The sequence below is a fragment of the Mycolicibacter hiberniae genome (assembly GCF_010729485.1).
Taxonomy (GTDB): Bacteria; Actinomycetota; Actinomycetes; order Mycobacteriales; family Mycobacteriaceae; genus Mycobacterium; species Mycobacterium hiberniae.
Window position 1 is genome coordinate 399,659 of sequence record NZ_AP022609.1, and the last position, 228,125, is coordinate 627,783.

Consider the following 228,125-nt stretch of genomic DNA (forward strand, 5'->3'; position numbering starts at 1 on the left):
ATCCTGCACGCCGCGCGGCTGTCACCGTTCGCCACCGCCGGCAAACTGTCGACCGATCAGCTGGCCGCACTGCACGAGGCCATGCACGCCGTGCTGGCCGATGCCGTGGCGCGGTCAGTGGGGCAGCAGGCCGCCACGTTGAAGGGTGAAAAGCGCTCTGGTCTGCGGGTGCACGCCCGAACGGGTCTGCCGTGCCCGGTCTGCGCCGATACGGTTCGGGAAATATCTTTTGCCGATAAGTCATTTCAGTACTGTCCGACCTGCCAAACCGGCGGAAAGGTGCTGGCCGACCGGCGGATGTCGCGGCTGCTCAAATAGCGGCCCGACCAATTCCGCACCGCCGGCGAGCGCCGTTAAGCTGCCCTGGTGACCCGTCAGAGAATCCTGATCACCGGTGCCAGTTCTGGCCTCGGTGCGGGCATGGCCCGCGCCTTCGCGACGCGTGGTCGTGACCTTGCCCTGTGTGCCCGCCGGACCGACCGGCTCGAAGAACTCAAAGCCGAACTGACAGCGCAGTACCCGGGAATCACCGTTGCGGTGGCCGCACTCGATGTGAACGACCACGACGAAATCCCGAAGGTGTTCGGGCAGTTCGCTGCCGAACTGGGCGGAATCGACCGGGTCATCGTCAATGCCGGTATCGGCAAGGGGGCCCGGCTCGGCTCGGGCAAGCTGTGGGCCAACAAGGCGACCATCGAGACGAACCTGGTCGCCGCGCTGGTGCAGATCGAGACCGCGCTCGAACTGTTCACAGCGGCCGGCGGTGGTCACCTGGTACTGATCTCATCGGTGTTGGGCAACAAGGGTGTCCCGGGCGTGAAGGCGGCTTACTCCGCCAGCAAGGCCGGAGTGTCGTCGCTGGGCGAGTCGCTACGCGCGGAGTATGCGAAGGGCCCGATCAAGGTCACGGTGCTGGAACCGGGCTACATCGAATCGGAGATGACGGCCAAGACGGCGTCCACCCCGCTGCTGGTGGACAACGAATCCGGGGTCAAGGCGATGGTGCGTGCCATCGAGCGAGAAGCCGGCCGGGCTGTTGTTCCGACCTGGCCGTGGGTCCTGCTGGTGTGGCTGCTGCGCAGGTTGCCGCCGCGGTACACCAACCGCTTCGCCTGATCTGCCGCGGGCGCCTCGACTCCGCTTCAGTGGGTGGCCCGCTCCAGGGCCTTGGTTCTGTTGCGGTAGAGCAGCAAGGCCGCTTTGGCGGCCAGGAATGCCACGGCGACGCCCATCAGCAACGTGGACACCGCGTAGGCGCCGTACTCGGCCCCACGGTGGTAGCGGTCGTTGGCCAGCAACGTCAGAGTCTGAGACTGTCCCGGCAAGTTCGATGAGACCATGATGACCGCGCCGAACTCGCCCAGGGTGCGGGCGGTGGTCAACACAATGCCGTAGGTCAAACCCCAGCGAATCGATGGCAGCGTGACCCGCCAAAGCGTCTGCCAGGCGGTGGATCCCAGCGTTGCGGCGGCCTGTTCCTGTTCGACTCCGACCTCCACCAGCACCGGCTGGACCTCGCGCACCACGAACGGCAGCGTGACGAAGATGCTCGCCAGGACCATGCCGGGCAGCCCGAAGATGATCTTGAATCCGAGGCTGTTCTCGACGAAACCCAGGGCCCCCGATGATCCCCACAATGCGATCAGCGCGACACCGACGATGATGGGGGAGACCGCGAAGGGCAAATCGAGGATCGCCTGAAGTATGGAGCGCCCGCGAAATCGGTTGCGCACCAGCAGGATCGCTGTCGATACCCCGAAAAGGGCGTTCAGCGGCACCACGATGAGCACCAGAAGCAGCGACAGTTTCAGCGCCGAAACGGCCGCCGGAGTGCTCACCCAGGCCCAAAAATGCGCCAGCCCGGGCTGGAATGTGCGGTAGAGAATCACCGACACCGGAGCGATCAGCATCACGCCGACATAGGTCAAAACGGTGGCGCGCAGCAGGTGACGCGGCTCCAGCCGGGACGTCACTGCGCCTCCTCCTCGCGCTTGGCCGCCCGGCCGCCGACCGTCCGCAGAAGTACCAGCACGGCGAACGAGATTGCCAACAACACGATCGATATGGCCGCAGCGCTGGTGTGGTCGTCGTTTTCGACCAGCGCGCGGATCCACTGCGAGGACACTTCGGTCTTGCCCGGAACCGCGCCGCCGATCGTCACCACCGAACCGAATTCGGCCACACACCGCGAGAACGCGAGTCCGGCACCGGTCAGCAGCGCCGGCAGCAGCGAAGGCAGCACAACCGTCGTGAACGCGGTGAGGCGCGAGGCGCCCAGTGCCGCGGCGGCTTCCTCGACATCGCGATCGATCTCCAGCAGCACCGGTTGAACGGCGCGGACGACCAGCGGCAATGTGACGAAGGCCAGCGCCATCGCCACTCCGGGGGGCGTGTGCTGCAGATGAATGCCGATCGGGCTGGAGTTGCCGTACAGGGCGAGCATCACCAGGCTGGTGACGATGGTCGGCAGCGCGAAAGGTAGGTCGATCAGCGCGTCGATCACGCCTTTTCCGGCGAAGTCGTCGCGCACCAACACCCAGGCGGTCGCCAGGCCGAACACCACGTCCAGCACCGTCACCAGCACTGAGATCGTCAATGTGACGCGGAACGATTCGAGGGCCGCGTGGGAGGTAACGGCCAGCTGGAAGCCCTGCCATCCCTTACCGCCCGCCTTCCAGGCGATGGCGAGCAACGGCAGGAGCACGATCACCGACAGCCACAGCGTCGTCACGCCGATGCGAAGCGGTGTCACCGCGCCTCGGCCACCCGAGGTGCCCGCAACGGGCGCCGCTACGTTCGGGCCCGGCGAGGCGGCCGCGATGTGCTGGGCCGGCTGCAGCGCGGTGGCGACTGTCATCGGGCGAACCCGAACGAAGAATGCATGGCAGGCCTCCCCATACCAATACCTGTGATTCGGCGCCGGTCACCGGAAAGTGGTGACTCCCGACAATGAGCTGATGGCGGAAGGGTCAGCGACAACAGTGCAGGCCGCGCGCGGCGCCGCGGCGGACGGCATCGCGGTGGCGAACCAACGCCATCGATACGCGACGCCGAGCCGGGGTTGGCAGCTGCATGCGGCGTAGCTTAAAGAAACGTCGACGCCGAAATCTCTATCGTGTGGCGATGTGTGCCATCGGGCGAAGGTCAAGCGGTTCCGTTCGGTTCGCCGCTGCGGAGGCCTCAGCCGGTCATCCGGTGAGCAAGGCACCTTGCTGCGGGGGTGCTGCGGCCGGCCGGGAGGCGGGCTCGGCGCCGTCGCTGATCGCGCCGGCCCCTGCGGGAAATCCCCGGCACCAGGTGCGTATTCGGCGCGGGTGGACTCGCGCGGGCGGGGGAGCGCCCGGGCTCGTGCCACGGTGACGCGCACCGATCGCGGTGCGCTGAGACCCTCCGGGCGCGGAGATCGCCGCGGACTTCGGCGCACCGGCACCGGTGGTCCGCCGAAAAAAGTCACGGTGAGAGAAAGCCGCGAGACCGCCCTAGGTGGCGCGACCGCGCGCAGCGCGGTAGCGGCGCACCAGCGCGTCCGTGGAGCTGTCGGTTTGCCGCTGCGGGGCGGCGTCGCCGGTGATCACCGGAAGCAGCGCCTTGGCCTGCGCCTTGCCCAGCTCCACACCCCACTGGTCGAACGAATCGATGCCCCACACCACGCCCTCGGTGAACACCTGATGCTCGTAAAGCGCGATCAGCTGGCCAAGCACCGCCGGGGTCAGCCGGGTCGCCAGGATCGAGGTGGTGGGACGATTGCCCGGCATGACCTTGTGCGGCACGACATCTGCGGGGGTTCCCTCGGCTGCGATCTGCTGCGCGCTCTTGCCGAACGCCAGCACCTGGGTTTGGGCGAAGAAGTTGCTCATCAGCAGGTCGTGCATGCTGCCCGACCCGTCTGCGGTGGCCAAGTCGTCGACGGGTTGAGAGAAGCCGATGAAGTCGGCCGGCACCAGACGGGTCCCTTGGTGCAGCAATTGGTAGAACGCGTGCTGTCCGTTGGTTCCCGGCTCGCCCCAGTAGATTTCACCGGTATCGGTGCTGACCGGCGTGCCGTCGGCCCGGGTCGACTTGCCATTGGACTCCATGGTGAGCTGCTGCAGGTAGGCGGCGAAGCGGTCCAGGTCGTTGGAGTAGGGCAGCACGGCGCGAGACTGTGCGCCGAAGAAGTTGGAGTACCACAACGCGATCAGTCCCAGCAGCACCGGCGCATTGGATTCCAGTGGCGCGGTGCGGAAATGTTCGTCCACGATATGAAAGCCCGACAGGAACTCCCCGAAGCGCTCCCGGCCGATCACCGCCATCACCGACAGCCCGATCGCCGAATCCACTGAGTACCGTCCACCGACCCAGTCCCAGAAGCCGAACATGTTGGCGGTGTCGATGCCGAACTCTGCGACCCGCGCCTCGTGGGTCGAGACCGCCACGAAGTGCCGGGCGACGGCGTCGTCGCCGAGCGCGTCGGTGAGCCAGCGTCGGGCAGCGGTGGCGTTGGTCAGGGTCTCCAGTGTCGAGAATGTCTTGGAGGCGACGATGAACAGCGTGCTGGCGGGGTCCAGGCCGGCCAGCTTCGCGGTCAGGTCGGCCGGGTCGACATTGGAGACGAAGCGGGCCGAGATACCGGCGTCGGCGTAGTGCCGCAGCGCCCGGTCGACCATGACCGGACCAAGGTCGGAGCCACCGATGCCGATGTTGACGACGGTGCGGATGCGTTCGCCGGTGGCGCCGGTCCATTCGCCGCTGCGCAGCCGATCGGTGAAATCGCCCATGGCGTCCAACACGGCGTGGACATCGGCCACCACATCCTGGCCGTCGACGCTCAGCGCGGCGTCACGCGGCAGCCGCAAGGCGGTGTGCAGCACGGCCCGGTCCTCGGAGGTGTTGATGTGTTCTCCGGCGAACATCGCGTCGCGCCGGTCCTCCAGGCCGGCCGTGCGGGCCAGCTCGAGCAGCAGCCGGATGGTCTCGCCGGTGACCCGGTTCTTGCTGTAGTCGATGTAGAGGTCGCCCACGGTCACGGTGAATGTGGTGCCACGGTCGGGATCGTCGGCGAAGAACTGCCGCAGGTGCGTCTCGCCGATCTGCCGATGGTGCTTGCGCAACGCGTCCCAGGCCGGGGTGGCAGAGATGTCGGCGATCTGCTGGACGGAGCTCATTCTCCGACATTAGCGGCGACCGCTGGCGCGGCGGAGCCGGGCGCGGCGGGTCGGCGGAGGTTCCCGTGGCGACCGCTGGCGCGGCGGAGCCGGGCGCGGGGTATCAGTGACCGAGCCGGCCGCGACCCAACCGCAGCAGCAGCATGGCCAGGTCCTTGCCGTCCTCACCGAGTTCGCTGTAGCGCTCCAGCACCTTCATCTCCCGGCTGTGCACCAGCCGGGTACCGCCGGAGGCCATCCGGAGTTTGCCGATCTCCTGGGCCACTGCGGTGCGGCGCTTGACTGCGGCCAGGATCTCGGCGTCGAGCCGGTCGATCTCGTGGCGCAGTTCCTCGATGTCGGGCAGCTGTTGGGATTGGGCAGACATGATCTGGACTCCAGGTTCTCGCTGTTGGGTGGTTTCTGGTCCCATTCGGCGATCCGGCCTCACACAACAGACGAGCCCCGGGCCGGCGAAGCGGACCGCGGGGCGCAGGCGTTGCGCTTAAACCACGGGCACCGCTGTTCGGTACCCGTAGAAAAATCGACGCCGCGTGTCGAGCACGAACCGAGTGTGCCACTAACGGCAGTGCCAGCGCAAAGACTGTCGCCCGGCGGCGGTACGTTGGGGGACGCTATGACCTTGCACGCCAGTCCGCACACCGACCATCTCCTCGAGGGCCTCAACCCGCAGCAGCGCCGGGCCGTGTTGCACGAGGGCTCTCCGCTGCTGATCGTGGCAGGAGCAGGTTCGGGCAAGACGGCGGTGCTGACCCGGCGTATCGCCTACCTGCTGGCCGCCCGGGGCGTCGGGGTGGGACAGATCCTGGCCATCACCTTCACCAATAAGGCCGCCGCCGAGATGCGCGAGCGGGTGTCGAGCCTGGTGGGCCCCCGGGCCCGGGTGATGTGGGTGTCGACGTTCCACTCCACCTGCGTGCGGATCCTGCGCAACCAGGCCTCGGTGGTCCCCGGCCTGAACTCCAACTTCTCGATCTATGACGCCGACGACTCGCGGCGACTGCTGCTGATGATCGGCCGCGACATGGGCCTCGACGTCAAACGGCACTCGCCGCGGCTGCTGGCCAATGCCATCTCCAACCTGAAGAACGAACTGATCGACCCGGACCGGGCGCTGGCCGACCTCACCGAGGATTCCGACGAACTGAGCCGGGTGGTGGCCGCCGTCTACGCCGAGTACCAGCGTCGGCTGCGTTCGGCCAACGCCCTGGACTTCGATGACCTCATCGGAGAGACGGTCGCAATATTGCAGGCCTTCCCGGAGATCGCCCAGCACTATCGCCGCCGGTTCCGGCACATCCTGGTCGACGAATATCAGGACACCAACCATGCCCAGTACATGTTGGTGCGCGAACTCGCGGGCCACGGCGGTTCGGCGAGGCTCGACGGAGGAGAGGCGAAGCCGGGACCGCCGCAGGAAAACGGACCGGCCGGCGAGGGCAACTCCGAATTGCCGCCCGCCGAACTGTGCGTGGTCGGTGACGCCGATCAGTCGATCTACGCCTTCCGCGGCGCCACCATCCGTAACATCGAGGATTTCGAACGCGACTATCCCGACGCGACCACCATTCTGCTGGAGCAGAACTACCGCTCCACGCAGAACATTCTCTCGGCGGCCAACGCACTGATCGCCTGCAACTCCGGGCGTCGGGAGAAGCGACTGTGGACCGACGCCGGCGACGGTGAACTGATCATCGGTTACGTCGCCGATAACGAGCATGACGAGGCGCGGTTCGTCGCGCAGGAGATCGACGCCCTGACCGAGGCCGGCACGGTCAACTACAGCGACGTGGCGGTGTTCTACCGCACCAACAACTCGTCGCGGTCGCTGGAAGAGGTGTTCATCCGCAGCGGCATCCCGTACAAAGTCGTCGGCGGTGTGCGCTTCTACGAGCGCAAAGAGATCCGCGACATCATCGCCTACCTGCGGGTGCTGGACAACCCCGGCGACGCGGTGAGTCTGCGACGCATTCTCAACACCCCCCGCCGGGGTATCGGGGACCGCGCGGAGGCGTGTGTGGCGGTGCATGCGGAGAACACCGGCGTGGGATTCGCGGCCGCACTGGCAGCCGCCGCCGAGGGCTCCGTACCGATGCTCAACAGCCGTTCGCAGAACGCGATCGCCGCTTTCGTCGCGATGCTCGAGGAGTTGCGGGCGCATCTGAACACCTGCGACGACGACCTGGGCTCGCTGGTGGAGCTGGTGCTCGACCGGACCGGTTACCGCAAGGAACTGGAGGTCTCGACCGACCCACAGGATCTGGCTCGGCTGGACAACATCAACGAATTGGTCAGTGTTGCCCACGAATTCAGCATCGACCGGGCCAACGCGCTCGCCGAACAGGACGGCACCGTCGAGGAGGACGTGCCCGATGTCGGTGTGCTGGCGGCGTTCTTGGAACGGGTTTCGCTGATCGCCGACACCGACGAGATTCCCGAACACGGGTCCGGGATGGTCACCTTGATGACCTTGCACACCGCCAAGGGGCTGGAGTTCCCGGTGGTGTTCGTGGTCGGCTGGGAGGACGGCATGTTCCCGCACATGCGTTCGCTGGGGGATGCCCGCGAGTTGTCCGAGGAACGCCGGCTGGCCTACGTCGGTCTGACCAGGGCGCGCCAACGGCTGTACCTGAGCCGGGCCAAAGTGCGCTCGTCGTGGGGCCAGCCGATGTTGAACCCGGAATCGCGATTCCTGCGAGAGATCCCGCAGCACCTCATCGACTGGCGGCGCACCGAGGCCAGCGTCGCGCCGAGCGCACCGGTCAGCGGCGCCGGCCGGTTCGGCACGCCGCGGCCGGCGCCGAGCCGATCGGGCAACCGGCCGCTGCTGGTCCTGGCGCCAGGGGACCGGGTGTCGCACGACAAGTACGGCTTGGGCCGGGTGGAGGAAGTCTCGGGGGTGGGCGAGTCGGCCATGTCACTGATCGACTTCGGCAGCTCCGGGCGGGTCAAGCTGATGCACAACCACGCCCCGGTGTCCAAGCTTTAGCGGCGATCGCAAGCGCGGCGGAGCCGGGCGCAGCGGGTCGCCGCCACGATTTAGCGGCGATCGCAAGCGCGGCGGAGCCGGGCGCAGCGGGTCGCCGCCAAGCTTTAGCGGCGATCGCAAGCGCGGCGGAGCCGGGCGCAGCGGGTCGCCGCCAAGCTCAAGCGGGTCAACCCTCAGATCCCGAACAACCAGCGTCGGGTGGCCGGCTGCAGTGCCGCGGCGATGGTGGCCAGCTGGAATACCGGGATGACCTGCACGATGGCCGGCACCCGCGCTCCCGCCAGGAACAGACTCCCGAACGTCAACAGGGCGACCACCATCCCGACCGCGATCAGCAAGCGGCCCAGCGGACGCCGGAGCAGCAGCATGATCACTCCGGAGACCGTGGTGCCGCCGAACACCGCGGTCAGGAAGCCGACCGCGACGCAGAACAGCCGGTCGGTGTGCCACCAGCTGGCGATGAGGTCGGTGGACACCACCGAGGTGGCCCAGCAGCTGAGTAACGCCAGTACGCAGGCGCCGATCGCGGCGGCTGCGCTGGGGTAGCGCGGGGACAACGGCGCCGGTCCGGGCGGGACCACCGGCGGTATCGGCTGCGCACCGGTCACGATCGGAATGGCACCGGTGGGCGCCCGGCGGATGATGCGGCTGGGCGAACCAGTCGGAGGTTGAGGAGCAGGGGTCGCGCCGGCAGCGGGCTGGTGGCGGTCGCTCACTCTTCCAGGTTAGGCGAAATTGATCCCGCGTTTGGCGAGCCAGGAGGTCGGGTCGATGCGGGTGGTGCCGTTCTGCAGCACCTCGAAGTGCAGGTGCGGGCCGGTCGAGTAACCGCGGTTGCCCATCTCGGCGATCTGGTCGCCCGCCATCACGCGCTCACCGACGCTGACCAGTGACCGGTTGATGTGGCCGTAGAGGGTCACGGTGCCGTCGGAGTGGCGCAGCTTGACGAGCATGCCGTAGCCGCCGCTGGGGCCCGACTCGATGACCACGCCGTCCGAAGCCGCCAGGATCGGGGTCCCGATCGCGTTGGCGATGTCGATACCGGCGTGCAGCACACCCCAGCGGTAGCCGAAGTTCGACGTGAACGCGCCCTGGGTGGGTGCCACGAACAGCGGGCGCTGCAGCCGGGCCTCGCGCTCGGCGCGCTCCTGCGCGAACGCCATCCCCTTGGCCAGCTCCTCGTTGTGCACGACGACGTTCGCGGCGGCTTTGACCGTGATCATCTGCAAGCCGTGGCTGGAGGTGGTGGTGGTCCCGTCGTTGAGGGCCGTCTTGCTGGCCGCCAGCACAGCGGGCCGCGCGACGGGGTCGCCCGAGGGGTGGGTGGCGGCGTGTGCGGCAGCGGCGGCAGCGCCGGCCGCCATGGCCGCGATCATGACGCGGCTCTTGACGGCGCTGGTGGGCTGACTGCGGTGCCTGCCGCCGCGCGCGGGCCGCGGGGCCGCCTGCTCCGGGTGGTAATAGCCCTGGTCGGGGTAGCCCTCGGGGGGCATCACCAGCCGCAGGACGGGCATGTTGTCGGTGTCGGCGAGGTCGTCCAGCTCGGGGGCCAGCAGCACCTCGGACATCTCATCGAACGGGTCGTCGTCAAGCGCTCCGGGGGGCCAGCCGAACTCGCTGAACGCAATGATGTCGGTGACCTCGGCAGGGCCTGGCATCGAAGACCGCGCGCCGTTTCGACGACGGGGAGCAGGTCCCCCGGAAACCGGACGCATCGGTACACCGTGCTGCATCAGCCTGGAAATTCCTCTGGTCGTGATCAGAACGTTATAAACAGCTAGACCTGGTGACCGTAACCACTCCCGTCGGAGCCTGGCAAGCTATCAGTCAAATACGCGGGGGAATGTGAACCTAATCACGTTTTTTCCGCGGTGAGATGTGCCACAGCAGCGGTACGCGAGGAGGGAACCTCGCCGCAGGCTCGATACAGTGCCTCGGGAGCTAGATCTCTGACAATCCGACAGCGCCGGCTTGCCGGCGACCCGCAATAAGACAGTGAGCCCATGGATCTTTTCGAGTATCAGGCGAAGGAGCTGTTCGCCAAGCACAGCGTGCCCACCACCCCCGGCCGGGTAACCACCTCGGCTGAGGACGCCAAGGCCATCGCCACCGAGATCGGTCGGCCGGTCATGGTGAAGGCGCAGGTCAAGGTCGGCGGCCGCGGCAAGGCCGGTGGCGTCAAGTACGCCGCCACCCCGGACGACGCGTTCACGCATGCGCAGAACATCCTCGGCCTCGACATCAAGGGCCACGTTGTCAAGAAGCTGCTGGTGGCCGAGGCGAGCGACATCGCCGAGGAGTACTACATCTCCTTCCTGCTCGACCGCTCCAACCGCACCTACCTGGCCATGTGCTCGGTCGAGGGCGGCATGGAGATCGAAGAGGTCGCCGCGACCAAGCCGGAGCGGCTGGCCAAGGTGCCCGTCGACGCGGTCAAGGGCGTCGACCTGGCGTTCGCCCGCTCGATCGCCGAGCAGGGCCACCTGCCCGCTGAGGTGCTCGACGCCGCCGCGGTGACGATTCAGAAGCTGTGGGAGGTCTTCGTCGCCGAAGATGCCACCCTGGTCGAGGTCAACCCGCTGGTGCGCACCCCGGACGACCAGATCCTGGCCCTGGACGGCAAGGTCACCCTGGACGGCAACGCCGAGTTCCGCCAGCCCGGCCACGCCGAGTTCGCCGACCTCGACGCCACCGACCCGCTGGAGATCAAGGCCAAGCAGCACGACCTGAACTACGTCAAGCTCGACGGCGAGGTCGGCATCATCGGCAACGGTGCGGGCCTGGTCATGTCCACGCTGGACGTCACCGCCTACGCCGGCGAGAAGCACGGCGGCGTGAAGCCGGCCAACTTCCTCGACATCGGCGGCGGCGCCTCCGCGGAGGTGATGGCCGCCGGTCTGGACGTCATCCTGGGTGACTCGCAGGTCAAGAGCGTCTTCGTCAACGTCTTCGGTGGGATCACCGCGTGCGACGCGGTGGCCAACGGCATCGTGTCGGCGCTGGAGATTCTCGGCGACGCCGCGACCAAGCCGCTCGTGGTGCGTCTCGACGGCAACAACGTCGAGGAGGGCCGGGCGATCCTGGCCAAGGCCAACCACCCGCTGGTGACCGTCGTCCCCACCATGGACGAGGCTGCTGACAAGGCCGCGGAGCTGGCCAACGCTGGAAAGGACGCGTAAGTATGTCGATCTTTGTCAACAAGGACAGCAAGGTCATCGTCCAGGGCATCACCGGTGCCGAGGCCACCAAGCACACCGCGCGGATGCTTGCCGCCGGCACCCAGATCGTCGGCGGGGTCAACGCCCGCAAGGCCGGCACCACGGTCGGGCACTTGAACAAAGAGGGCCAAGAGGTCAATTTGCCGGTGTTCGGCAGCGTGGCTGAGGCGATGGAGAAGACCGGCGCCGACGTGTCGATCGCGTTCGTGCCGCCGAAGTTCGCCAAAGACGCGATGATCGAGGCCATCGACGCCGAGATTCCGCTGCTGGTCGTCATCACCGAGGGCATCCCGGTGCAGGACAGTGCCTACGCGTGGGCCTACAACGTCGACAAGGGCACCAAGACCCGCATCATCGGGCCGAACTGTCCGGGCATCATCACCCCCGGCGAGTGCCTGGTCGGCATCACCCCGGCCAACATCAGTGGCAGCGGCCCCATCGGGCTGGTGTCCAAGTCGGGCACCTTGACCTACCAGATGATGTTCGAGCTGCGGGACTTCGGGTTCTCCACCGCCATCGGCATCGGCGGCGACCCGGTCATCGGCACCACCCACATCGACGCCATCGAGGCGTTCGAGGCAGACCCCGACACCAAGGTCATCGTGATGATCGGTGAGATCGGCGGCGACGCCGAGGAGCGGGCCGCCGACTACATCAAGGCCAACGTCACCAAGCCGGTCGTCGGCTACGTGGCGGGCTTCACCGCGCCGGAGGGCAAGACCATGGGCCACGCCGGTGCCATCGTGTCGGGCTCGTCGGGCACCGCGGCCGCCAAGCAGGAAGCGCTGGAGGCCGCCGGGGTGAAGGTGGGCAAGACGCCGTCGGCCACCGCCGCGCTGGCACGGCAGATCCTCGAGAGCCTGTAGCTGGTTTTGGCAGCGAGCAGACGCAGAATCGCACGCAAGCAGGGCTTGCAGCGCGATTCTGCGTCTGCTCGCCGTAATGAGGTGAGTACATGAGCATCGATCCGCGCACTCCCGTCGTGGTGGGTGTTGGCCAGGCCGCTGAGCGCCTTGACGACCCCGACTACCGCGCGATGTCGCCGGTGCAGCTGGCGGCTGCCGCCGCCCAGGCCGCACTGCAGGACTGCCGTGCGAGTGCGGCGGAGGTCGCTTCGGCCATCGACACTGTGGTGGCCACCCGGCAGTTCGAGATCTCGATCCCGAACATCCCTGCCCCGCTGGGGAAGTCGAACAACTTTCCGCGGTCGGTCGCGCGCCTGATCGATGCCGAACCGGCCCGAGCGGTTCTGGACAAGGTGGGCGGTCAAGGGCCCCAGGCGCTGCTCACCGAATTCGGCGGCGAGATCGCGGCGGGCGCTTGCGACGTGGTGCTGCTGTGCGGATCCGACGCGACGTCGACGCTGCGTCACTTCGCCAAGGCAGACGACAAGCCGGATTTCAGCGAGACCGTCGAGGGTCAGCTCGAGGACCGCGGCTACGGCCTGGAGGAGTTCGTCGAGCACTACACGGTGATGCACGGCCTGACCAGTCCGGCGGTGCAGTACGGCCTGTTGGAGAACGCCCGGCGGGCCCGGCTGGGTCTCGGCACCGCCGACTATCTGCAGGCCATGGGGGAGCTGTTCGCCCCGATGACCAAGATCGCCGCCAAGAACCCGTTCTCGGCTTCGCCGGTCGAGCGTTCGGTCGATCAACTGGTCACCATCAGCGCCGAGAACCGGATGATTTGCGACCCCTACCCGCGGCTGCTGGTGGCGCGCGACCAGGTCAACCAGGGCGCAGCGGTGCTGCTGATGTCGGTGGAGGTCGCCCAGCGCCTGGGTGTGCCCGAAGACCGCTGGGTGTACTTGCACGGGCATGCCGCGCTGCGTTCGCAGCGTCTGCTGGATCGCCCTGATCTGGGCGCCTATCCGGCGGCGGTGACGGCCACCACCGAGACGCTTGAGATGGCGGGCATCGGCTTCGACGAGGTGGCGGCCATGGACCTCTACAGCTGCTTCCCGGTGCCGGTCTTCGCCATGTGCGACGCCTTCGGTCTTTCCGCCGACGACCCGCGCGGCCTGACCCTGACCGGCGGCCTACCCTTCTTCGGCGGCGCCGGCAACAACTATTCGATGCATGCGATCGCCGAGGCCGTCGCCTTCGTCCGCAGTGCCCCAGGGCAATTCGCCTATGTGGGCGCCAACGGCGGCATGATGAGCAAGTACGCGGCCGGGGTGTACTCGACTACCGCGGTGCCGTGGACGCCAGATCGCAGCGCCGAATTGCAAGCCCAGATCGATGCCGCGCCGGCGGTCCCCGTCGTCGAGCGAGCCGAAGGCCCGGCCACCATCGAGACCTACAGCGTTCGCTACGACTGGGAGACCCGCACCGGGATCATCATCGGCCGCCTGGACAGCGACGGCAGCCGGTTCCTGGCGACGACCGAGGACGAAGGCCTGGTGGCCTTGTTGTCCGACGGCGAGCCGCTGGGTGCCGCGGTGACCGTGCACGCCTTCGACTACGGCAACCGCTGCTCCCTGCGCTGAGGTCAGCTGCTGAGCCCCAGCTTTGCGGCCAGCCGTTCGACGTAAGCGGCCACCTCCGACTCGGACTTGTCCGGCAGGCCGAACAGTGTTTCGGTGACACCCAACTCGGCCCAGTGCGCCAACTTCTCGGGCACCGGCTTGAAGTCCAGCGCCACGATCTGCGGCGCTCCGTCACGGCCGGCCGCAGCCCAGGTGTCCTGCAGAAGCTTCACGGGCGCGTCGATGTCGAAGTCACGCGGCGTGGTGATCCAGCCGTCGGCGCTGCGGGCGATCCACTTGAAATTCTTCTCCGTTCCGGCGGCACCCACGAGCACCGGAACGTGCGATTGCACCGGTTTGGGCCAGGCCCAGCTCGCGCCGAAGTTCACAAATTCGCCCTCGTAAGACGCCTCCTCCTGCGTCCACAAGGCCCGCATGGCCTCCAGATACTCCCGCAGCATGGTGCGCCGCCGCCCGGGCGGCACGCCATGATCGGCCAATTCATCGGTGTTCCAGCCGAATCCGACACCGAGACTGACACGGCCTCCGGACAGGTGATCCAGCGTGGCGATGGATTTCGCCAGCGTGATCGGATCATGCTCGACCGGCAGCGCCACCGCGGTAGACAACCGGACTCGCGACGTCACCGCACTCGCGGCGCCCAAGCTGACCCACGGGTCCAAGGTGCGCATGTAGCGGTCATCGGGCAGCGACTCGTCCCCGGTGGTCGGGTGAGCGGCTTGCCGCTTCACCGGAATGTGCGTGTGCTCCGGCACATAGAAGGTGGTGAAGCCGTGATCGTCGGCGAGTTTGGCGGCCGCTGCCGGGTCGATTCCGCGGTCACTGGTGAACAGTACGAGCCCGTAATCCATATCCGTGATTAGAACGTGTTCCTGTTTCCCGGGCAATGGGGGGGTCCGGTATCGCACGGCGTTGAGGCACCGGGAAAACCCCCAAGTGCGCTAGCGTGGATGGTCGAAGCGCGCCGCACCGCCCAGAAACGTCCTGCCCACAAGCACAGGAGAGGTCATGACCTACTCGCCCGGGACTCCCGGATTCCAGCCTTCTCAACCGTCAGGCCCCTACGGGCCGGCGACCCCGTCGTTTGCCAAGACGGGCGGGGAGGAGAGCAGATTGCCGCAGTATCTCCAGATCGCGGTGGTGGTGTTGGGGCTGGGTGTTTACCTGGCGAACTTCGGACCGATCGTGACCATCACCGACGTCGACTATCCGCTGGTCCTCAGCGATGCCGGCAACACGGTGCCCCTGGCCGTGCTGGCTGCGCTGCTGGCCGGGGTGGCGTTGCTGCCCAAGGCGAAGAACTTCACCGCGGTGGTGGCCGTGGTCGCGGCGTTGGGCGCCCTGCTGGCCATCTCGACCATCGCCGAGGCCAGCGGTAGCTACGCCATCGGCTGGGGGCTGTGGCTGATCCTGGTCTTCAGCGTCCTGCAGTCCGTCGCCGCGACGGGGGTGCTGCTGCTGGAAGCCGGTGTGGTGACCGCGCCGACGCCGCGCCCCAAGTACGACCCCTACGCCCAGTACGGGCTGCCGCCCGGCGGTAGCTACTACGGCCAGCCGGGCCAGCAGCAGGGCTACGGCCATCAGGGTCCCCAGAGCCAGCAGGCTCCGCAGCAGTCCGGCTACCCGTCCTACGGCGGCGGCTACCCGTCGGCGCCCGGCAGCGGCGGCTTCGGCGCGCAGCAGTCGCCGTCGTCCGGTCCGTTCAACGCCGGCGGCCAGCAGTCCGCGCAGCACGGGCCGCCCACCCCGCCAACCGGATTCCCTTCCTACAACCCGCCTTCGACCGGCGGTTCGGCGAGCTCCTCCACCGGCGGCCAGAGCGCGTCCGGTTCGGGTCAGAGTTCGACGGGCGGCCAGCAGTCGCAGGGCGGCGGCTCCGCCTCGTCGGGGCCGTCGCAGCCCTAGTCACCTCCCGCGCGCCGAGTTGATCGTGCTCGTAGCGTGACTTCGGTGATCGGCGGCAAACCCGGCTCCAACCCGACGCGCGACCTTTTGCGGGTCGCCTTCGCCCCGTCGGTCGTGGCGTTGACGGTCATCGCAGCGGTGACGCTGCTGCAGTTGCTGATCGCGAACAGCGACATGACCGGCGCGTCGGGCGCCATCGCCAGCATGTGGCTGGGCGTGCATCAGGTGCCGATCTCCATCGGCGGCCGGGAACTGGGCGTCCTGCCGCTGATGCCGGTGCTGCTGATGGTGGCCGGAACCGCGCGCACCACGGCGCAGGCGACGGCCCCGGGCGCCTCGTGGTTCGTCACCCGCTGGATCGTGGCCTCGGCGCTGGGGGGCCCGCTGCTGATCGCGGCTGTCTCGCTGGCGATCATCCACGACGCGGCGTCGGTCATCACCGAACTGCAGACCCCGAATGCGCTGGGCGCCTTCGCCCACGTCCTCGGCGTGCACGCGATCGGCGCGGCGCTCGGTGTGGGGACCCGGGTGGGCCGGCGGGCGCTGGCGGAGTTGCGTCTTCCGGATTGGCTGGGGGACTCGGTGCGGGCCGCGGTGGCCGGCTTGCTGGCGCTGTTCGGCCTGGCCGGGGCGGTGACAGTGCTCTCGCTGATCTGGCACTGGGGCACCATGGACGAGCTCTACGCGATCACCGATTCCCTGTTCGGTCAGCTCAGCCTGACCCTGCTGGCCGTGCTGTATGTGCCCAACGTGTTGGTGGGCGCGACCGCGATGGCGGTCGGCTCCAGCGCGCACATCGGGCCCGCGATATTCAGCGCTTTCACCGTGCTGGGTGGCGACATTCCGGCACTGCCCATCCTGGCCGCAGCGCCCACGCCTCCCCTGGGGCCGGCGTGGGTGGCGCTGCTCATCATTGGGGCCGCCTCCGGGGTGGCCGTCGGGCAGCAGTGCGCCCGCCGGCCGCTGCCGCTGGGCCCGGCGTTGGCCAAGGTGGCCGCAGCGGCCCTGATTGCGGCGGTGGTGATGGCGCTGCTCGGCTTTGCCGGTGGGGGGCCGCTGGGCAACTTCGGTGACGTCGGGGTGGATCAGCTGACCTTCGGGCCGGCGGTGTTCGGATGGTTCGCCGCGATCGGCGCGCTGACGGTGGTGATGATCGGGGGCGTCCGGGCCGACGCGGTGGTGTCGCCGCAGCGAGTATTGCCGCCGGCCCCGGTGCGCCCCGCCGGCCCGGTCGCCGAGCCGGGCGGTCCAGTCGCCGAACCGAGCCCGGCGCCGGCTGCCGAGGATCCGCCCGGGGAACTCTTCGAGCCCGAGGAGATGTTCGACGCCGACTTCGAACCGGAGTTCGCCCCGGAGCAGGTGGCGCAGGACGTCGAGGTGAATTGGCCGCCGGCACCGGAGCCGTCGCGCAGGGTCCAGGCCCATGCGCCGACCGAGCCGCCCGGGCCGCTGGAAGACCCGGAAGACCTCATGTTCACCGACGACGACGGATACGACCGCTAAAAAGAGGACTTCGGTCCCTTATATATGGGGCCGCCGGCTGATCGGATGGAGGGTGCCGCCCGTCCCACCGCCAGCCAGGGGCCGACATGACCGACGTCGTCAGTACGCAACCCGCCGAGGTGAACCTCCCGTGCAGCACCGGGCGGCCCAGCCTGCGCATGCTGGCCGGTGCCCGGGCGGAGATGCTGGCCGGGCGCATTGTGCCGCCGAGCCATGAGCCGGTGCTCGACGTCGTCGCGCTGATCTGGGTGGATGGCGTTGAGACGGGGTTGGCGATGAGCGAGCCGCCAGCGGGGACACTCGGCCTGACCGACGACCTGGCGGAGGCCCTCTACGACGAGCTGGCCGGCGCGGGGTTCTGCAGCGAATACGCCGAGTTCCCGGAGTTGGACGACCCCGACTTCCAGGAGCTGGCATCCCGCCGGGTCGGCAAGCTCGCCAAGGCCGTCCAGCCGATCGGCCATCCGGACGTGACTTGGGACATGGCCGAGATCTGGACGGACGGTGTGGCGGCCGCGCTGCGGGTCGTCCGCCGGGGGGCGCAGCACCGGCCCTGACGTCCGGGGATCGGGGTCCGGGCGGGTCGGAACGCGCCGGCCCGGCGCCGACGGCGCTGCGGGGCCGCGTCGTCACCGCAGGGCGGTGCAACCATTAGGCTCAGTCACCGTGCAACCGATCCATGTGGCTCCCAGCGTCCCCGCCCGGCTGGTGGTGCTGGCGTCGGGCACCGGGTCGCTGCTCGAGTCGCTGCTGGCCGCAGCGGTGGCCGACTATCCCGCGCGGGTGGTCGCCGTCGGCACCGACCGGGACTGCCGCGCGGTCCAGATCGCCGAGGCGGCCGGCCTGCCGGTGTTCACCGTGCGGATGGGTGACTATCCGAACCGGGCGGCATGGGATCTGGCCCTGACGGAGGCCACCGCGGCGCACAGCCCCGACCTGGTGGTCTCGGCCGGATTCATGAAAATCCTCGGATCGCACTTCCTGTCCCGATTTCTGGGGCGCACCGTCAACACCCACCCGGCGCTGCTGCCGGCGTTTCCGGGTGCGCACGCAGTACCTGACGCGCTGGCCTACGGGGTCAAAGTCACCGGCTGCACCGTGCATCTGGTGGACGCTGGAACCGACACCGGGCCGGTGCTGGCCCAGGAGCCCGTCGCCGTGCTCGACGGCGACGACGAAGACACTCTGCATGAACGAATCAAGACAGTGGAGCGCAAGCTCCTGGTGGACGTGCTGGCCGCCTTGGCGACCGGTGGCGTGACCTGGACCGGACGAAAGGCAACCCTAGGATGACCGACGGCAAGCGACCGATTCGTCGGGCGTTGATCAGCGTCTACGACAAGACTGGACTGGTCGAGCTGGCCGCCGGCCTGCACGCCGCCGGCGTGGACATCGTCTCCACCGGATCGACAGCTAAGTCGATTGCGGCCAAGGGTATTCCGGTAACGCCGGTCGAGCAGGTGACCGGTTTCCCGGAGGTGCTCGACGGTCGAGTCAAGACGCTGCACCCGCGGGTGCACGCCGGTCTGCTCGCCGACCTGCGCAAGCCCGAGCATGCTGCGGCGCTCGAGGAGCTGGAGATCGACGCGTTCGAGCTGGTGGTGGTCAATCTGTACCCCTTCAGCGAGACCGTCGCGTCCGGGGCCGGCGAAGACGACTGCGTCGAGCAGATCGACATCGGGGGCCCCTCGATGATCCGGGCGGCGGCCAAGAACCACCCGAGCGTGGCTGTGGTCGTCGATCCGCTGGGCTACGACGGGGTACTGGCCGCGGTCAAGGCCGGCGGATTCACCCTGGAACAGCGCAAGCGATTGGCGGCATTGGCGTTTCGGCACACCGCCGAATACGACGTCGCGGTTGCCGGCTGGATGACCTCGACGCTGGCGGCCGAGGAGCCGCAGCAGGACCTGCCGGAATGGTTCGGGCGCACCTACCGCCGCTCCGCGCAGCTGCGCTACGGCGAGAACCCACACCAGCAGGCCGCTCTCTACTGTGACGGCAGCGCCTGGCCGGGCCTGGCCCAAGCGGAGCAGCTGCACGGAAAAGAGATGTCCTACAACAACTTCACCGATGCAGACGCGGCGTGGCGGGCCGCGTTCGATCACGAAGAGACATGCGTGGCCATCATCAAACACGCCAATCCGTGCGGTATCGCGATCTCGGCGATCTCGGTGGCCGACGCGCACCGCAAGGCCCACGAGTGCGACCCGTTGAGCGCGTTCGGCGGGGTGATCGCGGCCAACACCACGGTCAGCGTGGAGATGGCCGAGTACGTCAGCACCATCTTCACCGAGGTGATCGTCGCGCCCGCTTACGAGCCGGGTGCTGTCGAAATTCTGGCCCGCAAGAAGAACATTCGCGTGCTGTTGGCCTCCGAGCCGCTGCGCGGCGGCGCCGAGTGGCGTCAGATCAGCGGCGGCATGCTGATGCAGAGCCGCGACAGCCTCGACGCCTCCGGCGACAACCCGGTGAACTGGACGCTGGCCACCGGATCGCCCGCTGACCCGGCCACGCTGGCCGACCTGGTCTTCGCCTGGCGGGCCTGCCGTGCGGTCAAGTCCAACGCGATCGTCGTCGCGGGCGATGGAGCCACCATCGGCGTGGGCATGGGACAGGTCAACCGCGTCGACGCGGCCCGGCTGGCCGTGGAGCGCGGCGGTGACCGGGTGGCCGGTGCGGTCGCGGCCTCCGATGCGTTCTTCCCGTTCCCCGACGGGCTGCAGACACTGACCGCGGCCGGGGTCAAGGCGATTGTGCATCCGGGCGGTTCGGTGCGCGACGACGAGGTGGCCGCGGCGGCCGCCGAGGCAGGCATCACCCTGTATCTGACCGGCGCGCGGCACTTCGCGCACTAGGTCCAGCTGGGTCCAGCTGGGACCCGTCATTTAGGGCCCGTCGTCCTCGTCGCCGGAACCGTAGTCGCCCAGCAGTTTTTCGGGGTGGTGGTAGCGGTTGATGCGGGGTTGGCCGTGGTCGAGGTGCGGTGGGGGCAGGGTTTTGGTGGTGCCGTTGGGGTGTTTGCGGGTTTTCCAGCCGCCTGAGGTGATGAGTTGGTGGTGGGGGCCGCAGCGCAGGGTGAGGCCGTCGATGTCGGTGCGGCCGGTGCTGGCGTAGTCGGTGTCGTGGTGGACTTCGCAGAGGTAGCCGGGGATGGGGCAGCCCGGGTGGGAACAGCCGCGCTCTTTGGCGTGCAACACGATGCGCTGTCCCGGTGTGGCCAGGCGTTTGGTGTGAAACAGGGCCAGTTCTTGAGCGCCGTGGTAGATCCGCAGGTAGTGGTGGGCGTGCGATGCCATGGCGATGACGTCGGACATCGGCAGCCAGGTGCCGCCGCCGGTGTGGGCTTTGCCGGTGCCGGATTCCAGGTCGGTCAGGGTGGTGGAGACGATGAGGGTGGCCGGCAGGCCGTTGTGTTGGCCGAGGTCGCCGGAGGCCAGCAGGGCGCGGCCCATGGCGGTCAGGGCGTCGTGGTTGCGTTGTGCGGCGCTGCGGGTGTCGGTGTCGATGGCGGCTTGGCCGGGGGTGCCACTGGTGCAGGGGATGGCGTCGGTGGGGTTGCACATGCCGGGGGCGGCCCAGCGGGCCAGGACGGCGTCGAGGGTGGCGCGGGCCTGGGGGTCCAGGTGGCCGGTGATGGGGCTCATGCCGTCGCGGTCTTGGGAACCGAGGGTCAGCCCGCGGCGGCGGGCCCGCTGCTCGTCGGTGTGGTTGCCGTCGGGGTGTAGGTGGTCGGCCAGGCGCTGGGCGAGCTTGGTCAGCTCCTCGGGCCGGTAGTGCGTGGCCAGCTCGGTCAGGTGGCGTTCGGCGTGGGTGAGGGTGCCGGGGTCGATGTCGGGAGGCAGGTAGCTGAAGAAGGAGCGGATCACCGCGATGTGGGCGGGGCTGATCTGTCCGGCGCGTTGAGCGGCTGACACCGCGGGCAGCACCGGTTCCAGCGGTTCGCCGGTGAGGCTGCGCCGGGCACCGAGTTCGGCGGCCTCGGCGATGCGGCGCCCCGCCTCGCCCCGAGTCAGGTGCAGTTCGTCGGCGAGCACCCAGCGAGGTTTACCGCCGATCTCGGTGGGCTCGGTGGCGGCCACCCGGTTGACCAGAGGATGTTCCAGTGCCGGCAACCGCCGCCGCAGCTTCTCGCAGCGCTGTAACAGTGCCAGGCATTCCCGCGGGGTCAGCGCCTCGAAGTCCAGATCCAGTGCCCGATCCAGGTCAGCTGAGAGTGCGTCGAAGACTTCGACGACCTCCTCGCGACCATTCGAACGCATGTGCTAATAGTAGCGGCGACCACCGACAAGTCACTGCACTCATCCACAGCCAAAACTGCAGTGACGCAAGTGATTAGAGTGACCATCGCCCACCGGAGAGGCTCGGCGGCCGGGCGTCGACTCTTGACAGAAAGATTGTAGGCGCTCACTATCTATCTCAACTTCGAAGTGGGGAGACGTCGTGGCCTATGACGTGATCATTCGTAACGGACTGTGGTTCGACGGGCTGGGCAACGTCCCCCAGGTCCGCACCCTGGGCATCCGCGGCGGTGTGGTCGCCGACATCGCCGCGGGGGAGCTGGACGAGAGCGGCTGCCCGGAGGTGATCGACGCGGCCGGCAAGTGGGTGGTGCCGGGCTTCATCGACGTGCACACCCACTATGACGCCGAGGTGCTGCTGGACCCGGGTCTGCGGGAGTCGGTGCGTCACGGCGTCACCACGGTGCTGCTGGGTAACTGCTCGCTGTCGACGGTGTACGCCGAGTCCGAGGACGCCGCCGACCTGTTCAGCCGGGTCGAGGCGGTCCCGCGCAAGTTCGTCCTGGACGCGCTGCAGTCCAAGAAAACCTGGTCGACGCCCGCCGAGTACGTTCGCGCCCTCGAGGAATTGCCGCTCGGGCCCAATATCGGCTCCATGCTTGGACATTCGGATCTGCGGACCGCGGTGCTCGGCTTGGACCGCGCCACCACCGAGGGCGTGGTGCCCACCGATGCCGAGCTGGAGAAGATGGCCGCGCTGCTCGACGACGGGCTGCAAGCCGGGCTGCTGGGAATGTCGGGGATGGACGCGCCGATCGACAAGCTCGACGGCGACCGGTTCCGGTCCCGGGCATTGCCGTCGACGTTCGCCACCTGGCGCGAGCGCCGCCGGTTGATCAAGGTCTTGCGCAAGCGCGGCCGGATGCTGCAGAGCGCGCCGGATGTCCGCAATCCCTGGACGGCTTTGAACTTCTTCCTGGCCAGCAGCGGAATGTTCGGGCGGCGGCGTGGAGTGCGGATGAGCCTGCTGGTCTCCGCCGACGCCAAGTCCGCACCGGGGGCGGTGCGGGTCTTCGGTCCCGGTGCCCGCCTGCTCAACGCGGTGCTCGGATCCAGCGTGCGATTCCAGCACCTGCCGGTGCCCTTCGAACTGTATTCCGACGGAATCGATCTGCCGGTGTTCGAGGAGTTCGGCGCGGGGACGGCCGCACTGCACCTGCGCGACCAGCTGGAGCGCAACGAGTTGCTGGCCGACACCCAATACCGCCGCCGGTTCCGCAAAGCCTTCGATCGCAAGAAACTCGGACCGAGCTTGTGGCACCGCGATTTCCACGACGCGGTGATCGTCGAATGCCCGGATGCCGGCCTGATCGGCAAGAGTTTCGGGCAGATCGCCGACGAGCGCGGACTGCACCCCCTCGACGCGTTTCTGGATGTGTTGGTGGACAATGGTGAACGTAACGTTCGCTGGACCACCGTGGTGGCCAACCACCGGCCCAAGCAGCTGGACAAGCTGGCCAACGAGCCGGTGATCCACATGGGCTTCTCCGACGCCGGCGCGCACCTGCGCAACATGGCCTTCTACAACTTCTCGCTGCGCCTGCTCAAGCGAGTGCGCGATGCCGAGGCGGCCGGGCGGCCCTTCATGAGCATCGAGCGGGCGGTGTACCGGCTGACCTCCGAAGTCGCCGACTGGTTCGGCTTGGCCGCCGGAACACTGCGCGAAGGAGACCGCGCCGACTTCGTGGTGATCGACCCGGCGGGCCTGACCGACGCGGTGGACGCCTATCACGAGGAGAAGGTGCCGTTCTACGGGAACTTGAGCCGCATGGTCAACCGCAACGACGACGCCGTCGTGGCGACCGGGGTGGGCGGGGCCGTGGTGTTCCGCAAGGGGCAGTTCTGTGACGGCTACGGCGAGACGCTGAAGTCGGGCCGTTTCCTGGGCGCCGGATCACCTGAGCTGCAAGCGGTATAGCGCGTGGCCAGAACCCAGCAGCAGCGCCGCGAAGCCACTGTCGCCGGCTTACTCGACGCCAGTATCGCCACCATCGCCGAGATCGGCTACGCCCGGGCGTCGGCCAAGGTGATCGCTGCGCGGGCCGGGGTCTCCGACGGGGCCTTGTTTCGGCATTTCGCCACCATGGGCGACTTCATGGCGGCCACCGCGCGGGAGGTGCTGCGGCGTCAGCTTGAGCAGTTCGACAAGCAGGTGGCGCAGATCCCCGCGGAGGTGCCCGCACTGGAAGCGGTGCTGTCGGTGCTGCGTGACCTGACCGCGAACTCCACCAACGCGGTGCTCTACGAACTGCTGATCGCCGCGCGCACCGACGACAAGCTGCGTGCGGTGCTGCGCGACGTGCTGGCCGAATACGGCGACAAGATCTGCGACACCGCCAGGGCGCTGCCCGCCGCCGACGCTTTTCCGCCGGAGGTATTCCCGAATGTGGTTGCCCTGCTGACCAATACCTTCGACGGGGCGGCGATCGTCGGCGCGGTCCTGCCGCAGCCGGAGATCGAGGCCAAGCGCATTCCGCTGCTGCTCACCCTGTTGGCCGGCGAGGTCTAGAAACCGCCGTTCAGGCGCTTTCGGGGTCGGCCCACCTCGGCCCGGGTTGCTCGCAGCCGGTGAGGTAGCCGACGAAGTCGGCGATCTCTTCGACCGCCCGGCGAGCGTCGGGGTTGACGTCGAAGCTGAGCTGGAACATGTGCAAAGCGCGATCCCAGATCTGAACCCAGTTCGGCACACCGGCGGCGGTGAGTTTGTCGGCCAGCACAAAGGCGTCGTTGCGCAGCATCTCGTCGTTGCCGACCTGCAGCAGGAACGGTCCCAGTCCGCGCAGCTCCGCCTCGGGCGGCATCACCGGCAGCTCGCGCGTGCCGTTCACCGTGGCGAACACCCGGTAGATGAACATGAACGCCATGAACGGAAAGAACGGGTCGCGGTGGGTGCGCGCAGCCTGGCGCTTGATCTCCATGTCCGCGGAGGTCAGCGGTGACATCAGCACCTGACCGGCGGGCGCCGGAAGCCCGGCGTCGCGTGCGGCGAGCGCGGTGTTGACCGCCATCAGACCACCCGCCGAATCCCCGGCCACCACAATGCGATCCGCGGTGAATCCAGCCTCCAGCACATGCCGGTAGGCGCACAGCCCGTCGGCGACGGCCTCGTCGATACCGGCCAGCGGCGCCAGCCGGTAGCCGACGTTGAACACCTTCGCGCCGGTGGCTTCGGAGAGCTTGCTGGCGAAGCGGCGGTGCGAGTTGAGGCCGAGGGTCACCAGCGCCGAACCGTGGAAGTACACGATCGCCCGGTCCGAGTCGCGGGCGCCGGGGGCCACGACCCATTCCGCCGGGCAGTCGGTCAGCCGCAGCGGCGTCACCTCGGTCCCCGGCAGCGCGCGAATGTAGCGCAGCGGCTGGTCGATGAGGTCCAGCCGGGCCCGTTGCATTGCGGCCGGCCAGAATCGGTTGACGACCAGACCGATCAGCGTCAGCGCTGCGATCGAGGTGCGCAAAAAGATCGCGGCGGCCACCGCCAGTACGCGGGCCTGCCAGGAAGCCGGACCGAAATACGTCTGAGCCGGTCGTTCACGCCAATCCGGTAGGTGCACGGTACCGATGGTACCGGGTACTTGGGTCGGCGATAAGCCGGGAGGTCGTGACGGACCTTCGCGCCCGTCGTAGCGTGGAGTGGTGACCGCGCTGAATGTCCCGCACGATCTGCCCAAAACTGTCGGCGAGCTGCGTGCCGCCGGCCATCGTGAGCGGGGGGTGAAACAGGAGATCGCCGAGAACCTGCTGGCGCGCCTCGGGGCCGGGGACGACGCCGCGGCCATCTGGCCCGGAATCTTCGGTTTCGACGAGACAGTGCTGCCGCAGCTGGAGCGTGCGTTGATCGCCGGTCATGACATCGTCCTGCTCGGCGAACGCGGGCAGGGCAAGACCCGGCTGCTGCGTGCCCTGACCGGACTGCTCGACGAGTGGACGCCGGTGATCGCCGGAGCGGAACTCGGTGAGCATCCGTATTCGCCGATCACGCCGGAGTCGGTCCGGCGGGCCGCGGAACTCGGCGACGACCTGCCCGTTGCCTGGCGCCATTGCAGCGAGCGTTACACCGAGAAACTGGCCACGCCCGACACCAGCGTCGCCGATCTGGTCGGCGACATCGACCCCATCAAGGTGGCCGAGGGCCGCAGCCTGGGGGACCCCGAGACCATCGCCTACGGGCTGATCCCGCGGGCCCACCGCGGGGTGGTCGCCGTCAACGAGCTGCCCGACCTTGCCGAGCGCATCCAGGTGGCGATGCTCAACGTCATGGAGGAGCGCGACATCCAGGTGCGGGGCTACACACTGCGGCTGCCGCTGGACGTGCTGGTGGTCGCCAGCGCCAACCCGGAGGACTACACCAACCGCGGCCGCATCATCACGCCGCTCAAGGACCGCTTCGGCGCGGAGATCCGCACGCACTATCCGCTGGAACTCGACGCCGAAGTCGGCGTGATCGCCCAGGAAGCGCACTTGAGCGCCCAGGTGCCCGACTACCTGCTGGCGGTGCTGGCCCGCTTCGCGCGCTACCTGCGTGAGTCCCGCTCGGTGGACCAGCGCTCCGGCGTCTCAGCGCGTTTCGCGATCGCCGCCGCGGAGACGGTCGCCGCCTCGGCGCGGCATCGCGGCGCGGTGCTGGGCGAGACCGATCCGGTGGCGCGGGTCGTCGATCTGAGCACCATCATCGACGTGCTGCGCGGAAAGCTGGAGTTCGAATCCGGCGAAGAGGGCCGCGAACAGGCGGTGCTGGAGCACCTGCTGCGTCGGGCGACCGCCGATACCGCATCGCGGGTGCTGGGCGGGATCGACGTGGGGCCCCTGGTGGCGGCGGTCGAGAACACCGCGGTGACCACCGGGGAACGGATCTCGGCCAAGGCAGTGCTGGCGGCGCTGCCGGATCTGCCGGTGATCGATGCCGTCGCAACGCGCTTGGGGGCCGAGTCCGACGGCGAACGCGCGGCGGCACTCGAATTGGCTTTGGAAGCACTTTATTTGGCCAAGCGCATCGACAAGACGTCTGACGAGGGCGAAACCGTCTATGGCTAAAGGCCATCCGTTTCGGGCTTCACGGTATTCGGCCTACAGCGGTGGGCCGGATCCGCTTGCGCCTCCGGTAGACCTGGCCGAGGCGCTGGAGGAGATCGGCCGTGACGTCATGGAGGGGACTTCGCCCCGGCGAGCGCTGCAGGAGCTCCTGCGCCGGGGCACCAAGAACCTGACCGGGGCCGACCGGCTTGCCGCCGAGGCGCAACGGCGGCGCCGGGAACTGTTGCGCCGCAACAATTTGGACGGCACCTTGGCCGAGGTCAAGAAGTTGCTCGATGAAGCGGTGCTCGCCGAGCGCAAGGAGCTGGCCCGCGCGCTCGACGACGATGCCCGCTTCGGGGAGATGCAGCTGGAGGCGTTGTCGCCGTCACCGGCCAAAGCGGTGCAGGAGCTGGCGGACTACAACTGGCGCAGCAGTCAGGCCCGGGAGTCCTACGAGAAGATCAAGGACCTGCTGGGCCGCGAGATGCTCGACCAGCGTTTCGCCGGAATGAAACAGGCGCTCGAAGGCGCGACCGATGCCGATCGGCAACGGGTCACCGACATGCTCGACGATCTCAACGACCTGTTGGACAAGCATTCGCGCGGCGAAGACACCCCGCAGGACTTCCAGCAGTTCATGGACAAACACGGCGAGTTCTTTCCGGAGAACCCCCGCACCGTCGAGGAGTTGCTGGATTCGCTGGCCAAGCGTGCGGCGGCGGCACAGCGCTTCCGCAACAGCCTCAGCGAGCAGCAGCGCGCCGAGCTGGATGCGTTGGCCGAGCAGGCCTTCGGCTCCCCGGCGCTGCAGCAGGCGCTGGGACGTCTGGACGCGCACCTGCAGGCGGCCCGACCCGGCGAGGACTGGGCCGGCTCGGCGGAGTTCTCCGGCAACGACCCGCTCGGCATGGGGGAGGGCGCCCAGGCGCTGGCCGACATCGCCGAACTCGAACAGCTGGCCGAGCAGCTGTCCCAGGCATATCCCGGTGCGAGCATGGAGGACGTCGACCTCGACGCACTGGCCCGCCAGCTCGGCGACCAGGCCGCGGTTAACGCGCGAACCCTCGCCGAGCTGGAACGCGCCCTGCTCAATCAGGGATTCCTCGACCGCAGCTCCGACGGGCAGTGGCGACTGTCGCCCAAAGCGATGCGCCGGCTCGGCGAAACCGCGCTCCGCGATGTGGCCCGCCAGCTTGCCGGGCGCCGGGGCGAGCGCGACCACCGCCGGGCCGGTGCGGCAGGTGAGTTGACCGGGGCGACCCGGCCCTGGCAGTTCGGCGACACCGAGCCGTGGAACGTCACCCGGACCCTGACCAACTCGGTGCTTCGGCAGGTCGCCGGCAATTCAGTGCGGCTCGACGGAGGAGAGGCCGAATCCACGCGGCGCATACCGGGCGGTCGCCTGTCGATCAGCGTCGACGACGTCGAAGTCTCCGAGACCGAGACCCGCACCCAGTCGGCTGTGGCGCTGCTCGTGGACACGTCGTTCTCGATGGTGATGGACAACCGCTGGCTGCCGATGAAGCGCACGGCGCTGGCGCTGAACCACCTGATCAGCACCCGGTTCCGGTCAGATGCTTTGCAGATCATCGCATTCGGCCGCTATGCACGCACCGTGACCGCGGCCGAGCTGACCGGTCTGGAGGGCGTCTACGAGCAGGGCACCAACCTGCACCACGCGCTGGCGCTGGCCAGCCGGCATCTGCGCCGGCACCCCAACGCCCAGCCGGTGGTGCTGGTGGTCACCGACGGGGAACCGACGGCGCACCTGGAGGACTACGACGGACGCGGCACGGCCGGTCCCGCGGTGTTCTTCGACTACCCGCCGCACCCGCGAACCATCGCCCACACCGTCCGGGGCTTCGACGACGTCGCCCGGCTCGGTGCACAGGTGACGATCTTCCGGCTGGGCGATGACCCCGGCCTGGCCCGCTTCATCGATCAGGTGGCGCGGCGGGTCCAGGGCCGGGTGGTGGTGCCCGAGCTCGGGGGACTGGGCGCAGCCGTGGTCGGCGACTACCTCAGGTCGCGGCGCCGATAGCCCGCGCCTGCCGGTGGCCGGGCCTGGTCATCGGCTCAGCAGCCGGCGCTTCTGTTCGGCGAACTCCTCACCGGACAGGTAACCGGCATCGTGCAGTTCGCCCAGTTCACGGATCCCGGCCGCCAGTTCGGCCACCGAGGCCAGCGGGGTGTGCGCCGGGCTCGTCGGCTGGCCTGCCAAATCGGAGGACGGCGCGCCCGCCCGTGCGGCCGCGGGTTCCGCGGGCGGTTTGGCCGAATCCCCGCGGCGCTGGTTCATCGCGCCGGCCAACGCGCTGCCGCCCATCCCGGCCAGAGCCATCTGCCCGAATGCCGCTCCCAGACCGGCCGGCGAGGCGGCCGGTGCGGCAGTCAGCGGTGTCGAGAAGCTGGCGTGGCGGATCTCCGGCGCCGTCTCGGCCCAGCTGATGGGCACCGAGAGCGCCCCGAGGGGGAAGCCCTCGCCGATGGCCGACACCACCGGCACGTGGGGAACGCGGAGGCTGTCGATCGAGGGCAGTTCGGCGTGCGCGCCCAGCTGGTCCAGGGCTTCCAAGATATTTCGTTGACCAGCACGGAGGATGTCCTGGGTGTCGAAGATCTCGCGCGAGTCCTGCTCGGAGAAGTGCATCGCGGCACCCGACAGCCACACGCCGAGGACCGACATGGGAAGAGCGATCCCCAGGGCGGTCTCGTCGGCGATGACACTGAGCCACTGGAAGATTTCCGGGGGACTCTCCCCAAGCAGTCCGGCCAGAGCGGGCAGCGGCGTCTGGGACTCCGCCGGACCGGCCGCCGGCAGGGCGGACGCCAGCCGGGCGCCCAACGTCTGTGCCATGTTGGCCGCGGAACTTCCGTTCTGGCTCAGCGGCCCCGCGGGGTTGGCGGTCTGCGGCGGCGGGGCGAACGGCTCCAGTTCTCGGGCGGACTGCGACAGCGCGGCGTAGCTGTACATCGCGGTGGCGTCTTGGGCCCACATCTCGGCGTACTGGGCTTCGGTGGCCGCGATGGCCGCGGCATTCTGGCCCAGCACATTGGTGGCCAGCAATGTCATCAACTGCGCACGATTGGCCGCGACCGCCGACGGGGGCACCGTCAAGGCGAACGCCGCCTCGTAGGCCGCCACCGCCGCCTTGGCCTGCATCGCCACTTGCTCGGCCTGACCGCCGGTGGTGTTCAACCAGGCCGTGAAGGGTGTGGCCGAGGCCACCATGGCGGTGGCCGAGGGACCCCACCAGGCCGCGCTGGTCAACTCGGCGATCACCGATTCGTAGGCGGCGGCCGCCGCATGCAGTTCGGCGGCCAGCCCGCTCCAGGCCGTCGCGGCGGCAAGCATCGGCCCCGCGCCGGGACCGGTGTACATCAGGCCGGAGTTGACCTCCGGAGGCAATGCCGCGAAATTCATTGGCTAGGCACGCCGGTTGCGGCGTTCGTAAGCGCGGCGGAGCCGGGCGCTGCGGGACGCCGCGCTCGGGTACAGCAGTCCATGGCAGTCGAATCCCTCCGGTCGCGGGTCGTTGGCGGTGTGACGATCGATCTAACCCGCCGGGCGCTTCGCCAGTACGCTCGACACTCCGGGGTGGCAAACGTCTCGACAATGCGGCCAAGACCGGCGCACTGGGCTTTCCTCCATTGTCCGTTCGAGCCGACGCCTCGCCATGGTGTTTGACTCCCATTCGGGGGCTGCGGCAACCCGTATGGACAACGTGGGCCGGGCAGAACAGGGTGGTGATATGGGCCGTTGGACGGGGCTCGTCGACCGGTTCGGGCGACGAGCGAGTGCGCCGCCCGCGCGGGGACTGTTTCGTCGGGTCGTTGCGATCAACGGTCTGGTCTTCACGTTCGGCACCCTGGTACTGGCGATGTCGCCGGCCACGGTGTCGGGGCCCGCGCAACTGGCCGAGATCCCCGTCCTGGTGGTCGGGCTGGCCGTCGTGGTCGGGGCCAACGCGCTGCTCTTGCGATCCAGCCTGGCCCCGCTGGATCGGCTGGCCGCGTCGATGCGGCGGGTCGACCTGCTGCGGCGCACCGACCGGGTCGACGACCCTGGGGCCGGCGATCTACATGACCTGATGGCATCGTTCAACGCGATGCTGGACCGGCTGGAGACCGAACGCGCTGCCTCGAGTGCCCTGGTGCTGGCCGCGCAGGAGAACGAGCGCCAACGAATCGCCAGGGAGCTGCACGATGAGATCGGCCAAACGTTGACGGTGGCTCTGCTCACCCTCAAACGGGCCGTCGATGCCGCGCCCAGCGGGATACGCGCCGACCTCGCCGAGGCTCAGGAGACGGTGCGCGCCAGCCTCGACGAGGTGCGCGGTATTGCCCGCCGGCTGCGCCCGGACGCACTGGAAGACCTCGGCCTGCTCAGCGCTTTGCAGGCGCTGTTCAACCAATTCACCCAGGCGACCGGGATCGATGTGGTCAAAGACATCGCCCCCCAGTCGCAACGGTTGGACCCCAACGTGGAGTTGGTGTGCTACCGCATAGTGCAGGAGAGCGTGACCAACGTCGCCCGGCATGCCGGCGCCCACAAGGTCTGGCTGGACCTGAACGTCGACCCCGCCGGGCAGCTGACGCTGCGGATCCGTGACGACGGCGTCGGGGGGGTGAGCGCCGAAGGCGCCGGCATCACCGGCATGCGCGAGCGTGCCCTGCTGGTGCACGGCACCCTGACCATCACCTCCCCGCCCGGCCAGGGCACCGAGATCCAGCTGGTGGCGCCCGCGGCACCGGGGGCGGCGCCGTCATGATGCCGACCCAGCCGACAACCCAGGCGGCGCGCATCCTGCTCGCCGATGACCACGCCCTGGTCCGTAGCGGGCTGCGGATGATCCTCGACGCCGAGCCAGATCTGTCCGTCGTCGCCGAGGCCGCCGATGGTGCCGAGGCGCTGGCAGCGCTCCAGGAAACGCCCGTCGACCTGGCCATTCTGGACATCGCCATGCCGAGGATGACGGGATTGCAGGCCGCCCGGGAGATCAACCGCAACTTTCCCCACGTGCGGATGCTGATGCTGTCGATGCACGACAACGAGCAGTATTTCTTCGAGGCGCTCAAGGCCGGCGCCTCGGGCTACGTGCTGAAGTCGGTCGCCGACCGCGACCTGCTCGAGGCCTGCCGGGCGACCATACGCGGTGAGCCGTTTCTGTACGCCGGTGCGGTGACAGCGCTGATCCGGGACTATCTGCACCGGGCGCGGCACGGCACCACCTTGCCGGAGACGATTCTGACGCCGCGCGAGGAGGAAGTGCTCAAGCTCATCGCCGAGGGCCTCTCGGCGCGTGAGATCGCCAAGACCCTGGGTATCAGCGCGAAGACCGTCGACCGCCACCGCACCAACACGCTGCAGAAATTGGGCCTGCGTGACCGCCTGGCGCTGACCCGGTACGCCATCAGGACCGGGCTGATCGAACCGTAACCACCGCCCCCAGATGCCCATGAGGGTTCGGCCCCCGGCCGAATGGGGGTTGCGTTCCATGGCGCGGTATCGCTGCGGCTCACAGACTGAATTGAAAGAGTTGTGGCGAGAGACTACGGAGCCGTGCCGAAACGCGTCCGGGTTATCCTCTAGCCGTTACCTGGATGTAACTGAACGCGTAACTGAACGCATCGACTTAAACGAAACGGCACGTGGAGCGTGATGCTGGCGATATTGCTTGCCCATATTGTTGGCACGGCTGTGGCCCCGGCGATGGTACGTCGATGGGGACGAGCGGCTTTCTATCCGCTGGGCGCGATCCCGCTGGTCTCGCTGGGCTGGGTGGTGGCGAACTGGCCGAGCGGTCCGGCCGTCGACCACCGCGCCACCGTGTCCTGGGTGCCCGGGCTGTCGATGGACATCGCGCTGCGGTTCGACGCCCTGAGCGCGATCATGTGCGTGCTGGCGTTGGGGATCGGCGCGCTGATCCTGTTCTACTGTGCCGCCTACTTCCGGCCGGTCGGGTCGCACACCGACGATCCGCGGCTGCCGAGCTTCGCCGCGAAGATGGTCGGCTTCGCCGGAGCGATGTTCGGCCTGATGGTCGCCGACAACGCGCTGGTCCTCTATGTGTTCTGGGAAATGACCACGGTGCTGTCATTTCTGCTCGTCGGTCACTACGCCGAACGCGCCGTCAACCGCCGTGCCGCCACCCAGGCATTGCTGGTGACCACGGCGGGCGGTCTGGCGATGCTGGTCGGAATCATCTGCCTGGGCAACGCCGCGGGCACCTACCTGCTCTCGGAGCTGGTGGCCCACCCGCCGACCGGAACCGCGGTGACCGCGGGTGTCCTGCTGATCCTGGTCGGCGCGCTCAGCAAATCCGCGATTGTGCCGCTGCACTTCTGGCTGCCCGGGGCCATGGCGGCACCGACACCGGTCAGTGCCTATCTGCATGCCGCGGCCATGGTCAAGGCCGGGATCTACTTGGTGGCGCGGCTGGCGCCCGGGTACGCCGAATCGCCCGGCTGGCGGCCGACGCTGGTGATCCTGGGCCTGTCCACCGCCTTGCTGGCCGGTTGGCGGGCGATCCGCGAATACGACCTGAAGCTGCTGCTGGCCTACAGCACCGTCAGCCAGCTGGGCCTGATGATCGTGCTGGTCGGGGTCGGCACCGGTGACTTCATGCTCGCCGGGCTGACCGCCATGTGTGCGCATGCGGCGGCCAAGGCGACGCTGTTCATGGTGGTCGGGATCATCGACCATTCCACCGGCACCCGCGACCTGCGCGAACTGGCCGGGCTGGGCCGCCGGTGTCCGGGACTGTTCCTGATCGCCGCCGCGGCCGCCGCGAGCATGGCCGGAGTGCCGCCGTTCGTGGGCTTCGTCGCCAAGGAGACGATTTTCGGCGCCGAGGCACAGTCGCCGGTCCTGGGTTGGGCCGGTCCGTACGTGCTGGCCGCCGGGGTGGTCGCCTCGATGTTCACCGTGATCTACAGCGTGCGGTTCGTGTGGGGAGGATTCGCCCGCAAGGGCCAGCTCACGCCGAGTGCCGCGGTGGCCGACCTGCACCGGCCGGGCGTGGCCTTCCTGGCCCCGCCGGCGCTGCTGGCCGCCGCCAGCCTGGCCATGGGGCTGGGCGCCCTGACCCTCGACACGGTGCTGAGCACCTACGCCGACACCATGCCGGGCGGAACGGGCTACCACTTGGCGCTGTGGCACGGCGTGGGACTTCCGGTGGTGCTCTCGGCGCTGGTGCTGGTGGCGGGAACCAGTGTTTTCGCCGCCCGCGATCTGCTGGGGCTGTCCCGGTTGCGCCGGCTGCCGGTGGGCAAGGCCGACCGGATCTACGACGAGGCTCTGCGGCTTCTCGACGTGGCGGCCGTGCGGCTGACCCGTATCACCCAGCGCGGCTCCCTGCCGCTGAACCAGGGCGTGATCTTCACGACGCTGGTGGTGCTTCCGCTCAGCGCCTTGGCGTTGGGGGCGCGTGATCATGTCGACGTACGACTCTGGGACACGCCGCTGCAACTGATGGTGGCGGTACTGGTGGTCGCCGGCGGCATCGGTGCGACGATGACGCGCAACCGGCTGTCCACGGTCCTGATGGTCGGGGTGACCGGCTACGGTTGCGCCGCGGCCTTCGCCTTCCACGGCGCGCCGGACCTGGCGTTGACTCAACTGCTGGTCGAGACAGTCACTTTGGTGATCTTCGTGCTGGTGCTGCGCACCCTGCCCGCGGAGGCGGAACGGCCGACCATGGCGCTGAACCGGCTGCCGCGGATCTTGGTGGCCGTGGCGTCCGGATTCGCGGTCGCCGTGCTGGGGGCGTTCGCGATGGCGGCACGCACCACCGACGGCGTTGCCGAGGCATTGCCCCAGGCTGCCTACGTCCGCGGCCACGGGGCCAACACCGTCAACGTCCTGCTGGTCGACGTGCGGGCCTGGGACACCCTCGGGGAGATCTCGGTGCTGCTGGTCGCAGCGACCGGTGTCGCTTCCATGGTGTTCCGCAACCGCCGGTTCGGCCGTGCCCCACGGATCACCGACGCCGGCACCGCGCAGCGGTCCCCGGGGGTGGCCACCCCCTACAGTCCGGCGATCGGCTCGACCACGTGGCTGCGGGGCAGCGCATATCACGACCCGAACCAGCGTTCGCTGGTGCTGGAGGTGGCGACCCGGATGATCTTCCCGCTGATCATGGTGGTCTCGGTGTACTTCCTGTTCGCCGGACACAACTATCCCGGCGGCGGCTTCGCCGGCGGGCTGGCCGCCGGGCTGGGGTTGGCGCTGCGCTACCTCGCCGGGGGGCAGTACGAGCTCGGCGAGACCCTGCCGGTGGACTCCAGCAAGATCCTGGGAGTCGGGCTGGCCCTGGTCGGCGGCACCGCGCTGGGCTCGTTGTTCCTGGGGGCCCCGGCGCTGTCTTCGGCGGTGCTGAGCTTCACGCTGCCGGTGTTGGGCCACGTCGATGTGGTGACATCGCTGTTCTTCGACCTGGGCGTGTACCTGGTGGTGGTCGGCATGGTGCTCGACGTGCTGCGCAGCCTGGGCGTGCGACTGGACCAGGAACTGGAGTCCCAGCACTCGACTCGACCACTGGCGGGGGTGTCATGATCGCGCATCTGGTGCCGCTGCTGATGGCGGCCGGCTTGACCTCCTGCGGCGTCTACATGCTGCTGGAACGCAGCTTGACCCGGATGCTGTTGGGCCTGATGATGATCGGCAATGCCATCAATCTGCTGATCATCGATGTCGGCGGTCCCGACGGCAACCCGCCGATTTTTTGGGCCAGCTCCGGCAAAGAAACGGACGCCGACCCGCTGGCGCAGGCCATGGTGTTGACCTCCATCGTGATCACCATGGGAGTGGGCGCTTTCGTACTTGCGCTGACCTACCGCTCGTTCAACCTGACGACCACCGACGATGTCGGCGATGACGAAGAGGCGATGCGGGTTTTGCAGCTTTCGGACGAAGAGGTGATCGCCGCCGAGCCCGACCAGGGCGTTCCGGTCTCGGCCGGTGACCTCGATGCCGTGCCGGAAAGTGAGGAACTCCGGTGAGTCTCGCCGCCGTTTTGATGCCGATGCCGGTGCTGCTGCCCACGCTGGGCGCCGCGGTGACCCTGATCGTCGGCCGGCGTCCGCGCCTGCAGCGGCCGATCACCATCGCCGTGTTGTGTGCGGTGACCGCGGTCAGCGCGGCGCTGCTGTATCTGACCGACCGGGACGGGACCCTGGTGCTGCACGTCGGCGGCTGGGGTCCCACCGAGCAGGGCCTGGGGCCGTTGGGGATCAGCCTCGTCGTCGACCGGCTGTCGGCGCTGATGCTGGTGGTGTCCGCGATCGTGCTGCTGGCGGTCATGGTCTACGCCATCGGGCAGGGGGTGCGCGACGGCGACGACCGCCAGCCGGTGTCGATCTTCCTGCCCACCTACCTGACCCTGGCCACCGGTGTGTCGCTGGCCTTTCTGGCCGGTGACCTGTTCAACCTGTTCGTCGGGTTCGAGATGCTGCTGTCGGCGAGCTTCGTGCTCCTGACCATCGGCGCCAGCGCCGAACGGATCCGGGCCGGCATCGGTTATGTGATGGTCTCGATGGCCTCGTCGATGGTGTTCCTGTTCGGTATCGCGCTGGTGTATGCGGCCACCGGCACGCTGAACCTCGCCGAGCTGGCGACGCGCACCGGAGCACTGCCCGGCGGCACCCGAAGCGCGGTGTTCGCGGTGCTGCTGGTGGCGTTCGGGATCAAGGCGGCCGTGTTCCCGCTGTCGGCCTGGCTCCCGGACGCCTACCCCACGGCGCCGGCACCGATCACCGCGGTGTTCGCCGGGATTCTGACCAAAGTCGGTGTCTACGCGATCATCCGGGCGCACTCCCTGCTGTTTCCCGATGGCGGCCTGGACTCGGTGCTGCTGGTCGCGGGCCTGTTGACCATGCTGGTCGGCATATTCGGTGCCATCGCGCAGAGCGACATCAAGCGGGTACTGTCCTTCACGCTGGTCAGCCACATCGGTTTCATGGTGTTCGGCATCGCGTTGTCCAGCGAGCTGGGCATGGCCGGCGCCATCTTCTACGTGATGCACCACATCATCGTGATGACCACGCTGTTCCTGGCGGCCGGACTGATCGAACGTCAGGGCGGCGCGTCGTCTCTGCACCGGCTGGGCGGCTTGATCGCCAACCCGTTGCTGGCTCTCGTGTTCCTGATCCCCGCCTTCAACCTCGGTGGTATCCCGCCCTTTTCGGGCTTCATCGGCAAAACGGCGGTGTTGCAGGCCGGTGTCGGCGACGGATCGGTGCTGGCCTGGTGCCTGGTTGGCGGCGCGGTGGTGACCAGTCTGCTGACGCTGTATGTGCTGGCGCGGATCTGGACCAAGGCGTTCTGGCGCCGGCGGGTCGACGCCCCCGAGGGTGCCCTGGCGCTGGCCGCCCCGCCGGTGCTGCTCGACGATGTCGATGACGTGGCCTACGCCGACCGAGACGACGTCGGACGGATGCCGACGTGGATGGTGGTCCCGACGCTGGCGCTGATCGCACTGGGTCTGTCGCTGAGCGTGCTGGCCGGACCCGTCTTCGCCTACACGCAGCGGGCCGCAGCGGAGGTCCTCGACCGGGGCGAGTACATCTCCGCCGTGCTGTCGGTGGGTGCACCATGAGGGCCGTCGCGCTCCGGCTGTTCTCGGTGTCTGCGCTGGCCACGGTGTGGGTGCTGCTGTGGGGCCGCGTGACCATCCCCAACATCGTCATGGGTGTCGTGGTTGCGGTCGCGATCATGGTGTTGCTGCCGGTCCCGCCGGTCCCGGTGCGGGGGCGGGTGCATCCGGTGCCGCTGCTGAAGTTGCTTGGACTGTTCTGCTGGTATCTGGTGACGTCCAGCGTTCAGCTGATGTGGCTGGCGGTCAAACCCGGCCCCCCACCGAAGATGGGCGTGCTGCGGGTGCAGCTGAGCATCAAATCCGACCTGGTGCTGGTGCTCGCCTCGGCGATCACCACGCTGCTGCCCGGCTCGGTCGTGCTGGAGATCGACCAGGTGCGCCGCATCCTGTATTGCCATGTGATCGATGTCGGATCGGCGCAGGCGGTCGAACGTTTCCATCACCAGGCCGCGCAGGTGGAGCGTCTGCTGATCGCCGCCTTCGAACGCGACGACGAGTGGCTGTCCGCGGAGGAAAGCGCATGAACGTCATCTGGGGTACGGCAGGTGTGCTGTTGGGTATTGCCGCGGTCATCACCATGTGCCGACTGCTGCTCGGTCCGAGCACCCTGGACCGGCTGGTGGCGCTGGACACGTTGGCCGCGATGACCATGTGCGGTATCGGCATCTGGGCCGCGGTCAGCCGGGACACCACCGTGACCTACAGCCTGGCGGCTCTGGCTCTGGTCGGCTTCATCGGCTCGGTGAGCGTGGCCCGTTTCCGGGTGCCCGACGACGGACCTGAAGTAGGGAGGCAGCCGTGATTGCACTCGACGTGCTCGCCGGTGTGCTGGTGCTCGCCGGCTCGGTGCTGGCCCTGACGGCGGCCGTCGGAGTGGTGCGCTTCCCGGACACCCTGGCCCGCATGCACTCGGCAACCAAACCGCAGGTGCTTGGCCTGTTGCTGGTGCTGTTGGGCGCCTTGATCCGGCTGCGGGGCAGCCACGACGCCGGGATGGTGACCGTGAGCATTCTGTTCACCCTGATCACCGCACCGGTGGTTGCGCACCGGGTGGGCCGGCTGGCCTACCAGGAGCAGGACATGGACAAGATACTGATCATCGACGAGCTGGGCGAGCTCAACGAAGAAGACCAGATGCTGCTTTAGGCCGGCCGCAGCACCGCCACCAGGAAGTCGGTGTCCTCGGTGAAGGGCCGCAGGTTCCAGGTGGCCAGCAACAGATCGGTCGCGAAGCCGGCGGTCGCGGCGTCGCGCAGGAACTGGTCGAAGCCGTAGTCGCGCTCGGCGCCGAAGCCGATCACGGTCCGGCCGTCGGCGGCGCAATGCGCCCGCAGCCGGCGCAGAACCTCCACTCGCGTACTCGGCGCGACGAATGCCATGACGTTGCCCGCGGCCACGATGATGTCGAACGGTTCTTGGATGCCGCGGGTGGGCAGGTCGAGTTCGGCCAGGTCGCCCACCAGGTAGCGAGGGCCCGGGTAGTCCTGCTCGGCAGCCTCGATCAGCTGCGGGTCGACGTCGACGCCGACCACCTGGTGACCGGCTCGGGCCAGCACGCCGGCGACCCGGCCCGGCCCGCAACCGGCGTCGAGGATTCGGGCGCCGCGCGTGGCCATGGCGTCGATGAAGCGCGCTTCGCCGGCCAGATCCTTACCGGCCCGGGCCATCGCGCGGAAGCGTTCGATGTACCACTGGGAATGTCCGGGGTCGGCGGCGACTTTCTGCATCCAGAGGCTCTGCTCCACCATGGCTGCATTCTCGCAGGGTCGTCACCGGGTGGGCAGGCGGACTTCCAGCGAATCCAGCAGAGCCTGCCAGGCGGTGATGTAGGGCGGGTTGTCGGCCTCGGTGGTCTGGATGGTCACGGTGATGGCCCAGATCCGGTCCCGGGCGTTCTGCACGGCGATGATCACACTGGTCGCGGGGCGGCCCTGCAGGTTGTAGGTGATCGTTCTGCTGGGAAAACCCGAGACCGCTCCGGGCATGTCGGTGTCGAGATCGCCGACGGCGGCGGACACCGCGGCACGTTCTTTGGCCAGGGCCTGCGAGGGCAGGCCCACCTGGCCGGTGAGTTCTTCCAGTGTCACCACCGCATTGGGGGTGAAACCGTGCCGCCGCAGCTGCCGGTTGTAGAGCACGCCGCGCACCGGCGGTGTGTCGGTGCTGGGCAGGAACTCCCAGCCCGCGGGGCGAGCGAGGACGATCGTGGGTTCATCGGGCTCGCGGGGAGCCAACGTGATGGATCCGTCGCCGGCTGGGTGAGCCGAATGTCGCACCGTCCACTCCCTAGCGCCCGATGGGCCAGATCTTGCGGAGGTATGCGCCCCCAAAACCGACGTAGGAAAAAAGCGCGCCGCCGATCACGGCGCCCATCAGATCCCACGAATCGCGGCTGTGCATCGACCCGTAGAACGCGGTCGCCAGCAGTGTGGCCGACACCATCGGCCCGATGAGCCAGTAGAGCCACTTCGACGTGGCGTTTTTGCGGGGGTCCACCGGGATCGCGACCAGGAGCATGACGCCCGCGGCGATCCAGATGGCGGCGCTGGTGTCAGTGATGATCGCTCTCCCTCTTCGATGAGCCCGGGTCAGCCGACCAGACCGTGCCAAACATTGGAAATCCCTTCGCCCACATCCTTGCCGAATTCGCTGCCGACGAAGCCGCCGACGGCCGCCCCCGCGCCCGCGCCGAGCACGGCGCCGATGGCGGTGCCCGGTCCGGGACCGAAGAAGGTGCCGACCACGGCCCCAAGTTGGGCGCCCGTCTCGGCGCCCAGCCCGGCGCCCACCAGGCCGCCGGTGATGTCACCGACGGTTTTGGGGACGACATCGACTGCGGCGGTGGTCCAGGGGACCCCGTTGTCCAGGTCGTTGTTGAACTCCGTGACCCCGTTCACCGCGGTGACGAGGTTGCCGGCGACGCCCAGGCGCTTGCCGAATTTCTCGGCGCTGTCCATGGCTTGCGACACCGGGACCCCGCCGGGTACGGCGGGCGTCGGTGTTCCGCCCGGAGCGAAGGCCGGCAGGTCCGGCCGGACCCAGGGCGCCTTGGCTTGGCTGCCCGCCGCGGAAAGGCCGTCGCCGACGTTGCCCCATTTCCCCTCGATCTCGGCGGCTTTGCTCGGGGCAGGCGGAGGTCCCAGCGGTCGTGTCATCACCGGCGTGCCAGGCGCCAGCCAGGGCGGTTCGGCCCCCGGGCCACCGTCGACCCCCTGCGTTGCGCCGCCCTCCGGCGTCCGGGGAGCGCCGCCGGCGCCTCCGTCAGCGCCCGCCGGGGCAGCGTCGGCGGCCGGAGTCGGTTCGTCCCCGGCGGCGCGGCCGTTGGCCGACGTGCCGTCCCGCTGCCCCTCATCGGTGCCGGCTGCCGGTTGGCCCTCAGCGCTGTACCTGCGCACGGCCGCGCCGGCGTCGTAGCCGCCGGTGTCCTGCAGGGCGGCCAGCGCCTTCCGCAGGTGCTGCGAGTAGCCGCTGCGAATGGTGGTGGCGTTGTGCAGCGCGGTCTCAGTGTCGGCCAGTGCCAGCCGACGAGCCTGCGCGATCTCGGCATCGTGGTTCTGGCCCTGGCTCAGACAGCCGCCGATGCGAGCGTCGAGGACTATCAGGTTGGCGTTGAGAGCGGTGTTGGCCTGCGAGGCAGCCCGGGCTTGGGCCAGGGCCGCGGCGATACCCGCCAGGTCGGCGGCGATCCGGCCGAGCTGCTCATTGGTGGCGTGCAGCTCGTCTTTGACCCGGGCCACCTGCGCGGCGTTGTTGATCGGTTGCTCGCCGTTTTCCCGGTTGTACTGCGCGAAGTGCTCGCCGGCGGTGCGGAAGGCCCCCTCGGCGGCGGTCGCCGAACCGGCTGCGGTGTGAAAGGCCTGGGCCAGGAAGTTGATCTGGGCGGGACTGCCGGCCTGCAGGCTCTCGTCGATCGACCACGGGTCGCCGCCGGCCTGTGCGACGAGGTCGTCGACGGACAGATACTGCAGGTGGGGGCGGCTCACTGCGGTGGGCCGGCGACGTCTCGCAATAGGGCGGCGTTGTGGTTGTCCATCCGGGTGAAACAGTCGGCGGCGGTGCGGACCTTCTCGGCGATGCCGGTGAGGTCCTGGTGATGAGTGTGCAAGGCGTCCCGATGCCGGTCTTTCGCGCTGCCCAGGGCGGCGTGGAAACCGTGGGCGTCCTCGAAGTCGCCGAACATCGAGGCACTCACGCCGGCCACGTCGAGGCGCTGGGCGCCGGCGTGAGCGTGGCAGCCGGCGTCGTCGGACACGCTGGCTCCGGTGCGTAACACCTCGGGATTGACGTGCATGGCCGGTCCCCCTTCCGTCGGCATCTGTCGAGGTCAGAGCCTACCGACGGACCCGGAGCCGTCAATTCACCCGGCGCGCGGGGATGTCGACGGCGCTCCCGCCGAGCCGTCCGCGCAAGGGAAAAGCCCTGTTTCGGCATCGGCCCGGACCGTCCAGGAGCCCCTGAACCACCGCCGGGTCACACCAGCGGGCGCCCGGCGCGGATGCGCCGGTCAAGGTCCCACAGGATCAGGTTGAACGGGAACCCGCGCAGGAACTGCGGCAGCACACTGTTGACCACGCGCAGCCCACCCATCAACCGGTCGAACCGACGTTGCTTGTCGGCGTCCCACGGCAACTGCATCTCGTCGCGGAAGCGCTGCGGCAGGAAGCCGGTGGTGATCAGCAGGGCGATCCGTTCGTTGACCCGCTGGAGGGCGCCCGGGAGGGTCAGGCCCCGCAGTCGAGCCGCCGCGATCGGCGTCAGGTATTCCCGGATGGTGTCGTCGATGTGCATCTTGTCCAGTTGTTCTTGCCAGTACCTGTCGAAGGCGGCGCGGTCGGCGGGCCACATGTCTTCGGGCACCTGCAGCATGGTGGCCATGGCCTTGCCCTCGTTGTGGTAATGCCGGTCGGCGTGTTCGTCGTCCATCTCACCGAGGAAGATGCGGTGGACGTCGACGTTGCCCTTGTACAGGCACGCACCCACCCACAGCTGCAGATCGCGGTCGAACGCGTTGTATTTGACCGGGCTGTTTTCGGTGGAACGGACCTGGCGGTGGGCGCTGTTCACCGCCTCGCGGAACGCGGCTTTTTGGACCTCGTTGCCCTGGGTGGAGACCACCAGATAGGTGAAGGTGGTGCGGGCCCGCTTGATGGGGTGCCGGTCCACCCGGCCGCTCTCCACCGGGCTCTCCATCACGCCGTACCCCACGGCGGGGTTCGCGAGCTGCATGATGACGTTGGCCGGGCCGGCCAGCAACGCCACGCCCATCATCATGTTGTCCTTGCAGGAGATCTTCGGCAGCAGCGACCGCCGTCGCGGGCTGGCGTACGTGCTCAGCGAATCGTTGACCGAACGTTCCACCAATGGAATCGGTTCGCTGATCGTCATCCCTGCACCTCGCTAATTTGAGAACGTAAGTTTCCTGATATTGCCCAGCTGTGGGCCCGGTGTCAAGATGGTGACCGTGGTCTCCGCCGTTCCCGAGCGCCCCTACCGGGGTGTGCAAGCAGCCGACCGGCTGGCCGAGCGCCGGGAACGCCTGCTCAAGGCCGGGCTCGACCTGTTGGGGGCTCGTGAGCCGATCGAGTTGACCGTGCGCGGGATCTGTCATCGGGCCGGGGTGGCGTCGCGGTATTTCTACGAGAGCTTCGCCGACAAGGACGAGTTCGTGGCCGCGGTGTTCGACTGGGGGGTCGGTGACTTGGCCGCCAGCACCCAGGCCGCGGTGGCCGCGGTGCCCCTGGCCGAGCAGACGCGGGCGGGCATCGCCCACCTGGTCGCGGTCATCGCCGGCGACGCCCGCATCGGCCGGATGCTGTTCAGCGCCAATCTGACCAACGCGCTGTTGGTGCGCAAGCGCGCCGAGTCCAGCGCGCTGTTCGCCATGTTGTCCGGACGCCACGTCCAAAACGTCCTGCGGGTGCCGGGCAACGACCGGCTCAAGGCGGCCGCGCATTTCATGGTGGGCGGAGTGGGCCAGACGATCAGCGCGTGGCTGGCCGGTGACGTGACCCTGGCACCCGAGCAACTGGTGGACCAGCTGGTCGCGCTGCTGGGCCGGCTCGACGACCCGGCCCTGTTCCGCGGCTAGGTATACCGACCGCCGGGCGATCGGAGTCAGGCCGCGAGTTCGCACGCGATCGCGGCGAAGGCCCGCAGCGTGTCCGACAGCATGCGCGAGTCCGCCGCGAAGGACTGGCTGGACAACTTGGCGGCGACCATCTCCGCAGCGCGATCGACGTAGATCATCTGGCCGCACATACCCTGGCAGAGCACCACATTGCTGCCGGGATAGGGAAACCACACCTGATTGCGGTACATCCCGCCGGGCATTCCGGTGTCGTCCGGGCTGGCCGCGAACGCCTGACGCGAATCCGGTCCGCCGGCGAGTGTGTCGGCGATCCACGCCGCCGGCACCACCGGGTGACCGGTCAACGAAACACCCTCGCGCACAAACAGCGTCCCGAACCGGATCAGATCGGTGAGGCACGCGCTGATGCCGCCGTCGAACAGCCCGGTGCCGGCGGAGTCCACCCCGATGGTGGCGTCCTGTTGCGCACCCAGCCTGCTCCACAGCAGCTCCGACATCAGCTCGGGCATCCGCTGCCCGGCGATCGCCTCACACACCCAGCCGAGCACATCGGTTTCGCAGGACCGATACTCGAACGGGCCGCCGTGCGCCGACTTCTGCCGCAGCGTCAGCAGGAACTCCCGCAGTGTGCCCGGACCGCCCGCCCGGCTCCTGGGCGCCCACCCGAGGGCCTCGTCGAGCAGATGTATCTCCGCGGTCGGGTGAAGGTAGTTGTCGGAGAAGGCGATTCCCGAACGCATGTCCAGCAGGTGGCGCACCGTCGCGCCGGCGTACCCGCAGTCGGCCAAAGCGGGGACATAGGTGGTGACCACGGCGTCGAGGTCGATCGCCTCGTGTAACGCGCCCACGACAGCTGCCACCAGCGATTTGCTGACCGAGAACAGCAAGTGCCGGGTCTGCGTTCCGAGGGTGCCCAGGTAGGCCTCGGTGATCAGCGTGCCGCGGTGGGCCACCGCCCACCCGTCGGTCGCGGTGGCGGCCATGATCGCGCCGACCGTGGTGCGCGACCCGTCGGTGGCGGTCACCGGGGTCGCGGACAGCTCGGCGCCGGCGGCGGGCAGTACCGCGACGGGACCCGTGCCGCGTGAAATGAGCGCGGTCGCAACGAAATCCTCGACATGCTGAAACGACCACCGCGAGTAAGGCTCCGACAGCCAGTTGTCCAGGGAGATCCCGGCCGGGATGCGGCCCGGGGCGCCGGCGCTCACGCCCGCGCGACGAGCCGGGAGACGATGGGGGTGGCCGGGGTCAGGGGAGTCGAGCTGAATCGCGCCTTGATCCCGTTGACCCAGCGTCGGCAGCGTTCGGTGAGCTGGTAGTCCGCGGTCTGCAGGTGACCGCGGGTGACGAGCACGCCCAGTTGCGCGCCCTGGCAGCGAAGGTCGCCGGGAGCCGCGATACGCATGTAGAAGGCCTCGGATTCGTCGAGCAGCGTGGCCCAGTCATTGCCCTGGCGGGCGAAGCTGGCGCGGCCCTCGTCGTCGAGACGCCACACCCCGGTGCGAGGGGTCGCGGTGAACAGTTCGATGTCGGGTGCGGTCTCGGTGATGATCATCTGGCCCCAGACCTCGTCGTCGCCGAAGCCGCGCTCCCAGCGCGCGTTGAGCTCGTCGATGTCGACTTCGTAGTCCACGTCCATGTATTCGAGCAGGTGGAACAAGAAGAGCGGGATGTCGGCGTAGGCCTCGGTGGTCATGTTCGTCATCGGGCTCGCGCCGGACAGCCGCGGATTGACTTCGCCGAGGTAGAGCTCGTCGGCGTCCAGATCGTGCAGCAGGTCCACCTCGAAGGATCCGCGGTAGCCTTCGCGGCTCAAGACGCCGCCCAGTTTGTGCACCATCTCCCGGGCGGTGTGCTTCTGGGCGGCCGGCAGCGCCTCGCGCCAGATGTCATTGCCGCACCAGCTGCCCCGGTTGGGCGTCAGTTCCGGATAGCCGACCAGGCTGGTCATCGCCGGGCCGATCACGGTGCCGTGGCGGGTCACGGCGCCCTCGATGCATATTTCGACGTTGCGGATTCGCTTCATCACTTTGACTTCCTGCTCGCGCAGCCCGCCCGCGCTGCGGTCCCAGTCGGTGCGGCCGCGCACGAAGAACGTGGCGCTGCCGGCGTTGCCGTAGGCCGCCTCGACCACGAGGTCCTCGCCCAAGTCCGCGCTCTTCGCCAGCGCCGCCACGTCGTCATAGGAGCTGACCCTGCCGATCGCATGGGGCGCACTGGGCACGCCCGCCTCGTCGGCCAGCCGCGTCATGATGATCTTGGAGCCCAGGCGATGGCGCAGTTCTGCCGGCGGATGCATGACGCCGAGTCCGGCCTGGTGTGTCAGGGCCTGAGTCTCCTCGTCGAGCATCACGAAGCAGGCCCGCCCGCCGAGGCCCCTGCGGGCGATGAAGTCCAGTGTCTCGGGATCGCGCAGCAGGTGGTTGCACACATCTCCCATGGAGTCGAAATCGACGCGATCGCGGCGCCGGGGAACGAACACGCGCGAATGGGCGCCTTCGAACGAGTCGAAGTAGGTCAGGTAGAAGAAGTTCCGCACCCAGCGGTCGATGCCCAGCAGGTTGAACGGGGTCGGGGAGATGAAGTACAGCGGCGCGGTGTTGGTGTGGAAGAACGCGCGCAGGTCGGAGATGCCGGTCAGGCGCCGCGGTCCGGGCTCAGGGCGCACGGCCACGATCAGGCAATCAGCGCAGCGGTGACATCACGTGCTTGCATAGTGAAAGTGTGCGCCTGGTGCGGCGCGGATGTCGAAGTATGCCCGCGCCGGCGGCGGGGCCCTCGGCGGCAGCGCTTGGCTGTCAGCCGCGCGGCTTGCGGTTCTTGCGCCGGATACCGACGCCGCCCCACAGGGAGAATCCGCGAACCTTGACCCGCGGGGCGCCGGGGCTGCCGGTGCCCTCGACGCGCTGGTCGAAACCGCCCATCACCCCGTACCCCTGGATGTCGACGTTGACCTCGGGCGGCAGCAGGATGGTCTGCCCGCCCATGATGGAGTAGGCGTTGATCTCGACTTCCGGCGAGGTGAAATCGGCGTAGCGCAGGTCGATGACCCCGCCGCCCCACAGTGAGAAGGTGGTCAGCCGCTTGGGCACGTTCCACCGGCCCCGCCGCTCGAAGGAACTCAAGATCCCCAGCAGCAGCGTGGAGGGAGCGGGTTTGCAGTCGCCGCCGCGGTGCGGGCACACCGAGGAGCCCGGCAGGTCGGCACGCAGGCCGTCGAGCTCGTCGTAGGTCTGCGCCGCGTACGCCTTGGCGAGCCGGGCCTCGTATTCGCTCATCGGAAGTTGGCCCTGCGCGACGGCCTCGCCGAGCACCTGCGCCAGCTGGATCCGGTCGGTGTCAGCGGCGCGCGACGGGGTGCCGTCGGTGTCGTCGCCGCGCCGGGTTGAATTTTTCATCGCCTATAAAGCCTACGACGAACCGCATCGGCCGCAAGCGGGGTCGGTCAAACCGGCTAGCCGACCCAGCGGGGCGGGCGCTTCTGCAGAAACGCCAGCATCCCCTCCTGCGCCTCGTCGGAGACGAACATCCGCGCCGAGGCCACGCTCAGCGGCTCCGCATCCCGGTCGAAACCGGCCAGCACCGCCGCGGTGGTCAGCGCCTTGGACGCCGCCAGCCCCTGCGGGGACCCGAGCCGCAGGTTGGCGACCAGGTCCGCCACGGCGGCATCCACCCCGTCCGGGTCGTCCACGGCCACGGTGATCAGCCCGATCGCCGCGGCTTCGGCGGCGTCGAACTTCTCGCCGGTCAGGTAGTAGCGGGCCGCCGCCCGGGGCGCCAGCTTGGGCAGCAGGGTCAGCGAGATGATCGACGGCGCCACCCCGATCCGGGCCTCAGTCAGGGCGAACGTGCTGGCCGGACCGGCGACGGCGAGGTCGCAGGCACCGACGAGGCCCATGCCGCCGGCCCGCACGTGCCCGTTCACCGCCGCGATCACCGGCCGCGGAGACTCGACGATCGCGCGCAGCAGCGCCGCCAGTTCACGGGCCCGGTCCGCAGCCAGATCGGCGGGGTCATCACCGGCGGCCTCGCTCAGATCCGCGCCGGCACAGAAGGTGTTACCGGTGTGGCCCAGCACCACCACCCGCACGTTCGGGTCCGCCGCAGCGTCGCGCAGCCCGGCGTGCAGCTGGGCTACCAACGTCGATGACAGTGCGTTGCGGTTGTGCGGCGAGTCCAGGGTCAGGCGGGCCGACCCGTCGCCGGTGTCTTCCGGCCCCGCGTAGGTGACCAGCGTGTCCATCAGTACGACCGGGGCAGGCCCAGCGACGTCTGCGCGACGAAGTTGAGGATCATCTCCCGGCTCACGGGCGCGATGCGGGCCAGCCGGGACGCGGTGACCGCCGCGGCGATGCCGTACTCCTTGGTCAGGCCGTTGCCGCCCAGGGACTGCACGGCCTGGTCGACCGCCCGCGTCGACGCCTCGCCGGCGGCGTACTTGGCCATGTTGGCCGCCTCCGCGGCGCCGAAGTCGTCGCCGGCGTCATACAGCGTCGCCGCCTTCTGCATCATCAGCTTCGCCAGCTGGATTTCGATGTGGTTCGCCGCCAGCGGATGCGACAGGCCCTGGTGCGCCCCGATCGGGGTCTTCCAGACCTGCCGGGTGGTGACGTAGTCGACGGCCTTGCCGATCGCGAAGCGGCCCATGCCGACCGCGCTGGCCGCGCCCATGATGCGCTCCGGGTTCAGGCCGGCGAACAGCTGCGCGATGGCGGCGTCCTCCGAGCCCACCAGCGCGTCGGCCGGCAGCCGGACGTCATCGAGGAACACCTGGAACTGGCGCTCCGGGCTGACCAGCTCCATCTCGATGGGGGTGTAGGTCAGGCCGGGGGCGTCGGTGGGCACCACGAACAGCGCGGGCCGCAGGTTGCCGGTCTTGGCGTCTTCGCTGCGTCCGACCACCAGCACCGCCTGGGCCTGGTCCACGCCGGAGATGAAGGTCTTCTGGCCTTTGAGGATCCAGTCGGAGCCGTCGCGGCGCGCCGTGGTGGTGATCTTGTGCGAGTTGGATCCGGCATCCGGCTCGGTGATGGCGAACGCCATGGTCAGCGAACCGTCGGCGATGCCGGGGATCCAGCGCTGCTTCTGCTCGTCGGTGCCGAACTTGGAGATGATGGTGCCGTTGATGGCCGGGGAGACGACCATCATCAGCAGTGCGCAGCCGTTCGCCGACATCTCCTCCATGACCAGCGCCAGCTCGTACATTCCGGCGCCGCCGCCGCCGTACTCCTCGGGAAGGTTCACCCCGATGAAGCCGAGCTTGGCCGCCTCGCTCCACAGTTCGTCGGTGTGCTGGCCGGCGCGGGCCTTCTCCAGGTAGTACTCCTGGCCGTAGTTGCGGGCCATCGCGGCGACCGCCTCGCGCAGCGCGCGCCGTTCGTCGCTCTCGATGAAGCTGGTGTCGCTCATGGGGCATCTCCTTCTGCTGATGTTTCGAGACGTGTTTCCGGCGCTTCGACACGGGCCAGCACGGCGCCGACCTCCACCTGGTCGCCGGGTTGGACGTTGAGGTGCGTGAGCACACCGCCGGCGGGTGCGCTGATGGTGTGTTCCATCTTCATCGCCTCCAGCCAGATCAGCGGCTGTCCGGCGGTCACCTCGTCTCCGGCGGCGGCGCCCAGCCGGATCACACTGCCGGGCATGGGCGCCAGCAGTGATCCCTGGGCGATCGCCGACTCGGGATCGGGGAAACGGGGCAGCGCCACCAGGTGCACCGCCCCGGCCGGGGAGTCGACGTAGATGTCCGAGCCGTACCGGGCGACGGCGAAGGTGCGGGCGACCCCGGCCGGATCGGCCAGAACCACCTCGTCCGGGGTGGCCGACACCACGGTGAGGCCGTCGTCGACGATCACCCCGGTACGGGTGAAGCGGTATTCGATCCGGTGTTCGGTGCCGGAGTCGTCGGCGTAGCCCTTGGACTGGAATGCCGACGCCAGGTTGCGCCAACCGCTGGGCAGGGAGCCGAACGCCTCGGCGGTGGCTCGATTGTGGGCCGCGTCGGCCAGGGCCGCGGCGATCGCGCTGGCGCACACCGTCGCGGCGTCGGCCAGCGGCGCGGACAACTCCGTCAGCCCGTGGGTGTCGAAGAACGCGGTATCGGTGGCGCCGTCGAGGAAGGCCGGATGGCGCAACACGTTGACCAGCAGGTCCCGGTTGGTGCGCAGGCCGTGCAGGCGGGTGCGCGCCAGTGACCCGGCGAGCACCGCCGCCGCCTGACGGCGCGTCGGGGCGTAGCTGATCACCTTGGCCAGCATCGGGTCGTAGTGAATGGAGACCGTCGAGCCGTCGACGATGCCGGAGTCCAGCCGTACACCGGTCCGCCGGGACAACGACTCGAACTGTGTGCCAACCCCGGCGACCTCCAGGGCGTGCACCGTCCCGGCCTGCGGCTGCCAGCCGTGCGCGGGGTCCTCGGCATACAGGCGCGCCTCGATGGAGTGTCCCTGTGCGGGCGGCGGCGCGGGGTCGAGCCGGGCCCCGTCGGCCACCGCGATCTGCAGCTCGACGAGGTCGACGCCGGTGGTCTCCTCGGTGACCGGATGTTCCACCTGCAGCCGGGTGTTCATCTCCAGGAAGTAGAACTCGCCGTGCTCATCGGCCAGGAACTCAACGGTGCCGGCGCCGGTGTAGCCGATTGCGCTCGCGGCCAGCCGGGCGGCCTCGAACAGCCTGGTGCGCATCCCGGGGGTGCGCTCCACCAACGGCGACGGCGCCTCCTCGATGACCTTCTGGTGGCGGCGCTGAATCGAGCATTCCCGCTCGCCCACCGCCCACACCGTGCCGTACGAGTCGGCCATCACCTGGACCTCGATGTGATGCCCGGTCGGCAGATAGCGTTCGCAGAACACCGTCGGGTCGCCGAACGCCGAGGCGGCTTCCCGCTGGGCGGCGGCCACTTCGGCGGCGAGCGTCGACAAGTCGCCGACCACCCGCATGCCGCGGCCGCCGCCGCCCGCCGAGGCTTTCACCAGCACGGGCAGTTGCGCCGCGGTGACCGTGGCGGGGTCGAGCTCTTCGAGAACCGGCACGCCGGCGGCGGCCATCATCTTCTTCGCCTCGATCTTGGAGCCCATCGAGGTGACCGCGGCCACCGGCGGCCCGATCCAGGTCAGCCCGGCCGTTTCCACCGCCGCGGCGAACTCGGCGTTCTCCGAGAGGAATCCGTAGCCGGGATGGATGGCGTCGGCGCCCGAGGCCCGGGCGGCGCCGATGATCGCCTCGGCGGACAGGTAGCTGGTGGTCTCCGGCAGGCGCACCCGGGCGTCGGCTTCGGCCACGTGCGGCATGCCCGCGTCCGGTTCGGTGTAGACCGCGACCGTGCCCAGGCCCAGCCGGCGGCACGTGGCGAACACCCGGCGGGCGATCTCGCCGCGATTGGCCACCAGAACAGTGCTGATCATGGAGTCCTCACATCCGGAAGACGCCGAAGTTCGACGTCCCCTCGACCGGGCCATTGGCGATGGCGGACAAACACATTCCCAGAACGGTCCGAGTGTCGCGGGGGTCGATCACCCCGTCGTCGTAGAGCCGTCCGGACAGGAATGTCGGCAGCGACTCGGCCTCGATCTGTGCTTCGATCGCGGCGCGCAACGCGGCGTCGGCGGCCTCGTCCACCTGCTGGCCGCGGGCCTCGGCGGCGGCGCGGCTGACGATCGAGATGACGCCGGCAAGCTGCGTCCCGCCCATCACCGCGGCCTTTGCGCTCGGCCAGGCGAACAGGAAGCGCGGATCGTAGGCCCGCCCACACATGCCGTAGTGCCCGGCGCCGTAGGAAGCACCGATCAGCAGCGAGATGTGCGGCACCGTCGAGTTGGACACGGCGTTGATCATCATCGAGCCGTGCTTGATCATGCCGCCCTCTTCGTAGGCCTTGCCGACCATGTACCCGGTGGTGTTGTGCAAGAACAGCAGTGGCGTATTCGAGCGGTTGGCCAACTGGATGAACTGGGTGGCCTTCTGGGCCTCCTCGCTGAACAGCACGCCGCGGGCGTTGGCCAGAATGCCCACCGGGTAGCCGTGCAGGCGGGCCCAGCCGGTGACCAGCGACGAACCGTAGAGTTCCTTGAACTCGTCGAAGTCCGAGTCGTCGACGATCCGGGCGATCACTTCGCGCGGATCGAAGGGGATGCGCAGATCGGCGGGCACGATGCCGATCAATTCCTCGGCGGTGTAGCGGGGTTCGAGCACCGCGGCCGGCTTCGGCCCCTTTTTGGCCCAGTTCAGCCGCGCCACGATCCGCCGGCCGATCCGCAGCGCGTCGAGCTCATCGTTGGCGAGGTAGTCGCCCAGGCCCGAGGTGCGCGAATGCATCTCGGCGCCACCGAGCGACTCGTCGTCGGACTCCTCGCCGGTGGCCATCTTCACCAGCGGGGGACCGGCGAGGAACACCTTCGAGCGTTGCCGGATCATCACCACGTGGTCGGACATGCCCGGCACGTAGGCGCCGCCGGCGGTCGAGTTGCCGAATACCAGCGCGATGGTCGGGATGCCGGCCGCCGAGAGGCGGGTCAGGTCGCGGAACATCTGCCCGCCGGGGATGAACACTTCCTTCTGCGTCGGCAGATCGGCTCCGCCGGATTCCACCAGCGAGATCAGCGGGAGCCGGTTCTCCAGGGCGATCTGGTTGGCCCGCAGGATTTTTCGCAGAGTCCATGGGTTAGACGTGCCGCCTTTGACCGTCGCGTCGTTGGAGACGATCATGCACTCGACGCCGCTGACCGCGCCGATCCCGATCACCACACTGGCGCCGACCTGGAACTCGCTGCCCCAGGCTGCCAGCGGACACAGTTCCAGGAAGGGCGAGTCGGGGTCCACCAGCGCCTCGATGCGCTCGCGCGCGGTGAGCTTGCCGCGGGCGTGGTGGCGCTCGACGTATTTGGGGCCGCCCCCGGCCAGTGCTTTGGCCAGTTCGGCATCGAGCTCGGCGAGCTTGTCGGTCAGTGCCGAGGCGGCCTCGGCGTAGGCGGGTGAGGCCGGATCGAGCGTGGAGGTCAGAACCGTCATAGCCGGGCCCGACGTAGGACGCCCGGCCGCGCGCGGTGGTGCGCGGCGAGGCGGTGCGCAGCAGCGGTGATCATGCCTGATATCCAAGCGTCTTGGCTGCCAGCGAGGTCAGGATCTCGGTGGTTCCGCCACCGATTCCGATGATCCGCATGTCGCGGTACTGGCGCTCGACCTCGGATTCGGCCATGTAGCCCATCCCGCCGAACAGCTGCACCGCCTGGTGAGCAACCCACTCACCGGCCTCTACCGCGGTGTTCTTGGCGAAGCACACCTCGGCGATCAGGTTGTAGTCCCCGGCCAGCTGGCGCTCGACCACGTGGCGGGTGTAGACCCGGGCCACATCGATTCGGCGGGCCATCTCGGCCAGGGTGTTCTGCACGGCCTGCCGTGAGATCAGCGGCCGGCCGAACGTCTCCCGGTCGCGGCACCAGGCCACGGTCAGGTCCAGGCAGCGCTGTGCGCTGGCATACGCCTGTGCGGCCAGCGCCACCCGCTCGGAGACGAAGGCGCCGGCGATCTGGATGAATCCGGTGTTCTCGACACCGACCAGGTTCGCCGTCGGCACCTGGGCGTCGACGTAGGACAGCTCGGCGGTGTCCGAGGAGCGCCAGCCCATCTTGTCCAGTTTGCGCGACACCTCGAACCCGGGGGTGCCTCGCTCGACCACCAGCAGCGAGACCCCGCCCGCTCCCGGTCCGCCGGTACGCACTGCGGTGACGACGTAGTCGGCGCGCACCGCGGAGGTGATGAAGGTTTTGGCGCCGTTGACCACGTAGTGATCGCCCTCCCGCCGCGCCGTGGTGCGCAGGTGCCCGACGTCCGAACCGCCGCCGGGTTCGGTGATGGCCAGCGAACCGATCTTCTCGCCGGCCAGCGTCGGGCGGACGTACTCCTCGATCAGCCGGGCATCGCCCGAGGCGATCATGTGCGGCACCGCGATACCGCAGGTGAACAGGGAGGCGAACACGCCGCCGGGGGCTCCGGCCTGGTGCATCTCCTCGCACACGGTCAGCGCGTCGGCGCTGTCGCCGCCGCTGCCACCGACTTCTTCGGGAAAGCCCGCACCCAGCAGGCCGATGTCGGCGGCCTTGCGGTGCAGTTCGCGGGGCAGGTCGCCGGTGCGTTCCCACTCCTCGACGTTGGGCAGGATCTCCCGGTCGACGAATCCGCGCACGGTGTCGCGCAGCGCCTGGCGCTCGGGGGTGGTCCAGATACTCATAATTTCCCTTCTCAGAGCAGCTGCTCGGGTATCTCCACATGCCGGCTGCGCAACCATTCGCCCAGCCCCTTGGCCTGCGGGTCGAATCGGGCCTGGTAGGCCACTCCTTGCCCCAGGATGCCGTCGATCACGAAGTTCACCGCCCGCAGCTTGGGCAACAGGTGGCGGCTGACCGGTAGCGCCGCGGTCTCCGGCAGCAGTTCGCGCAGTTTCTCCACGGTCATGATGTGGGCCAGCCAGCGCCACTGCTCCTCGGTGCGCACCCAGAGTCCCACGTTGGCCGAGCCGCCCTTGTCGCCGCTGCGGGCGCCGGCGACCGAGCCCAGGGGAGCGCGCCGGCTCGGGCCGGCCGGCAGCGGCTCGGGCAGCTCCGGTTCGGCGACCGGGGCCAGCTCGCGCGTCTCTTCGCCGCTTTGCGAGGCGGCCGGGATGTCGACGCGGGTGCCGTCAGCGTGCACGGCGACGTGCGGCACCTGCGCGGCGTCGACATAGCCGGGCGTGAACACCCCGTACACCTGCCCGTCGCCGGGCGGGGCGGTGGCGCAGAACCCGGGGTAGCTGGCCAGGGCCAGCTCCACCCCGGCCGCCGAGAACGCACGGCCCACCTTGGCGGGGTCGGGATCGCGCACCACACAGTGCAGCAGGGCGCTGGCGGTCTCCTCGGTGTCGGCATCGGGATGGTCGGTGCGCGACAACGTCCACTCCAGCTCGGCCGGCCGGACGGTCAGGGCCGCCTCCAGCTGGGTGCGCACCAGCTCGGCTTTGGCCTCGATGTCCAGGCCGGTCAGCACGAAGGTGGTGGAGTTGCGGAACCCGCCGATCGAGTTCAGCGACACCTTGTAGGTCGGTGGCGGCGCTTCGCCGGTCACGCCGGAGATGCGCACCCGGTCCGGACCGTCGGCGGCCAGCTGGACGGAGTCCATGCGCACCGTGACGTCGGGATTGGCGTAGCGGGCACCGGTCACTTCGTAGAGCAGTTGCGCGGTCACGGTGTCGACGCTGACCAGCCCGCCGGTGCCGGGATGCTTGGTGATCACCGACGACCCGTCGGGGTGGATCTCGGCGAGCGGGAACCCCGGGTGCAGCATCTGGGCGGTGGGGATCTCGGTGAAGAAGGCGTAGTTTCCGCCGGCGGCCTGCACGCCGCACTCGATGACGTGGCCGGCCACCACGGCCCCGGCCAGCCGGTCGTAGTCCGTGCGGCTCCACCCGAAGTGGGCGGCGGCGGGTCCGACGATCACCGACGCGTCGGTGACGCGGCCGGTGATCACCACATCGGCGCCGCCGGCCAGGCACTCGGCGATACCCCAGGCCCCCAGGTAGGCGTTCGCCGTCAGCGGAGCGCCCAACCCCAGTTCCGCGGCGCGGTCCAGCAGGTCGTCGCCTTCGACATGGGCCACCCGGGCGGGGACGCCCAGCCGCTGGGCCAGTTCGCGCACGGCGTCGGCCAGGCCGGCCGGGTTGAGCCCGCCGGCGTTGGTCACGATGCGGACGCCCCGATCGTGGGCGAGTCCCAGGCATTGTTCGAGCTGGGTCAAGAACGTCTTGGCGTAGCCGCGCTGCGGGTTCTTCATCCGGTCGCGGCCCAGGATCAGCATGGTGAGTTCGGCCAGGTAGTCGCCGGTGAGGTAGTCCAGTTCGCCGCCGGTGAGCATCTCGTGCATGGCGGCATGGCGGTCGCCGTAGAACCCCGAGCAGTTACCGATGCGAACGGCTGCTGTCATCCCCAAATCCCATCCCTCAACCAACCGGTAGGTTAGCCGGTACCGGCGGTGTCGCGTCAAGGTGCGCCGCTCGCGCTACGCAGCTGCGGCTCTCCTTATGTCGCGCGTCGCTGAACCGCGGGGCCGATGCCGCGGGGCTTCGCTATTTTGGAGCCGACGCTGGTCACCGGCTATCCTTTGCGATAGTCCCGCCGCTGGAATCGAGCGGCACTATGCCAACAACAGGAGAGGCTCGACCATGGCCGTGCCGAAACGCAGGATGTCGCGTGCGAACACTCGCAGTCGCCGCGCGCAGTGGAAGGCTGAGGCAACCGGCCTGGTCACCGTGTCCGTCGCCGGACGCGCCCACAAGGTGCCGCGCCGTCTGCTCAAAGCCGCACGTCTGGGTCTCATCGATCTCGATCGCCGCTAATTAGGATCCGACACGACCGGCGTCTGGCCCCCCAGATCGCCACTCGGATGATTGGATAGCACCCATGGCTACCCGGGTATTGGTTGTTGATGACGACCGCGCTGTGCGCGAGTCGTTACGCAGGTCGTTGTCGTTCAATGGTTACTCCGTCTCGTTGGCCACTGATGGGGTCGAGGCGCTCGAGGCCATCACCAACGACCGTCCGGACGCGATGATCCTGGACGTCATGATGCCGCGGCTGGACGGCCTGGAGGTCTGCCGTCAGCTGCGGAGCACCGGTGACGACCTGCCGATCCTGGTCCTGACGGCCCGCGACTCGGTCTCCGAGCGTGTCGCCGGCCTGGATGCCGGCGCCGACGACTACCTGCCCAAGCCGTTCGCGCTGGAGGAACTGCTGGCGCGGATGCGGGCGCTGCTGCGCCGCACCACCGCCGAGGAGCTCAGCGAATCCGTGGCGATGTCCTTCGAGGACCTCACGTTGGACCCGGTGACCCGCGAAGTCACCCGGGGGGACCGCCAGATCAGCCTCACCCGCACCGAGTTCGCCCTGCTGGAGATGCTCATCGCCAATCCGCGCCGGGTTCTCACCCGCAGCCGGATTCTCGAGGAGGTCTGGGGCTTCGACTTCCCCACCTCGGGCAACGCGCTGGAGGTCTACATCGGGTACCTGCGTCGTAAGACCGAAGCCGAAGGGGAGCCGCGGCTGATCTACACCGTGCGCGGGGTGGGTTACGTGCTTCGCGAGACGCCCCCCTGATGCAGTCGTTCCGCCGTCGGCAGGGTGAAGAGGCGAAGCAGACCTCCCTCTCGCTGCGCTGGCGGGTAATGCTGCTGGCGATGTCGATGGTGGCATTGGTGGTGGTCCTGATGGCCGTCGCCGTCTACGCCGTGATTTCGGCTGCGCTCTACAACGACATCGACAATCAGCTGCAGAGCCGGGCCGAGATGCTGATCGCCAGTGGCTCGCTGGCCGCCGATCCCCGCAAGGCGATCGAGGGCACCGCCTATTCCGACGTCAACGCCATGCTGGTCAATCCGGGCCGCTCGATCTACACCGCGAATCAGCCCGGCCAGCGGCTGCCGGTGGGCCAGCAGGAGAAGGCCGTCATCCGCGGCGAGCTGTTCCTCTCGCGCCGCACCGCGTCCGGCCAGCGGGTGCTGGCCGTGCACCTGCCCAACGGCAGCACGTTGTTGATCTCCAAGAGCCTGGCGCCCACCCAGGCGGTGACGATGAAGCTGCGATGGGTGCTGCTGGTGGTCGGCGGCGTGGGCGTCGTGGTGGCCGCGGTGGCCGGCGGCATGGTCACCCGCGCCGGGCTGCGGCCGGTGGGCCGGCTGACCGAGGCGGCCGAACGCGTGGCGCGCACCGACGACCTGCGACCGATACCGGTGTATGGCAGTGACGAGCTGGCCCGCCTCACCGAGGCGTTCAACGCGATGCTGCGGGCGCTGGCGGAGTCGCGGGAGCGGCAGGCCCGCCTGGTCGCCGATGCCGGCCATGAGCTCAAGACCCCGCTGACGTCGCTGCGCACCAACGTCGAGCTGTTGATGGCCTCGGCGGCGCCGGGCGCCCCGCAGCTGCCCGAAGAGGAGATGGCCGAACTGCGTGCCGACGCAATCGGGCAGATCGAGGAATTGTCCACGCTGGTAGGCGATCTGGTGGATCTCACCCGCGACGATCAGCGCGAGGTCGCCTACGAACAGGTCGACATCACCGAGGTCGTCGACCGCAGCATGGAGCGGGTCCGTCGGCGCCGCAACGACATCGAGTTCGATATCCAGGTGGTGCCCTGGTACGTCTACGGCGACGCCGCGGGTCTGTCCCGCGCGGTGCTCAACCTGCTCGACAACGCGGCCAAGTGGAGTCCGTCGGGCGGGGTCGTCGGATTGCGGATGCGTCAGCTCGACCCCACGCACGTGGAGATGGTCGTCTCGGACCAGGGGCCGGGTATTCCGGAGAGCCAGCGGGAGTTGGTGTTCGAGCGCTTCTACCGGTCGGACTCCGCGCGGGCCATGCCCGGATCCGGGCTGGGGTTGGCGATCGTCAAGCAGGTGGTGCTCAAACACGGCGGGGCGATCACCGTCGGTGAGACCGTCCCCGGGGGCAAACCGCCCGGCACGTCGTTTCGGATGGTGCTGCCCGGCGGTCCCACCTCCGCGCGACCTGCTTCGGCCGCAGCCGTCACAGGCGCTTCTCAGTCCACGTAGGCATGGTGGTGAGGCAACGTCGCTGCCGCCTCGCGTCACTAGGAGTAGACAACAAACATGACGAATTACCCCGGGTACCTCCCGCCGCCTGCGCAACCGGAACGGCCCCACCCGGCCGGTTCCACCGGTGCGGACCAACGCGGGCAGACCGGTTATCCGGGCGGGCCCGTTCCGGGCTCGTACCCGCCGCCCTACGACTGGCGGTACGTCCAGCATCAGGGCAGGCCTTCGGGCTATCGCACCGCTTATGACGCCCCCTACGGCGGGGGTCCGCGCCCGGGCGGTGCGGCGCCGAAGCGGTCCCGCACGGGCGGGCTGGTGCTGGGAGCGGTCGGTATCGCGGTGATGTCCGGCGTCATGGGCGGTGTGGTCGGTTCGGCGCTGAACTCCGATCAGCGGCCGCTCGCCGCTGGAGGTCACATTCCCGGCATTCAGAACCCGGGCGTGCCGGCTGCGGTGAATCTGCCGGACGGTTCGGTGGAGAAAGTCGCGGCGAAGGTGGTGCCCAGCGTCGTCATGCTGGAGACCGACCTGGGACGCCAGTCCGAGGAGGGATCGGGCATCGTCCTGTCGGCCGACGGCATGATCCTGACCAACCACCACGTGGTGGCCGCCGCTGCCGCCAAACCCGACGCGGCCGGCAAGCCGGGGCCGAAGACCACGGTGACGTTCTCCGACGGACGCACCGCCCCGTTCACGGTGGTGGGCACCGATCCGGCCAGCGACATCGCCGTGGTGCGCGTCCAGGGTGTCTCGGGGCTGACCCCGATCACGATCGGTTCCTCGGCTGATTTGCGGGTGGGCCAGCACGTCGTGGCGGTCGGCTCGCCGCTCGGGCTGGAAGGCACCGTGACCACCGGCATCGTCAGCGCTCTCAACCGGCCGGTCTCCACCACGGGGGAGGCGGGCAACCAGAACACCGTCCTGGACGCCATCCAGACCGACGCCGCGATCAACCCGGGCAACTCCGGTGGCGCGCTGGTCAACATGAACGGCGATCTGGTGGGCGTCAACTCCGCGATCGCCACCATGGGCGGCGATTCCGGCGAAGCCCAGGGCGGATCGATCGGCCTCGGCTTTGCCATCCCGGTAGACCAGGCCAAGCGGATCGCCGACGAACTCATCAACTCGCCGGACCACACGGCATCGCACGCCTCCCTGGGGGTGCGCGTCACCAGCGAGCGCAGCCTGCACGGCGCCAAGGTGGTGGAGGTGGTGCCCGGCGAGGCGGCCGCCAAGGCCGGTCTGCCCGAGGGCGCGACGGTGACGGCGTTCGACAAGCGCCCCATCGGCAGCGCCGACGCGCTGGTTGCTGCGGTGCGTTCCAAGGCGCCCGGCGACCAGGTGACGCTGACCTATCTGGACCCCTCCGGAGCGACCAAAACCACGCAGGTCACCCTGGGCAAAGCACAGCAGTGACGGGTTGGTGACCCGGACGACGCGTTCCGGATATACGGTTGCATCCATGGAGCAAGCCCGAGAACTCGCAGGCCGCGCCCTCGTCGTCGTGGTGGACGACCGTACCGCCCACGGCGATCAGGACCACAGTGGCCCGTTGGTCAGCGAATTGCTGGCCGAGGGCGGATTCATGGTGGACGGCGTGGTTGCCGTCGCCGCCGATGAGGTGGAGATCCGCAACGCGCTCAACACCGCGGTGATCGGCGGCGTCGACCTGGTCGTGTCGGTGGGCGGCACCGGGGTCACCCCGCGCGACGTCACCCCGGAGGCCACCCGCGAACTCCTCGACCGCGAGATCCTCGGCATCGCCGAGGCGCTGCGGGCCTCCGGCCTGTCGGCCGGGATCGCCGACGCCGGCCTCTCGCGGGGGCTGGCCGGGGTCTCCGGCAGCACCCTGGTGGTCAACCTGGCCGGGTCCCGGGCGGCTGTGCGTGACGGGATGGCCACGCTGAACCCGCTGGCCGCGACGATCATCGGCCAACTGTCCAGCCTGGAGATCTAATCGTGCCCGGACTGCAAGAGCATCAGTCGTCGTCGGACGAACGCGACCCGGACGACGCCCGCGAGGCGCAGGAGCGCGAGCGCTGGCTGCGGGACAACATCCCGCCACATCACGGTTGAGGTTCGACTTCGCGCAATCCCCCTACCGGTTCCGCAGCGGCTACTACGGTTCGCCGTAGGCGGCGTTTCGCCGCTCGGCAGTGCATCCGCAGGAAAGGGGAGTTCCGGTGCTCAAGGGGTTCAAGAATTTTTTGATGCGTGACGACGTGATCACCGTGGCCATTGGTCTGGTGGTCGCGCTGGCGTTTTCCAACCTGGTCAAGGCCTTCACCGACAGCGTGATCAATCCGCTGGTGTCGGCCACTCAACCCGACGCGGCCGGGCTGGGGCTGGGGTATCAGCTGGGGGCCGAAGGCAATGAGGCGACCTTCGTCGACTTCGGTGCGTTTCTCTCGGCGGTCATCTACTTCATCGTGTTCATGGCCACCGTCTACTTCGTTATCGTGCTGCCCTACAAGCACATTCAGAAGCGGCGCGGCAAGTCGGTGTTCGGCGACGACGACGACGCGGCGCCCACCAAAACCTGCCCGGAGTGCCGGTCGGAGATCGACGCCGACGCCAGAAAGTGCAAGTTCTGCGCCAGCCCGCAGCCGGCCGCGGCGGCGTGAGGAGTTCAGCGCAGGGTTAGCGTCACGGCCTGGCTCAGCGCGGCGCCGGCGACCGCGACGGCGGAGTGCGCCGGCAACGCCACCAGCACCACCCGGTCGTCGTGGTTCTGGCCGGAGACCAGCACCACGATGCCTCCGCCGGCCAGCACCCGGGCGGTGCCGGGTGAATCGGCGGCATTCTCGGGCGCGGCGGCCACAACGTCGACGATGTCGCCGGGGCGCAGCACGTCGATCAGCGCGGCGTCGGCGGGGTGCACACTCACGATGCGGGCGTCGGGACCGGCGGTGGCCTCGGTGAGCCGGCGGCTCAACAGCCGGACGTCGGTGAGTATCTCGCCGCGGCGGGCCGGGCCGGCCAGTGTCGCCTGCAGCACCGCCGCGATGTCCGTGGCGGCACCGTCGGGAACCGTGGGGGCCGGGCGGGTTTGCCGATGGACGTCGTCGACGGTCAGGGCGGCGCCCGGGGCGATGTCGCGGCGGGCCACCACGACGTCCACCAGGTCGTCCCGTGGGTCGGTCCGGAATGCGGCGATGCCGGCCAGCACGACCAAAGCGCCTGCGGTCACTCGGCGGGCGCGCACCGTCCGGGCCCAGTCCGGGCGCAGGGTCTGCGATAGTCGGCTGATCAGGGTGGGGTTGAGCGAGTCGCCCATGGCGTCACGCTAGGCCGGCAATCGGCCCCCGGGCCGTCGGCCGGGCGGGCGACTGTGGATAACGGGCTGGCGCTAGCTCGAGGCGGCTGCGGGCGCGGCCGCCGCGGTGGAACTGGACGTGGCGCTGCTGCTGCCGCTGGACTTGTCGGCCGATGCGCTACTGCCGCTGCCGGAACTGCCGCCGGAGTCGCTGGATGTCGAGGCGGCAGAGGCGCTGTTGCCGTTGCCGTTCGTCGACGACTTACCCGCTTCGCGGCTGTCGGTGCGATAGAAGCCGCTGCCCTTGAACACCACGCCGACTTTCCCGAAGATCTTGCGCAGCCGTCCGTTGCAGTCTTCGCAGTTGGTCAGGGCATCGTCGGTGAAGGCCTGGACCACGTCGAAGCGGTTGCTGCACTCGGTGCAGGCGTAGCTGTAGGTGGGCACGTAAACCTCCGTGGATCGAACAATCGCGTTAGCACTCTACCGCGCCAAGTGCTAGAACGCCTATGTGGCCTTTCTCATTCCTGGCCGCATGAGCGCGGTTGCAGCGGTACCAGGCCCAGGCCCGGTGTCAGCACATGAGTCATCGGCACGTCGTGGTCCTCGGCGGGCAGCTCCTCGACGAGTTCGGCGTCCCGCACGACCGCGACCAGCGGAGTCCGCGGATCGCGCCACGGCAGCGAGCGGTCGTAGAAGCCGCCGCCGCGGCCCAGTCGCGCGCCCCGGCGGTCGACGGCCACCGCCGGCACCACGATGAGGTCCGCCTGCGCCAGGGTGTCCGGGGCCAGCCACGGCTGCGGCGGCTCGAGCAGGCCGTAGCGGGCCGTGGTCAGCGCCTCCGGCCGGTAGTCGCCCCACCACAGCGGCAGCGGGCTGCCGTCTTCCCCGGTGCGCACCACCGGGAGCAGGACCCGCACTCCCCGGCCTGCCAAGCGGTCCACCATCTCGGCCGACCCCGGCTCGCTGCCCATCGGCAGATGGGCGCAGACGGTGCCGGCGGTGCCGGCCAGGCGCTCCAGATGGGCGGCCAACGCGGTGGCCTCGGCGTCGTGCACCTGGGGGGACACCGCGCGCCGCTCGGCGAGCAATCGCGCCCGCAACGCGGACTTGGCGGCCATTACCGCGTCGTCGGTCACGGCAAACAGACTGTCAGCTTCGGCTCGCCCACCGCCAGCCGAAGGGGTGAAGTCGACTGCGGTTATCGTGTGAACAATGCCCACGCCAAAGGTTCCGATGCCGCGCACTGCCATTGTGCCCGCGGCGGGTTTGGGCACCCGTTTTCTGCCCGCCACCAAGACGGTGCCCAAAGAACTGCTGCCCGTCGTCGACACCCCCGGTATCGAGCTGGTCGCCGCCGAGGCCGCTGAGGCCGGTGCCGAGCGGCTGGTGATCGTCACCTCCGAGGGCAAGGACGGCGTGGTCGCGCACTTCGTGGAAGACCTGGTGCTCGAAGGCACGTTGGAGGCGCGCGGGAAGAAGGCCATGCTGGCCAAGGTGCGCCGCGCGCCGCAACTGATCAAGGTCGAATCGGTGGTGCAGGCCGAGCCGCTCGGGCTCGGGCACGCGATCAGCTGCGTCGAGCCCACCTTGTCCGTCGACGAAGACGCCGTCGCGGTGCTGCTGCCCGACGATCTGGTGCTGCCCACCGGGGTGCTGGAGACCATGTCGAAGGTGCGTGCCCGCCGGGGCGGCACCGTGCTGTGCGCCATCGAGGTCAGCCCGGAGGACGTCAGCGCCTACGGCGTCTTCGACGTCGAGCCGCTGCCCGACGGTGACAACCCGGACGTGATGCGGGTCAAGGGGATGGTCGAGAAGCCCAAGGCCCAAGACGCGCCGTCGACCTATGCCGCGGCCGGCCGCTACGTGCTGGACCGGGCGGTGTTCGACGCCCTGCGGCGCATCGACCGTGGGGCCGGCGGCGAGGTCCAGCTGACCGACGCGATTGCCCTGATGATCTCCGAGGGCCATCCCGTGCACGTCGTCGTGCATCGGGGTTCGCGACACGACCTGGGAAATCCGGGCGGCTACCTCAAAGCTGCGGTTGACTTTGCCTTGGACCGTGATGACTACGGTCCGGACCTGCGGCGGTGGCTGGTGGCGCGGCTGGGCTTGGCCCAAAGCTGAGCCGAGGTCAGGCCGCTACGGAGAAAGGCACACGTGCGTTCGGTTGAGGAGCAGCAGGCCCGGGTTGCGGCTGCTGCGGTGGCGCCCCGCCCGGTGCGGGTGGCGATCGCCGAGGCGCAGGGGCTGATGTGCGCCGAAGAGGTGGTCGCCGAGCGGCCCATGCCCGCATTCGACCAGGCTGCCATCGACGGTTACGCGGTGCGCAGTGTGGACGTCCTGGGTGCTGAGGCGATCGGCGACACCTCCGACGGCTCGCAGCGCGAGGAGGCGGTGGTCACGCTGCCGGTGCTCGGCGTCATCGAAGCCGGTGCCCGCACCCCGACCCGGCTGCAACCCAAACTGGCCACCCGGATTCAGACCGGGGCGCCGATGCCCACCCTGGCTGACGCGGTGCTGCCGCTGCGCTGGACCGACGGCGGCAACACCCGGGTCCGGGTGCTGCGCGGCGTGCGCCCCGGCGACTACGTGCGCCGGGTCGGCGACGACGTGCAGCCCGGTGATGTCGCGGTCCGCGCCGGCACCGTGGTCGGGGCCGCGCAGGTGGGGCTGCTGGCCGCCGTGGGCCGCGACCGGGTGCTGGTGCATCCGCGCCCCCGGCTGTCGGTCATGGCGGTGGGCGGCGAACTGGTGGATGTCAACCGCACGCCCGGCAATGGGCAGGTCTACGACGTCGACTCCTATGCGCTGGCCGCCGCCGGCCGGGACGCCGGGGCGGAGGTGAACCGGGTCGGCATCGTCAGCAACGACCCGAAGAAGCTGCGCGAGGTGGTCGAGGGTCAGCTCAACCGGTCCGAAGTGGTGGTGATCGCCGGTGGGGTCGGGGGTGCTGCGGCCGACGAGGTGCGCGCGGTGCTGTCCGAACTCGGTGACGTGGAGGTCGCCCGGATCGCGATGCATCCCGGATCGGTGCAGGGTTTCGGCCAGTTGGGTCCCGAAGGCGTGCCGACGTTCCTGCTGCCCACCAACCCGGTGAGCGCGCTGGTGGTGTTCGAGGTGATGATCCGCCCGCTGATCCGGTTGTCGCTGGGTAAACGCGAGCCGATGCGCCGTATGGTGCGGGCCCGCACCCTGGGGCCGATCAGCTCCATGCCGGGTCGCAAGGGATTCCTGCGGGGCCAGTTGATGCGCGACGAGGAGACCGGGGAGTTCCTGGTGCAGGTGCTCGGGTCCTCGGGTGGTTCGTCGTCGCATCTGCTTGCCACGCTGGCCGAGGCGAACTGCCTGGTGGTGGTGCCCGAAGAGGTCGAGCAGGTCGGCGCCGGCGAGTTGGTGGACGTCGCCTTCCTGGCTCAGCGCGGTTGAGCCCGGGTCCATGTTGGTCAATTGGTGGCCGTTCAAAGCCGTGGAGCATCCCGGCTGGCCGAGTGTGCTCGGGCCGCTGCGGGTGTCGGCCGGGGTGATTCGGCTGCGGCCGGTGCGCATGCGTGACGGGGTGGCCTGGAGCCGCATCCGGTTGGCCGACCGGGCCTATCTGGAGCGGTGGGAGCCCAGTGTGGAGGTGGACTGGGTGACGCGGCATGGCAGTTCCGCGTGGCCGCCGCTGTGCTCCAGCCTGCGCTCGGAGGCCCGCTACGGGCGGATGTTGCCGTACGTGATCGAACTCGACGGCCGGTTCTGCGGCCAGCTGACGGTGGGCAACATCGCGCACGGGGCGCTGCGGTCGGCGTGGATCGGCTACTGGGTGTCGTCTGCGGTGGCGGGCGGGGGAGTGGCTACCGCGGCGGTCGCACTGGGGCTCGACCACTGTTTCGGGCCGGTCCGCCTGCACCGGGTGGAGGCCACCGTGCGGCCGGAGAACGCGGCCAGCCGGGCGGTGCTGGCCAAGGTCGGCTTTCGTGAGGAAGGGCTGCTGCGGCGCTACCTGGACGTGGACGGGGCGTGGCGGGACCACCTGCTGGTGGCGATGACCATCGAAGAGGTGGCCGGATCGGTGACGGCGGCGCTGATTCAGTCTGGCCGGGCCGCCCGCGCCTGACGCGGAATTACCAGGCCAATGTTACCCGTGTGATAGTTGTGACTGACGAGGTCAGAGAGTAAATTACATCGATGTAACTGGTTCGGCGCGTCATCCGAGGCCTGTGTGGCTCCCACACCTAGCCTTGGCTCGGAAAGGAGCAGGCCAACCATGCCCAGCATCCCACAATCATTGCTCTGGATCTCACTGGTCGTTCTCTGGCTGTTCGTACTGGTGCCGATGCTGGTCAGCAAGCGTGACGCGGTGCGTCGAACCAGTGACGTGGCGTTGGCGACCAGGGTCCTGACCAGCGGGTCCAGTGCCCGCCTGCTCAAGCGGGGCGGTCCGGCAGCCGGGCACCGCAGCGACCCGCACTGGCAGCACAGCGGTGTCGACGAGGCCGACGACATCGACGACATCGATGATGTCGATGACGTCGACACCGCGCCCGCCGAGAGCGGTTCTCGGGTATTCGTCGCCGCGGCGGCGGTGTTCGTCGCCGCCGAGCACCGGGTCGGTGAACAGACCGAGCTGGACTACCTGGACGTCGACGTCATCAGCGACGATGCCGGCGAGCTGGCGCAGGCGGCCACCGAAGCGCAGGCCGACGAGGCCGCAGAGGCCGGCGTCATGGCCGAAACCGAAGCTCCGCCCGAGCCGGCGGCCGAATACGAGCCTGAGTACGAGGCCGACGATGAGGCCGGGGCCGACGCCGAGGCTGTCGCCGAGACTGACTACGAGGCCGACGCCGAGGCGGAAGCCGATGCAGAAGCCGATGCCGAGGGTTACGAGTACGAATACGTCGAGGACACCTCCGGGCTGGAACCTGAGGCAGAGCCGCGGCGACCGGGCGTTTCCGGGGTGTCCGCGCGGGCCCGGCGGCCCCGTATCGACACCGCGGCGGCAGTCAGCGCGCGCAAGTACGAGTTCCGCAAGCGGGCGTTGATGTCGCTGGCGGTGGTCCTGGTGCTCTCGGCCCTCACCGCCTTCACCGTGGCGCCCAGCGCCTGGTGGATCTGCGGGGGCGCGGCGGGAGCAACCGTGGTCTATCTGGCCTACCTGCGTCGCCAGACCCGTATCGAACAGCAGGTGCGGGCGCGGCGCGCACGGCGCGCCGACCGGCCGCGCATGCAGCGCGAGGGCGCTCACACCGGCGCGTTCGAGGTGGTGCCGTCACGGCTGCGGCGACCGGGCGTGGCGGTGCTGGAGATCGACGACGAGGACCCGGTCTTCGAGCACCTGGAGTACGCGTCCAGCGGCGGCCGCTACGACTGGCGGGGCGACCTGCCGCGCGCATCCGGTCAGTAGGTCTCGGTTTCAGAGGTCCGGGCGGGGGCTGGTAATCTCCTACCGGTCAGGGGCTATAGCGCAGTTGGTAGCGCGTCTCGTTCGCATCGAGAAGGTCAGGGGTTCGATTCCCCTTAGCTCCACAGAGTTCGAGTAGTTCAGATCGTCCAGCCCAGGTCGCTCAGCCGATCGGCTCTGCGCGCATTTTGATCCGCCAGCGCCGCGGTTATCTCGAACAGTCGTAGCCGGCTCTGCGGGCGAAGCGCGGACTGCGTATCGATAATGCCGCCTTTGGCAAGGTGCGGGTCATACGGCATGTACTCGGCGTGGATCTCGGCTTCGATGAACAGATCGGTCAAGTAGTCTCGGGCATTCGCAGTGGCGTGCTTGCGGCTGTTGTTGAGGATGACCATCGAACGCGCCAGCAGGTCGTCGTAGTCCATGGCGCGCAGCAGATCGATGGCACGCGCGACCGGCATTGCGGTGTCGCCGGTGAGCCCGGACACAAAGATCAAGGCGTCGCAGGAGTTGAACACCGCCCTCATCACCGGATGCTCCAGGTTGTCCGACGTATCGATCAGGACGATCTGGTGCGTGCGGCGCAGGCGGCCCAGCGCCTCGTTCAGCATCGAGGGCACCAGTGGACGAGGCTGGTCGGAAGTCTGATTGCCCGACAGCACATCCAGACCGATGTTGTTCTGGCCGAGATGTTCCCGGATATCGGTGTAGCCTGCCACCGCAGTTTTGGAGATGATCTCGGTGTAGCCGTCAGGGGCGCTGGAATCGATCCGGTCGGCCAATGTCCCGAAGCCCGGTGCGGCGTCGATCGCCACCACGTTGTCCGAGCGGCATTCCCGGAGAATGCCGCCGATACAGGTGGCCAGCGTGGTCTTGCCGACGCCGCCTTTACCCGAGACCACGCCGACTACCAAGTGTTTGGGCATATTCCGACGAATCTGATCGCGCAGTGCGCGGAAACGCTGTTCGACCCGGGATTCCCCCACATTGATGCCGCGGAAGGAGGCCGCATAGACGAGTCGGCGCCAGCCGGAGGCCGGTGCGGGTTTTCGCGGCGCGGGCAGATCCGGAATGTGCAGGATCTCGGAGATGGGGTAATGCCGTGGAGGCCGGCGAATCGCCTCGTTTCCGATCCGGTGGGCACCGGCCTGATGCGGACGCCGATGCGAGCCCCGTTCCATGCTGGGCGTGCTCCACTCGGGCAGCATCGGTGACGATCGGTGCAGGTCGGTCACGGTGCCATTAGTAGCACGGGCGGTCGAGTGCCCATCGCCGATTTGGGGCGGCACGACGAAACCGTTTGCCGGTCGTTACAGTCCTGCGGCTGATCCGGTACGGCGACGGGCCCCGTGGCAGTCCCGGCTCACTGCTGCGGCAACGGGTCGCGCTCCGGCACCGCCGGGACGCTGCCGTCACCTGCCGCCGGTGGGGCGGGCGCGATCTGGGGCGCGGCGGCCCTGGCCTGCACGGCGATCAGGCCCCCGCCGATCACCAGTGCCATGCCCGCGTAGGTGACCAGGGCCGGCGGGTGGTGCCAGACGATCCAGTCGATCAGGGCGGTGAACACGATCACCGAGTAGATACACGGACCGACCTTCTCCGCCGGGGCGTAGCGGTAGGCCAGCACGATCAACACCTGCGAGAACACCTGGGCGAATCCCAGCGCCGCCAGCCAGATCCAGACACCGGCCGGCAGCGGCCGCCAATCTGCGACGGCGAACGGCACCGCCATGAGCGTGGAGAGCAGGAAGTAATAGAACAGCACTCGCGCCATCGGTTCGGTGGCACCGAGCCACCGCACCGTCATCATGGCGATCGCCAGGAACAGCGCACCCGCGAGTGCGGACAGCTCGCCCATACTGAAGCTGGCCGCCTGCGGTTGCAGCACCAACATCACCCCGAGGAAGCCGAGGCCTGCGCCCGTCCAGGTCAGCGCCGAAACTCGTTGCCGTGAAACGGCCCAGGCGATCAGCGGCATCCACAGCGGCGCGCTGTAGGTGAGCAGCGTGGCGTTGGCCAGCGGGATATGCCCGATGGCGAAGAACAGGGCGTACCAGCACCCGGTTCCGGCGGCGGAGCGCAGCACGTGCAGGCCGATTCGATCGGTGCGCACGAACGACCAGCCGCCTCGCACCGCGACCGGGATCACGAACAACAACCCGACGAAGTTCTGCGACAGCAGCAGCACACCGGTCGAGGTGTACTGGCCGGAAACCTTGGCCAACGCCCCGACCAGAGCCACACAGAAGAAGGCGGCTGTGGTCAAACCCGCGCCCAGCAGCAGGTTCTCGGGCCGTCGGCCAGGTGTCGTCATTGCGCTGTGTCCTTGTGGCCGGCCGGCGGCTTCTGCTGGCCGAGCGCGCCGGCCCGGGCGTTGAGCCGGTCGGTCTCGCGTCCCAGGATGGTGTTGAGGACGCGCGGTGCGACCACGTCGACGGCGCGCAGCGCGAGCGCTTTGCGCGGCGCGATGCGGATCGGCCGCAGCTTGCAGGCGGTGACCATCCAGTCAGCGGTCTCCTCGGCGGTGAGTGCGGCGAGTCCGTCGTAGGCACGGGTCGGCGCGATCATCGGCGTCGCCACCAACGGGTAGTAGATGGTCGTGGAGTGCACGCCGGCGCGGCCCCACTCGGTGTCGATGACACGGCTCACGGCGCTCAACGCCGCCTTGGAGGCGTTGTACACGGCGAACATCGGCGACGACTCCGGCAGCACGCGCCAGGTCGCGATGTTGATCACATGCCCGTCACCGCGCTCGATCATTCCCGGAGCCAGGCCCCGGATGAGTCGCAGCGGGGCGTAGTAGTTGAGCGCCATCACGCGCTCGACGTCGTGCCAGCGGTCCAGCGATTCGATCAGCGGCCGCCGGATGGACCTGGCGGCATTGTTGATCAGAATGTCGACGTGCGAAACCTGCTCGACGACGGCATCGACCTGGTCCAGATCGGCCAGATCGGCCCGTATGGCGGTGGCGTCGCCGCCCGCGGCGCAGATCTGTGCCACGACGTCGTCCAGCAGGTCGCCGCGCCGGGCGACGGCGAACACGGTGGCCCCCTCGGCGGCCAGCTTGCGGGCGGCGACTGCGCCGATCCCTGAGGATGCCCCGGTCAAAAGAACGCGCTTGCCGCGCAGATCGATCGGCGATGTGCCGCGCCACCTGGGCATCGGACGCATGCCCGTGCGGCGCATGGCTTTTTTGACGTCTTCGAGAATCACGGGCGGCACTCCAGTCGGGTCGGTACCGGCACGCGGCAAGCCGTGATCAGGGACGCGCCATGTCCGGCGGCGAATACGGGAGACTTTAGAGCACTAACCCGGAGTCCGCTGGGGACGGCCCGGGAATGGCGCCGGTGTCTAGGGGTGCGCGACGAGGTAGGTCTCGTTGCTCAGCCCAGTGGTGAGTTCGTCCACATCGAAGGGGCGGTTCAGGCGCGCGCGCAGCCACTTCGGGTCCATCAATCGGCTGATCTCAGCGGTCTGTCTGGCCAGCAGCATCCCGATGCGCGGGTACAGCCGCCGCATGATGGCGCGTTCGGCAGCGCTGCACCGTGAGGCGCAGTAGCCGACGTGTCCCACTTCGTCGGTCAGGATCTCGCCGTAGAGCCGGTCGATGCGCTCTTGTACCTCGGGTTCGTCGGCGAACAGCTCGTTGCCGATCCGGCGCAACTCGTAGAACATGACGCAGCCGGCCATCTCTGCCGCGCCGACGAACATGGCGCCCCACCGCTCCGGCAGAAACACCGCGATCTTGACGAACTGGCGCATCACGAAGACGGGCGGCACCACCTGGAAGGTCAGATCGAAGATGTCGAGAACGTAGGCCAGCAGCCGCGTGTGGTAGTGCTCCTCGAGTTCCAGATAAACCCGCTCGGGGGGCAGTTCTTTGTCACTGTTGAGCCCGTAGGTCTCGCCCAGGCCGACGCCGAATCGTTCGGTCTGGTTCAGTTTGGCGGTGGCCAGCAGGAACAGCATCTTGGGGTCCAAGCCGGCCTCGGGCCGGCGGCGGCGCAGGTTGCGCACGAAGACGTCCGGGTCGGCAACGTGGCGAGACCGAACCGGATGCGCCTCAAGGTCGTTGAAGAAGGCCTCCCGGTTGGCCAGGCGCCGGTTCAGCAGATCGGCTTCACCATCACGCCGGCGCAGGTACTCACGGTAGCCCTCGATACCGGTGTTGTTCATCGTTTCTCCATTCCTTTGACGATCGTCGTCACATACCGGCGGAACAGGGCATCCGCGGTGGGGGAGTCATGCGCCCCGGTGGCGAGCAAGGCAAACAGCCCCGTCAGGAAGAAGACGCCCAGCTCGGTGGTGTCGGCTTGTGCCGGAACGGATCCCGCTGCCTGTGCCGCGGCGATCGTGGCGGTCACGAACCCCACCAGGGGGTGCTCGGTCAGTTGATCGTCGGTCGGCCGCGTCGTCGAGAACTGCATGCCCAGCATGTCCCGGAAGATGACTTCGCCCAGCCGCTGCTCGGCGTCCAGGACGCGATCGGCCACCAGGGAGAGCACCGCGGTCAACTCGTTGCAGCCGGTCTGTGCGGTGCGCAGTTCGTCGACGATTCTGCTCTCTTCGTTGCGGCGCAATTCCAGCAGCACGTGTTCTTTGGTCGGAAAGTGAAAGTAGAAGGTGCCCCGCGCCACCCCCGCCGCATGGGCGATGGCGCTGACGTCCGCGCCGGCGAGTCCGAACCGGCTGATCTCGGCCACCGCTGCCTCGAACAGCCGGGCCCGGGTCTCGAGTCTGCGGGTCTCGCGGACGCCGCCGGCCGGCGTTCGGGTCCTTTTGACGGCCTTGGCGGAGGTCATCCCCGCACGCTAACAGCATTGGCTGACAGCCGTCAATGACAGTCGTCATCGAACACCGCCCCGGCGATGCGGGAGCCCGGTCCCACTGCCGGGCCGCCGGATCGCCAGAACGCTTAGGGCGCGTCGCTTGAGCACTCGGCCGCCGCAGGCCACCATGGGTGGCCATGCGCGCAGTGATCACTCCCCGAGCGGGCAGACCGTGACCGCGGCAGGCCCGCCGGCGGACGGCGCGCGCTCGGGCGTGCGCGACGCCTGGCAGCTGCTGGAGCCGCTGCACGCCGTCGTCTATTTCTCGCCGGAGCCGCTGGAGGCGCTGCGCGATGCCGGCTATCGCGGCTTCTGGATGGGCTACTTCGCGGGCCGCGCCGCGCCGCTGGGCGCGGTCGGAGCCGAGGTCGTGCACGCGGCGTTCTACAACTTCGCCTACGAACGCGTCGCCAGGGCGCTGCCCGCCGCGTGGCGCTTCGCGCCGCCTGAAGCTGCCCTGCGGGCACGCCAAGCCGGCGCCGTCGCCGCGTTGCGGCGCCAGCTGGCGGACCTGGCCGACGGTCCACACGTGGAGCGCGCGGCCGAACTCGCCGCCCGAGCGGTGGCGGCCGCACCCCTGGCCGGCCGTGTTCTGGGGGCGGCGAATCATGCGCTGCCACTGCCCGAAGAGCCCGTGGCGCGGCTGTGGCACGCGGCGACGGTGCTTCGCGAACATCGCGGCGACGGCCACATCGCGGCCCTTCTGGCCGCGGGGATTGAGGGCCGCGAGTCGCATGTGTTGCACGCCTTGGCCGCCGGGACGTCGCGGCAGACCTACGCGGTGGCCCGTGACTTCACCGACGCCGAATGGAATCAGCTGGTGACCACGCTGCGCGCCAAAGGGTTAGCCGATGCCGGCGGACTCACGCCAGAAGGTGTTCGGCTCAAGGCGCAGATCGAGCAGCAGACCGATCAGCTCGCCGCCCCGGCATACGCCACGCTGACCGAGGCTGAACTGCGCGAGATGATCCGCGCGCTGGCGCCGCTGACCCGGGCGGTAGCGGGGGCCGGTGAGATCCCGCTGGACTCACCGATGGGGCTTGATCTCCGGCCCCTCCTCGACCCGTAGCGGCCGGTAGGATTTCCCTCGTGGCCCCGTCTGGTCAGCCGGACATGTCCCCGTACGAACGCACGCAATGGGACGCGCTGCTGGACGCGACCACCGGCGGCGAGCCGGCCGGATGGTTCGACGGGCTCCGGCGCGGCGTCGCCGGCCGGGCCAAAGACGTAGCGTCCCAAGTCCGTTCCGGGGTGCAACAAGTCCCCGGCGCCACGGCGGCCATCGGCAAGATGGACCAGCTCACCACCAAAGCGCTCGAAGGTGTGCACACCCTGCTGGTGCAACGAGGGCTTCATTCGGTCACACCGGACAGCGTCTTCGCCATGTTCGCCGAGCACGGCGCCTCGGTCGGATCCTATGACCAGGTTCGCGGTCTCGATCTGGAAATGTGCGACCGTTCGGTACCCCGCCGCCGGGAGCGCTACATCGCCTTGGCGGTGGCCGAAGGCGCGGCGTCCTCGCTGGTGGTCACGGGTTCAGCGGTGTCGAGCGTGGTCTCGGCAGGCTCCACCTTGCCGGTTGCCGCCTCAGCCGTCGTGGCGGACGTGACCGCCGTGCTGGTGGGGATGGGGCGCATCGTGGCTTTGGTTGCGGCGCATTACGGTTACGACGTCCGCGAGCCCGACGAGCAGGCGTTCGCCTCCGGGGTGATCGCCTGCTGTGCCGCCGGCGACTCGGCGGAGAAGGCCGCGGCACTGGCGTCGCTGTCCCGGCTGACCCAGCAGATGATGCGGCAGGCGTCGTGGCGCCATATCCCGCCGCAGCAGGCCGACAACGTGATCCAGCAGGTCTGGGTGGCGCTGGGATTCCGCCTTGCCAAGAACAAGGTGGCGCAAGCCGTCCCGGTCTTGGGTGCGGTGGTCAACGGCGGACTCAACGCACGCATCGCCCACCGAACGTTCGAGCGTGCCCAGCAGGCCTATCGGCTGCGGTTTCTGACCGAAAAGTACGACTTGGACGCCGGATCCTGGGCACCGGCGGTGCCATCGGGCAGTGCCATCGGCATCCCCCTGATCGACGAGTTGTTGGCCCGTTCGGGTGACGGCGCTGCCCCCGACTGACTGGTCGGCGCCGGGGACGCGGCGCGCAGATCAGTGCAGGGTGTCAGGGCACAGTTCGTGCTGGGCGATGTCGATCACCGGGCGCAGATTGGTGGTGAGGTCATCGACCATGGAGGGCCCGCCGAACGACGGCCGGCGCACGTAGTTGGCCACCACGTCGTCGACGGTGGCGCCGCTGCGCAACTGGTTGCAGAACCGGTGCCCGGCGGACAGGCGAGCGTTGGGCGGACCGGATCGAAAGACGCCGTGGGCGTCGAGGGATGCGAGGTAGCTGGCGTCGTCGGCGTGGGCCGGTGCGCTGCCGAGCAGGGCGAGGGCGGCGGTCCCGGCGAGCACAGCTGCGCCCAGAGTCCGTTTCATACCGGCGATGCTACGGCCAATCGACATTGACTCTGCGGCTACCGGGCACAAGTGCGAGAACATCGCCTGGTAGCCGCAGAGTCAACGGTCGTCAGATCAGGCCCAGCGCGGTCATCGCGTCGGCCACCTGGATGAACCCGGCGATGTTGGCGCCCAGGATGTAGTTGCCGGGGGCGCCGTACTCGTCGGCGGTGACCAGGCAGCGGTGGTGGATGCTCTGCATGATCGCCGCCAGCCGCTGCTCGGTGTACTCGAAGCTCCACGAGTCCCGCGACGCGTTCTGCTGCATCTCCAGGGCGCTGGTGGCCACGCCCCCGGCGTTGGCCGCCTTACCCGGGGCCACGGTCACACCGGCCTCGCTGAACACCTTGACGGCGGCCGGGGTGCACGGCATGTTCGCGCCTTCGGCGACGATCTTGCACCCGTTGCGGGCCAGCGTGGCGGCGTGGCTGTCGTGGAGCTCGTTCTGGGTGGCCGAGGGCACCGCGATCTGACAGGGCACGTCCCAGATGGACCCGTCGTTGACGAACCGCGTCGTGCCGCCGCGGGCCTGGGCGTAGGCCTCGATCCGCTCGCGCTTGACCTCTTTGATCTCCTTGAGCAGCTCCAGGTCGATGCCCTTCTCGTCGACGATGTAGCCGCTGGAGTCCGAGCAGGCCACCACGGTGCCGCCCAGCTGGTGGATCTTCTCGATCGCGTAGATGGCCACGTTGCCCGAGCCGGAGACCACGGCCCGCTTGCCCTCGAAGGAGTCTTTGGAGGTCTTGAGGATCTCGTCGGCGAAGAACACCGCGCCGTATCCGGTGGCCTCGGTGCGGACCTGCGATCCGCCCCAGGTCAGACCCTTGCCGGTCAGCACTCCCGACTCGTAGCGGTTGGTGATGCGCTTGTACTGGCCGAACAGGTAGCCGATCTCCCGGCCGCCCACGCCGATGTCGCCGGCCGGGACGTCGGTGTACTCACCCAGGTGGCGGTAGAGCTCAGTCATGAAGGACTGGCAGAACCGCATGATCTCGTTGTCGGAGCGGCCCTTGGGGTCGAAGTCGGACCCGCCCTTGCCTCCGCCGATGGGCAGACCGGTCAGGGAGTTCTTGAAGATCTGCTCGAAGCCCAGGAACTTCACGATGCCCAGGTACACCGAGGGGTGGAATCGCAGGCCGCCCTTGTAGGGGCCCAGAGCCGAGTTGAACTCCACGCGGAACCCGCGGTTGATCTGCACCGCGCCGTTGTCGTCGAGCCAGGGCACGCGGAAGATGATCTGGCGCTCGGGCTCGCACATGCGCCGGATGACGGCGCTGTTGACGTACTCGGGGTGCTTGGTCACCACCGGCCCGAGGCTGCTGAGCACCTCGAAAACGGCCTGATGGAACTCGGCCTCACCGGGGTTACGCCGCAGCACCTCATCGTAGATGTCGTGCAGCTTCGGGTTCAGTTCGCTCATGTTGGAGATCTCTTCCTCGCGTGTCGCTCTCGCGGCCACAGGGTATCGGCCCAGATCGTCAACGCCGAATCCTGGCCGTTACGGCATTGTTAAATCATTAACGTTGCGGACACACCGGCTAGCCTTGGACAGGCGAACAGGTGGGAGCAGTCCATGGCGAAGTCGCACCCCGACCCGGTGCCCACAGCACCGAGTGGAGCGTTCACCGCCGCAGGCCTCGCGGAGATGGAGATCTTCGCCGGGTGCTCGGCGGACCAGCTGGTTCCGCTGGTCGCCGCGCTGCGTGCACTGGAGGCCCCCGCCGGCGCCGAGCTGATGCGCCAGGGCGAACAGGCCCTGTCGTTTCTGCTGATCTCCTCGGGATCGGCCGAGGTCAGGCATGTCGGCGACGACGGCGCCGTGGTTGTCAACGAGGTTACCGCCGGCATGGTGGTCGGCGAGATCGCGCTGCTGCGCCAGGGCCTGCGGACGGCGACAGTCACCACCGTGACCCCGCTGACCGGCTGGATCGGCGACGAGGACGCCTTCCACGAGATGGTGCACGTGCCCGACGTGCTGGGGCGATTGGTGCGCATCGCCCGGCAGCGTCTGGCCGCCTACATCGACGCCGTGCCGATGCGCGACCGCAAAGGCGCCGAGCTGCTGCTGCGGCCGGTGCTGCCCGGCGACAGTGCACGAACCGTTGGGGGCCATGTCACATTCTCCGGCGAGACGCTGTATCGGCGCTTCCAGACCACCCGCACCCCGAGTCCGGCGCTGATGCACTACCTGTTCGAGGTCGACTACGTCGATCACTTCGTGTGGGTGGTCACCGAGCCCGACGGCTCGATCGTCGGCGACGGACGATTCGTCCGCGACCCGGAAAACCCGACGGTCGCCGAGGTCGCCTTCATCGTGGGCGACATCTATCAGGGCCGTGGAATCGGCACCTATCTGATGGGAGCGGTGTCGGTCATCGCCCGATTCGAGGGCGTCGAGAAGTTCACCGCGCGGGTGCTCTCGGAGAACGCGTCCATGCGGGCCATCCTCGACCGGCTGGGTGCCTATTGGCAGCGCGACGATCCGGGTGTGGTCACCACGGTCCTCGACGTTCCCGGCCCCGACCGGCTGCCGTTCGACCGTGCCACCGCCGAACGGATCAAAGAGGTTGGCCGCCAAGCGATCCAAGCCGTAGGGTGACCGCTTCCATCGCCCCTGGTGGCGTTGGGTAAATTGGCTCCGATGTTGACCCTTCGTGCGGTGCTGGCCCTCGGCTGTGTGTGCCTGCTCGCTGCCTGCAGCCCGAGTCCCGCGGAGGTTTCCGCCGACATCGACAAGGTGGTCGAGCTGAAGTCGTCCTTCAGTTCGGAGTTCGCGGTCCGGGCCACCTCGCGCACCGGGATCGACCCCAAGCTGCTGGCGGGCACCGCGCTGCCGCCGGGCCTGACCTTCGACCCGGCCGACTGCTCGGTGTTCGCGGTCAGCCAGCAGTTGCCGCAGGGCGTGCAGGGCAACATGGCGGCGGTGGCCGCCGAAGGCAAGGGCAACCGGTTCATCACCATCGCGCTGGAGACCTCCGAGCCGGTTCCGGTCAACGAGCCGGGACGCACCTGCCGCCGGATCGGCTTCTCGGGCGGCCAGATGCGCGGGCTGATCGAGACGGTCGAGGCCCCGCACATCGACGGGGTGAAGACGATGGGTGTGCACCGGGTGATCGAGGCGGTCGCGGCCGGCAAGCCCCGCGTCGGCGAGCTCTACAACTACGCCGCATACTTTGGCCCCTACCAGGTGCTGGTGACCGCCAACCCCCTGGTGCACCCGGGCAAGCCCGTCACCCCGGTCGACACCGCCCGGGCGCGTGAACTGCTGGTGGCGGCGGTGGAGGCGGTCCGCAACTAGCGGACCCCGCGGGGTCGGAACTGGATGCTGATCCGTGGGCCGGTGGCCGCCGCCGTCTTGGGAATGGCGTGCTCCCACGTGCGCTGACAGGAACCGCCCATCACCACCAGGTCGCCATGGTGTTGGGCCAACCGCAGCGACTGACCGCCGCCGCGGGGCCGCAGCGCCAGCGTGCGGGTGGCGCCGACACTGACGATGGCCACCATGGTGTCCTGGGTGGCGCCGCGGCCCAGTGTGTCGCCATGCCAGGCCACGCTGTCGCCCCCGTGCCGGTAGAGGCACAGCCCCGCCGAGGTGAACGGCTCGCCCAGTTCGCCGGCGTAGATGTCGTTGAGCCGGCGGCGCAGCTTGGCCAGCAGCGGGTGCGGCGCATCCCCGGCGGACAGGTCGTGGAAACTGACCAGGCGCGGTACGTCGAGCACCCGGTCGTACATCCGGCGGCGCTCCGCCCGCCAGGGAATGGCCGCCTGCAGTTCGCCGAGCAGGTCGGCGCTGGCATCGCTGAGCCAGCCGGGCCGGACGTCGAGCCACGCTCCCCGGCCGAGCTCCCGACGCTCGCTGAAGTCGAACAGCGACTCCTGTACCGGTATCGCCACAGCGCCCAGCATATCGCACACCTGTTCGACTCCCTGGCGCGGACACTTTACGACCAGCTGGGCAGCCAGATCTCCATGTTCCAGGTGGCCGGGGAGATCGGCACGCCGGTCAGAATCGGGTACAGCCAGGCGAAGTTGGTCAGGACCAGGGCCAGGTAACACGACACCGCGAGCAGTCCGAGCGACCAGCGCTCCATGGTGCCGGATCTGCCGTTGTTGACGATGTCGATGCAGATCAGCGCCAACAGCATCGCCAGGAACGGTGCCATGGGCACCGCATAGAAGAAGTACATCTGCCGGTCGATGCCGGCGAACCACGGCAGCCAGCCCGCGCAGTAGCCCACCAGCGCCGCCGCGTAGCGCCAGTCGTGGCGCACCAGGCTGCGCCACAACGCGTAACCGAGCACCGGAACGGCCAGCCACCACATGGCCGGGGTGCCCACCAGCATCACCGCCTTGACGCAGGACACCGCGCCGCAGCCGGGGACGTCGTGCTGGTCGATCGCATACAGCACCGGGCGCAGCGACATCGGCCACGTCCACGGCTTGGACTCCCAGGGGTGGTGGTTACCGGCGCTGTTGGTCAGCCCGGAGTGGAAGTGATACGCCTGGTAGGTGTAGTGCCACAGCGAGCGCAGGGCGTCGGGCACCGGGAAGCGGCTCTCGAACCCGACCGACTGGCCGACGGCGTGGCGGTCCACCGCGGTCTCGGAGGCGAACCACGGGGCGTAGGACGCCAGATACACCCCGAACGGGATGAGCAGCATCGCGTAGGCGGTGGGGCAGACGTCGCGGCGCAGCGTCCCCAGCCAGGGCCGCCGCACCCGGTATTGCCGGCGGGCGGCGACATCGAACGCCAGCGACATGGCGCCGAAGAACACCACGAAGTACAGGCCCGACCACTTGGTGGCGCAGGCCAGCCCGAGCAGCACGCCTGCCCCGAACCGCCACCAGCGCACCCCCAGCCGCGGGCCCCACGGCGTCGCGCCGCAGCGATCCTCGGTCAGCACGGTGTGCATTCGCATGCGGACCTGGTCGCGGTCGACGATCAGCGCCCCGAAGGCACTCACCACGAAGAAGGTCAGGAAGCCGTCCAGCAATGCGGTGCGCGCCGCGACGAAGCTGACCCCGTCACCCACCAGCAGCAGCCCGGCGATTCCGCCGGCCAGCGTGGAGCGGGTCATGCGCCGCACGATCCGAACCAGCAGGGCGATCGTGAGCACCCCGAGCAGCGCGCTGGTGAACCGCCAGCCCAGCCCGTTGTAGCCGAACAGGGCCTCACCGATCGCGATCAACTGCTTGCCGACCGGCGGGTGCACCACCAGGCCGTAGCCGGGATTGTCCTCCACGCCGTGGTTGTGCAGCATCTGCCAGGCCTGCGGGGCGTAGTGCTTCTCGTCGAAGATCGGGGTTCCGGCGTCGGTCGGGGTGTGCAGGTTGGCGAAGCGGGTCACCGCGGCCAACAGCGTCACCGCCACGGTCACCGCCACCCCCCGGGCCCGGTCGGTCGGCCCGAAATCGGCGACCGGCACCAGCAATCCCGGACTGATCATCGGCGCGGCGCGCTCCGGCACGGCCGCAGGCTTCGTAGCGGTCGGAGCGCTCATTCAGACGATCGTAGGCTGTGCGCCATGCCCGATGGTCGATTGCTGCTGGGAGCCACTCCGCTGGGCCAGCCCGCCGACGCCTCGCCGCGCCTGCTGGAGGCGCTGCGCAGCGCTGACGTGGTGGCCGCCGAGGACACCCGGCGGCTGCGGACCCTGGCCAAGGCGCTCGGCGTGCAGATCGCCGGCCGGGTGGTCAGTCTGTTCGACGCCAACGAGGCGACTCGGGTGCCGGCGCTGCTCGCCGACATCGAGGCCGGCGCCACGGTGCTGGTGGTCAGCGACGCGGGGATGCCACTGATCAGCGACCCGGGTTACCGCCTGGTGGCCGCCTGCGCCGAGGCCGGCCTGCCGGTGTCGTGTCTGCCCGGCCCCTCGGCGGTCACGACGGCGCTGGCGGTGTCCGGGCTGGCTTCGGACCGGTTCTGCTTCGAGGGCTTTGCGCCGCGCCGGCCGGCGGCGCGCCGGGCGTGGCTGGCGTCGCTGGCCGACGAACGGCGCACCTGCGTGTTTTTCGAATCGCCGCGGCGGCTGGCGCAATGCCTGCGCGACGCGGTCGACGAACTCGGCGGGCGACGCCGCGCGGTGGTGTGCCGGGAGCTGACCAAGACCCACGAAGAGGTGTTGCGCGGGACGCTGTCCGAGCTGGCCGAGTGGGCGTCCGGGGAGGTGCTGGGGGAGATCACCGTGGTGCTCGCCGGTGCCAGTCCGCGTGCGGACCTGCCGACCCTGGTGGCCGAGGTAGACCGGCTGACCGCCGACGGTATGCGGGTCAAGGACGCCTGCGCGCAGGCGATCGCCGCTGCCGGAGCGCCGGTGTCCCGGCGTGAGCTCTATGACGCGGTGCTGCGTTCCCGGGACTGACCGGCGCCGACGATCGGGGCGGCCTTGTGCAGGCACTCCTGCCATTCGGCGTCGACGTCGGAGTCCGCGGTGATCCCACCGCCGACACCGAGCACCGCGCCTCCGGCGGCGTCGAACTCCACCGTGCGGATCGCCACGTTGAGTTCGGCGCCGGCCACCGGTGACGCCAATCCCACCGTGCCGCAGTAGGCCCCGCGACGTGAGGGCTCCCAGGTGGAAAGGAGCTGACGGGCGCGGTGTTTGGGGGTCCCGGTCACCGAGGCGGGCGGGAATGTCGCCGCCAGCAGTTCCGCCATGCTCAGCTGTTCGGGCACCCGGGCGGAAACGGTCGACACCAGATGCCATACGCCCGGCGCGGGCCGCACCGCCAGCAGTTCGGGCACGGTGACGGTCCCGGTGATCGCCACCCGGCCCAGGTCGTTGCGGACCAGGTCCACGATCATGATGTTCTCGGCGACATCCTTGGCTGAGGCGCGCAGCGCCGACGGGCGGGCGTAGTGCGGCAGGGTGCCCTTGATGGGGCTGGAGGCCACCACCTGTCCCCGTCGGCGCAGGAACAGCTCGGGAGACAGTGAGGCCACCGCGCCCCAGCCGCCTGCGACATAGGCGGCCCGGGCCGGGCCGGTGCGCGCCACCGCGTCGGCGAAGAAGTCCAGCGGGGCGCCGGTGACGGTTCCGGTGAAGCGGGTGCACACGCAGGCCTGATACACCTCACCGGACCGGATGGCCTCCAGGCAGGCCAGCACCCCGGCGCGGTGGGCCTGCCGATCCGGTGTCTCCCAGTAGATGCGGCAATCACGGGCCGGGGCGGGGGTGCTCAGCGCCTGTGCCAGCCAGCTCGGCATGGCTGCGCCGGACAGGCTCTCGAACCACCACTGGCCCTCGTCATCGTGCCGGAGCACACAGTCGGTCCAGCCACCGGCGGCCTCGGGAATACGCGGCCCCAGTCCGTCGGCGCCGGCGTCGGGATAGGACAGGTAGCCGATCCAACCGCCGCCCACCGCCCCGGGCGGGGCGTCGGCGACGGGTTCGGCCAGCTCGAACACCGAATCGGGATCGACCGGTTCGACGGCCACGCTCGGCGCGATCACCGCCTGGGATCCGAACCACTCGCCGGTCAGCGCGGCCGGCGGCGGCAGGCCCCGCCTGCCGGTGGCGTCGCCGACCGCGCGCAGCACCTCTGGTGCCGCCCCTAGGTCGCCGAGCCGCTCGATCCGCACGGCACTAGCTTGTCAGACATCCGCGCCGCGGGTGATCTCGCGGGCGGCGGCCACCGCGGCCAGCTTGTCCGGGTTGCGCATCGCGTAGAAGTTCGTGATCAGCCCGTCGACGATCTCGACGGTGAACACGCCCTCCAGGCGGTCGGCGCGGTAGAGCAGCACCGCGGGGGCGGAGTTGCAGACCCCCATGTCAACGCGCGCATCGGGCATCTGCGCACCCTGGCGCAGCAGGCCGATGACGGTCCGGGCGACCTTGTCGGCGCCGAGGATCGGTCGTCGCGCCGCAGTGGCCTTGCCGCCGCTGTCGGCGGTCCAGGCCACGTCGGGCGCCAGCATCGACAGCACCGTCGTCAGGTCGCCGCCCGCCGCCGCGGTCAGGAACTCCGTGGTGATCCGGGCGCTCTCGGCCGGGTCCAGCGGGGTGTAGCGCGGCCGCCGGGCCTGGACATGGCCGCGCGCCCGGTGGGCGACCTGTCGAGCCGCGGTCTCGGTTTTGCCGATCGCGGCCGCGATCTCGTCGTAGCCGAACCCGAACACCTCACGCAGCACGAACACGGCCCGCTCGTCGGGACTCAGCGTCTCCAGAACCACCAGCATGGCCATCGACACCGATTCGGCCAGCACCACGTCGGAAGAGGGGTCCTGCTCGGTGAGCAGCAGGGGTTCGGGCAGCCACGGGCCGACGTACTCCTCCCGGCGCCGGCTACTGGCCCGCAGCGTATTGAGGGCCTGGTGGGTGACCAGCCGGGCCAGGTATGCCTTGACGTCTCGGACCCCGGCCAGGTCCACCTCGGCCCAGCGCAGATAGCTGTCCTGCAACACATCGTCGGACTCGGTCGCCGAGCCCAGAATCTCGTAGGCGATGGTGAACAGCAGGGGCCGCAGCTCGGTGAACCGGTCAGCGTGCTCGTCTTTCACACCGCCGCCTCTCGTCGGCCCTGCCCCGGTGCCGGTTGGGCGGTCCGGGTGCCGCTCTTCATCCAACGGTACGAGCCCGGTGCGATCGCCTCACCCCGAATCCACTTCACCGTGGACCGGCAGATGGCCTCCTTGACCACGGCGCCGAGCCGGCCGCCGGCGAACGCCTTGATCGGGGTGTCGTCGCGGTGCGACATCTGCACGGTCGCCGCGTGGCGGCCCACACTGATGCATTGTGCGGCGAACGCCTGGTCCACGGCCGCCGGTGCGGTGTCGGCGATTCGCGCCAACACGGTGTTGGCGGCCTGGGCGCCCAGCGGCAGCGCTGCCTGGCAGCTCATCCGCAGTGGCCTGCCCGAGGGGGCAACGGCGTCCCCGGCCGCCACAATCCACGGGTTGTCGACGCTGGTCAGGGTCTCGTCGGTGAGCAGCCGGCCCAGCGTGTCGGTGGCCAGCCCACTGGTGGCAGCCAGATCCGGCACCCCGAATCCCGCTGTCCAGACCGTCACCGCGCTGGGCAGCACCGTGCCGTCGTCCAGCACCACGGCATCGGGGCGCACCTCGGCCACCACCGCGGCTTCGCGCACCGCGACCCCCAGCTTGCGCAGGGCCTTGGCCACCGAGTGGCGGCCCGCCGCGTGCAGTGACGGTCCCAGCCGCCCGCCGCAGACCAGGGTCACCGCCCGTCCCGGCGCGGCCAGCTCGGCCGCCGCCTCGATTCCGGTCAGCCCGCCGCCGACCACCGTCACCGCGGCCTCCGGGTCCACCGTGTCGAGTCGGGCCAGCAGCCGCGCAGCGGACTCGAACTCGCTCATGGAGTAGGCGAATTCGGCGGCGCCGGGGACAGCCGGGGTGATCGCGCCGGTGCTGCCGACCGCGTAGATGAGGTAGTCGTAGCGCAGTACGGTGCCCGAGGCCAGCCGGATGCGCCGGTCCGCGGCGTCGATTGCGGTGGCGGAGTCGACCAGCAGCCCGATCCCGTCACCGAGCAGCTCGGAGTAGTCCACGGTGGCCGTGCCCGTGCCGGCGATGTACTGGTGCAGCCGGATGCGCTCGACGAAAACCGGCCGCGGGTTGACCACGGTGATGTCGACGGCCGGATTCCGGCGCAGTCGGTTGGCGGCCAGGGTGCCGGCATAGCCGCCGCCGAGGATGACGACCTGGATGCGGGTCATGGGTGGCTCCTGTCGTTGAAGGTGCTTATGCCTTCAAGACACCGCGGAGCCCGAAAATGTGACACGGACCGGCCGGGCTTCGCCGGTCTCACCGCCGCGGCCGGGCCGGCACCGTTTAGGGCTGGTGGCGCGGGAAAACCCCGGACGGCGGCGGCAGGTGCCGTCCCGCTGTCAGCCGGTTGGGCACGGCGGTGAACGCCCGCTGCTCGCTGGGCTGGCCCAGCAGGTCCAGCAGCTTGGCCGCCGAGTCCGGCATCACCGGCTGCACCAGCAGCGCCGCGATCCGCACCACCTCGAGGGTGGTGTACAGGACGGTGCCGAAGCGGGCCTGGTCCGCCGCGGACTCGCTCTTGGCCAGCTTCCACGGCTCGTGGGCGGAGAAGTACCGGTTGGCCGCGCCCAGCATCAGCCAGATCGCCTCGAGTCCCAGGTGCATGGACTGGGTGCCGAACGCGTCCCGCACCCTGTCCAGCAGGCCGTCGGCCAGCGCCAGCAACTCGGCGTCGTCCGCGGTCGGCGCGGTCGGCTCGGGCACCACCCCGGCCAGGTTCTTGGCCACCATCGACAGCGAGCGCTGCGCCAGGTTGCCCAGTTCGTTGGCCAGATCGGCGTTGACCCGGCTGATCATGGCCTCGTCGGAGATGCTGCCGTCCTGGCCGAACGGGATCTCCCGCAGCAGAAAATAACGCACCTGGTCCACGCCGTACTTGTCGACGAACGCGACCGGATCGATGACATTGCCCACCGACTTGCTCATCTTCTCGCCGCTGTTGAGCAGGAAGCCGTGCGCGAAGACTCGGCGCGGCAGTTCGACACCGGCCGACATCAGAAACGCCGGCCAGTACACGGTGTGGAATCGGATGATGTCCTTGCCGATCATGTGCAGATCCGCCGGCCAGTACCGGCGGAACGCCGCGGACTCGGTGTCCGGGTAGCCGACCCCGGTCAGATAGTTGGTCAGCGCGTCCACCCACACGTACATCACATGGTCGGGGTGTCCGGGCACCGGTACGCCCCAGTCGAACGACGTGCGCGAGATCGACAGGTCGCGCAGGCCGCCGGAGACAAAGCTGATGACCTCGTTGCGGCGCACCTCCGGGGCGATGAAATCCGGATGCGTCTCGTAGTGTGCCATCAGCCGCTCGGCGTAGGCCGAGAGGCGGAAGAAGTAGGTCTGCTCCTCGGTCCAGGTGACCGGGGCCCCGGTTTCGGCGGCCACCCGCGAACCGTCTTCCGTCAGCCGTGTCTCGCCCTCGGTGAAGAACCGCTCGTCGCGCACCGAGTACCAGCCGGAGTAGGCGTCCAGGTAGATGTCGCCGGCGTCGACCATGCGCTGCCAGATCGCCTTGGAGGCCTCCAGGTGGTCGGCGTCGGTGGTGCGGATGAACCGGTCGAACGAGATGTTGAGCTTGCGCTGCAGGTTCTCGAAGACATCGGAGTTACGCCGTGCCAGCTCCGCGGTCGGGATGCCCTCGGCCGCGGCGGTCTCCGCCATCTTCAGACCGTGCTCGTCGGTCCCGGTCAGGTACCGCACGTCGTATCCGTCGAGCCGGTGGAATCGGGCGATCGCGTCGGTGGCGATGTACTCGTAGGCGTGACCGATGTGCGGGTCACCGTTGGGGTAGGTGATCGCGGTGGTGACGTAGAAGGGCTTCATCACCGTTCACCCTATTGTGTGCGGGTGAGTTCCAAACGATCAGCCAAAGCTCCGCCGCCCGCGCCCGAGCCGTTGAGTCCGCTGGTCGACGCCCACACCCATCTGGACGCCTGCCTCGCCCGCGGTGGCGACGCCGCCGACGGTGCGGTGTGCGCGATCATGGACCGGGCCGCCGCGGCGGGGGTCCAGCTGGCGGTGACCGTCGCCGACGATCTGGCGTCGGCTCGTTGGGTGACCCAGGCCGCCGACGCCGATTCGCGGGTTTATGCCGCCGTCGCGCTGCACCCCACCCGGACCGACGCGCTCGACGACGCCGCCCGGGCCGAGATCGAGGAACTGGCCGCCCACCCGCGGGTGGTGGCCGTGGGGGAGACCGGCGTGGACCTGTATTGGCCGGGGCGTTTGGAGGGTTGTGCCTCGCCGCAGACCCAGCGCGAGGCCTTCGCCTGGCACATCGATCTGGCCAAACGCACCGGCAAGCCGCTGATGATCCACAACCGCGACGCCGACGACGCCGTGCTGGACGTCCTGCGGGCCGAGGGACCGCCCGAGACGGTGATCTTCCACTGCTTCTCGTCGGGGAAGGACATGGCTCACACCTGCGCCGACGCGGGGTGGATGGTCAGCCTGTCCGGGACGGTCACCTTCAAAAACGCTCGTGAGCTGCGCGAAGCCGTCGCGGTTGTCCCGCATGAGCAGCTGCTGGTGGAGACCGACGCGCCGTTTTTGACTCCGCACCCGTACCGCGGTGCACCGAACGAGCCCTATTGTCTGCCATACACTGTCAGGGCGCTGGCCGACCTGCTGGGAACCTCGGCAGTCGAGCTGGCGGAGGTGACGAACCGCAACGCCCGGCGGGTCTACGGGCTGGACTGAGGGTCGAGCAGGTCACACCCGGTTGCCGACCGCCGGCAGTTTCGTTACCTTTCCGTTATCAACCTGGGGCGCCGTGAGGGCCCCAGTCCCGTGTCGTAGGGGTTGTGATTTGAACGCTTTGACCAGACTGCATCAGGCGCCGTCGCCGATGCTGCGGGTTCTGGTCGGCGCCATGCTGCTGGTGCTGACCTTCGCGGGCGGCTTCGCGGTCGCCAGCGCCAAGACGCTGACGCTCGACGTCGACGGCACCCCCGTCACCGTCACCACCATGCGGTCGCGCGTCATCGACGTGGTCGCCGAGAACGGCTTCGAACTCGGCGAACGCGACGATGTGAGTCCCGCCCGGGATGCGCGGGTGCACGACGCCGACACCATCACGGTCCGCCGTGGCCGGCCGTTGCAGCTGTCCCTGGACGGCCGCGAGCCTCAGCAGGTCTGGACGACGGCACTGTCGGTGGATGAGGCGCTGGCCCAGCTGTCGATGACCGACACCGCTCCGGCCGCGGCGTCTCGTGGCAGCCGGGTCCCGCTGGCCGGGATGGCGCTGCCGGTCGTCAGCGCCAAGACCGTCACGATCGACGACGGTGGCCAGCTCCGTACCGTGCGCCTGGCCGCGCCGAACGTGGCCGAGCTGCTCGCCGCCGACGGCGCCCCGCTGGAGCAGGCCGACAAGGTCATCCCCGCGGCGTCGACGCCGATCACCGAGGGCATGCACATCGAGGTGACGCGCATCCGGGTCAAGCAGGTCACCGAGCGGGTGCCGCTGCCCCCGACGGCCCAGCGCATCGAAGACCCGACGATGAACGTCAGCCGTCAGGTGGTCGAAGACCCGGGCACGCCGGGCACGCAGGACGTCACCTACGCGGTTGCCACGGTCAACGGCGCCGAGACCGGCCGCCTGCCGGTCGCCAACGCGGTGGTGGCCGCGGCCCGCGATTCGGTGCTGCGGGTCGGCGCCAAGCCGGGCACCGAGGTGCCGCCGTCGGTCTACGGTGCCGCCTGGGACCGCATCGCCAATTGCGAGTCGCACGGCAACTGGTCGATCAACACCGGCAACGGCTTCTACGGCGGTGTGCAGTTCGACTACGGCACCTGGGTGGCCAACGGCGGGTTGCGCTACGCGCCGCGGGCCGACATGGCCACCCGCGAGGAGCAGATCGCCATTGCGGAGGTCACCCAGGCCCGGCAGGGCTGGGGCGCCTGGCCGGTGTGCAGCGGGAGACGCTGACCATCGGGCTACTCGGGGCCGGTGACATCAGGGCCCTGGCGCAAGAACTCGACCTGCGGCCCCGCAAATCGCTGGGGCAGAACTTCGTCCATGACGCCAACACCGTCCGCCGGATCGTTGACGGCGCCGGCGTCACCGCCGACGACCACATCCTCGAGGTCGGACCCGGGCTGGGCTCGCTGACCCTGGCGCTGCTCGAACGCGGCCCCACGGTGATCGCCGTCGAGAAGGATCCGGTGCTGGCGGGCCGGCTGCCGCGGACCGTCGCCGAATACGCGCCCGCCGACGCGGCCCGGTTGCAGGTCCTCGGTGCAGACGTGCTGACCGTGCGCCGTGACGATGTCGCGACCAGCCCGACGGCGATGGTGGCCAATCTGCCCTACAACGTGGCGGTTCCGGCGCTGCTGCACCTGCTGTCGGAGTTCGACTCGCTGCGCACCGTGACGGTCATGGTGCAGCTGGAGGTCGCCGAGCGACTGGCCGCCGAGCCGGGCGGCAAGGACTACGGGGTGCCCAGCGCCAAGGCGCGCTTCTTCGGCACGGTGCGCCGCTGCGGCACCGTACCGCCGAGCGTGTTCTGGCCGGTGCCACGGGTGAACTCCGGGCTGGTGCGCATCGACCGCTACGACACCGCCCCGTGGCCGGTGGGCCAGGAGTTCCGTCGCCGGTTGTTCTCGCTGATCGACGTCGCGTTCGCCCAGCGCCGCAAGACCTCCCGCAACGCGTTCGCGAACTGGGCCGGCTCCGGAGCGCGGTCGGCGGAGATACTGGAGGCGGCCGGCATCGATCCGACCCGTCGCGGCGAGACCCTGGCGATCGCGGACTTCGTTCGCTTGCTTCAGGTTTCGGATGCGGCGGGGGCGGCGGGCGACAGCAGCGCTCGCGACAACTCTGCGCAGAACTCGACGCAGGAGTCGTAGCGGCTCGCCGGGAACTTCGCCAGCGCCCGTTGCACGACCACGTCGGCGGCCCGGGCTCCCGGTCCCAGGCTGGCCGACAGGGCAGGGGCCAGTAGTCGCAGGTGCGCGTCGGCCAGGTCGGCGGCGTCGCGAGCGGTGAACGGCGGAGCCCCGGTGAGCAACTCGACCGCGGTGCACGCCAGGGCGTACTCGTCGGTGGCCGCCGAGGGCGCCTTGCCGTGCAGGATCTCCGGTGCGGTGTAGGGCAGCGACACCTCGCGGGCGCCGGAATGCCGGGACCGGTGGCGGACGTCGTCGACGACGGCGTGGGCCTCCCCGAAATCGGTCAGCACCGCCCCGGCGTGGCCGAAGTCCGCGGGGATGAGGATGTTGGCGGGTTTGACGTCGCCGTGCACGATGCCGCGACGGTGTGCGTAGTCCAGTGCCGCGGCCACCTGGGCCAGCGCGGTCAGCCGGTCCGCGAGCGTGCGCAGGCCGCTCGCCTTGCCTCCGTCGACGTACTGCATCGCCAGCCAGAACGGCCCGTGTCGATACACCGCGACGATATGGGGGTGCTTGAGCGCGCTGGCGAACGCGAACTCGCGGCTCAGCCGGGCCTGCTGCGCGGGGGAGCGGTGCGCCTCGTCGAGGACCTTCAGTGCCACGGGCACGGCGGGACTGCCGGGGGCATAGGCCCGATACACCACGGCGTGCCCCCCGCGGCCGACCTCGCGGTCGATCACATAGCCGCCGTAGCCGACCCCGGCTCCCGCCATGGGCTCAGGTTAGGGCGGCGCAGCCCGGTTGGGTGCAGATACGGCCGGCGCGCAGATAACTGAGAGAAACATGATCGTAACGGTAGAAATACATGACGTTTCGCTGGTGAAAGGTAATAATCAACTCCCATCCACCATCCGAGAGGCGGCCATGACAGCTCTTTCGACCCGCAATCCCCGCTCGCTCGGTGCGGTGCCGCTGGCACTGGCCGCCCTCGCCGCAGCGGGCGTCGCGCCGGTGCCGGCGGCCGGGCCGGCCGCGACCGCCAAGACGGTGGTGGCGCAGGCCACGCTGCTCGACACCGAGTCGTGGATCATGGGCGGCAGTGGCCTCCCGATCCCAACGCCGCAGTATCTGAGTGCCCTCACCGAGCGGTATCTCGACCCGGCGGTCCCCAAGTTCCCGGGCCAGCCGACCTTCCCGGTGGACGCCACCAACGCCCTGTTCACCCCGGAGGGTCTCTATCCGCTCACCGGCGTGAAAACGCTGCCGCTGGACACCTCGGTGCAGCAGGGGTCCACCATCTTGTTCCACACCATCATGGAGGAGATCGGCAAAGGCAATGACCTTGTCGTGATGGGATATTCGCAGAGCGGCATCATCAACGGCGTGGTGATGGACAAGCTGCTGGCGCTGCCCGAAGAGCTGCGGCCCACGGCCGACGAGCTGTCCTTCGTGACGTTGGGCAGTCCGTCCAACCCCAACGGCGGCCTGCTTCCCCGCTTCGACATCCCCGGCGTTCCGCTGAGCCTGGCCAGCCTGGGTGTCACGTTCAGCGGCGGCGCGCCGTCGGAGACCCCGTGGGCGTCGGTGAACTACGCACAGGAATACGACGGGTTCGCCGACTTCCCGAAGTACCCACTGAACGTCCTGGCCGACCTCAACGCCTTCATGGGCATCCTGTTCATCCACCGCACCTATCCGTCGTTGACCGACGAGCAGCTGGCGGCCGCCATCGAGCTGGACGTCTCGGAGGGCTACGCGGGCAACACCCGGTACTTCATGATCCCCTCCGAGAACCTGCCGCTGTTGGAACCGTTGCGCAGCAACGCATTCGGCGATGCATTCGCCGATCTGTTGCAGCCCGTGCTGCGGGTGCTGGTCAATCTCGGCTACGGCGACATCGAACACGGCTGGGACCAGGGTCCGGCGGACATCTCCACACCGTTCGGTCTGTTCCCCGACGTCAACCCGATGGACGTGCTCACCGCCCTGGCCAACGGCGCTCAGCAGGGTTGGACCGACTTCGGCGACGCCCTGCAGGACCTGTCGTCGGGCAGCGCGGCGGACTGGTTCGGCCTGGACACCGGCGCCGCGCTGGACTTCTCCCTGCCCAGCCTGAGCGAGGTCGTCAACGCGTTCAGCAGCGCTGCGGCCTCGCTCTACGCGACCCTGCTGCCGACCGCCGACATCATCAACTCCCTGGTGACCAGCCTGCCGGCCTACAACGTGAGCCTGTTCTTCGACGAGTTGCTCTCCGGTGACCTGGTCGGGGCGATCGGCATGCCGTTGGCGGCCACCACCGGACTGGTCACCATGGCGGCGGGGTTCCAGGCGGCGGTGTTTGCGGAGGCGTTCGCCGCCATCGAGCAGGACTTCGCCGATCTGTTCTCCTGACCGGCGCGACCGCCGTCGCCGAGCCGCCTCGGACCGTTAGTCTCATCGGCGTGACCGCATCCGACGGAACTGCCGCCACCGAGTGGTCCCCGACCGGTTCGGTCACCGTTCGGGTACCGGGCAAGCTCAACCTCTACCTGGCCGTCGGCGACCGCCGGGAGGACGGCTACCACGAGTTGACCACCGTGTTCCATGCGGTGTCGTTGGTCGACGAGGTGACGGTCCGCGACGCCGACGTGCTGTCGCTGCGGGTCGGCGGCGAGGGCTCCGACGTGCTGCCCACCGATGAGCGCAACCTGGCCTGGCAGGCCGCCGAGCTGATGGCCGAGTACGTGGGCCGGGCTCCGGACGTGGCGATCAGCATCGACAAGTCGATTCCGGTGGCCGGCGGTATGGCCGGCGGCAGCGCCGATGCCGCGGCGGTGCTGGTCGGGATGAATGTGCTCTGGGAGCTCGGTGTGCCGCGCCGCGACCTGCACGCGCTGGCCGCCCGGCTGGGCAGCGACGTGCCGTTCGCGCTGCACGGCGGTACCGCATTGGGCACCGGCCGCGGCGAGGAACTGGCGACGGTGCTCACCCGGGAGACGTTCCACTGGGTGCTGGCGTTCGCCGACCGCGGGCTGTCCACCCCGGCGGTCTTCGCCGAGTTGGACCGGCTGCGCGACACGGGTCGCCGGCTGCCGGAGTCGGGCGATCCCGAGCCTGTGCTGGCCGCGCTGGCCGCCGGTGACCCGCAGCGATTGGCCGGACTGCTCGGCAACGATCTGCAGGCGGCGGCGATCAGCCTCAACCCGGCGCTGCGCCGAACCCTGCGCGCCGGTGTGGAGGCCGGCGCGCTGGCCGGTGTGGTGTCCGGTTCCGGGCCGACGTGTGCGTTCCTGTGCGGGTCGGCGGCGTCGGCGGCCGACGTCGCCGTGGAGCTGTCGGCGTTGGGCGCGGGGCGGGCGGTACGGGTGGCCAGCGGCCCGGTCTACGGGGCCCGGGTGGTGCCGTCGTCGGTCAACGGAGCCTGACAGTCGCACCCGACACGCGGGCAGATTTGCCCCGTGGATTAAGAGGAGTTTAAGATAGCCCGCGGTGACCAAATGCGGCCAGGACATCCCTGCAACCCAGACGCTCCTGATCTGGTGGGCCGCGCATTACGGTATCGAGATCTAACCGCCACCGAATTGTGCGCGCGTGCCTCTCGCAAAGTGGTCTCCAGCAGGTGGAACATGAAATCTGAGCCCGTATGGAAAGTACTGGTGCCGGCTAGGAGGCCGTCGTGAGCAGGTTTACCGACAACATGTTCCGTAGTGCCCGGGAATCCACCAAAGGCATGGTCACCGGCGAGCCGCACACACCGGTCCGGCACACCTGGGCCGAGGTTCATGAGCGGGCCCGCCGCATCGCCGGCGGACTGGCCGCGGCCGGTGTCGGTCCCGGGGACGCGGTAGGGGTGCTTGCCGGTGCCCCGGTCGAAATCGCCCCCACGGCCCAGGGCGTGTGGATGCGCGCCGCCAGCCTGACCATGCTGCACCAGCCCACCCCGCGCACCGACCTGGCGGTCTGGGCCGAGGACACCATGACCGTCGTCGACATGATCGACGCCAAGGCCGTCATCATCTCCGAGCCCTTCATGGCGGCGGAGCCGGTGTTGACCGCCAAGGGCCTGAAGGTGGTCACGGTCGCCGATCTGCTGGCCGCCGAGCCGATCGACCCGGAAGAGGCCGGCGAGGACGATCTGGCGCTGATGCAGCTGACGTCGGGTTCGACCGGGTCGCCGAAGGCCGTGCAGATCACCCACCGCAACATCTACTCCAACGCCGAGGCGATGTTCATCAGCGCTGAGTATGACGTCGAAAAGGACGTCATGATCAGCTGGCTGCCGTGCTTCCACGACATGGGCATGATCGGCTTCCTGACCGTGCCGATGTACTTCGGTGCCGAGCTGGTCAAGATCACCCCGATGGACTTCCTGCGCGACACGCTGCTGTGGGCGAAGCTGATCGACAAGTACAAGGGCACCATGACGGCGGCCCCGAACTTTGCCTACGCCCTGTTCGCCAAGCGGCTGCGCAAGCAGGCGACCCCCGGCCAGTTCGACCTGTCCACGCTGCGGTTCGCACTCTCGGGTGCCGAGCCGGTGGAGCCGACCGACGTCGAGGACCTGATCGACGCGGGCCGGCCCTTCGGCCTGAAGCCCGAAGCCATCCTGCCGGCCTACGGCATGGCCGAGACGGTGCTGGCGGTGTCGTTCTCCAAGTGCGGTGCGGGTCTGGTCGTCGACGAGGTCGACGCCGACCTGCTGGCCGCCCTGCGTCGTGCGGTTCCGGCCACCAAGGGCAACACCCGCCGGCTGGCCTCGCTGGGGCCGCTGCTGGAGGGCATCGAGATCCGGATCGTCGACGAGCACGGCAACGCGTTGCCGGCGCGCGGCGTGGGCGTCATCCAGTTGCGCGGCGAGCCGGTGACCCCGGGCTACCTGACCATGGCGGGCTTCCTGCCGGCGCAGGACGAGCACGGCTGGTATGACACCGGCGACCTGGGCTACCAGATGGAGAACGGCCACGTGGTGGTGTGCGGCCGGGTCAAGGACGTCATCATCATGGCGGGCCGCAACATCTACCCGACCGACATCGAGCGGGCCGCCGGCCGAGTCGAGGGTGTCCGGCCGGGTTGCGCGGTCGCGGTGCGCCTCGATGCCGGGCACTCCCGGGAGACCTTCGCGGTCGCCGTCGAATCCAACGCCTGGCAGGATCCGGCCGAGGTACGCCGCATCGAGCACCAGGTTGCCCACGAGGTGGTCACCGAAGTCGACATGCGGCCCCGCAACGTGGTGGTGCTCGGGCCGGGCAGCATCCCCAAGACCCCGTCGGGCAAGCTGCGCCGGGCCAACTCCATCGCGCTGGTCACCTAGGGTCCTGGACACCTGGACCGGGAGCCCCCAGGCCGGTGGCGGGGGCGTCGTCGCGCGTTCGGTTACGCGCCCCAGGCGTGCACGATGTTCTGGGCGGGCTCCAGCCCGCGCTCGATCAGCAGTTCGGTGGCGTCGGCGGCCTGCTCGCAGATCGTCGGCAGCACGTCGCGCTCGCAGGCGGTGAACGGCTGCAACACGAACGCGGCCGGATCCTGGCGTCCCGGGGGGCGGCCGATTCCGAGCCGAACCCGCTGAAAGTCCTTGCTGCCCAGGACGGTGGCTATCGAACGCAGCCCGTTGTGGCCGCCCTCGCCGCCGCCCTGCTTGAGCCGGATCCGGCCGAAGTCCAGGTCCAGGTCGTCATGGATCACCACGACGCTGCTCGTGGGCACCGAGTAGAACTTGGCCACGGGGCCCACCTGGCGCCCCGACTCGTTCATGTAACAGCGTGGCCGGGCCAACACCACCGGGCGCCCGCACAGGCGCCCGGTGGCCACGTCGGCGCCGGAGCGCTTGTGCAGCTTGAATGTCGACCCGGCCCGCTCGGCGAGCAGGTCGACAACCATGAAGCCGACGTTGTGCCGAGTGCGGGCGTAGTTCGGGCCCGGATTGCCCAGGCCGACCACCAGTATCGGGGGTGACTCGGCCACGCCGCGCTCGGCCTACTCGGACGCGGCGGCGTCGCCGCCTTCGCCGCCGGCTTCCCCGCCCTCTTCGGCCTCGGCGCTCGGGGCCTCGATCACGTTGATCACCAGCAGTTCGGGGTCGGAGACCAGGCTCGTGCCCTTGGGCAGCTCCAGGTCGCCGGCGGTGATCTGGGTGCCGGCCTGCACGGCCTGGACGGAGACGGTCAGCTGCTCGGGAATCGACAGCGCTTCGGCCTCGATCTCCACCGCGGTGGCGTCCTGGGTGACCAGGGTGCCGGGGGCGGCGTCGCCCTCGAGGACGACGTTGACCTCCACGATGACCTTCTCGCCGCGGCGAACGACCAGCAGGTCGGCGTGCTGGATGGTGCGACGGATCGGGTGGATCTCGAGCGCCTTGGTCAGCGCCAGCTGCTCGGTGCCCTCGATGTCGAGGGTGAGTACCGCGTTGGTGCCCGAGTGGCGCAGCACGGCGGCGAAGTCTTTCGCCGGAAGCTCCAGGTGCTGGGGGGTGGTGCCGTGGCCGTAGAGGACGGCGGGAACCCGGCCGGCCCGGCGGGCCCGGCGCGACGCGCCCTTGCCGATCTCGGTCCGCACCGAGGCAGTCAGCTGGTTGGTTGTCGGGGTCTTGGCCATGGGGACTCCTTGGGTGGTACGGGTGGGCATCAGGCACGGCCAGATCGCGACAACCACCTAGGAGGTCCTCGTCGATAACGGCAGCCCAAGGGGGCCGCCCTCGCCGTGACGCCCGGTCAGGCTAACGCATCAGCAGCTCAGATCTGAAATTGAACCCCGGTGAGCTGCTCGGACAGTGTCCACAGACCGGCGGCGGTGGACCCGCTCTTGGCCGGCCGGCTGCGGCCGACCGGACCGCTGCGGCCCAGCAGGCCGAACCGCGGGCCGATGAAGGTGTTGCCGGACAGGTCCTGCGACGCCGCGTAGAGGGTCTGCCGCGCTCCGAAGTCGGCGCTGGTCGCCAGGGTCCAGTTGCCGAGCGTGCGGGTCAGCAGGTCGGCGACCCGATTGCCGGTGTGGCCCTGCAGGTTGGTGCTCGAGTAGCCGGGGTGAGCGGCCAGCGCCCGCAGCGGCGACCCCGCTGCCACGAGCCGGCGCTGGAGTTCGCTGGTGAACAACAGGTTGGCCAGCTTGGACTGGCCGTAGGCCCGCCACGGCGAATACTTCCGCGACTTCCAGTTCAGGTCGTCGAGGTTCACCTGGCCGATCCGGTGCGCGAATGAGGACACCGTGACCACCCGGTCGGTAAGTCTGGGCAGCAGCAGGTTGGTCAGCGCGAAGTGGCCCAGGTGGTTGGTGCCGATCTGACTTTCGAAGCCGTCGACGGTGGCCGCGTGAGGCACCGCCATGATGCCGGCGTTGTTGATCAGCACGTCGACCTGCGCGGTGTCGTCGGCGAAACGGCGCACCGAGGACAGGTCGGCCAGATCCAGGGGGCGAACCGTCACATCGCCGGGCATTCCCGCCGCCGCGGCCTGCCCTTTGGCGGTGTCGCGGACGGCCAGGGTGACGGCGGCGCCCACTCGCGCAAGCTCGCGCGCGGTCACCGCGCCCAATCCGCTGTTGGCGCCCGTGACGATCACGGACCGGCCGGCGAACGACGGCAGATCGCCGGCGGTCCAAGACGTCATGGCCACACTCTAGTGATCAGGTGCGCGCTCAGTGGCAGTTCGCCGTGTGCACCCAGCGCCCGTTGTAACCCGTGCAGACGGTGGGTGGCGGTGGCGGCGGGGGCGGCGGCACGTCTTCGGGCAGCGGCGCATAGTAGGCCGGTGGCGGCACCGGGTCGGCGCAACCGCTGACATACACGCGGCGGCCCACGCCTACGCAGCCCTGTGCGGTGGTGGTGCCGGCCGGTGTGAACACCACGACGGCCCCCGGCAAGCTCATCAGGGCCAGCGCCGCGAGGACCCCGATCCGGCGGGTAATCATTGGTCCAGCAGCGGGTGCTCGGCCTGGGGCAGTCCGCAACGGGCCCGGAAATCGGTCAGGGGCTGGCGCAGCCCGAGTAGGTCGGCGTGGGCCTGCGGATGGTCGGCGAAGAAGCTGCGGATCGCCTCGGGCACCTCGTCGTCGGGCCGGTCGCGCAGCTCGGTGTAGAACGCGTTGACGTCCGGATGCGCGTAGAGGTAGCCCGACGTGGAGGCGGTGACGCCGGTGACGGCGTTGGCCATATCGGCGGCGGTGCAGCCGGGTGGGGCGTCAGCCGACGCCGTGGGCCCCAGCAGGCCGGCGGCGACGGCGGCCAGCGCGGTAAGGCTCAGCGCTGACGGGCGAATGAGAGACATGGTGGGCTCCCTTCAACAGATGCGTGGCACTGTAACAAGACCTGAACGCCGATGCGGCTCACTTGGCGGCGACGGTGAACCCGGTCATGATCGCTTCGACGTCGGTGGCGTGTTTGGGTGCCTCGTCGGCCGGTGCGGTGACCGCCAGCTGCACCAGATAGCGCTGGTCTGCCGGTGCCGAACCGGTGGCGATCACCATCCGAAACCAGCTGTGCAGGCGCTGGCCGTCCATGTCGTAGGTGCCCTGCACCATCGAGGACGGGAAACCCTGGTAGTCCTCGTTGGAGGCGTCCAGCAACCGGAAATTCGGTGAGAGCTGGGCGTCGACCACCCCGTGCCGGATGGCCTCCTTCGAGTCGAAGTTGCCGTCGAGCTTGACCACGGTCAAGATCGCCCGCGGGAACTTCTCGCCCTTGCCGAGGACCAAAGTGGTCGACGGCAGCATCGGGCTTTCCTTCCTGGTCCAGCCCGGTGGTGTCGGGATCGACACGGTCAGGTCGGTGGGGGCGTTGGGGGCCACCGCCTCGGCGACCACCCCCTGGTCTTCGAGGTACCGCCCCACGGTCACCGGGGGTTCCGGTTCCGAGGAGGTGGTGGTCGCGGTGCCGTTTCCCCAAATCGAGTGGTAATCAGGGCTTTTGCTACCGCAGCCGGAGGTCGTGCCGGCCAGGACCGCGCACGCCGCCAGCGTCGCGGCCGCCGACCGAAGCGATCTCACAGGATCTCGCGGACCGCGTCCATCGGACGGGCCAGCCGGGTGCCTTTGCCGGTGACGACGAACGGCCGCTGGATCAGGATGGGGTTGGCGGCCATCGCGTCGAGCAGATCGTCGTCGGACGCTTCGGCCAGGCCCAGCTCGGCGTAGACCGCCTCGCCGGTGCGCACCGCGCCGCGTACGCCCACCCCGGCGGCGCTGATCAGCTCCGCCAGCTCCGCACGCGACGGCGGCGTCTTCAGGTACTCCACGACCGTCGGGTCGACACCGTGCTCGCGCAGCAGTTCCAGCGTTTTGCGGGAGGTCGAGCAACGCGGGTTGTGATAGATCACCGCGTCGGTCATATCAGGCGTCTCCGTCGAAAAGCCCGGTGACCGAGCCGTTTTCGAACACCGCCCGGATGGTGCTGGCCAGCAGCGGGGCGATCGACAGCACGGTCAGCTGCGGGAACCGCTTGTCCTCGGGGATCGGCAGCGTGTTGGTGACGATCACCTCGCTGGCGCCGCAGGCCGCCAGCCGCTCGGCGGCTGGGTCGCTCAGCACCCCGTGCGTGGCGGCGATGATCACGTTGCGCGCGCCGTCCTCGCGCAGCAGGTTGACGGCCGCGGCAATGGTGCCGCCGGTGTCGATCATGTCGTCGATCAGCACACAGGTCTTGCCGGCCACCTCACCGACGACGCGGTTGGATTTGACCTGGTTGGGCACCAGCGGGTCGCGGGTCTTGTGAATGAACGCCAGCGGAACGCCGCCCAGCGAGTCCGCCCACTTCTCGGCGATGCGCACCCGGCCGGAGTCGGGGGAGACCACCACGACATCGGAGTTGCCGTAGTTCTCCTTGATGTAGCCGATCAGCAGCGGCTGCGCCCGCATGTGGTCCACCGGGCCGTCGAAGAAGCCCTGGATCTGGTCGGTGTGCAGGTCCACCGTGACGATCCGGTCGGCGCCGGCGGTCTTGAGCAGGTCGGCCACCAGGCGCGCCGAGATCGGCTCGCGGCCGCGGTGCTTCTTGTCCTGCCGGGCGTAGGGGTAGAACGGCAGGATCGCGGTGATCCGCTTGGCGCTGCCGCGCTTGAGCGCGTCGATCATGAGCAGCTGTTCCATCAGCCACTGGTTCAGCGGCGCCGGGTGCGACTGCAGCACGAAGGCGTCGCAGCCGCGCACCGACTCGTCGAAACGCACGAAGATCTCGCCGTTGGCAAAGTCACGGGCGGTCTGGGCCGTCACCGGGACGTCCAGTTCCTTGGCGACCTGATCGGCCAGTTCCGGGTGCGCGCGACCGGCGAAAAGCATCAGGTTCTTGCGATTGTCTGTCCAGTCGTGGCTCACGTGCTGCCCCCGCCGTAGGAGATTTGGGAATTAGGACGAGTTAACTCGGGCCTTATGGTACGTAGCCGGCCGCGCAATTTCGCCTCGGGTCGCCTGAACGCGATCAACCTCACGGTGCGGGGTCGGGTTCGGTGCGGCCCGGCTCGCCGGCGGCGTTCGCCGCGTCGGCCGCCGCGGCGGCCGGGCTGCCGGGCCGTTTGCGCTGCACCCAGTTCTCGATGTTGCGCTGCGGTCCGGCCGACACCGCCAGCGCGCCCGGTGGAACATCGTGGCGGACCACCGTCCCGGCGCCGGTGTAGGCCCCGTCGCCGACGCTGACCGGGGCCACGAACATGGTGTCAGAGCCGGTGCGCACATGCGAGCCGATGCTGGTGCGCCGTTTGGTCTGGCCGTCATAGTTGACGAACACGCTGGAGGCGCCGATGTTGGAGTGGTCGCCGATGTCGGCGTCGCCCACGTAGGTCAGGTGCGGCACCTTGGTCCCGGTCCCGATGGTGGAGTTCTTGGTCTCGACGAACGCTCCCAGCTTGGCGTCGGCGCCCAGCACGGTGCCGGGGCGCAGGTAGGCGAACGGTCCGACCGTGGCACCGGCGCCGATCGACGACGAGGCGGCGTGGCTGCGGATCACCGACGCACCGTCGCCCACCGTGACATCGGTCAGGGTGGTGTCGGGCCCCACCGCACAGTGCGCGCCGATCCGGGTGCGGCCGAGCAGCTGCGTTCCGGGTGCCACCGTGGTGTCGCGCCCGATGGTCACGTCCACGTCGATCCAGGTGCTGGCCGGGTCGACGATGGTGACCCCGGCCCGCTGGTGCGCGGCCACCAGGCGCCGGTTGAGCTCGGCGGACAGCTCCGACAGTTGGACACGGTCGTTGACCCCGGCCACGCAGGCGGCATCGTCGACGTGGCGGGCGTGTACCACCTGGCCGTCGCCGCGGACGATGCCGATCACGTCGGTCAGGTACAGCTCGTGCTGGGCGTTGTCCGAGCCGAGCCGGCCCAGCGCGGAGCGCAGCGGCGCGATGTCGAAGGCGTAGATCCCGGCGTTGACCTCGCGGATCTCCCGCTGGGACTCGGTGGCGTCGGCCTGTTCGACGATCGCGGTCACCTCGCCGTCCTGGGTGTGCAGGATGCGGCCGTACCCGGTGGGGTCGGCCAGGGTGGTGGTCAGCACGGTGACGGCGGCCGGGGCGGTGCGGTGGGTGTCGATCAGGGCCTGCAGGGTGGCGGTGTCCAGCAGCGGGATGTCGGCGGAGGTCACCACCACGGTGCCGGTGAAGTCGTCCGGCAGGGCCGACAGGCCGCACAGCACCGCATGCCCGGTGCCCAGCTGCTGTTCCTGCAGGGCGATGTCGATGCGGCAGTCCAGGGCTTGCGCCAGCTTGGCGACCGGCCCGGCGATGCGCTCGTGGGCGTGGCCCAGCACCACCACCAGGTGACGGGGGGCCACGCCGGCGGCCGCCCGCAGGCAATGCGCGAGCATGCTGCGCCCGCCCAGCTCATGCAGCACTTTGGGGGTGTCGGAGACCATGCGGGTGCCGGATCCGGCCGCCAAGACCAGGATCACGGTGTCGTCGTGTGAAATCATCGAGCCCCACTTCTTCGCCGCGACTGTGCATGCCTGCGGTCCGCGTTGGTACGCCGCCGCCTCGCTCAGCCTTTCATCGCCCGCACCGTCGCGGCAAAGTCATCGCGCCTGTCGTACGCAGCGACAGCAGTGGCGGGCTGACTGGCCCGAGTGTTGTTACCGCTTTGGCCGAGTACCGGTACGGACTTTTTTAGGGTAACCGAGTACTCTAGCGCCCCGGCGCGGCCGGGTCTAAGAATTACCCATGGCACGTCCGCTGGATTCACGGATCCGGCGACGTTGCGGGGAAACTTCCCCCGCTTGTCTGGGCCGCTGCAGATGCTCGAGGCGGTCCGTTTGGGCCCCGTTCGCGTTCCCGCCCGCTCATTGAACGGGCTCGTCGAGACTTTTGTCCTGCGTAACTCTGTCCTGCGTAATCCCAAGGTGCGCAAGGCAGTACCCTTGCGCACTGCTGTAAGGGGGAGAGCACACATGTCGTATGTGACCACACACCCGGAGGTGCTGGCCGAGGTGGCCGGCAGCTTGCAGAAGGTCGGCTCGGTGATGACGGCCGAGAATGCGGCCGCCGCGGCCCCCACGACCGGAGTGCTGCCCGCGGCCGCCGACGAAGTATCGGCCCTGACCGCGGCCCAGTTCGCCGCACACGGCGAGATGTACCAGGCCGTCAGTGCCCAGGCTGCAGTGATCCACGAAATGATGGTGAACGCCCTAGGTATGAGCGCCAATTCGTACGCCCTCACCGAGGCGGCCAACGCGGTCGCGTCGGGCTAGACATCGCAGAGGCCCAGCCATGGACTACGGGGCGCTCCCGCCAGAGGTCAACTCCGGACGAATGTATGCGGGGCCGGGGACGGGATCGATGCTGGCCGCCGCGTCGGCTTGGGATGGTCTGGCAGCCGAATTGGAGTCCGCGGGTTCGACTTACCGATCGATGATCTCGGGGTTGATCGACGGGCAGTGGTTGGGGCCGTCATCGATGGCCATGGCGGCGGCCACCACTCCGTATGTGGAATGGATGACCACCACCGCCTTGCAGGCCGAAGAGGCGGCGTTTCAGGCGAAGGCGGCTGCAGCCGCGCACGCGGCGGCCTTCGCGATGACGGTGCCGCCTCCAGTGGTCGCGGCAAACCGGGCTCTGCTGATGGTGTTGGTCGCAACCAATTTCTTCGGGCAGAACACCCCGGCGATCGCCGCCAATGAAGCGGAATACGTCGAAATGTGGGCCCAGGACGCGACGGCGATGTACGGCTACGCCGGAAGCTCGGCCGCCGCTTCGAGGTTGACGCCCTTCGCGCCGCCGCCGTCGCCCGCCAACCCGGGCGGGCCGGCGCTGCAGAGCGCCTCGGTGGCCCAGGCTGCCGGCACCTCTGCCGGTACCGCGCAGCAGACGTTGTCGCAGATGATCTCCACTACGCTGCAAAGCCTGGCATCCCCCGCGACGTCGACTTCGTCGCCGGCTGGTCCGGGGCTCGTGGGCCAGCTGGTGAATGCGCTGGATACGGGCGGCCCCACTGTCCCCACCCCCACCCCGACCCCGACCGTGACATCGCCCTTCGGCACCATCGACGCCGGCAGCATCGTGAGCACGTTGTTCTCCCAGTATGCTTACCTGCCCGGCTTTTTCGGCATCTTTATGGCGTCCCAGGCGTTGGGTCCCCTGATGAATCCGGCCGCCGTCGCGTCCCTCACGAGCGCTGGGGGCGCTACAGCCCTGCCGCCGCTGGCCGCATTGGCCGATGCGGCGACCGCAGCGGGAACATCGGCGGGCGCGTCGGCAGGCGCGGCGATGGGCGCCGCGGCCGCCGGAGGCGTCATCGGATCAGGGTTGAGTTCGAGCCTGGGCAGTCTGGCGGGTGCCGGTCAAGCGGCATCTGTCGGGGCGTTGTCGGTGCCGCAGACTTGGGGATGGGCTGCGATGCCGCAGGTGGCGACACTCGCTTCCGCGAGTGCGCCGCTGGCGCTGTCGGCCGGCGAGGTCGCCGGCGGCATGGGTGGTGCGCCGCTCATGTTCGGTGCGTTGCCGGCGGCCGGAGCCATGGGCGCCGGGGCCATGGGCGCCGCCAAGGGGCCCGAGGGGGCCGTGCCTGCCAAATACATGCCACGCATGAAGGTGCTCGGTGGTTCACCGGCTGCCGGATACCCTGCCGAGCCGGTACCCGCGTCGCTCCCCGAGAACGCGATACCGCCCGGATTCGCGCCGCCGCCCCCCGGGTTCCGGTGTGCGCTGGTGTACCTGCCGGTCAGCGGACAGGAGCCACCGGTATGACGGCCCAACGTATTTGGATCGATTCGCCAGCAGCAGAAGCTTAACCCTATTTGAGATGGAGATCAGGAAATGCCCAGTCGCTTTATGACGGACCCGGACGCCATGCGGAGTATGGCGGGTCGATTTGATGTGCACGCTGCCACTGTGGAGGACGAGGCCCGGCGAATGTGGGCGTCATCGAGCAACATTTCCGGCGCGGGGTGGTCAGGGCTCGCCGAGCGCACGTCCTACGACACCATGGGGCAGATGCAGAGCGCGTTTCGCAACATCGTGACCATGCTGCACGGCGTGCGCGACGGCTTGGTTCGCGACGCCAACCACTACGAGACGCAAGAAGCTGCGTCCCAACAGATCTTGAGCAGCTAGGAAGGGGAGGTCGGGCTATGTCTATCAACTACCAGTTCGGTGACGTCGATGCCCATGGGGCGTTGATCCGTGCGCAGGCAGCATCGTTGGAGGCCGAACATCAAGCGATCATCCGTGATGTGTTGGCTGCCGGGGATTTCTGGGGCGGCGCCGGCTCGGTGGCCTGCCAGGAGTTCATCACCCAGCTGGGCCGGAACTTCCAGGTCATCTATGAGCAGGCCAACGTCCACGGGCAGAAGGTGCAGACGGCTGGCAACAACATGGCCAACACCGACGCCTCAGTCGGATCCAGCTGGGCCTGAGAACATCCCGGTGAGAGCGCAGGCCTGCCATGACCACTCAGCAGACCGAGTTGCCGGTGGCTGGCAATACCTTGCTCGACGGCGGTACTGGCGTCGGCGCCGAGGATTCCCCTGATCCGACCGGCCCTTCGCGGCTGCAGTCCGCGGTCTCCCATGTCGCTGAGGTGACCGCGCTGCCCCCCTTGTCGGCGCCGGTCTCCGACACAGTTGCGTTGCTGCCTGCAGCTGAGAGGTCTCTTCATACACGGTGGCAACACCGTTACGGGAAATGCCTTATGGCAACCGATTTCGCCGTTCTGAGCGCCGTTGTGGCGGTGGCGCAGATCCTGCGATTCGGAACCGTGTCAAACGGCAGTCTGTGGGCGGGAGCCGGTTCCGTGGGTTACGCGGGGGTCTCGGTACTGATCGTCTGTGCGTGGTCCCTGGGCCTGGCGATCTATCACACCCGTGCGCCACAGGTGATCGGAGCAGGACCCGAGGAGTTCCGCCGGGTGTGGACGGCCACCTTCTCGGTCTTCGGGGCCCTCGCCGTCGTGTCCACCCTGTTGAAGCTCGACATCGCGCGAGGCTATCTCGCGATCGCGTTTCCGCTCGGTCTTGTCGCGTTGTCCGCCAATCGCCGCGTGGCGCGCGCCTATATCTCGGCGCAGCGGCGCCGCGGGCGCTTCCTTACTGCCGTGCTCGCGATCGGAGAGCTCCGATCGGTCGCCGCCCTCGCGCGGTCGCTGACCCGGCATCCCGCCGACGGCTACGCCGTGGTCGGGGTGTGCACCCCCGGCGGCCCGCAACGCGGAGAGCTGGTCGTCCCGGATCTCGGGCGGCTGCGTGTGTTCCCCTACCAGGACGATATTCGGTACGCGATAGCGGCCTCGCGGGCTGACACCGTGGCGTTGACCTCGACGGCCGAGCTGGGGCCCGAAGGCGTCCACGACCTGTCGTGGCAGTTGGAGGAGCTCGGAGTCGACCTTGTCGTCTCGCCGGGAATCGTCGACGTAGCCGGCCCGCGGTTGACCGTGCGCCCGGTGGCCGACCTACCGCTGATCCAGGTTGACAAGCCGCAATATCAGGGAGCCAAGCAGTTTCAAAAGCGCGCATTCGACGTGTGCTTTTCCCTGCTGGCGCTGTTGGCTGCCGGCCCGATCATGATCGTCGCCGCCGTGGCCGTGAAAGCGACCGGCCCGGGCCCGGTCTTCTATCGTTCGGAACGCATCGGTCTGGACGGCCTGCCATTTCGGATGATCAAGTTCCGCACCATGGTTGTCGATGCTGACCGCCAACTGGCGCATCTGGTCGACCTCAACGACAGCGTCGGCGGTGTGCTGTTCAAAATCCGCAAGGACCCCAGAGTCACTCGGGTGGGCAGGCTGCTGCGCCGCTACAGCATCGACGAACTCCCGCAGTTCATCAACGTGCTGCGGGGAGAGATGAGCGTAGTCGGGCCCCGGCCACCACTGCCGGGCGAAGTCGAAGCCTATGACCACCGGGTCCGTCGCCGGCTTCTGGTCCGTCCCGGCATCACCGGACTGTGGCAGATAAGCGGCCGCTCCGACCTGTCTTGGGAGGACTCGGTGCGGTTGGACCTCTCCTACGTGGAGAACTGGTCGATGCTCAGCGATTTGGCGATCGCCGCGAAAACCGTCGGCGCGATCGGGGGTGGGAAAGGCGCGTACTGAGCTCCTGAATCGGAACACACAAAGAATCGAGGGGTGGGATGGACCGGCGTATAGCGCACCAGGGAGTCGAACACGAATGTGACCGCGATCTTCGCGAGGTCAAGGCGCGTCCATCATGAGCGCTGTGGCCACCGCTTACACCACCCAGTATCTGGAGGAGGTGAACAAGATTGCCGCACTGGTGGATCCGGCCACGATCGACCGGATGATCCAGCTGTTGTGCGGAATCCGGGAAAACGGGGGACGGTTGTTCGTCCTGGGGGTAGGCGGCAGCGCCGGCAACGCCGGACACGCAGTCAATGACTTTCGCAAGATCTGCGGGATGGAAGCCTACGCGCCCACCGATAACGTGTCGGAGCTGACCGCTCGGGTCAATGACGACGGCTGGGAGAGCTGCTTCATCAATTGGCTGAAGGGCAGCCGGCTTGGGTCCCGCGACGCGGTGCTGGTGTTCTCCGTCGGCGGCGGGAGTCTGGAACGAAACATCAGCGGCAACATCGTGCACGCGGTGCGGCACGCCAAGACTATCGGTGCGACCGTCTTGGGCATCGTGGGCCGCGACGGTGGCTACACCGCGCAGCAGGCCGACGCCTGCCTCGTCATCCCCACCTTGAGCCCCGAGACCGTTACGCCTCATGCCGAGTCCTGGCAGGCGGTGGTGTGGCACCTGATCGTCTCCCACCCCGACATGAAGGAACACGAGATGAAGTGGGAGTCGACCCGGTGACCGCGGCGGTGTTTCTGGATCGAGACGGAGTGCTAAATGAGTTGATCTTCAATCCGGCGACGGGCCAGTACGAGTCACCCCACAGGCCCGAGGATCTGGTCGTGATCGACGGCGTCATACCGGCACTGCGGCGTTTGGCCCGAGCTGGGTTCGCGCTCTTCGTGGTGTCCAACCAGCCCAGCTACGCCAAGGGCAAGACCACGTTCGAGAACATCCAGGGCATCCACCGTCGGCTGGAGGGTTCCTTGAGCGCCAATGGGATCGCCTTTGGCGACTATTTCTACTGTTATCACCACCCGGACGGGATCGTGCCGGGGTATTCGCAGAAGTGCCGGTGTCGCAAGCCGATGCCGTACTTCCTGTTGAAGGCGGCCAGCGAGCGCGGTGTCGATCTGGCCACGTCGTGGATGGTGGGCGACCAGGACACCGACGTGGAATGCGGTCAGCGCGTGGGCTGCAGGACGGCGCTGGTCACGAACGCGCATTCGGCTGCGAAGAGGGGTTGTTCGCGGCCCGACGTCACCGCGACGGCGTTGTCGCACGTTGTAGACCTGATTGTCCGTTGGAAGGGAGGTGGGGACAATGGCCCCGCTGAAGATTGACATCTACGCCGACGGCGCTGATGTGGATGAGATGCTGGCAGCGCTCAAGCAGCCTTACATCAGAGGCTTTACGACGAACCCGACGTTGATGCGTAAGGCCGGTGTGACCGACTACGAGGCCTTCGCCTCCCAGGTGCTGGGCCATATCAAAAGCCTGCCCATCTCCTTCGAGGTGTTTTCCGACGATTTCGACGAGATGGACCGGCAAGCGCGTTTCATCGACTCGTGGGGCTCGAACGTCTACGTCAAGATTCCGGTGACCAATACCGCGGGCGCGTCGGCGGCAGGACTCATCCGAACTTTGGCGTCGGATCGCATCAAGTTGAACGTGACGGCGTTGTTGACCGTCGATCAGGTCTGGGAAGTCGCCGGCGAGCTGAATCCGGACGTGCCGGCGATCGTGTCCGTCTTCGCCGGGCGCATCGCGGACACCGGCGTGGACCCTGTCCCGATCATGAAGGAGTCGTTGAAGATCCTGCAGTACCGGCCTAAAGCGAAGTTGTTGTGGGCCAGTCCACGTGAGCTGCTGAATCTGGTTCAGGCCGATCAGGTGGGTTGCCACGTCATCACGGTGACGCCCGACATCCTCAAGAAGCTGCCGATGCTCGGCCGCGACCTGGCGCAGCTTTCCCTGGACACCGTGAAGATGTTTCACAACGATGCGCACACGGCTGGATTCTCGCTCCGGACGCGTACCGATGCCTACATCTGAGGTGGAAGTTCCCGTGAAGCGAGCCCTGATCACCGGAATCACCGGGCAAGACGGCTCCTATCTCGCCGAATTGCTGTTGAGCAAGGGTTACGAAGTCCATGGGCTCGTGCGCCGGTCCTCGACGCTCAACACATCGCGGATCGACCACCTCTACGTCGATCCACACGAGCCCGCCGCACGACTGTTCTTGCACTACAGCGATCTGACCGACGGTGCCCGCCTGGTGACATTGCTGAGCACCATCGAACCGGACGAGGTCTATAACCTTGCGGCACAGTCGCATGTGCGCGTCAGCTTCGACGAGCCGGTGCACACCGGTGACACCACGGGTATGGGATCCATGCGGCTGCTGGAAGCCGTCCGGATCGCCAAGGTGGGATGCCGCTTCTACCAGGCGTCTTCCTCGGAGATGTTCGGGGCGTCACCACCACCGCAGAGCGAGGAGACCGCCTTCTATCCGCGGTCACCGTATGGCGCGGCAAAGGTCTACTCGTACTGGGTGACGCGTAACTACCGGGAGGCGTACGGCATGTTCGCCGTCAACGGCATCTTGTTCAATCACGAGTCACCCCGGCGCGGTGAGACTTTCGTGACCCGAAAGATCACCCGCGCCGCCGCCAGCATCAAAGCCGGCATGCAGTCCCATCTCTATGTGGGCAATCTGGCTGCTGTTCGCGACTGGGGGTATGCCCCGGAGTATGTCGAAGGCATGTGGCGGATGCTGCAGGCTCCCGTACCGGACGACTTCGTTCTTGCGACCGGCTTCGGCTACAGCGTGCAGGATTTTGCCCAGGCAGCATTCGATCATGCCGGCCTCGATTGGGAGAAGCACGTCAGATTCGACGAACGCTATCTGCGACCGAGCGAGGTCGATTCGCTGATCGGCGACGCCACCAAGGCAGCGAGAACGCTCGGCTGGACGGCATCCACACACACAGCCGAGCTGGCACGAATCATGGTGGACGCCGACATTGCCGCCCTGGAATGCGCGGGCCGGCCATGGATCGACAATCCGATGCTTGCTCTCCGGAGATGAGCGGCCCGATGGGCACGCCACCGTGCCCCCTCGATCGTGATTCCCCGGTATACATTGCCGGGCACCTCGGTCTGGTCGGCTCAGCCCTGTTGCGGAGGTTCCGAACAGAGGGATTCACCAACATTGCGCTGCGGTCGCGCGGTGAGCTCGACCTGACCGACCGGGCCGCGACGTTGGACTTCATCATGGAGTCAGCGCCGCAGGTCATTGTCGTCGCTGCCGCCAAAGTCGGCGGGATCTTGGCCAATAACACCTATCCGGCCGAATTTCTGTCGGAAAACCTGCAGATCCAGCTCAACCTGCTCGACGCAGCGGCTGCTGCGCGGGTGCCGCGCCTGCTTTTTCTCGGCTCTTCGTGCATCTATCCGAAGTACAGCCTGCAGCCCATCAATGAGAGCGCACTGCTCACCGGCCGCCTGGAGCCGACAAACGACGCATACGCGATCGCGAAGATCGCCGGAATCCTGCAGGTTCAGGCAGTCCGGCGTCAGTTCGGCCTTTCGTGGATCTCTGCGATGCCGACCAATCTCTATGGTCCCGGTGACAACTTCGCGCGATTCGGCTCGCATCTGCTGCCGGCCCTGATCCGCCGGTATGAAGAAGCCAGAGCGCAAGGCGCCCTGGAGGTGACCAACTGGGGCAGCGGAACCCCGCGGCGGGAGCTGCTGCATGTCGACGACCTTGCGAGTGCGTGTCTTTACATTCTGGAGCACTTCGACAGCCCCACTCACGTCAATGTGGGCACTGGCGTGGACCACACCATCGCCGAGATCGCCCGGATCGTTGCCGACGCAGTCGGTTACCGAGGTGAAACCCGCTGGGATACCGGCAAGCCGGATGGAATGCCGCGCAAACTGCTGGACGTCTCTGTTTTGGCGGATGCGGGGTGGCGGTCGGAGATCGGGCTGCGTGACGGTATCGAGTCGACGGTGGCGTGGTACCGCGACAACGCCGAGATGGCGAGGAGATGATCATGCGCATCTGCATCGTCAGTCTCAACTATGAGCCGGAGGAGTCCGGTATCGCTCCGTATACCACCGGCATGGCGGTAGGCCTGGCCGAGCGAGGGCACGACGTCGAGATTCTCACCGGCCTGCCGCATTACCCGCAGTGGCGCGTCAACCCGGCATACCGTGGCCTGTCCGGAACCCTCAAAGCGATAAACGGGGTTGTCGTACGACGTTTCGCGCACTACGTGCCCGCGGAATCTACGCTGCGCAACCGGCTGAAGTTGGAAGCCAGCTTCGGTGCCCGGGTGGTGTCGGCGGGTTGGAGCAAGCCGGAACTTGTGCTCACCGTCAGCCCGGCACTGGTCGCCAGCGCGATGGTCATCGCCCGGGCGAGGGCTGCCGGCATTCCGGTGGGCCTGATCGTTCAGGACCTGTACGGCAAGGGAGTGGTCGAGACTGCTTCCATGCCTGCGCGGATGGCGGCGCTGGCAGTGCGGTTTGAAGGTGCTGTCCTGAGTAGCGCGACGGGAACAGCCGTCGTGCACGACCATTTCGCAGACGCGGCGATCAAGATGGGCGTGGGTCGCAAGCGAATCGTCGTCATCCGGAACTGGACGCACATCGAACCGCCCCAGGCGGTGAACACGTCGGAAGTGCGCCGCAGGCATGGATGGCGGTCGCGGGAACGCATCGTTTTGCACAGCGGGAACATGGGTTTGAAGCAGGGCCTGGAAAATGTTGTCGCTGCGGCCCGATTGGCCGACGAACGTGGTGTCGACATCCGGTTCGTGCTGTTGGGTGACGGCAACCAGCGCAAGTGCCTGCAACAGTTGGCCAAAGATGTGCAGCGGCTGGAATTCAAGGATCCGTTACCGGCCGACGAGTATCGCCAGGTGCTGGCGTGCGCTGATGTTCTCCTGGTCAACGAACGGCCCGGTGTGGGGCAGATGGCGGTACCGAGCAAGTTGACGTCCTACTTCTCCGCGGGCCGGCCGGTCCTGGCCGCTACCGACGCCAACGGTGTGACCGCTGCGGAGGTCCGGGACTCGGGGGCCGGGCTCGTGATCCCCGCCGGCGATCCCGCGGCTCTGCTGGGGACGGCCGTTGGTCTGGCTGACAGCGCGGAATTCGGAGTGGGGCTTGGTCGTTCCGGCCAGCGCTACGCGCAGCGCCTGCTGAGTCGGGAACGGGCGCTGGACGCATACGAAGCCTGGTGCCACGGGTTGACCCGCACTCCGCCGGTTGCAACGCAGTATCGCGGCAACGGTTCGGCTGCCCGGGCTACCCGGCACCGACCGTTTCGCCGCCTGCCGGTAATGCCGGCGCGCGGGGATCTCAAACCGGCGTCCGGCACCTGACAGCGATGCCGACCGAGGGCATCCGAGCGTGAACCCCTTTCATCAGAGAGAGGAATCGACATGATTGATGTCGCTATCGTGGGGATCGGTTGCCGGTTGCCGGGCAAGGTGAGCGATCCCAACCAGCTGTGGGAGTTCCTGCTCTCCCGGGGAAGCGGGATTGTCGAGGTGCCTGCGGACCGTTGGAAACTGGACCGCTACTACGACCCCGAGCCGGACATGCCCGGCCGGATGTACGTTCGCAGCGGCGGGTTTTTGCAGGAATCGTTGTGGGACTTCGATCCCGAATTCTTTGGGATTGCGCCGGTAGAAGCCTCGATCATGGACCCTCAGCAGCGGCTGCTGCTGGAGGTCAGCCAGGAAGCGATGGACGACGCCGGGGTTTCCGGCCGGGTAGCCGGCCGGCCGGTCGGCGTTTACGTGGGCGCCTTCACCGCCGACAACATGACGATCCGCCGCCAGCCGCTCAGCCGGACCGCGATAAATTCCCACACTGCCACCGCGGGCTCGTTCACCATGCTGTCCAACCGGATCTCCTACGTCTATGACCTGCGTGGACCGAGTATGACCATCGACACGGCCTGCTCGTCTTCGCTGGTCGCCTTGCATGAAGCCACCCAGGCGATCGCTCGTGGCGAGATCGAGTTGGCTCTGGTCGGCGGGGTGAACGCGATGCTCACCCCGGAGACCTTCATCGAGATGTGCAAGGGCCGGTTTCTCTCCGCGGACGGACACTGCAAAACCTTTGATGCCGCCGCCGACGGTTATGCACGAGGCGAAGGAGCCGGAATCATCGTGCTCAAGCCGCTTGCGGACGCGACCCGCGATCAGGACCGCGTCTATGCGGTCATCCGGGCCACCGGTGTCAATCAGGACGGACGCACATCGGGCATCACGGTGCCCAATCCCCAGGCGCAGGCAGACCTCATCCGGCGGGTGACCGCGGAGGCGGGTCTTCGGCCCGAGCAGATCGGTTACCTCGAGGCGCACGGCACCGGTACCGCCGTCGGCGATCCGCTGGAGATGGCCGCGCTGGGCCAGACCCTGGGGCACGTCGAAGGCCGCACCACCGACCTGGTCGTCGGATCGATCAAGAATTCGATCGGCCATCTCGAAGCCGCAGCCGGGGTTGCCGGCGTGATCAAGGCGGCACTCACCCTGCACCACCGCCAACTGGCGCCGCAGGCCAGCCTGAACCAGCTGAATCCGGCCATTCCGTTCGACGAGTACCGCCTGCGGGTGATCACCGAGGCCGAAGCATTTCCGGCGGGGTACGCCACAGCGGCGGCGTCGGTGAACGGCTTTGGCTACGGCGGTACCAACGCGCACGCGGTGCTGGTGGAGGCGCCCAAGCCGCCCCGGGCGGCCGTTCGGAGGGCCCCCGCCCGGGTATTGCCGGTGTCCGGTCGCAACGCCGACGGCGCCCGTCGGCTGGCCGAGGAGTTGTTGCCGCTGGTCGCCGATCCCAGCGTGGATCCGGTTGCGTTGGCCGACACCATGTGGTCGCGTCGATCGCACCGCCATTACCGGTTCGCCGTGCCGTTCGGTGACCGCGACGACCTGCTTGCCCGGCTGACCTCGGTGGCCGATGGCTCGGTGACCGGCGGCCGTACCGTCACCGAGGGCAGGGCCCCGGTGTTCGTCTTCAGCGGAATGGGTCCGCAGTGGTGGCGGATGGGTCGCGACCTGCTCACCGCAGGCGGGCCCTTCGCCTGTGCCGCAGCCGAGGTCGACGAGTTGTTCGCCGATCTGGCCGGCTGGTCGTTGATCGACGAACTGCGCCGGGATGAATCCGATTCCCGGGTGGCCAGCACAGCCGTCGCTCAATCGGCGAACTTTCTCGTACAGATCGGACTGACCGCAGAGCTGGCGCATTACGGGGTCGTTCCCCAGGCGGTCGTCGGGCACAGCGTCGGCGAGGTCAGCGCGGCCTATGTCAGCGGCATGCTCAGCCTGGACGACGCGGTCAAGGTCAGCTACTACCGCTCCCGGCTGGCCACGCTGGCCGTCGGATCGGGAGGAATGCTCGCCGTGGGCCTCAGCGAGGCGGAGGTGCTGGACTGGATTGCCGGCCGGGCCGACCTGTGCATCGCCGCGGTGAACAGTCCGTCGGGGGTGACGCTGGCCGGCACCTGCTCGGCGATCGCCGAATTGCGGGAGACACTGAACAACGCAGGTGTCTTTGTCCGACAGCTCCGGGTGGACGTGCCGTACCACTCGCACCTCCTGGATCCGCTGCTTCCGCAGCTGAGCCGTGAGCTGGCCGGTCTGGAGCCGGAGACGCCGAGTGTCGCGCTGTATTCGACAGTGACCTCCGCCCCGGTGACGGGACCGGACTGGGGGGCCGAGTACTGGTGTGAGAATGTCCGTCGGCCAGTGCGATTCGCCGGCACTCTCGCTGCGATGATCGACGACGGTGCGCGCGTGTTTGTCGAGGTTGGCCCGCACCCGGTGCTGTCGGGCAACATCCGGGAGAGCCTGCTTGGCGCGGGTGTCACCGGAACCGCTGTCGGGACGCTCAAGCGAGACGCCGACGACGCCGTCAGCATTCGCACCGCCCTGGCCGATCTCTACGTCGCGGGTGCCCTGAACACCGAGCATGCCCCCGGTGCCTCCGACGGTCTGCCCGCCCACTGTGCGCTGCCGGTGCACCGGTTCCAGCGGCAGCGGCTGTGGTCGATGGACCAGCCGGTGGTCGACGGCTACCTGGGTACCGGCGACGCCCGGGTGCTGCCGGGAGATCTGATCGATGCGGGTCAGCCGGAATGGCGGACCGAGTTGGCCACCGCTCGACTGCTCTGGTTGCGTGACCATGTCGTCGCCGGCGCGGTGGTGCTGCCGGGAGCGGCCTACCTCGATGCCGCGCTCGCTGCGGCGGTCCACATCACGGGCCGGCCCGCCCCGGCGCTCGACGGTGTCCGGTTCATCGCGCCGCTGGTGGTGGAGGACACCGAGCTCGCCACCATGCGGCTGACCGTGGAGTCATCCAGCGGCCGGTTCACGGTCAGCTCACGAAACGGTTCGGCCACCGGCTGGACCCGGCACGCGTGTGGACGCATCGTGGACGGCCTGCTGCGGCCGACCCTTGGGGTTGCCCAGCTCACCGGCGCGACCGCCGTCACCGCCGACGAGGTGTACTCGCAGCTGGCCGACCGCGGCCTGAGCTACGGCCAGGAGTTCCGGCGAATCGTGGAAGCCCGGGTGAGCGCCACGCAGGTGGTGGCCCGTGTCGATGCCGCCGGAACCGGCGTCGCCGCCTCCAACCATCAGGCTCATCCGGTGGTGCTCGACGCCGCCCTGCAGTGCGTCGCGCTTTTGGTCGATGCCGGCCAGGCCGACGCCGGCGGGGCCGTTGTGCCCGCCGCGATACAGCACGTCCGGCAGTTCGCCGCCATCCCCGATCAGGTCATGGTCGGCGTCACCCGCGTGACGCCACAGCCGGGCGAGGCGGAACTGGTCGCCAATGTTGTGCTGACCGATCCGGAAGGTCACGTGGTCGTCGAGCTGCACCGGGCACAGTTCCGATCGATCAGCCCCGGTGCGCCCGCGCGTGGCGAACTCGAGCGGCTATGGATCGAGCCGGTGTTCGAGCCGCGCGAGGCCCGCGACACCGGTGGCCGAGACCAGACCGCGACCGGCGAGCGGGTGCTGGTGATTGCGGCCGGCCAGGAGTCGGCCGGGTGGGCCCTTCAGTACGCGTCCGCGCGGGGCACCCGGCAGGTACTCGTCGTCCGCGGCGGTGACCCGGAACGTATCTGCACCGATGCCGAAGCCGAACTGCGCCACGTGCTGAGTGCCGACCCGGCCGACACCCGCCCGCTGGTGGTGGCCGTGGTCGCGGTGACGGCACCCGGCGACGGTGCACCGCCGCTCAACACAATGCTGCGGGTCGGCGAGTTGCCGGCAATGCTGGCGGGGGCGGCCCGGGCGATGCAGAACGTGCAGGACGAGGCGATGCGCGACGGCGGGCTCGTACCGATGCACGGTTTGGTGATCACCCGAGGGGCGTTGCCGGTGCCGGGTGACGGGCAGGCGCCGGATCTGGCGGCCTCAGCCCTCGTCGGCGCTCGCCGGGTGCTGCGCAACGAGCAGCCACTGCTGAATTGGCGACTGATCGACCTCGATCACGACACCGCGCTGCCCACCGTGGTCCTGGAGTCTTTGGTCAGCGGTGCCCACGCCGACGATGCGGTGGACGAGGTCGCGCTGCGCCGGGACCGACGGATGGTGATCGTCAACCAGGCCGGCCTTGCCGGTCGACTCGAAGCGCTCGAAGCAGGCCGACCGTTGCACGACCCGGAGGCGAACTTCGAGATTGATGTGCCGCAGTCCGCGCAACTGGCCGATCTGGCGCTGCGGGAGATCCCGCGGCGAGCCCCGGGGCGGGGCGAGATCGAACTGCGCATCGACGGTATCGGGCTCAACTTCAAGGATCCGATGAAGGTGCTCGGCGTCCTCGGTGCCGACGAGCTGGCCGGCACCCACTTCGGGCTGGGTGTGGGAATGGAGGGCATCGGAGTCGTCACTCGGGTCGGTGCCGACGTCGATGAGGTCACCGTCGGCACGTCGATGTTGGTCTCGATCCCGGGGATGGCGAGCCGCTACGTCACCACCGCGGTGGACGCCGGGTCGATGGAACCCGCCGACGGCTTGCCCATGGCGGCCTGCGGCTCAGTGGTGGTGTTGATGACCGCGCACTACGCCCTGCAGCACGCCGCGCACGTTCAGCCCGACAACTGGGTGCTGGTCTCTGCCGGGGCGGGCGGCGTCGGGATGGCCGCGGTGCAGATCGCTGCCAAGGCGGGCGCTCGGGTGATCGCCACCGCATCCACCCCGGAGCGAGCCGAACTGCTGCGATCGCTGGGAGCCAAATACGTCGTCGACTCGCGCGCGCTCTCGGCGATCGACGAGGTACGCGCAATCACCGGCGGGCACGGAGCCGACATCGTGGTGAACTGCGCCCCGGGGGAGACGGTGGCGGCCAACTTGGAGGTGGCCGCCGAGTTCGGCCGGGTGGTCGAGATCGGTAAGACCGAGATCTTCGCCGGCCGGCTTGTCGACCTGGCGGTCTTCAACAAGAACCTCTCGGTGACCTCCATCGATCTGGACCGGATGATGGCGCACCGGAGGGACCTGCTGCGACAGGTACACCGCGAAGTGCTCAGCGCGCTCCGCGTCGGGGACTACGAGCTGCTGCTCACCCGCGTCATGCCGGCGTCACAGGTTGCGGAAGCCTTCGACCAGGTGGCCCGATCCACCCACCTCGGCAGGATCGTGTTGGACTTCACCGAGCCGGCGCCGCCGGTCAAACCGGCGCGGCCGGCCACCAGCATCCGGCCCGACGCGACCTACCTGGTTACCGGTGGTCTCGGGGCCCTCGGCCTGTGCACCGCGAGGTGGCTGGCCGCCAAAGACGCCGGCCGGGTCGTGTTGGCCGGCCGCCGCGGTGTGTCCGGCCCCGACCAGCAGGCCGCCCTGGACGCCCTGCGCGCCACCGGTTGCGACGTACGGGTCGAACAGGTCGACGTCGCAGACATGGCGAGCGTGCGGGGCCTGCTCGACCGGCTCGCCGATGGCCCGCCGCTGCGGGGGGTGTTCCACGCGGCCGGCGTCCTGGCCGACGAACCGCTCGGCGCGCTCAGCCAGCACGGCCTGAACGCCGTACTGCGCCCGAAGGCGCGGGGCGCGTTGATCCTCGATGAAGCCCTGGCCGACATCGAACTCGACCACTTCGTCCTGTACAGCTCGGTCAGCAGCCAGGTGGGTCTGGTGCCGCAACTCAGCTACGCCGCGGCCAGTGCCGTGCTGGACACCTTGGCCCACCACCGTTCCCGCGTCGGACGGCCCGCGCTGTCGGTGAACTGGGGAGCGCTCGCCGGCGGTATGGCCACCTCCAGCGAGTCGATTTCGGCCTCCTTGGCGCTGAACGGGCTGCGCCTGCTGCCGCTGGATGCCGCCACCGAGTATCTGGACGTGGCGATCGGGCTGAATCCGATCCAGGTGAGTGTCGTCGACATCGACTGGGGGGCATGGGGATCGATGCACCCCGCATCGGCACATACCCCAAGGTTCGCCGGCCAGGTGAACGCAGCCCGGGACTCCACTGCCACCAGCGATTCGGTACGCGCCCAGTTTGCCGCGATGCCCGACGAGCAGCGTGTTGCGACGCTCGCCGACGTACTGGCCGACCAGGTGGGCAAGGTGCTCGGCATCCCGGCAGACTCGGTCGACCGGCAGTCGCCGTTGCCCGAACTGGGGCTGGACTCTTTGTCAGCTGTCGAGTTGCGCGCCCGGATCAACGCGACGTTGGAGCTGGCGATCTCGGCGATGGAACTGAGCCGCGGCGGTGGGATCTCCTCGCTGGCTGCCCGCCTCGGCGATTATCTGGCCGTTGCCCGATGAACCGAATTTCGCTGCTACTCAAGATGAAACTGGGCGTCGTCGAAGGGGACGATCGGTGTGTAGTTGCACGCGCGATGCCAGAACTCCATGTCCTTGATCTCTCGGAGAAAGCGCGCGGGCGCACCGCCGTAAAGACCGGAGACCATGCCATCGCGATCCTTTGCCCTCGAGAGAACCGAACCCGCCGCGAGAACCGATCGCTCCGGTAGGTACGAGTCCTTGAGCAGGATGCAACCCGTGCCGGTCATCGCGTTCCGGCCCAAGATAACCCGGCCTGGCTTCGATGTGTTTTCCGCTAGATCGGCCTCGTGACTCTGGATGGTGCTCTTGATACCGCCCACGACTGCATATGGTCGGAGGATGACTTGTCCGGAGCAATCGACATAGTGGCGGTTGGTGATGTAACCGAATTCTCCGACTATGAGCTTGCCCACCAATGGGCTGTATCGCTGATATTCGGGGGCCGCGGTGAATTGATTGAATCTGCCGATCACACTCTGCGGACCCAACTCGATGCTGGAGAGCTGTTTGAAGATGTTGAAGCTCATGATCGCTGCGCCGTCGGCAATCGAGAAGCGCCCGCAATTGAGTACCAGGTTGGGTCCGATGGCGACATCGCGTCCGATGTGGTTACCCAGCGATCTTAGGATCCGTAGTTTGAAGTCACTGCTCGGTAAGAGCCAGGCGATCAATGAGAGCCATTTGTTGGGCCGACTTTCGGGCACGGCGCCTCCAATTTTCCGAGTTTCGTCAGGGTGACCAGCGGTGGGGTGCGAGTCGTGGAGGCCGCGCGGCAACATGTTATATCCCGCGGAAGTTGACGACGCCGAGGATGGCACCCGGACCCACCGCATTCGCCGATGTGTCGATAACGCCGTTGGACATCACCACAACTGCGACAGCACCCGGCAACGAAGCGGTACCCGGCGAACCCCGACGCAGAGCCGTCACCACGACCTCCCCCGAAGACTTCGGCTTGATGATGTAATTTCAACCCTTCGTTGTAAGCAGATTTGGCGAATGGTTTCCTGAGAAAGCGCCCGTCGGGCCGCGTGGCGCCAGAAGGGGCGGCGATCGTGGAATCCCGATCGCTCGCAATCGCTCTCGCGCTACTCCGCGCGCAGCTTTTCATCGTCGAACGGGACTACCGGCGTATTGGTCTCTGCGCGATCCCACCATTGGAGTCCCTCGATCTCTCGAATGAAATGTGCGGGCGCGCCGCCGTAAAGACCGCAGGCCGGCATCTCGTGCCCGGGCTTCGCCTTGGTGAGCACCGAACCGGCCGCCAGCACCGACCGTTCGGGTAGGTACGAGTCCATGAGCAGGACGCTGGCGGTGAAAGCCCCTGACGATCGGCCCAAGACGACGCGGCCGGGTTTGGACGTGTTGTCGATGAGATCGATGGAGTGGCTCTGGATGATGCACTTGACCCCGCCTATGGCCGAGAACGGCCGGAAGATGACCTGCCCGGAACAATCGACATAGTGGTGGTTGGTGATAATGCACGATTCGCCGAGCGAAAGCGTGCCCACAACTGGGCTGTACCGTTGATACTCCGGTGCCGCGGTGAGTTGATTGAATCTGCCGATGACGCTCCGCGGTCCCAGTTCGACGCTGGAGAGCTGTTTGAAGATATTGAAGTTCATGATCGCCGCACCGTCGCCGATCGAGAAGTTTCCGCAATTGAGTACAAGATTGGGGCCGAGGAAGACATCGTGTCCGATATGGTTGCCCAACGACCGCAAAGCCCACAGTTTGAAGCTGCCACTCGGTAAGAGCCAGGCGAATAACGAAAGCCACTTGTTGGGTCGATGAGCTGACATGACCCCTCCTACACCGATTTACTGTGACGTCAGTTTTGAGCGCCTGTGGTGGTGATAGCGTCGCGCCGACTCAGCGAAAAATGTGTGCGTGACCTATTCGGTGTCTGCTGCTTAGAATACGCGCATACGGCGTGACCGCCACCCCGTTAGTCGGGTCTTGGCAGGCCTCGCCGATCGGATTGACGTTAATCGGCTGCATAGCCGAGGCGATCGGAAAGGCGGCGCTGCATGAGGCGCTCGGCGAAGCTGATTGCGATCCTGCGAGTGGCGGCTTATCGAGCCGCGCTGTTGCGGCATGGGGTGGCGGCGGCCGTTGAACATGCAGTGGTGCTGGGTGCGCTGAAGCCGCGCACGGTGGTCGATGTCGGTGCCAATCGCGGTCAGTTCTCGCTCTTCGCCCTGCACACCTTTCCGGCCGCGACAATCGTCGCGCTGGAGCCACTTGCGCTGCCGGCCGCCCGCTTTCGCCGGGTCTTTGCCCGGCAACAGCGGGTCACGCTGCACCATGCCGCCCTGGCGCCGGGCAGCGGACAGTGCACCATGCACGTGTCGGGCCACGACGATTCGTCCTCTCTGCTACCCATCACCGCCACGCAGGGCCGGCTTTTCCGGGGCACCGGCGAGGTGGGCACCGAGACGGTCCGGACCGGCCCGCTGCGTGAGTTCGTCGACGGCAGCTCCATCGAGGAACCGGCGTTACTGAAGCTCGACGTCCAGGGCTATGAGCTGGAGGCGTTGCGCGCGTGCGGAGAGCTGCTCGAGAAGTTCGAGTACATCTGTGCGGAGGGCTCATTCGTGGAGTTGTACGAAGGTCAGGTGCTGGCCGACGACCTGGTCGACTGGCTGGGCGAGCGCGGCTATCAGCTGGTCCGAAGCTATGGCTCTGTCCATGACAAGGGTGGCCGAACCATCCAGGCCGACATGTTGTTCATGCGACGGCAGGACGGGCATCGTGGTGCACCCCAGTGATGTGGGTTCCCCACCGGGGCCGTATTTTGCTGCTGCGTAACAGCTTCGCCAAACGCGTGACCTCCGTTGTGCCCGGTCTTATGCTGATCCGGTGGCGACAACCGAGGAACTGTTGCAGCGCTTCTACCCGGAGTGCAAGGTCAGCGGTTTCAGCCACGTCGACGGCACGGTCGTATTTTTCACGCAGGTCGCTGCGTTGCTTCGGCCCACGGATCACGTACTCGACTTCGGTGCTGGGCGCGGCGAGCCGATCCTGGATGATGAGGTGCCCTACCGGCGTGACCTGAGCAACCTGAGGGGAAGGTGCGCGCAACTGTACGGGTGCGACGTCGACGAGGTCGTCCTCGACAACCCGTACCTGGACCACGCCGGGGTAATACAGCCAGAGGCCGAGTTGCCCTACGCCGACGACCAGTTCGATCTGATCGTGGCCCGGCACGTGTTCGAGCACATCGCCGATGCGGACCTCGTCGCACGGGAGTTGTTGCGGATCGTCAAGCCGGGAGGCTGGATCACCGCTGTCACACCGAACAAGTTGGGATACATCGCCTTGGGGGCGCGCCTGGTGCCCAACCGGTTCCACGTACGCGCCCTGAGAAGGGTGCAACCCGAGCGAAAATCGCAGGATGTCTTTCCCACGCGCTATCGGATGAACACGCGGCGGGCACTGCGGAAGGCGTTCGGCGGGGGCGCGGAGATTTTCACCGCCGGTTGGGCCTCCGAACCCGGCTACCATTTCGGGAACCCTTACCTGTACCGCCTGTTCAAGTGGGCGCATAAATTTTTACCGGCAGCGCTACAGCCGACACTTCTCATTTACATCAGAAAATGCTGAGTCGTTAGATTTATTAACTGATATCTGCGATCATCGGGGCCGGCTCTCCGCCCAGATTTCAGTGAATCCAATCCGTGAATCCGTCAGGCCGTGCTTTAACGATATTTCGAATGTCGCGAACGGTCCTGCCCAGTCGGCGATGCGGTGATCCCTGACTATCTCCTGCCGGCCGTCTGGTAGATCGATGACTGCCCGCTCGCCCCGCAGTTCGACCTGGGTCTGGTGGACGTGCGTGCCGTCCTGTTCGAGCGGTACACCGAAGTCCTGCCATCGCAGCGTCTGCAGCCCGTCCGGTGCCGGCCGATCGGGTGGCCAGACACCGAAGGTCCACAGGTTTGGTGCGATAACCAAATGCACTGGAAATCCTGGGTATAGCGGATGCTGCGAGACCAGCAGTGCCATCGCGCCGGGAGTTCCGCCCCGCGGGGTGAACGTCCAGCGAGCGCCGATGGTCGTGATGGGCGCACCCAGGCTCGCCGACGTGTAGTAGCCGGCCGCGCAGCCGTCTACCGTGGACTCGTTCGTCAGCCTGCCGCCCACGACCTTCAGTTCTGTGGACGTGTCATCGGGCGGGTTGGTTGTCCGCAGGGCTGGGCCGGGGCCGAAGTTCTCCGGTGCCGGACCGTCCGGAAGGACTTCGAAGTTCAACCGCGCCGCGACGGCGTCACGGTCGCTCATTGGCGACCGTGTGTTCTCGTCGGGGGCGTGACAGCCTGAATTGCACGCATCAGCGGTCCTTTCCGCTCGATGATAATCACCGCGGCAACGAACCGCCATAAACAAGTGTGTTCCCTAAACTGTTGGCGACCGTTAGCATATATCGGGATGAGAATCGTCATCGACAATGTCTCACCGGGGGACTCCACGTCGGCCGGCGCTATCGGCGGGATGCGGACGTACCTCGAGAGCATGCTGACGGCTATGTTGAGGGTCGCCCCGCAGCATCGCTTCGTACTTCTGACGCCGGAGTGGAACGCCTCCTTCGACCTGCCGCCCGATCCGCACCTTGAGGTTGTGCGGTTGCGCTCGGTGCCGCGCACCCGACTGAGGCGGGTTCTCTACGAACGGACTGTCTACCCGTCGGCGATCCGTCGCACGGGCGGTGATGTCTACCTGGGTATCTGCAACACCCTGCCGCCACGCCTGCCGATGCCGTCGGCGGTGGTGATCCAGTCGACACAGTTCAAGTTCGTTCCGGAGTCCTATGGCTTCCTGCAGCGGAACTACCTGCGCTGGGGGGTGGCCAAGGCGGTGCGCCGGGCCGATGCCGTCATCACCGTATCGGAGCATTCCCGACAGGACGTGATCCGTTGGCTCGGTGTGGATCCCGAGAAAGTCCACGCGGTCCACCACGGCCTCATTTTCACTCCGAACGACAACAACCGTCCGGCGCCGAAGGCCGCACGGCCATACATCCTGTGCGTCGGGGCGTTCTACCCCTACAAGAACGTCTTTCGCCTCATCGAGGCATTCAGCATCCTGAGGCAGGACGGACTGCCCCACGACCTGGTGATCGTCGGCAGCGACACCCCGGGAATGTCGCGCGATGATCTGGCCCGCCACGCCATGGCCTTTGGGGTGGACGACGCGGTTCGGCTGCCGGGACGAGTGCCGCGGGACGACTTGGAGGATCTCTACACCGGTGCCGATGTCTTCGTCATGCCGTCCCTCTACGAGACATTCGGACATCCGGTGCTCGAGGCCATGGCGCTGGGATGTCCGGTGGTGGCGGCCCGCGCCTCCAGCCTTCCAGAAGTCGTGGGTGACGCCGCCGAGCTGGTAGATCCCACGAGCGCGGAGTCCATCGCCCGTGGGCTGGTCGACGTCGTCACCGTTCCCGATCGCCGAGCGCAGCTGGTGAGCTTGGGGAAAGCCCGCTTGAACGCGTTCTCGTGGACGACGACCGCCCAAAAGACAGTGGAAGTCCTGGAAACGATCGCGGCTCGGCGCAATGTCGAGTCTTGAGACGCGCCGGCAAAAGGCCGGCGGATGAAAGCCTTCGTGACCGGCGGGGCGGGATTCATCGGCAGCAGCCTGGTGGACCGGTTACTGCAGCGCGGAGACGACGTCGTGGCTTACGACAACCTGTCTACCGGCATCGACGAGTTCCTGACTGAGGCCAGGAAGTCTGCGAGCTTCTCCTTCGTGCAGGGCGACGTGCTGGACGAGGAGACCCTGGCGCGGGCCATGAACGGTGTGGACATTGTCTTTCACCTGGCCGCCAACGCAGATGTGCGCTTCGGCACCCGGCATCCCCGCAAGGACCTGGAGCAGAACACCATCGCGACCTACAACGTCCTGGAGGCCATGCGCGGCAACGGAATCCAGAAGATCGTCTTCAGCTCCACCGGATCTGTCTACGGGGAGGCCACGGTGATCCCCACGCCCGAGACCTGTCCGTTTCCGGTGCAGACCTCGCTCTACGCCGCCTCCAAGCTCGCCGGCGAGGGCTTGATCTCGGCGTTTTGTGAAGGCTTCGGTTTCCAGGCCTGGATCTTCCGCTTTGTCTCGATCCTGGGCGAACGGTATACCCACGGCCACGTGTTCGACTTCTACAAATGTCTGCTGGAAAACCCCGGTGAGCTGCCGGTCCTGGGCGACGGCAAGCAGCGGAAGTCCTACCTCTACATCCAAGACTGCATCTCGGCAATCTTCACGGCGCTGCAGAAGGCACGCGACAACGTCAACGTCTTCAACCTGGGCGCAGACGAGTACTGCGAGGTGGATGACTCCATCGGCTGGATCACGGAGTCCCTGGGTTTGTCGCCCAGGCGCCTGTACGCCGGCGGCGACAGAGGCTGGGTCGGCGACAATCCGTTCATCTTCCTGGACACCAACAAAATTCGCTCATTGGGCTGGACCCCGGCGCTCACCATCCGGGACGCCGTCCTGCGCACCCTGACCTATCTGGAGGACAATCGCTGGCTGCTGGAAAGGCGCTCGTCGTGACGACGGGCCGGCCGGGGATGCCGCGATGAAGCTGGACGGCCGGGCGGCCGTGGTGACCGGCGGCAGCCAGGGGCTGGGGCTGGCGGTGGCGGGCGCCCTCGCGGCCGAGGGGGCCGACGTATTGATCTGCGGCCGTGGCGAAGAAGCCTTGGACAAGGCGCGTAGGCAACTGTCGGCCCGCACCGGCGGCAGGGTGGTGGCTGCCGTGGCGGATGTGTCCCGGCCGGAGGATTCCGAGCGCTTGGTGAGCAGTGCCCTCGACGCTTTCGGAAGGCTGGATGTTCTGGTCAACAATGCGGGCGTGTATGGGCCGATGGGCCTGCTCGAAGATGTGGACTGGGGCGAATGGGCCCGGGCAGTCGAGATCAACCTGCTGGGCACCGTGCTGCCCTGCCGGGCTGCATTGCGGCACATGAAGAATGCTGGGCACGGCAAGATCATCAATCTGTCGGGCGGTGGCGCCACGGCGCCGATGCCGCGCATCAGTGCCTACGCCGCCTCCAAGGCCGCGGTGGTCCGGTTCACCGAGACCCTGGCCGAGGAGGTCCGGCAGGACGGCATCGACGTGAACGCCGTGGCACCGGGGGCCCTCAACACGCGTCTGTTGGAGCAAGTCCTCTCCGCCGGGGCGGAACGGGTGGGAGCCGATTACTACGAGAAGTCGGTGAGGCAGAAACAGCAGGGTGGCGCGTCGATGGACTCGGCCGCGGCGCTGTGCGTCTTCCTGGCGTCCGCGCGCTCCGACGGACTGACCGGCAAGCTGATCAGCGCCGTGTGGGATCCGTGGGAGACCTTGCCCGCACATGCGACGGCGTTGGCCAAGAGCGACATCTACACGCTGCGGCGCATCGTGCCGAAAGACCGCGGCGAGGACTGGGGCTGAGATGGACGTCGCGGTCGTCGGCTGTGGACTGATCGGGCACAAGCGCGCGAAGCTGCTGGGTGCCCATCGACTGGCCGCCGCTGTGGACGCTGATCTCGGGAAGGCCCGGGCGCTGGCAGCGCTGCACCCCGGGGCCACCGCATCTACCGATTGGCGTGCCGCGGTCGCTCGCGCGGACGTCGACGCGGTGCTGGTGTCCACGCCCCACCACCTCCTGGCGGCGGTCGCCACCGCCGCGGCGGAGGAAGGCAAGCACGTTCTGGTCGAGAAGCCGGGGGCGCGCAGCGCCGCCGAACTGGCGCCCCTGGTGGAGGCAGCCCAGCGCAACCGGGTCGTCGCCAAGGTCGGCTTCAATCACCGGTTCCACCCCGCATTCCGCAAGGCGCGGGAGTACGTCGACGGTGGCGCCGTGGGGGATCTGATGTTCGTGCGCGGGCGCTACGGCCACGGCGGCCGGGTGGGCTACGACAGGGAATGGCGCGCGGATCCCTGCATTGCAGGCGGCGGTGAGCTGCTGGACCAGGGGATGCACCTGATCGACCTGTCGCGGTGGTTTCTGGGCGATTTCGCCCGGGTGGAGGGCTTCACACACACCTATTTCTGGGACATGCCCGTCGATGACAACAGCTTCATGGCGCTGCGCACGGCGGCGCAGCAGATGGCCTGGCTGCACGTCAGCTGGACGGAGTGGAAGAACACCTTCTCGTTCGAGCTGTACGGCAAGACGGGCAAGCTGCACGTGGAGGGCCTGGGCGGCAGCTACGGCACCGAGCGGCTGTCCTATTACCGGATGTCGCCGGAGATGGGGCCGCCCGAGACTGTCATCCATGAGTACCCGGGTCCCGATGAGTCCTGGGCGCTGGAATTCGCAGCTTTTACCCGCTCCATCACGATGGGCGAGGCCCCATGCGGGGGATTGGACGACGCCGTGAAGGCATTGGACGTGGTCGACACCATTTACCGAGCGAGCAAGCCGTGATCATCAGCCGCAGTCCCTTGCGTATCTCCCTCGGCGGCGGTGGCACCGACCTGCCGTCGTATTACCGGGACCACGAAGGGTTTCTGGTGGCCGCGGCCATAGACAAGTACGTGTACCTGACGCTGCACCAGACCTTCGGGCACGACATGATCATCAAATACTCCCAGATGGAGCTGGTGTCGTCGGCCGACGAGGTCCAGCATCCGATCATCCGCGAGGCGTTGAAGATGTTGGGAATCAATGAGACCAACCTGGAGCTGACCAGCATGGCCGACATACCGGCCGGCACCGGGTTGGGCTCGTCAGGCAGCTTCACGACGGCGCTGCTGAAGACGCTGCACACCTACCAGAAGAACCTGGTGCACCCCGAGGAGCTGGCGGAGCAGGCCTGCCATATCGAGTTGGACCTTTTGAAGGACCCCATCGGCAAACAGGACCAGTACATCGCGGCCTACGGAGGTCTGACCTGCTTCACCTTCCGCAACGACGGCAAGGTGGAGGCGGGCCCACTGAAGGTGTCGACGGAGACCTTGTACAACCTCGAGGACAATCTGCTGCTCTTCTTCACCGGCTACTCCCGCTCAGCGTCATCGATCCTGAAAGAGCAGGACGATCAGAGCAAGAAGAGGGCCGACGACATGCTCCAGAACCTGCACTTCGTCAAGGAGCTCGGTTTCAGGAGTCGGGACGCCCTGGAGAAGGGGGACCTCCATGAGTTCGGCCGCCTGATGAACACGCACTGGGAATTCAAGAAAAAGCGGTCCGGATCGATGTCGAACCCCAAAATAAACGACTGGTATGAACTGGCCCTCCGGAACGGCGCCGTGGGGGGGAAGCTGATCGGCGCCGGTGGCGGCGGATTCCTGATGTTCTACGCCGAGGACAAGGTTCGCCTGCGGCACGCCTTGATGGGCGCGGGCATGACGGAGGTGCGGTTCCGCTTCGACTTCGAGGGCACGAAGATCGTCGTCGCATCGTGACCGGACTTCCCCCCGTCGCGGTCCTGGCCGGCGGCTTGGCCACCCGCATGCGGCCACTGACGGGGTCGGTGCCCAAGTCCATGCTGGAGGTGGCCGGCGAGCCCTTCATCGCCCACCAGCTTCGGCTCTTCAAGAGACAGGGGCTGACGCAGGTCGTGCTGTGCCTGGGGCATCTGGGCGGGGCGGTGCAGGAGTTCGTCGGGGACGGGTCGGCTTTCGGACTGTCGGTTTCGGTGTCATTCGACGGGGACAGGCTGCTGGGCACCGCGGGCGCCCTGAAGAACGCCGGTGCACTGCTGGGAGAAGTCTTCTGGGTCGTCTACGGGGACTCCTACTTGGATATCGATCTGCGTCCCATCTGGGCGTCGTTCCGGTCGGACCGACGGCCGGCACTGATGACGGTGTGCCGCAACGAGGACAAATGGGACAAGAGCAACGTGCTCTTGCGGGATGGCCGAATCGTGGCCTACGACAAGAAAAGCACCGACCCCGCCATGAAGCACATCGACTTCGGGTTGCTGCTGTTACGCCGGCAGGCACTGGAGTCGGTACCGGCCGGACAGAACACGGATCTGGCCGACGTCTTGTTCTCCCTGGTCTGCCGGGACGCGGTGGCCGGCTTCGAGGTGTGCGAACGCTTCTATGAAATCGGCTCGCCTGCGGGCCTGCGTGAGACCGATGCGCGTCTGCGCCACCTCGGAAAAGAAAGATGAGCCATGCCCGTTGACGCCACTTCGATATTCTCCACCGACCAGCAGCTGTTCTACAGCATTGTGGCCATGAACGCGCTCTTCTCCTCGATGGCGTGGTGTGCTGCCAAGCCCAGCCGATGGTCGATAACAGCGGTCGTGGTGTCCGCGTTGATCTGGCCGTTTGCCGACGGGGCACTGGAAGGTGACGTCCTGCTGGCGATCAACAGCACCACCGGCATCACCGTATCGAACGTGTTTTCCTGCGTGGCAGTGGTATTCGCGTTCATCCAGACGATGCGGATCCGCGGCGCGGCGCGGCGCGATCATGCCACCGAACCGACTGCGGTCCCGCCGCTACTCCCGCGATAGTTTGAGCACCCGATGGTTGTCGGAGACGTAGACGTTGCCGGCGCGATCCACCGCCACACCGCTTCGGGGATTGCCTGCGCCGGTGCCGAACGCCAACTCCACCTGGCGGGTCGACTGGGCGGGCAGCTCGACCACCCGTTGGTGAAGACCGTCGACGACGTAAACGTTCCCCTTGGTATCCACCGCCACACCGTTGGGCGGATTCGGTCCGGTGAAACGGGTGAACGGGAGCTTCACCGGGGTGCTCGACCCGGCGAGCAGTTTCAGCACCTGGGCGTTGCCGTAACCGGTGAGGTACTTGTTGCCCGCCTGATCCACCGCAATCCCGGTGGGAGCTGTCAGCCCGACGAACGGCAGCTTCAGTTCGACCGGGGCCTTCGAACCGGCCATCAGGATCAGCGCCCGGTGGTTGCCGTAGTCGGTCACGTAGACGTTGCCGGCAACGTCGACTGCGGTCCCGGTGGGAGCTTTAAGGCCGGTGAACGGCAGCTTGGTCTGTTTTTTTGACTTACCTGACAGTTTCAGCACCGAGTTGCTTCCGTAGTCGGTGACATAGACGTTGCCGGCTTGGTCCACCGCCACGCTGTCTGGATTGAGCAAGCCGGTAAACGGCAGCATGGCCTGGCGATTCGATCCCACCGGCAGTTTCAGCACCCGCGCATTGCCGGTGTCGGCGACATAGATGTTGCCGGCGCGGTCCACCGCCACACCGCCCGGCCTGTCCAGATCGGTGAACGGCAATTCCAGCTGCGTCGTCTGCAGGTCGGCTTGCGGGCCGGCCGCATCGGCGGCGACCGCAGTCGACGGCGTGGCGTCGGGCTGGGGCGTTGTCGATGGCATATCCCACGGCGGCCCGCACAACTTGAGCCCTTCGTTGATCAAGTCGGTCATGGATGTTCGCGATACACCTGGGTTGCCCTCGTGTCCGCCCGCGGCGGCCAGCCAGATGTGCTCGGAATCCGGCTGCCAACTCTTATCCGTGGCCTTACTCGCCAGCGCGTTGAGCGCGTAGGTGTCGTTGGTGTCGGTGGAGGTGAAGGTGACAGCACCGCCATCGCACGCAAGGACTCCCGAGTCCACCTTCAAGGGCCAGGTGCCCTTGAAGGTGGACTTGTCGATCTTCTCGGCGTGCACCGCGGTATGGCCGCAGGCAGTTCCGCAACAGGCCAATAGGACAAGGATCGCGGCGATGAGCCCGACAGGTGGTGTGGTGCTGGACCATCGACCCGTGTTGGCCCTTCTCGGAGGCTGCGCCGGCACCGACCAGCGCGACACAGGTGCGGCGTTCACGGGTGTGGGCATCATTCGGAGATTGTTGAGCGCAACCACGCCCGCCACAAGCGTGATCGACTACCCTAATTCGGCCCGCGGGCCGGTAAGGTAGTCCGGTAATACCGGGCGGGTATGTGCGCCGGCGATGCCCGGTGTCCGGAGGGCAGAATCCCCTGGTGGCCCTGCCGCGGCCACCCGAGCGTGTCCGCTGTCAGCGGGACGAGGCCGTCAGGTTGGACTCCAGTTCCGGATCGGCGGCCGACTTCGGTTCGTACAGCATCAGCGGCAGTAGGGCAGCTATCGGCATAATGCCCAAAAAGTATGGTACGTAGACGGATTCGAAGACATTGATCGACAACACGCACGCGTAGTAGGTGAAGAGGTAGGGCAGTGCGGCACTCGCTGTCGTCGTCAGCTGCAGAATCACGCCGCCGACCACGACCAGCGCCCCCCAGGCGCCCACCGAGATCAATATGTCGTACCAACCGTTGTGGGGCGAGTAGTTGACATCGAAAAGTGCGTTCTGGGCGACCAGCCACCAGTAGCTCGGCCCATGGCCGAAGACCGGCGCCTGTCCGATCGCGTCACGCCCCGCCTGCCAGACGTAGCCGCGTTCGGCGTATGACGAGCCGCTGAATTTCACGAAGAGCGGGAAGAACGACGCGCAGAACCCGACGGCCAGGGCGGTGGATGCCACCCGCAGCTGCCACCGCAGGCTCGTCCTCGCCTTGATGAGCAGTAGCGCGACCGAGACCGTCACCAGCGCGAAGATCGCAGTCCTGCTCATCGCCAGCAGTTGAAAGGCCCCGACGCCGGCCAGCAGCACCATGCAGCGCCGCAGCGTCAAGGTCGCGCAGGCGAAGGGGATAAGCAGCACCGTCGCTATGCCGAGCACATTGCCGTTCGCCGACAATGGCGAGGTCAGCACCTGCGTGACGGCTCCGCACTTGTCGAGGCGACAGTGGGTCAGGACCCGGCCGGGGTTGACGATCACGGCCAGCGTCACAGCGGCCGACATCGCGAGCAGCGATACTTGCGCGGCCACGCTCAGCGTACGCACCGGTGTCACGCCCTGCTTGAGGACAACACCCATGAACAGTGCTCCCGCCATGATGAAATTGAGCACCTGCACACGCCCGGAGAACCAGACCGAGACGGCCGCGAACAGCAGTGAGGTGCCGATCAGCGCGGCGGGCAGGCTGACCTGGGTCCGTGACTCCCGCAGACCACGCACCACCCCAACCGTCGAACAGATCGCCGCGGGCGTGTACTGCAGGGCAGGAAAGAATCTGCCGGCCTGGTCCGGCGACGCCCAGATCAGAGGGCCGACGACATAGACGGTGATGAAGGGCCAGGCGGCCACCAGGAACACCCACAGCACAGTGAACCGATCTGCGCCCTGCAACAGGATGCGTGGGTCGCCGACCGCCACCCAGATCGATGCTGTTGCCGCCAAAAGAATCAGGATTGCCATCGCAGCGCAACGCCCCCTCGTCGTACCGCTCGTTCCCTACCCGATGCGTGCGCGCTCCACGCTGTCGCCGTCGGCGCTGGTGCGTTCGATCACCTTCGCGCTGTCGACAATCACCATCACCGCCAGCCGACCGTTCTCGTTGAGTTGGTCGGCGAAGCGCCGCAATTCGTCCCATCGCGAATCTGCCGAGATGATCCCGACGTGCATCGGCCGTGTCGCGGTGCCCACCGCAGCCAACGACATGGCCCGGCGTGCCGCGAGCCGGGACTCGGTGATGCGCAGCGCCAACAGGTCACTCATCAACACTTCCCAGCGGCTGTGCCGGCCATGTCCGTCGCTGTTGTGGGGCTTTCGGCTGGCGGCGACAATCAGCCAGCCCTCGGCATCGCCGAAGCAGGCTCGCAGGTACCGGAGCGCCGGACGTGGCGTCGCCGGGTGGGCGGCTTGGCGCTCCGGGGGGTCCAGCGAAATTGACGCGCCCGCTGCGACTAGCCGCTCGGCGATGCGATCCACCCCCTGGCTGAGCTGAGCCGTCTGTCGGTGCCTGGACCGCCGCCCCGCCAGGTGGGTGCGTCCGCCGACCTCGATCATGCCGATCACCGGCACGTCGCCGATGGTGCGCAGATCAGGCAGGTAACCCAGTTTTGGGTTGCGGCGTGCGCGGTAGCAGCTGGCCACCAGAGCTACCAACGCCAGCGCCAGTGCGGCGTTGACGATGTTGTTGGCTGTCCGCGGACGTGAGCGGTAGGGCGGGACGGCGGCGGGGTCGACGACTCGGACGTGAACGGCCCCTTGCTTTTCTAATTCCGACGCAGCGGTGACGAATTCCTGCGCGACGGTCACGACGTACTTGGTTGCCAGTTCACCGGTGGGTGCTGTGGCAGTGATATCGATCAGGGCCGTGTCCCGTGGCGACGTGATCGTCAGGTTGTTCCGAAGATCTTCGGCGGTGGTGGGCAGGCCGTAAACGACGACAGCTCGTTGTAGCAGCGCCGGACTGGTCAGCAGGGTCAGGAAGTCACGCGCCCGGCGTTGCGAAAGAAAGAGCGCGGCAAGGTCGGCGAACGGTCTTTGGTCGGGATCGGCGACAACGATGACGCGGGCGGTTGTGGTGTAGATGGGCTGCTGCCGCAGCGAATACGCCAGCCCCATCAGGGCACCGAGAAGGAGAGCGACGACGACTGCGCGGCGGCTGTCCAGCAGGACTCGGCCGAAGACGCTGAGCTGCACCCCCCACCTGCCTTCGACGAATTCAGTGGCGTTGGGACCATGCCATTGTGCGCCGCCAAAGCTTCCTCTGAACAGAAAACCGACCGATCGGCTCTGTGTTGGGTAGCATTGGGGGCTGTGCGCAGGCGTTATGTGGTCTGGCTGACTGCGGCAACGATTGTCGGTGCTTTCGTTGGCGCCCTGTGGAGCTGGGCGGGGGCCAACGAATACCGCGCGAGCACCCGACTGTTCGTCACCACCAACGCCGTCGACGTCAGCGACGTGTACCAGGCGACGCTGGCAGGTCAGCAGCGTGTGCTGACCTACAAGGTGCTGGCGTCGGATCTGAAGGTGCTCTCCAACGCGGTTCGCCGGGCCGGGACGAACAGCAGTCCTCTCGATTTGGCGCAGCGTCTGCATGTCGACGTGCCGCCGGCCACCATCATTTTGGACATCGGCGTCGATGACACCAATTCCGAGACGGCGGCCACCCTCGCTAACGCGGTGGCCGACGAGCTGATCGCCACAATCAACGAGCTGGAACGTCCCTTGGGCGGTGGCCCACCGCCGGTCGGCGCGACAGTGGTGCAGCGTGCGGCGCCGTCTGCTGCCACATTGCAGTCGACGCTCAACCCGGTGCTGGTCGCCGCGGGAGCGTTCGCCGGATTGATCGTGGGGCTCGTCGTCGCGGTGGCTGTCAAACGCCGTCTGCTGCCTGAGCTTCGCGCCGCACGTGGAGAATTCAGCCAGGCGCAGAGCTGATGAACGCCAGGCGCCGGCTGCTCATCGCCGTCGCCGTGGTGGTCGTCTTGAACTTGACGCTGTTCACCTCGGCGTTGCCGCGTTGCCAGCAGGTGCGCGCGGCCGCAGCGCCTTTCGGGGTGGCCAGCGTGGCCACCATGTGGAGCGACTCTCCGCAAGGCTACGCAGATGAGGCGCAATCGATCCGCGATGCCGGCGCCGGCTGGATCCGAATCATCGTGCAGTGGCACAAGATCGAACCCTCGATTGGCGCCTATGACTGGTCGACCGGCGACAACGCGGTGCAGGCCGCCAGCGCGGCCGGCCTCAGCATTTTGATGTGCATATCGGGTCCGGCGCCGGTATGGGCACAGGCTCCGGGCGCCGACCCCAACGCGGTCGGCAGCCCGCCGGCAGACCCGGTTGCGTTCGGGCAGATCGCCCGTGCCATCGCTGACCGCTACAAGACTGCGGTGGGAGCGTGGGAGATCTGGAACGAGCCCAACGCGCCGGAGTTTTTCACGCCCGTCGACGTCGGCCGCTACGCAGCACTGCTGCGGGAGGCCTACATGAACATCCATGCCGCCGCACCGCAGTCGATCGTGATGTCTGGGGGTTTGTCATCGTCGAACAGCGGCATCGACTCGGTGGACTTCATCCAGCAGCTCTACGCCGCCGGGGCGGGTGACGCATTGGATGCGATTGCTCTGCACCCTTATAGCTATCCGTACCCGATCACCGAGGACCCGCTGGGGCGAGGTGCTGCCGTGGCGCAGGTGCATCAGCTGATGGCCGCGCACGGCGAGGGCCGCAAGAAGATCTGGATCACCGAGTATGGCCAAGCCACCGGCACGTCGCCGTTTGCCGTTCCCGGTGAGCGACAGGCCGAGATCCTGGTGGCTTTCCTGCAATGGGCAAGCTCACTGGGCTACTTGGGGCCGCCCTTTCTGTTCACCAGTCGCGACCTGAGCCCGGATACATCTAACGCGGAATTCAATTTCGGGATCTACGGGGTCGACTACACGCCCAAGCCTGCCGTCGAGGCGATCAAAACCTTGGCTCGGTCCTGATCGGCGAGCCGCTGCCGGATGTGCTGGGTGCGGCACGTCCTAGCGGGACCGGCCGGGCGCCGGATGTTGTTGACGCAGCGCGTGGATCACGGGCTGGGCAAGACGGTCGGCGACCACCTGCTGGCCGGCGTGGCTGAGTTGCAGATGATCGGGCGACACGAGCTTGTCGTCCCCGGCGAACCAGTCTTCGGCGATCGGGTCGATGAACGGGGCGCCTGCTTCGGCGGCGGCGTCACGAATCATGTTGCGGGCGGCCAGGATCGCTTCGTCAGGGGGCTCGCGCCGATACCAGCTGGGCCCGACTATCAGCATGCCCGCCCGGGGCGCAGTGGACTTGACGTGGTCCAAGGTGGCGACGGCGGCATCGTGTAGGGCGGGCAGCGAGTTGACGTCGTTGGCCCCGCCCGCCAGCAGCACCAGATTGGTGTCGCGATTGACGCCCCGGGTCACCTGCTCGCCGAACGTGGGCGAGCTCGGAACGGTGACGGTGTATCCCGCACCGCCACGGCTGAAGTTGCGGAAATACGCATCGATTCCGGACTGCCCGGCCAGTCGTTGCAGGCTGGCAGGCCAGTTCTTGCTGCCGAAGCCGCCGGCCATGATGCCGGCCGCGAACTCGTCGCCGATCACCACAGCCTGCAGCGCTCCAGCCGGGGTTCGTGATGCCGTTTCGGTGGCCGGCGACAGCGCCCCGGTCGACGGTTTCGGCGGCGGGGTGCGGCCGGCGCACGCGGCGACCAGCACGGCAAGCGTGAGCAACAGCGCCCCCACCGAGCGCGTCATGGCACCACATTAGCAGCGCGAAGGCGCCGTACCGCAAGCATCAATCCGGGCAGCACGATCAGTTCGCCCAGCAGTTGCACCAGCGCCAGCGACGCGATCGGTCCGCGTGTCGCCAGGATTGCCAACAGGACCAAAGCCACGCTGTTTCCCCCCGCGATGCAGGCGGTCGCCTGATTGGGGTAGCCCGCCGCCACCAGCATTGCCGCGAACGACTGTGAGTAGGCGGAAAGCCCGGCGGCGGCGACCATTCCGGCCACCAACGGAAGTGCCGCAGCGTAGGGCGGGCCGGCGATGCGCGTCACGAGGATGCCCGCCGGCCACGCGCACAGCAGGGCGACGCCCATGTAGTACAGGCACACGCGGGAGAACTGGTGGTAAAGGTCCCAGGCATGTCCGGTGTGCAGACGGCGCGCCAGTTCCGGAATGACCACGGTCGCCATCGAGGCCGGCAGTAACAGGACTGGGCCGACCACCTTGGTGGCCACCCCGTACAGGCCGGCGACGGCAGTGCTGGCCAGGGCGGCCACGACCGGTACCTGCAGCTGAAACAGCACGTTGGACAGCGAAAGGCCCCACCATCCCATCGCGCCGCGGGTGGCTCCGACCATGTCGCCCCGGGTACCGGCGACCGAGGTCATCGGCGTGACCGCCGCGATCACCAGGGGGATCGCGAACGCGACCGCGATCAACGAGTAATTTGCCGGCCGGCCCATCACGAGGTAGGCCACCACGGCGGCGCACGGGACGATGCGCTGCGTGGCCACCAGCCAGCTCGAGTACCGATGACTGCCGATGCCGGCGAAGTGGTTCTGGGCGTAGGTCTGCAGGGTGTCCCCGGCACCCCAGACGATGCCGGCAGCCACCGTGGCGGGTAGGCGCAGCAGCGCCGCGCCGGACAGCAGCACCGTGACAAGCGCGAGATTGCTGCCGAGGTGCATGAGGTAGAGCGCACGGATCAGGCTGAGTGGCTGCCGGCCGGAGAGCTGTTGCATCGGAGAGTGTTCGGCTGCCACCCGCAGCACCCGCGCCGGTGCGCCGAAGCCGAACACGATCCCGGCCACCGTGGTCACCGCCCCGGCCGCAATGAATTCGCCGTAGGAGTGGACCGGCGAGATGCGCGCGAGCAGCAGCAGGGTCAACCCCAGTCCCACCGAGCTCACGATGCGCGAGGAAAAGCGCCACGCCACGCTCCGCGCCGTGTGCGGAGGCTGATGGTTGACCTGCCCGGTGTCCATCCGCGAACGAAGGATGCCCGACTACTGCAGCCGGGCCGACAGCCACCGCCGCAGAGTCCGGTAGGTCGGGGTGAGTCGCAGTTTGAACACCGGTATCTGGGCCAGATGAAACGCGGCGCCCCCCAACCCGTAGAGCTTTTCGACCGGGGTCCGCGAGTAACGCATTCGGACGTCGTAGGACTCCCTGACGAACGTCGGCCACATCTTGGCGGCTTTGGTTGCATCGTGGAAACGCAGCGCCCCGATCCCCACCGGCACGTAGGCCTGGCGCAAACCGGTCTGCGCGATACGTACCTGCAGGTCGTAGTCCATGGAGCAGTGCAGCCCCTCGGCGATGCCGCCCAGTTCGCGCAGCGTGCTGTCGCGCATCACGATCGACCCGGAGAACGCCGTGGGGCCTTGGAGCAGCAGTTTCTTCAGCTCCATCTGGCGCCCGGGGAACAAATCCACCGACGTGCCGTCCTCCCGGATCATGCGGCTGTCCCCGTAGAAGAGGTCGGCGTCGGGATGCTCGGCGATGGCCGTGCGCAGCCCGTCGAGCGCATCGGGCAGGAGCACGTCGTCGGAGTTCAGCCAGATCATCCACGACGGTTTTGCGCGGGCCAGGGCGCGGTTGAGGGCGTCGGACTGTCCGCGGTCGGGTTCGATCACCGGCTTGACCCGCTGATCGGCGCGCGCCAGCGCCGCTATGACGTCTTGCGTGCCGTCCGTGGATCCAGCGTCTTGAATCAGGAGTTCGTCGTCGGGACCCATCTGGTCCAGCGCACTGCGAAATGCAGTCTCGGCGAATCGCCCCGCATTATACGACGGTACGAGGATGCTGAAAACCGGTGTGGACCCGGGTTTGTCACCGCGCTGCTGGGTGCTCACCCTTCGGTTCCTCTCATCGTGCTGGATGAACCGCTTTGCCGTGGCGACGATCGCTCAACCGAGGCGAAAAAGCACTCGGGTCTCGTGAACCGTCGAATCCAAATCGCTGCGCGAACAGCCGAAACGCACAGTCGTACGCTATCAGTTGTCGGCTTCTGACGCCGCAGTTCTTTGGCGCCGGTGGCAGCCCTGACCTGCTGGGTAAGAGCGGGTCCGCGCCGGTTGGGGGACCGGCGGCGGCGTGCACGCCCCAGGTCGTCCGGCAGCGAGTTTCTGGCCGAAAGCGCGGCATCTGCGCATCAAGCTCCGTCGCCAGGACTCGAACCTGAACTATCTGAACCAAAATCAGAGGTGCTGCCGATTACACCACGACGGATCGGTGCTCGCCCAGTGACTCTAGTGCAAGGGACTACCCTGGTCGCGTGGCTGGTCTGGATAAGGACGGCCGGGCGCCGCGAGCCCGGATGACAGGTAGCGAGCGTCGCCATCAACTGATTGACGTGGCCCGCTCGCTGTTCGCCGAACGCGGGTTTGACGGCACGTCCATCGAGGAGATCGCGCAGCGCGCCAACGTGTCCAAACCCGTGGTCTATGAGCACTTCGGGGGCAAAGAGGGGCTCTACGCGGTGGTGGTCGACCGCGAGATGTCGGCATTGCTGGACGGCATCACCACGTCGCTGACCAAGGCGACCAACAATCAGTCCAGGCTGCGGGTGGAGCGCGTCGCGCTGGCATTGCTGACCTACGTCGACGAGCACACCGACGGATTCCGCATCCTGATCCGCGACTCGCCGGCGTCGATCAGTTCCGGCACCTACTCCACCCTGCTCAACGACGCGATCGGCCAGGTGTCGTCGATTCTGGCCGGCGACTTCGCCCGGCGCGGCCTGGACCCGGAGACCGCGCCGCTGTACGCCCAGGCGCTGGTCGGTTCGGTGTCGATGACGGCCCAGTGGTGGCTCGACGTGCGTGAGCCGAAGAAAGAAGTGGTGGCCGCGCACCTGGTCAACCTGTGCTGGAACGGGTTGACCCACCTGGAGCCCGATCCCACCCTGCACGACGAATAGAGCATGTACCGCAACGCAAGTCGGCGGCCTGCGCCGCACCGCCTAGAATTGCCCGCATCATGACCGCACCGGGGCACCAGAGTGTCCACACCCCGATCGCGGGGATCGTAGACCTGGCGTTGAGCGCGCCGACCTTCACCGAACTCATGGAGTCCGTGGGCGAACCGCCCGCTGAGCTCGCACTGGTCGGGCCGGTCGGTGCACGGCCGTTCGCGGCTGCCGCCCTGGCGCGCGACCGCGCCCTGCTGGTGGTCACCGCCACCGGCCACGAGGCCGACGACCTGACCGCCGAGCTGCGCGGCGTCTATGGCCACGCGGTGGCGCTCTTCCCGTCCTGGGAGACGCTGCCGCACGAGCGGCTCTCGCCGGGCGTGGACACCGTCGGCGCCCGCCTGCTGCTGCTGCGCCGGCTGGCCCGGCCCGACGACGCCCGGCTCGGTCCGCCGCTACGGGTGGTGGTGACCACCGCGCGATCGCTGCTTCAGCCGCTGACCGGCCAATTGAGCGCAATCGAGCCGGTGCTGCTGGCGCTCGGCGACGAGGTCGCCTTCGAGTCGGTGATCGCCCGGCTGGTGGAGCTGGCCTATACCCGGGTTGACCTGGTCGGCAAGCGGGGTGAGTTCGCCGTCCGCGGCGGCATCCTCGACCTGTTCCCGCCGACCGCCGAACACCCCGTACGGATCGAGTTCTGGGGCGACGAGATCACCGAGATCCGGCCGTTCTCGGTGGCCGATCAGCGCTCCATCCCCGAGATCGAGGTGGGCACCGTGGTGGCGGTGCCCTGCCGGGAGCTGCTGCTCACCGATGACGTTCGGGCCCGCGCGGCCGAGCTGGCGCGCGATCAGCCGCACACCGACAACGCCGTGAGCGGCACTGTCGGTGACATGCTGGCCAAGCTCGCCGAGGGCATCCCGGTCGACGGCATGGAGGCGCTGGCTGCCGTGTTGCGGCCCGGCCCGCAGACCCTGCTGACCGATCAGCTGCGCCCCGGTACCCCGGTGCTGGTCTGCGATCCGGAGAAGGTGCGCGCGCGTGCCGCGGATCTGATCAAGACCGGCCGGGAGTTCCTGGAAGCCTCCTGGTCGGTCGCCGCGATCGGTGGTGAGGCGCCGATCGACATCGAGCAGCTCGGCGGGACGGGTTTCCGGGACTTTGCGCAGGTACGCCAGGCCGCTCTCGACGGCGGACACCCGTGGTGGACGCTGAGCCAGCTGCCCGACCCGGACGCGACGCAGCTCGACGTGCGTCCGGCACCGTCGGCCCGCGGCCGGCAACGCGACATCGACGAGATCTTCGCGATGCTGCGGGCCCACATCGCCACCGGCGGACGCGCGGCCCTGGTCGCCCCCGGGATCGGGACCGCCCGCCGGATGGTGGAGCAGCTGGCCGAATCCGACATCGCGGCGACCCTGCTGGAGCCCGGTGCGGCACCGCAGCCCGGGGCGGTCGGGGTGCTGCAGGGCCCGCTGCACGAGGGACTGATCGTCCCCGGCGCCAACCTGGTGGTGGTGACCGAAGCCGACCTGACCGGCAACCGGGTGAGCGGCACCGAAGGCAAGCGGCTGGCGGCCAAGCGCCGCAACGCCGTCGATCCGCTGGCCCTGACCGCCGGCGACCTGGTGGTGCACGACCAGCACGGCATCGGCAAATTCGTGGAGATGACCGAGCGCACCGTCGGCGGGGCGCGGCGCGAGTACCTGGTGCTGGAATACGCGTCGGGTAAGCGGGGCGCCAACGGTACCGACAAGCTGTATGTACCGATGGACTCGCTGGACCAGCTGTCGCGCTACGTCGGCGGAACGGCCCCGGCGCTGAGCAGACTCGGCGGCAGCGACTGGACTCAGACCAAGACCAAGGCCCGCAAGGCGGTGCGCGAGATCGCCGACGAACTCGTCGCGCTCTACGCCAAACGCCAGGCCGCGCCCGGTCACGCGTTCGCCCCGGACAGCCCGTGGCAAGCCGAGATGGAAGACGCGTTCGGGTTCACCGAGACCGTGGATCAGCTCACCGCGATCGGCGAGGTCAAGGCCGACATGGAAAAGCCGGTGCCGATGGACCGGGTGATCTGCGGCGACGTCGGCTACGGCAAGACCGAGATCGCGGTGCGCGCGGCGTTCAAGGCCGTCCAGGACGGCAAGCAGGTCGCGGTGCTGGTGCCCACCACGCTGCTGGCCGATCAGCACCTGCAGACGTTCAGCACCCGGATGGCCGGGTTCCCGGTGACCGTCAAGGGGCTGTCGCGGTTCACCGATGCCCGCGAATCCAAGGCGACCATCGACGGGCTGGCCGACGGATCGGTCGATGTGGTGATCGGAACGCACCGGCTGCTGCAGACCGGGGTGCGCTGGAAGGACCTCGGTCTGGTGATCGTCGACGAGGAACAGCGGTTCGGCGTCGAGCACAAGGAGCACATCAAGGCTTTGCGCACCCATGTCGACGTGCTCACCATGAGCGCGACACCCATCCCGCGCACCCTGGAGATGAGCCTGGCCGGCATCCGGGAGATGTCGACCATCCTCACCCCGCCCGAAGACCGCTATCCCGTGCTGACCTACGTCGGCCCGCACGACGACAAGCAGGTCGCGGCCGCGCTGCGCCGGGAACTGCTGCGCGACGGTCAGGTCTTCTACGTGCACAACCGGGTCAGTTCCATCGACGCGGCCGCCGCCCGGGTACGCGCGCTGGTGCCCGAGGCCCGGGTTGTGGTCGCGCACGGTCAGATGCCCGAGGAAATGCTGGAGACCACGGTGCAGGGTTTCTGGCACCGCGAGTACGACATCCTGGTGTGCACCACGATCATCGAAACCGGCCTGGACATCTCCAACGCCAACACCCTGATCGTCGAGCGGGCCGACACCTTCGGGCTCTCGCAGCTGCATCAGCTGCGGGGCCGCGTCGGACGCAGCCGGGAACGCGGCTACGCCTACTTCCTCTACCCGCGCGAGACCCCGCTGACCGAGACCGCCCACGACCGGCTGGCCACCATCGCCCAGAACAACGAACTGGGCGCCGGCATGGCGGTGGCGATGAAGGACCTGGAGATCCGCGGTGCCGGCAACGTGCTGGGGGTGGAGCAGTCCGGGCACGTCGCCGGGGTGGGCTTCGACCTGTACGTCCGGCTGGTCGGCGAGGCCGTCGAAGCGTATCGGGCCGCCTTCAACGGCGAGACCGTCACCACCGAGGAGGTCAAGGACGTCCGGATCGACCTGCCGGTCGACGCGCACCTGCCGCCGGAGTACATCAACTCCGACCGGCTGCGGCTCGAGGCGTACCGCCGCTTGGCCTCCGCCCACGACGACGACGAGATCGCGGCGGTGGTCGAGGAACTCACCGACCGCTACGGGCCGCTTCCCGAACCCGCCGGCCGGCTGGTCGCGGTGGCCCGGCTGCGGCTGCTGTGCCGCGCGACCGGTATCACCGAAGTCTCGGCGGCCTCGGCGACCACGCTGCGGATCTCGCCGCTGACCCTGGCGGATTCGGCCCAGCTGCGGCTCAAGCGGATGCACCCCTCGGCCAGCTACCGCGCCACCACCGCCACCGTGCAGGTGCCGATACCGCGGGCCGGCGGAGCCGGCGCGCCCGTCGGGGCGCCCCGCATCCGCGACGTCGAACTCGTCCAGATGGTCGCCGACCTGATTTCGGCGCTCGACGGCAAGCCGCAGGGCGTGCTCAACGTCACCGGCGCGGTGCCCGCAGTACGGTAACCACGATGACCGTCGTGCTGGTGGACCCGCGCCGGCCCACGCTCGTGCCGGTGGAAGCTCTGGCGCTGCTGTCCGGGGAGGTCGCCTACACCGCGGAACTGCCGATCGCGGTGCCCTGGTCTCTGCCGGCCGCGCATTCGGTGCTGTCCGCCGCCGATGATCCGCAGGCCCCGGTGCTGCTGTCCTCGGACCGCGACCACCCCGCCGTGCTCGCGCGCCTGGCCGCCGGGGAAGCGCTGATCGCTGCGCCCGATCCGGCGCCGGGGGAGCGGCTGATCGATGCCGTCGCGGTGATGGACCGGTTGCGCACATCCGGGCCCTGGGAGGGCGAGCAGACCCACGACTCGCTGCGCCGATTCCTGCTCGAGGAGACCTACGAGCTTTTCGACGCGGTCCGCAGCGGCGACGCCCAGGAGCTGTGCGCGGAGCTCGGCGACGTGCTGCTGCAGGTGCTGTTCCACGCCCGCATCGCCGAGGACGCCCCCGAGCATCCGTTCTCCATCGACGACGTGGCCGACTCGTTGCTGCGCAAGCTGCGCAACCGGGCGCCCGCGGTGCTGGCCGGCGAGGAGATCTCGCTGGCCGAGCAGATGGCGCAGTGGGAAGAGCGCAAGGCCTTGGAGAAGCTGGAGAACACGGCGAACGCCCCCGGCGGCGCCTCGATCCTCGGCAACGTGCCGACCGCACAGCCGGCCCTGGCGCTGGCCGGCAAGGTGCTGCAACGCCTGGCTCGCGCCGGTGTGCCCGCAGACCTGATTCCCGAGGCGGTCACCACCGTGACGGTGGCCGCCGGCGTGGATGCCGAAAACGACTTGCGCACCGCGGTTCTGGAGCTCATGGACGCGGTGCGTGTGGCCGAGAGGGCGATCATCGGCGAACCCACCGAGCAGCAGTGGCGCGCGCATTGGCCGGCGGAGCCGCCCGTGGAGCCTGAGCCGCGTTACGAGGGAAAGTAGATCACCTGGTTGGCGAAGAGCGCGGCCGGTTCACCGATGTGGTTGGCGGCCGCGACGACCGAGGCCCGGGTGTCCAGATCCGCGTCGCCGTATTCCTCGCGGCACAGTGATACCAGGGTGTCGCCGGCGATGTGCCGCCGCCGGTTGAGCCCGGGGACGATCAGCACCTGGCCCGGATCGGGTTCAGTGTTGGCGGGAAGGTCATTCGCCAGCGCGATCACGATCGCGAGGTGGTCGTCGCCGTACCACCGGGCGGCCAGCCCCTCGAGGCTCTCCCCGTCGACGACCGTGTGGTGTCCCACGGCGGTCAGATCGGGCAGGTGCAGCCAGGCGCCCTGGTGCATCTCGCGCTGCGCGACTCCGTTGACGATCTCCCAGATCAACTGCACATTGGTGTCGTCGGTGCCGTAAAACTGCTGGGTGATCTCTTTGCGCGCCGCACCGGAATCGGGCGTGGTCAGCCGTTGCCGATACGTCACGTACGGGATCAGCAGCTGTTGCCCCGCGACGATCAGATCCGGGTTGGCGAGGTGATTCTGCCGCGCGATCACCGGATACAGCGTGCCGTCGCCGTACTCGCGCCGGGCCAGGGCGAACAGGGTGTCGCCGGGCTGGACTTGGTAGGTCTTCATGGTTGTTCCTTTCTTTGTAAGGGCTAGGGAATCCGCAGGACCTGCCCGACGCGGATCACGTCGGGGTCGTCGATACGGTCTCGGTTGGCGACGAAGAGCCGATGCCACAGATTGCCGTCGCCGTAGCGGTCCTGCGCAATCTTGAACAACGTGTCGCCGGTGACCACACGGTGCAGCGCGAAGCTGTAGAAGGGCTCGCCCAACAGCGGGCGCCCGAACGTCAGCGGCACCGAGACCGTGAAGTCGTTCTCGGGCAGCCCGCTGGGGTTGTCCGAGTGCACGGTCAGCATCCCTTCCGCGGTTGCCGGCACCGGGTAGCTGACCGTAAAGGCGAACAGCGTGTACCCGAATCCGGTGTTCGGCACGAACATCGGCGTCACCGTCGTCAGAACGGTGCCGTTGCGGTCGGTCAGGGTTGCCGAACCGACGACAGCCTCGACGGCTCCACCGAGCCCGCACAGGACGAAACTGTCGCCGACGATGTCGAACGGTTGCGGACTGCGAACCGTCAGTCGCGGTATCTGCATGGCAGGAATCCTTTCCGCAGGTCTGAAGCCCATCCTGGGTCAGGCTGCGCCGGCGGCACACGGGTAGTGGGCTACTCGATTCCTGCGCCGGGCGGGCCCGCCCGGACCGGGATCGGACGCCGATGTTGGGCGGTGACGCGGCTGAATTCGGGTACGGCGCTACTCGTGCCGGCCGGCGACGATCAGGCAGATAGTGGGACACGGCCACCACGGGAAAGGGATGCGCCATGACCCGCTCACCAGGCAACCGCGCGACCACCGATGCTGTCGTTCGCTGGATGGACACCGGCGCCGGCAGAACCGATCCGGAGCCGACGGCGCTGGCACCCATCACGCCGGCGAAGCGCAGACTGCACGCCGCCTGGCGAGAATCCGCGCAGAGCCGGATCGTCGATCTCGATGTCGAAATCGACTGTCTGATCGAGCAGTTGCGCAGCGAGATGTCCGCGGCGCAACGACGCATCGATGCTGGCGATCACCTCGTCGAGTGTCGTGGACGAGGGCAGATCCGGTGGGGGCGCAAAGGAGTTCATCTTTCCGAGGATCCACCGGTGGGGTCGCGGTCCCTGGCGTAGTCCGCTACGTAACTTGCTGCGCCGCAGCCCTTGGCGCACAGGCGGGTAGCGCACTACTCGCGTGCGGGGAGTGCGAGCGGTCCTGGCGTCGTCATCGAGTACGGAAGGGGCGCAGATGTCTTCGATCAATCCGTTCTGGCTGCCCGACGTGCTGCGCCGCGAAGGACTCGATGTCGTGGAGTTCCCCCGTTGGCGGATCCGCGGGCTCGGCGACTTCACCGACATCTGGGGCGTGATCTGCCACCACACCGGTGCCGACGAGGCGCCGCCGGAGCGCATCGCCGGCGGCACAGCCGGGGCGACGGGCCCCCACCAGGATCGGGCCGTGCTGGCTCAGCCAGGCGCGCCAATTGTCCAGACTGAGCTGCAGGTTGAAATACGACGCGATCTTGTGCGTCGCGGCGGTGGCGTAGAAGGTGTTCTCGTTGCCGGAGTACATCGCGGTGTTGATCTTGAAGGGCAGCATGGAGTCGGGCACGGCGCCGTAGTTGCGCAGAATGTCGGCCGCCGCCTTCAGCGTGGTACCTGCACCTTCGATCATCGTCTCCGGCCGCGAGGTGAACTGGTCGGTCTCCTTGGACGCCATCCAGGCGAACCGCGGTGACAGCCTCTCCGTCTTCGCCAGCCGGCCGGCTGTCACGAACATGTACCGCGCCACCCCGTCGGTCGACGCCCAGCCGACGCACGATCCGGTGTTGCCCTGATCGCCGATGCCCCACCATGAGCTGCGCAGGTCCACGTTGGCCGGCAGGGCGGCCGGGGCGCCGAGGACCCCCGCGGCCACCGCGTCGGTGAGCTTCCAGTCGGTTTGCATGCTCTTCGGCGGTGTGGGAACCAGATTGCAGATCCGCTTGCGTTCCCTGCGCCGTGTTGCGACCTTTGCCATTTCAGTGACCTCCTGTGATCGGTCCGTGCGCGATGCCCGGGTAGGCCTCCAATGATCTGGAGCGCAAAGGGGATTCAGCACGGGTAGTGGGCTACCTCAAACTGAGGCGAGCGCGGGTCCCGTGGTAAGACCGCGCTCGACCCGGCCTGCGCATCTCGCGCCTCAGTCCTCGAAATGACGGTCGTAGTCCCAGCGCTCAAGCCACAACTGCGCCTCATGCGCTCCGCTGGAAAGGAGCAGGATCAGCATGGCCGCGCAGCCGGCGACGATGACGCTCATAGCCGGTACATCTCGCGCGCCATGCGCGAGGGCTCCAGGTAGTCGCGTGCGCGCGGGTACCGCGCCGGTGGGTCGGGCAGGCTGGGCAGCGACGGCAGTGCCCGTCGGGCGACGGCCATCAGCCGGTGGCCGGCGCGCAGACGCGGCAAAGCCGCCGGTACCGCCCCAGACAGCGTCGCCCCTGCGGGGACGAGAGCGGGGGCCGGCAGCGGTACGGAATTAACCGCTTCGACAATTGCGGCCGTTCGCGGTTGCGATAACACAGACATTTCAATTTCTCCTGACATCGTCGGACTTGTGATGCGAGAAAATTAGGTCCGGCGGGCTACCGGCGGCACGAGTGGCGCGCTACCTGACTTCCGCCACGGTTGACCACGAATCCACAGGTAAAGGGGTGTACGCGCGCCCCGGAATCGCCGAAGATGAAGTATTCGAATACGCGTGTTCGCCGCGATGTGACGTTCCACGATCGATGAGGGCGGAATCGGTGCCGAAAAGAACACAGAGAGGCGGTATCGAAGTGCGCGCAACAATGGCGCGGTGGATGTCGAGAGCCGCAGAAAAGGCCGATCGCACAATCGGGTGGTCGCGCCTGCCGAGACCGTTGGCCCTCGCCGTTCTGGTCGGGCTGCGCCATCAGCTGCGGGCATACAACCTTTACGACGCCGGGCGCGGCGCCGCCGACCAGCCGCCAGATGACGGGCCGGTGTTCGGCAACCGCCTGGGTGCCCGCACTCTCAACGGCACCTATAACGACGTCGACGACCCGCTGATGGGTTCGCTGGGAAGCAGGTTCGGCCGCAACGTTCCCCCGGAATACACCTATCCGGAGGATCCCGAGGCGCTGCTCGAGCCCAATCCGCGGCTGATCAGCCGGCGGCTGCTCGGCCGCGACGACTTCCAGCCGGCGACCACGCTGAACCTGCTGGCCGCCGCGTGGATCCAATTCGAGGTCCACGACTGGTTCAGCCACGGCACCGTCGACACCCAGCCCTGGCAGATCCCGCTGCACGACCACGATCCCTGGCCACAGCGGCCGATGACCATCAAACGGGCGGCGCCCGACCCCAGCCCCGACCCGCAGGGTCCGCCCACCTTCGTCACCGGGGAGACCCACTGGTGGGACGCCTCGCAGATCTATGGCTCCACACCGGAATTCTGCGCGGCACTGCGCACCGGCGACCACGGCCGGCTCAAGCTCGACCAGCTGGGATTGCCGCCGGTCGAACTGGAGCGCCATCTCGACCTGACCGGCGCCGCCGGGAACTTCTGGGTCGGCCTGGCCATCTTGCACTCATTGTTCATGCGTGAGCACAACGCGATATGCGACCGGCTCGCGCAGTGCTACCCGCAGCTGGGCGATCAGGAACTGTACGACAAGGCCCGGCTGGTCAATTCCGCGCTGATCGCCAAGATCCACACCATCGACTGGACACCGGCCATCATCGCCCACCCCACCACGGTGCTTGCCATGCGGGCCAACTGGTTTGGCGTTCTGGGGGAGCGGTTCCGGCGCCGCTTCGGGCGCATCACCGACAGCGAGGTGCTGCAGGGCATACCCGGATCGCCCACCGACCACCACGGCGTTCCCTATTCGCTCACCGAGGAATTCGTGGCGGTGTACCGCATGCATCCGCTGATCCCCGACACCTTCCTGTTCCGCTCGTTGGCCGACGACTGTGTCGTGGCCGAACACGAGTTTTCCGATCTGACCCTGCGGCACGTGCGTGAGCGGCTCGACGAGATCCCGATGGCGCACCTGTTCTACTCATTCGGCCGAGCGCATCCCGGCGCCCTCACGTTGCACAACTTTCCCCGGCAGCTGCAGCACTTCGAGCGCCCGGACGGATCGCTGATCGACCTGGCCGCCACCGACATACTGCGGGTGCGCGAGCGCGGCGTGCCCCGCTACAACGAGTTCCGGCGCCTGTTGCGCCTCAAACCGGTGTCATCGTTCGACGAGCTGACCGACAACCCGGTGTGGGCGCAGGAACTCCGCCAGGTCTACGCGGACGTGGAGCAGGTCGACCTGATGGTCGGGCTCTACGCCGAACCCAAGCCCCGGGGATTCGGCTTCAGCGACACCGCATTTCGGATCTTTGTGCTGATGGCATCGCGGCGGCTGGCCAGTGACCGCTTCTTCACCCGGGACTTCCGGCCCGAGGTCTACACCCAGGCGGGCCTGGACTGGGTCGCCGACAACGACATGCGTAGCGTGCTGCTGCGGCACTTTCCGGCACTCGAGCCCGCCCTGGCCGGCGTCGCCAATCCCTTCGCGCCGTGGCACCCCGTCGGCGCTCCGCCGTCCACGGCACCGAAGGCGCCCGCCACCGGCGCCGCACCGAACTACGTGCGCTACCGGGAGGACCTCGAGCAGCCACGGCCCGACGAGAACGAGGTGATCGAGCGGATCACCGCCGCACTGCGCCACAACAACGAACGGGCCTACCGCAAGTTCAAGCATGGGCTGCGCGACGCGCACGCCAAGAGCCATGCGATCCTGCGCGGCGAACTGTCCGTCTACCCCGATCTGCCCGAGGAACTGGCGCAGGGCCTGTTCGCCGCGCCCGCGACGTACCCGGTGATCGCGCGGATCTCCACCACGTCCGGTGTGCTGCGCAGCGATCAGATCCGCGGTGTCCGCGGACTGGCGATCAAGGTCCTGGGCGTGCGCGGACCACGGGCCCTGGCCGACGACGATGCCACGACGCAGGACTTCATCATGGTGACCCACCGCGAGTTCCTGTTCGCCGACGCGCACGCCTACCTCGCGCAGGGCATGCCGACCGCTCGCGTACTGGCGATGCTGCCCGACCGCGCGCTGTGGGCGGGCAGCGAGGTGCTGGCGGCGGCCACCAAGGTCGGCGTGCGGCTGCCCCCGAACCTCGCGGTCTTCATCGCGCCCAACACCCACATCCTGGGCGAGACCTTCTTTTCGTCGGCGCCGCTGCGCTACGGCGACTACGTCGCGAAGATGCTCTACGCGCCGTTGTCGGACTCGGTGAGAAACCTGCAAGGCCGGCGGGTGCCCCGCGACGCCGGCCCGGAGGCCCACCGGGACCTGATGATCGACTTCTTCGCAGACCAGGGCGCCGAATACGAGCTGCGGGTGCAACTGTGCACCGACGCCGCCACGATGCCGATCGAAGACGCCACGGTGGCCTGGCCGGAAGAGGCGTCACCGCACCGGCCGGTGGCCAAGATAACCTTTCCGCCGCAGAATCCCTGCAGCCCGCAGCGCCGCGCCTTCGGCGACGATGTGCTGTCGTTCAACTCCTGGCGGGCACTGGCAGATCACCGGCCCCTGGGCTCGATCAACCGCCTCAAGCTGCAGGTCTACGAGGCCTCCAGCCAGTTCCGCCACCACGTCAACGCCGCGCCGCGCCTCGAACCGGTCGATATCGGGCAGCTGCCGGATTGATCGGATTTCTGCTGGTGACGTGCCCGGGGCCGACTTAGACTATCTATCCATGGCAGGCGGGTGGCGGCTGCTTGATCGCCCCGCGGAATGCGAGGCGATCCGGTCCTGTCTGACAGGTGAGGACTGTCGCGGTGTCGTGCTGGTGGGCTCCGCCGGAGTCGGCAAGACGACCTTGGCCCGCGCCGTCACCGCATCGCTGCCGTCCCAGGTGCACTGGGCGGCGTGCACGGAGTCTTCCCGCAGCATCCCGCTGGGGGCGTTCGCCCAGTGGGTGGAGGCGTCGGCGTCGCGCGACCCGATCGCGCTGCTGACATCGGCGCGGAAATCCCTTGTGGCTGAAGGCGACACCGTCATCGGCGTGGACGACGCGCACCTGCTGGACCAGCTGTCGGCCACCCTGCTGCACCAGCTTGTGGTGGAGGGCGCGGCGCGGGTGGTGTGCACGGTGCGCAGCGGCGAGCCGGTGTTGGACGCGGTGACCGCCTTGTGGAAGGACGCGCACCTGCAGCGCCTCGAACTGCACGTGCTGAGCAAACAACAGTCTGTCGCGCTGGTCGAAACGGTCCTGGGCGGAACGCTCGAGGGGCTCAGCGCCGACGTCATGTGGGAATCGACGGGCGGCAATCCACTGTTTCTGCGGCACCTGGTCGAAGGGGCTGTCGACGCCGGAACCTTGACCGAAGTCAACGGTGTGTGGCAGTTGCGTGGGCCGACCAAGGTGCCGTCCGGCCTGGCGGCGTTGCTCGACGAGCGTCTCGATCGCGCCGGCAAGGAGATTGTGGGCGCCTTGAAGCTGCTGGCGCTGTGCGAACCACTGGACATAGACGCGCTGTGCGAGCTGGCCGGGGAGGAGGCGGTGGACGCCGCCGAGGTGCAGGGGCTGATCCGCGTCACACAGGACGGCCGGCATCTCAGTGCCCGGTTCAGCCACCCGGTGTTCGGCGACGTCGTGCGCCGCCGGATCGGCACCGCCTCCGCGCGCAGCCTACGGGGCCGCATCGTGACGGTCCTTCGCGAACGCGATCTGGATTCGGCCGCCGACCGTATCCGGCTGGCGCACCTGTGCATCGACAGCGACCAGCAGGTGGACATGGACTCGCTGATCAGCGCGGCCAAGGATGCGATCTTCTTGTCGAACCTGCCCCTGGGGGAGCGGTTGGCGCGCTCGGCTTTCGAGCGGGGCGGCGGCCTGCGTGCCGCCGAGCTGCTGTCGCGGGCGCTGTTGTGGCAGGGGCGTCCGGTGCAGGCCGACGAGATCCTCACCCGTTTCGATCCCGCCCACCTCGATGAGCTGCAGCTCGTGCAGTGGGGCATCCCCCGGTTGTCGATCCTGTTCTGGTCGATGGGCGATATCGCCCAGGCCACCGCGCTGCTGGAACTGCTGCACAGCCGCGTCGAACACCCGGCCCTCAAACTCATCGTGGACGCCACCGGATCGGCGATGGCGATCCACCAGAACAAGATCGAGGAGGGGCTGGCCGCAGCCGAGCGGGTGCTGGCAGACCCGCGCGCCCCCAAACAAGCCGTCGACTTCGCCGCGTTCGGCGCGGGACTCGCCATGCCGCTGGCAGGCCGCGGCGGCGAGTTCGCGCCGATCGCCGCCAGGTGCCGCGCCGAGCAGAAGGCCACCGACGGCATGCTGCGCGGGATGGTGCGGTACGGCGACGTGCTCGCGCTGACCTGTATCGGGGAACTCGACCAGGCCGATCAGCGGGTGGCCGAATACACGCAGTTCTCTTCGGCCGGCCAATTCGTCGGGTGGGCCATCGCCAAGATCATGGCCGGCCTGGTCGCGATCTATCGGGGCCGATTCCGCGACGCCATCTCCTCGATGGAGCAGGCGATCGCGGCGTTGGCCGCCGAAGCCTCGCTGCCCTGGCAGCTGCCGGCGCGGGTGCTGCTGGTGCGCGCGTATGCCGCGCTGACCAACATCGACGAGGCGGAGCGGGTGCTCGACGCCACCCAGGAACACACCGGCCCGCATGAGGCGCTGTGGGAACCCCAGCTGATGATCGCCAAGGCGTGGCTCGCCGCCGGGAAGGGCGGCCAGCGCTCGGCGGTCGACTTGGCCCGTGCTGCTGCCGATCTGGCCCGCACCTCGGGTCAGTGTGCGGTCGAAGCCGAGGCGTTGCACCATGCCGCCCGGTTCGGCGACCGCACCGTAGCGGGCCGGCTGGCGACGTTGGCCACCCGCGTCGGGGGGACGGTCGCGGCCTGTTATGCCCAGCACGCGCGTGCGGTGGGCACCTCGGACGCTCCGGCGCTGGACGCGGTCAGTGTGGAATTGGAAGCCGCCGGCATGGTGTTGTCCGCCGCCGACGCCGCCGCGCAGGCGGTGCCTCTGTATGAGCGTGCGGGTCAGCGGCGCCGCAGCGCGGAGTCAGCGGCGCGGGCGCTGCGGCTGGCCACCCAATGCGACGGGGCGATGACGCCGGCCATCAGAGCTGCGGCGCGACCGCTGCCGGTGACGGCCCGCGAGCGTGAGATCGCGGCCCTGATCGCCCGTGGCCTGTCGAATCGGCAGATCGCCGAGCGGCTCACGGTGTCGGTTCGAACGGTCGAAGGGCATATCTACCGGGCCTGCATCAAACTCGACATCGCCGATCGCGACGAACTCGCCCAGATCGTCTGGCAGGAACCCGCCAGGTAGCCACGGTGCTCAGGCCGGGTGCTCGTCCCAACTTCCCGGCAGCATCGGCACCCGCAGCTCGGTGTCGAGCCCGTCGCCGGTCAGCACCGCGATGCCCGCGGCCCGCCGGCGCCCGTCGGCGGCCGTCCCGGCGAAGCCCAACGGCCCGGCGCCGGAACCCGAGGCGCTCGCCGTCGCCGGCGCACCCCAGTCCGGGGTCACCGAGACGTTCATGTCCATGTACTCGTCGCCGAACCCGCGCTGTTTGACGCGCTGGCGCCGGCGGCGCTGCTGCGCCAGCGTCAGCGCCGCGGCGTCGGCGGGCGCGTCCTGGTCTTCGGCGGCGTCTTCCTCGGCACTGCGGGAACGCCGCGCACCGCTGGAGCGCCGCGCCGGCGACGCAACGCTGCTCACCAGATACAGGCAGGAGGTCGGCCCGAAACCGACACCCGGACCGCCGCCGGCCGGCCCGCCCGCCGGCATCCCGGCGCTGACGTTGACCGGCGCGGGCTGACCGGCCGAGGAGATCGGCTCGGCGCAGGGGCAGGCCTCGGCACCCGCCGGCACCGGGGCGCCCGCGGCCACCGGCGTGGCAGTACCGGCCACCGGCAGCGGCGGAGTCGGCTCGGGCATGTGGTCGAGCGCGCCCACCGCGCCGATAGCGCCGAGCGCACCCAGCCCGGCGGCGGCGGCCAGGGCGGGCGCGGCGGCCATGACGATGGGGATCGCCATCTGCACCGCGATCTGCCCCAGCGGCCACAGCAGCGTCAGCGTGTGGAAGGTGCTCCAGCCCAGGGCCCCGGCCAGAATCGGGGACATGCCCGGAATCTGCAGCAACATCTGGCTGACCGAGCTGGCGAACGGAAAGGCCTCGATCGGATATCCGTCGACCCCCAGCAGCGACCACAGCCACTTGGCGATCGGGTCCGCGAAGCCCATGTTGTACTGCCGAAGCAGGTCGGCGACTTGTTGTTCCCAGCTCACGGGTGGGGCGGCTTCGGCGGCCGACGCCAGAATCGGCGGTGCGGGCGCGGCCAGCGGAACCGAGGCCAGTGCGGCCCCGGCGATGCCCTGGTAGAGCGTCATCATCTCCGCGGCCTGCACCCACATGCGGGCGTAGTCGGCTTCGTTGAGGGCGATCGGGATGGTGTTGATGCCGAAGAAGTTCGTGGCCACCAGCGTGGCGTGCACGGCGTGGTTGGCGGCGAGTTCGGCCAGCGTGGGCATGCCGGCCAGCGCGGTGGTGTAGGCCGCCGCCGCCGTACGGTGCAGGTTGGCCGCGGTTGTGCTGGTGACGGCGCTCTCGGCCAGCCAGCTCAGATACGGTTGGTGCGCGGCCGCGTACTCCAGGGCACTGGGTCCCTGCCATGCACTGGCCTGCACACCGGCCAGCACCGCGTCCAGCTCGGCGGCCACCTCGGCATACTCCGCGCTCATCGCCGTCCACGCCGACGCCGACTCCAGCAGCGGACCGGGCCCGGGCCCGGCGCTCAGCAGTGCCGAGTGCACCTCCGGCGGCGAGGCCAACCAGACGGGTGCGGTCATCGAACACCTCTCCTCACATGTCTGCGATCCAGCTTGCTCTTTGAGTAGTCGCGGCGAAGTCCGGTTCGGTTCCGTTCGGATCAACCTTTGTGTCCGGGCGCCGAATGAGCGACTATGTCGGCATGCGGTGCGAGGTAGTGCGCGAAACTCTGTCGTCGCTGCTGGACGGCGAGCAGCAAGGCCTGCCCGCCCAGCAGGTGGATGCGCATCTGGCGTCGTGCCGCAGTTGCCGGCGCTGGCTGGTCGGGGCGGCCGCCCAGGCCCGGCGGCTCAGCGAGATCGACACCGGCACCGAAGCCGGCCCCGACCTGGCCGCACAGATCCTGGCGGCCGCCGGAGTGACGTCGGTCACCGGCATTTCCAGCCGGGACCGGTGGGCGCACTGGGGCGTGCGACGGCTGGCACTGATCGCGGTGGGGGCGCTGCAGGTGGCGATGGCACTTGCCCAGATCGCGGGCGTGCACTTCGGCATGGTCTCGGCTCACGGCCACGGCGCAGCCACCGGCGCGCATTTGCTGCATGAGTCCACCGCATGGCTCTTGGCGCTCGGTGGCGCAATGATCGCCGCCGGCGTCTGGCCCACCCTGGCGGTCGGCGTTGCGGCAATCTCGGGAGTATATGCGCTGGCACTGGGCGGTTATGTGGCTATCGACGCCTACCACGGCCAGGTGACGGCAGCGCGTATCGCCAGCCACCTTCCGGTGCTGATCGGTTTGGTATTCGCTTTGCTGGTGACGCGGGAATGGGTCGGCGACTCGCGCCCCCGCCCGGCCCGCGAAGACGCCGGCGGCCCCGCCGCGGGGACTGCCGCGGTGACGGCGGCCGGCCGCCCCCGGCGCCGTCATCTGCGATCGGTCAACCACGCGGCCGGCTCTACGACCACGCGTCGTAATCAGGTCACGTACCCCGGTCTAAAGTTGTCGTCCATGGCGGGAGCTGAGCGAGTCGACGAGCACGCTGTCACCGCACTCGCCGTAGCTGCCGCGGCCGGCGACGCGCGTGCGCTGGAATCGTTCATCAAGGCCACCCAGAGCGACGTCTGGCGCTTTGTCGCCTACCTGTTCGACGGTGTCAGCGCGGACGACCTGACCCAGGAGACCTACCTGCGGGCGATCAGCGCGATCCCGCGGTTCGCCGGCCGTTCCAGTGCCCGGACCTGGCTGCTGGCCATTGCCCGGCGGGTGGTGGCCGACCACATCCGCTACCTCAAGTCGCGTCCGCGCACCGCACCGGGAATCGACCCCGAACTGCTGCTCGACCGTGACCGGCCCACCCGCGGCTTCGAAGACGTCGTCGAGGTGACCGCGCTGATCGCCGGGCTCTCGACCGATCAGCGCGAGGCATTGCTGTTGACCCAGCTGTTCGGCCTGTCCTACCACGACGCCGCCGAGGTCTGTGGCTGCCCGGTGGGCACCATCAGATCCCGGGTCGCCCGCGCGCGTGACGCGCTGCTCGCCGACCCCGAGCACACCGAGCTGACTGGTTAGACCGCCGGGTCCGCACAGGCGGGCCGAGATTCGGCCGGGCGTGTAGCCCGGTCAGAGCCGCCGTCGGCGGAGCAGTCATGGAACGATGGACGGGTAACCAGAGTTCGAGCTTGGGGAGATCGGTGTCGGCGCTACGTTGGCTGCGGACGGCTGCCGTGGTGGGCGGGACGGCTGTCCTGCTGGCATCCAGCTGCAGCTGGCAGCTCGGCAGCCCGATCCCGCAGGGCGTTCCGCCGCCACCGGGTGACCCGGTCCCGCCGGTCAGCACCGATCTCGCGTCCGGCCGGCCCGCCGACCAGCTCTATCAGTGGGCCGCCGAGCGGGCCCCGCTGCTGGGCATCCCGATCACCGCGCTGGAGGCCTACGCCTACGCCGCGCGGGTCGCCGAGGTGGAGAACCCCGGCTGCCACCTGGGCTGGACCACACTGGCCGGTATCGGCCAGATCGAGAGTCACCACGGGCACTACAACAACGCCACGGTGGCACGCAACGGCGATGTGCGGCCCAAGATCCGTGGGGTCCGGCTCGACGGCTCCGGGGGCAATCTGCACATCGTCGAGGAGGCCCAGCCGGATCTGGCCGACGACGACGGCGTGGTCCGTGCGATGGGTCCGATGCAGTTCATCCCGGAGACCTGGCGGCTCTACGGCGTCGACGCCAACAACGACGGCATCATCAGCCCGGACAACATCGACGACGCCGCGCTGTCGGCGGCCGGTTACCTGTGCTGGCGCGGTAAAGATCTGGCCACCCCCAAGGGCTGGATGACGGCGCTGATGGCCTACAACCAGTCGGAGATCTACGCCCGCGCCGTCCGGGATTGGGCCGCGGCATACGCAGCCGGTCGCCCGCTGTGAGGCGTCCGGTACGGGCTAGGCTCCCAGCAGGCCCTCACTAGGACAAAGCAGTCCCCACCCAGCTCAAGGAGAAGTCAGTGCCCATCATCCAGCAGGTCGGCGCCCGCGAGATCCTCGATTCCCGCGGCAACCCCACGGTCGAGGTCGAGGTCGCGCTGGAGGACGGCACCTTCGCCCGGGCCGCGGTGCCCTCCGGTGCCTCCACCGGTGAGCACGAGGCCGTCGAGCTGCGCGACGGCGGTGCCCGCTACGGCGGCAAGGGCGTGCAGAAGGCGGTCACCGCGGTGCTGGACGAGATCGCGCCGGTGGTCATCGGTATCAGCGCCGACGACCAGCGTCTGGTCGACCAGGCGCTGGTGGACCTCGACGGCACGCCGGACAAGTCCCGGCTGGGCGCCAACGCCATGCTCGGGGTGTCGCTGGCGGTGGCCAAGGCCGCAGCCGACTCCGCGGCGCTGCCGCTGTACCGCTACCTCGGCGGCCCCAACGCCCACATCCTGCCGGTGCCGATGATGAACATCCTCAACGGCGGCGCGCACGCCGACACCGGAGTCGACGTCCAGGAGTTCATGGTCGCCCCGATCGGCGCCCCCAACTTCGCTGAGGCGCTGCGCTGGGGCGCGGAGGTCTACCACTCGCTCAAGGCCGTGCTCAAGAAGCAGGGCCTGGCCACCGGTCTGGGCGACGAGGGCGGCTTCGCCCCCGACGTCGCCGGCACCACCGCCGCGCTGGATCTGATCAGCACCGCGATCGAGGCCACCGGCCTCACCCTGGGCAGCGATGTGGCGCTGGCGCTCGACGTCGCGGCCACCGAGTTCTACACCGAGGGCAGCGGCTACGCGTTCGAGAAGCAGAACCGCACTGCTGAGCAGCTGGCCGAGTTCTATGCCACGTTGCTCGACAGCTACCCGCTGGTGTCGATCGAAGACCCGCTGTCCGAGGACGACTGGGACGGCTGGGTGTCGCTGACCTCGGCGATCGGGGACCGGGTGCAGCTGGTCGGCGACGACCTGTTCGTCACCAACCCCGAACGTCTCGAGGAGGGCATCGAGCGGGGCGCGGCGAACGCCCTGCTGGTCAAGGTCAACCAGATCGGCACCCTGACCGAGACTCTGGACGCGGTCACCCTGGCCCACCACAGCGGCTACCGCACCATGATGAGCCACCGCAGCGGCGAGACCGAGGACACCACTATCGCCGACCTGGCGGTGGCCGTCAGCAGCGGTCAGATCAAGACCGGCGCTCCGGCCCGCAGCGAGCGGGTGGCCAAGTACAACCAGCTGTTGCGTATCGAGGAGGAACTCGGCGACGCCGCCCGCTACGCCGGCGAGCTGGCCTTCCCCCGCTACGCCCCGGAGAGCAAGTAGCAGCCAGGGGCCGCTGCCATGTCCGATCCGAAACGGCCCGACGCCAAGCGGCGCGCCGCGACATCGCGGCCGGGACGGGGCGGAGAAAACGGACGGGCGCGCCCGCGCCGCGCGCCGGCGGTGCGCCGCGCCACCAGTAGCTCGCGAGCCCCGTCGCCGTCACCGGCCAGAGCGGTCAAACGCGCCATCGCGGCGGCGGCCGAGCAGAGCGCGGAACTGCGGGTGGGGTTCACCGCCCGGCGGGCGGTGATCCTGGCGGCGGTGATGTGCGTGCTCACCCTGACCCTCGCCGGGCCGGTCCGTACCTTCTTCGCCCAGCACGCGGAGATGAAACAGCAGTCCCAATTGGAGGACACCCTGCACCGCCAGATCAGCGACCTGCAGCAGCAGAAGGCCAACCTGGACGATCCCGCGCACATCCGGGCGCAGGCCCGCCAGCGCCTCGGCTTCGTCATGCCCGGCGAAATCCCCTACCAGGTGCAGCTGCCCGGCGCACCGGAGATGCCCGGCGAACCGGGCACCGACTCCCCGGCCTTGGCCAGCGACGATCCCTGGTACACCGCGCTGTGGCACACCATCGCCGACGCACCCCACCCCGCGCCGGTGCCGCCGGGCCCCCCGGGGCCGCCCGGTCCGCCGGGGCTGCCCGCCCCGCCCGTACCGGTGGTGCCCCGTGGTTGATCGCGCCGACCTGGACACGGTGAGCCGGCAACTGGGCCGCGAGGCCCGCGGCGTCCTGGAGATCTCCTACCGGTGCCCCAACGGCGAGCCCGCCGTGGTCAAGACCGCCCCGAAGCTGCCCGACGGAACACCGTTTCCCACCCTGTACTACCTGACGCACCCGGCGCTGACCGCCGCGGCCAGCCGGTTGGAGTCCTCGGGCCTGATGGCCGAGATGACCGAGCGGCTGCAGCACGACCCCGAGCTGGCCGCCGGTTACCGGGCCGCCCACGAGTCCTATCTCGCCGAACGGGATGCGATCGAGCCGCTGGGCACCACGTTCACCGGCGGCGGGATGCCCGACCGGGTGAAATGCCTGCACGTGCTGATGGCGCACGCGCTGGCCAAGGGCCGCGGGGTCAACCCGTTCGGTGACGAGGCGCTGGCGATATTGGCGGCCGAACCGGCGATGGTCGGCATCCTGGCCCCGCAGGACTGGCTATGACCCGGCTGGCCGGAATCGACTGTGGCACCAACTCGATTCGGCTGCTGATCGCCGAGCCGGTGAACGGCGGGCTGCGCGACATCCATCGCGAGATGCGGGTCGTGCGGCTGGGAGAGGGCGTCGACGCGACCGGGCGATTCGCCCCCGAGGCATTGGAACGCACCCGCGCGGCGCTGGCTGACTACGCTGATCTGCTGCTGGCCCACGGTGTTTCACGAGTGCGGATGGTGGCCACCTCGGCCACCCGGGACGCGGCCAACCGCGATGTGTTCTTCGCGATGACCGCGCAGGTCCTGGGTCGGGCGGTACCGGGTGCGGTGGCTGAGGTCATCACCGGAGCGCAGGAAGCGCAACTGTCCTTCCGCGGTGCGGTCGGCGAGTTGGACAGCGCCGACGGACCATTCGTGGTCGTGGACCTGGGGGGCGGGTCCACCGAGGTGGTGCTCGGGGATCCCGAGAATGGGGTCGCGGCGAGCTATTCGGCGAACGTGGGCTGTGTCCGGGTCACCGAGCGGTGCCTGCATTCCGACCCGCCGACCGCCGCCGAGGTTTCGGCTGCCCGCGACATGGTCCGCCTACTGCTCGGCGAAGCGGTCGCCGCCGTGCCCGTCCAGCGCGCCCGGACCTGGGTGGGGGTGGCCGGCACCATGACGACGCTGGCGGCCTTGGCGCTCGGTCTCCAGAAGTACGACCCGGCGGTGATCCACCTGTCGCATACCGGCTTCGACGAGCTCTCGGCGGTCTGCGACCGGCTGATCGGGATGAGCCGTGCCGAGCGGGCCGCGCTGGGCCCGATGCATCCCGGCCGTGTCGACGTGATCGGCGGCGGCGCGATCGTCGTCCAGGAACTGGCCCGGATCTTCGCCGAGCGCGCCGGTATCGGCGAGCTGGTGGTCAGCGAACACGACATCCTGGACGGGATCGTGTTGTCGATCGCCTAGTGGCCCCACCCGGGCCGGGCGCGGGCGCAGCGTAATTGAGCCGTTAAGGACGCCGCGTCGAGCGTAAAGAAAGCGTCAACGGCCACCGCCGTGCCGGTTGAGCGGGTCTAGCTTCAGGGCAGTCGGGTTCCCGAGAAGGAGACCACGTGGCTGTCGTTGCGTACCTGATCCTGACGGTGGTGCTCTTCGCCCTGCTCGGCGCGGTGCTGAGGTGGGTGGAGCGACTGTGAGCATCGCCAACGCCGTCGGTCTGGCACTGACCGTTCTGGTGCTCGCGCTGCTGGTCGCGGCGCTGCTCTTCCCGGAAAGGTTCTAGTTGACTACGGCAGCCTCGCCGGCGGTGTTCCTGTCCTCGCTGGTGCTGGCGCTGGTTATCGTGCACGCCCCACTGGGGGACTACATGTACCGGGTATACACCCGCGAAACGCATTCCCGCGGTGAACGATTCATTTACCGCATGGTGGGTGTCGACCCCGGGCGCGAGCAGACCTGGGTCGGCTATGCGCGCAGCGTGCTGGCTTTCTCCGCGGTGTGCGTGGTGTTCGTGTTCGCGGCGCAGCTGGTGCAGGGCGCGCTGGTGCTGCATCGCCCCCATCCGGCGGGCGCGATGACTGCCGGGCTGGCGTGGAACACCGCGGTCAGCTTCGTCACCAACACCAACTGGCAGGCGTACGCCGGGGAATCGACCCAGGGGCATCTGGTGCAGATGGCCGCCCTGGCGGTGCAGAACTTCGTGTCCGCAGCGGTCGGGATGGCGGTGGCCATCGCCTTGGTGCGCGGCTTCGCGCGACGGCGCAGCGCGGTGCTGGGCTCATTCTGGGTTGATCTGGTCCGCGGCACCCTGCGCATCCTGTTGCCCATCGCGGCTCTTGCCGCCATCGCGTTGATCGCCGGCGGCGTCGTCCAGAACTTCCACGTCGAAGACCAGACTCTGGCCACGATCGCAAGCGCGCCGCAGACCCTTCCCGGCGGCCCGGCGGCCAGCCAGGAGTCCATAAAGCTGTTGGGCACCAACGGAGGTGGCTTCTACAATGCCAACTCCGCGCATCCCTTCGAAAACCCCACCGCGCTGACCAACTGGTTGGAGATCTTCCTGCTGCTGGTCATCGCGTTCTCGCTGCCCCGCACGTTCGGGCGCCTGGTGGGCAGCGCCAAGCAGGGGCACGCCATCGTCGCCGTCATGACCGTGCTGGCCGTCATCGGCGTCGGCCTGCTCGGCTGGTCGCAACTGGCGCACCACGGCACCGTCCCCACCGCGGTCGGGGCCGCCGGCGAAGGGGTCGAGCAGCGCCTGGGGATCGCCGACTCCGCGGTCTTCGCCGCCGCCACCACGCTGACGTCCACCGGCGCGGTGAATTCCGCGCACGACTCCTACACCAGTCTGGGCGGCCTGATGACGATGGTCGACATGCAACTCGGGGAGGTGGCGCCCGGCGGCGCCGGTTCCGGGCTCTACGGACTCCTGATCCTCGCCGTGATCACCGTGTTCGTCGCCGGTCTGATGGTGGGGCGTACCCCGGAATACCTGGGAAAGAAGATCACGGCGCGCGAAATCAAGCTGGCGGCAAGCTATTTCCTGGTGATGCCGGTGGTCGTGCTGGCCGGCACAGCCATCTCGATCGCCCTGCCGGGACCGCGCTCGGCGATGAGCAACACCGGGCCGCACGGACTGTCCGAGGTGTTGTATGCCTTCACCTCCGCGGCGAACAACAACGGTTCGGCGTTCGCCGGGCTGGCGGCCGACGGCACGTGGTACGAGACCGCACTGGGAATCGCCATGCTCATCGGCAGATTCGTGCCGATCATCATGGTTCTCGCGCTGGCCGGGGCGCTCGCCGCGCAGGGACGCACTCCGGAATCGCTCGGCACGCTGCCCACCCACAAACCGCAGTTCGTGGGCTTGGTGGTCGGCGTGACGGTCATCCTGGTCGCGCTCACCTTCCTGCCGTCGCTGGCGCTGGGGCCGCTGGCTGAAGGGCTGCACTGACATGCGTTCGGCCCTGGCCGCCTCCCCGCCACCGCAGACCGCGCACCGGCAGGTGCCGAGCGGCGTGATCGACCGCGCCCTGCTGGCCCGGTCGCTGCCCGCCGCGCTGCGCAAGCTCGATCCCCGCACCTTGTGGCGTAACCCGGTGATGCTCATCGTCGAGATCGGCGCGGTGTGGTCGACGGTGCTGGCGATGGGCGATCCGAGCTGGTTCGGCTGGCTGACCGTGGGCTGGCTGTGGCTGACCGTGGTGATCGCCAACCTGGCTGAGGCGGTCGCCGAAGGCCGCGGCAAGGCGCAGGCCGACGCGCTGCGAAAGTCCAAGTCCGACGCGGTCGCGCGACGGCTCCGCGGCTGGACCCCCACCACACCCGGTATCGAAGAGGCCGTCGCGGCGCCGCTGCTGCAACGGGGAGACGTCGTGGTGGTCGAGGCGGGCGAGATCGTCCCCGGCGACGGCGACGTGGTGCAGGGCATCGCCTCGGTGGACGAATCCGCGATCACCGGCGAATCGGCGCCGGTGATCCGGGAATCCGGCGGAGACCGCTCGGCGGTCACCGGCGGAACCCGGGTGCTCTCGGACCGCATCGTGGTCCGGATCACCCAGCAGCCCGGACACAGCTTCGTCGACCGGATGATCGCGCTGGTCGAAGGCGCCAACCGGCAACGGACCCCGAACGAGATCGCGTTGAACATCCTGCTGGCCGCCCTCAGCATCATCCTGGTGATCGCCGTGGCCACCCTGCAGCCGCTGGCGATCTACTCCAAGGCCAACAATCCCGGTGTCGCCGACACCGCGGCGCTCAACGGCAACGGCGTCAGCGGCATCGTTCTGGTGGCGCTGCTGGTCTGCCTGATCCCCACCACGATCGGGGCGCTGCTGTCGGCCATCGGGATCGCCGGCATGGACCGGCTGGTGCAGCGCAATGTGCTGGCCATGTCCGGCCGCGCGGTGGAGGCCGCCGGCGACGTCAACACCCTGCTGCTGGACAAGACCGGCACCATCACCCTGGGCAACCGGCACGCCTCGGAGTTCCTTGCGCTGACCGGGGTCAGCGCCGCCGAACTGGCCGACGCCGCCCAGCTGTCCAGCCTCGCCGACGAAACCCCAGAGGGGCGCTCGATCGTCGTCTACGCCAAAGAGGCCTACGGGCTGCGTACCCGCACACCGGGCGAACTGACGGCCGCGACCTGGGTCGAGTTCTCTGCGCTGACGCGCATGTCCGGGGTGGACATCGGCGGACGCCAACTGCGCAAAGGCGCCACCCACGCGGTGACGGACTGGGTGCGCGGCCACGGCGGCGAGATCCCCACCGAACTCGGCCAGATCGTCGACGGTATCGGCGCCGCCGGTGGCACCCCGTTGGTGGTCGCCGAAGTGCTCGTCGGCGGACCCGCCATGGTGCTCGGTGTCATTCACCTGCGCGACGTGCTCAAGCAGGGCATGCGCGAGCGGTTCGACGCGATGCGCCGGATGGGCATCCGGACCGTGATGATCACCGGCGACAACCCGTTGACCGCCAAGGCGATTGCCGATGAGGCCGGGGTCGATGACTTCCTTGCCGAGGCCACCCCCGAAGACAAGCTGATGCTGATCAAACGGGAGCAGCAGGGCGGTCGGCTGGTCGCGATGACCGGCGACGGCACCAACGACGCCCCGGCGCTGGCGCAGGCCGATGTCGGGGTGGCGATGAACACCGGCACCAGTGCCGCCAAAGAGGCCGGCAACATGGTGGACCTGGACTCCGACCCCACCAAACTCATCGAGATCGTGGAGATCGGCAAGCAGCTGCTGATCACCCGGGGCGCGCTGACCACGTTCTCGATCGCCAACGACATCGCCAAATACTTCGCCATCATCCCGGCACTGTTCGTGGCGATCTTCCCGGGACTGGGTCTGCTCAACGTGATGCGGTTGCACAGTCCGCAGTCGGCGATCCTGTCGGCGGTGATCTTCAATGCGCTGATCATCGCCGCCCTGATCCCGCTGGCGCTACGCGGAGTGCGCTACGTCGCGGGCAGCGCATCCGTGTTGCTCAACCGCAACCTCGCGGTCTACGGCCTGGGCGGCATCGTGGCCCCGTTCCTCGGCATCAAACTGATCGACCTGCTGGTGCAGCTGCTACCCGGGATGGCCTGAGATGAGAATGACGGACGCGATCCGGGGCCACCTGGTGGCGCTGCGGGCACTGCTGGTCTTGACCGCCATCCTGGGCATCGGCTACCCGCTGTTCGTCTGGCTGGTGGCGCAGATCCCCGGTCTGCACAGCCGCGCCGAAGGCTCACTGATCACCGTCGACGGCCGGCCGGTCGCCAGCGCCCTGATCGGGCAGTCGTTCACCGACGCAGCCGGCCGTCCGTTGCCCCAGTATCTGCAGAGCCGGCCGAGCGCAACCGGCTACGACACCCTGGCAAGCGGGGCAAGCAATTTGGGCCCGGAAAGCATGGTCGACCGGCCCGCGCACCCGAGCCTGCTCAGCGAAGTCTGCGCACGCAGCGCAGCCATTGCGCAGGCGGAAGGCCTGGGTGCGGCGGGCGGGGCGCGGCCGTTCTGCACTCCGGGCGGAAAGGGCGCGGTACTGGCCGTTTTCGGCCCGCGCGACGCCCACGGCGCCGTCACCCATCCGGGGCGCGTGGTCAGCGTCAACGAACCGTGCGAGACCGGCAGCGCACCCTTTATGGCCGAATATCACGGCGTCCGAGTGCAATGCGCGCAGCCGGGCGAGGACTATGCGGCCGGCCGCATCGTGCCGATCCGGGGGGCGGCGCCCGGGCATCCCCGGGTGCCGGCCGATGCGGTCACCGCCAGCGGCAGCGGCCTGGACCCCGACATCTCACCGGCCTACGCCGACCTGCAGGCCGAGCGGATCGCGAAAGCGCGGGGTATCAGCGCAGCCGAGGTCCGCGCGGTGATCGGCGCCCATCAGCGCGGCCGACTGCTGGGATTCCTCGGCCAGGCCCGGGTGAGCGTGGTCGCAGTCAACCTGGAATTGGACCGCAGGCACCCTGTCGCCGGTTGCTGCCGGGGCGGATGATCGAACTGTGAGCCCTTACGACTCGCCTTGCAAGCGTGGGGAGTTGCGCATCTACCTCGGTGCGGCTCCCGGCGTCGGCAAAACCTACGCGATGCTCGGGGAGGCCCATCGGCGGCTGGAGCGGGGCACCGACGTGGTGGCGGCGGTGGTCGAGACGTACGGCCGGCGGCACACCGAGGAACTGCTCGAGGGAATCGAGGTGGTCCCGCCGCGCTGGATCGACTACCGCGGCAAGCGTTTCCCCGAACTCGATGTCGACGCCGTGCTGGCGCGACGGCCGCAGGTGGCGCTCGTCGACGAGCTGGCCCACACCAACACGCCGGGAAGCACCAACCACAAACGGTGGCAGGACGTCGAACAACTGCTCGCTGCCGGAATCACGGTGATCTCCACGCTCAATGTGCAGCACCTGGAGAGCCTCAACGACGTCGTCGCCGAGATCACCGGCGTACAGCAGCAGGAGACCGTGCCGGACGCGTTCGTCCGTCAGGCGTCGCAGCTGGAACTCGTCGACATCGCTCCCGAAGCCCTGCGCCGACGGCTCGCCCACGGAAACGTCTACGCACCGGAGAAAGTCGACGCGGCCCTGTCGAACTTCTTCCGGGGCGGCAACCTCACAGCGCTGCGGGAACTGGCGCTGCTGTGGGTGGCCGACCAGGTGGACGCCGCGCTGGCCAAATACCGCGCCGACAACAAGATCACCGCCACCTGGGAGGCCCGCGAGCGTGTGGTGGTGGCCGTGACCGGCGGCCCGGAATCGGAGACGCTGATCCGGCGTGCCTCACGGATCGCGTCGCGGTCCGGGGCGGAGCTGGAGGCGCTGCACGTGCTGACCGGCGACGGGCACGCGGGGTTGCCGCCCGCGCGGATCGGGAAGATCCGCGAACTGGCCGGCAGCCTGGGCGCTGCACTGCACGTCGTCGTCGGCGACGACGTGCCGAGCGCGCTGCTGGACTTCGCCCGCGAAGTCAACGCCACGCAGTTGGTGATCGGGACGTCACGCCGGTCCCGCTGGGCGCGGCTGTTCGAGGAGGGCATCGGAGCCACGGTGGTGCGCCGGTCCGGCAAGATCGACGTCCACATCGTGACCCACGAGGAGTCCCGGCGCGGCATCCGTAGGCCGGTGATGTCTGCCCGGCAACGTCGCGCCCTGCCGTGGCTGGCGGCGGCGCTCGTACCCGCGGCGGTGTGCGCCGTCACCGTGAAACTGTTGGACCCGCTGCTCGGGGTGGGCGGCGAGAGTGCGCTGTTCTTCGTCAGTGTGCTCGTGGTGTCGATGCTGGGCGGCGTTGGGGCGGCAAGTGTTTCGGCGGTGATATCGGGGTTGCTGCTCAACTATTTCCTGATCGACCCACGCTACAGTTTCACCATCGCCGACACCGATTCGGCGATCACCGAGATCGTCCTGCTGTTGGTCGCAGTTGCCGTCGCGGCGCTGGTGGATCGTGCCGCCGAACGCGCCCGCGAGGCCGGCCGTGCGTCACATGACGCGGAGCTTTTGGCCCTGTTCTCCGGGGCGGTGCTGCGCGGCGCCGATCTTGCGACGCTGCTGGAACGCGTGCGGGAGACCTACGCACTGCGGGCGGTGAGCCTGCTGCGGATGCGCACCCCGGCCGGCACGGAATCCGGGCGCACGATCATCGCCACCGTGGGCGAGGCACCGCAGTTGACCGTCGAGTCCGCCGACACCGCGATCGACGCCGACGAGGAATTCTGGATGCTGCTCTCGGGAAGGCAGTTGGCGGCCCGTGACCGACGGGTTTTGTCCGCGGTGGCCAAACAGGCTGCCGGGCTGGTCAGACAGCGTGAACTGGCCGCCGAGGCCACCCGCGCCGAGGCCGTCGGCCGCGCCGATGAGCTGCGCCGCTCGCTGCTGTCGGCGGTCAGCCATGACCTGCGGACCCCGCTGGCCGCGGCCAAGGCCGCGGTGTCGAGTCTGCGCGCCGACGACGTCGGATTCTCACCGGAGGACACCGCCGAACTGCTGGCCACCGTCGAGGAATCGGTCGACCAGCTCACCGCCCTGGTGGCCAACCTGCTCGATTCCTCCCGGCTTGCCGCCGGGGCGGTGCGACCGGCGTTGCACCGGGTGTATCTCGACGACGCCGTGGAACGCGCCATGGGAAGTATCGGCCGCGGGGACACCGGCTTTCGCCGTACCGGTATCGAGCGTGTGGCCGTCGACGTGGGCGACGCGGTGGCGCTGGCCGATGCGGGACTGCTGGACCGGGTGCTGGCCAACCTGCTGGACAACGCCCTGCGCTACGCCCCGAAGGGCTCCGTGCGGGTCAGTGCGTCCCGGCTCGGCGACCGGGTGGTGATCAACATCGCCGACCAGGGCCGGGGCCTGCCGCCCGGCGGCGAGCGCCTGTTCGAGCCCTTCCAGCGCAGCGGCGACCAGCACAACACCACCGGGATCGGGCTGGGCCTGTCGGTGGCGCGAGGGTTCGCCGAAGCGATGGGCGGAACCCTCTGCGCCACCGAGACACCGGGCGGCGGGCTCACCATGGTGCTGGATCTGGCCGCGCCGCCCGAGCCGTGACTCAGTGCTTCCAGATGACCTTGTCGACTCCGGCGGCGTCGCGGTAGACGACGCTGTCGGGCGCCGTGCCGTTCTTGACGTCGAAGTAGAGCCGGCCAGTGGTCTGGCTGCCCGTCGCGATGGGCGCGTTGGGCAGGCCGTCGGTTTCGTTGCCCTTCATCACCGAGAACGTCGAGCTGTTGACGGCGCGGGCGTTGAAGTCGGCGATATTCGGTGTCGGTGAACCGCTGACCGCACGGGCGGTGACATCGGAATACCAGATCCCGTCATTGTGCCCGCTGGGCTGCAGGTTCTCGACGGTGTAATCGATGGCTCCGCCGGGGCTTTGAATTTCTTGCGAGTCGCCGAACCCGACCACCTGGGGGTCGGCCCATGCCGGCGACACTGCCAGCATTCCTGCCGCAGCGAGGCCGGCCGTTGCCACGGCTGTTTTCTTGGCGATGTGGGAGAACATCACGGTATAGCTCCTTCCGCTTGGTTCGGAAGGCATATCCGCGCCGACGGAATTCAAAACCTGCAATTCACACCTCGAAGCGATAACCCATCCCCGCCTCGGTGAGCAGATGCTTGGGATTCGACGGATCGTTTTCGAGTTTGCGCCGCAACTGTGCCAGGTAAACCCGCAGGTACTGGGTCTCCTTGGCGTAGGCCGGACCCCACACCTGGGTGAGCAATTCGTCGCGGCCCACCAATTTGCCCCGGTTGCGCACCAGCATCTCCAACATGCCCCACTCGGTGGGGGTCAAGTGCACCTCGCCGCCGTTCTTGGTGACTTTCTTGGCCGCCAGGTCCACGGTGAACGAAGAGGTCTCGACTATCGGCTGGTCGATCTCGGCGGTTGCCGCATTGCGCCGTGCGGCGGCCCGCAGCCGAGCCAGGAATTCGTCCATTCCGAAGGGTTTGGTGACGTAGTCGTCGGCGCCGGCGTCCAGGGCCTCCACCTTGTCGGCGGAGTCGGTGCGCGCCGACAGCACGATCACCGGAGCCGTCAGCCAGCCGCGCAGCCCGGCCAGCACCTCGATGCCGGAGATGTCGGGCAGTCCCAGGTCCAGGATCACCACGTCCGGGCGCTGTTCGGCGGCGGCGCGCAGCGCCCCGGCCCCGGTCGAGGCGGTGACGACTTCGTAGCCGCGCACCGACAGGTTGATCTTCAGCGCGCGCAGGATCTGCGGCTCGTCGTCGACTACCAGAACCCGTGTGCTCATCAGCTCTCTCCCCCCGGTGCGGCCAGATCTATCACCATGGTCAACCCGCCGCCGGGCGTCTCCGTCGCCGAGATGGTGCCGCCCATCGCCTCGGTGAAGCCCCGCGCCACCGACAGCCCCAGGCCGACCCCGCTGGTGTTGTCGCGGTCGCCCAAGCGCTGGAACGGATCGAACACATACGCCTCGCCGCCCCGCGGTAGGCCGCGGCCCTCATCGGCGACGTTGATCAGCACCCGGTCTCCGACGCGGCCGGCCGTCACCCGCACCACGCTGTCGGAGGCGTAGCGCAACGCGTTGTCGATCACGTTGGCCAGCACCCGTTCCAGCAGGCCGGCGTCGGCCATCGCCACGGTCGCACCGACATCGACCTTCACCTGGTCCACTCCGGCCCGGCCGAAGGTGTTGCTGCGCTTTCCGATTCCGACCAACGCGCGCTGGACCACCTCTTCCAGGTAGACCTTGGTCAGCTCGGGCCGGACCACGCCGGCCGCCAGCCGTGAGGAGTCCAGCAGGTTGCCCACCAGGTCGGTGAGCTGGTCGATCGATTCCTCGACGGTGGCCAGCAGTTCGGCGGTGTCGGCGGGGGAGAAGTCGACGTCGTCGGCGCGCAGACTCGACACCGCCGCCTTGGCCGCGGCCAGCGGGGTGCGCAGGTCATGGCTGACCGCCGACAGCAGCGAGCGGCGCAGCTCATCGGTGCGCATCACCGCGTCGGCGCGGTCCGCCTCGGCGGCCAGTTCCTCCTGGCGGACCAGTCCCGCGGCCTGCCGGGCCACCACCGACAGCACCCGCCGATCACGCGAGGCCAACTGCCGCCCGGCCATCAGCATCCAGAATTCGTTGTCGCCCACATCGATCGAGGTGTCCGCGAGATCGACCGAGGTGCACGGATCTTCGCCAACCGAGGCCACCACCTGGGTAGTCGCGGTGTTGTTCGACACCCGAACCAGGCTGACCGAGCGCTGCGCGTAGGTCTCGCGAACCCGCTCGAGCAGAGTGTCCAGGTCCGCGCCGCGCAGCACCGATCCGGCGAACAGCGTCATCAGTTCGGCTTCGCGTGAGGCCCGGCCGGCCTCCCGGCTCCGGTTGGCGGCGCTGTCCACCAGGGCGGCCACCGCCACCGCCACCAACAGCAGCACCACCTCGGTGACCGCGGCGTCGGTTTCGGCGACGGTGAAGTCGTGGCGCGGCGCGAGCAGGAAGTAGTTCAGCAGCACTCCCGACAACAGCGCCGACAGCACCGCCGGCCCGATCCCGCCGAGCAGGGCCACCAGCAGCACACCGACGAAGAACAGCGCACTCAGGCCGGTCTCGAGGTAGCGGTCGAGCAGGCCCACGGTGACCGCGCACATCAGGCAGGGCACCACGACCGCCGCCAGCCAGGAGATCGCGCGCCGTTCCGGCGGCGAGAGCGACAGCGCCCGCAAACCCGGCCGGGCGGCGTCGGTGGTGACGATGTGCACGTCGATGTCGCCGGAGTGCTGCACCACTGCCGCACCGACGCCCTCGTCGAAGATGCGCGCCCAGCGCGACCGCCGGGAGCTGCCGATCACCAGCTGGGTGGCGTTGACGTCGCGTGCGAACTCCAGCAGCCCGGTCGGCACGTCGTCGCCGATCACGGTGTGCAGCGAGGCCCCCAGGCTGATCGCCAGCTGGCGCATTTTGCCCACCCACGGGGCCGGTGCGCCCGACAGGCCGTCGCCGCCCAGGACATGCAGCACCAGCAGTTCACCGCCGGCTTTGGAGGCGATCCGGGACGCCCGGCGCACCAGGGCTTCGGATTCGGATCCGCCGGTGACCGCGGCGACGATGCGTTCCCGGGCCTCCCAGGTCTCGGTGATCTTCTTGTCGGCCCGGTACCGGGTCAGTGCGGCGTCGACCTGCCCGGCCAGCCACAGCAGTGCCAGTTCCCGCAACGCGGTCAGGGTCTCGCCGCGGAAGTAGTTGGCCAGCGCCGCGTCCACCTTCTCCGGGGGATAGACGTTGCCGTGGGACAGCCTGCGGCGCAGGGCCTCCGGTGCGATATCGATGAGTTCGATCTGCTCGGCCTTGCGCACGACCGCGTCGGGGACGGTGTCGAGCTGGGGGGTCCCGGTGATCTTGGCGGCGACGTCGCTCAAGCTCTCCAGCTGCTGGACGTCGAGGGTGGAGATGACCGTGATGCCCGCATCGAGCAGCTCTTCGATGTCCTGCCAGCGTTTGGCGTTGCGGCTGCCGGGCGGGTTGGTGTGGGCGAGGTCGTCGACCAGCACCACCTGCGGGTGGCGTGCCAGCACCGCGTCGAGGTCGAGTTCTCCGCCGGGCTCGCCGACGATCTCGATGCCCTGCAGCAGCTCGGCGGTCTTGGGGCGGCCGTGCGTCTGCACCGCGGCGGCCACCACATCGGTGCCGCGCTCGGCGCGACGGTGGGCTTCGCCCAGCATGGCGTAGGTCTTCCCGACCCCGGGCGCAGCCCCCAGGTAGATGCGGAGTTCACCGCGCCGGGGGCGCTGGCTCACGACACTCACCCGACCATCATCCCGGCAAACGGCGTCCTCAGCCAGCGGCGACGGGCCGTGCCATCACGGTGGGCTTGAACCCGTAGCGCGGGTTGCTCGACCCCGAGCCGCTGCGCGCCGCCGCGGCCGCCGCCGGAATCCCGGCCCCGACGGCGTTGACCGTGCCGGCCTCCTCGGCGTCGGTCCAGCCGTGGCTGACCAGGGTGGCGGCATTGTCGGGAATCGACGTCGCCGTGGCGGGCACGGCTGCGGGCCAACTGGACGGCACCGACAGCCCGCCCGCCGCGGCGGCCGTGCCGAGGCCGGCCAGCACCGGTGCGCCGCCGGAAGCCGCCCCGGTCGGGGCGCCGACGGAGTCCACCAGCACCATCGATCCCGCCGCTTCGGCGGCGGGCCCGTGCGCGATGGCGATGGCGCTGGCGATGCCGGCGAACATGTGCCAGACGCCGGCGTTGCTCAACGCCGAGCTGTAGGTCTGCAGTCCGTTCCAGATCCCGATGTTCTGGGTGGAGCCGATGAAGTTGGACAGGAAGTCGGTACCGCCCTGCGCCGGCAGTGACGCGGCGGCCGGGCCGGCCAGGGTCTGCACGGCCGCGGGCAGCCCGGAGACCAGCTGCGACAGCCCGTCCTGGGCGCTGCTGGCCGACGCCTGGGCCACCGCGGCGCCCTGACCGGCCAGGCCGGCCGGGTTGGCGCCGGGCGCCGGGGAGTTCAGCGGTTGCAGCACCCCGGCCAGCGACGACGAGGCCGCGTAGCCGTACATGGCCAGGGCGTCCTGCGCCCACATCTCGGCATACTGGGTCTCCACCGCCGCGATCGCCGCGGTGTTGAGTCCCAGGAAGTTGGACGCCACCAGGGCCGCGAACTGGGCCCGGTTGGCGGCCACCACCGCCGGCGGCACCGTCATCGCGAAGGCTGCCTCGTAGGCGGCGGCCGACGCCGATGCCTGCGCCGCGGCGTGCTCGGCGGCAGCGGCGGTGGTGGTGAGCCACGCGGTGTAGGGCCGGGCGGCGGCGGCCATCGCCGCGGCGGCCGGGCCGCGCCAGGTCTCCTCGGTCAGGGTCGAGATCACCGACTCGTAGGTGGCCGCGGTGGTGGCCAGTTCGGCGCCCAGCGCGTTCCAGGCCGTGGCGGCGGCGGTCATCGGCGCGGCGCCGGCGCCGGTGTACATGCGCGCGGAGTTGATTTCCGGGGGCAGGGCTGCGTAGTCCATGTCGGCGCGCTCCGTTCTAGACGATCGGCTTGCGGGGCATCACAACCGGCTTGACGCCGTAGCGCGGGCGGCCGAACCCGTAGCGGCCGCGCTCGGCCGGCGCCACGGGAGCGCCGGCGGGCAGCGTGGCCGCACCGTGCGGTTCGGCGGCCGGGCCGGCTGCGGCGAGCGGGCGGGCGGTGGCGGCCGGTTCGGCTTCGGCGGCCCAGGTGGGCGGCGCCGAGAGTTTGTTGACCGGGGCGGCCTGGCCGGCGGCCGCCGCGACCGGGGCGGCCTGGCCGGCGGCCGGTGTGGTCTGGGCGACCAGTTCGGCGTCGACGGCGCCGGTGACGTGGTGGACCACACCGGACGGGTTGGTGATGAAGCCGGTGCCCAGGCTGGTGAACGCCGAGGTGCCGGAGGCCAGGTTGCTGGCCTGCATGGCGGCCAGGATGGCGGAGTTGCTGGCGATCCCGCCGAGCCCGTAGGTCGGGTCGGCGGCGGCGCCCGTTCCGGCGTTCGCCAGGCTGGACGCGGTGCCCAGCCCCGCGGTGGAGGTGGCCGCCGCGGAGTTGGCGGACTCGGTCTGTCCGTAGGACTCGGCGCTGGTGCGCAGGGTGTGGATGAACAGTTCCTGCATGGCCGCGGCTTGGGCGCTGATCTGCTGATACAGCGCGCCGTAGGCGGAGAACTGGGCGGCCTGCAGGGCGGAGACCTCATCGGAGGCGGCCGGGGCCAGCCCGGTGATCGGGCTGGCCGCGGCCGCGTTCTGAGCGTTGAGTCCCGCGGCGATCGTTTGCAGGTCACCAGCCGCCGCGGTCAACGCCTCGGGATGGGTGGTCAGGAACGACATGACAGCTCCTCGCGAAGAGTGAAGCCGGCCCCTTCGGGGCCCGGGTTGCCGCTCCACTTTTTCGCCCGACCTGCGACTGTGAGGTGTCGTTAACGAGTTCTTAACGGTCTGGTGCGGATTATTGACGGTTTGCTATCAGGCCCAGCTGGACCCGACGGCGGCGTCGGTGCCGGCCATGTTGTTGCCGGCCGTCTGCACCTTCTGCCCGTGGGCGTTGGCCTGCTCGTAGATGACCGCGAAGTTGCGCCCGAGGGCGGTCACGAACTCCTGGCAGGCCACCGAGCCGGCGCCGCCCCAGAAGTCCCCGGCGGCCAGCACGTCGTGCACGATCGCCTGGTGTTCGGCCTCGAGGGCGGCGGCCTGGGCGCGGATCAGCGCGCCGTGGGCATCGACATCACCGAACTGGTAGTTGATGGACATGGGAATCATTACTCCTCGTTGTTGTGGTTGGGTTAGCTGCTCAGGACCTGCTGCGAAGCAGCTTCCTGCTGTTCGTACAGGTTGGCGTCGCGGAGCAGTCCGTCGCGCACGTCGTGCAGCATCCTGACGATGTTGCTGAACGCGGTCTGCATCTGGCCCATGGTGTCGTAGGACGTGCGTTCGGCCAGACCGCCCCAGCCGGAGCCGGAAATGCTGGTCGTCGACGCCCACATCCGCCGGGCTTCGTCCTCCACGGTCTGCGCGTGGGCGTCGAAGCGGGCCGCTGTCGCGCGCATGGCGTGCGGGTCGGTCATGAAACGGGTGGTCATTGTTCTTTCTCCTTGGGTTGTTCTGTTTTCACTGCTCAGCCGGCCGCCACCGGATGGAAGGTGACGGTGGGCCGAAATCCGTAGTTGTTGTCGTTGCTCGACGAGTTGGTGCGTGCGGCGAGCGGTGCGATGGGCATCCCGGCGGGCAGGGCGCCCGCGCCGCGTTCGGCCGCGGCCGGCAGGGCCGCGCCCGCGAGCGCGGTGGTGCTGTTGCCCACCGTCGCGCCGGTGGAGGCCCATGTCGGGGGGACCGACAACAGGCCGACCGAAGTCGCCCGTCCCATGCCGGCCACCACGCCGGCGCTCTTGCCCGCGGCGCCGGTACCCAGCGCGCCGGCTGAAGTGGCCAGGCGCGCCGCGCTGGTCAGGGCGGGGGCGGCATACAGCGGAGCCGCGGCCAGCGAGGGTGTCGCAAAGGTGCCGTCACCGGCGCTGCTGACGATGCCCAGCATGCTCGACAACACGCCCACAAGGTCCGAGCCACTTGAGCTCGCCAGCGAGCCCAGGTTGGCCGGGTCCAGCAGGCTGCTGAGCATCCCCTCTGCGGCCGACGAACCGGACTGCAACGGCGACGAAAAGCCTTGCAGGGCAGAGGGAACTGCCGAGATCAGCTGGGAGATGCCGCCCAGCCCCGCCGGGCTGGTGTTCGTGACGGGCTCGGTGAACGGGGTCACCTGCGCCGCCGCGGCCGCCGAGCCCGCGTAGCCGTACATGGCCGCGGCGTCCTGGGCCCACATCTGCGCGTACTGCGCCTCGGTGGCCATGATCGCCGGGGTGTTCTGGCCCAGCAGGTTGGTCGCGACCAGCATCATCAAAAGGCTGCGGTTGGCCGCGATCAGCGGCGGCGGCACCGTCATGGCGAACGCCGTCTCGAATGCCGCTGCGGCCGCGGTGGCCTGGGTTGCGGTCTGCTCGGCCATTTCGGCGGTGGTGTTCAGCCACGCCACGTAGGGCGTGACCGCGGCGATCATCGCCGCCGACGACGGACCCGTCCACGGCCCGCCGGCCAAAGCGGTGACCACCGCCTGATACGCGGCGGCCGTCATGCCCAGTTCCACGGCCAAGCCCTGCCAGGCGGTGGCGGCGGCCAGCATGGGCGCCGCTCCCGGTCCGGTGTAGATCCAGGCAGAGTTGATCTCCGGGGGCAAGGCCCCGAACTCCAACATTTCTCGAATCCTTTGGGTGACTGTGGACCTAGCGGGCTGCGATCGCGTTGGCGGCCTCGGTCGCCTCGTACGCGGCAGCGCTGGTCATCAAGGTGGTGACGAACATCTGGTGAACCGCATCCGCCTGGGCGCTGACCGCCTGGTACAAACCGGCGTGCACGGCGAACTGGGCGGCGGTCAACGCCGACACCGGGTCCGCCGCCGCGGGGATCACACCGGTAGTCGCCGGGGCGGCCGCCGCGTTCTGGGCGGCCATCGCCGAACCGATACCGGTCAATTCGCCGGCCGCGGCCGTCAGCTCTGCGGGCTGAGCGCTCACGAACGACATCAACGACATCACCATCTCCTCATCGAACGAGCCGGCACCGTGCCGGCCACGAGATCCACAGTGCCGATGCGCCGCCCGGATAGCTCGTGCCCTTACGCGGTCTTAACGGCCCCCGATCGAACCTTGATGAGTCCTTGATGCCCGCACTATGCAGGTGCCGCAAATCCCCACTGTGCCTGCGGATTTGCCGTCTAACGGCGGGGGGAGAGACGGCCGACAAGTTGGCGCGCCAGTGTGAGGCAGGTCTCTGCTCGCGGGGCCGGCTACAAGGATGGTTTGTGGGCGGTGCGCAGCTCGTGGATCGGGCGCGCAGGGCAGCGTCGGCGTGCTCGCGGTGGGGACGGGTGGCTCCTACGCCGGAGTGCCGATGGCACGGAGAGTGCGGCCCCGTGGCCTGAAACCAACTATGGCGGCACCGTCGAACCCGGGGTACATCACACGGTTTTGAGAACTCAGCGATTTTCTGGGTTCGGTGCTGACTGTAGTGGAGGGCTTCGCATTCGGCTGGTGGCATGTCGGGGCAGTAGCTATTGATGCGGCGGTGGTCGAACCAGTCCACCCATTCCAGGGTGGCTACTTCTACCTGGTCGATGGTGCGCCACGGGCCCCGGAGCTTGATAGAACACCGGTTTCAGTCACCCAACTTCAGCCGTGACCGTCCTCGGGAACGGAATGTCGTCACGTGCAATGTCGTGCGGGAAACACGGCGAAGTCGCAATAACGCTGGGCGGGTATCCCGGCGGGTTGGACGCCCTGATCTGGAAGGTGTAACCATCCGGCGAATAACCGAACCTGTTGGGTTTACGGAAATCGTCGCGCTCGAAGACCCACCAGCCCCAGCTCTTCCAGATGTCACCTGTCTGGGTGATGAGCTTGTCGGCGTCTACCTCTGAGGGCACAGTCAGGTCGCCGGTTGCCGTGAACTCGACTGGCGGGTTGGTGTTGAGAGGTGAATCGTTGCATGGCACCGCGGTGGTGCCGCCGCTGTATCGACTCGCGTCGAAGGCGATTCCAGGAGGTAGCGCGGTAAGTGTCTTTTTGAGGTATGCGAGCACCGTGTCCTGGGCTTGTTGCTGACTCGTCGGCGTGACGACAGCCGCTTTCCACCCCGGCGGGGGCGGGGGTGCCGATGTCATGGTGGAACCTCCCAAAATAGTTGCCCCTGTGGGGATAGGCGGACCCAGCGGCTGTTCGGTGTGGCAGCCAACTGTCAGAAATCCGAGCAGCGCAAGTGCCATGAGTCGCTGGAACTGCGCAATACCGCGCCGATACTCGTTGCCCATGATGTCTAGCCTCCTACCGAGTAGGGAGCTTGCACGCCGCCGATCACCGCGCCCAGGTTGGCCAGCGACGGAGTCTCCGCATCCCAGTAGCTGCCGTGGGATTTCAGGCTCGGGAAGAGTCCGCCCGGTCCGGTGCCAACTCCACTTCCGGCGAAGAGGTTGATTGCTCCGAAATCCGCGCCCATCGGGTTGGGGCCGAGGGTGTGGGAAGTGAAGATGTTGGCGGGGCTGATCGGATCGAACGGGTCAGTCATGGCATACACCGTGCCCCCAGGGTTGATGTTCAGGTCGCTGGCATGGTCTACCAGCATGCCTGGGCTGGCGACCGCGATGACATTGTCGGCGGCCAGATGGTGCCCGTCGCTAGCTGCCGCTCCGACCAGTGTGGTGCCGTAGCTGTGCCCGATCACGGTGTCGGTGGACGGTGCCCCGATGTGCGAGGCCCGCATCCCGTTCTCGAATGAGTCGAGGGCAGCGGCCCCGTGCTGGGCGTAGCTGGGCCACGGCGCCTGTTCCAGTACAGACATCGGGCGGTCATACGCCATCCAGGTCGTCACCGATATATCTCCGGTGTGGAGGTCGCGGTTTGCAACCATCGCCGCGTCGTACATCGCCGCTGCCCTGGTCATGCTGCCGCCGACGTGGGTGAGGTCGTCGCCAGTTCCGGGCACCAGGACGGCGTTGTGGCTGGCCTTGTCGGGATTGCCGATCGACACCGCGGCGTGGCCCTTGTCATCGAGGTAACCCAGGTAGCGAGACGGGCCATCTTTCGGCGCCTTCATCGCGTTCTGCACGCCCTGGTACTCCGCCAGCGAGTGCTTGGCCGCTTGTAATTGCGGTCCGAGAGCAGCCATCTCGCTGCTTGTCTCCGGGCTGTGATCGCCCATGTAGACCTGGCGGGCCAGTTGGTCGTAGCGCGCTTGCATCGCATCGACGTTGGACTGGGCATTGGCCATCAGCTCGGGCAGATGACGTTCGTTGTTGTAGTGGGTCTTGTCTGCGAACGGCATCCCCGGGTGGTTGCCGATGAAGTGGTCGCTGTCGTAGACGGCATCTTTCTGGGCCTCTGACAAGTGAGTCCACCACTGCGTGAACTGCTGCGGATCATCCGGCGGAAGTCCCGGCCCCCGCACGCCAACACCACCTGCACCGCCGTCGGCGCCCTCGTCGCCGAAGCCGAACTCGTGCAACCCCGCGCTGGCTGTGGTGAGGGTGCGGGAGAGGTCATCCTCGTCGAGGACGAGCTTGTAGACCTTGGACATGAGGTAGCTGCGGTGGCCCTCGGCTTCCAGTTCACGCTGTTCCAGCTCGGCGGCGGAGCTGTACCAGGTGATCCGGTCGGTGACGGACCAGTCTTCACCGACCGTGAAGTTGTCGTTCTCGATTTCGTCCACCGTGTCGAGCACCGAACTCTTGGTGCCGTCCTGGGCATCGGCACCGCGCTCGGCGATCCCCGCGAGGGTGTCGGTGGTATCAACGGGCGTGCGGATTTTCACCAGGTCGAGGTAGGCGCGGTCCTGGAAGGCTTCGCCACCTGAACCGGTCCAATCGGTCCCGCCGGGGCGCAGGGAGGATTGATGCACCTCGGTGAATGCGGACTCCCACGTGCGGCCGAGGTTTCGCCAGGCGGCTGCGCTGGCCCGCAGGTGATCCCAGCTGGCAGCGCGGACCTCGGACAGGGTCGGTAGACCAGACATCGGGTGTTACCTGCCTACGCCGAATCCGCCGGCTGCGCCGCCGTCTCCACCGGCTGCGCGCGGGACCCGGGGGGTGATGCCCGGCGGCAGTCCACCGGCCCCACCGTCGCCGCCCGGGCCGGCGGGCAGGGGCGAGGCCACCGCGGTGAGGCGCTGCGCCCCCAGCTCGTCCTGGTCCTGGTATTCGCTCGCGGCTTTGGTGAGCTTGCTCCCGTTCGCGGTCATCCGGGATTTGCAGGCGGTGCCGATGGTGCTCATCCCGGCGTTCACCGCGCTAGTGGCTGCGCCGGTGGACTGCCAGGTGGAGAGAGTCACGGTCGGCAGAGCCGGTGCGACTGTCGCGGCGAGAGCTTCGCAACGTTGCGCGACGGTACGCAGACCTTCGGGGGTGACCTTGAGGGTAGGGGGGTCTGCTGCGGGAGGTCATTGGGGAACTGTATTTGAAGGACGCGATTCAGGGAATAAACCCACCCCTCTCGTTTGCCTCGACGAATACACCTACCTCGTTGGAGGGGTTCGGTGTCTTCTCGCTATAGTGCTGGCCAAAGCCGCGGACCGATTCGAGACGCTGACTTTGGTGCTGGGCTATTGCGGCCTCCGGTTCGGGGAGGCAGTCGCACTGAGACGCTGGCATGGGGGATCGGGTGCTGACGGTGCGTTCGTCCGCAACCGCGGTAACAGGTGAGGGCACCGTGGAGTCGACGACAGACACGAAGCGCGATCGCCACGTGCCCGTGCCCGAACCTATCTGGAAGAAACTCAAGGCCGAGTTGCCCACCGACCCGAACACTTTGGTGTTTCCCAGGCGGAAGGGCGGTTCCTACGGCTCGGTGAGTACCGCTGGGCATTCGACAACGCGTGCGCAGACGTCGGTATAGACGGGCTGGTGCCCCCACGGCCGAAGGCACACCACGGCGTCACTGGCGATCAGTGCAGGCGCTAACGTCAAAGTCGTGCAGAAACTCCTAGGGCATGCGACAGCGGCCTTGAAGGCCATCGAAAGCGCTGCGGTATCACGGCGGTATTCGGATCGTCAGGCTGAGGCGGCCTCAAACAGGCTCTGACCTGCAACGCCCCCATAGCCCAATTGGCAGAGGCAGCGGACTTAAAATCCGCCCAGTGTCGGTTCGAGTCCGACTGGGGGCACGTTAGCTGTACTGCTCGACGTGCTGGTAATGACGGTAAACGGCTTTGCTACTCGCCTTCGGCTGGCCGCCGTGCCCACATTTTGCCCACACTCTCGTCTAACTTGTCGGCAACCGCAGTGAGATCGTCATCGAAAAGATCCGCGTAAACGTCCAACGTCATGGCCGCGCTGGCGTGCCCCAACATCCGCTGAACCACCTTCACGTTGGCGCCGGCAGAGATCGACAGGCTGGCCGCGGTGTGCCGCAGCGCGTGCGCGGTGACCCGCGGGAACACCGGCGTGACCGCCTGACCGTCATCGCTGGCCTTGATCTCCTCGGCCCGTGCCTTGTCTGCCGCGGTGATGCAGCGATCCACCGCCCCCGACAGCCACGAATCGTGCGACGACGGCGGCCCCAGGTGCCCACCCGACCGGGACGGCCACAACAGCTCGTCACGGCCCTTACCCCGGCAGGTCTTGGCCAGCTCGTCGACCACGAACGCCGGCAGTACCACCGTGCGGCTCTTGCCCGACTTCAGCGTGCCCACATGCACCTTGGAGCCGACCGCCACCGCGTTCTCGTGCAGCACCACCCGCCGCTTCAGAAAATCGATGTCCGACGCCCGCAGGGCCGCCGCCTCACCCCACCGCAGCCCCGCCGTGCCGAGCAGCAGCACCAGCGACCCATACCGGCCCGCCTCACCGGCCAGGGCGTGCAGCTGGGCAGCTGTTAGGTACAAGTTCTTGCGTCGGGTGCGAGTCGGCAGCTTCACCCCGCGGGCCGGATTGGCCGCCAGTCGGCGGTCCCGCACCGCGTCATCGAGAATCCGCGCCAGCACCGAGTAGGCCGTGATCACCAGCGTGGCCTTCCGCTGGGTCGCCAGCTCCGCGATCCATGCCTGCACGTCGGAATAGGCGATCTCGGCGATCTGCTTCCTAGCCCACCGAGGCTCAACATGCACCCGCCACGCCGACTCGACCGAATGAAACGCCGAGGGCTTCATAACCCCCTTCTGGCGCTTCAACCATCCCGGCCCCAGCTCGCCCACGGTGATCTTCCCCAGCGCCGGCGCCACATACTCGCCCTTGAGCTTGGAGACCTCGACGGTGGCCGCGAACGCCTCAGCTTCCCGTTTCGTGGTGAACCCGCGCTTGTCGGTCTGGCGACGGTCCGGTGTCCGGTACCGAACCCGGTAACGTGTTGCTCCGCTGCTGGTTTCGTACTTACTGATCGTCGCCATCTTCGCCCCTGTGGAACATTCGCAGTACGTCCCGTGTGCGCCATGATGGCCAAGCTGCTGGGTTTGGCGTCTCATCATCGCCGGGCACGAACGCTCCCTGTAGCCATTCCCACCCCCGCCGAGCGGACTCCGGTTCTCGGCCGGTCTGTACTACCTGATCGTCGACCTCGGCGCTCTCGGGCATCAGCAATCGGATTGGTGAAACCCCAAGCGCGACGGCGAGTGCCACCAGGTCGTCGGTATCAACTCGGCGACTCCCAGCCTCGATGCGTTGGATGCCTAGCGGCGGTATCGGTCGGCCGATTTTCTTGAGCCTTGCGGATAGCTCGGCTCCCGAGATCCGCTCGCGGTCTCGCAAGGATCGGATATTGGCGCGCACGGCTTCCCCGGTGGGGCCTAATTGCCGGCCGGGCTTTGTCTCTGCCATGTTCGCGACCCTAGTGCATCAGATTCGATGTTTCCTCACGTCGAGTTTGACATCGCAGCACGACGTATGCAAGCTGATGTAGTGCCATATCAAAATAGATGTCCTGAAGTATCGATTAGGAGGCTTAAGTGGCTGATTTGCCGGAGGTGATGACGGCCAAGCAGCTGGCCGCATACCTGAGTATCAGCGAGGCGTCGCTGGCCCAGGACCGTTACCTGCGTCGCGGTGTGCCGTTCACGAAAGTGGGAAGTAAGCGGGTCCGGTATCTGCGGGCCGACGTTCTCGGCTACCTGGCGGCCAACCGCACGGGCGGCGATGCCGCGTGACCGTCAACAGCAGAACGGCCCCCGTTTCCCCCGGCGTTGGCGCGCCGGGCGGGGACCGCTCGGAATCCACAACCTACGAGATCGGAGATTCGACTATGAATCCTACCGTCGACCACGGCGTTCCGTGCCGGCTCTGCACCGTCCCGACCACCGATGGCGCTGCGCTGTGCACGTTCTGTCGGGACTACGCTGGCGACCCCGTTGATTCTCTGACCCGCGGGTGCTGTGGCGGGGTGGGGGGACATGCCGGTGGCTGCGCGTCATCGGCCCTGGAGAGCGCGGCGGCGGAGACTGTGGAGATTCGTGCCGATGTCGCTGCCGCGATGCGCGCCCTGTCAAAGGATTCGCCGCTGTGGGCGGCGGTCGATCTCGTTCAAGCCATGGGGCATCTACGCGAAGCGCGGAGGGCGATCGAGAGGGCCTTGCTGACCATCGCCGCCGAGGCGGTGCGGTGATGGGCGTGGAATCGTGGCAGGTGAGCTGGTGGCCGGTGCACCGGTTCCTCGCCGCAGTGGTCGACCAGGCGAACGTCGGGCCGTTGCCGCTGGCCGGCACCCCGAGCTGGCAGGCACTGGCCGACGACGACCCGACCAAGCTGTTGGCCCTCGCTGATGCTGGCCAGCACGCAGTCCTGCAATGGGACATCGCCCAGACCGCCGCCGCTGACGCCTCGAAAGCCATTGCCGCCGCCGAAGATTGGCCCGCCGTAGCCCGATGCATACGACGCGGCCGTGGTGCCGCCTACATCTCACGGAGGGTAACGGCGTGATCAACTCCGATCTGACCAAGAAGTTCTTCCTCGAATCCGACAGTGACCAACTGGCGAAGATCTATCAGTGGGCGCGTGCTCGCTACGCAGCACCGTGGGCGGTGTTCTTCGCCGTGCTGCTGCGGGTGTCGGCCAGCCTCGGCCCTCATGTGCAGCTCCCTGGCGTCATCGGTGGCCGAGCATCGTTGAACTTGCTCTGCGCGTTCGTGTCCCTGTCCGGTGGCGGCAAGGGCATCAGCGACAAGGTCGGCCGTCTGGCCTGGCCGAGGCCGATCACCGAATTGCCGATCGGGTCGGGTGAGGGCATCGCTGCGACGTTCAAGCCACCGGCCAAACCGGACGGGGACGCCGAACCAATCGACTCGGTGATCTTCAATTGCTCGGAGATCGACGTCTTCACCGGCATCGCTACCCGCCAGGGGTCCACCATATTGGGCACGCTTAAGGCATTCGCGATGGGCGAACTGCTGGGCGCCACCAACGCCAGCGCGGCCACCTCCCGCAACGTTCAAGCGCACACCTACCGCGGCTGCCTGTCGGTCGGTGCCCAGCCGGGCCACACCGGCATCATCTTCGACGACACCACCGGAGGTACCCCGCAACGCTTCCTGTGGGCACCAACCATCGACCCGGACATGCCCGCCCAGCGCACCGCCGACCCTGCACCGCTCGACACCGATATACCGCTCTGGACGCCCGGTATGGACGGAGTAGTGGAGATCGGCTACGGCCCGCCGGAGATCACCGAGCAGATCATCGCCGCGCACCTTGCCCGCCAGCGCGGCGACGGCGACGCCCTCGACGGGCATTGGATGTTGACCCGGTGCAAGGTCGCGGCCCTCCTGGCCGTCATGCACCAACGGTCGGTCGTCTCCGAGTCGGACTGGGAGCTGGCCGCCACTGTCATGGCGGTCTCCGACGCCACCCGCCAGATGCTGCTCGACCACGCCAAGCAGGCCGCTAGAGCAAAGATCAGAGATCGAGCACTGAGTCGAGCAACGTTCGACGAGATCATCGACGAACGACATGGCACGACCGTCCGCAACCGCATCATGCGGCTACTCGCCAACGGTCCGATGCCGAGAGGCGAGTTGCGCCGAGCGATGGGTAAACAGCACTACCGCGAAGCGTTCGACGCGGTACTGCCGTACTTGGAGAAGATTTGCGAGGTGGTCGCCATCCCCGGCGAGAAGGCGCCGCACTATGCGATCAACCCGGAGTTCACCGGTGAACCCGGGTTCACCCCACGAAAGGCCAGTTCAACAGGGGTGAACCATGAGTTCACGGGTGAACCGTCCGCTACCGTGACGGATCTCGATACCCGCAGATCGCACGATAACGGTCGCCCCAAGCTGTCGTGTCGCAAGTGGTTGGCCCAGTACGTCGCGCAGCTACTCGAGGGCGGTCAGCAGTACGTTGCTGCCGCCGACGTGTACCGGGCGGGAGAGGCGGCTGGCTACGGCAAACAGAATGTCGCTACCGCCCAGGCGCAGGTGCACCAGATCCGAGTTGCCGCCCGCGACCGCAGCTCCGTCACATGGTGCATCGACCCCGCGGTGACCCTCGACTACCAGCCTGTCGGGGAATGGATAGCAAACTACATTGACCGGCTACCGACAGGCGTGAGGCAGGTCGACGAGACCGATTTTCGGCGGGCCGGTGAGGCGGCCGGCTACGGCTGGTCGAATCTCAGGAACGCCGCGAACCGACATCCCCGACTGTCGGTCGGCGGCGGTGCACTGACGATCGCCGGCGACCAGGAAGCCGCCCTGTGATCGCCCGTCTGTTGCTATCGGCGGCCTACACAGCCACCGGTGCCGGGTCGGTGCCGTGCCCGACGTGCGGTACCGGTGTCGGCCTCTGGTGCTCGACACCGGATGGCCACCGGAGGCGACTGCCGTGCGTCGCCCGCCTCCGGGCTGTGCCCCCACCCAACGATGCGCCGTCATGGCGCGACCCCTCAGAACCCACCCACCCGAAAGGACGAACCGATGACTGACCCCCGCCCCGAACTGGCCGGCCGCGCTGATTTTTTGCGCCTCGCCGGCCAGCTGCACTCCGGCGATCAGGAGGGCATCGACGCCGTTCTGGCCAACTTAGCCGACCAGCCCGCCGGGTACGCCGTCGCACTGGTCGAGGCCGGCCTCCGTGAATACCTGGTTGCACTGCGTGCCATGACGCCCGACCCCGAGGTGGCGCAGCGGTGGCTGGACGCGACAGGGCTCGAGGCCCTCGACCGGCTGCGCGACACCGACTGATCTGTTTCGATTGTTTCAATTCTGGTGGTAACGTCGCGGGTGACGGTTGGCCCTTTCGCTGGCCGTCAGCCCTGGCGCATCGGAGAAGGTCCGCCCTACCTGGCACTGGTGGGCGGACCCGCCGGGGCAACCAGTTCGGCGCCTGGGCTGGCACTGCCCGGCCGAACCCCGCAGCGGGAAGCGCTGGCACTGCGCCCCTGCGCTACATCCCATAACTCACGTTGCACTGCAACGCAATTCATGCCTATGGAGGGCATCATGCAATCGCTCGAAGAACTCACCGCACTGCGCGACAAGCTCAACGCCGGCCGCGCGGCCATCACCGACCGCGTTCGGGCCGAAAACCGCGAACGCCTCACCGCCGGAGAGGACGCCAAGTTCCGCGCCCTCACGGAGGGTGTCGACGAAGCCAACCACCGGATCGCAGAGTGGCATCGATCCGGCCGCGGTAACCCGATCGTCGCTCACGCACGCAGCGGTATGGTCGCGGACCCCTCGGGGAGCCGCGGCGGCTGGGCCGAACGCGCAGCCACCGGCATCGAGTCCATGGGCGGCGAATCCCGTGCGGTCGTGTCCGGCTCCATCGACCTGCCCAGCCTGATCGAGCCGCAAGTCGAGGCCCTGCCGCGACCGGAGCGGCTCATCGACCTGCTCGTGTCCCGTAAGTCTTTGGGTAGTGGGGTTGCGTTCGAGTATTTGCGGCAGACGGTCAGAACCACGGCCGCTGCGCCGGTCGCTGACCTTGCCGACAAGCCCACATCGACGTACACGATGGTGCCCGTCACCGGCGCCGCCGTCGTCCTGGCGCACCTGTCCGAGAATGTTCCGATTCGCTACTGGCAAGACCACCTGGACGTCGTTCATTGGCTGGAGAACGAGATGGTGGAAGGTGTCACCGATTCGCTTGAGCGCCAAGTCATCCAGGGAACTGGTGTCGGTATCAATTTGGAGGGTGTGCTCAAGGTCGACGGCACCACCGAGGTCGAATGGGCAGGCGATCTCGGCACCACCTTGCGATCGGCACTGACGGTGTTGCAGGTCGCGGCGGTGCGGCCCAACGCCTGGGTGCTGCACCCGGCGGACGCCGCCCGTATCGACCTGGCCCGGTGGAACCTCCCCGGGGCGGGGGAGGACGCCCCCGACGAGGCCCCCGGGCCCTACCTCCATGACGGGTTCACCAACGGCGTCGCCAGCTCGGCCAACATCCTGGGCGGGCCCGGCATCCAGCGGGTGGTCTCCACCAGCGTCCCCGTCGGGACCGCGATCCTCGGTGACTGGTCGAAGCTGCGGCTCTACGTGCGGGAGCAGATGCGCTTGGACATTGATGCCAGTGGCGAGAACTTCAAGAGCAACACCGCCACCCTGCGCGCCGAGTGCCGTGTCGGTGTTGCGCACTTGCAGCCCGCCGCGTTCGCCGTCGTGGCCCTCACCGACGACTGACCGGCTGAGCCGTGATGCGCGACTTCGGTGCCCTGACCGAAGCGGGCTTCGTCGCCATCGAGGAAGCCGCTTCGGCCATGGGTTGGTCGACAGCGGCCGTGCAGGCGGCGGTGACGGCGGGAACCCTGCGGGCGGTGTCGACCGGTGGCGGGGGATGGCTGGTGCAGCCGGCGATCGTCACATACCGCTGACCTCAAGGACGTGGTGCTGCTGCTGGTGCTGACGGCGGACGCCAGCAGCAGCACCACCACCAACTGAAGGCCACAACAGGCCACAGAATCGCCTCTACCGACGCAGATCCAACACCATCACTGACCGTAGGACAGCCGCCGAACGGCCCACCACGCCGCCACCAGCCGCCACACCACCTGAACCAAGCGCACCCAAGAGGAGGGGGCGGGTCGAAAGTCTCCGAACGAGGCACGGGCCTGACCGGCGGCACTCACCTCCTCTCCCCCCGAAGAAAAGGAGAAATTGCGTGCGGACGAAATGGCCGACCGCGAGGGTGATGTCGGTGCAGGTGAGCGGTGGTTTTCGTTGCTAGCGCTGGACGCGTCGAGTGTTCGGTTTTTTGACTGCACTTTCCGGCACACTGGAGGACGTGAAAGCGCCTGAACGCAACGCGCGCGACCGGCGTGTGAGGCGCATGGTGGCGGCCGGCAAGTCCTACAGGGATGCTGCTGCCGCGGTCGGATTGCGGAGTCCCGCGTCGGTGCACGAGATCGTTCACCGCGGCCGAGGGATGCTGTCCCGGCAACCTTCGGATCTGGACCTATGGCGCGCTAACGGTGTGTGCTGAGAATGATCGATCAGTCCTGCTCGCGAGTTCGTGGCCCATCGCGCAGCCACTTAGGCATTCGATCGAGCGGACTGGAAGGCTCCGCATAGACCCGCTGAGCGCGGCGAAGAAACCCTGTCAGTGATTCGCTCATGTCTTTGCCGAGCCCTCTAAAGGCGGTGGCTTCCTGTTCGCTCAGCTGGTGGTTGCCGCGGTTGAAAACACTTTCAGCGCGTTCGGAATACTCCGACAACGCGGCGAGCGCCAGCCTTCTGTTCCGTGCCAATTCTGCGTCATTACAAGTCATCTGGACGGCGAGAAGCGCTTGGACCAGCTCAGCTGTTGTTCGCTGGTATTCGAGCCTTACGGAGGGATCAAATCCCCGGATGGATTCTTGGTGGGATTTTGGCACGGGTAGATAGAGAAGTTGGGACGAGGCATCGCACCATCCTTGAACGGCAGCGTAGTAGCGCGTTACAACCTCGCGGCCAGTGAGTCTGCGGCGTTCGTTGATTTGTGACCGGCCGACATGCAGGGTGACCGCGGCAGCCAGGAACGCGGCGATGGTGGCCCACGGCCACTGAGTCAGATCTTCGACAAGCCCGGATACTCCACGTGCGTACATCGGCTCATCATTCCGCTATCCGGTGAGGGGTCCGGCGCCGGCCGCACTGTTCGCGCTTAGCAGTCTTTGATCGAAGGTCGCTTATCCGGGAGTCTTGAACCAGGTCACGGCGACGGATCGTTAGTGACTCACTATCGTGTCTGTCCATGCTAAACGAACCACAGCCTGAAGCTGTGGTGCTACGTTTCACGCCTATGAGTCCAGCAGGTCTGTTGAACCGGGCCGCACAGGACGCGCGACGCAGTGGAGGTCAGGGGCATCACACCGCATCAGTTTGGGCTGATCACGCCCGGGATGGTGAGGATCGGGGGCGAGTGGTAGCTCGGCTGCTGGCCGCCACAGAATTGCACGGACTCTGTCCGGAGCGGAACCTCCACCTGTGGTGGTGCTCGTCTGCAAGAACCCTCACTGAACTGGGGTTCAGCTTCGAGAAAGATCGATATGCAGGGGAGCCCGAGGAGCACTACTCTGTGGTTCTCGGGCATCCGCCTACGATGGAGGATGCTGAGCGGTTTGTTGCGGCGTTCACCAAGGAGAGGAGGCCGGAGCAATGACTGAGATCATGATCGACCCGAACGTACGCGTTGCGGGCGGCTTGACGTTCTCTGGATTTGAGGATGTCCGCGGACCTATGCCTGTAGCCGGTCAACGAGTTCTGGTGCGGGAGCCCGAAGCGAACCTTGTGGCGCCGGGGATCGTGACCAGCGTGGATAACGAAGACTCGTTAATCTATATTCGCGTCGAGTGGGCCAGTTTGAAGACGGATGTTCTACCGACTCCCGATCAGCTCTTGCGACGAATTGGCGCGTTCGTGCAGAATTTCGCCCCCGATGGCCCTACCTGGGTGACATCACAACGGACGGACCACACGGCTGCCTCTAAGCAGTTGCAGTCTGCATGAGTGACGCAGCTGAGTCCGCGCATGTCAGCTTGCTCATGGCTGACTACGCCAACGTCGATCCGCAGGGCAAGCTCAATATAGTTGGCGGAGGAATAACCGGGCTCGGTTGCGAGGTAGCCTCTGGCGCGGTTACGGCCCCGCATGCCGTTGTAGCCGTAGTGAGCTTCGGTGCCGAGTTCGTTGGTGAATCGCCAGCAGTTGAACTTTCCCTTGAGGATGAGAACGGCGCTTTAGTGGAGCTTCCTGGCTCGGCTGGCGTGCCGGAGTTTCTCCGGGTTGGTCACGTAGGCCAGTTGGAGCCGCTTCGGTTACAGGGCCTGTACATACCTAAAGATGCGGTCCGTCCGAGCGTGCAGTTTGTGATGCATTTTGCGACTGGCCTTCCGCTTCCGCCTGGCCACAGATACGTATGGCGGGTCAGGGTAGATCACGAGACTAAGGCGGAGTGGACGTACGTGTTCTACGTCCCGGAGCCGGCGTCGCCTCCTGTTCTTGGTTAGCCGCTGCCCCAGTTCGCCACGAAAGCACTTGCTGTGCGGACGTTAATGCACACATCGTGCCCACAATTTGCCCACAGTTACAGATACCTAGGGTGAACTTCGCTGATGTGATTTCGCAGCTAACGCGGCATCTGCTCTGCCTGCCAGCACCATGAAATCGGTTCGAGTCCGACTGGGGACACCGGCAGCTAGGTGACGTGCGGCATCGGAACCCGGTCACCCACTTCGCCGTTGGCGTCGCGCAGCGCCGGCGCGGCCAGCCCTTCACGCAGCAGCCAACGGGCGAGCTCGAGTGTCTGGGCGATCTCGTCGTCGGTGATGCGCAGGCCGTCGGGCTGCTGCCGCAACGCGATCACGCCGTTCCAGGCCCCCCACAGGTAGTGCGCCAGCCGCAGCGAGTCGACCGGTCGGGCCTCACCCGCGGCAATGGCGTTGTCGATCTGGGCGGCGTAGTTGCGCAGCAGCGCGCCGACGCGGTCGCGGATGCGTGCCTCGGTCTCGTCGTCGCCGGACAGCTGTTCTGCTCCCGGGCTGCGGAAGGCCAAGAAGCTGAAGGCGCCGGGATGCTCGAGGTGAAAGCGCAGGTAGGCGTCGCCGCCGGCCAGCACCCGCTGCAGCGGGCTCAGCGACGGGTCTTCGCTACGCGCCATGTATTCGGTGAACAGTTCCAGTGCGCGATCCACCAGTTGCAGGTACAGCCCGCGTTTGCCGTTGAAGTGGCCGTAGATGGATCCGACCGAGACGTCGGCGAGCACCGCGATCTCCTCGATGCGGGCGGCGCCGTAGCCGGATCGGCTGAACACGATCTCGGCGGCGTCCAGGATGGCGCCCCGGGTGCGGGCCCGGCGCCGGTCGGCCCGCGCCGCGGCCGGCGGGGCAGGAGGCGGGACGGGGTCGTCAGGCATCGGCCCAGGATAGGCCACCGCCGGCAAATTTAAGCAAAATTCAAGAACTGAAAACACTTACAAAATCGCCTACGAGCTGGCATTCTCCTGCTATGCCTGAGCACACAGACGTGGTTATCGTCGGCAGTCGCTGCGCCGGTTCGGCCGCCGCCGTCGCGCTCGCCCGCCGGGGCCGTGCGGTGATCGCACTCGACAGCGCGGCCTTTCCCTCCGACACCTTGTCCACCCACCTGCTGTTCACCCACCACTGGGCCGAGGTGGAACGCATCGGCGCCACCGAGCGGGTGCTCGAACTGGGCGCCCCGCTGCACGCCCGCGCCGGACTCGGGGCGCCCGGCGTGGAGACCGTCGGCCCGTCGAGTACCTACGAGGGCTTCTCCGCCGGAGCGTGCATCCGCCGCCCCGGGTTCGACCTGGCCCTGGTGGAGACCGCCCGCGCCGCCGGAGCCGAGGTCCGCGAGCACGTCCGGGTCACCGATCTGCTGCGCGATCCGCACGGGCGGGTCCGCGGGGTGCGGTACAAGCAGCGCAACGGCGTCACCGGGGAGATCACCGCGAAATTGGTCATCGGCGCCGACGGGCGACGGTCCACCGTCGCGCGCCTGGTCGGCACCCGCGAGCACCACAGCTGGGACAACCAGCGCATGATGGCCTTCGCCTACTTCGAGGATGCCCAGCCCGAGAACCGGCACGTGGCCATGCAGTGGCGCTCCGAGGACGACCTGGTGACCGTCTTCCCCTGTGACGGCGGGCAACTGGTGGCGCTGCAGATGCCCCCGGTGCGCCGCGCCGACGAGTACCGCGCGGACCGATCGGCGGCCTTCGCGGCGACCGTCGACCGCATTCCGCCCTATGCCGAGCGGCTGCGCGGCTGCACCCAGGTCAGCAACGTCTACGTCTCCAACCACCATCCGTCCTACTTTCGGCACTCCCACGGTCCCGGCTGGGCGCTGGCCGGCGACGCGGGGCACTTCAAGGATCCGGTGACCGCGCAGGGCATCCGCGACGCGCTGCGCTTCGGACGGCTGCTCGGCGAGGCCGCCGCTCCCTGCCTGGACGATCCCGCCAAGCTCGACCGGGCGCTGGCGCAGTGGGAGCTCGACCGGGACGCCCAGTGCCTGGCCATGTATCAGTGGGCGAATTCGCTGGGGCGCGACGACGCCGTCTCGCCGATCGAGTTCGCCGCCTACCGGTGGTTCGCCGCCCGGCCGGACGGATTCACCGAAGTCGCCGATGTCTTCAACCGCATCGCCTCACCGCAGCAGGTGTTCTCGCCCGCCAACGTGGTGCGCTGGACCGCCGCGGCGGCCCGCGATCCGCACGTCGACAATCGCCAACTGTGGCGAACGCTGCGCCGCGACCTGCGCCGCGAGGCCGAGCGCATGGTCGAGAAGCGCAAGTTCACCCACCGGCGCGCGGCGTCGGCGCGACTACCTTTTACCCCCGCCGCGTCCGGTGATCGCGACCCGGTTCAGGCCTAGCGACAGCGGCCTCCGATCGGCCGGCCGTGCCGCTCATCGACGGCGCTGGTGCAGGCCAGAGCGCCGCCCGGGCGGCCCCGGCGAACCGTGTACCCGTCCGGCTGAAAAATTGCAAGGGATATGTGACTAGAACCGCCGAATTGATCTGCTGCAGCGTCTTAATTTCTTATTCAACCCTAATACCTGCGCCGATCACAAGTTTGCCTCAAGGCACTAAGCACCAGCTAGAGTGGTGTAACAAGGGTTGCTACAGCGCGGGTATCGGCGCGTTTCACCGCTCTGACGTGGGGTTTGTGGGATTTCCCTGCGACCTCGATCACAATAATTACGACATTTTTCTGTAACTTCGATTTAACCGCTACCATCGACCAGACGCCCTGCCTCGGCAACCCGGTTCGTCCGGATCCGCTGCGACAGCCGCGGGGGTGTGAGCAGTGACGAGACGAACTGAGCGGATACGAACCGTGGTCGATTGGAGCGATGTGGACGAAGTGCCGGCATATAGATTGGCCAACTCTGGATCCCGCTTCGCCAATGCTGTGAACCTGGACCGCGGCCCCATCGGCGGCCTCGCCGTCACCCCCGACGGCCGGCGCCTGCTGGCCACCAACTACAGCGACGACACCGTCTCGATCATCGACACCGCCAGCCGCCGCGTCGTGGGCACAGTTATGCAGGCCGCCGAGGCGTACACGATTGCCGCCGGCCCGGCCGGCAGCGGCTGGGCCTATGTCACCGCCGGTTCCATCGACCTGGACGCCGTACTGGTGATCGACATCGCCACCGCCGAAATCACCGGGTGCTACCCCGTGGCCATGGACATCGGCGACCTGGTCGCCGACCCGACCAGCAGTCGCGTCTACCTCACCCGCACCGGCCCCGCCGGGGTCGACGTGCTCGCGCTCGACGCCGCCCTGCGCCCCGCCGGATCGGTCGGCCTGTCCGGGCACCCCGCCGCCGCGCCGGTGGGCCTGCGGATCAGCGCTGACGGCCGCAGGCTCTATGCGGCGCTGCGTGCGCCCAGCGGCGACACCATCACCGTTCTCGACCGGGACCTGCGCGTCGTCGACACCGTCCGGGTCGGCGCCAGCATCACCGACTTCGCGGTCAGCCCCGACGGGGCCCGCCTCTACGTGGCGACCTCCGGGCCCGATGGGCGCGGCAGCGTCCACCTCGTCGACGCACGCACCCACGCGGTGTGCTCCAGCCGCGCCGCCGAAGCCCGGCTCATCCAGCTGGTCGCCAGCCGCGACGGCCAGCGGGTGTACCTGGTGACCGAGGACGCCGTGGTGGTGTTGTGTGCCCGCACCAACGAGACGCTCGGCACGCTGACCGGCATCGCCGAGCCGTCCTGCGTCGCAGAGAGCCCGGACGGCAGCCGGCTCTACGTCGCCGGGTTCGACGGCAATGTCAGCGTCGCGTCGCTGGCCGACCTGCCGGCACCGTCGGCGTTGCTGCACGAGCAGCTCGAACTCGACGACGTCGTCACCCGGATGCTGCAACTGGAACCCGCGCTGTAACCCACGCCGCATCCGGAATCGCGCCGTGATCGAATAGGCCGATGCGCAGCACCATGCAGCACTGGCCGCTGACGGTCGGTGCCATCTTGCACCACGTCACCACCGTCCACGGCGATCGCACTGTCACCAGCGTGACTGACGGCGGACACCGTGTCACCACCTATCGCGAGCTGGGCCGGCAGGTGGCCCGGCTGGCCAACGCGCTGCGGCGGGTCGGGGTCACCGGCGACGAGCGGGTGGCCACCTTCATGTGGAACAACACCGAACACCTGGCCGCCTACCTGGCGGTCCCGGCGATGGGCGCCGTGCTGCACACGCTCAACATCCGGCTCTTCGCCGAGCAGATCGTCTTCGTCGCCGACGAAGCGCAGGACCAGGTGATCCTGGTCGATGCCTCCCTGGTGTCGCAGCTGGCGCCGGTGCTGCCGCAGCTGCCGAGCGTGCACACCGTGATCGTCGTCGGCGACGGCGACACCGCCGCGCTGGCGGCCTCCGGCAAGACCGTGCTGGACTACCACGCGCTGCTGGCCGCCGAGTCCGACGAATTCGACTGGCCGGTGCTCGACGAGAACTCGGCGGCCGCCATGTGCTACACCAGCGGCACCACCGGCAACCCCAAGGGCGTGGTGTACAGCCACCGGTCCAGCTATCTGCACGCCATGGCCGGGTGCTCCACCAACAGCACCGCGATCGGCTCGATCGACTGCGTCCTGCCGATCGTGCCGATGTTCCACGCCAACGCCTGGGGGCTGCCGTATTCGGCACTGATGGCCGGCGCGGACCTGGTGATGCCCGACCGGCATCTGGACGCCGAGTCGCTGGTCGCCCTCATCGAGTCGCAGCGGGCCACCGTGGCCGGTGCGGTGCCGACGATCTGGAACGACATCATGCACTTCCTGGAGCGCGAACCCGACCACGACATCTCGTCGCTGCGGATGGTGGCCTGTGGGGGTTCGGCGGTCCCGGTCTCGCTGATGCAGGCGTTCGAGCAGCGCCACGGCGTGCAGATTCGGCAACTGTGGGGCATGACTGAGACCTCGCCGATGGCCACTATGGCGTGGCCGCCGCCGGCCACCCCGCCCGACCAGCACTGGGCGCTGCGGGGCACCCAGGGCAGGCCGGTGTGCGGTGTGGAGACACGCATCGTCGACGACGAGGACCGGGTGCTGCCCCACGACGGCGAGTCGGTCGGCGAACTGGAAGTGCGCGGGGCATGGATCACCGGCGCCTACTACCGCGGCCAGGATGACGCCAAGTTCGCCTCGGGCTGGCTGCGCACCGGAGACGTGGGCCGTATCGACCCGCAGGGTTTCATCACGCTGACCGACCGGGCCAAGGACGTGATCAAATCCGGCGGCGAGTGGATCTCCTCGGTGGAACTGGAGAACGAACTGATCGCGCACCCCGACGTGGTCGAGGCCGCCGTGGTGGGGGTGCCCGACGAACGCTGGCAGGAGCGGCCACTGGCGGTCGTGGTGCGCCGCGACGGCACCGCGGTCGGTGGTGCGGAGCTGCGAAAGTTCCTGACCGACAAAGTCGCTCGCTGGTGGCTGCCGGAGCGCTGGACGTTCGTCGAGGCGATCCCGCGGACCAGCGTCGGCAAGTATGACAAGAAGACCATTCGGGCCCGGTACGCCGAAGACCAATATCAGGTGAGCGAGGTGCGTGACTGATGAGCCTGCGTGTCATTCAATGGGCAACCGGAGGAGTCGGCGTCGCCGCGATCAAGGGCGTGCTCGAGCATCCCGATCTGGAGCTGATCGGCTGCTGGGTGCACTCGGAGTCCAAGAGCGGCAAGGACGTCGGGGAGATCATCGGCACCGGACCGGTGGGGGTGACGGCCACCGACCGCGTCGAAGACGTGCTGGCCCTCGACGCCGACGCGGTGATCTACGCGCCGCTGCTGCCCAACCCCGATGAGGTTGCCGCACTGCTGCGTTCGGGAAAGAACGTCGTCACCCCGGTCGGCTGGTTCTACCCGACCGAGAAGGAGGCGGGCCCGCTGGAGGCCGCCGCACGGGAGGGCAACGTGACCCTGCACGGCGCCGGCATCGGGCCCGGCGCCGCCACCGAACTGTTCCCGCTGCTGCTGTCGGTGATGTCCACCGGGGTGACGTTCATTCGCGGCGAGGAGTACTCGGACCTGCGCACCTACGACGCCCCGGACGTGCTGCGGTACGTGATGGGCTTCGGCGGCACCCCCGACCAGGCCCTGAGCGGCCCGATGCAGAAGCTGCTCGACGGCGGGTTCCGCCAGTCGGTGCGGCTGTGCGTGGACCGGCTGGGATTCGCCGCCGACGAGCACATCCACTCCTCGCAGGAGGTGGCGGTGGCCACCGCACCCATCGATTCGCCGATCGGCACCATCGAAGCCGGCCAGGTCGCCGGCCGCCGGTTCCACTGGGAAGCCACCGTCGGCGACCAGGTGGTGGCCCGGGTCACCGTCAACTGGCTGATGGGCGAGCAGCACCTCGACCCGCCCTGGACTTTCGGGCCGGCGGGCGAGCGCTACGAGATGGAGGTGCGGGGCAATCCCGACACCTTCGTCACCGTCAAGGGCTGGCAGCCCGAGACCGTCGAAGCCGGCCTGGTCAGCAATCCGGGCATCGTGGCGACCGCGGCGCACTGCGTCAACGCCATCCCGGCGACCTGCGCGGCCCCGCCCGGCATCGCCGGGTTCTTCGACCTGCCGCCGCTGACCGGCCGAGCCGCACCGCACCTGGCCCGCTGAGCTCATCGTGTGTCGACTATTCGGGCTGCACGCCGGGACCGACGTCGTCACGGCCACGTTCTGGCTGCTCGACGCCCCGGACAGTCTCGCCGCGCAGAGCCGGCGCAACCCGGACGGCACCGGCATCGGAGTCTTCGACGCCGACGCCGTACCCCACCTGTACAAAGAGCCGATAGCGGCATGGCGCGACGCCGCATTCTCCACCGAGGCGCACGAGCTGACCGGGACCACGTTCATCGCGCACGTGCGCTACGCCACCACCGGCGAGCTCGACGTCGCCAACACCCATCCGTTTCTGCAGGACGGGCGGATCTTCGCGCACAACGGCGTCCTGCATGGCCTCGAGACCGTCGAGGAGCGACTTCGCGAAATCGGCACAGCGGATCTGGTTGCGGGACAAACCGATTCCGAGCGGGTCTTCGCGCTGATCACCGGCTACGTCCGAGCCCATGACGGCGACATCGGGGCAGGCCTGCGCGAGGCGGTCGGCTGGCTGGCGGCCAATGTGCCCATCTATGCGCTCAACATCCTGCTGAGCACGGCCACGCAGATGTGGGCGCTGCGCTACCCCGAGACCCATCAGCTGTACCTGCTGGACCGCCGCGAGTCGGCCGCACCGGCCGAACTGGACCTGCAGACCCACCGCATCCGGGCGCACTCCGAGCAGTTGCGCGGCCGCCCGGCGGTGGTCTTCGCCAGCGAGCCCATGGACGCCGACCCCCGCTGGCGCCTGATCGATTCCGGCGAGCTGATCCATGTCGATGCGGACCTGACCATCACCGCCGAGCTGGCCTTCCCCGATCCGCCCGCCCGGCAACTGCGCCGGAAAGATTTGACCGTTGTCGCCGAGGAGGCCCAACACCCTTGGAAAACTGGGAAATGACCAACAAGCGTGCCCTGGTACTGGGCGGCGGTGGGCTGGCGGGCATCGCCTGGGAGACGGGTGTGCTCTGCGGAATCGCCGACGAGGCACCCGCCGCGGCCCGGGCCCTGCTGGAATCGGCGGTGCTGGTGGGCACCTCGGCCGGATCGGCGGTGGCCGCCCAGCTCGGCAGCGGGATGGCACTGGAGGAACTGTTCGCCCGCCAACTGGCGCCCACCACCTCGGAGATCGATCCCGGCGTCGAGACCGACGCGCTGACCGAGCTGTTCATGGCGGCGATCACCGAACCCAACAACACCACCGAGCAGAAGCTGCAAGGCATCGGTGCGGTGGCCCTGGCGGCGCAGACCGTCGCCGCACCCGTGCGCCGGGCCATCATCGCCGACCGTCTGCCGTCACACGAGTGGCCGCAACGGGCGCTGCGGATCACCGCGATCGACATCGACACCGGGACGCTGACCGTCTTCGACCGTGACTCCGGGGTGGACCTCGTCGACGCGGTGGCGGCCAGTTGCGCGGTGCCGGGTGCCTGGCCCCCGGTGGTGCTCGGGACGCGCCGCTACATGGACGGCGGCGTGCGCAGCACGATCAACCTGGACGTGGCCGCCGACTGCGACGAAGCGGTGCTGCTGGTACCGGCAGGCGGCGGCGTGGGCGCCGAGATCGCGGCGTTTGCCGGTCGCGTCTGCGCGGTATTGGCCGACGACACCGCGGCGCGCGCCTTCGGCAACCCGCTCGACCCGGCGTGCCGGGCGCCCTCAGCGCGGGCCGGGCGTGAACAGGGCCGCCGCCAGGCCCAGGCGGTCGCCGAATTCTTGGAGATCTAAAGCGATTTCGCGCCGTCAAGCGCATCGACAGCCAATTGCCGGCCCACCTCGATCAGCTCGGCGGCACGATGGAAGTCCAAGCTGCGGCAGGCCGTTCGAGGCACCTCGATGAGCAGGTCGGGCGGATGCGATGCCAGCTGATGACGGGCCAGCGCGGCCTGGGCGATATCGATGGTCCGGTTCATCACCTCGAAGCTGCCGAGTTTCGGCACCTCGGCGGCGGCGTCCTCGCTGTCTTCGGGTTCGGCCTCGCCGCTGCTGAACCGGTCCAGGACCGCCCGTGCGGTCGGCCGGTCCAGCAAAGATCGCACCCCGGTGGTGTCCAGCAGCGCGGAGGTGCTGCGCAGCACCCGCGTCAACCGGCCGGCGGGCGCGCCGCGCTCGGTCTCTTCGGCGGTCGGGGCGGCGACGGCCGGATCGCCCCCGCTGAGGCTCACCGCCAGCGTCAGATCGGCGTTGACGGCGCTCAGCGGGGCGATCGGCAGGGGATCGAGGATGCCGCCGTCGGCCAGCAGGCGCCCGTCCACCACGTGCGGTGCGATCACCCCGGGGATCGCGATCGAGGCCCGGATGGCGGTGTCGAGCGGGCCGCGCTGCAACCAGACGGATCGGCCGGTGATCAGATCGGTGGCCACAGCGGTATAGGGAATCGGCAGGTCTTCGATCGCGATGTCGCCCAGGATGTCGCGGACCACCTCGAGAAACTTGCCGGCGCGCAGCACCCCGGCGGCGGTGAACGACGGATCCAGCAGGCGCAGCACCGCGCCCTGGGTCAGTGACGTGGCCCATTCGGTGAACTCGTCGAGGTGACCGGCTGCCTGCACGGCGCCCACCAGCGCGCCCATTGAGGACCCGGCGATGCCGATGATGTCGTAGCCGCGCTCCTGCAGTTCGGCGATCACCCCGATGTGGGCGTATCCGCGCGCGCCGCCGCTGCCCAGCACCAGAGCCACCTGGGGAGCTCGGCCCGCCCCGGAGTCCGCAGCAGGGGTCATGTGCACCATTCTGCGGGCAAAGCGGCCTCCGCGCTTTGCCTCAGTGCGATTGCAACCCGAGGGTGCCGGGCAAACGTGCAGCGTATGGCCGGTAATCGGGACCGGGCGGGCGGCACGAGCGCGTCCACGGCATGCCACGGCCCGATGCGTGCCGCGCCGCGCACGCCTAGCATGGCCGCTGTGATGGTGCACGGGGGATTCCAGGGCTGTTGTTGCCGCAGCTGATTTGCTGCCGGCCCCTGTCGTAGATCCCACCCCATCCGTTTTCTGGAGTACTCGCATGGTTACCGCTGAACCCATCGCACTGCGGCGCCCGGCGGCCCCGTCGCGCTCGCTGCGCCTGCCGGACCTGCTGCAGACCACAGACCTGGCCGCCGACGCGGTGCTGCAGGGCCGCTACAACCACCTGCTGCCCGCCTCCGGGCTGCCCGAAGACCACCGCTGGTTCGCCCGCATTCACGGCGACGAGCGGCTCGACATCTGGCTGATCAGTTGGGTACCGGGCCACGCCACCGAACTGCACGACCACGGCGACTCGCTCGGCGCGCTGACCGTGCTCTCCGGGGCGCTCGATGAATTCCATTGGGACGGCGATAAGTTGGCGCAGCGGCGGCTTGCCGCCGGAGACCAGGCGGCGTTCACCCGCGGCTGGGTGCACGATGTCGTCTGGGCGCCGCCGGCCCCGCTGGAGCCGGCCGCCCCGACGCTGAGCGTGCACGCCTACTCGCCGCCCCTGGTGGAAATGTCCTACTACGACGTCGCGCCCGACAACACCCTGCGCCGGCAGCGCACCGAGCTCACCGAACACCCGGAGGCGTCATGAGCACCACACAGGTGAGCAGCCGCATCGACCGCGTGCTGGAGGCCGCCCGCGCCCGGCTGCACCGGATCACCGCAGCTGAGGTGCCCGCCGAGCTGCGGGCCGGCGGCTACCTCGTCGACATCCGGCCGGCCGCGCAGCGCGCCCGGGAAGGCCAGGTGCCCGGCGCGCTGGTGATCGAACGCAACGTGCTGGAGTGGCGCTGCGACCCGACGAGCGATGCCCGGTTGCCGCAGGCGGTCGACGACGACGTGCGGTGGATCATCCTGTGCTCGCAGGGCTACACCTCGAGTCTGGCCGCGGCCGCATTGCTGGATCTGGGCCTGCACCGTGCCACCGATGTCGTCGGCGGCTACCAGGCCCTGGCCGCCGCCGGCCAGTTGGTGCGGCCCGCCGACGAGTTAGGTATTGGCGTGCAGCAGGGGGCGGAGCCGTTCGGTTTTGTCGGGAGTCCACGCCGCTGGATGTAATATCGCCGCCCACGCATCGGCGATATCGGCGACATAGCTGTGCCCATGCCCGGCGGGAACGTGGATAGCCACCGCCATATCCGCGGAGACCTGCAGAAACGTCACGATCGGGGTCCAGTGCACCTGCGGCAGCACGTCGTAGCCGCGGGGCTCTTTGAGCCAGTCCGGCCGCTTGTACAGCAGGTCGGGATGCCACCAGGCGATCGGGTCGGAGGCGTGCTGCAGATACACCACCCGCGGTGAATCCGTCGACCACGGTCCGGGGCGGTCCAGGTCTTGCGGTCGAGCGACGAAACGCACGGCCGCGCCGTCGTGGTAGATCGGCAGCCACCGCGGCGATCCCGAATCGCGGTTGACGGTCAGGTCCGTCCAGATGGTGTTCTGAAAGGTCGGCCCGGTGAACAGTGCACCGTCGGTACGGGCCAGCACGTTATTCAGGCTCATGAAGGAGGCCTCGGCGCCGAACGAGCCCAGACTCTCGCCGAACACCACCAGCTTGGGCCGACGGTTCTCCGGCAGGGCCCGCACCTTCTTGTCGACGGCTTCGAACAGGGCCTGGCCGGCCTGGCGGGCGTTCTCCCGGTCCACCAGAAACGACAGCCAGCTGGGCAGGAACGAATACTGCATGCTCACCGTGGCGATGTCGCCGTTGTACATGTACTCCAGGGCAGTGGCCTGGGCTTCGTTGATCCAGCCGGTTCCGGTGGTGGTGGCCACCGCCACCACTGCGCGCGCCAGGCCGCCGGTGCGGGCCAATTCGGCGGCCGCCAGCTCCGCGGTCGCTTTGATCCCGTCGGCGGAGTTCAGGCCGGCGTACGCCCGGATCGGTTCGACGGCCGGTGCACCGTTGAACTGGCTGAGCTGGGCCACGGTCGGCCCACTGGCCACGAAGATGCGGCCCTGATGGCCCAGCGACTCCCAGGACACCAGCGACTCCGGCCCGCCGGAGCGCAATCGCGTCGACGGCGCCGCCCGGTCCGGGCTGGTCTCCTCGTTGACCGCCCCGAAGGTGCTGTTCATGGCGTTCATCGCGGCTTTGACCACCACGCCGTTGAGCACCGCCAACAACAGTGCCATCAGCAACGACACCGCGACCACCGCCGAGACCCGGGGCGGCGCGACGCGCTCGAGCTGGCGCATCAGAAAGCGGATCAGCTTTCTGATCACTTGGCCGATCTCGACCAGAACGAACAGCGTCACCACCGCTATCGCGCCGGCCTGCGGGTAGTTGTACCAGGTCAGCCGCGGCACGCCCATCAGGTCGCGAATCTGGTCCTGCCAGCCGTGGATGGTCCACACCACCCAGATGTGCACGGCTGTCGCGGTGGGCACCAGCACCAGCCAGGCCCACCGCGGCGGCGGGGGACTGGTGTCCTTGGAGGCCATGAAGCGCACCAGCCAGACACTGAAGACCCCCAGCGCGTAGCCGATCGCACCTGAGCCGCCGCTGACCAGACCCTGGAAGAGCGGCCCGCGGGGCAGCAGCGACGGCGTCAGCGACAACCACAGGAAGACCAGGCCCACGACGGTGCCGGTGAACGTGTAATGCCGGGCCCACCACGGCGGGCGCGCCGTCACTACCGAGGTCGTGGTGGCCGGCGCACTCATCGCAGATCTATCAGCGGTGGGTGAAGTTCGGCGGACGCTTCTCGGTGAACGCCGCCATGCCCTCAGTCTGGTCGTCGGTGGCGAACGCCGAATGGAACAGTCGGCGCTCGTAGAGCAATCCCTCGGCCAGCGTGGACTCGAAGGCCCGGTTCACCGCTTCCTTGGCCATCCGGGCGGCCGACAGGCTCATCCCGGCGATGGTGGCGGCGACCTTGCCCGCCTCGGCCAGCAGGTCGTCGGCCGGCACGACGCGTGACACCAGACCGGAGCGTTCGGCTTCGGCGGCGTCGATGGTGCGGCCGGTCAGGATCAGATCCATCGCCTTGGCCTTGCCGATGGCCCGGGTCAGTCGCTGGGAGCCGCCCATGCCGGGCAGCACACCGAGCTTGATCTCCGGCTGGCCGAACTTCGCGGTGTCGGCGGCGATCACCAGGTCGCACATCATCGCCAGCTCGCAGCCGCCGCCCAGGGCGTGCCCGGCGACTGCGGCGATGGTGGGGGTGCGCACCGCGGCCAGCTTGGACCAGGCGGCGAAGAAGTCGGCGGCGAACACGTCGGCGAAGCTCAGGTCGGCCATCTCTTTGATGTCCGCGCCCGCGGCGAACGCCTTGGCGTTGCCGGTGATGATGATCGCTCCGATGCCCGGGTCGGCGTCGAAAGCAGCGGCGGCGGTGGTGACTTCGTGCATCACCTGGCTGTTGAGGGCATTGAGCGCCTGCGGCCGGTTCAAGGTGATGGTCCCGACGCGGCCGTCGCGGTCGACGAGGATGGTCTCGTAGGTCTGCGCTGTCACGGTGGCTCCTTTTGGTGGGTTAGAAGGTCAGGTCGGGGTCGGCGGAGACGAAGTACGCGTCGATGTCGGCGGCGGTCACCTCGGCCAGGGTGGCCGGTGCCCACTGCGGATTGCGGTCCTTGTCGACCAGCTGGGCGCGGATGCCCTCCACCAGGTCGTGGGTGCGCAGCGACGCGCACGACACCCGGAACTCCTGGATCAGCACCTCTTCCAGGCCGGCGAGCCGTCCAGCCCGGCGCACCGCCTCCAGCGTCACCGCGCACGCCACCGGAGACCGGGTGCCGATCAGTTCGGCGGCGGCGTTGGCGTCGGGGCCGGCGTGGCCGGCCAGTGCTTCCACAATCTCGGCGACGGTGTCGTGGGCGTAGCACTCGTCGATCCAGTCGCGCTGCGCGGCAAGCTGACTGGCCGGCGGCTCGGCGGCGTATGCGGCTAGGGCGCTGTCCACCCCGTCGGCGACGATCGCTGCGGTGAAGGACTCCAGCTGCGCATGGGGCACATAGTGGTCGGCGAAGCCCAGGGCGATGGCGTCCGGCCCGGAAAACGGTGCGCCGGTCAGCGCCGCGTGCAGGCCGAGCCGGCCGGGGGCACGCGAGAGCAGATAGGTGCCGCCGACGTCCGGGATGAATCCGATGCCGACTTCGGGCATCGCCATCTTGGTGGTGTCGGTGACGACCCGGGTGTTGGCGTGTGCCCCGACGCCGACGCCGCCGCCCATCACGATGCCGTCCATGATCGACACGTAGGGCTTGGGGAAGCTGCCGATCTGCGCGTTCAGCAGGTACTCGTCGTACCAGAACTTCCGCGCCTGGGCGCCGTCGGCTTTGGCGCTGTGGTAGATCGCGACCACGTCGCCGCCGGCACACAAACCGCGCTCGCCGGCCCCGCTGAGCACCACCGCCGTCACCTCGGGATCGTCGGCCCACGCGGTCAGTGCCGTGGTCATCGCGGTCACCATCGGCAGGGTCAGTGAGTTGATCGCCTTCGGGCGGTTGAGGGTCAGCAGACCGACGCCGTTGTCGACTCGGGCCAGTACCTCGTCAGATTCGCCTGTCACGCCTTCGCAATGTAGATCCCTAGGCGCGGTCGCTGCTGCGCGGGTAAGGTTTGGCCAGAGAACGGCCGGTTAGTCCGTTCGGGAACTCCAGCGGGTCGGGAAACGTTGACTCAGTATTCGTAACCCTTCGCTTTACAGCATGAAGAGAGGATCGGGACGGTGCGGGAGACCAGCAACCCGGTATTTCGTTCGTTGCCCAAACAACAGGGCGGCTACGCGCAGTTCGGCACAGGTATGGCCGGTGCTACCCAGCAGATGGGTCAGACCTACCAGGTCGACCCGTCACTGGCCTACCAGCGGGAAGTCGTCACTCGCCCGCTGACCATCGACGATGTCGTCACCAAGACCGGCATCACGCTCGGTGTGCTGAGCCTGTCGGCCATCGTCTCGTTCTTCCTGGTGGCCTCCAACCAGGCGCTGGCCGCCCCGCTGACCTTCATCGGCGCGTTCGGCGGTCTGGCCATGGTCATGATCGGCATGTTCGCCCGCAAGCAGGACAGCAAGGCCCTGGTGCTGAGCTACGCGGTGCTCGAGGGCATGTTCCTGGGCGCCATCTCCTTCGTGCTGACCGCGGTCACCGTCGGAACCAGTAACGCCGGTTCGTTGATCGGCCAGGCCGTGATGGGCACCCTCGGGGTGTTCGGCGGCATGCTCGTGGTCTACAAGACCGGCGCCATTCGGGTCACCCCGAAGTTCACCCGGATGCTCGTGGGCGCCATGTTCGGCGTGCTGGCCCTGATGATCGGCAACCTGGTGCTGTCGCTGTTCGGCGTCGGCGGCGGTGAGGGCCTGGGCCTGCGCAGCGGCGGAACCCTGTCCATCGTGTTCTCCCTGGTCTGCATCGGTATCGCGGCGTTCAGCTTCCTGATCGACTTCGACGCGGCCGACCAGCTGATTCGCGCCGGCGCGCCGGAGAAGGCCGCGTGGGGTATCGCGCTGGGCCTGACCGTCACCCTGGTCTGGTTGTACCTGGAGATCCTGCGGCTGCTCAGCTACTTCCAGAGCGAGTGACCGTCCAGCTCTAGCTCCACCCTCTAGCTCCACCCGTTGACTCTGCGCTGACCAGGCAAGCTACTCGCACTTTTGCCTGGTACGCGCAGAGTCAACTGCTATCTGGGGACCTGTCGGAGCACGCTGGCAGCATGCCGGCATGGCAGGCGAACCCTTCCTCGGCAGCGAGGCACTGGCCGCCGGTGCGGTCACCTGGCACGAGCTCGCCAAGTACTACACGGCGCTCATGCCGAACGTCTACCTGGACAAACACCTCACGCCCACGCTGCGCAGACGTACGCGCGCGGCGTGGCTGTGGACCCATCGACAGGGCGTCGTCAGCGGTCTGGCCGCCGCGGCGCTGCACGGCTCCGGCTGGATCGACGACCACGCGCCGGTCGAACTGATCTGGCGCAACGCCAGGGCGCCGAGCGGCGTCAAGACCCGGGCGGACCTGCTCCTGGCCGGCGAGACGCAGCTTTGCGACGGGATGCCGGTCACCACGGTGGAGCGCACCGCTTTCGACCTGGGCCGGCGCGGCCCCCTGCGTCAGGCGGTCGCCAGACTCGACGCGCTGGCCCATGCCACGCACTTCAAGACCGACGATGTCGCCCGGCTGGCGGCGCGGCATCGTCATACCCGCGGCCTGCGCCAACTGGAAGCCGCCCTGTACCTCGCCGACGCCGGGGCGCAGTCACCGAAAGAGACCTGGCTGCGGCTGCTGCTCGTCGACGCCGGGTTCCCGCGGCCGGGGACGCAGATCCCCGTACTCGAGGACGGCTATCCGCGGTACTTCCTCGACATGGGGTGGGAGGACATCATGCTCGCGGTCGAATACGACGGCGACCAGCACCGCACCAGCCGCCCGCAGTTCGTGAAGGACGTGGAGCGCCTGGAATACCTGCGAGACGCCGGCTGGACCCACATCACGGTGCTCGCCGAACACCGCGGTGACGACGTGATCCGCCGGGTCAGAAGTGCCTGGGATGCCCTACAACGCCGTTGACTCTGCGCTCACCAGGCGGGCTACTCGCACTTTTGCCTGGTAGGCGCAGAGTCAACGAAAAACGAAAAACTAGGAGAGGCGCTCGACCACCATGGCCATGCCCTGGCCGCCGCCCACACACATGGTCTCCACACCGAACTGCTTGTCGTAGGTGGCCAGGTTGTTCAGCAGCGTGGCGGTGATCCGGGCGCCGGTCATACCGAACGGGTGCCCCAGGGCGATCGCCCCGCCGGACACGTTCAGCTTGTCCTCGTCGATGCCCAGCTCGCGGGCCGAACCGAGCACCTGCACCGCGAAGGCCTCGTTGATCTCGAACAGGTCGATGTCGGAAACCGACATCTTGGCGTTGGCCAGCGCCTTCTTGACCGCCTCGATCGGGCCCAGGCCCATGATCTCCGGCGACAGACCCGACACCCCGGTGGCCACGATCCGGGCCAGCGGCTTCAGCCCCAGCTCCTTGGCCTTGGTGTCGCTGGTGATGATCACCGCGGCGGCGCCGTCGTTCAGCGGGCACGCGTTGCCGGCGGTGATCGTGCCATTGGGCCGGAACACCGGCTTGAGCTGGCTGATCTTCTCGTAGGTGGTGCCGGCGCGCGGGCCGTCATCCGTGCTCACGACGGTGCCGTCGGGCAGGGTGACCGGCGAGATCTCGCGGGCGAAGAAGCCACTCTTGATGGCTTCCTCGGCGCGGTTCTGGCTGCGCACACCCCAGTGGTCCTGGTCCTCGCGGCTGATGCCGGTGTGCAGCACCACGTTCTCGGCGGTCTGGCCCATCGCGATGTAGACGTCGGGCAGCAGGCCGTCGTTCCGCGGGTCGTGCCACTCCTCGGCACCGGCCGCGGCGGCCTCGGAGCGGGCCTGGGCGTCGGCGAACAGCGGGTTCTTGCTGTTGGGGGCGCCGTCGGCGGCACCGATGGGGAACTGCGAAACGGTCTCGACTCCGGCGGAGATGAACGCGTCGCCCTCGCCGGCCTTGATCGCGTGGAACGCCATCCGGGTGGTCTGCAGCGAAGACGAGCAGTACCGGTTCACCGTGGTGCCCGGCAGGAAGTCGTAGCCGAGCAGCACCGATACGACGCGGCCGATGTTGTAGCCGGAGGCGCCGCCGGGCTGGCCGCAGCCCATCATCAGGTCGTCGATCTCGCGCGGGTCCAAGGCAGGCACCTTGTCCAGGGCGGCGCGCACCATCTGGGCGGCCAGGTCATCGGGCCGCATGGTGACCAGGGAGCCCTTACCGGCCCGGCCGATGGGCGAACGCGCAGTGGAGACGATGACAGCTTCGGGCACGGGGACTCCTTGAGATCGGGTTTTCAGAGCCGAATCTAGTCCGAGGAGGCCACCGCGCGGGAGTCGGGCCGGTACAGGGCGCCGCAGAGCGCAGGGATCATCTGTGTGGCCGCCAGCGCGTACCCGGCTGCCGACGGGTGGTACTGATCGCGGGCGAACAGCGGCTCGCGGGCCTGGCGGAACTCCCGGAGATCGACGAAAGGCACCGTGATGCCGCCGGCGGCCTTGACCGCGTGGGTCTGAGCCCGGGCCAGCCGCCGGGCCCGGGTATGGGCGACCCAGCGCAACGGCTGGGGGATGGCACTGACCACACCGAGGTCCGGGCAGGTGGCGACGATCACCGCCGCACCGCCGGCGCGCAGTCGCTTGACCACCGCGTGCAGTCGCTGCGCTGAGCCATCGATGCCGTGCAGCGCGGTGACGTCGTTGGCCCCGATCATGATCACTGCCGCGTCCGGTGGCGGACCGGCGACGAACATCGCGTCGACCTGGCCGGCCAGCCCCATGGTGGTCGCACCGACAATCGCCTTGGTGCTCAACCGGATTCGCGATCCGGTGTGCTCTGCCAAGGCTCTGGCGATCAGCGCTCCGGGAACCTCGTCGGCCGACAGGCAGCCGTAGCCGGTGGCGGTCGAGTCGCCGAAGACCATCAGGTGCAGATCCACCCTCATGCCGCGCTGGAACCGCTCGGCCGGCCCGCCGCCGGCGGCGTAGACACCGTCCGCATAGGGCGCGATGCCCCAGGCCCGGGGAATGATCTGGCGCGCCCGGTCGGCCTGCCCGGCCAAGAGTCCGCGCACGCCCAGATACAGCGTGCCGCTGGAGGCGATCGCGCCGGCGGTCACCAGCGTGACCGCCGAGCGACGCGGTGCCCGGAACTGCATGCCCGCAATTTTAGGGAGCCGGCGCCCGGATCGCCCCTGAGTAGCAAACAAGAGATGGTCACGAAGCGGACCCGATGCCGTATCGGAACGAATCCTAAGATTTCTTCACAATTTCTGGCGTGTGACGATACTTGCAACCGCGTTGGCCGAGCCGGCCCGGCCGGCTGGAGGGAGTGTCCGCCATGACCGCACCCGAGATAATTCCCAGCTCGCCCCGTCTTCGCTCCCGCCTGTACCCCGCCCCGCGGCGTCCCCGGCACGGCCGCCATGACGGGCTGCCCGTCGAGGTGGTCGAGGAGTCCGCCAGTGTCGAAGGCCGCCTGGCGTGGCTGGCCGCCCGCGCCACAATTCGCCCGGTCCTCTCGGTCGGCAGCTACCTCCCGGGGATGCCGTGGCCGTTCGGGTTGCTCGACGTCGCCGCCAAGGCGGTGCTGCCCGTGCCGGGCACCGTCCGCGCCGCCATCCGGCTGCCGCGCTGCAAAGCCCAGCTGGTGCGGGCCGCCGGCGTGCTGCCGGCCGACGGCACCCGCCGGGTGGTGCTCTACATGCACGGCGGCGCTTTCCTGACCTGTGGGGCCAACACCCATGGCCGGCTGGTCACCAAGCTGTCGGAGTACGCCGACAGTCCGGTCCTGGTGGTGGAGTACCGGATGATTCCCAAGCACTCCATCGCCGACGCGGTCGACGACTGCTACGACGGCTACCGCTGGTTGCGCCGTCAAGGTTACGAGCCGGACCAGATCGTGCTGGCCGGTGACTCGGCCGGGGGCTATCTGTCGCTGGCGTTGGCCTTGCGGCTGCTGGACGAGGACGACGACGAAGTCCCGGCCGCCATCGTCGCGATGTCGCCGCTGCTGGAGATCGCCAAGGAGGCAAAGAAGGCGCACCCCAACATTCACACCGGTGCGATGTTCCCGCCCAAGGCATTTGACGCACTGGTGGAACTGGTCGAGGCCGCGGCGCGGCGCGACCGCGTGCACGGCAGCGACGTACTCGAGCCGCTGCAACACGTCCGGCCCGGACTTCCGCGCACCCTGATTCACGTCTCCGGTTCGGAGGTGCTGCTGCACGACGCCCAACTGGGCGCCAAAGTGCTCGCGGCCGCCGGTATCCCGGTGGAGTTGCGGATCTGGCCGGGTCAGATCCACGTCTTCCAGATCGCCGCGCCCTTCGTGCCCGAGGCCACCCGCTCCTTGCGGCAGATCGGTGAATACATCCGCGAGGCCACCGGCTGACCCATCCGGCCGGAGAACCTGAGACGATGGCAGGTATGCGGATAGCGCGCCACATCAGTGAACTCATCGGCAACACCCCGCTGGTCGAGCTGACTTCGATCGTCCCCGAGGGAGCCGGCCGAATAGTGGCCAAGGTCGAGTACCTCAACCCGGGCGCGAGCTCCAAGGACCGCATCGCGGTCAAGATGATCGACGCCGCCGAGGCCAGCGGCGCGCTCAAACCGGGCGGCACCATCGTCGAGCCGACATCCGGCAACACCGGCGTGGGTCTGGCGCTGGTCGCCCAGCGCCGCGGCTACAAGTGCGTGTTCGTCTGCCCGGACAAGGTCAGCGAGGACAAACAGAATGTGTTGCGCGCCTACGGCGCCGAGGTGGTGGTGTGTCCGACGGCGGTGCCGCCGGACGACCCGGCCAGCTATTACAGCGTGTCCAACCGGCTCGTCGAGGAGATCGACGGCGCCTGGAAACCGGACCAGTACTCCAACCCGGCCGGGCCCGCCAGCCACTACGAGACCACCGGCCCGGAGATCTGGGCCGACACCGACGGCCAGGTCACCCATTTCGTCGCCGGAATCGGGACCGGCGGCACCATCACCGGCACCGGCAGCTACCTCAAAGAGGTCTCGGCCGGCCGGGTGCAGGTGATCGGCGCAGACCCGGAAGGCTCGGTCTACTCCGGCGGTACGGGCCGGCCGTATCTGGTCGAAGGAGTGGGGGAGGACTTCTGGCCGGCCGCCTACGATCCGAGCATTCCCGACCGGATCATCGCGGTGTCCGACGCGGACTCGTTCGACATGACCCGGCGCCTGGCCCGGGAGGAGGCGTTGCTGGTCGGCGGCTCCTGCGGCATGGCCGTGGTGGCCGCGGTGGAGACCGCCGTCAAGGCCGGCCCGGAGGCGCTGGTGGTCGTTCTGCTGCCGGACGGCGGGCGCGGGTACATGTCCAAGCTGTTCAACGACGCCTGGATGTCCTCCTACGGATTCCTGCGGTCCCGGCTGGACGGTTCGACGGTGCAGCCCACCGTCGCCGACGTTCTGCGGGCCAAGGCGGGGGTGCTGCCGGACTTGGTGCACACCCACCCGTCGGAGACGCTGCGCGACGCCATCGGCATCCTGCGCGAGTACGGCGTTTCGCAGATGCCCGTGGTGGGCGCCGAGCCGCCGGTGATGGCCGGTGAGGTGGCCGGCAGCGTGTCCGAACGTGACTTGCTGTCGGCGGTGTTCGAGGGCCGCGCGAAGCTGGCCGACGCGGTGTCGAAGCACATGGGCCCGCCCCTGCCGCTGATCGGATCCGGCGAGGTCGTCGCTACCGCCGCCACCATGCTGGCCGAAGTCGACGCGGTGATGGTGGTGCAGGACGGCAAGCCCGTGGGCGTTATAACACGCCACGATCTGCTGGGCTTTATGTCCGATGGGCCACGCCGCAGATAACGGCGTTGCGCACCCTGTCCTGCGGTAGCGTTTTACCAATTCACCGCCACGACCCGAGAGGGTAGAGATGACCGAATTCCCGCCGTCCCAGCCGGGCAACTACCCGCCCCCGTCCGGTGATGTCCCGCCGCCCGGCAACTACCCGCCGCCCGGCGGCAACTACCCGCCGCCCGGCAACTACCCGCCCCCGCCGCCGGGGAACTACCCTCCGCCGCCGGCCGGTAACTACCCGCCCCCGCCGCCGGGGAACTACCCCCCGCCGCCGCCCGGCAACTACCCGCCCCCGCCCCCGGGGAACTACCCCCCGCCGCCGCCCGGCTACGGCGCCTATTCGGGCGCGCCCGGCAACGCGGTCGGCCAGCTGCCGCAGGAGGCCTACACGTCCTGGCTGACCCGCGTGGGCGCCTACCTCATCGACTTTCTGCCGGTGCTGGTCCTCTACGGCATCCCGTCGATGATCGCCGGCACCACAGCCGACCGTGAATGCGTCAGCAGCTCCACGGGATTCGAGTGCACGGTCACGCCCTCGAGCGCCGGTGCGACGCTGATGTTCCTGGGCTGGCTGGCGGCGCTCATCTTCGGCATCTGGAACTTCGGTTATCGGCAGGGCACCACCGGGTCGAGCATCGGCAAGTCGGTGCTGAAGTTCAAGGTGGTCTCCGAATCCACCGGCCAGCCGATCGGGTTCGGCATGTCACTGGTGCGCCAGTTGGCCCACGTGGTCGACAGCATCATCTTGGGTATCGGCTACCTGTTCCCGCTCTGGGACGCCAAACGCCAGACCATCGCCGACAAGATCATGTCCACCGTCTGCCTGCCGATCCGGTGAACCCGAACAACCCACACTGCACTGCGGGCCTGTCCACCACGGCCGTCCACTCCGGGTTCCGCCCCGACCCGGCGACCGGGGCGGTCAACGTGCCGATCTACGCCAGCAGCACCTTCGCCCAAGACGGCGTCGGTGGGCTGCGCGGCGGGTTCGAGTACGCGCGCACCGGCAACCCGACCCGCGCCGCCCTGGAGACCGCGCTGGCCGCGGTGGAGCAGGGCCGGTTCGGCCGGGCGTTCGGTTCGGGGATGGCCGCCACCGACTGCGCGCTGCGCGCGATGCTGCGCCCCGGCGATCACCTGATCATTCCCGACGACGCCTACGGTGGCACCTTCCGGCTGATCGACAAGGTCTTCACCCAGTGGGGGGTGGCCTATACCCCGGTCGCCCTGTCGGATCTGGATGCGGTTCGGGCGGCGGTCACCGGCACCACCCGGCTCATCTGGGTGGAGACGCCCACCAACCCGCTGCTGTCGATCGCCGACATCGCCGGTATCGCCGCGATCGGCAAAGAAGCCGGCGCCCGGGTCCTGGTGGACAACACCTTCGCCTCGCCGGCGTTACAGCAGCCGCTGACCCTGGGCGCCGACGTGGTGCTGCACTCGACCACCAAGTACATCGGCGGGCACTCCGACGTGGTGGGCGGTGCGCTGGTCACCAGCGACGAAGAGCTCGACGCGGCCTTCGCGTTCCTGCAGAACGGGGCGGGGGCCGTACCGGGCCCCTTCGACACCTACCTGACGCTGCGGGGCCTGAAGACTCTGGTGCTGCGAATGCAGCGGCACAGCGAGAACGCCGCGGCGATCGCCGAATTCCTCAGCGGGCATCCCGCGGTGAGCCAGGTGCGCTACCCCGGACTGGCGGAGCACCCCGGCCACCGGGTCGCCGCGGCGCAGATGCGCGGTTTCGGGGGCATGGTGTCGGTCCGGATGCGCGGCGGCCGGGCGGCCGCCGAGAAGCTGTGCGCCGGAACCGAGATCTTCATCCTGGCCGAATCACTCGGCGGGGTGGAGTCGCTGATCGAACTGCCCGGCGCAATGACGCACGCGTCGACGGCAGGTTCGCAACTGGAGGTTCCCGACGACCTGGTACGCCTGTCGGTGGGCATCGAGGACATCGACGACCTGATCGGCGACCTCAAGCAGGCGCTGGACTGACCCGGTGCCGCCCGGGCTCAGGAGTGGTAGGGCTCCGCGCTGACCAAGGTCACCGTGACGGTCTTACCGCTGGGCACCTTGTAGCTGCGCTCCTCGCCCTCCTTGGCGCCCAGCAGGGCGTGCCCGAGCGGCGAGTTCGGCGAATAGACCTCGAGCTTGTCGTCGCCGACACCCTCCTGGCGGGTGGCGATCAGGAAAGTCTCGGTGTCGCTCTTGTCGCCGTCGTAGTAGACCGTGACCACCGAGCCCGGCAGTGCCACACCGGATTGGGTGGGGGCCTCCCCGACCTTGGCGTTGTTGAGCAGCTCCTGCAACTGCCGGATACGGGCTTCCTGCTGGCCCTGCTCTTCACGCGCTGCGTGATAGCCGCCGTTCTCGCGCAGGTCCCCCTCTTCGCGGCGGTCGTTGATCTCCGCTGCGATCACCGGACGGTTCGCAATCAGCTGGTCGAGCTCCGCCTTGAGCCGATCGTGTGACTCCTGCGTCAGCCAGGTCACCTGAGTGTCCGTCATCTCACTGTGCTCCTTGTGTCGTCCGCGCCAATGGGCAGTGGGGCGACATCGTTGTCATGCAGCCTCTAATGCAGCAATACACGGCTCCAGCTGGAACCGTGTATCCGAATAGGATACCACTGCAAAGTCAGGGCAAACGTAAATAATCAGGGACGTCGCTGCCGCAACCGTAGACGTCGCCCATGACAGGCGGCTGGGAAGATTTCACGGTCGTCGTCACCTGGACGGTCGCCGACTCCGACGGGGGAACGAGAATTTCGCGCCGGCCGGTCTCGCTGCCGTCGCTGGACCGGACCCGCACGATGCACGCCGCGGGCCGCGACGGGTCGGATCGAGTCACGCTGAACTTAACCGAGACGGTTTGGTCGTCGAGCACTTCATAGCCGTACAGGTCGCCCTTGACCTCTGCGGTGGCGAAGCGCTGGTAACCCACCACGGCCAGGGCCGCGGCGGTCGCGATCGCCAGCGCACCCAGGGTGATCGCCAGCAGCTTGCGGGGCAGAGTGCTGCGCTGGGTATCCCGATAGCGGTCCGGCTTGGTGTCGGTCATCGTGAGGTAGGTCCCATGGTCGCCGATGGAGTCGGGAGTGGTTACCGCGCCCGCCTCCGGTGGTGGAACGATGGGGGCAGAAACCATCTGGAACTATAGGCGTCCGGTCTGGGCTTCCGGCAGGAGGAACCTGGAGGAACGGGGAGTGCGCATGAGTGGACTGCGGCTGATGGCGGTGCACGCCCACCCTGACGACGAGTCCAGCAAAGGCGCGGCCACCCTGGCCCGCTACGCCGCCGCCGGGCACCGGGTGATGGTGGTGACGCTGACCGGCGGCGAGCGCGGCGACATCCTCAACCCCGCCATGGACCTGCCCGACGTGCACGGCCACATCGCCGAGATCCGGCGCGACGAGATGGCCAAGGCGGCCGAGATCCTCGGGGTGGAGCACCACTGGCTGGGTTTCGTCGACTCCGGCCTGCCCAAGGGCGACCCGTTGCCGCCCCTGCCCGAAGACTGCTTCGCGCTGGTCCCGCTGGAGATCTCCACCGAAGCCCTGGTGCGTGCGGTGCGGCAGTTCCGCCCGCACGTGATGACGACCTACGACGAGAACGGCGGCTACCCGCACCCCGACCACATCCGGTGCCACCAGGTGTCGGTGGCCGCGTTCGAGGCCGCCGCGGACTACCGGCGCTACCCGCAGGCCGGTGATCCGTGGTCGGTGTCCAAGCTGTACTACAACCACGGGTTCCTGCGGCAGCGGATGCAGCTGCTGCAGGACGAGTTCGCCCGAAACGGCGAGGTCGGGCCGTTCGCCAAGTGGCTCAAGCACTGGCAGCCCGACCACGATGTGTTCGCCGAACGGGTGACCACCCGCGTCGAATGCGCCGACTACTTCGGTCAGCGTGACGACGCGCTGCGCGCGCACGCCACCCAGATCGACCCCAACGGCGACTTCTTCGCCGCTCCGATCGAGTGGCAGCAGCGACTGTGGCCCACGGAGGAGTTCGAGCTGGCCCGTTCTCGGGTGCCGGTTACGCTGCCGGAGACGGACCTGTTCGTCGGGATCGAGGACAACGGATGAACCACGCTGTGCTGACCATGCTGTGGATTGTGGCCGAGGAGGCGCCGCGCGATACCGGGCCGGACTTCGGCAAGGCCAGCCCTTTCGGTCTGCTGGTCATCGTGCTGCTGATGCTCGGCACCTTCGGGCTGGTGTGGTCGATGAACCGGCAGCTCAAGAAGCTGCCTGAGTCCTTCGACCCCGAGCACCCGGCCCCCGACCAGGCCGCCGACGAGGGGACCGTCGGCTCCGCGCCCTCCGGCGACGACAGCTAAGCGCCGCGGCGACGGCCCGTTCGCTGACAGCGTCGGGTAGGCGTCAGGGCGTTCTGCCCGGTGCCGGGACCGGGTTAGCGTGGATGGATGGCCAACCGTCTCGCCGTGTCCGCCAGCCCCTACCTGCGCCAACACGCCGACAACCCGGTGGACTGGTGGGAGTGGACGCCCGAGGCGCTGGCGCAGGCCGCCGAACGCGACGTGCCGATCCTGTTGTCGGTCGGCTACGCGGCCTGCCACTGGTGTCATGTGATGGCGCACGGGTGCTTCGCGGACACCGAGGTGGCCGCCGCGATGAACGCGGGCTTTGTGTGCATCAAGGTCGACCGCGAGGAACGCCCGGACATCGATGCGATCTACATGGCCGCCACCCAGGCGTTGACCGGCGCCGGCGGTTGGCCGATGACCTGTTTCCTGACTCCCGACGGCAGGCCGTTCTTCTGCGGCACGTACTACCCCAAAGATGCTTTCCTGAACCTGCTTTCGGCGATCACCGCCACCTGGAACGAGCGCCGCGACGAAGTCGAGCAGGCCTCGACGAGCATCGCCGCCGAATTGCGCGCCATGGCAGCCCGGCTGCCGAGCGACGGCCCGCCCGTCGACGAGTCGCTGTGCGACGCCGCGGTGGGGGCGCTGTTGCGCACCGAGGACACCGTCCACGGTGGATTCGGCGGCGCGCCGAAGTTCCCGCCGTCGGCGCTGCTGGAGTTCCTGCTGCGGCACTACGAGCGGACCGCGAGCCGGACTGCCCTCGAAGCGGTGGTCCGCGCCGGTACGGGGATGGCCCGCGGCGGGATCTACGACCAGTTGGCCGGCGGCTTCGCCCGCTACAGCGTCGACAACGCCTGGGTGGTACCGCATTTCGAAAAGATGCTGTACGACAACGCGTTGCTGCTGCGGGTCTACGCGCACTGGGCCCGGCGCACCGGCGACCCGCTGGCCATGCGGGTGACCGCGCAGACGGCCCAGTTCCTGCTGGAGGAGCTGTCCGAGGACGCCGTGTTCATCTCGTCGCTGGACGCCGACGCCGCCGGCCAGGAGGGCCTGACCTATGTGTGGACCCCCGAGCAGCTGACCGAGGTCCTCGGCGCGGCTGACGGCCGGTGGGCGGCGGAGGTCTTCGGGGTCACGCCGGAGGGAACGTTCGATCCCGATGACTCCGGCGCCTCGGTGCTGCGTCTGCCGGTAGACCCCCACGACGGGCCGCGGTTCGACCGGGTGCGCCGGGAGTTGCTGGTTGCCCGGCGCACGCGGCCCCAACCCGACCGGGACGGCAAGGTGGTCACCGCCTGGAACGGCCTGGCGATCACCGCGCTGACCGAGGCGGCGGTGGCGCTGGACGATCCGCGGCTGGCCGCCGCCGCCCGAGACTGCGCGGGCCGACTGCTCGAGCTGCATCTGGTGGACGGCCGGCTGCGCCGGGCCAGTCTGGGCGGCCGGGTGGGGGACAGCCCGGCGGTCCTGGAGGACTATGGCGCGCTGGCCACCGGACTGCTCGGCGTCTACCAGTTCAGCGGTGCGCAGAGCCTGCTTGATGGGGCGCTCGGCCTGCTGGACACGGCGCTGGACCACTTCGCCGACCCGGAGTCGCCCGGACGGTGGTTCGACACCTCCGATGACGCCGAAGCGCTCATGGTGCGCCCCGGCGACCCACTGGACGGGGCCACCCCGTCGGGGGCGGCGCTGATCACCGAGGCGTTGCTGACCGCGTCCCTGGTGGCGGGGAGCCGCGCGCAGCGCTACGGCCGGGCCGCCGCCGACGCCCTGGGGGCGCACGGGGCGCTGCTGGCGCGGGCACCGCGGGCAGCGGGCCACTGGCTGGCCGTGGCCGAGGCCACCCTGCGCGGTCCGCTGCAGATCGCGGTGGCGTGCCAGGGCCCGGACTCCGCGCTGCTCGCCCAGGCGCGCCGGCTGGCACCCGGCGGATCGGTGGTGGTCGGCGGAGCGGCCGAATCCGGTGAGCTGCTGGCCGGGCGGGACCGGGTCAACGGCGTCGACGCCGCCTACGTCTGTCGGGGTCCGGTGTGCGATCTGCCGGTGGTCAGCGCGGCGGAGTTGGCCGCGGCCCTTGCGGTTCCGCCGCATCCGGCATCCGTGTAACGTGCGGCACATGACGAGCGCACCGGACCGAACGCAGGCCATCACCGAGACCGTCCACCGCTACATCGAGCTGGTCGGCGGCGGCGACGCCGATGCGCTGGTGGAGCTGTACGCGGCCGATGCCACCGTCGAGGACCCGGTGGGCGGCGAGGTGCACATCGGGCACCAGGCCATCCGCAACTTCTACTCGGCCATCACCGGGCTGCAGCGCGAGTCGGAGCTGGTGACGTTGCGGGTCGCCGGTAACGAGGCGGCATTCCACTTCGCGCTGACCATCACCAACGGTGACCACCGGATGCGCATCGAGCCCATCGACGTGATGGTGTTCGACGGCGACGGCAAGGTCGCCGCGATGAAGGCCTACTGGTCGGCGGAGAACATCACCCACCTGTAGCGGGGCCCGCCCCCTTACCGGTCAGTGCAGGGCCGCGAACCAGATCGCGATGTACTGGCACAGCGCGGCCACCGCGGTGCAGGCATGGAAGAACTCGTGGTAGCCGAACGTCTCGGGCCAGGGGTCCGGCCACTTCAGCGCGTACATGATCGCGCCGATGCTGTAGAGCGCGCCGCCGACGACCAGCAGCACCATCGCCGCGACACCGGCGTTCTCCATGATCGTCGCGATGAAGAACACCGACACCCACCCCAGTAACAGGTAGAGCGGCACCCCCACCCACTTCGGGGCGGTCGGCCAGCACAGCTTGAGCACCACGCCGGCCAGCGCCCCGCCCCACACGATCGTCATCACCAGCCGTTCCTGGGCGCCGTGGTCCATCGCCAGCATCGCGAACGGGGTGTAGGTGCCGGCGATGAAGATGAAGATCATCGCGTGGTCGAGCCGCTTCATCCGGATCCGGGCGGCGACCGACTTCCAGGTCACCCGGTGATAGATGGCGCTGACCGCGAACATGCCCACCACGGAGATGGAGTAGGCCAGCGATGCCAGACCGGCCTCGGGCCCGGCCAGCGGCCAGGTCACCCCGATCAGCGCGATCCCGGCGATCAGCGCCACGACGGCTGAGACGACGTGAATCCAGCCGCGGCCCCGCGGCTTGACGCGCGGCGCCGGCAACCCGGTCGGATTCGGCTCGGCGATGGTGTCGGTGTGGGTGCTCATGGGCCTTCCTGAACTCCACGCGGATCCCGGACTGATTCCCGTCCATGCTTGCCGATAACAGTAGTCTGGGTTTTTGTGGCAATCATCCCGGCGCGCTTGAAGGAGCCGCTGTACCGGATTTACGAGCTGCGCCTGCGGCAGGGCCTGGCGGCGTCTCGGGCGAATCTGCCCCGCCACATCGCCGTTCTCTGCGACGGTAACCGGCGCTGGGCGCGCGACGCCGGCTACGACGACGTCAGCTACGGCTACCGGATGGGCGCCGCCAAGATCGCCGAGATGCTGCGCTGGTGCGCTGACGCAGGCATCGAGATGGCCACCGTCTATCTGCTGTCCACCGAGAACCTGCAGCGCGATCCCGCCGAACTGGCCGCCCTGATCGAGATCATCACCGACGTGGTGGAGGAGATCTGCGCGCCGGCAAACCGGTGGAGCGTGCGCACCGTCGGGGATCTGGGTCTGCTGGGCGAAGAGCCGGCGCGCCGGCTGCGGGAGGCCGTCGAGAGCACTGCGAGCACGGCGAACGGCGACGATGGGGCCTGCCGGCTGCATGTCAACGTCGCGGTCGGCTACGGCGGTCGGCAGGAGATCGTCGACGCGGTGCGGGGTCTGCTGGGCAAGCAGCTGGCCAACGGCGCCACCGCGGAGGAACTCGTCGAGGCGGTGACCGTCGAGGGCATCTCGGAGAACCTCTACACCTCGGGGCAGCCCGACCCGGACCTGGTGATCCGCACCTCGGGGGAGCAGCGGTTGTCCGGCTTCCTGCTGTGGCAGAGCGCCTACTCGGAGATGTGGTTCACCGAGGCGCACTGGCCGGCGTTTCGGCGGGTCGACTTCCTGCGGGCGCTGCGCGACTACAGCGTGCGGCACCGCAGGTTCGGACGGTAGGAGCAGGCGCGCTCAGGCGGCACCGTCTACAGTTTTCTCCCATGAAGTGGCGGCTGGCGGCGTTGACGCTGATCCCTGGGACCCTGATCTTCGGCGCCGCACCGGCGCAGGCCGACGAGAAGAGCTACCTCAGCTACCTGGAGTCGCACGGGTTCAAGTACCAGAACAGTCCCGGTCTGACCACGCCGGCCGGGGCGGTGCAATTCGGCGGGATCATCTGCCAGAACCTGCGCCGGGGCCGCCCCGCCAAGGACCGGTTCGGCACGAAGGTCGCCGACGGCGTCACCAAGGTCATGATCGACGCCGCGCAAAAGGAGCTGTGCCCGGACACCCTGGCGCCCGCTGCCACCACGACACCGGCGGTGCCGCCACCGGACGGCGTCGAACCGGCCCCGCCGGCCCCGGAGCTTGCGCCCCTGCCGGACGGCGCGCCTCCGCCGTTCCCGCCGCCACCCGGTTTCCCGCCGCCCCCGATGTTCCCCCCGCCCCCGGGCTTCCCGCCGCCTCCGGAGCTGGTGCCCGCGCCCGCACCCGCCGCCGAATTCCCGCCGCCGCCGATATGGCCGCCTGCGCCCGAGCCGGCCCCGCCCGCGGATGAGCCGGCACCCCCGGCGGCCACGCCGCAGCCGGGGACCGCAACCCAGCCGTAGCTTTCGGCCAATGACGGCGACTCACTGCGCCCGGCTCCGCTGCGCAGGTCGCCGCTAGAGCTTGCGCAGGCGCAGCCTGTTGATGGAGTGATCGGCGTCTTTGCGCAGCACCAGGGTGGCCCGCGGTCGCGTGGGCAAGATGTTCTCGATCAGGTTGGGTCGGTTGATGGAGCGCCAGATGTCGCGCGCGGCGGCGACGGCCTGCTGGTCGCCCAACGGCGCGTAGTGGTGGAAGTGCGAGTCGGGGTCGGCGAACGAGGTGGAGCGCATCGCCAGGAACCGCGCGACGTACCAGTGCTCGATGTCTTCGACCCGGGCGTCGACGTACAGCGAGAAGTCGAACAGGTCGGAGATCATCAGCGTCGGCCCCGTCTGTAACACGTTGAGGCCTTCGAGGATCAAGATGTCGGGGTGGCGAACCACCTGCTTGGCGTTGGGAACGATGTCGTAGCTCAGGTGTGAATACACCGGTGCGCACACATAGTCCGCGCCGGACTTCACCGAGGTGACGAAGCGCATCAGGGCACGCCGGTTGTAGCTTTCCGGAAAGCCCTTGCGGTGCATCAGGTTCCGGCGCTCCAACTCGTGGTTGGGGTAGAGGAACCCGTCGGTGGTGACCAGGTCCACCCGGGGGTGGTGATCCCAGCGGGCCAGCAGTGCCTGCAGCACGCGGGCCGTGGTGGACTTGCCGACCGCCACACTGCCGGCCACCCCGATGACGAACGGCACCGGCCGGTCGGGGCTCTGGTGGTTCTCACCGAGGAATTCCGCGGTGGCGGCGAACAGCTGTTGGCGCGCGGCGACCTGCAGGTGCAGAAGTCGGGCCAGCGGCAGGTAGACCTCTTCGACCTCCAGCAGGTCGACCTGCTCACCGAGGCCGCGCAGCGCCACAACTTCGGCTTCGCTGAGCGGCATCGGCGTCGACATACGCAGTGTCCGCCATTGACGTCGGTCGAACTCCACGTAGGGACTCGGCTCACTAAGCCGCTGCATGACCGTACAGTCTTGCAGGCACCGCGACCGTTAGCCTGATCGGGTATGGAGCCCGCCGTCTTGATCCGCGAGTACCTGTTGCTCGGTCTGCGCTTCGACCGCATCGAGCAGGGGTATGTCGACGCCTTCACCGGCGATCCCGCGCTGCGGCGTGTGGTCGCCGACGAGCCGAGCCCGGATCCGGCCGCACTGGCGCGCCAGGCCGAGAAACTGGCCGTGGAGCTGCCGGGCGGACTCGACGCCCAGCGCGCGGAATACCTGCGGGCACACCTGCGGGCGCTGGCCTGCGCGGGGCGCAAGTTCGCCGGCGAGCAGGTCGGCTTCGTCGAAGAGGTGCGCGACTACTTCGATGTCGAGATCGCCAAGGCCGACACCGACCGCTACCGGCAGGCCCACGCCCGGCTCGACGAGGCGCTGGGTGGGACCGGCCCGCTGGCCGAGCGCATGATCGCCTACCGCCGCGCCGAGGAGATTCCGCCGGAGCGCCTCGAAGCGGCCATCCACGCGTTCTCCTCGGCGCTGCGCGACCGGGTGCGGGTGAGCTTCCCGCTGCCCGAGACCGAGACCATCACCTACGAGGTGGTGACCGACAAGCCGTGGTCGGGTTTCAACTACTACCGCGGCGACTACCACTCCACGGTGGCGGTCAACGCCGACCTCAAACAGCTGATGTCGAACCTGCCGCGGCTGGTGGCGCACGAGTCCTACCCGGGACATCACACCGAGCACTGCCGCAAGGAAGCCGGGCTGGTGGCCGAGCTGGGCCAGGCCGAACAGACCATCTTCCTGGTCAACACGCCGCAGTGCCTGATGGCCGAGGGGCTGGCCGACCTGGCGTTGCACGCCGCGGTGGGACCGGGCTGGGGCGCCTGGGCGGCCGAGATCTACGCCGACCTGGGTTTGACATTCGACGGTCAGCGGGCCGAAGCGGTGTCCGAGGCCGCCGCGGCGCTGGCCGACGTGCGGCAGGACGCGGCGCTGATGCTGCACGACGAGGGCCGCGACGCCGACGAGGTGGTGGCCTACCTGCGCCGGTGGCTGCTGGTCCCTGAGGATCGGGCACGCCAGGCGCTGCGGTTCCTGGCCTCGCCGCTGTGGCGCGCCTACACCTCGACCTACGTGGAGGGCTACCGGCTGCTGCGCGCCTGGCTGGACGCTCCGGCGCAAGATCCCGGCGACCCGGCCGCGTCCGGGGGCCGGCTCACCGAACGTTTCCGGCGGCTGCTCGACGAACCGCTGACGCCTTCGCGCCTGCGTGCCGAGCTGGGTGGATAGCAGGTCGGGCGGGTGCACACCGGCTCGATAGACTTGCGCGCGTGACTGCCGCACCGAACACCCGCCCCGCATCCACCATGTCGGCCCCGCTGGCTGAACTCGACCCCGACATCGCCGAGCTGCTCGGCAAGGAGCTGGGGCGTCAGCGCGACACGCTGGAGATGATCGCGTCGGAGAACTTCGTGCCGCGGGCGGTGCTGCAGGCGCACGGCAGCGTGCTGACCAACAAGTACGCCGAGGGCCTGCCGGGCCGGCGTTACTACGGCGGCTGCGAGCACGTCGACGTGGTGGAGAACATCGCCCGCGACCGCGCCAAGGAACTGTTCGGAGCGGATTTCGCCAACGTCCAGCCGCACTCGGGCGCCCAGGCCAACGCGGCGGTGCTGCAGGCGCTGATGGAGCCCGGTGACCGGCTCTTGGGTCTGGACCTGGCCAACGGGGGACACCTGACACACGGGATGCGGCTGAACTTCTCCGGCAAGCTCTACGAGAACGCCTTCTACGGTGTGGACCCGGTCACCCACCGCGTCGACATGGACGTGGTGCGCGCGCAGGCCCTGGAATTCAAGCCGAAGGTGATCATCGCCGGGTGGTCGGCCTACCCGCGCATCCTGGACTTCGCGGCGTTTCGGTCCATCGCCGACGAGGTCGGCGCGACCCTGTGGGTCGACATGGCGCACTTCGCCGGGCTGGTCGCCACCGGACTGCACCCCTCGCCGGTACCGCACGCTCAGGTGGTGTCGACCACGGTGCACAAGACGCTGGGCGGCCCGCGCTCCGGGCTGATCATCGGCAAGAAGGAGTTCGCCAAGCAGATCAACTCGGCGGTCTTCCCGGGTCAGCAGGGCGGCCCGTTGATGCACGTGATCGCCGCCAAGGCCGTCGCGCTGAAGATCGCCGGCACGCCGGAGTTCGCCGAGCGCCAGCAGCGGGTGCTCTCCGGCGCCAAGATCATCGCCGAGCGGCTGCTGGCCGCCGACGTGGCCCAGGCCGGTGTGTCGGTGGTCAGCGGCGGGACCGACGTGCACCTGGTGCTGGTCGACCTGCGTGACTCGCCGCTGGACGGCCAGATGGCCGAGGACCTGCTGCACGAGGTCGGCATCACCGTCAACCGCAACGCCGTCCCGAACGACCCGCGCCCGCCGATGGTCACCTCCGGGCTTCGGGTCGGCACTCCGGCGCTGGCCACCCGTGGTTTCGGCGACGCCGAGTTCACCGAGGTCGCCGACATCATCGCCACCGCGCTGGCGGCCGGTTCGGCCGCCGACGTGCCGGCGCTGCGGGCCCGGGTCACCAAGCTGGCGCAGGACTTCCCGCTCTACGACGGGCTTGAGGACTGGAAACTGGCCTAGCCGGCTGGGTCGCGGGGCGTGCCGTGAACTGCTCGCCGTGACACGCCGTACCCCGAGTTGACAGGATAGTGTGAATTCGGGTTACAGTTACTTTCATGGCTAAACGTCCCGTTGCTAATGCACTGATCCTCGAGCTCGAGCCGGTGGTCGACGCGAACCTGGCCCGGCACATCGACACGGTTGACCCGTGGTACGCCCACGACTATGTGCCGTTCGAGCAGGGCGAGAACTTCGCCTTCCTCGGGGGCAAGGACTGGGACCCGTCACAGGTCACGCTGCCCAAGGTGATCACCGACGCCTGCGAGATCCTGCTGATCGAGAAGGACAGCCTGGCCGGCTACCACCGCGAACTGGTCGAGCACTTCATCCTCGAGGACAAGTGGGGCCGCTGGATCGGCCGCTGGACCGCCGAGGAGCACCTGCACGCCATCGCGCTGCGCGAGTACCTGATGGTCACCCGCGAGATCGACCCGGACGCCAACGAGCGCGTGCGCATGGAGCACGTCCAGAAGGGCTACCGCGCCGACCGCTACAGCCAGGTCGAGACGCTGGTGTTCATGGCCTTCTACGAGCGCGCCTGCGCCGAGTACTGCCGTAACCTGGCCGACCAGATCGAGGAGCCCGTGCTCAAGGGTCTGATCGGCCGCATCGCCGGCGACGAGGAACGCCACGAAGGGTTCTTCGCCAACCTGATCGCGCACTGCCTGGACTACGTGCACGACGAGACCCTGGCCGCCATCGCCGCGCGGGCCGCCGAACTCAAGATCGTCGGCGCCGACATCGACGCCTACGCCGACCGGCAGCCCGGAATCGCCGAAGCCGGCATCTTCGGGCCCGACCAGTTGCGCCGGGTGATCTCCGACCGGATCAGCGCCTGGGGCCTGGCCGCGCACCCCGATCTGAAGCAGTTTGTGATCGGCTGACACTCCGGCGCGCCTGCGCTGCGGGCACGCATCGGCGGGGGTACCGTCGCAATCGATGGCTAGCCACACGCTTCGCTGTCTCATCGGCACCACCGGTCGTGATTACGACAGGACCGGCCCCGTTCCTGTGCCGCCCCCCGTCGAATTGTTCGCGCGGGGTCGCGCGTGCCCTCACCGCTGGAGCGCCTAGTGCCTGATATCCGGACGTACGTGCTCGACACCTCCGTGCTGCTGTCGGACCCCTGGGCCTGCACCCGGTTCGCCGAACACGAAGTTGTCGTCCCACTGGTGGTCATCAGCGAGCTGGAGGCCAAACGCCACCACCACGAGCTGGGCTGGTTCGCCCGCCAGGCGCTGCGCATCTTCGACGACATGCGCCTGCAGTATGGGCGGCTTGATCAGCCCATTCCCGTTGGGACGCAGGGCGGAAAGCTGCACGTCGAGCTCAACCACAGCGACCCCGCGGTGCTGCCCACCGGATTCCGCACCGACAGCAACGACTCGCGCATCCTGACCTGCGCGGCCAACCTGGCCGCCGAGGGCCGCCGGGTGACGTTGGTGAGCAAGGACATTCCGCTGCGCGTCAAGGCCGCCGCGCTCGGCCTGGCCGCTGACGAGTACCACGCGCAGGACGTCATCGTCTCCGGCTGGACCGGAATGGACGAGGTCGAGGCGTCGGTGGAGGACATCGACGCCCTCTTTGACGAGGGCGAGATCGACCTGGCGGCAGCCCGGGATCTGCCGTGCCACACCGGAATCCGGCTGCTCGGTGGGACCTCGCATGCACTGGGCCGGGTCAATGCCGCCAAACGGGTGCAGCTGGTCCGCGGCGACCGGGAGGCGTTCGGACTGCGGGGCCGGTCTGCCGAACAGCGGGTGGCGCTGGACCTGCTGCTCGACGAATCGGTGGGAATCGTCTCGCTGGGCGGCAAGGCCGGCACCGGCAAGTCGGCGCTGGCGCTGTGCGCCGGCCTGGAAGCGGTCCTGGAGCGGCGCACCCAGCGCAAGGTGGTGGTGTTCCGCCCGCTCTACGCCGTCGGCGGCCAGGAACTGGGCTATCTGCCCGGCAGCGAGAACGAGAAGATGGGGCCGTGGGCCCAGGCGGTGTTCGACACCCTGGAAGGTCTGGCCAGCCCCGCGGTGCTCGAGGAGGTGCAGTCGCGCGGCATGCTCGAGGTGTTGCCGCTGACCCATATCCGGGGCCGCTCGCTGCACGACTCGTTCGTGATCGTCGACGAAGCGCAGTCGTTGGAGCGCAATGTGCTGCTGACGGTGCTGTCCCGGCTGGGCACCGGATCGCGGGTGGTGCTCACCCACGATGTCGCGCAGCGCGACAACCTGCGGGTCGGCCGGCATGACGGCATCGCCGCGGTGATCGAGAAGCTCAAGGGGCACCCGCTGTTCGCTCACATCACCCTGCTGCGCAGCGAGCGCTCGCCGATCGCCGCCCTGGTCACCGAGATGCTGGAGGAGATCAACGGGCCCGACCTGGGCTGAAAACCCCAGCACACCGGGAGGCCCGTTTCGGCGGCAAGCCTCTCCAGGCTAAGAAAACGCCAACATCCCCATTACCTAATTCTGATGTTTAGGTAAGCTTCCTTGTGTGGACGCCCGGGGAGCGAAGGATACTCGCAACGGGCGGCAACGCCCTCGCCGCCTCACCGGAACGGTTCCCAGACGGGTTTTCGCCGCGACATCGCTGGTAGGGGCCTTATTGGCCCTCGGGATGTCGCCGGTGTCCACGGCGCCCGCGGCGGCTGACCTCGACGATATTCTGGCGCCGCTCTGGGACGCGATCAGCACCGCGCAGGTAGAGCCGGATCTCTTCGCGGCATTCGGCGTGGAGCCGCCCTTCGCCTCGCAGGCCGATGACCTCGGCTGGGAGGCCCTCTACGACGGCCTGAGCGACTACGTGGACAGCAACGGCTGGTTGCTCGACCTGATCAACGCGCCGTTCGTCACGATGTTCGGGCGGACGTTGATCGGCGACGGGATCGACTTCTACACCGGCACCAATGATTCCTGGTTCGGCTGGGTGCCCGGTATCGGCGATCTCGGTGACGGCGGGTTCTTGTTCGGCGATGGCGGCACCGGCGCCGACGGGACGGCCGATCACCTGGCGGGCTACGCCGGCGGCTTCGCCGGCATGTGGGGCAACGGCGGCGACGGCGGCGCCGGATTCGACGGGGGAACCGGGGGCGCCGGCGGCGACGGCGGCTGGCTGGCCGGTAACGGCGGGGCCGGTGGTGTCGGCGGTGCGGGCGCTGACGGTGGTGACGGCGGTGCCGCCAATTGGCTGGCCGGCGACGGCGGGGCCGGTGGCGCCGGTGGCGCGGGATTCGCCGCCGGCTGGACCGGTGAAGCCGGCGGGGACGGCGGCAACGGCGGCGCCGGTGGCCGCGCCGGTCTTTTCTTCGGCAGTGGTGGCGCCGGCGGGAACGGCGGGGCGGGCGGCGCGGGATCTGCGGGCGCCGACGGCGCGACACCGGGCGCCGCGGGCGAGCACGGCGGTGCCGGTGGCGCCGGCGGCGACGGCGGTATCGGTGGTAGCGGCGCCAGCGCGGGCGCGCACGGTGCGGGCGGTGCCGGTGGTGCCGGCGGCAACGGTGGTCGGGGCGCGGCCGGCGCCGCGGGAGCCGACGGCACGGCCTCGCATGTGGATGGATTGGCCGGGCAGGCCGGTGGGGCCGGGGGCAATGCCGGCGCCGGCGGCGCAGGGGGCGCCTCGGGAGCGGGCACCGTCGCGGCCAGCGGTCTGCACGGCGCCGCGGGCGTCGGTGGTGACGGCGGCGCCGGTGGGGCGGGCTTTCACGGTCTGAACGGCACGGCAGAGCGCATCGACGGCACCAACGGGGGCGCCGGGGGCGCCGGCGGCGCCGGGGGCGCCGGCGGCGCCGGGGGTGCCGGGGGAGTCGAGGTCGGCGGCGGCCGGGCGCTGCAGGGCGACGGCGGCAACGGGGGCGCCGGTGGCTCGGGTGGCGCTGGTTACAACGGTCGGGACGGCGCTGCGGCGACGACACCGGGTGCGGCCGGCGGCACCGGCGAGAACGGCGGCGCGGGCGGTCATGGCGGCGACGGCGGGCAGGGCGGCGCGGGCCGAGTCGACGGAGTTCAGGGTGTCGGCGGCGCTGGTGGCGACGGGGGCTCGGGAGGCCGCGGTGGCGCCGGGGCCAGCGGAGTGGACGGCACCGCCGGGCGTATCGACGGCCAGCTCGGCGGTAGCGGTGGTGCCGGCGGCAACGGCGGGGTCGCGGGTAACGGGGGCAGTGGGTCGCTGGGCGGTTCCGGGGGCACCGGAGGTAGCGCCGGAAGTGGCGGTGCCGGCGGCGCCGGCGGAAACGGTTCCGGTGGCGGCAACGCCGAAGCGGCGGGCAGCGGAGGCGACGGGGGAGTCGGCGGTCAGGCCGGCGGTCGGGGCGCCGGTGGCGTGGGCGGCGCCAACGGCGACGGCATCACCCAGGCGGCCGACGGTTCCGGGGGTGCCGCTGCTGCGTCGGGTAACGGCGGTGCGGGCGGCGACGGCGGGCGCGGTGAGGTGTCGGCCGGCGCAGCGTTCGGTCAATACGGCGGCACCGGGGGCACCGGCGGCCATGGTGGTGTCGCCAACGGCGGGGCGGCCGGAAGCGGTGGCGCCGGCGGTGCCGGTGGTGCCGGGTCTGCGATCGGCCTGGGTGCGGTCGGCGGTGGTGGAGGCACCGGTGGCGCCGGCGGAACCGCGGACGGGACGCGAGCCGGACAGGGCGGTGGCGGTGGCGGCGGTGGGGGCATGGCCTCCGTCACCGGTGCCGGTGCAGCCGCCGACACGACGGTGACCGGCGGCCGCGGCGGCGATGGTGGTGCCGGCAGCGCCGACACCGCGGGCGAGACCGGCCGAACCGGAGGCCAGGCCACTGCCGTGATCGACGGAAGTTCCTCGGGCGTGACGGTCACCGGCGGGAGCGCCTCGGCCCGCGCCGACGGCGCCGACGCGGCACTGAACGTCGGCGCCGGCAGCAGCGTCGAGCACAGCAGCGTCACCGCAGGCACGGTGGGTGCCGGCGGCAGCGGCGGTTCGGCATCCCTGGCGGCCACCAACGGCGGAAGCATCGTGGGCAGCACAGTCACCGGCGGCAACGGTGACGACCGCACCGGCAACGGCGGCAACGCCTCGATCTCCGTCGACGGGACGGGCAGCAGTGTCGTCGACAGCGTGGTGATCGGCGGCGGCGGGGCTCAGGGCGCCGACGGCGGTGCGGGCGGCGCCGGTGGTTTGGCGGAGGTGAACGCCTGGGAAGGCGGCAGGGTCACCGACAGCGTCGTCATCGGCGGTTCCGGTGGAGTGGGTGCCGACGGAGGTCTCGGCGGTGCCGGCGGTCGCGCTTCGGTCAGCGCCGGCCCCGGCGGCGTCGCCGCGGTGGAGGCCCGGGGCGGCCTCGGCGGTGCGGCCGACGGCGCCGGCAGCGTCGGTGGGGCCGGCGGCACGGGGGTGGTCGGCAGCGGAATCCTCGGTGAGGGCGGCACGATCACCGGTACCGCAACCGGCGGTGTCGGCGGAGCGGCGGACGGGGGCGGGCGCGGCGGCGTCGGCGGCAGCGGCGGGCTCTACGCCTACCTGGGCGGCCACGCGGAGAACAACGACGCCACCGGCGGTGCGGGCGGCGCTGGTCTGGCCGGCGGCGTCGGAGGAGCGGGCGGCTACGGCGACGTCTATTCCACCGGCGACGTCTATGACGGCACCGTCACCGGTGGCGCCGGCGGCGCCGGCATCTCCGGTGGTATCGGAGGTGCCGGTGGGTACAGCTTCCTGCAGGCCGGTGTCGAGCCCGGTGACACCGCCGGCGTCACCGGTACCAGCACCGGCGGAGCCGGGGGCATCGGTGGCGCCGGCGGAGTAGGCGGGACCGGCGGGTTAGCCATGATCTTCGCCGGCACCGTCTCCCAGGTGAGCGGCACCGTCATCGGTGGAGCGGCCGGAAACGCCCTCGACGGCGGGTCCGGCGGGGCCGGCGGCTACGCAGCCATCGCGACCTTGGAGGACAACGTCGTCGTCAACGGGACGGCGATCGGGGGCGACGGCGGAGCGGCCGGCGCAGCGGGAATCGGCGGCGCGGGTGGCGCTGGTGGTGACGGCGGCATCAGCAGGATCGATCTGGTCACCGACGCCGGCCAGATGATCACCGACGGCACGTCGGTCGGCGGCGCCGGAGGAAACGGCGGAGACGGCGGTGCGGGTGCCGACGGCGGTGACGGCGGTGACGGCGGCGCGGCCTTCACCACCGGTGGCAGCGACAGCATCGGCGGAGGCGGAGGAAACGGCGGAAACGGCGGTGCCGTAGGGCCCAACGGCGACGGCCACGGTGGCCGGGGCGGAAACGGCGGCACCGGCTACGGCGCCGTCGGCGGCAACGGCCAACACGGCGGCAACGGCCAGGCCGACGGCACCCCCGGTGCCGACGGTGCCCCCGGAGCCGACACCCCGTAGCGCCGTCGGCGTCCCGGTAGGCTGCCGGGGTGGTGAAACCCTGGCGCGTCGGTGTTGTCGCGACGGTTGTTGCGGTGCTCGCCGCCTGTACCAGTCAGGTGCACGAGGCCACGGCGGACCCGGTGGACTGTGCGGTGGTCAAGTGTGTGGCCCTGACATTCGATGACGGGCCCTCGCCTTACACCGATCGGCTGCTGCGGGTGTTGAACGATGCCGGGGCACGCTCCACGTTCTTCCTGATCGGCAACAAGGTGGCAGCAAACCCCCTGGCTGCCAAGCGGATCGCCGAAGCCGGTATGGAGATCGGCAGTCACACCTGGGAACACCCGAACATGACCACGATTCCCGCAGCGAACGTGCCGGCTCAGTTCGCCAAGGCCAACGACGCCATCCGGTCGGCCACCGGGCACACGCCGACCTTGTGGCGGCCGCCCGGGGGGCTCACCGATGATGCGGTCAATGCGCAGGCCGCCCAGTTCGGCCTGGCGGGGATTCTGTGGGATGTCGTTCCCTTCGACTGGATCAACGACGCCGACACCGCCGCCACCCGCTACATGTTGATGACGCAGATCCGGCCCGGTTCGGTGGTGCTGTTCCACGACACCTACTCCTCGACCGTCGACCTGGTGTATCAGTTCCTGCCTGTGTTCAAAGCCAACGGCTACCACCTGGTCACGGTCAGCGAGCTCCTCGGGCCGCGCGCACCGGGAAGCGTGTACGGCGGACGCGAGAACGGTCCGCCGGCCAACGAGCTGCACGACATTCCCACGGCGGATATCCCGGCGCTGCCGGCCACACCTTCGCCGCCGCCGATGCCGAACTTCCCGATCACCGATATCGCCGGGGCCAATTCGGGGGGACCCAACAACGGCGCCTGATGGCCGCGGATCCGGGATATGTTGTCAGTGGACGCTGCTAAAATCGAACGTGTGTTCGAACAGTCGCCGAGGGTTCCGTCTCCGGAGGCGATGGCGCGGCTCAGTGAGCGGTTCCGGCGGCGCTATCCGCCCCAGACGCCGGAGTCGGCTGCCCTGGTGGAGCGGATCTGTGCCACGGCGCGGGCGGAGAATCGGGCCGCCGCGGCGCACCTGGCCGCAATCGGCGAGTTGTTCGCGCTGCGGCTGAGCCGGTGCGGTGAGACCGCGCAGTGGGCCGTGGACACCGAGGCGGCGGTGGCCGCCGAGGTTGCCGCGGGTTTGCGGATCAGCCAGGGGCTGGCGGCGAGCCGTCTGCGGTACGCGCGGGCGATGCGCGAACAGTTGCCCAAGGTGGCGCAGGTGTTCAAGGCCGGCGATATCGACATCCGAATGTTTCAGACGATCGTGTACCGCACCGGTCTGATCACCGACGCGGACGTGCTGGCGGCGGTGGATGGCCAGTTGGCGGCGCAGGTGGCCCGCTGGCCGTCGTTGACCCTGAGCCGGTTGGCGGGGCGCATCGACAAGATCGTCGCCAAGGCCGACAAGGATGCGGTGCGGCGCCGCCGAGAGCGGCAGGCCGAACGTGAGATCGTCATCGAAGACTTTGCCGAGGGCGGCATGTCGGAGATCCGCGGCAGCCTGTTCACTCCCGATGCCCGCGCTGTGGACAAGGCGCTGGATGCGTTGGCCGCCACGGTGTGCGAGCACGATCCTCGCGAC

210 protein-coding genes, 3 tRNA genes and 4 pseudogenes (2 of these 217 running past the window's edge) are annotated in these 228,125 nt (G+C 68.6%); 126 read left to right on the plus strand and 91 right to left on the minus strand.

Going from position 1 to position 228,125, the window contains the following annotated elements; genetic code table 11:
• Both G6N14_RS01915 and G6N14_RS01920 read left to right on the plus strand, forming a co-directional pair.
• On the plus strand, positions 1-318 hold the final stretch of the coding sequence (locus G6N14_RS01915; protein ID WP_085135047.1) for an Fpg/Nei family DNA glycosylase. Its footprint begins 546 nt before the window's first position; the window shows 318 of its 864 coding nt (coding positions 547-864); its start codon lies off the left edge, out of view; its stop codon occupies positions 316-318.
• Positions 319-366: 48 nt separating this feature from the next.
• Positions 367-1,116, plus strand: a complete 750-nt coding sequence (locus G6N14_RS01920; RefSeq protein ID WP_085135048.1) for an SDR family oxidoreductase — start codon at positions 367-369, stop codon at positions 1,114-1,116.
• Positions 1,117-1,142: 26 nt separating this feature from the next.
• Here the strand turns inward: G6N14_RS01920 and cysW are convergent, their stop codons facing one another.
• The 4 genes from cysW to G6N14_RS01940 all read right to left on the minus strand — a co-directional run bounded on the left by cysW (position 1,143) and on the right by G6N14_RS01940 (position 5,511).
• Positions 1,143-1,973 (minus strand): sulfate ABC transporter permease subunit CysW, encoded by an 831-nt coding sequence (gene cysW, locus G6N14_RS01925; protein WP_085135049.1) that lies wholly within the window; start codon positions 1,971-1,973, stop codon positions 1,143-1,145.
• Positions 1,970-2,821, minus strand: coding sequence for a sulfate ABC transporter permease subunit CysT (cysT, locus tag G6N14_RS01930; protein WP_407663155.1), 852 nt, complete (start codon positions 2,819-2,821; stop codon positions 1,970-1,972). The genes cysW and cysT overlap by 4 nt, the downstream gene beginning before the upstream one ends.
• Positions 2,822-3,479: 658 nt before the next feature.
• Positions 3,480-5,144, minus strand: coding sequence for a glucose-6-phosphate isomerase (pgi, locus tag G6N14_RS01935; RefSeq protein ID WP_085135051.1), 1,665 nt, complete (start codon positions 5,142-5,144; stop codon positions 3,480-3,482).
• 103 nt (positions 5,145-5,247) lie between these two features.
• A complete protein-coding gene (locus G6N14_RS01940; protein ID WP_046320259.1) occupies positions 5,248-5,511 on the minus strand; it encodes a chorismate mutase in 264 nt (87 codons plus the stop codon).
• A gap of 249 nt (positions 5,512-5,760) precedes the next feature.
• Between G6N14_RS01940 and pcrA the strand changes: the two genes are divergently transcribed.
• A complete protein-coding gene (gene pcrA, locus G6N14_RS01945) occupies positions 5,761-8,133 on the plus strand; it encodes a DNA helicase PcrA (RefSeq protein ID WP_085135052.1) in 2,373 nt (790 codons plus the stop codon).
• Positions 8,134-8,306: 173 nt separating this feature from the next.
• On the opposite strand, the gene G6N14_RS01955 is transcribed toward pcrA, so the two are convergent.
• Together G6N14_RS01955 and G6N14_RS01960 are read right to left on the minus strand one after the other, a co-directional pair.
• Positions 8,307-8,849, minus strand: coding sequence for a hypothetical protein (locus G6N14_RS01955; protein ID WP_085135053.1), 543 nt, complete (start codon positions 8,847-8,849; stop codon positions 8,307-8,309).
• A gap of 9 nt (positions 8,850-8,858) precedes the next feature.
• The gene (locus G6N14_RS01960; RefSeq protein WP_085135054.1) at positions 8,859-9,866 is read right to left on the minus strand and encodes a M23 family metallopeptidase; all 1,008 of its coding nucleotides are present in this window, start codon (positions 9,864-9,866) and stop codon (positions 8,859-8,861) included.
• Between the two features lie 270 nt (positions 9,867-10,136).
• On the opposite strand from G6N14_RS01960, the gene sucC reads away from it, so the two are divergent.
• From sucC to G6N14_RS01975, 3 genes are all read left to right on the plus strand, one after another.
• On the plus strand, positions 10,137-11,312 hold the full coding sequence (gene sucC, locus G6N14_RS01965) for an ADP-forming succinate--CoA ligase subunit beta (protein ID WP_085135055.1): 1,176 nt from the start codon (positions 10,137-10,139) through the stop codon (positions 11,310-11,312).
• A 2-nt stretch (positions 11,313-11,314) separates the two neighbouring features.
• Positions 11,315-12,217 (plus strand): succinate--CoA ligase subunit alpha, encoded by a 903-nt coding sequence (sucD, locus tag G6N14_RS01970; RefSeq protein WP_085135056.1) that lies wholly within the window; start codon positions 11,315-11,317, stop codon positions 12,215-12,217.
• An 89-nt stretch (positions 12,218-12,306) separates the two neighbouring features.
• Positions 12,307-13,839, plus strand: coding sequence for an acetyl-CoA acetyltransferase (locus G6N14_RS01975; RefSeq protein WP_085135057.1), 1,533 nt, complete (start codon positions 12,307-12,309; stop codon positions 13,837-13,839).
• Positions 13,840-13,841: 2 nt separating this feature from the next.
• Here G6N14_RS01975 and G6N14_RS01980 read toward each other — a convergent pair whose 3' ends face one another.
• The gene (locus G6N14_RS01980) at positions 13,842-14,690 is read right to left on the minus strand and encodes an LLM class F420-dependent oxidoreductase (protein WP_085135058.1); all 849 of its coding nucleotides are present in this window, start codon (positions 14,688-14,690) and stop codon (positions 13,842-13,844) included.
• 157 nt (positions 14,691-14,847) lie between these two features.
• On the opposite strand from G6N14_RS01980, the gene G6N14_RS01985 reads away from it, so the two are divergent.
• From G6N14_RS01985 to purH, 5 genes are all read left to right on the plus strand, one after another.
• Positions 14,848-15,744, plus strand: coding sequence for a DUF5336 domain-containing protein (locus tag G6N14_RS01985; RefSeq protein ID WP_085135059.1), 897 nt, complete (start codon positions 14,848-14,850; stop codon positions 15,742-15,744).
• A 45-nt stretch (positions 15,745-15,789) separates the two neighbouring features.
• Positions 15,790-17,247 (plus strand): cell division protein PerM, encoded by a 1,458-nt coding sequence (locus G6N14_RS01990; RefSeq protein WP_085135100.1) that lies wholly within the window; start codon positions 15,790-15,792, stop codon positions 17,245-17,247.
• An 86-nt stretch (positions 17,248-17,333) separates the two neighbouring features.
• Positions 17,334-17,804 (plus strand): hypothetical protein, encoded by a 471-nt coding sequence (locus G6N14_RS20735; protein WP_234808854.1) that lies wholly within the window; start codon positions 17,334-17,336, stop codon positions 17,802-17,804.
• Between the two features lie 109 nt (positions 17,805-17,913).
• Positions 17,914-18,540: a phosphoribosylglycinamide formyltransferase gene (gene purN, locus G6N14_RS02000; RefSeq protein WP_085135060.1), complete on the plus strand. Its 627-nt coding sequence runs from the start codon at positions 17,914-17,916 to the stop codon at positions 18,538-18,540.
• Positions 18,537-20,102: a bifunctional phosphoribosylaminoimidazolecarboxamide formyltransferase/IMP cyclohydrolase gene (gene purH / locus G6N14_RS02005; protein ID WP_085135061.1), complete on the plus strand. Its 1,566-nt coding sequence runs from the start codon at positions 18,537-18,539 to the stop codon at positions 20,100-20,102. The genes purN and purH overlap by 4 nt, the downstream gene beginning before the upstream one ends.
• A gap of 30 nt (positions 20,103-20,132) precedes the next feature.
• On the opposite strand, the gene G6N14_RS02010 is transcribed toward purH, so the two are convergent.
• Positions 20,133-21,506 (minus strand): HNH endonuclease signature motif containing protein, encoded by a 1,374-nt coding sequence (locus G6N14_RS02010; protein WP_163787001.1) that lies wholly within the window; start codon positions 21,504-21,506, stop codon positions 20,133-20,135.
• Positions 21,507-21,687: 181 nt separating this feature from the next.
• On the opposite strand from G6N14_RS02010, the gene G6N14_RS02015 reads away from it, so the two are divergent.
• Complete coding sequence (locus G6N14_RS02015; RefSeq protein ID WP_085135600.1) at positions 21,688-23,463, plus strand: N-acyl-D-amino-acid deacylase family protein; 1,776 nt, start codon at positions 21,688-21,690, stop codon at positions 23,461-23,463.
• A 3-nt stretch (positions 23,464-23,466) separates the two neighbouring features.
• Positions 23,467-24,054, plus strand: coding sequence for a TetR/AcrR family transcriptional regulator (locus G6N14_RS02020; RefSeq protein WP_085135599.1), 588 nt, complete (start codon positions 23,467-23,469; stop codon positions 24,052-24,054).
• 10 nt (positions 24,055-24,064) lie between these two features.
• On the opposite strand, the gene G6N14_RS02025 is transcribed toward G6N14_RS02020, so the two are convergent.
• Positions 24,065-25,096 (minus strand): alpha/beta hydrolase, encoded by a 1,032-nt coding sequence (locus G6N14_RS02025; protein ID WP_085135598.1) that lies wholly within the window; start codon positions 25,094-25,096, stop codon positions 24,065-24,067.
• A gap of 91 nt (positions 25,097-25,187) precedes the next feature.
• On the opposite strand from G6N14_RS02025, the gene G6N14_RS02030 reads away from it, so the two are divergent.
• Both G6N14_RS02030 and G6N14_RS02035 read left to right on the plus strand, forming a co-directional pair.
• The gene (locus G6N14_RS02030) at positions 25,188-26,576 is read left to right on the plus strand and encodes a sigma 54-interacting transcriptional regulator (protein WP_085135619.1); all 1,389 of its coding nucleotides are present in this window, start codon (positions 25,188-25,190) and stop codon (positions 26,574-26,576) included.
• The gene (locus G6N14_RS02035; RefSeq protein WP_085135597.1) at positions 26,569-28,599 is read left to right on the plus strand and encodes a vWA domain-containing protein; all 2,031 of its coding nucleotides are present in this window, start codon (positions 26,569-26,571) and stop codon (positions 28,597-28,599) included. The genes G6N14_RS02030 and G6N14_RS02035 overlap by 8 nt, the downstream gene beginning before the upstream one ends.
• A gap of 27 nt (positions 28,600-28,626) precedes the next feature.
• On the opposite strand, the gene G6N14_RS21340 is transcribed toward G6N14_RS02035, so the two are convergent.
• Positions 28,627-29,982, minus strand: a complete 1,356-nt coding sequence (locus tag G6N14_RS21340) for a PPE family protein, SVP subgroup (protein ID WP_085135596.1) — start codon at positions 29,980-29,982, stop codon at positions 28,627-28,629.
• A 328-nt stretch (positions 29,983-30,310) separates the two neighbouring features.
• Between G6N14_RS21340 and G6N14_RS02045 the strand changes: the two genes are divergently transcribed.
• From G6N14_RS02045 to mnhG, 8 genes are all read left to right on the plus strand, one after another.
• On the plus strand, positions 30,311-31,330 hold the full coding sequence (locus G6N14_RS02045; RefSeq protein ID WP_085129131.1) for a HAMP domain-containing sensor histidine kinase: 1,020 nt from the start codon (positions 30,311-30,313) through the stop codon (positions 31,328-31,330).
• Positions 31,327-31,998 (plus strand): response regulator, encoded by a 672-nt coding sequence (locus G6N14_RS02050; RefSeq protein WP_234808909.1) that lies wholly within the window; start codon positions 31,327-31,329, stop codon positions 31,996-31,998. Before G6N14_RS02045 ends, G6N14_RS02050 begins: the two co-directional genes overlap by 4 nt.
• Before the next feature lie 222 nt (positions 31,999-32,220).
• Complete coding sequence (locus G6N14_RS02055) at positions 32,221-35,115, plus strand: Na+/H+ antiporter subunit A (protein ID WP_085129084.1); 2,895 nt, start codon at positions 32,221-32,223, stop codon at positions 35,113-35,115.
• Positions 35,112-35,561, plus strand: coding sequence for a Na(+)/H(+) antiporter subunit C (locus G6N14_RS02060; RefSeq protein WP_085135595.1), 450 nt, complete (start codon positions 35,112-35,114; stop codon positions 35,559-35,561). The genes G6N14_RS02055 and G6N14_RS02060 overlap by 4 nt, the downstream gene beginning before the upstream one ends.
• Before the next feature lie 17 nt (positions 35,562-35,578).
• Positions 35,579-37,156 carry a Na+/H+ antiporter subunit D gene (locus G6N14_RS02065; RefSeq protein WP_085129082.1) on the plus strand — a complete coding sequence of 526 codons (1,578 nt, stop codon included), beginning with the start codon at positions 35,579-35,581 and terminating at the stop codon, positions 37,154-37,156.
• Positions 37,153-37,680: a Na+/H+ antiporter subunit E gene (locus tag G6N14_RS02070; protein ID WP_085129081.1), complete on the plus strand. Its 528-nt coding sequence runs from the start codon at positions 37,153-37,155 to the stop codon at positions 37,678-37,680. Before G6N14_RS02065 ends, G6N14_RS02070 begins: the two co-directional genes overlap by 4 nt.
• Complete coding sequence (locus tag G6N14_RS02075) at positions 37,677-37,958, plus strand: monovalent cation/H+ antiporter complex subunit F (RefSeq protein ID WP_085135594.1); 282 nt, start codon at positions 37,677-37,679, stop codon at positions 37,956-37,958. Before G6N14_RS02070 ends, G6N14_RS02075 begins: the two co-directional genes overlap by 4 nt.
• Complete coding sequence (gene mnhG, locus G6N14_RS02080; RefSeq protein WP_085135593.1) at positions 37,955-38,302, plus strand: monovalent cation/H(+) antiporter subunit G; 348 nt, start codon at positions 37,955-37,957, stop codon at positions 38,300-38,302. Before G6N14_RS02075 ends, mnhG begins: the two co-directional genes overlap by 4 nt.
• On the opposite strand, the gene G6N14_RS02085 is transcribed toward mnhG, so the two are convergent.
• From G6N14_RS02085 to G6N14_RS02110, 6 genes are all read right to left on the minus strand, one after another.
• On the minus strand, positions 38,299-38,904 hold the full coding sequence (locus tag G6N14_RS02085) for a class I SAM-dependent methyltransferase (RefSeq protein WP_085135592.1): 606 nt from the start codon (positions 38,902-38,904) through the stop codon (positions 38,299-38,301). The genes mnhG and G6N14_RS02085 overlap by 4 nt on opposite strands.
• 21 nt (positions 38,905-38,925) lie before the next feature.
• Positions 38,926-39,432, minus strand: coding sequence for an LpqN/LpqT family lipoprotein (locus G6N14_RS02090; RefSeq protein WP_163787004.1), 507 nt, complete (start codon positions 39,430-39,432; stop codon positions 38,926-38,928).
• A gap of 10 nt (positions 39,433-39,442) precedes the next feature.
• Positions 39,443-39,673, minus strand: a complete 231-nt coding sequence (locus tag G6N14_RS02095; protein ID WP_085135590.1) for a hypothetical protein — start codon at positions 39,671-39,673, stop codon at positions 39,443-39,445.
• A gap of 71 nt (positions 39,674-39,744) precedes the next feature.
• Positions 39,745-41,139, minus strand: a complete 1,395-nt coding sequence (locus G6N14_RS20610) for a putative alpha/beta hydrolase (RefSeq protein ID WP_085135589.1) — start codon at positions 41,137-41,139, stop codon at positions 39,745-39,747.
• Positions 41,136-41,471: a DUF2563 family protein gene (locus G6N14_RS02105; RefSeq protein WP_234808908.1), complete on the minus strand. Its 336-nt coding sequence runs from the start codon at positions 41,469-41,471 to the stop codon at positions 41,136-41,138. Before G6N14_RS02105 ends, G6N14_RS20610 begins: the two co-directional genes overlap by 4 nt.
• Before the next feature lie 155 nt (positions 41,472-41,626).
• The gene (locus G6N14_RS02110) at positions 41,627-42,541 is read right to left on the minus strand and encodes an oxygenase MpaB family protein (protein ID WP_085135587.1); all 915 of its coding nucleotides are present in this window, start codon (positions 42,539-42,541) and stop codon (positions 41,627-41,629) included.
• Between the two features lie 67 nt (positions 42,542-42,608).
• Between G6N14_RS02110 and G6N14_RS02115 the strand changes: the two genes are divergently transcribed.
• Entirely contained in the window at positions 42,609-43,244 is a 636-nt protein-coding gene (locus G6N14_RS02115) for a TetR/AcrR family transcriptional regulator (protein WP_085135586.1), read from the plus strand.
• 26 nt (positions 43,245-43,270) lie between these two features.
• On the opposite strand, the gene G6N14_RS02120 is transcribed toward G6N14_RS02115, so the two are convergent.
• The 9 genes from G6N14_RS02120 to G6N14_RS02160 all read right to left on the minus strand — a co-directional run bounded on the left by G6N14_RS02120 (position 43,271) and on the right by G6N14_RS02160 (position 55,190).
• A complete protein-coding gene (locus G6N14_RS02120; protein WP_234808907.1) occupies positions 43,271-44,452 on the minus strand; it encodes a serine hydrolase domain-containing protein in 1,182 nt (393 codons plus the stop codon).
• On the minus strand, positions 44,449-45,921 hold the full coding sequence (locus G6N14_RS02125; protein ID WP_085135585.1) for a biotin carboxylase: 1,473 nt from the start codon (positions 45,919-45,921) through the stop codon (positions 44,449-44,451). Before G6N14_RS02125 ends, G6N14_RS02120 begins: the two co-directional genes overlap by 4 nt.
• A 121-nt stretch (positions 45,922-46,042) precedes the next feature.
• On the minus strand, positions 46,043-46,642 hold the full coding sequence (locus tag G6N14_RS02130) for a DUF1707 SHOCT-like domain-containing protein (protein ID WP_085135584.1): 600 nt from the start codon (positions 46,640-46,642) through the stop codon (positions 46,043-46,045).
• 56 nt (positions 46,643-46,698) lie between these two features.
• Positions 46,699-47,487 (minus strand): enoyl-CoA hydratase family protein, encoded by a 789-nt coding sequence (locus tag G6N14_RS02135; RefSeq protein ID WP_085135583.1) that lies wholly within the window; start codon positions 47,485-47,487, stop codon positions 46,699-46,701.
• Complete coding sequence (locus G6N14_RS02140) at positions 47,487-48,653, minus strand: acyl-CoA dehydrogenase family protein (RefSeq protein ID WP_085135582.1); 1,167 nt, start codon at positions 48,651-48,653, stop codon at positions 47,487-47,489. The genes G6N14_RS02135 and G6N14_RS02140 overlap by 1 nt, the downstream gene beginning before the upstream one ends.
• Positions 48,650-50,644, minus strand: a complete 1,995-nt coding sequence (locus tag G6N14_RS02145; protein ID WP_085135581.1) for an ATP-binding protein — start codon at positions 50,642-50,644, stop codon at positions 48,650-48,652. Before G6N14_RS02145 ends, G6N14_RS02140 begins: the two co-directional genes overlap by 4 nt.
• Before the next feature lie 7 nt (positions 50,645-50,651).
• Positions 50,652-52,247, minus strand: a complete 1,596-nt coding sequence (locus G6N14_RS02150; protein ID WP_085135580.1) for an acyl-CoA carboxylase subunit beta — start codon at positions 52,245-52,247, stop codon at positions 50,652-50,654.
• A gap of 70 nt (positions 52,248-52,317) precedes the next feature.
• On the minus strand, positions 52,318-53,466 hold the full coding sequence (locus G6N14_RS02155; RefSeq protein ID WP_085135579.1) for an acyl-CoA dehydrogenase family protein: 1,149 nt from the start codon (positions 53,464-53,466) through the stop codon (positions 52,318-52,320).
• A gap of 11 nt (positions 53,467-53,477) precedes the next feature.
• Positions 53,478-55,190 (minus strand): acyclic terpene utilization AtuA family protein, encoded by a 1,713-nt coding sequence (locus tag G6N14_RS02160; RefSeq protein WP_085135578.1) that lies wholly within the window; start codon positions 55,188-55,190, stop codon positions 53,478-53,480.
• Positions 55,191-55,428: 238 nt separating this feature from the next.
• Between G6N14_RS02160 and rpmF the strand changes: the two genes are divergently transcribed.
• The 6 genes from rpmF to G6N14_RS02190 all read left to right on the plus strand — a co-directional run bounded on the left by rpmF (position 55,429) and on the right by G6N14_RS02190 (position 60,437).
• Positions 55,429-55,602 (plus strand): 50S ribosomal protein L32, encoded by a 174-nt coding sequence (rpmF, locus tag G6N14_RS02165; protein ID WP_046320862.1) that lies wholly within the window; start codon positions 55,429-55,431, stop codon positions 55,600-55,602.
• A 64-nt stretch (positions 55,603-55,666) separates the two neighbouring features.
• Positions 55,667-56,359 carry a response regulator transcription factor gene (locus G6N14_RS02170; protein WP_085129064.1) on the plus strand — a complete coding sequence of 231 codons (693 nt, stop codon included), beginning with the start codon at positions 55,667-55,669 and terminating at the stop codon, positions 56,357-56,359.
• Positions 56,359-57,810 carry a HAMP domain-containing sensor histidine kinase gene (locus G6N14_RS02175; RefSeq protein ID WP_085135577.1) on the plus strand — a complete coding sequence of 484 codons (1,452 nt, stop codon included), beginning with the start codon at positions 56,359-56,361 and terminating at the stop codon, positions 57,808-57,810. Before G6N14_RS02170 ends, G6N14_RS02175 begins: the two co-directional genes overlap by 1 nt.
• 57 nt (positions 57,811-57,867) lie before the next feature.
• Positions 57,868-59,229, plus strand: coding sequence for a S1C family serine protease (locus G6N14_RS02180; protein ID WP_085135576.1), 1,362 nt, complete (start codon positions 57,868-57,870; stop codon positions 59,227-59,229).
• A gap of 46 nt (positions 59,230-59,275) precedes the next feature.
• A complete protein-coding gene (locus tag G6N14_RS02185; protein WP_085135575.1) occupies positions 59,276-59,770 on the plus strand; it encodes a MogA/MoaB family molybdenum cofactor biosynthesis protein in 495 nt (164 codons plus the stop codon).
• 226 nt (positions 59,771-59,996) lie between these two features.
• A complete protein-coding gene (locus G6N14_RS02190; protein ID WP_085135574.1) occupies positions 59,997-60,437 on the plus strand; it encodes a large conductance mechanosensitive channel protein MscL in 441 nt (146 codons plus the stop codon).
• A gap of 5 nt (positions 60,438-60,442) precedes the next feature.
• Here the strand turns inward: G6N14_RS02190 and G6N14_RS02195 are convergent, their stop codons facing one another.
• From G6N14_RS02195 to G6N14_RS02205, 3 genes are all read right to left on the minus strand, one after another.
• Positions 60,443-61,090 (minus strand): SAF domain-containing protein, encoded by a 648-nt coding sequence (locus G6N14_RS02195; RefSeq protein WP_085135573.1) that lies wholly within the window; start codon positions 61,088-61,090, stop codon positions 60,443-60,445.
• Between the two features lie 72 nt (positions 61,091-61,162).
• The gene (locus tag G6N14_RS02200) at positions 61,163-61,516 is read right to left on the minus strand and encodes an FmdB family zinc ribbon protein (RefSeq protein WP_085135572.1); all 354 of its coding nucleotides are present in this window, start codon (positions 61,514-61,516) and stop codon (positions 61,163-61,165) included.
• Positions 61,517-61,590: 74 nt separating this feature from the next.
• Positions 61,591-62,190 carry a 5-formyltetrahydrofolate cyclo-ligase gene (locus G6N14_RS02205; protein ID WP_179960860.1) on the minus strand — a complete coding sequence of 200 codons (600 nt, stop codon included), beginning with the start codon at positions 62,188-62,190 and terminating at the stop codon, positions 61,591-61,593.
• Positions 62,191-62,284: 94 nt separating this feature from the next.
• Here G6N14_RS02205 and G6N14_RS02210 point away from each other — a divergent pair, with 94 nt between their 5' ends.
• The 5 genes from G6N14_RS02210 (at position 62,285) to G6N14_RS02230 (ending at position 66,580) form a co-directional block, all read left to right on the plus strand.
• Entirely contained in the window at positions 62,285-63,196 is a 912-nt protein-coding gene (locus G6N14_RS02210; protein WP_085135571.1) for a UTP--glucose-1-phosphate uridylyltransferase, read from the plus strand.
• 33 nt (positions 63,197-63,229) lie between these two features.
• Positions 63,230-64,498 (plus strand): molybdotransferase-like divisome protein Glp, encoded by a 1,269-nt coding sequence (gene glp, locus G6N14_RS02215; RefSeq protein WP_085135570.1) that lies wholly within the window; start codon positions 63,230-63,232, stop codon positions 64,496-64,498.
• A 10-nt stretch (positions 64,499-64,508) separates the two neighbouring features.
• Positions 64,509-65,171: a GNAT family N-acetyltransferase gene (locus G6N14_RS02220; RefSeq protein WP_085135569.1), complete on the plus strand. Its 663-nt coding sequence runs from the start codon at positions 64,509-64,511 to the stop codon at positions 65,169-65,171.
• A gap of 150 nt (positions 65,172-65,321) precedes the next feature.
• On the plus strand, positions 65,322-66,458 hold the full coding sequence (gene sepX / locus G6N14_RS02225) for a divisome protein SepX/GlpR (protein WP_085135568.1): 1,137 nt from the start codon (positions 65,322-65,324) through the stop codon (positions 66,456-66,458).
• A gap of 49 nt (positions 66,459-66,507) precedes the next feature.
• A tRNA-Ala gene (locus tag G6N14_RS02230) sits at positions 66,508-66,580 on the plus strand.
• 15 nt (positions 66,581-66,595) lie between these two features.
• Here the strand turns inward: G6N14_RS02230 and G6N14_RS02235 are convergent.
• From G6N14_RS02235 to G6N14_RS02255, 5 genes are all read right to left on the minus strand, one after another.
• Entirely contained in the window at positions 66,596-67,663 is a 1,068-nt protein-coding gene (locus G6N14_RS02235) for a MinD/ParA family ATP-binding protein (protein ID WP_085135616.1), read from the minus strand.
• A 155-nt stretch (positions 67,664-67,818) separates the two neighbouring features.
• Positions 67,819-68,769: a DMT family transporter gene (locus G6N14_RS02240; RefSeq protein WP_085135567.1), complete on the minus strand. Its 951-nt coding sequence runs from the start codon at positions 68,767-68,769 to the stop codon at positions 67,819-67,821.
• Complete coding sequence (locus G6N14_RS02245) at positions 68,766-69,665, minus strand: SDR family oxidoreductase (RefSeq protein ID WP_085135615.1); 900 nt, start codon at positions 69,663-69,665, stop codon at positions 68,766-68,768. The genes G6N14_RS02240 and G6N14_RS02245 overlap by 4 nt, the downstream gene beginning before the upstream one ends.
• A gap of 141 nt (positions 69,666-69,806) precedes the next feature.
• Positions 69,807-70,631, minus strand: coding sequence for a hypothetical protein (locus tag G6N14_RS02250; protein ID WP_085135566.1), 825 nt, complete (start codon positions 70,629-70,631; stop codon positions 69,807-69,809).
• Complete coding sequence (locus G6N14_RS02255) at positions 70,628-71,257, minus strand: TetR/AcrR family transcriptional regulator (RefSeq protein WP_085135565.1); 630 nt, start codon at positions 71,255-71,257, stop codon at positions 70,628-70,630. Before G6N14_RS02255 ends, G6N14_RS02250 begins: the two co-directional genes overlap by 4 nt.
• 127 nt (positions 71,258-71,384) lie before the next feature.
• Between G6N14_RS02255 and G6N14_RS02260 the strand changes: the two genes are divergently transcribed.
• Both G6N14_RS02260 and G6N14_RS02265 read left to right on the plus strand, forming a co-directional pair.
• Positions 71,385-72,353: an SCO6745 family protein gene (locus tag G6N14_RS02260; RefSeq protein WP_234808905.1), complete on the plus strand. Its 969-nt coding sequence runs from the start codon at positions 71,385-71,387 to the stop codon at positions 72,351-72,353.
• Between the two features lie 20 nt (positions 72,354-72,373).
• Entirely contained in the window at positions 72,374-73,405 is a 1,032-nt protein-coding gene (locus G6N14_RS02265) for an EcsC family protein (protein WP_133054909.1), read from the plus strand.
• Positions 73,406-73,435: 30 nt separating this feature from the next.
• Here the strand turns inward: G6N14_RS02265 and G6N14_RS02270 are convergent, their stop codons facing one another.
• On the minus strand, positions 73,436-73,765 hold the full coding sequence (locus tag G6N14_RS02270; RefSeq protein ID WP_085135563.1) for a DUF732 domain-containing protein: 330 nt from the start codon (positions 73,763-73,765) through the stop codon (positions 73,436-73,438).
• Between the two features lie 91 nt (positions 73,766-73,856).
• Positions 73,857-75,206: an NADP-specific glutamate dehydrogenase gene (gdhA, locus tag G6N14_RS02275; protein ID WP_085135613.1), complete on the minus strand. Its 1,350-nt coding sequence runs from the start codon at positions 75,204-75,206 to the stop codon at positions 73,857-73,859.
• Positions 75,207-75,431: 225 nt separating this feature from the next.
• On the opposite strand from gdhA, the gene G6N14_RS02280 reads away from it, so the two are divergent.
• Together G6N14_RS02280 and G6N14_RS02285 are read left to right on the plus strand one after the other, a co-directional pair.
• Entirely contained in the window at positions 75,432-76,385 is a 954-nt protein-coding gene (locus G6N14_RS02280) for an acetyltransferase Pat (protein WP_163787290.1), read from the plus strand.
• A 42-nt stretch (positions 76,386-76,427) separates the two neighbouring features.
• Positions 76,428-77,084: a DUF5642 family protein gene (locus tag G6N14_RS02285; RefSeq protein WP_085135561.1), complete on the plus strand. Its 657-nt coding sequence runs from the start codon at positions 76,428-76,430 to the stop codon at positions 77,082-77,084.
• On the opposite strand, the gene G6N14_RS02290 is transcribed toward G6N14_RS02285, so the two are convergent.
• Together G6N14_RS02290 and G6N14_RS02295 are read right to left on the minus strand one after the other, a co-directional pair.
• On the minus strand, positions 77,081-77,680 hold the full coding sequence (locus tag G6N14_RS02290) for an alpha-ketoglutarate-dependent dioxygenase AlkB (protein ID WP_179960797.1): 600 nt from the start codon (positions 77,678-77,680) through the stop codon (positions 77,081-77,083). The genes G6N14_RS02285 and G6N14_RS02290 overlap by 4 nt on opposite strands.
• Positions 77,681-77,727: 47 nt before the next feature.
• Positions 77,728-79,287, minus strand: a complete 1,560-nt coding sequence (locus G6N14_RS02295; RefSeq protein ID WP_085135559.1) for a dolichyl-phosphate-mannose--protein mannosyltransferase — start codon at positions 79,285-79,287, stop codon at positions 77,728-77,730.
• Positions 79,288-79,311: 24 nt separating this feature from the next.
• On the opposite strand from G6N14_RS02295, the gene rsmI reads away from it, so the two are divergent.
• Positions 79,312-80,148, plus strand: a complete 837-nt coding sequence (gene rsmI / locus G6N14_RS02300) for a 16S rRNA (cytidine(1402)-2'-O)-methyltransferase (protein ID WP_085135558.1) — start codon at positions 79,312-79,314, stop codon at positions 80,146-80,148.
• Here the strand turns inward: rsmI and G6N14_RS02305 are convergent.
• From G6N14_RS02305 to metG, 4 genes are all read right to left on the minus strand, one after another.
• Positions 80,118-81,368 (minus strand): aminodeoxychorismate synthase component I, encoded by a 1,251-nt coding sequence (locus G6N14_RS02305; protein ID WP_085135557.1) that lies wholly within the window; start codon positions 81,366-81,368, stop codon positions 80,118-80,120. The two genes, rsmI and G6N14_RS02305, sit on opposite strands and share 31 nt — an antisense overlap.
• A gap of 12 nt (positions 81,369-81,380) precedes the next feature.
• Positions 81,381-82,286, minus strand: coding sequence for an RNA polymerase sigma-70 factor (locus tag G6N14_RS02310; RefSeq protein WP_085135556.1), 906 nt, complete (start codon positions 82,284-82,286; stop codon positions 81,381-81,383).
• Positions 82,283-83,461, minus strand: a complete 1,179-nt coding sequence (locus G6N14_RS02315) for an NAD(P)/FAD-dependent oxidoreductase (RefSeq protein ID WP_085135555.1) — start codon at positions 83,459-83,461, stop codon at positions 82,283-82,285. Before G6N14_RS02315 ends, G6N14_RS02310 begins: the two co-directional genes overlap by 4 nt.
• A gap of 115 nt (positions 83,462-83,576) precedes the next feature.
• Entirely contained in the window at positions 83,577-85,118 is a 1,542-nt protein-coding gene (gene metG / locus G6N14_RS02320) for a methionine--tRNA ligase (RefSeq protein WP_085135554.1), read from the minus strand.
• Positions 85,119-85,136: 18 nt separating this feature from the next.
• Between metG and G6N14_RS02325 the strand changes: the two genes are divergently transcribed.
• From G6N14_RS02325 to rsmA, 3 genes are all read left to right on the plus strand, one after another.
• Entirely contained in the window at positions 85,137-85,994 is an 858-nt protein-coding gene (locus G6N14_RS02325) for a TatD family hydrolase (RefSeq protein WP_179960798.1), read from the plus strand.
• A 109-nt stretch (positions 85,995-86,103) separates the two neighbouring features.
• On the plus strand, positions 86,104-87,222 hold the full coding sequence (locus tag G6N14_RS02330; RefSeq protein WP_085135553.1) for a resuscitation-promoting factor: 1,119 nt from the start codon (positions 86,104-86,106) through the stop codon (positions 87,220-87,222).
• Positions 87,195-88,142, plus strand: coding sequence for a 16S rRNA (adenine(1518)-N(6)/adenine(1519)-N(6))-dimethyltransferase RsmA (gene rsmA, locus G6N14_RS02335; RefSeq protein WP_085135611.1), 948 nt, complete (start codon positions 87,195-87,197; stop codon positions 88,140-88,142). Before G6N14_RS02330 ends, rsmA begins: the two co-directional genes overlap by 28 nt.
• Here rsmA and G6N14_RS02340 read toward each other — a convergent pair.
• On the minus strand, positions 88,061-88,897 hold the full coding sequence (locus G6N14_RS02340; RefSeq protein WP_085135552.1) for a serine/threonine-protein kinase: 837 nt from the start codon (positions 88,895-88,897) through the stop codon (positions 88,061-88,063). The two genes, rsmA and G6N14_RS02340, sit on opposite strands and share 82 nt — an antisense overlap.
• Positions 88,898-89,048: 151 nt before the next feature.
• On the opposite strand from G6N14_RS02340, the gene G6N14_RS02345 reads away from it, so the two are divergent.
• The 3 genes from G6N14_RS02345 (at position 89,049) to G6N14_RS02355 (ending at position 93,414) form a co-directional block, all read left to right on the plus strand.
• Complete coding sequence (locus tag G6N14_RS02345) at positions 89,049-90,515, plus strand: PE-PPE domain-containing protein (RefSeq protein WP_085135551.1); 1,467 nt, start codon at positions 89,049-89,051, stop codon at positions 90,513-90,515.
• Positions 90,516-90,565: 50 nt separating this feature from the next.
• Complete coding sequence (locus G6N14_RS02350; protein ID WP_085135550.1) at positions 90,566-91,528, plus strand: 4-(cytidine 5'-diphospho)-2-C-methyl-D-erythritol kinase; 963 nt, start codon at positions 90,566-90,568, stop codon at positions 91,526-91,528.
• Positions 91,529-91,779: 251 nt separating this feature from the next.
• Positions 91,780-93,414 (plus strand): fatty acyl-AMP ligase, encoded by a 1,635-nt coding sequence (locus G6N14_RS02355; RefSeq protein ID WP_085135549.1) that lies wholly within the window; start codon positions 91,780-91,782, stop codon positions 93,412-93,414.
• Positions 93,415-93,476: 62 nt separating this feature from the next.
• On the opposite strand, the gene pth is transcribed toward G6N14_RS02355, so the two are convergent.
• The 9 genes from pth to glmU all read right to left on the minus strand — a co-directional run bounded on the left by pth (position 93,477) and on the right by glmU (position 99,990).
• Positions 93,477-94,064 carry an aminoacyl-tRNA hydrolase gene (gene pth, locus G6N14_RS02360; RefSeq protein WP_085135548.1) on the minus strand — a complete coding sequence of 196 codons (588 nt, stop codon included), beginning with the start codon at positions 94,062-94,064 and terminating at the stop codon, positions 93,477-93,479.
• Positions 94,065-94,076: 12 nt separating this feature from the next.
• Positions 94,077-94,694 (minus strand): 50S ribosomal protein L25/general stress protein Ctc, encoded by a 618-nt coding sequence (locus tag G6N14_RS02365; protein ID WP_085135610.1) that lies wholly within the window; start codon positions 94,692-94,694, stop codon positions 94,077-94,079.
• Between the two features lie 137 nt (positions 94,695-94,831).
• Positions 94,832-95,704 (minus strand): oxidoreductase, encoded by an 873-nt coding sequence (locus G6N14_RS02370; RefSeq protein WP_085135547.1) that lies wholly within the window; start codon positions 95,702-95,704, stop codon positions 94,832-94,834.
• Positions 95,705-95,732: 28 nt separating this feature from the next.
• Entirely contained in the window at positions 95,733-95,963 is a 231-nt protein-coding gene (locus tag G6N14_RS02375) for a hypothetical protein (protein ID WP_407663060.1), read from the minus strand.
• Between the two features lie 38 nt (positions 95,964-96,001).
• Entirely contained in the window at positions 96,002-96,361 is a 360-nt protein-coding gene (locus G6N14_RS02380; protein WP_085135545.1) for a heme-binding protein, read from the minus strand.
• Positions 96,362-96,419: 58 nt separating this feature from the next.
• Positions 96,420-97,079, minus strand: a complete 660-nt coding sequence (locus tag G6N14_RS02385; RefSeq protein WP_085135544.1) for an LpqN/LpqT family lipoprotein — start codon at positions 97,077-97,079, stop codon at positions 96,420-96,422.
• A complete protein-coding gene (gene arsC, locus G6N14_RS02390) occupies positions 97,076-97,420 on the minus strand; it encodes an arsenate reductase (glutaredoxin) (protein ID WP_085135543.1) in 345 nt (114 codons plus the stop codon). The genes G6N14_RS02385 and arsC overlap by 4 nt, the downstream gene beginning before the upstream one ends.
• 1 nt (position 97,421) lies before the next feature.
• Positions 97,422-98,402 (minus strand): ribose-phosphate diphosphokinase, encoded by a 981-nt coding sequence (locus G6N14_RS02395; protein ID WP_046316747.1) that lies wholly within the window; start codon positions 98,400-98,402, stop codon positions 97,422-97,424.
• A gap of 109 nt (positions 98,403-98,511) precedes the next feature.
• On the minus strand, positions 98,512-99,990 hold the full coding sequence (gene glmU / locus G6N14_RS02400; RefSeq protein ID WP_085135542.1) for a bifunctional UDP-N-acetylglucosamine diphosphorylase/glucosamine-1-phosphate N-acetyltransferase GlmU: 1,479 nt from the start codon (positions 99,988-99,990) through the stop codon (positions 98,512-98,514).
• A gap of 471 nt (positions 99,991-100,461) precedes the next feature.
• Between glmU and G6N14_RS02405 the strand changes: the two genes are divergently transcribed.
• The 12 genes from G6N14_RS02405 to G6N14_RS02460 all read left to right on the plus strand — a co-directional run bounded on the left by G6N14_RS02405 (position 100,462) and on the right by G6N14_RS02460 (position 116,384).
• Complete coding sequence (locus G6N14_RS02405; RefSeq protein ID WP_085135541.1) at positions 100,462-100,761, plus strand: PE family protein; 300 nt, start codon at positions 100,462-100,464, stop codon at positions 100,759-100,761.
• A gap of 19 nt (positions 100,762-100,780) precedes the next feature.
• Positions 100,781-102,256 (plus strand): PPE family protein, encoded by a 1,476-nt coding sequence (locus tag G6N14_RS02410; protein WP_085135540.1) that lies wholly within the window; start codon positions 100,781-100,783, stop codon positions 102,254-102,256.
• Positions 102,257-102,325: 69 nt separating this feature from the next.
• Positions 102,326-102,622, plus strand: coding sequence for a WXG100 family type VII secretion target (locus G6N14_RS02415; protein WP_085135539.1), 297 nt, complete (start codon positions 102,326-102,328; stop codon positions 102,620-102,622).
• A gap of 17 nt (positions 102,623-102,639) precedes the next feature.
• The gene (locus G6N14_RS02420; RefSeq protein WP_085135538.1) at positions 102,640-102,924 is read left to right on the plus strand and encodes a WXG100 family type VII secretion target; all 285 of its coding nucleotides are present in this window, start codon (positions 102,640-102,642) and stop codon (positions 102,922-102,924) included.
• Positions 102,925-103,199: 275 nt separating this feature from the next.
• Positions 103,200-104,597 carry a sugar transferase gene (locus G6N14_RS02425; protein ID WP_109559792.1) on the plus strand — a complete coding sequence of 466 codons (1,398 nt, stop codon included), beginning with the start codon at positions 103,200-103,202 and terminating at the stop codon, positions 104,595-104,597.
• Positions 104,598-104,712: 115 nt separating this feature from the next.
• Complete coding sequence (locus tag G6N14_RS02430) at positions 104,713-105,324, plus strand: SIS domain-containing protein (protein WP_085135536.1); 612 nt, start codon at positions 104,713-104,715, stop codon at positions 105,322-105,324.
• The gene (locus tag G6N14_RS02435; RefSeq protein WP_163787008.1) at positions 105,321-105,926 is read left to right on the plus strand and encodes a D-glycero-alpha-D-manno-heptose-1,7-bisphosphate 7-phosphatase; all 606 of its coding nucleotides are present in this window, start codon (positions 105,321-105,323) and stop codon (positions 105,924-105,926) included. The genes G6N14_RS02430 and G6N14_RS02435 overlap by 4 nt, the downstream gene beginning before the upstream one ends.
• Positions 105,907-106,638 (plus strand): transaldolase, encoded by a 732-nt coding sequence (locus G6N14_RS02440; protein WP_085135535.1) that lies wholly within the window; start codon positions 105,907-105,909, stop codon positions 106,636-106,638. Before G6N14_RS02435 ends, G6N14_RS02440 begins: the two co-directional genes overlap by 20 nt.
• Positions 106,639-106,651: 13 nt before the next feature.
• Positions 106,652-107,674, plus strand: a complete 1,023-nt coding sequence (gene gmd, locus G6N14_RS02445; protein ID WP_085135607.1) for a GDP-mannose 4,6-dehydratase — start codon at positions 106,652-106,654, stop codon at positions 107,672-107,674.
• A gap of 8 nt (positions 107,675-107,682) precedes the next feature.
• Positions 107,683-108,645 (plus strand): GDP-L-fucose synthase family protein, encoded by a 963-nt coding sequence (locus G6N14_RS02450; RefSeq protein WP_085135608.1) that lies wholly within the window; start codon positions 107,683-107,685, stop codon positions 108,643-108,645.
• Between the two features lie 2 nt (positions 108,646-108,647).
• The gene (locus tag G6N14_RS02455; RefSeq protein ID WP_163787010.1) at positions 108,648-109,982 is read left to right on the plus strand and encodes a glycosyltransferase family 4 protein; all 1,335 of its coding nucleotides are present in this window, start codon (positions 108,648-108,650) and stop codon (positions 109,980-109,982) included.
• A gap of 60 nt (positions 109,983-110,042) precedes the next feature.
• Positions 110,043-116,384, plus strand: a complete 6,342-nt coding sequence (locus G6N14_RS02460) for a type I polyketide synthase (RefSeq protein WP_085135533.1) — start codon at positions 110,043-110,045, stop codon at positions 116,382-116,384.
• 14 nt (positions 116,385-116,398) lie between these two features.
• On the opposite strand, the gene G6N14_RS02465 is transcribed toward G6N14_RS02460, so the two are convergent.
• Positions 116,399-117,109: an acyltransferase gene (locus tag G6N14_RS02465; protein ID WP_085135532.1), complete on the minus strand. Its 711-nt coding sequence runs from the start codon at positions 117,107-117,109 to the stop codon at positions 116,399-116,401.
• A 384-nt stretch (positions 117,110-117,493) separates the two neighbouring features.
• Positions 117,494-118,207: an acyltransferase gene (locus G6N14_RS02470; protein WP_085135531.1), complete on the minus strand. Its 714-nt coding sequence runs from the start codon at positions 118,205-118,207 to the stop codon at positions 117,494-117,496.
• 228 nt (positions 118,208-118,435) lie between these two features.
• On the opposite strand from G6N14_RS02470, the gene G6N14_RS02475 reads away from it, so the two are divergent.
• Positions 118,436-119,176, plus strand: coding sequence for an FkbM family methyltransferase (locus G6N14_RS02475; protein ID WP_085135530.1), 741 nt, complete (start codon positions 118,436-118,438; stop codon positions 119,174-119,176).
• Positions 119,177-119,267: 91 nt separating this feature from the next.
• Positions 119,268-120,011, plus strand: a complete 744-nt coding sequence (locus tag G6N14_RS02480) for a class I SAM-dependent methyltransferase (protein WP_179960799.1) — start codon at positions 119,268-119,270, stop codon at positions 120,009-120,011.
• A 30-nt stretch (positions 120,012-120,041) separates the two neighbouring features.
• Here the strand turns inward: G6N14_RS02480 and G6N14_RS02485 are convergent, their stop codons facing one another.
• Entirely contained in the window at positions 120,042-120,689 is a 648-nt protein-coding gene (locus G6N14_RS02485) for a hypothetical protein (protein ID WP_085135529.1), read from the minus strand.
• Between the two features lie 147 nt (positions 120,690-120,836).
• On the opposite strand from G6N14_RS02485, the gene G6N14_RS02490 reads away from it, so the two are divergent.
• The 7 genes from G6N14_RS02490 to G6N14_RS02520 are packed head-to-tail and all read left to right on the plus strand — an operon-like array spanning position 120,837 to position 126,863.
• Positions 120,837-121,976: a glycosyltransferase family 4 protein gene (locus tag G6N14_RS02490; RefSeq protein WP_163787012.1), complete on the plus strand. Its 1,140-nt coding sequence runs from the start codon at positions 120,837-120,839 to the stop codon at positions 121,974-121,976.
• A 24-nt stretch (positions 121,977-122,000) separates the two neighbouring features.
• A complete protein-coding gene (locus G6N14_RS02495) occupies positions 122,001-122,960 on the plus strand; it encodes an NAD-dependent epimerase/dehydratase family protein (protein WP_085135527.1) in 960 nt (319 codons plus the stop codon).
• A gap of 25 nt (positions 122,961-122,985) precedes the next feature.
• The gene (locus G6N14_RS02500) at positions 122,986-123,843 is read left to right on the plus strand and encodes an SDR family NAD(P)-dependent oxidoreductase (protein WP_085135526.1); all 858 of its coding nucleotides are present in this window, start codon (positions 122,986-122,988) and stop codon (positions 123,841-123,843) included.
• A 1-nt stretch (position 123,844) separates the two neighbouring features.
• The gene (locus tag G6N14_RS02505) at positions 123,845-124,822 is read left to right on the plus strand and encodes a Gfo/Idh/MocA family protein (protein ID WP_085135525.1); all 978 of its coding nucleotides are present in this window, start codon (positions 123,845-123,847) and stop codon (positions 124,820-124,822) included.
• Positions 124,819-125,802, plus strand: coding sequence for a GHMP family kinase ATP-binding protein (locus G6N14_RS02510; RefSeq protein WP_085135524.1), 984 nt, complete (start codon positions 124,819-124,821; stop codon positions 125,800-125,802). Before G6N14_RS02505 ends, G6N14_RS02510 begins: the two co-directional genes overlap by 4 nt.
• Entirely contained in the window at positions 125,799-126,515 is a 717-nt protein-coding gene (locus G6N14_RS02515; protein WP_197747340.1) for a nucleotidyltransferase family protein, read from the plus strand. Before G6N14_RS02510 ends, G6N14_RS02515 begins: the two co-directional genes overlap by 4 nt.
• Before the next feature lie 3 nt (positions 126,516-126,518).
• Positions 126,519-126,863, plus strand: coding sequence for a hypothetical protein (locus G6N14_RS02520; protein WP_085135523.1), 345 nt, complete (start codon positions 126,519-126,521; stop codon positions 126,861-126,863).
• On the opposite strand, the gene G6N14_RS02525 is transcribed toward G6N14_RS02520, so the two are convergent.
• The 3 genes from G6N14_RS02525 to G6N14_RS02535 all read right to left on the minus strand — a co-directional run bounded on the left by G6N14_RS02525 (position 126,849) and on the right by G6N14_RS02535 (position 130,839).
• The gene (locus tag G6N14_RS02525; protein ID WP_165756879.1) at positions 126,849-127,997 is read right to left on the minus strand and encodes a DUF2511 domain-containing protein; all 1,149 of its coding nucleotides are present in this window, start codon (positions 127,995-127,997) and stop codon (positions 126,849-126,851) included. The genes G6N14_RS02520 and G6N14_RS02525 overlap by 15 nt on opposite strands.
• A 349-nt stretch (positions 127,998-128,346) precedes the next feature.
• A complete protein-coding gene (locus G6N14_RS02530) occupies positions 128,347-129,507 on the minus strand; it encodes an O-antigen ligase family protein (protein WP_163787017.1) in 1,161 nt (386 codons plus the stop codon).
• 138 nt (positions 129,508-129,645) lie between these two features.
• Positions 129,646-130,839, minus strand: a complete 1,194-nt coding sequence (locus G6N14_RS02535) for a YveK family protein (protein ID WP_163787018.1) — start codon at positions 130,837-130,839, stop codon at positions 129,646-129,648.
• A gap of 117 nt (positions 130,840-130,956) precedes the next feature.
• Between G6N14_RS02535 and G6N14_RS02540 the strand changes: the two genes are divergently transcribed.
• Both G6N14_RS02540 and G6N14_RS02545 read left to right on the plus strand, forming a co-directional pair.
• Entirely contained in the window at positions 130,957-131,580 is a 624-nt protein-coding gene (locus tag G6N14_RS02540; RefSeq protein ID WP_163787021.1) for a YveK family protein, read from the plus strand.
• Positions 131,580-132,629 (plus strand): beta-galactosidase, encoded by a 1,050-nt coding sequence (locus tag G6N14_RS02545; protein WP_085135518.1) that lies wholly within the window; start codon positions 131,580-131,582, stop codon positions 132,627-132,629. The genes G6N14_RS02540 and G6N14_RS02545 overlap by 1 nt, the downstream gene beginning before the upstream one ends.
• A 39-nt stretch (positions 132,630-132,668) precedes the next feature.
• On the opposite strand, the gene G6N14_RS02550 is transcribed toward G6N14_RS02545, so the two are convergent.
• From G6N14_RS02550 to G6N14_RS02565, 4 genes are all read right to left on the minus strand, one after another.
• Positions 132,669-133,412, minus strand: a complete 744-nt coding sequence (locus G6N14_RS02550) for an SGNH/GDSL hydrolase family protein (RefSeq protein ID WP_085135517.1) — start codon at positions 133,410-133,412, stop codon at positions 132,669-132,671.
• Positions 133,409-134,599, minus strand: a complete 1,191-nt coding sequence (locus G6N14_RS02555) for a lipopolysaccharide biosynthesis protein (protein ID WP_133054906.1) — start codon at positions 134,597-134,599, stop codon at positions 133,409-133,411. Before G6N14_RS02555 ends, G6N14_RS02550 begins: the two co-directional genes overlap by 4 nt.
• A gap of 69 nt (positions 134,600-134,668) precedes the next feature.
• Positions 134,669-135,517 (minus strand): glycosyltransferase, encoded by an 849-nt coding sequence (locus G6N14_RS02560; protein WP_085135515.1) that lies wholly within the window; start codon positions 135,515-135,517, stop codon positions 134,669-134,671.
• 304 nt (positions 135,518-135,821) lie between these two features.
• A tRNA-Gln gene (locus G6N14_RS02565) sits at positions 135,822-135,893 on the minus strand.
• An 88-nt stretch (positions 135,894-135,981) separates the two neighbouring features.
• Here G6N14_RS02565 and G6N14_RS02570 point away from each other — a divergent pair.
• The 3 genes from G6N14_RS02570 to G6N14_RS02580 are packed head-to-tail and all read left to right on the plus strand — an operon-like array spanning position 135,982 to position 141,244.
• Positions 135,982-136,584 carry a TetR/AcrR family transcriptional regulator gene (locus tag G6N14_RS02570; protein WP_085129016.1) on the plus strand — a complete coding sequence of 201 codons (603 nt, stop codon included), beginning with the start codon at positions 135,982-135,984 and terminating at the stop codon, positions 136,582-136,584.
• Between the two features lie 59 nt (positions 136,585-136,643).
• Entirely contained in the window at positions 136,644-140,288 is a 3,645-nt protein-coding gene (mfd, locus tag G6N14_RS02575; protein ID WP_085135514.1) for a transcription-repair coupling factor, read from the plus strand.
• A 5-nt stretch (positions 140,289-140,293) separates the two neighbouring features.
• Positions 140,294-141,244 carry a nucleoside triphosphate pyrophosphohydrolase gene (locus G6N14_RS02580; protein WP_085135513.1) on the plus strand — a complete coding sequence of 317 codons (951 nt, stop codon included), beginning with the start codon at positions 140,294-140,296 and terminating at the stop codon, positions 141,242-141,244.
• On the opposite strand, the gene G6N14_RS02585 is transcribed toward G6N14_RS02580, so the two are convergent.
• Positions 141,229-141,876 (minus strand): LysM peptidoglycan-binding domain-containing protein, encoded by a 648-nt coding sequence (locus tag G6N14_RS02585; RefSeq protein WP_085135512.1) that lies wholly within the window; start codon positions 141,874-141,876, stop codon positions 141,229-141,231. The two genes, G6N14_RS02580 and G6N14_RS02585, sit on opposite strands and share 16 nt — an antisense overlap.
• A 23-nt stretch (positions 141,877-141,899) precedes the next feature.
• The gene (locus G6N14_RS02590) at positions 141,900-142,403 is read right to left on the minus strand and encodes a LysM peptidoglycan-binding domain-containing protein (RefSeq protein WP_085129012.1); all 504 of its coding nucleotides are present in this window, start codon (positions 142,401-142,403) and stop codon (positions 141,900-141,902) included.
• Between the two features lie 227 nt (positions 142,404-142,630).
• Here G6N14_RS02590 and G6N14_RS02595 point away from each other — a divergent pair, with 227 nt between their 5' ends.
• Complete coding sequence (locus tag G6N14_RS02595) at positions 142,631-142,978, plus strand: hypothetical protein (RefSeq protein WP_133054905.1); 348 nt, start codon at positions 142,631-142,633, stop codon at positions 142,976-142,978.
• A 91-nt stretch (positions 142,979-143,069) separates the two neighbouring features.
• Here G6N14_RS02595 and G6N14_RS21415 read toward each other — a convergent pair whose 3' ends face one another.
• Complete coding sequence (locus tag G6N14_RS21415; RefSeq protein ID WP_179960800.1) at positions 143,070-143,864, minus strand: C1 family peptidase; 795 nt, start codon at positions 143,862-143,864, stop codon at positions 143,070-143,072.
• Between the two features lie 811 nt (positions 143,865-144,675).
• Here G6N14_RS21415 and G6N14_RS02605 point away from each other — a divergent pair.
• From G6N14_RS02605 to G6N14_RS02615, 3 genes and pseudogenes are all read left to right on the plus strand, one after another.
• Positions 144,676-146,436 (plus strand): annotated as a pseudogene (locus tag G6N14_RS02605) (peroxidase family protein); the annotation flags it as partial.
• 57 nt (positions 146,437-146,493) lie between these two features.
• Positions 146,494-147,564 (plus strand): catalase family protein, encoded by a 1,071-nt coding sequence (locus G6N14_RS02610; RefSeq protein WP_109559795.1) that lies wholly within the window; start codon positions 146,494-146,496, stop codon positions 147,562-147,564.
• Between the two features lie 49 nt (positions 147,565-147,613).
• Entirely contained in the window at positions 147,614-150,214 is a 2,601-nt protein-coding gene (locus G6N14_RS02615) for a LuxR C-terminal-related transcriptional regulator (RefSeq protein WP_085135508.1), read from the plus strand.
• A gap of 9 nt (positions 150,215-150,223) precedes the next feature.
• Here G6N14_RS02615 and G6N14_RS02620 read toward each other — a convergent pair whose 3' ends face one another.
• Complete coding sequence (locus tag G6N14_RS02620; protein ID WP_085135507.1) at positions 150,224-151,738, minus strand: PPE family protein; 1,515 nt, start codon at positions 151,736-151,738, stop codon at positions 150,224-150,226.
• Positions 151,739-151,860: 122 nt separating this feature from the next.
• On the opposite strand from G6N14_RS02620, the pseudogene G6N14_RS20755 reads away from it, so the two are divergent.
• From G6N14_RS20755 to G6N14_RS02675, 12 genes and pseudogenes are all read left to right on the plus strand, one after another.
• Positions 151,861-152,556: pseudogene (locus G6N14_RS20755) on the plus strand (DUF2275 domain-containing protein); the annotation flags it as partial.
• A 108-nt stretch (positions 152,557-152,664) separates the two neighbouring features.
• Complete coding sequence (sigC, locus tag G6N14_RS20760) at positions 152,665-153,225, plus strand: RNA polymerase sigma factor SigC (protein WP_234808911.1); 561 nt, start codon at positions 152,665-152,667, stop codon at positions 153,223-153,225.
• Positions 153,226-153,347: 122 nt separating this feature from the next.
• Positions 153,348-154,082 carry a lytic transglycosylase domain-containing protein gene (locus tag G6N14_RS02630; protein ID WP_085135506.1) on the plus strand — a complete coding sequence of 245 codons (735 nt, stop codon included), beginning with the start codon at positions 153,348-153,350 and terminating at the stop codon, positions 154,080-154,082.
• A gap of 77 nt (positions 154,083-154,159) precedes the next feature.
• Positions 154,160-155,449 carry a phosphopyruvate hydratase gene (eno, locus tag G6N14_RS02635; RefSeq protein ID WP_085135505.1) on the plus strand — a complete coding sequence of 430 codons (1,290 nt, stop codon included), beginning with the start codon at positions 154,160-154,162 and terminating at the stop codon, positions 155,447-155,449.
• 18 nt (positions 155,450-155,467) lie between these two features.
• Positions 155,468-156,130: an FtsB family cell division protein gene (locus G6N14_RS02640; RefSeq protein ID WP_085135504.1), complete on the plus strand. Its 663-nt coding sequence runs from the start codon at positions 155,468-155,470 to the stop codon at positions 156,128-156,130.
• Positions 156,123-156,614 (plus strand): DUF501 domain-containing protein, encoded by a 492-nt coding sequence (locus G6N14_RS02645; RefSeq protein WP_085135503.1) that lies wholly within the window; start codon positions 156,123-156,125, stop codon positions 156,612-156,614. Before G6N14_RS02640 ends, G6N14_RS02645 begins: the two co-directional genes overlap by 8 nt.
• Positions 156,611-157,555 carry a Ppx/GppA phosphatase family protein gene (locus tag G6N14_RS02650; protein WP_085135502.1) on the plus strand — a complete coding sequence of 315 codons (945 nt, stop codon included), beginning with the start codon at positions 156,611-156,613 and terminating at the stop codon, positions 157,553-157,555. The genes G6N14_RS02645 and G6N14_RS02650 overlap by 4 nt, the downstream gene beginning before the upstream one ends.
• Before the next feature lie 226 nt (positions 157,556-157,781).
• Positions 157,782-157,871, plus strand: a complete 90-nt coding sequence (locus G6N14_RS20765; RefSeq protein WP_046316401.1) for a potassium-transporting ATPase subunit F — start codon at positions 157,782-157,784, stop codon at positions 157,869-157,871.
• Positions 157,872-159,542 (plus strand): potassium-transporting ATPase subunit KdpA, encoded by a 1,671-nt coding sequence (gene kdpA / locus G6N14_RS02660; RefSeq protein ID WP_085135500.1) that lies wholly within the window; start codon positions 157,872-157,874, stop codon positions 159,540-159,542.
• A gap of 1 nt (position 159,543) precedes the next feature.
• Complete coding sequence (gene kdpB, locus G6N14_RS02665; protein ID WP_085135499.1) at positions 159,544-161,682, plus strand: potassium-transporting ATPase subunit KdpB; 2,139 nt, start codon at positions 159,544-159,546, stop codon at positions 161,680-161,682.
• Position 161,683: 1 nt separating this feature from the next.
• Complete coding sequence (locus tag G6N14_RS02670; protein ID WP_085135498.1) at positions 161,684-162,577, plus strand: potassium-transporting ATPase subunit C; 894 nt, start codon at positions 161,684-161,686, stop codon at positions 162,575-162,577.
• Positions 162,578-162,584: 7 nt separating this feature from the next.
• Entirely contained in the window at positions 162,585-165,119 is a 2,535-nt protein-coding gene (locus tag G6N14_RS02675) for a sensor histidine kinase (protein WP_234808903.1), read from the plus strand.
• Between the two features lies 1 nt (position 165,120).
• Here G6N14_RS02675 and G6N14_RS02680 read toward each other — a convergent pair whose 3' ends face one another.
• From G6N14_RS02680 to G6N14_RS20785, 12 genes and pseudogenes are all read right to left on the minus strand, one after another.
• Complete coding sequence (locus tag G6N14_RS02680; RefSeq protein WP_085135496.1) at positions 165,121-165,576, minus strand: DUF1942 domain-containing protein; 456 nt, start codon at positions 165,574-165,576, stop codon at positions 165,121-165,123.
• Positions 165,577-165,640: 64 nt separating this feature from the next.
• Positions 165,641-166,324, minus strand: a complete 684-nt coding sequence (locus G6N14_RS02685; RefSeq protein ID WP_085135495.1) for a response regulator — start codon at positions 166,322-166,324, stop codon at positions 165,641-165,643.
• Positions 166,324-168,831, minus strand: a complete 2,508-nt coding sequence (locus G6N14_RS02690) for a DUF4118 domain-containing protein (protein WP_085135494.1) — start codon at positions 168,829-168,831, stop codon at positions 166,324-166,326. The genes G6N14_RS02685 and G6N14_RS02690 overlap by 1 nt, the downstream gene beginning before the upstream one ends.
• Before the next feature lie 28 nt (positions 168,832-168,859).
• A complete protein-coding gene (locus tag G6N14_RS02695; RefSeq protein ID WP_085135493.1) occupies positions 168,860-170,035 on the minus strand; it encodes a PPE family protein in 1,176 nt (391 codons plus the stop codon).
• A 16-nt stretch (positions 170,036-170,051) separates the two neighbouring features.
• Complete coding sequence (locus G6N14_RS21345) at positions 170,052-170,867, minus strand: PE family protein (RefSeq protein WP_085135492.1); 816 nt, start codon at positions 170,865-170,867, stop codon at positions 170,052-170,054.
• Between the two features lie 135 nt (positions 170,868-171,002).
• A complete protein-coding gene (locus G6N14_RS02705) occupies positions 171,003-171,287 on the minus strand; it encodes a WXG100 family type VII secretion target (RefSeq protein ID WP_085129119.1) in 285 nt (94 codons plus the stop codon).
• Between the two features lie 32 nt (positions 171,288-171,319).
• Positions 171,320-171,616, minus strand: coding sequence for a WXG100 family type VII secretion target (locus tag G6N14_RS02710; protein ID WP_085128985.1), 297 nt, complete (start codon positions 171,614-171,616; stop codon positions 171,320-171,322).
• 35 nt (positions 171,617-171,651) lie between these two features.
• Positions 171,652-172,782, minus strand: coding sequence for a PPE family protein (locus tag G6N14_RS02715; RefSeq protein ID WP_085135491.1), 1,131 nt, complete (start codon positions 172,780-172,782; stop codon positions 171,652-171,654).
• Positions 172,783-172,810: 28 nt separating this feature from the next.
• Positions 172,811-173,110 carry a PE family protein gene (locus tag G6N14_RS02720; protein WP_085135603.1) on the minus strand — a complete coding sequence of 100 codons (300 nt, stop codon included), beginning with the start codon at positions 173,108-173,110 and terminating at the stop codon, positions 172,811-172,813.
• 635 nt (positions 173,111-173,745) lie between these two features.
• Positions 173,746-174,393 (minus strand): hypothetical protein, encoded by a 648-nt coding sequence (locus tag G6N14_RS02725; protein WP_234808902.1) that lies wholly within the window; start codon positions 174,391-174,393, stop codon positions 173,746-173,748.
• Positions 174,394-174,398: 5 nt separating this feature from the next.
• Entirely contained in the window at positions 174,399-176,090 is a 1,692-nt protein-coding gene (locus G6N14_RS02730) for an alpha/beta hydrolase (RefSeq protein WP_085135489.1), read from the minus strand.
• A gap of 6 nt (positions 176,091-176,096) precedes the next feature.
• Positions 176,097-176,480, minus strand: a pseudogene (locus tag G6N14_RS20785) (hypothetical protein); the annotation flags it as partial.
• 242 nt (positions 176,481-176,722) lie between these two features.
• On the opposite strand from G6N14_RS20785, the pseudogene G6N14_RS20790 reads away from it, so the two are divergent.
• Positions 176,723-177,154, plus strand: a pseudogene (locus tag G6N14_RS20790) (tyrosine-type recombinase/integrase).
• Between the two features lie 8 nt (positions 177,155-177,162).
• Positions 177,163-177,236, plus strand: a tRNA-Leu gene (locus G6N14_RS02740).
• A gap of 48 nt (positions 177,237-177,284) precedes the next feature.
• Here G6N14_RS02740 and G6N14_RS02745 read toward each other — a convergent pair.
• A complete protein-coding gene (locus G6N14_RS02745) occupies positions 177,285-178,457 on the minus strand; it encodes a site-specific integrase (protein ID WP_085135487.1) in 1,173 nt (390 codons plus the stop codon).
• Positions 178,441-178,884 carry a helix-turn-helix domain-containing protein gene (locus G6N14_RS02750; RefSeq protein WP_109559787.1) on the minus strand — a complete coding sequence of 148 codons (444 nt, stop codon included), beginning with the start codon at positions 178,882-178,884 and terminating at the stop codon, positions 178,441-178,443. Before G6N14_RS02750 ends, G6N14_RS02745 begins: the two co-directional genes overlap by 17 nt.
• A gap of 128 nt (positions 178,885-179,012) precedes the next feature.
• On the opposite strand from G6N14_RS02750, the gene G6N14_RS02755 reads away from it, so the two are divergent.
• The 7 genes from G6N14_RS02755 to G6N14_RS02785 all read left to right on the plus strand — a co-directional run bounded on the left by G6N14_RS02755 (position 179,013) and on the right by G6N14_RS02785 (position 183,868).
• Positions 179,013-179,210: a helix-turn-helix transcriptional regulator gene (locus G6N14_RS02755; RefSeq protein WP_085135486.1), complete on the plus strand. Its 198-nt coding sequence runs from the start codon at positions 179,013-179,015 to the stop codon at positions 179,208-179,210.
• A gap of 293 nt (positions 179,211-179,503) precedes the next feature.
• Positions 179,504-179,665, plus strand: coding sequence for a hypothetical protein (locus tag G6N14_RS02760; RefSeq protein WP_163787023.1), 162 nt, complete (start codon positions 179,504-179,506; stop codon positions 179,663-179,665).
• On the plus strand, positions 179,665-179,979 hold the full coding sequence (locus G6N14_RS02765; protein WP_085135485.1) for a DUF2742 domain-containing protein: 315 nt from the start codon (positions 179,665-179,667) through the stop codon (positions 179,977-179,979). The genes G6N14_RS02760 and G6N14_RS02765 overlap by 1 nt, the downstream gene beginning before the upstream one ends.
• A complete protein-coding gene (locus tag G6N14_RS02770) occupies positions 179,976-181,754 on the plus strand; it encodes a hypothetical protein (protein ID WP_109559786.1) in 1,779 nt (592 codons plus the stop codon). The genes G6N14_RS02765 and G6N14_RS02770 overlap by 4 nt, the downstream gene beginning before the upstream one ends.
• Positions 181,755-181,970: 216 nt before the next feature.
• The gene (locus tag G6N14_RS02775; protein WP_085135484.1) at positions 181,971-182,237 is read left to right on the plus strand and encodes a hypothetical protein; all 267 of its coding nucleotides are present in this window, start codon (positions 181,971-181,973) and stop codon (positions 182,235-182,237) included.
• A gap of 258 nt (positions 182,238-182,495) precedes the next feature.
• The gene (locus tag G6N14_RS02780; protein ID WP_163787025.1) at positions 182,496-183,677 is read left to right on the plus strand and encodes a phage major capsid protein; all 1,182 of its coding nucleotides are present in this window, start codon (positions 182,496-182,498) and stop codon (positions 183,675-183,677) included.
• 14 nt (positions 183,678-183,691) lie between these two features.
• Positions 183,692-183,868: a hypothetical protein gene (locus G6N14_RS02785; protein ID WP_163787027.1), complete on the plus strand. Its 177-nt coding sequence runs from the start codon at positions 183,692-183,694 to the stop codon at positions 183,866-183,868.
• A 618-nt stretch (positions 183,869-184,486) separates the two neighbouring features.
• Here the strand turns inward: G6N14_RS02785 and G6N14_RS02790 are convergent.
• The gene (locus G6N14_RS02790; RefSeq protein WP_133054904.1) at positions 184,487-185,080 is read right to left on the minus strand and encodes a hypothetical protein; all 594 of its coding nucleotides are present in this window, start codon (positions 185,078-185,080) and stop codon (positions 184,487-184,489) included.
• A 550-nt stretch (positions 185,081-185,630) separates the two neighbouring features.
• Between G6N14_RS02790 and G6N14_RS02795 the strand changes: the two genes are divergently transcribed.
• Both G6N14_RS02795 and G6N14_RS02800 read left to right on the plus strand, forming a co-directional pair.
• On the plus strand, positions 185,631-185,981 hold the full coding sequence (locus G6N14_RS02795) for a hypothetical protein (protein ID WP_133054903.1): 351 nt from the start codon (positions 185,631-185,633) through the stop codon (positions 185,979-185,981).
• 35 nt (positions 185,982-186,016) lie between these two features.
• Positions 186,017-186,481: a hypothetical protein gene (locus G6N14_RS02800; protein ID WP_220096715.1), complete on the plus strand. Its 465-nt coding sequence runs from the start codon at positions 186,017-186,019 to the stop codon at positions 186,479-186,481.
• Positions 186,482-186,669: 188 nt separating this feature from the next.
• On the opposite strand, the gene G6N14_RS02805 is transcribed toward G6N14_RS02800, so the two are convergent.
• Positions 186,670-187,386 carry a TetR/AcrR family transcriptional regulator gene (locus G6N14_RS02805; RefSeq protein WP_085135482.1) on the minus strand — a complete coding sequence of 239 codons (717 nt, stop codon included), beginning with the start codon at positions 187,384-187,386 and terminating at the stop codon, positions 186,670-186,672.
• A gap of 92 nt (positions 187,387-187,478) precedes the next feature.
• Between G6N14_RS02805 and G6N14_RS02810 the strand changes: the two genes are divergently transcribed.
• The 6 genes from G6N14_RS02810 (at position 187,479) to G6N14_RS02835 (ending at position 194,828) form a co-directional block, all read left to right on the plus strand.
• Positions 187,479-188,867 (plus strand): NAD(P)/FAD-dependent oxidoreductase, encoded by a 1,389-nt coding sequence (locus G6N14_RS02810; protein ID WP_085135481.1) that lies wholly within the window; start codon positions 187,479-187,481, stop codon positions 188,865-188,867.
• Positions 188,868-189,301: 434 nt separating this feature from the next.
• Positions 189,302-190,387, plus strand: coding sequence for a YncE family protein (locus G6N14_RS02815; RefSeq protein WP_234808901.1), 1,086 nt, complete (start codon positions 189,302-189,304; stop codon positions 190,385-190,387).
• Between the two features lie 41 nt (positions 190,388-190,428).
• The gene (locus G6N14_RS02820; RefSeq protein ID WP_085135479.1) at positions 190,429-192,060 is read left to right on the plus strand and encodes a long-chain fatty acid--CoA ligase; all 1,632 of its coding nucleotides are present in this window, start codon (positions 190,429-190,431) and stop codon (positions 192,058-192,060) included.
• Positions 192,060-193,118 carry an NAD(P)H-dependent amine dehydrogenase family protein gene (locus G6N14_RS02825; RefSeq protein ID WP_085135478.1) on the plus strand — a complete coding sequence of 353 codons (1,059 nt, stop codon included), beginning with the start codon at positions 192,060-192,062 and terminating at the stop codon, positions 193,116-193,118. The genes G6N14_RS02820 and G6N14_RS02825 overlap by 1 nt, the downstream gene beginning before the upstream one ends.
• A 7-nt stretch (positions 193,119-193,125) precedes the next feature.
• Positions 193,126-194,001 (plus strand): class II glutamine amidotransferase, encoded by an 876-nt coding sequence (locus tag G6N14_RS02830; RefSeq protein WP_085135477.1) that lies wholly within the window; start codon positions 193,126-193,128, stop codon positions 193,999-194,001.
• Positions 193,998-194,828, plus strand: coding sequence for a patatin-like phospholipase family protein (locus tag G6N14_RS02835; protein WP_085135476.1), 831 nt, complete (start codon positions 193,998-194,000; stop codon positions 194,826-194,828). Before G6N14_RS02830 ends, G6N14_RS02835 begins: the two co-directional genes overlap by 4 nt.
• Here G6N14_RS02835 and G6N14_RS02840 read toward each other — a convergent pair.
• Positions 194,825-195,781 carry a patatin-like phospholipase family protein gene (locus G6N14_RS02840; RefSeq protein WP_085135475.1) on the minus strand — a complete coding sequence of 319 codons (957 nt, stop codon included), beginning with the start codon at positions 195,779-195,781 and terminating at the stop codon, positions 194,825-194,827. The genes G6N14_RS02835 and G6N14_RS02840 overlap by 4 nt on opposite strands.
• Positions 195,782-196,103: 322 nt before the next feature.
• On the opposite strand from G6N14_RS02840, the gene G6N14_RS02845 reads away from it, so the two are divergent.
• Both G6N14_RS02845 and G6N14_RS02850 read left to right on the plus strand, forming a co-directional pair.
• Positions 196,104-196,646, plus strand: coding sequence for a cupin domain-containing protein (locus G6N14_RS02845; RefSeq protein ID WP_085135474.1), 543 nt, complete (start codon positions 196,104-196,106; stop codon positions 196,644-196,646).
• Positions 196,643-197,113 (plus strand): rhodanese-like domain-containing protein, encoded by a 471-nt coding sequence (locus G6N14_RS02850; protein WP_085135473.1) that lies wholly within the window; start codon positions 196,643-196,645, stop codon positions 197,111-197,113. The genes G6N14_RS02845 and G6N14_RS02850 overlap by 4 nt, the downstream gene beginning before the upstream one ends.
• Here G6N14_RS02850 and G6N14_RS02855 read toward each other — a convergent pair.
• The 3 genes from G6N14_RS02855 to G6N14_RS02865 are packed head-to-tail and all read right to left on the minus strand — an operon-like array spanning position 197,045 to position 200,571.
• On the minus strand, positions 197,045-198,721 hold the full coding sequence (locus G6N14_RS02855; RefSeq protein ID WP_085135472.1) for an alpha/beta hydrolase: 1,677 nt from the start codon (positions 198,719-198,721) through the stop codon (positions 197,045-197,047). The two genes, G6N14_RS02850 and G6N14_RS02855, sit on opposite strands and share 69 nt — an antisense overlap.
• A 10-nt stretch (positions 198,722-198,731) precedes the next feature.
• On the minus strand, positions 198,732-199,514 hold the full coding sequence (locus G6N14_RS02860; RefSeq protein WP_046319977.1) for an enoyl-CoA hydratase: 783 nt from the start codon (positions 199,512-199,514) through the stop codon (positions 198,732-198,734).
• A gap of 19 nt (positions 199,515-199,533) precedes the next feature.
• Positions 199,534-200,571, minus strand: a complete 1,038-nt coding sequence (locus G6N14_RS02865) for an enoyl-CoA hydratase/isomerase family protein (RefSeq protein ID WP_085135471.1) — start codon at positions 200,569-200,571, stop codon at positions 199,534-199,536.
• 159 nt (positions 200,572-200,730) lie between these two features.
• Between G6N14_RS02865 and G6N14_RS02870 the strand changes: the two genes are divergently transcribed.
• Positions 200,731-201,582, plus strand: coding sequence for a Bax inhibitor-1/YccA family protein (locus G6N14_RS02870; RefSeq protein WP_085135470.1), 852 nt, complete (start codon positions 200,731-200,733; stop codon positions 201,580-201,582).
• A gap of 139 nt (positions 201,583-201,721) precedes the next feature.
• Positions 201,722-202,567, plus strand: coding sequence for a hypothetical protein (locus G6N14_RS02875; RefSeq protein ID WP_085135469.1), 846 nt, complete (start codon positions 201,722-201,724; stop codon positions 202,565-202,567).
• A 69-nt stretch (positions 202,568-202,636) separates the two neighbouring features.
• Here G6N14_RS02875 and G6N14_RS02880 read toward each other — a convergent pair whose 3' ends face one another.
• Together G6N14_RS02880 and G6N14_RS02885 are read right to left on the minus strand one after the other, a co-directional pair.
• Positions 202,637-203,854, minus strand: a complete 1,218-nt coding sequence (locus G6N14_RS02880; RefSeq protein WP_085135468.1) for an acetyl-CoA C-acetyltransferase — start codon at positions 203,852-203,854, stop codon at positions 202,637-202,639.
• A 35-nt stretch (positions 203,855-203,889) separates the two neighbouring features.
• Positions 203,890-204,738, minus strand: a complete 849-nt coding sequence (locus G6N14_RS02885; protein ID WP_085135467.1) for an SGNH/GDSL hydrolase family protein — start codon at positions 204,736-204,738, stop codon at positions 203,890-203,892.
• A gap of 182 nt (positions 204,739-204,920) precedes the next feature.
• On the opposite strand from G6N14_RS02885, the gene G6N14_RS02890 reads away from it, so the two are divergent.
• From G6N14_RS02890 to G6N14_RS02905, 4 genes are all read left to right on the plus strand, one after another.
• Complete coding sequence (locus tag G6N14_RS02890; protein ID WP_085135601.1) at positions 204,921-205,973, plus strand: alpha/beta hydrolase; 1,053 nt, start codon at positions 204,921-204,923, stop codon at positions 205,971-205,973.
• Positions 205,974-206,008: 35 nt separating this feature from the next.
• Entirely contained in the window at positions 206,009-207,403 is a 1,395-nt protein-coding gene (locus G6N14_RS02895; RefSeq protein ID WP_085135466.1) for a cystathionine beta-synthase, read from the plus strand.
• Between the two features lie 67 nt (positions 207,404-207,470).
• Positions 207,471-208,232: an Rv1078 family RDD domain-containing protein gene (locus G6N14_RS02900; RefSeq protein WP_163787029.1), complete on the plus strand. Its 762-nt coding sequence runs from the start codon at positions 207,471-207,473 to the stop codon at positions 208,230-208,232.
• On the plus strand, positions 208,229-209,389 hold the full coding sequence (locus G6N14_RS02905; RefSeq protein WP_085133812.1) for a cystathionine gamma-synthase: 1,161 nt from the start codon (positions 208,229-208,231) through the stop codon (positions 209,387-209,389). Before G6N14_RS02900 ends, G6N14_RS02905 begins: the two co-directional genes overlap by 4 nt.
• Positions 209,390-209,406: 17 nt before the next feature.
• Here G6N14_RS02905 and greA read toward each other — a convergent pair whose 3' ends face one another.
• Together greA and G6N14_RS02915 are read right to left on the minus strand one after the other, a co-directional pair.
• Complete coding sequence (greA, locus tag G6N14_RS02910) at positions 209,407-209,901, minus strand: transcription elongation factor GreA (protein ID WP_085133813.1); 495 nt, start codon at positions 209,899-209,901, stop codon at positions 209,407-209,409.
• A 127-nt stretch (positions 209,902-210,028) separates the two neighbouring features.
• Complete coding sequence (locus G6N14_RS02915) at positions 210,029-210,451, minus strand: DUF4307 domain-containing protein (RefSeq protein ID WP_085133814.1); 423 nt, start codon at positions 210,449-210,451, stop codon at positions 210,029-210,031.
• Between the two features lie 151 nt (positions 210,452-210,602).
• On the opposite strand from G6N14_RS02915, the gene mca reads away from it, so the two are divergent.
• The 4 genes from mca (at position 210,603) to G6N14_RS02935 (ending at position 214,223) form a co-directional block, all read left to right on the plus strand.
• Positions 210,603-211,475, plus strand: a complete 873-nt coding sequence (gene mca, locus G6N14_RS02920) for a mycothiol conjugate amidase Mca (protein WP_085133815.1) — start codon at positions 210,603-210,605, stop codon at positions 211,473-211,475.
• Positions 211,472-211,729 carry a hypothetical protein gene (locus G6N14_RS02925; protein WP_085133816.1) on the plus strand — a complete coding sequence of 86 codons (258 nt, stop codon included), beginning with the start codon at positions 211,472-211,474 and terminating at the stop codon, positions 211,727-211,729. The genes mca and G6N14_RS02925 overlap by 4 nt, the downstream gene beginning before the upstream one ends.
• Before the next feature lie 87 nt (positions 211,730-211,816).
• Positions 211,817-213,829: a thioredoxin domain-containing protein gene (locus G6N14_RS02930; RefSeq protein ID WP_085133817.1), complete on the plus strand. Its 2,013-nt coding sequence runs from the start codon at positions 211,817-211,819 to the stop codon at positions 213,827-213,829.
• A gap of 10 nt (positions 213,830-213,839) precedes the next feature.
• On the plus strand, positions 213,840-214,223 hold the full coding sequence (locus tag G6N14_RS02935; RefSeq protein WP_085133818.1) for a nuclear transport factor 2 family protein: 384 nt from the start codon (positions 213,840-213,842) through the stop codon (positions 214,221-214,223).
• A 21-nt stretch (positions 214,224-214,244) separates the two neighbouring features.
• Here the strand turns inward: G6N14_RS02935 and trhA are convergent, their stop codons facing one another.
• On the minus strand, positions 214,245-214,946 hold the full coding sequence (gene trhA / locus G6N14_RS02940) for a PAQR family membrane homeostasis protein TrhA (RefSeq protein WP_085133819.1): 702 nt from the start codon (positions 214,944-214,946) through the stop codon (positions 214,245-214,247).
• A 75-nt stretch (positions 214,947-215,021) separates the two neighbouring features.
• Between trhA and G6N14_RS02945 the strand changes: the two genes are divergently transcribed.
• Positions 215,022-215,831: a (2Z,6E)-farnesyl diphosphate synthase gene (locus G6N14_RS02945; RefSeq protein ID WP_085133820.1), complete on the plus strand. Its 810-nt coding sequence runs from the start codon at positions 215,022-215,024 to the stop codon at positions 215,829-215,831.
• Positions 215,832-215,872: 41 nt separating this feature from the next.
• A complete protein-coding gene (locus G6N14_RS02950; protein WP_163787031.1) occupies positions 215,873-216,481 on the plus strand; it encodes a DUF732 domain-containing protein in 609 nt (202 codons plus the stop codon).
• Between the two features lie 54 nt (positions 216,482-216,535).
• Here the strand turns inward: G6N14_RS02950 and coaA are convergent, their stop codons facing one another.
• On the minus strand, positions 216,536-217,474 hold the full coding sequence (gene coaA / locus G6N14_RS02955; protein ID WP_085133822.1) for a type I pantothenate kinase: 939 nt from the start codon (positions 217,472-217,474) through the stop codon (positions 216,536-216,538).
• A gap of 45 nt (positions 217,475-217,519) precedes the next feature.
• Here coaA and G6N14_RS02960 point away from each other — a divergent pair, with 45 nt between their 5' ends.
• The 7 genes from G6N14_RS02960 to G6N14_RS02990 form a co-directional block, all read left to right on the plus strand.
• Complete coding sequence (locus tag G6N14_RS02960; protein WP_085133823.1) at positions 217,520-218,749, plus strand: DUF885 domain-containing protein; 1,230 nt, start codon at positions 217,520-217,522, stop codon at positions 218,747-218,749.
• Positions 218,750-218,826: 77 nt separating this feature from the next.
• On the plus strand, positions 218,827-220,101 hold the full coding sequence (glyA, locus tag G6N14_RS02965) for a serine hydroxymethyltransferase (protein ID WP_085133827.1): 1,275 nt from the start codon (positions 218,827-218,829) through the stop codon (positions 220,099-220,101).
• 95 nt (positions 220,102-220,196) lie between these two features.
• The gene (locus G6N14_RS02970) at positions 220,197-221,024 is read left to right on the plus strand and encodes an acyl-ACP desaturase (protein ID WP_085133824.1); all 828 of its coding nucleotides are present in this window, start codon (positions 220,197-220,199) and stop codon (positions 221,022-221,024) included.
• Positions 221,025-221,213: 189 nt separating this feature from the next.
• Positions 221,214-222,521 (plus strand): RNA 5'-3' helicase PhoH2, encoded by a 1,308-nt coding sequence (locus G6N14_RS02975; RefSeq protein ID WP_085133825.1) that lies wholly within the window; start codon positions 221,214-221,216, stop codon positions 222,519-222,521.
• Between the two features lie 238 nt (positions 222,522-222,759).
• Entirely contained in the window at positions 222,760-226,485 is a 3,726-nt protein-coding gene (locus G6N14_RS21350) for a PGRS repeat-containing protein (protein WP_163787033.1), read from the plus strand.
• A 29-nt stretch (positions 226,486-226,514) separates the two neighbouring features.
• On the plus strand, positions 226,515-227,363 hold the full coding sequence (locus G6N14_RS02985) for a polysaccharide deacetylase family protein (RefSeq protein ID WP_085133826.1): 849 nt from the start codon (positions 226,515-226,517) through the stop codon (positions 227,361-227,363).
• A 90-nt stretch (positions 227,364-227,453) separates the two neighbouring features.
• On the plus strand, positions 227,454-228,125 hold the beginning of the coding sequence (locus G6N14_RS02990; protein ID WP_179960863.1) for an HNH endonuclease signature motif containing protein. The gene runs 816 nt beyond the window's last position; 672 of the gene's 1,488 nt are visible here — the first part of the coding sequence; its start codon is at positions 227,454-227,456; its stop codon lies off the right edge, out of view.

Coding starts and splice junctions, on each gene's coding strand:
- pgi (WP_085135051.1), bottom strand. CDS start 5,144: ATGAGCTCCGTCCAGCAGATCGCCGACATCTCTGCCACCCCGGCCTGG.
- G6N14_RS01940 (WP_046320259.1), bottom strand. CDS start 5,511: ATGTCTGCCCAATCCCAACAGCTGCCCGACATCGAGGAACTGCGCCAC.
- pcrA (WP_085135052.1), top strand. CDS start 5,761: ATGACCTTGCACGCCAGTCCGCACACCGACCATCTCCTCGAGGGCCTC.
- G6N14_RS01960 (WP_085135054.1), bottom strand. CDS start 9,866: ATGCAGCACGGTGTACCGATGCGTCCGGTTTCCGGGGGACCTGCTCCC.
- sucC (WP_085135055.1), top strand. CDS start 10,137: ATGGATCTTTTCGAGTATCAGGCGAAGGAGCTGTTCGCCAAGCACAGC.
- sucD (WP_085135056.1), top strand. CDS start 11,315: ATGTCGATCTTTGTCAACAAGGACAGCAAGGTCATCGTCCAGGGCATC.
- G6N14_RS01975 (WP_085135057.1), top strand. CDS start 12,307: ATGAGCATCGATCCGCGCACTCCCGTCGTGGTGGGTGTTGGCCAGGCC.
- G6N14_RS01980 (WP_085135058.1), bottom strand. CDS start 14,690: ATGGATTACGGGCTCGTACTGTTCACCAGTGACCGCGGAATCGACCCG.
- G6N14_RS01985 (WP_085135059.1), top strand. CDS start 14,848: ATGACCTACTCGCCCGGGACTCCCGGATTCCAGCCTTCTCAACCGTCA.
- G6N14_RS20735 (WP_234808854.1), top strand. CDS start 17,334: ATGACCGACGTCGTCAGTACGCAACCCGCCGAGGTGAACCTCCCGTGC.
- purH (WP_085135061.1), top strand. CDS start 18,537: ATGACCGACGGCAAGCGACCGATTCGTCGGGCGTTGATCAGCGTCTAC.
- G6N14_RS02010 (WP_163787001.1), bottom strand. CDS start 21,506: ATGCGTTCGAATGGTCGCGAGGAGGTCGTCGAAGTCTTCGACGCACTC.
- G6N14_RS02035 (WP_085135597.1), top strand. CDS start 26,569: ATGGCTAAAGGCCATCCGTTTCGGGCTTCACGGTATTCGGCCTACAGC.
- G6N14_RS21340 (WP_085135596.1), bottom strand. CDS start 29,982: ATGAATTTCGCGGCATTGCCTCCGGAGGTCAACTCCGGCCTGATGTAC.
- G6N14_RS02045 (WP_085129131.1), top strand. CDS start 30,311: ATGGGCCGTTGGACGGGGCTCGTCGACCGGTTCGGGCGACGAGCGAGT.
- G6N14_RS02050 (WP_234808909.1), top strand. CDS start 31,327: ATGATGCCGACCCAGCCGACAACCCAGGCGGCGCGCATCCTGCTCGCC.
- G6N14_RS02055 (WP_085129084.1), top strand. CDS start 32,221: ATGCTGGCGATATTGCTTGCCCATATTGTTGGCACGGCTGTGGCCCCG.
- G6N14_RS02060 (WP_085135595.1), top strand. CDS start 35,112: ATGATCGCGCATCTGGTGCCGCTGCTGATGGCGGCCGGCTTGACCTCC.
- G6N14_RS02065 (WP_085129082.1), top strand. CDS start 35,579: ATGCCGATGCCGGTGCTGCTGCCCACGCTGGGCGCCGCGGTGACCCTG.
- G6N14_RS02070 (WP_085129081.1), top strand. CDS start 37,153: ATGAGGGCCGTCGCGCTCCGGCTGTTCTCGGTGTCTGCGCTGGCCACG.
- G6N14_RS02075 (WP_085135594.1), top strand. CDS start 37,677: ATGAACGTCATCTGGGGTACGGCAGGTGTGCTGTTGGGTATTGCCGCG.
- G6N14_RS02085 (WP_085135592.1), bottom strand. CDS start 38,904: ATGGTGGAGCAGAGCCTCTGGATGCAGAAAGTCGCCGCCGACCCCGGA.
- G6N14_RS02095 (WP_085135590.1), bottom strand. CDS start 39,673: ATGCTCCTGGTCGCGATCCCGGTGGACCCCCGCAAAAACGCCACGTCG.
- G6N14_RS02105 (WP_234808908.1), bottom strand. CDS start 41,471: ATGCCGACGGAAGGGGGACCGGCCATGCACGTCAATCCCGAGGTGTTA.
- G6N14_RS02110 (WP_085135587.1), bottom strand. CDS start 42,541: ATGACGATCAGCGAACCGATTCCATTGGTGGAACGTTCGGTCAACGAT.
- G6N14_RS02115 (WP_085135586.1), top strand. CDS start 42,609: ATGGTGACCGTGGTCTCCGCCGTTCCCGAGCGCCCCTACCGGGGTGTG.
- G6N14_RS02130 (WP_085135584.1), bottom strand. CDS start 46,642: ATGAAAAATTCAACCCGGCGCGGCGACGACACCGACGGCACCCCGTCG.
- G6N14_RS02135 (WP_085135583.1), bottom strand. CDS start 47,487: ATGGACACGCTGGTCACCTACGCGGGGCCGGAAGACACCGGCGACGGG.
- G6N14_RS02140 (WP_085135582.1), bottom strand. CDS start 48,653: ATGAGCGACACCAGCTTCATCGAGAGCGACGAACGGCGCGCGCTGCGC.
- G6N14_RS02145 (WP_085135581.1), bottom strand. CDS start 50,644: ATGATCAGCACTGTTCTGGTGGCCAATCGCGGCGAGATCGCCCGCCGG.
- G6N14_RS02150 (WP_085135580.1), bottom strand. CDS start 52,247: ATGACGGTTCTGACCTCCACGCTCGATCCGGCCTCACCCGCCTACGCC.
- G6N14_RS02155 (WP_085135579.1), bottom strand. CDS start 53,466: ATGAGTATCTGGACCACCCCCGAGCGCCAGGCGCTGCGCGACACCGTG.
- G6N14_RS02160 (WP_085135578.1), bottom strand. CDS start 55,190: ATGACAGCAGCCGTTCGCATCGGTAACTGCTCGGGGTTCTACGGCGAC.
- rpmF (WP_046320862.1), top strand. CDS start 55,429: ATGGCCGTGCCGAAACGCAGGATGTCGCGTGCGAACACTCGCAGTCGC.
- G6N14_RS02170 (WP_085129064.1), top strand. CDS start 55,667: ATGGCTACCCGGGTATTGGTTGTTGATGACGACCGCGCTGTGCGCGAG.
- G6N14_RS02175 (WP_085135577.1), top strand. CDS start 56,359: ATGCAGTCGTTCCGCCGTCGGCAGGGTGAAGAGGCGAAGCAGACCTCC.
- G6N14_RS02180 (WP_085135576.1), top strand. CDS start 57,868: ATGACGAATTACCCCGGGTACCTCCCGCCGCCTGCGCAACCGGAACGG.
- G6N14_RS02185 (WP_085135575.1), top strand. CDS start 59,276: ATGGAGCAAGCCCGAGAACTCGCAGGCCGCGCCCTCGTCGTCGTGGTG.
- G6N14_RS02195 (WP_085135573.1), bottom strand. CDS start 61,090: ATGGGCGACTCGCTCAACCCCACCCTGATCAGCCGACTATCGCAGACC.
- G6N14_RS02205 (WP_179960860.1), bottom strand. CDS start 62,190: ATGGCCGCCAAGTCCGCGTTGCGGGCGCGATTGCTCGCCGAGCGGCGC.
- G6N14_RS02210 (WP_085135571.1), top strand. CDS start 62,285: ATGCCCACGCCAAAGGTTCCGATGCCGCGCACTGCCATTGTGCCCGCG.
- G6N14_RS02220 (WP_085135569.1), top strand. CDS start 64,509: ATGTTGGTCAATTGGTGGCCGTTCAAAGCCGTGGAGCATCCCGGCTGG.
- sepX (WP_085135568.1), top strand. CDS start 65,322: ATGCCCAGCATCCCACAATCATTGCTCTGGATCTCACTGGTCGTTCTC.
- G6N14_RS02235 (WP_085135616.1), bottom strand. CDS start 67,663: ATGCTGCCCGAGTGGAGCACGCCCAGCATGGAACGGGGCTCGCATCGG.
- G6N14_RS02240 (WP_085135567.1), bottom strand. CDS start 68,769: ATGACGACACCTGGCCGACGGCCCGAGAACCTGCTGCTGGGCGCGGGT.
- G6N14_RS02250 (WP_085135566.1), bottom strand. CDS start 70,631: ATGAACAACACCGGTATCGAGGGCTACCGTGAGTACCTGCGCCGGCGT.
- G6N14_RS02255 (WP_085135565.1), bottom strand. CDS start 71,257: ATGACCTCCGCCAAGGCCGTCAAAAGGACCCGAACGCCGGCCGGCGGC.
- G6N14_RS02270 (WP_085135563.1), bottom strand. CDS start 73,765: ATGAAACGGACTCTGGGCGCAGCTGTGCTCGCCGGGACCGCCGCCCTC.
- gdhA (WP_085135613.1), bottom strand. CDS start 75,206: ATGAGCGAACTGAACCCGAAGCTGCACGACATCTACGATGAGGTGCTG.
- G6N14_RS02280 (WP_163787290.1), top strand. CDS start 75,432: ATGGAGATCTTCGCCGGGTGCTCGGCGGACCAGCTGGTTCCGCTGGTC.
- G6N14_RS02285 (WP_085135561.1), top strand. CDS start 76,428: ATGTTGACCCTTCGTGCGGTGCTGGCCCTCGGCTGTGTGTGCCTGCTC.
- G6N14_RS02295 (WP_085135559.1), bottom strand. CDS start 79,287: ATGAGCGCTCCGACCGCTACGAAGCCTGCGGCCGTGCCGGAGCGCGCC.
- rsmI (WP_085135558.1), top strand. CDS start 79,312: ATGCCCGATGGTCGATTGCTGCTGGGAGCCACTCCGCTGGGCCAGCCC.
- G6N14_RS02315 (WP_085135555.1), bottom strand. CDS start 83,461: ATGACCCGCATCCAGGTCGTCATCCTCGGCGGCGGCTATGCCGGCACC.
- metG (WP_085135554.1), bottom strand. CDS start 85,118: ATGAAGCCCTTCTACGTCACCACCGCGATCACCTACCCCAACGGTGAC.
- G6N14_RS02340 (WP_085135552.1), bottom strand. CDS start 88,897: ATGGCGGGAGCCGGGGTCGGCTACGGCGGCTATGTGATCGACCGCGAG.
- G6N14_RS02345 (WP_085135551.1), top strand. CDS start 89,049: ATGACAGCTCTTTCGACCCGCAATCCCCGCTCGCTCGGTGCGGTGCCG.
- G6N14_RS02365 (WP_085135610.1), bottom strand. CDS start 94,694: ATGGCCAAGACCCCGACAACCAACCAGCTGACTGCCTCGGTGCGGACC.
- G6N14_RS02370 (WP_085135547.1), bottom strand. CDS start 95,704: ATGACGTCTTGGACCGCCGGCGATCTGCCGTCGTTCGCCGGCCGGTCC.
- G6N14_RS02375 (WP_407663060.1), bottom strand. CDS start 95,963: ATGAGCTTGCCGGGGGCCGTCGTGGTGTTCACACCGGCCGGCACCACC.
- G6N14_RS02380 (WP_085135545.1), bottom strand. CDS start 96,361: ATGTCTCTCATTCGCCCGTCAGCGCTGAGCCTTACCGCGCTGGCCGCC.
- arsC (WP_085135543.1), bottom strand. CDS start 97,420: ATGACCGACGCGGTGATCTATCACAACCCGCGTTGCTCGACCTCCCGC.
- glmU (WP_085135542.1), bottom strand. CDS start 99,990: ATGATTTCACACGACGACACCGTGATCCTGGTCTTGGCGGCCGGATCC.
- G6N14_RS02405 (WP_085135541.1), top strand. CDS start 100,462: ATGTCGTATGTGACCACACACCCGGAGGTGCTGGCCGAGGTGGCCGGC.
- G6N14_RS02410 (WP_085135540.1), top strand. CDS start 100,781: ATGGACTACGGGGCGCTCCCGCCAGAGGTCAACTCCGGACGAATGTAT.
- G6N14_RS02415 (WP_085135539.1), top strand. CDS start 102,326: ATGCCCAGTCGCTTTATGACGGACCCGGACGCCATGCGGAGTATGGCG.
- G6N14_RS02420 (WP_085135538.1), top strand. CDS start 102,640: ATGTCTATCAACTACCAGTTCGGTGACGTCGATGCCCATGGGGCGTTG.
- G6N14_RS02425 (WP_109559792.1), top strand. CDS start 103,200: ATGGCAACCGATTTCGCCGTTCTGAGCGCCGTTGTGGCGGTGGCGCAG.
- G6N14_RS02430 (WP_085135536.1), top strand. CDS start 104,713: ATGAGCGCTGTGGCCACCGCTTACACCACCCAGTATCTGGAGGAGGTG.
- G6N14_RS02440 (WP_085135535.1), top strand. CDS start 105,907: ATGGCCCCGCTGAAGATTGACATCTACGCCGACGGCGCTGATGTGGAT.
- G6N14_RS02450 (WP_085135608.1), top strand. CDS start 107,683: ATGGGCACGCCACCGTGCCCCCTCGATCGTGATTCCCCGGTATACATT.
- G6N14_RS02455 (WP_163787010.1), top strand. CDS start 108,648: ATGCGCATCTGCATCGTCAGTCTCAACTATGAGCCGGAGGAGTCCGGT.
- G6N14_RS02460 (WP_085135533.1), top strand. CDS start 110,043: ATGATTGATGTCGCTATCGTGGGGATCGGTTGCCGGTTGCCGGGCAAG.
- G6N14_RS02470 (WP_085135531.1), bottom strand. CDS start 118,207: ATGTCAGCTCATCGACCCAACAAGTGGCTTTCGTTATTCGCCTGGCTC.
- G6N14_RS02475 (WP_085135530.1), top strand. CDS start 118,436: ATGAGGCGCTCGGCGAAGCTGATTGCGATCCTGCGAGTGGCGGCTTAT.
- G6N14_RS02485 (WP_085135529.1), bottom strand. CDS start 120,689: ATGAGCGACCGTGACGCCGTCGCGGCGCGGTTGAACTTCGAAGTCCTT.
- G6N14_RS02490 (WP_163787012.1), top strand. CDS start 120,837: ATGAGAATCGTCATCGACAATGTCTCACCGGGGGACTCCACGTCGGCC.
- G6N14_RS02495 (WP_085135527.1), top strand. CDS start 122,001: ATGAAAGCCTTCGTGACCGGCGGGGCGGGATTCATCGGCAGCAGCCTG.
- G6N14_RS02500 (WP_085135526.1), top strand. CDS start 122,986: ATGAAGCTGGACGGCCGGGCGGCCGTGGTGACCGGCGGCAGCCAGGGG.
- G6N14_RS02505 (WP_085135525.1), top strand. CDS start 123,845: ATGGACGTCGCGGTCGTCGGCTGTGGACTGATCGGGCACAAGCGCGCG.
- G6N14_RS02520 (WP_085135523.1), top strand. CDS start 126,519: ATGCCCGTTGACGCCACTTCGATATTCTCCACCGACCAGCAGCTGTTC.
- G6N14_RS02545 (WP_085135518.1), top strand. CDS start 131,580: ATGAACGCCAGGCGCCGGCTGCTCATCGCCGTCGCCGTGGTGGTCGTC.
- G6N14_RS02550 (WP_085135517.1), bottom strand. CDS start 133,412: ATGACGCGCTCGGTGGGGGCGCTGTTGCTCACGCTTGCCGTGCTGGTC.
- G6N14_RS02570 (WP_085129016.1), top strand. CDS start 135,982: ATGACAGGTAGCGAGCGTCGCCATCAACTGATTGACGTGGCCCGCTCG.
- mfd (WP_085135514.1), top strand. CDS start 136,644: ATGACCGCACCGGGGCACCAGAGTGTCCACACCCCGATCGCGGGGATC.
- G6N14_RS02580 (WP_085135513.1), top strand. CDS start 140,294: ATGACCGTCGTGCTGGTGGACCCGCGCCGGCCCACGCTCGTGCCGGTG.
- G6N14_RS02585 (WP_085135512.1), bottom strand. CDS start 141,876: ATGAAGACCTACCAAGTCCAGCCCGGCGACACCCTGTTCGCCCTGGCC.
- G6N14_RS02590 (WP_085129012.1), bottom strand. CDS start 142,403: ATGCAGATACCGCGACTGACGGTTCGCAGTCCGCAACCGTTCGACATC.
- G6N14_RS02595 (WP_133054905.1), top strand. CDS start 142,631: ATGACCCGCTCACCAGGCAACCGCGCGACCACCGATGCTGTCGTTCGC.
- G6N14_RS21415 (WP_179960800.1), bottom strand. CDS start 143,864: ATGGCAAAGGTCGCAACACGGCGCAGGGAACGCAAGCGGATCTGCAAT.
- G6N14_RS02615 (WP_085135508.1), top strand. CDS start 147,614: ATGGCAGGCGGGTGGCGGCTGCTTGATCGCCCCGCGGAATGCGAGGCG.
- G6N14_RS02620 (WP_085135507.1), bottom strand. CDS start 151,738: ATGACCGCACCCGTCTGGTTGGCCTCGCCGCCGGAGGTGCACTCGGCA.
- sigC (WP_234808911.1), top strand. CDS start 152,665: ATGGCGGGAGCTGAGCGAGTCGACGAGCACGCTGTCACCGCACTCGCC.
- G6N14_RS02640 (WP_085135504.1), top strand. CDS start 155,468: ATGTCCGATCCGAAACGGCCCGACGCCAAGCGGCGCGCCGCGACATCG.
- G6N14_RS02650 (WP_085135502.1), top strand. CDS start 156,611: ATGACCCGGCTGGCCGGAATCGACTGTGGCACCAACTCGATTCGGCTG.
- kdpB (WP_085135499.1), top strand. CDS start 159,544: ATGCGTTCGGCCCTGGCCGCCTCCCCGCCACCGCAGACCGCGCACCGG.
- G6N14_RS02670 (WP_085135498.1), top strand. CDS start 161,684: ATGAGAATGACGGACGCGATCCGGGGCCACCTGGTGGCGCTGCGGGCA.
- G6N14_RS02685 (WP_085135495.1), bottom strand. CDS start 166,324: ATGAGCACACGGGTTCTGGTAGTCGACGACGAGCCGCAGATCCTGCGC.
- G6N14_RS02695 (WP_085135493.1), bottom strand. CDS start 170,035: ATGGACTACGCAGCCCTGCCCCCGGAAATCAACTCCGCGCGCATGTAC.
- G6N14_RS21345 (WP_085135492.1), bottom strand. CDS start 170,867: ATGTCGTTCCTGACCACCCATCCCGAGGCGTTGACCGCGGCGGCTGGT.
- G6N14_RS02705 (WP_085129119.1), bottom strand. CDS start 171,287: ATGTCCATCAACTACCAGTTCGGTGATGTCGATGCCCACGGCGCGCTG.
- G6N14_RS02710 (WP_085128985.1), bottom strand. CDS start 171,616: ATGACCACCCGTTTCATGACCGACCCGCACGCCATGCGCGCGACAGCG.
- G6N14_RS02715 (WP_085135491.1), bottom strand. CDS start 172,782: ATGTTGGAGTTCGGGGCCTTGCCCCCGGAGATCAACTCTGCCTGGATC.
- G6N14_RS02720 (WP_085135603.1), bottom strand. CDS start 173,110: ATGTCGTTCGTGAGCGCTCAGCCCGCAGAGCTGACGGCCGCGGCCGGC.
- G6N14_RS02725 (WP_234808902.1), bottom strand. CDS start 174,393: ATGGGCAACGAGTATCGGCGCGGTATTGCGCAGTTCCAGCGACTCATG.
- G6N14_RS02730 (WP_085135489.1), bottom strand. CDS start 176,090: ATGTCTGGTCTACCGACCCTGTCCGAGGTCCGCGCTGCCAGCTGGGAT.
- G6N14_RS02745 (WP_085135487.1), bottom strand. CDS start 178,457: ATGGCGACGATCAGTAAGTACGAAACCAGCAGCGGAGCAACACGTTAC.
- G6N14_RS02750 (WP_109559787.1), bottom strand. CDS start 178,884: ATGGCAGAGACAAAGCCCGGCCGGCAATTAGGCCCCACCGGGGAAGCC.
- G6N14_RS02765 (WP_085135485.1), top strand. CDS start 179,665: ATGGGCGTGGAATCGTGGCAGGTGAGCTGGTGGCCGGTGCACCGGTTC.
- G6N14_RS02775 (WP_085135484.1), top strand. CDS start 181,971: ATGACTGACCCCCGCCCCGAACTGGCCGGCCGCGCTGATTTTTTGCGC.
- G6N14_RS02780 (WP_163787025.1), top strand. CDS start 182,496: ATGCAATCGCTCGAAGAACTCACCGCACTGCGCGACAAGCTCAACGCC.
- G6N14_RS02785 (WP_163787027.1), top strand. CDS start 183,692: ATGCGCGACTTCGGTGCCCTGACCGAAGCGGGCTTCGTCGCCATCGAG.
- G6N14_RS02790 (WP_133054904.1), bottom strand. CDS start 185,080: ATGTACGCACGTGGAGTATCCGGGCTTGTCGAAGATCTGACTCAGTGG.
- G6N14_RS02795 (WP_133054903.1), top strand. CDS start 185,631: ATGACTGAGATCATGATCGACCCGAACGTACGCGTTGCGGGCGGCTTG.
- G6N14_RS02800 (WP_220096715.1), top strand. CDS start 186,017: ATGGCTGACTACGCCAACGTCGATCCGCAGGGCAAGCTCAATATAGTT.
- G6N14_RS02805 (WP_085135482.1), bottom strand. CDS start 187,386: ATGCCTGACGACCCCGTCCCGCCTCCTGCCCCGCCGGCCGCGGCGCGG.
- G6N14_RS02810 (WP_085135481.1), top strand. CDS start 187,479: ATGCCTGAGCACACAGACGTGGTTATCGTCGGCAGTCGCTGCGCCGGT.
- G6N14_RS02820 (WP_085135479.1), top strand. CDS start 190,429: ATGCGCAGCACCATGCAGCACTGGCCGCTGACGGTCGGTGCCATCTTG.
- G6N14_RS02825 (WP_085135478.1), top strand. CDS start 192,060: ATGAGCCTGCGTGTCATTCAATGGGCAACCGGAGGAGTCGGCGTCGCC.
- G6N14_RS02835 (WP_085135476.1), top strand. CDS start 193,998: ATGACCAACAAGCGTGCCCTGGTACTGGGCGGCGGTGGGCTGGCGGGC.
- G6N14_RS02845 (WP_085135474.1), top strand. CDS start 196,104: ATGGTTACCGCTGAACCCATCGCACTGCGGCGCCCGGCGGCCCCGTCG.
- G6N14_RS02850 (WP_085135473.1), top strand. CDS start 196,643: ATGAGCACCACACAGGTGAGCAGCCGCATCGACCGCGTGCTGGAGGCC.
- G6N14_RS02855 (WP_085135472.1), bottom strand. CDS start 198,721: ATGAGTGCGCCGGCCACCACGACCTCGGTAGTGACGGCGCGCCCGCCG.
- G6N14_RS02875 (WP_085135469.1), top strand. CDS start 201,722: ATGGCAGGCGAACCCTTCCTCGGCAGCGAGGCACTGGCCGCCGGTGCG.
- G6N14_RS02885 (WP_085135467.1), bottom strand. CDS start 204,738: ATGCAGTTCCGGGCACCGCGTCGCTCGGCGGTCACGCTGGTGACCGCC.
- G6N14_RS02890 (WP_085135601.1), top strand. CDS start 204,921: ATGACCGCACCCGAGATAATTCCCAGCTCGCCCCGTCTTCGCTCCCGC.
- G6N14_RS02895 (WP_085135466.1), top strand. CDS start 206,009: ATGCGGATAGCGCGCCACATCAGTGAACTCATCGGCAACACCCCGCTG.
- G6N14_RS02900 (WP_163787029.1), top strand. CDS start 207,471: ATGACCGAATTCCCGCCGTCCCAGCCGGGCAACTACCCGCCCCCGTCC.
- greA (WP_085133813.1), bottom strand. CDS start 209,901: ATGACGGACACTCAGGTGACCTGGCTGACGCAGGAGTCACACGATCGG.
- G6N14_RS02915 (WP_085133814.1), bottom strand. CDS start 210,451: ATGACCGACACCAAGCCGGACCGCTATCGGGATACCCAGCGCAGCACT.
- mca (WP_085133815.1), top strand. CDS start 210,603: ATGAGTGGACTGCGGCTGATGGCGGTGCACGCCCACCCTGACGACGAG.
- G6N14_RS02925 (WP_085133816.1), top strand. CDS start 211,472: ATGAACCACGCTGTGCTGACCATGCTGTGGATTGTGGCCGAGGAGGCG.
- G6N14_RS02930 (WP_085133817.1), top strand. CDS start 211,817: ATGGCCAACCGTCTCGCCGTGTCCGCCAGCCCCTACCTGCGCCAACAC.
- G6N14_RS02935 (WP_085133818.1), top strand. CDS start 213,840: ATGACGAGCGCACCGGACCGAACGCAGGCCATCACCGAGACCGTCCAC.
- trhA (WP_085133819.1), bottom strand. CDS start 214,946: ATGAGCACCCACACCGACACCATCGCCGAGCCGAATCCGACCGGGTTG.
- G6N14_RS02950 (WP_163787031.1), top strand. CDS start 215,873: ATGAAGTGGCGGCTGGCGGCGTTGACGCTGATCCCTGGGACCCTGATC.
- coaA (WP_085133822.1), bottom strand. CDS start 217,474: ATGCAGCGGCTTAGTGAGCCGAGTCCCTACGTGGAGTTCGACCGACGT.
- G6N14_RS02960 (WP_085133823.1), top strand. CDS start 217,520: ATGGAGCCCGCCGTCTTGATCCGCGAGTACCTGTTGCTCGGTCTGCGC.
- glyA (WP_085133827.1), top strand. CDS start 218,827: ATGTCGGCCCCGCTGGCTGAACTCGACCCCGACATCGCCGAGCTGCTC.
- G6N14_RS02970 (WP_085133824.1), top strand. CDS start 220,197: ATGGCTAAACGTCCCGTTGCTAATGCACTGATCCTCGAGCTCGAGCCG.